Origin of the sequence: Buttiauxella agrestis (assembly GCF_900446255.1) — a bacterium.
Classification (GTDB): domain Bacteria; phylum Pseudomonadota; class Gammaproteobacteria; order Enterobacterales; family Enterobacteriaceae; genus Buttiauxella; species Buttiauxella agrestis.
Map to the genome: position 1 here is coordinate 1,148,809 of NZ_UIGI01000001.1, position 230,686 is coordinate 1,379,494.

Annotated in this window: 204 protein-coding genes, 7 tRNA genes and 1 pseudogene (2 of these 212 running past the window's edge); 137 read left to right on the forward strand and 75 right to left on the reverse strand. The window is 50.9% G+C overall.

Going from position 1 to position 230,686, the window contains the following annotated elements; translation table 11 throughout:
- The 3 genes from DY231_RS05470 to trxC all read right to left on the reverse strand — a co-directional run.
- Positions 1-1,956, reverse strand: partial view of a bifunctional acetate--CoA ligase family protein/GNAT family N-acetyltransferase gene (locus tag DY231_RS05470; protein ID WP_115627560.1) — the 5' portion only. It extends 705 nt beyond the left edge of the window; 1,956 of the gene's 2,661 nt are visible here — the first part of the coding sequence; the start codon lies at positions 1,954-1,956; its stop codon lies off the left edge, out of view.
- Between the two features lie 32 nt (positions 1,957-1,988).
- Positions 1,989-2,690: a tRNA-uridine aminocarboxypropyltransferase gene (locus DY231_RS05475; RefSeq protein WP_115627561.1), complete on the reverse strand. Its 702-nt coding sequence runs from the start codon at positions 2,688-2,690 to the stop codon at positions 1,989-1,991.
- Between the two features lie 72 nt (positions 2,691-2,762).
- Complete coding sequence (trxC, locus tag DY231_RS05480; RefSeq protein WP_115627562.1) at positions 2,763-3,182, reverse strand: thioredoxin TrxC; 420 nt, start codon at positions 3,180-3,182, stop codon at positions 2,763-2,765.
- A gap of 211 nt (positions 3,183-3,393) precedes the next feature.
- Here trxC and DY231_RS05485 point away from each other — a divergent pair, with 211 nt between their 5' ends.
- Complete coding sequence (locus DY231_RS05485) at positions 3,394-4,455, forward strand: tRNA/rRNA methyltransferase (protein ID WP_034497757.1); 1,062 nt, start codon at positions 3,394-3,396, stop codon at positions 4,453-4,455.
- Between the two features lie 54 nt (positions 4,456-4,509).
- On the opposite strand, the gene ung is transcribed toward DY231_RS05485, so the two are convergent.
- Positions 4,510-5,190 (reverse strand): uracil-DNA glycosylase, encoded by a 681-nt coding sequence (gene ung / locus DY231_RS05490; RefSeq protein ID WP_115627563.1) that lies wholly within the window; start codon positions 5,188-5,190, stop codon positions 4,510-4,512.
- A 319-nt stretch (positions 5,191-5,509) separates the two neighbouring features.
- On the opposite strand from ung, the gene grcA reads away from it, so the two are divergent.
- Positions 5,510-5,893: an autonomous glycyl radical cofactor GrcA gene (grcA, locus tag DY231_RS05500; RefSeq protein ID WP_115627565.1), complete on the forward strand. Its 384-nt coding sequence runs from the start codon at positions 5,510-5,512 to the stop codon at positions 5,891-5,893.
- 145 nt (positions 5,894-6,038) lie between these two features.
- Here the strand turns inward: grcA and srmB are convergent, their stop codons facing one another.
- On the reverse strand, positions 6,039-7,361 hold the full coding sequence (gene srmB / locus DY231_RS05505) for an ATP-dependent RNA helicase SrmB (RefSeq protein WP_115627566.1): 1,323 nt from the start codon (positions 7,359-7,361) through the stop codon (positions 6,039-6,041).
- Between the two features lie 133 nt (positions 7,362-7,494).
- Between srmB and trmN the strand changes: the two genes are divergently transcribed.
- Positions 7,495-8,232: a tRNA(1)(Val) (adenine(37)-N(6))-methyltransferase TrmN gene (trmN, locus tag DY231_RS05510; protein ID WP_115627567.1), complete on the forward strand. Its 738-nt coding sequence runs from the start codon at positions 7,495-7,497 to the stop codon at positions 8,230-8,232.
- On the opposite strand, the gene nadB is transcribed toward trmN, so the two are convergent.
- Positions 8,217-9,833, reverse strand: a complete 1,617-nt coding sequence (gene nadB, locus DY231_RS05515; RefSeq protein WP_115631773.1) for an L-aspartate oxidase — start codon at positions 9,831-9,833, stop codon at positions 8,217-8,219. The two genes, trmN and nadB, sit on opposite strands and share 16 nt — an antisense overlap.
- A 293-nt stretch (positions 9,834-10,126) precedes the next feature.
- On the opposite strand from nadB, the gene rseD reads away from it, so the two are divergent.
- The 12 genes from rseD (at position 10,127) to acpS (ending at position 19,639) form a co-directional block, all read left to right on the forward strand.
- Positions 10,127-10,246, forward strand: coding sequence for a rpoE leader peptide RseD (rseD, locus tag DY231_RS25720; protein WP_147295632.1), 120 nt, complete (start codon positions 10,127-10,129; stop codon positions 10,244-10,246).
- A 22-nt stretch (positions 10,247-10,268) separates the two neighbouring features.
- Positions 10,269-10,844: an RNA polymerase sigma factor RpoE gene (rpoE, locus tag DY231_RS05520; protein WP_034497749.1), complete on the forward strand. Its 576-nt coding sequence runs from the start codon at positions 10,269-10,271 to the stop codon at positions 10,842-10,844.
- A 31-nt stretch (positions 10,845-10,875) separates the two neighbouring features.
- Complete coding sequence (gene rseA / locus DY231_RS05525; protein ID WP_034497748.1) at positions 10,876-11,523, forward strand: anti-sigma-E factor RseA; 648 nt, start codon at positions 10,876-10,878, stop codon at positions 11,521-11,523.
- Positions 11,523-12,479 (forward strand): sigma-E factor regulatory protein RseB, encoded by a 957-nt coding sequence (rseB, locus tag DY231_RS05530; RefSeq protein WP_034497747.1) that lies wholly within the window; start codon positions 11,523-11,525, stop codon positions 12,477-12,479. Before rseA ends, rseB begins: the two co-directional genes overlap by 1 nt.
- Positions 12,476-12,955, forward strand: a complete 480-nt coding sequence (gene rseC / locus DY231_RS05535) for a SoxR-reducing system protein RseC (RefSeq protein WP_115627568.1) — start codon at positions 12,476-12,478, stop codon at positions 12,953-12,955. Before rseB ends, rseC begins: the two co-directional genes overlap by 4 nt.
- A gap of 205 nt (positions 12,956-13,160) precedes the next feature.
- Positions 13,161-14,960, forward strand: coding sequence for a translation elongation factor 4 (gene lepA / locus DY231_RS05545; protein WP_115627569.1), 1,800 nt, complete (start codon positions 13,161-13,163; stop codon positions 14,958-14,960).
- Positions 14,961-14,974: 14 nt separating this feature from the next.
- A complete protein-coding gene (gene lepB, locus DY231_RS05550) occupies positions 14,975-15,949 on the forward strand; it encodes a signal peptidase I (RefSeq protein ID WP_115627570.1) in 975 nt (324 codons plus the stop codon).
- Between the two features lie 171 nt (positions 15,950-16,120).
- A complete protein-coding gene (gene rnc, locus DY231_RS05560; protein WP_034459305.1) occupies positions 16,121-16,801 on the forward strand; it encodes a ribonuclease III in 681 nt (226 codons plus the stop codon).
- A complete protein-coding gene (gene era, locus DY231_RS05565; protein WP_115627571.1) occupies positions 16,801-17,709 on the forward strand; it encodes a GTPase Era in 909 nt (302 codons plus the stop codon). Before rnc ends, era begins: the two co-directional genes overlap by 1 nt.
- Positions 17,710-17,713: 4 nt before the next feature.
- Positions 17,714-18,451 carry a DNA repair protein RecO gene (gene recO / locus DY231_RS05570; protein ID WP_034497742.1) on the forward strand — a complete coding sequence of 246 codons (738 nt, stop codon included), beginning with the start codon at positions 17,714-17,716 and terminating at the stop codon, positions 18,449-18,451.
- A 76-nt stretch (positions 18,452-18,527) separates the two neighbouring features.
- Positions 18,528-19,259, forward strand: coding sequence for a pyridoxine 5'-phosphate synthase (gene pdxJ / locus DY231_RS05575; RefSeq protein WP_115627572.1), 732 nt, complete (start codon positions 18,528-18,530; stop codon positions 19,257-19,259).
- Positions 19,259-19,639 (forward strand): holo-ACP synthase, encoded by a 381-nt coding sequence (acpS, locus tag DY231_RS05580; RefSeq protein ID WP_064544373.1) that lies wholly within the window; start codon positions 19,259-19,261, stop codon positions 19,637-19,639. Before pdxJ ends, acpS begins: the two co-directional genes overlap by 1 nt.
- Here the strand turns inward: acpS and DY231_RS05585 are convergent.
- Together DY231_RS05585 and DY231_RS05590 are read right to left on the reverse strand one after the other, a co-directional pair.
- The gene (locus DY231_RS05585; protein WP_115627573.1) at positions 19,636-19,896 is read right to left on the reverse strand and encodes a YfhL family 4Fe-4S dicluster ferredoxin; all 261 of its coding nucleotides are present in this window, start codon (positions 19,894-19,896) and stop codon (positions 19,636-19,638) included. The genes acpS and DY231_RS05585 overlap by 4 nt on opposite strands.
- A 55-nt stretch (positions 19,897-19,951) precedes the next feature.
- Positions 19,952-20,800, reverse strand: coding sequence for a MurR/RpiR family transcriptional regulator (locus tag DY231_RS05590; RefSeq protein ID WP_034497738.1), 849 nt, complete (start codon positions 20,798-20,800; stop codon positions 19,952-19,954).
- A gap of 166 nt (positions 20,801-20,966) precedes the next feature.
- Here DY231_RS05590 and DY231_RS25595 point away from each other — a divergent pair.
- The 3 genes and pseudogenes from DY231_RS25595 to tadA all read left to right on the forward strand — a co-directional run.
- Positions 20,967-21,069 (forward strand): annotated as a pseudogene (locus tag DY231_RS25595) (PTS transporter subunit EIIC); the annotation flags it as partial.
- Between the two features lie 3 nt (positions 21,070-21,072).
- Positions 21,073-21,711 carry a phosphatidylglycerophosphatase C gene (yfhb, locus tag DY231_RS05595; RefSeq protein ID WP_115627574.1) on the forward strand — a complete coding sequence of 213 codons (639 nt, stop codon included), beginning with the start codon at positions 21,073-21,075 and terminating at the stop codon, positions 21,709-21,711.
- Positions 21,712-21,822: 111 nt separating this feature from the next.
- Positions 21,823-22,293, forward strand: coding sequence for a tRNA adenosine(34) deaminase TadA (gene tadA, locus DY231_RS05600; protein WP_370511346.1), 471 nt, complete (start codon positions 21,823-21,825; stop codon positions 22,291-22,293).
- On the opposite strand, the gene mltF is transcribed toward tadA, so the two are convergent.
- Positions 22,178-23,734: a membrane-bound lytic murein transglycosylase MltF gene (gene mltF, locus DY231_RS05605; RefSeq protein WP_115631774.1), complete on the reverse strand. Its 1,557-nt coding sequence runs from the start codon at positions 23,732-23,734 to the stop codon at positions 22,178-22,180. The two genes, tadA and mltF, sit on opposite strands and share 116 nt — an antisense overlap.
- A gap of 270 nt (positions 23,735-24,004) precedes the next feature.
- Between mltF and purL the strand changes: the two genes are divergently transcribed.
- The 5 genes from purL to glnB all read left to right on the forward strand — a co-directional run bounded on the left by purL (position 24,005) and on the right by glnB (position 32,251).
- Positions 24,005-27,892, forward strand: coding sequence for a phosphoribosylformylglycinamidine synthase (gene purL, locus DY231_RS05610; protein ID WP_115627576.1), 3,888 nt, complete (start codon positions 24,005-24,007; stop codon positions 27,890-27,892).
- A gap of 527 nt (positions 27,893-28,419) precedes the next feature.
- The gene (locus tag DY231_RS05615) at positions 28,420-29,856 is read left to right on the forward strand and encodes a sensor histidine kinase (protein ID WP_115627577.1); all 1,437 of its coding nucleotides are present in this window, start codon (positions 28,420-28,422) and stop codon (positions 29,854-29,856) included.
- A 3-nt stretch (positions 29,857-29,859) separates the two neighbouring features.
- Positions 29,860-30,528: a two-component system QseEF-associated lipoprotein QseG gene (qseG, locus tag DY231_RS05620; RefSeq protein ID WP_115627578.1), complete on the forward strand. Its 669-nt coding sequence runs from the start codon at positions 29,860-29,862 to the stop codon at positions 30,526-30,528.
- Entirely contained in the window at positions 30,525-31,862 is a 1,338-nt protein-coding gene (glrR, locus tag DY231_RS05625; protein WP_115627579.1) for a two-component system response regulator GlrR, read from the forward strand. Before qseG ends, glrR begins: the two co-directional genes overlap by 4 nt.
- A gap of 50 nt (positions 31,863-31,912) precedes the next feature.
- Positions 31,913-32,251, forward strand: coding sequence for a nitrogen regulatory protein P-II (gene glnB, locus DY231_RS05630; protein WP_002438074.1), 339 nt, complete (start codon positions 31,913-31,915; stop codon positions 32,249-32,251).
- A 105-nt stretch (positions 32,252-32,356) separates the two neighbouring features.
- On the opposite strand, the gene hmpA is transcribed toward glnB, so the two are convergent.
- The gene (gene hmpA, locus DY231_RS05635; RefSeq protein WP_115627580.1) at positions 32,357-33,547 is read right to left on the reverse strand and encodes an NO-inducible flavohemoprotein; all 1,191 of its coding nucleotides are present in this window, start codon (positions 33,545-33,547) and stop codon (positions 32,357-32,359) included.
- A 346-nt stretch (positions 33,548-33,893) separates the two neighbouring features.
- Here hmpA and glyA point away from each other — a divergent pair, with 346 nt between their 5' ends.
- Positions 33,894-35,147, forward strand: a complete 1,254-nt coding sequence (glyA, locus tag DY231_RS05645) for a serine hydroxymethyltransferase (protein ID WP_034497731.1) — start codon at positions 33,894-33,896, stop codon at positions 35,145-35,147.
- Between the two features lie 43 nt (positions 35,148-35,190).
- On the opposite strand, the gene DY231_RS05650 is transcribed toward glyA, so the two are convergent.
- Positions 35,191-36,387 carry an ROK family protein gene (locus tag DY231_RS05650; RefSeq protein ID WP_115627581.1) on the reverse strand — a complete coding sequence of 399 codons (1,197 nt, stop codon included), beginning with the start codon at positions 36,385-36,387 and terminating at the stop codon, positions 35,191-35,193.
- Between the two features lie 115 nt (positions 36,388-36,502).
- Here DY231_RS05650 and DY231_RS05655 point away from each other — a divergent pair, with 115 nt between their 5' ends.
- The 4 genes from DY231_RS05655 (at position 36,503) to DY231_RS05670 (ending at position 43,378) form a co-directional block, all read left to right on the forward strand.
- Positions 36,503-39,778 (forward strand): DUF5107 domain-containing protein, encoded by a 3,276-nt coding sequence (locus DY231_RS05655; RefSeq protein WP_115627582.1) that lies wholly within the window; start codon positions 36,503-36,505, stop codon positions 39,776-39,778.
- 77 nt (positions 39,779-39,855) lie between these two features.
- The gene (locus tag DY231_RS05660; protein WP_115627583.1) at positions 39,856-41,295 is read left to right on the forward strand and encodes a sugar porter family MFS transporter; all 1,440 of its coding nucleotides are present in this window, start codon (positions 39,856-39,858) and stop codon (positions 41,293-41,295) included.
- A 3-nt stretch (positions 41,296-41,298) separates the two neighbouring features.
- Positions 41,299-42,141 carry an aldose 1-epimerase gene (locus DY231_RS05665; RefSeq protein WP_115627584.1) on the forward strand — a complete coding sequence of 281 codons (843 nt, stop codon included), beginning with the start codon at positions 41,299-41,301 and terminating at the stop codon, positions 42,139-42,141.
- Between the two features lie 85 nt (positions 42,142-42,226).
- Positions 42,227-43,378: a 3-phenylpropionate MFS transporter gene (locus tag DY231_RS05670; protein ID WP_115627585.1), complete on the forward strand. Its 1,152-nt coding sequence runs from the start codon at positions 42,227-42,229 to the stop codon at positions 43,376-43,378.
- On the opposite strand, the gene csiE is transcribed toward DY231_RS05670, so the two are convergent.
- Positions 43,365-44,645, reverse strand: coding sequence for a stationary phase inducible protein CsiE (csiE, locus tag DY231_RS05675; protein ID WP_115627586.1), 1,281 nt, complete (start codon positions 44,643-44,645; stop codon positions 43,365-43,367). The genes DY231_RS05670 and csiE overlap by 14 nt on opposite strands.
- Before the next feature lie 138 nt (positions 44,646-44,783).
- On the opposite strand from csiE, the gene DY231_RS05680 reads away from it, so the two are divergent.
- A complete protein-coding gene (locus DY231_RS05680; protein WP_256682642.1) occupies positions 44,784-45,419 on the forward strand; it encodes a DUF1007 family protein in 636 nt (211 codons plus the stop codon).
- Positions 45,410-46,393 (forward strand): nickel/cobalt transporter, encoded by a 984-nt coding sequence (locus tag DY231_RS05685; RefSeq protein ID WP_115627588.1) that lies wholly within the window; start codon positions 45,410-45,412, stop codon positions 46,391-46,393. Before DY231_RS05680 ends, DY231_RS05685 begins: the two co-directional genes overlap by 10 nt.
- 37 nt (positions 46,394-46,430) lie before the next feature.
- On the opposite strand, the gene suhB is transcribed toward DY231_RS05685, so the two are convergent.
- Positions 46,431-47,234 (reverse strand): inositol-1-monophosphatase, encoded by an 804-nt coding sequence (suhB, locus tag DY231_RS05690; protein ID WP_034497722.1) that lies wholly within the window; start codon positions 47,232-47,234, stop codon positions 46,431-46,433.
- A gap of 119 nt (positions 47,235-47,353) precedes the next feature.
- Here suhB and trmJ point away from each other — a divergent pair, with 119 nt between their 5' ends.
- The 11 genes from trmJ to sseB all read left to right on the forward strand — a co-directional run bounded on the left by trmJ (position 47,354) and on the right by sseB (position 56,259).
- On the forward strand, positions 47,354-48,094 hold the full coding sequence (gene trmJ / locus DY231_RS05695) for a tRNA (cytosine(32)/uridine(32)-2'-O)-methyltransferase TrmJ (RefSeq protein ID WP_115627589.1): 741 nt from the start codon (positions 47,354-47,356) through the stop codon (positions 48,092-48,094).
- Positions 48,095-48,224: 130 nt separating this feature from the next.
- Positions 48,225-48,713 carry a Fe-S cluster assembly transcriptional regulator IscR gene (iscR, locus tag DY231_RS05700; RefSeq protein ID WP_034497720.1) on the forward strand — a complete coding sequence of 163 codons (489 nt, stop codon included), beginning with the start codon at positions 48,225-48,227 and terminating at the stop codon, positions 48,711-48,713.
- 331 nt (positions 48,714-49,044) lie between these two features.
- Complete coding sequence (iscS, locus tag DY231_RS05705) at positions 49,045-50,259, forward strand: cysteine desulfurase (RefSeq protein ID WP_115627590.1); 1,215 nt, start codon at positions 49,045-49,047, stop codon at positions 50,257-50,259.
- 43 nt (positions 50,260-50,302) lie between these two features.
- Positions 50,303-50,689: a Fe-S cluster assembly scaffold IscU gene (iscU, locus tag DY231_RS05710; protein ID WP_015703172.1), complete on the forward strand. Its 387-nt coding sequence runs from the start codon at positions 50,303-50,305 to the stop codon at positions 50,687-50,689.
- Positions 50,690-50,713: 24 nt separating this feature from the next.
- Complete coding sequence (iscA, locus tag DY231_RS05715) at positions 50,714-51,037, forward strand: iron-sulfur cluster assembly protein IscA (protein WP_034497717.1); 324 nt, start codon at positions 50,714-50,716, stop codon at positions 51,035-51,037.
- Between the two features lie 69 nt (positions 51,038-51,106).
- Positions 51,107-51,622, forward strand: a complete 516-nt coding sequence (hscB, locus tag DY231_RS05720) for a co-chaperone HscB (RefSeq protein WP_034497715.1) — start codon at positions 51,107-51,109, stop codon at positions 51,620-51,622.
- Between the two features lie 13 nt (positions 51,623-51,635).
- Positions 51,636-53,486: a Fe-S protein assembly chaperone HscA gene (hscA, locus tag DY231_RS05725; RefSeq protein ID WP_115627591.1), complete on the forward strand. Its 1,851-nt coding sequence runs from the start codon at positions 51,636-51,638 to the stop codon at positions 53,484-53,486.
- A gap of 1 nt (position 53,487) precedes the next feature.
- A complete protein-coding gene (gene fdx / locus DY231_RS05730; RefSeq protein ID WP_034459208.1) occupies positions 53,488-53,823 on the forward strand; it encodes an ISC system 2Fe-2S type ferredoxin in 336 nt (111 codons plus the stop codon).
- A gap of 12 nt (positions 53,824-53,835) precedes the next feature.
- On the forward strand, positions 53,836-54,036 hold the full coding sequence (gene iscX / locus DY231_RS05735) for a Fe-S cluster assembly protein IscX (RefSeq protein ID WP_034497712.1): 201 nt from the start codon (positions 53,836-53,838) through the stop codon (positions 54,034-54,036).
- 70 nt (positions 54,037-54,106) lie between these two features.
- Positions 54,107-55,393, forward strand: a complete 1,287-nt coding sequence (gene pepB, locus DY231_RS05740) for an aminopeptidase PepB (RefSeq protein ID WP_034497709.1) — start codon at positions 54,107-54,109, stop codon at positions 55,391-55,393.
- 89 nt (positions 55,394-55,482) lie between these two features.
- Positions 55,483-56,259, forward strand: a complete 777-nt coding sequence (gene sseB, locus DY231_RS05745) for an enhanced serine sensitivity protein SseB (RefSeq protein ID WP_115627592.1) — start codon at positions 55,483-55,485, stop codon at positions 56,257-56,259.
- Positions 56,260-56,263: 4 nt separating this feature from the next.
- Here the strand turns inward: sseB and DY231_RS05750 are convergent, their stop codons facing one another.
- From DY231_RS05750 to DY231_RS05765, 4 genes are all read right to left on the reverse strand, one after another.
- Positions 56,264-57,037: a MurR/RpiR family transcriptional regulator gene (locus tag DY231_RS05750; protein ID WP_115627593.1), complete on the reverse strand. Its 774-nt coding sequence runs from the start codon at positions 57,035-57,037 to the stop codon at positions 56,264-56,266.
- Positions 57,037-57,888: a 3-mercaptopyruvate sulfurtransferase gene (sseA, locus tag DY231_RS05755; protein WP_115627594.1), complete on the reverse strand. Its 852-nt coding sequence runs from the start codon at positions 57,886-57,888 to the stop codon at positions 57,037-57,039. Before sseA ends, DY231_RS05750 begins: the two co-directional genes overlap by 1 nt.
- A gap of 106 nt (positions 57,889-57,994) precedes the next feature.
- Complete coding sequence (locus tag DY231_RS05760) at positions 57,995-59,362, reverse strand: 6-phospho-alpha-glucosidase (protein WP_034497686.1); 1,368 nt, start codon at positions 59,360-59,362, stop codon at positions 57,995-57,997.
- 11 nt (positions 59,363-59,373) lie between these two features.
- On the reverse strand, positions 59,374-60,918 hold the full coding sequence (locus DY231_RS05765) for a PTS transporter subunit EIIC (RefSeq protein WP_115627595.1): 1,545 nt from the start codon (positions 60,916-60,918) through the stop codon (positions 59,374-59,376).
- A 322-nt stretch (positions 60,919-61,240) separates the two neighbouring features.
- On the opposite strand from DY231_RS05765, the gene DY231_RS05770 reads away from it, so the two are divergent.
- From DY231_RS05770 to der, 10 genes are all read left to right on the forward strand, one after another.
- The gene (locus DY231_RS05770) at positions 61,241-66,205 is read left to right on the forward strand and encodes an alpha-2-macroglobulin family protein (RefSeq protein ID WP_115627596.1); all 4,965 of its coding nucleotides are present in this window, start codon (positions 61,241-61,243) and stop codon (positions 66,203-66,205) included.
- A gap of 52 nt (positions 66,206-66,257) precedes the next feature.
- Positions 66,258-68,540, forward strand: a complete 2,283-nt coding sequence (gene pbpC / locus DY231_RS05775; protein WP_370511347.1) for a peptidoglycan glycosyltransferase PbpC — start codon at positions 66,258-66,260, stop codon at positions 68,538-68,540.
- Between the two features lie 177 nt (positions 68,541-68,717).
- Positions 68,718-69,149, forward strand: coding sequence for a nucleoside-diphosphate kinase (gene ndk / locus DY231_RS05780; RefSeq protein WP_034459186.1), 432 nt, complete (start codon positions 68,718-68,720; stop codon positions 69,147-69,149).
- 178 nt (positions 69,150-69,327) lie between these two features.
- Positions 69,328-70,494: a dual-specificity RNA methyltransferase RlmN gene (gene rlmN / locus DY231_RS05785; protein ID WP_115627597.1), complete on the forward strand. Its 1,167-nt coding sequence runs from the start codon at positions 69,328-69,330 to the stop codon at positions 70,492-70,494.
- 439 nt (positions 70,495-70,933) lie between these two features.
- A complete protein-coding gene (rodZ, locus tag DY231_RS05790) occupies positions 70,934-71,935 on the forward strand; it encodes a cytoskeleton protein RodZ (RefSeq protein ID WP_115627598.1) in 1,002 nt (333 codons plus the stop codon).
- A 36-nt stretch (positions 71,936-71,971) separates the two neighbouring features.
- Entirely contained in the window at positions 71,972-73,093 is a 1,122-nt protein-coding gene (gene ispG, locus DY231_RS05795) for a flavodoxin-dependent (E)-4-hydroxy-3-methylbut-2-enyl-diphosphate synthase (RefSeq protein WP_115627599.1), read from the forward strand.
- Between the two features lie 117 nt (positions 73,094-73,210).
- Positions 73,211-74,485 (forward strand): histidine--tRNA ligase, encoded by a 1,275-nt coding sequence (gene hisS, locus DY231_RS05800; RefSeq protein ID WP_115627600.1) that lies wholly within the window; start codon positions 73,211-73,213, stop codon positions 74,483-74,485.
- Positions 74,486-74,521: 36 nt separating this feature from the next.
- Positions 74,522-75,142, forward strand: a complete 621-nt coding sequence (locus DY231_RS05805; protein WP_115627601.1) for a YfgM family protein — start codon at positions 74,522-74,524, stop codon at positions 75,140-75,142.
- A 10-nt stretch (positions 75,143-75,152) separates the two neighbouring features.
- Positions 75,153-76,334, forward strand: coding sequence for an outer membrane protein assembly factor BamB (gene bamB, locus DY231_RS05810; protein ID WP_115627602.1), 1,182 nt, complete (start codon positions 75,153-75,155; stop codon positions 76,332-76,334).
- Positions 76,335-76,456: 122 nt separating this feature from the next.
- Entirely contained in the window at positions 76,457-77,962 is a 1,506-nt protein-coding gene (gene der / locus DY231_RS05815; RefSeq protein WP_115627603.1) for a ribosome biogenesis GTPase Der, read from the forward strand.
- Between the two features lie 68 nt (positions 77,963-78,030).
- On the opposite strand, the gene eutC is transcribed toward der, so the two are convergent.
- Both eutC and DY231_RS05825 read right to left on the reverse strand, forming a co-directional pair.
- Positions 78,031-78,798: an ethanolamine ammonia-lyase subunit EutC gene (eutC, locus tag DY231_RS05820; protein ID WP_115627604.1), complete on the reverse strand. Its 768-nt coding sequence runs from the start codon at positions 78,796-78,798 to the stop codon at positions 78,031-78,033.
- Positions 78,795-80,183, reverse strand: a complete 1,389-nt coding sequence (locus DY231_RS05825; RefSeq protein WP_115627605.1) for an ethanolamine ammonia-lyase subunit EutB — start codon at positions 80,181-80,183, stop codon at positions 78,795-78,797. The genes eutC and DY231_RS05825 overlap by 4 nt, the downstream gene beginning before the upstream one ends.
- A 120-nt stretch (positions 80,184-80,303) precedes the next feature.
- Here DY231_RS05825 and DY231_RS05830 point away from each other — a divergent pair, with 120 nt between their 5' ends.
- Positions 80,304-80,525, forward strand: coding sequence for a zinc ribbon domain-containing protein (locus DY231_RS05830; RefSeq protein WP_115627606.1), 222 nt, complete (start codon positions 80,304-80,306; stop codon positions 80,523-80,525).
- Between the two features lie 3 nt (positions 80,526-80,528).
- Here the strand turns inward: DY231_RS05830 and xseA are convergent, their stop codons facing one another.
- Complete coding sequence (gene xseA / locus DY231_RS05835) at positions 80,529-81,911, reverse strand: exodeoxyribonuclease VII large subunit (protein WP_115627607.1); 1,383 nt, start codon at positions 81,909-81,911, stop codon at positions 80,529-80,531.
- A 169-nt stretch (positions 81,912-82,080) separates the two neighbouring features.
- Here xseA and guaB point away from each other — a divergent pair, with 169 nt between their 5' ends.
- From guaB to DY231_RS05855, 4 genes are all read left to right on the forward strand, one after another.
- Positions 82,081-83,547: an IMP dehydrogenase gene (gene guaB, locus DY231_RS05840; protein WP_034497634.1), complete on the forward strand. Its 1,467-nt coding sequence runs from the start codon at positions 82,081-82,083 to the stop codon at positions 83,545-83,547.
- 66 nt (positions 83,548-83,613) lie between these two features.
- Positions 83,614-85,191 carry a glutamine-hydrolyzing GMP synthase gene (gene guaA / locus DY231_RS05845; RefSeq protein WP_115627608.1) on the forward strand — a complete coding sequence of 526 codons (1,578 nt, stop codon included), beginning with the start codon at positions 83,614-83,616 and terminating at the stop codon, positions 85,189-85,191.
- A gap of 307 nt (positions 85,192-85,498) precedes the next feature.
- The gene (locus DY231_RS05850) at positions 85,499-86,689 is read left to right on the forward strand and encodes a tyrosine-type recombinase/integrase (RefSeq protein WP_115627609.1); all 1,191 of its coding nucleotides are present in this window, start codon (positions 85,499-85,501) and stop codon (positions 86,687-86,689) included.
- A 127-nt stretch (positions 86,690-86,816) separates the two neighbouring features.
- A complete protein-coding gene (locus DY231_RS05855) occupies positions 86,817-87,446 on the forward strand; it encodes a hypothetical protein (protein WP_115627610.1) in 630 nt (209 codons plus the stop codon).
- Between the two features lie 160 nt (positions 87,447-87,606).
- On the opposite strand, the gene DY231_RS05860 is transcribed toward DY231_RS05855, so the two are convergent.
- Entirely contained in the window at positions 87,607-88,581 is a 975-nt protein-coding gene (locus DY231_RS05860) for a LuxR family transcriptional regulator (RefSeq protein ID WP_256682643.1), read from the reverse strand.
- 86 nt (positions 88,582-88,667) lie between these two features.
- Between DY231_RS05860 and DY231_RS05865 the strand changes: the two genes are divergently transcribed.
- From DY231_RS05865 to DY231_RS05900, 8 genes are all read left to right on the forward strand, one after another.
- Positions 88,668-88,898 (forward strand): helix-turn-helix transcriptional regulator, encoded by a 231-nt coding sequence (locus tag DY231_RS05865; RefSeq protein WP_050927029.1) that lies wholly within the window; start codon positions 88,668-88,670, stop codon positions 88,896-88,898.
- A 5-nt stretch (positions 88,899-88,903) separates the two neighbouring features.
- The gene (locus DY231_RS05870) at positions 88,904-89,761 is read left to right on the forward strand and encodes a helicase RepA family protein (RefSeq protein WP_115627612.1); all 858 of its coding nucleotides are present in this window, start codon (positions 88,904-88,906) and stop codon (positions 89,759-89,761) included.
- Positions 89,748-90,530, forward strand: coding sequence for an ABC transporter ATPase (locus DY231_RS05875; RefSeq protein WP_115627613.1), 783 nt, complete (start codon positions 89,748-89,750; stop codon positions 90,528-90,530). Before DY231_RS05870 ends, DY231_RS05875 begins: the two co-directional genes overlap by 14 nt.
- 758 nt (positions 90,531-91,288) lie before the next feature.
- Positions 91,289-92,083 carry a P-type conjugative transfer protein TrbJ gene (trbJ, locus tag DY231_RS05880; RefSeq protein ID WP_115631776.1) on the forward strand — a complete coding sequence of 265 codons (795 nt, stop codon included), beginning with the start codon at positions 91,289-91,291 and terminating at the stop codon, positions 92,081-92,083.
- 185 nt (positions 92,084-92,268) lie between these two features.
- Complete coding sequence (gene trbL / locus DY231_RS05885) at positions 92,269-93,615, forward strand: P-type conjugative transfer protein TrbL (protein WP_115627614.1); 1,347 nt, start codon at positions 92,269-92,271, stop codon at positions 93,613-93,615.
- An 82-nt stretch (positions 93,616-93,697) separates the two neighbouring features.
- Positions 93,698-94,132, forward strand: a complete 435-nt coding sequence (locus DY231_RS05890; RefSeq protein ID WP_115627615.1) for a HigA family addiction module antitoxin — start codon at positions 93,698-93,700, stop codon at positions 94,130-94,132.
- 379 nt (positions 94,133-94,511) lie between these two features.
- Entirely contained in the window at positions 94,512-96,824 is a 2,313-nt protein-coding gene (locus tag DY231_RS05895; protein ID WP_115627616.1) for an ATP-dependent nuclease, read from the forward strand.
- Positions 96,821-98,710, forward strand: coding sequence for a UvrD-helicase domain-containing protein (locus tag DY231_RS05900; protein WP_115627617.1), 1,890 nt, complete (start codon positions 96,821-96,823; stop codon positions 98,708-98,710). Before DY231_RS05895 ends, DY231_RS05900 begins: the two co-directional genes overlap by 4 nt.
- A 675-nt stretch (positions 98,711-99,385) precedes the next feature.
- Here the strand turns inward: DY231_RS05900 and DY231_RS05905 are convergent.
- The 3 genes from DY231_RS05905 to DY231_RS05915 form a co-directional block, all read right to left on the reverse strand.
- Positions 99,386-103,225 carry an SIR2 family protein gene (locus DY231_RS05905; protein WP_172588656.1) on the reverse strand — a complete coding sequence of 1,280 codons (3,840 nt, stop codon included), beginning with the start codon at positions 103,223-103,225 and terminating at the stop codon, positions 99,386-99,388.
- A gap of 367 nt (positions 103,226-103,592) precedes the next feature.
- Positions 103,593-104,483, reverse strand: coding sequence for a manganese-dependent inorganic pyrophosphatase (locus tag DY231_RS05910; protein WP_115627619.1), 891 nt, complete (start codon positions 104,481-104,483; stop codon positions 103,593-103,595).
- Positions 104,484-104,633: 150 nt separating this feature from the next.
- The gene (locus tag DY231_RS05915) at positions 104,634-104,822 is read right to left on the reverse strand and encodes a YfgG family protein (protein ID WP_072011191.1); all 189 of its coding nucleotides are present in this window, start codon (positions 104,820-104,822) and stop codon (positions 104,634-104,636) included.
- Between the two features lie 348 nt (positions 104,823-105,170).
- Here DY231_RS05915 and DY231_RS05920 point away from each other — a divergent pair, with 348 nt between their 5' ends.
- Positions 105,171-107,417: a sensor domain-containing phosphodiesterase gene (locus DY231_RS05920; RefSeq protein ID WP_115627620.1), complete on the forward strand. Its 2,247-nt coding sequence runs from the start codon at positions 105,171-105,173 to the stop codon at positions 107,415-107,417.
- A 32-nt stretch (positions 107,418-107,449) separates the two neighbouring features.
- Here the strand turns inward: DY231_RS05920 and ppx are convergent, their stop codons facing one another.
- From ppx to purM, 4 genes are all read right to left on the reverse strand, one after another.
- On the reverse strand, positions 107,450-108,991 hold the full coding sequence (gene ppx, locus DY231_RS05925; RefSeq protein ID WP_115627621.1) for an exopolyphosphatase: 1,542 nt from the start codon (positions 108,989-108,991) through the stop codon (positions 107,450-107,452).
- Between the two features lie 23 nt (positions 108,992-109,014).
- Entirely contained in the window at positions 109,015-111,075 is a 2,061-nt protein-coding gene (gene ppk1, locus DY231_RS05930; protein WP_034497592.1) for a polyphosphate kinase 1, read from the reverse strand.
- A gap of 182 nt (positions 111,076-111,257) precedes the next feature.
- Positions 111,258-111,899 (reverse strand): phosphoribosylglycinamide formyltransferase, encoded by a 642-nt coding sequence (gene purN, locus DY231_RS05935; protein WP_115627622.1) that lies wholly within the window; start codon positions 111,897-111,899, stop codon positions 111,258-111,260.
- Positions 111,899-112,936: a phosphoribosylformylglycinamidine cyclo-ligase gene (gene purM / locus DY231_RS05940; protein ID WP_115627623.1), complete on the reverse strand. Its 1,038-nt coding sequence runs from the start codon at positions 112,934-112,936 to the stop codon at positions 111,899-111,901. Before purM ends, purN begins: the two co-directional genes overlap by 1 nt.
- A gap of 214 nt (positions 112,937-113,150) precedes the next feature.
- Between purM and upp the strand changes: the two genes are divergently transcribed.
- The 3 genes from upp to DY231_RS05955 all read left to right on the forward strand — a co-directional run bounded on the left by upp (position 113,151) and on the right by DY231_RS05955 (position 115,948).
- Positions 113,151-113,777 carry a uracil phosphoribosyltransferase gene (upp, locus tag DY231_RS05945; protein ID WP_034459132.1) on the forward strand — a complete coding sequence of 209 codons (627 nt, stop codon included), beginning with the start codon at positions 113,151-113,153 and terminating at the stop codon, positions 113,775-113,777.
- 83 nt (positions 113,778-113,860) lie between these two features.
- Positions 113,861-115,144: a uracil permease gene (gene uraA / locus DY231_RS05950; protein ID WP_115627624.1), complete on the forward strand. Its 1,284-nt coding sequence runs from the start codon at positions 113,861-113,863 to the stop codon at positions 115,142-115,144.
- A gap of 102 nt (positions 115,145-115,246) precedes the next feature.
- Positions 115,247-115,948, forward strand: coding sequence for a DnaA inactivator Hda (locus DY231_RS05955; RefSeq protein WP_218568349.1), 702 nt, complete (start codon positions 115,247-115,249; stop codon positions 115,946-115,948).
- A 74-nt stretch (positions 115,949-116,022) separates the two neighbouring features.
- Here DY231_RS05955 and arsC read toward each other — a convergent pair whose 3' ends face one another.
- Both arsC and bepA read right to left on the reverse strand, forming a co-directional pair.
- Complete coding sequence (gene arsC, locus DY231_RS05960; RefSeq protein WP_034497582.1) at positions 116,023-116,376, reverse strand: arsenate reductase (glutaredoxin); 354 nt, start codon at positions 116,374-116,376, stop codon at positions 116,023-116,025.
- Positions 116,377-116,387: 11 nt separating this feature from the next.
- A complete protein-coding gene (gene bepA, locus DY231_RS05965) occupies positions 116,388-117,851 on the reverse strand; it encodes a beta-barrel assembly-enhancing protease (RefSeq protein WP_115627626.1) in 1,464 nt (487 codons plus the stop codon).
- A gap of 211 nt (positions 117,852-118,062) precedes the next feature.
- On the opposite strand from bepA, the gene DY231_RS05970 reads away from it, so the two are divergent.
- Entirely contained in the window at positions 118,063-119,133 is a 1,071-nt protein-coding gene (locus tag DY231_RS05970; RefSeq protein WP_115627627.1) for an AI-2E family transporter, read from the forward strand.
- 54 nt (positions 119,134-119,187) lie between these two features.
- On the opposite strand, the gene bcp is transcribed toward DY231_RS05970, so the two are convergent.
- Together bcp and DY231_RS05980 are read right to left on the reverse strand one after the other, a co-directional pair.
- Positions 119,188-119,658, reverse strand: coding sequence for a thioredoxin-dependent thiol peroxidase (gene bcp / locus DY231_RS05975; protein WP_115627628.1), 471 nt, complete (start codon positions 119,656-119,658; stop codon positions 119,188-119,190).
- Between the two features lie 14 nt (positions 119,659-119,672).
- Positions 119,673-120,230 (reverse strand): glycine cleavage system transcriptional repressor, encoded by a 558-nt coding sequence (locus DY231_RS05980; RefSeq protein WP_034497570.1) that lies wholly within the window; start codon positions 120,228-120,230, stop codon positions 119,673-119,675.
- 145 nt (positions 120,231-120,375) lie between these two features.
- On the opposite strand from DY231_RS05980, the gene dapA reads away from it, so the two are divergent.
- The 6 genes from dapA (at position 120,376) to ypfH (ending at position 126,945) form a co-directional block, all read left to right on the forward strand.
- Complete coding sequence (dapA, locus tag DY231_RS05985) at positions 120,376-121,254, forward strand: 4-hydroxy-tetrahydrodipicolinate synthase (protein WP_115627629.1); 879 nt, start codon at positions 120,376-120,378, stop codon at positions 121,252-121,254.
- A gap of 16 nt (positions 121,255-121,270) precedes the next feature.
- Positions 121,271-122,305 carry an outer membrane protein assembly factor BamC gene (gene bamC / locus DY231_RS05990; protein ID WP_115627630.1) on the forward strand — a complete coding sequence of 345 codons (1,035 nt, stop codon included), beginning with the start codon at positions 121,271-121,273 and terminating at the stop codon, positions 122,303-122,305.
- Between the two features lie 108 nt (positions 122,306-122,413).
- The gene (gene purC, locus DY231_RS05995; protein ID WP_115627631.1) at positions 122,414-123,127 is read left to right on the forward strand and encodes a phosphoribosylaminoimidazolesuccinocarboxamide synthase; all 714 of its coding nucleotides are present in this window, start codon (positions 122,414-122,416) and stop codon (positions 123,125-123,127) included.
- A 129-nt stretch (positions 123,128-123,256) separates the two neighbouring features.
- The gene (ypfJ, locus tag DY231_RS06000; RefSeq protein WP_115627632.1) at positions 123,257-124,132 is read left to right on the forward strand and encodes a KPN_02809 family neutral zinc metallopeptidase; all 876 of its coding nucleotides are present in this window, start codon (positions 123,257-123,259) and stop codon (positions 124,130-124,132) included.
- Between the two features lie 24 nt (positions 124,133-124,156).
- Positions 124,157-126,172, forward strand: coding sequence for a tRNA(Met) cytidine acetyltransferase TmcA (locus DY231_RS06005; RefSeq protein WP_256682644.1), 2,016 nt, complete (start codon positions 124,157-124,159; stop codon positions 126,170-126,172).
- A 74-nt stretch (positions 126,173-126,246) separates the two neighbouring features.
- A complete protein-coding gene (gene ypfH, locus DY231_RS06010) occupies positions 126,247-126,945 on the forward strand; it encodes an esterase (RefSeq protein ID WP_115627634.1) in 699 nt (232 codons plus the stop codon).
- A gap of 59 nt (positions 126,946-127,004) precedes the next feature.
- Here the strand turns inward: ypfH and DY231_RS06015 are convergent, their stop codons facing one another.
- The 3 genes from DY231_RS06015 to DY231_RS06030 form a co-directional block, all read right to left on the reverse strand.
- A complete protein-coding gene (locus DY231_RS06015; RefSeq protein WP_034459091.1) occupies positions 127,005-127,196 on the reverse strand; it encodes a YpfN family protein in 192 nt (63 codons plus the stop codon).
- Positions 127,197-127,355: 159 nt separating this feature from the next.
- The gene (gene dapE, locus DY231_RS06025) at positions 127,356-128,483 is read right to left on the reverse strand and encodes a succinyl-diaminopimelate desuccinylase (protein ID WP_115627635.1); all 1,128 of its coding nucleotides are present in this window, start codon (positions 128,481-128,483) and stop codon (positions 127,356-127,358) included.
- Between the two features lie 4 nt (positions 128,484-128,487).
- Complete coding sequence (locus DY231_RS06030; protein ID WP_115627636.1) at positions 128,488-128,844, reverse strand: ArsC family reductase; 357 nt, start codon at positions 128,842-128,844, stop codon at positions 128,488-128,490.
- A 411-nt stretch (positions 128,845-129,255) separates the two neighbouring features.
- Here DY231_RS06030 and ypfM point away from each other — a divergent pair, with 411 nt between their 5' ends.
- Positions 129,256-129,315: a protein YpfM gene (ypfM, locus tag DY231_RS06035; RefSeq protein WP_087867655.1), complete on the forward strand. Its 60-nt coding sequence runs from the start codon at positions 129,256-129,258 to the stop codon at positions 129,313-129,315.
- 100 nt (positions 129,316-129,415) lie between these two features.
- On the opposite strand, the gene acrD is transcribed toward ypfM, so the two are convergent.
- The 3 genes from acrD to narQ all read right to left on the reverse strand — a co-directional run bounded on the left by acrD (position 129,416) and on the right by narQ (position 135,061).
- Positions 129,416-132,532: a multidrug efflux RND transporter permease AcrD gene (gene acrD / locus DY231_RS06040; protein WP_115627637.1), complete on the reverse strand. Its 3,117-nt coding sequence runs from the start codon at positions 132,530-132,532 to the stop codon at positions 129,416-129,418.
- Between the two features lie 136 nt (positions 132,533-132,668).
- The gene (gene narP, locus DY231_RS06045) at positions 132,669-133,313 is read right to left on the reverse strand and encodes a nitrate/nitrite response regulator protein NarP (RefSeq protein ID WP_115627638.1); all 645 of its coding nucleotides are present in this window, start codon (positions 133,311-133,313) and stop codon (positions 132,669-132,671) included.
- 32 nt (positions 133,314-133,345) lie between these two features.
- A complete protein-coding gene (gene narQ / locus DY231_RS06050) occupies positions 133,346-135,061 on the reverse strand; it encodes a nitrate/nitrite two-component system sensor histidine kinase NarQ (RefSeq protein ID WP_115627639.1) in 1,716 nt (571 codons plus the stop codon).
- Between the two features lie 196 nt (positions 135,062-135,257).
- Here narQ and aegA point away from each other — a divergent pair, with 196 nt between their 5' ends.
- The 8 genes from aegA to DY231_RS06090 all read left to right on the forward strand — a co-directional run bounded on the left by aegA (position 135,258) and on the right by DY231_RS06090 (position 143,747).
- Positions 135,258-137,255, forward strand: coding sequence for a formate-dependent uric acid utilization protein AegA (gene aegA, locus DY231_RS06055; protein ID WP_115627640.1), 1,998 nt, complete (start codon positions 135,258-135,260; stop codon positions 137,253-137,255).
- 230 nt (positions 137,256-137,485) lie between these two features.
- A complete protein-coding gene (gene napF, locus DY231_RS06060; RefSeq protein ID WP_115627641.1) occupies positions 137,486-137,977 on the forward strand; it encodes a ferredoxin-type protein NapF in 492 nt (163 codons plus the stop codon).
- Positions 137,967-138,230: a chaperone NapD gene (gene napD, locus DY231_RS06065; RefSeq protein ID WP_115627642.1), complete on the forward strand. Its 264-nt coding sequence runs from the start codon at positions 137,967-137,969 to the stop codon at positions 138,228-138,230. Before napF ends, napD begins: the two co-directional genes overlap by 11 nt.
- A complete protein-coding gene (napA, locus tag DY231_RS06070; protein ID WP_115627643.1) occupies positions 138,227-140,713 on the forward strand; it encodes a nitrate reductase catalytic subunit NapA in 2,487 nt (828 codons plus the stop codon). The genes napD and napA overlap by 4 nt, the downstream gene beginning before the upstream one ends.
- Before the next feature lie 10 nt (positions 140,714-140,723).
- Entirely contained in the window at positions 140,724-141,161 is a 438-nt protein-coding gene (napB, locus tag DY231_RS06075; RefSeq protein ID WP_115627644.1) for a nitrate reductase cytochrome c-type subunit, read from the forward strand.
- Positions 141,162-141,169: 8 nt separating this feature from the next.
- Positions 141,170-141,772 (forward strand): cytochrome c-type protein NapC, encoded by a 603-nt coding sequence (gene napC / locus DY231_RS06080; protein WP_115627645.1) that lies wholly within the window; start codon positions 141,170-141,172, stop codon positions 141,770-141,772.
- Between the two features lie 208 nt (positions 141,773-141,980).
- A complete protein-coding gene (gene nudK, locus DY231_RS06085) occupies positions 141,981-142,556 on the forward strand; it encodes a GDP-mannose pyrophosphatase NudK (protein ID WP_115627646.1) in 576 nt (191 codons plus the stop codon).
- Between the two features lie 147 nt (positions 142,557-142,703).
- On the forward strand, positions 142,704-143,747 hold the full coding sequence (locus tag DY231_RS06090) for a DUF1176 domain-containing protein (RefSeq protein WP_115627647.1): 1,044 nt from the start codon (positions 142,704-142,706) through the stop codon (positions 143,745-143,747).
- A 143-nt stretch (positions 143,748-143,890) separates the two neighbouring features.
- Here DY231_RS06090 and tkt read toward each other — a convergent pair whose 3' ends face one another.
- Both tkt and tal read right to left on the reverse strand, forming a co-directional pair.
- Positions 143,891-145,888 (reverse strand): transketolase, encoded by a 1,998-nt coding sequence (gene tkt / locus DY231_RS06100; RefSeq protein ID WP_115627648.1) that lies wholly within the window; start codon positions 145,886-145,888, stop codon positions 143,891-143,893.
- Between the two features lie 21 nt (positions 145,889-145,909).
- The gene (tal, locus tag DY231_RS06105; RefSeq protein WP_115627649.1) at positions 145,910-146,860 is read right to left on the reverse strand and encodes a transaldolase; all 951 of its coding nucleotides are present in this window, start codon (positions 146,858-146,860) and stop codon (positions 145,910-145,912) included.
- 258 nt (positions 146,861-147,118) lie between these two features.
- Between tal and maeB the strand changes: the two genes are divergently transcribed.
- Positions 147,119-149,398, forward strand: coding sequence for an NADP-dependent oxaloacetate-decarboxylating malate dehydrogenase (gene maeB, locus DY231_RS06110; protein WP_115627650.1), 2,280 nt, complete (start codon positions 147,119-147,121; stop codon positions 149,396-149,398).
- A gap of 1 nt (position 149,399) precedes the next feature.
- Here the strand turns inward: maeB and hemF are convergent, their stop codons facing one another.
- Both hemF and amiA read right to left on the reverse strand, forming a co-directional pair.
- On the reverse strand, positions 149,400-150,305 hold the full coding sequence (gene hemF / locus DY231_RS06115) for an oxygen-dependent coproporphyrinogen oxidase (RefSeq protein ID WP_115627651.1): 906 nt from the start codon (positions 150,303-150,305) through the stop codon (positions 149,400-149,402).
- A gap of 5 nt (positions 150,306-150,310) precedes the next feature.
- Positions 150,311-151,183, reverse strand: coding sequence for an N-acetylmuramoyl-L-alanine amidase AmiA (gene amiA, locus DY231_RS06120; RefSeq protein WP_115627652.1), 873 nt, complete (start codon positions 151,181-151,183; stop codon positions 150,311-150,313).
- A gap of 216 nt (positions 151,184-151,399) precedes the next feature.
- Between amiA and DY231_RS06125 the strand changes: the two genes are divergently transcribed.
- From DY231_RS06125 to DY231_RS06180, 12 genes are all read left to right on the forward strand, one after another.
- On the forward strand, positions 151,400-151,825 hold the full coding sequence (locus DY231_RS06125) for a GNAT family acetyltransferase (RefSeq protein ID WP_172588658.1): 426 nt from the start codon (positions 151,400-151,402) through the stop codon (positions 151,823-151,825).
- On the forward strand, positions 151,825-152,271 hold the full coding sequence (locus tag DY231_RS06130) for a DUF2919 domain-containing protein (protein ID WP_115627654.1): 447 nt from the start codon (positions 151,825-151,827) through the stop codon (positions 152,269-152,271). Before DY231_RS06125 ends, DY231_RS06130 begins: the two co-directional genes overlap by 1 nt.
- 64 nt (positions 152,272-152,335) lie before the next feature.
- On the forward strand, positions 152,336-152,911 hold the full coding sequence (locus DY231_RS06135; RefSeq protein WP_115627655.1) for an RpoE-regulated lipoprotein: 576 nt from the start codon (positions 152,336-152,338) through the stop codon (positions 152,909-152,911).
- Positions 152,912-153,015: 104 nt separating this feature from the next.
- Positions 153,016-153,915, forward strand: a complete 900-nt coding sequence (locus DY231_RS06140) for a Dyp-type peroxidase (RefSeq protein WP_115627656.1) — start codon at positions 153,016-153,018, stop codon at positions 153,913-153,915.
- A 211-nt stretch (positions 153,916-154,126) separates the two neighbouring features.
- Positions 154,127-155,143 carry a sulfate ABC transporter substrate-binding protein gene (locus DY231_RS06145; RefSeq protein ID WP_115627657.1) on the forward strand — a complete coding sequence of 339 codons (1,017 nt, stop codon included), beginning with the start codon at positions 154,127-154,129 and terminating at the stop codon, positions 155,141-155,143.
- Positions 155,143-155,976, forward strand: coding sequence for a sulfate/thiosulfate ABC transporter permease CysT (gene cysT, locus DY231_RS06150; RefSeq protein ID WP_034497495.1), 834 nt, complete (start codon positions 155,143-155,145; stop codon positions 155,974-155,976). Before DY231_RS06145 ends, cysT begins: the two co-directional genes overlap by 1 nt.
- Positions 155,976-156,851: a sulfate/thiosulfate ABC transporter permease CysW gene (gene cysW, locus DY231_RS06155; protein WP_034497493.1), complete on the forward strand. Its 876-nt coding sequence runs from the start codon at positions 155,976-155,978 to the stop codon at positions 156,849-156,851. The genes cysT and cysW overlap by 1 nt, the downstream gene beginning before the upstream one ends.
- Positions 156,841-157,941 (forward strand): sulfate/thiosulfate ABC transporter ATP-binding protein CysA, encoded by a 1,101-nt coding sequence (cysA, locus tag DY231_RS06160; protein ID WP_115627658.1) that lies wholly within the window; start codon positions 156,841-156,843, stop codon positions 157,939-157,941. The genes cysW and cysA overlap by 11 nt, the downstream gene beginning before the upstream one ends.
- A 71-nt stretch (positions 157,942-158,012) precedes the next feature.
- A complete protein-coding gene (gene cysM, locus DY231_RS06165) occupies positions 158,013-158,924 on the forward strand; it encodes a cysteine synthase CysM (protein WP_115627659.1) in 912 nt (303 codons plus the stop codon).
- Between the two features lie 209 nt (positions 158,925-159,133).
- Positions 159,134-159,991 carry a helix-turn-helix domain-containing protein gene (locus DY231_RS06170; RefSeq protein WP_115627660.1) on the forward strand — a complete coding sequence of 286 codons (858 nt, stop codon included), beginning with the start codon at positions 159,134-159,136 and terminating at the stop codon, positions 159,989-159,991.
- Positions 159,992-160,074: 83 nt separating this feature from the next.
- The gene (locus DY231_RS06175; RefSeq protein ID WP_115627661.1) at positions 160,075-161,379 is read left to right on the forward strand and encodes an MFS transporter; all 1,305 of its coding nucleotides are present in this window, start codon (positions 160,075-160,077) and stop codon (positions 161,377-161,379) included.
- A gap of 45 nt (positions 161,380-161,424) precedes the next feature.
- Positions 161,425-164,091, forward strand: coding sequence for an alpha-L-rhamnosidase (locus tag DY231_RS06180; protein WP_115627662.1), 2,667 nt, complete (start codon positions 161,425-161,427; stop codon positions 164,089-164,091).
- Between the two features lie 90 nt (positions 164,092-164,181).
- Here the strand turns inward: DY231_RS06180 and crr are convergent, their stop codons facing one another.
- The 5 genes from crr to cysZ form a co-directional block, all read right to left on the reverse strand.
- A complete protein-coding gene (gene crr / locus DY231_RS06185; RefSeq protein WP_034459029.1) occupies positions 164,182-164,691 on the reverse strand; it encodes a PTS glucose transporter subunit IIA in 510 nt (169 codons plus the stop codon).
- Positions 164,692-164,731: 40 nt separating this feature from the next.
- On the reverse strand, positions 164,732-166,459 hold the full coding sequence (ptsI, locus tag DY231_RS06190; RefSeq protein ID WP_034497487.1) for a phosphoenolpyruvate-protein phosphotransferase PtsI: 1,728 nt from the start codon (positions 166,457-166,459) through the stop codon (positions 164,732-164,734).
- Positions 166,460-166,503: 44 nt separating this feature from the next.
- Complete coding sequence (gene ptsH, locus DY231_RS06195; RefSeq protein ID WP_034459025.1) at positions 166,504-166,761, reverse strand: phosphocarrier protein Hpr; 258 nt, start codon at positions 166,759-166,761, stop codon at positions 166,504-166,506.
- Between the two features lie 389 nt (positions 166,762-167,150).
- Positions 167,151-168,122, reverse strand: a complete 972-nt coding sequence (gene cysK, locus DY231_RS06200; RefSeq protein ID WP_034497484.1) for a cysteine synthase A — start codon at positions 168,120-168,122, stop codon at positions 167,151-167,153.
- 152 nt (positions 168,123-168,274) lie between these two features.
- The gene (gene cysZ / locus DY231_RS06205; protein WP_115631777.1) at positions 168,275-169,036 is read right to left on the reverse strand and encodes a sulfate transporter CysZ; all 762 of its coding nucleotides are present in this window, start codon (positions 169,034-169,036) and stop codon (positions 168,275-168,277) included.
- Positions 169,037-169,267: 231 nt separating this feature from the next.
- Here cysZ and zipA point away from each other — a divergent pair, with 231 nt between their 5' ends.
- The 3 genes from zipA to DY231_RS06220 all read left to right on the forward strand — a co-directional run bounded on the left by zipA (position 169,268) and on the right by DY231_RS06220 (position 172,561).
- On the forward strand, positions 169,268-170,260 hold the full coding sequence (gene zipA / locus DY231_RS06210; RefSeq protein WP_218568331.1) for a cell division protein ZipA: 993 nt from the start codon (positions 169,268-169,270) through the stop codon (positions 170,258-170,260).
- 68 nt (positions 170,261-170,328) lie between these two features.
- Entirely contained in the window at positions 170,329-172,347 is a 2,019-nt protein-coding gene (ligA, locus tag DY231_RS06215) for an NAD-dependent DNA ligase LigA (protein WP_115627664.1), read from the forward strand.
- Position 172,348: 1 nt separating this feature from the next.
- Positions 172,349-172,561: a DUF3820 family protein gene (locus DY231_RS06220; protein ID WP_034497476.1), complete on the forward strand. Its 213-nt coding sequence runs from the start codon at positions 172,349-172,351 to the stop codon at positions 172,559-172,561.
- A gap of 10 nt (positions 172,562-172,571) precedes the next feature.
- Here DY231_RS06220 and DY231_RS06225 read toward each other — a convergent pair whose 3' ends face one another.
- Positions 172,572-173,561, reverse strand: coding sequence for a bile acid:sodium symporter family protein (locus tag DY231_RS06225; protein WP_034497473.1), 990 nt, complete (start codon positions 173,559-173,561; stop codon positions 172,572-172,574).
- 90 nt (positions 173,562-173,651) lie between these two features.
- On the opposite strand from DY231_RS06225, the gene DY231_RS06230 reads away from it, so the two are divergent.
- Entirely contained in the window at positions 173,652-174,581 is a 930-nt protein-coding gene (locus DY231_RS06230; RefSeq protein WP_115627665.1) for a LysR family transcriptional regulator, read from the forward strand.
- On the opposite strand, the gene DY231_RS06235 is transcribed toward DY231_RS06230, so the two are convergent.
- The 5 genes from DY231_RS06235 to DY231_RS06255 form a co-directional block, all read right to left on the reverse strand.
- Positions 174,578-174,922, reverse strand: a complete 345-nt coding sequence (locus tag DY231_RS06235) for a FlxA-like family protein (RefSeq protein ID WP_115627666.1) — start codon at positions 174,920-174,922, stop codon at positions 174,578-174,580. The genes DY231_RS06230 and DY231_RS06235 overlap by 4 nt on opposite strands.
- A 118-nt stretch (positions 174,923-175,040) precedes the next feature.
- Positions 175,041-175,116: transfer RNA gene (locus DY231_RS06240), tRNA-Lys, on the reverse strand.
- A gap of 3 nt (positions 175,117-175,119) precedes the next feature.
- Positions 175,120-175,195, reverse strand: a tRNA-Val gene (locus DY231_RS06245).
- A gap of 33 nt (positions 175,196-175,228) precedes the next feature.
- A tRNA-Val gene (locus DY231_RS06250) sits at positions 175,229-175,304 on the reverse strand.
- 61 nt (positions 175,305-175,365) lie between these two features.
- Positions 175,366-175,441, reverse strand: a tRNA-Val gene (locus DY231_RS06255).
- Between the two features lie 260 nt (positions 175,442-175,701).
- Between DY231_RS06255 and gltX the strand changes: the two genes are divergently transcribed.
- Positions 175,702-177,117 (forward strand): glutamate--tRNA ligase, encoded by a 1,416-nt coding sequence (gene gltX / locus DY231_RS06260; RefSeq protein WP_115627667.1) that lies wholly within the window; start codon positions 175,702-175,704, stop codon positions 177,115-177,117.
- Positions 177,118-177,160: 43 nt separating this feature from the next.
- On the opposite strand, the gene DY231_RS06265 is transcribed toward gltX, so the two are convergent.
- Positions 177,161-177,514: a YfeC-like transcriptional regulator gene (locus DY231_RS06265; protein ID WP_034497446.1), complete on the reverse strand. Its 354-nt coding sequence runs from the start codon at positions 177,512-177,514 to the stop codon at positions 177,161-177,163.
- A 221-nt stretch (positions 177,515-177,735) separates the two neighbouring features.
- Between DY231_RS06265 and DY231_RS06270 the strand changes: the two genes are divergently transcribed.
- The 4 genes from DY231_RS06270 (at position 177,736) to DY231_RS06285 (ending at position 182,094) form a co-directional block, all read left to right on the forward strand.
- A tRNA-Ala gene (locus tag DY231_RS06270) sits at positions 177,736-177,811 on the forward strand.
- Positions 177,812-177,857: 46 nt separating this feature from the next.
- Positions 177,858-177,933, forward strand: a tRNA-Ala gene (locus DY231_RS06275).
- Positions 177,934-178,170: 237 nt separating this feature from the next.
- Positions 178,171-180,417 carry an EAL domain-containing protein gene (locus DY231_RS06280; RefSeq protein ID WP_305954885.1) on the forward strand — a complete coding sequence of 749 codons (2,247 nt, stop codon included), beginning with the start codon at positions 178,171-178,173 and terminating at the stop codon, positions 180,415-180,417.
- Between the two features lie 36 nt (positions 180,418-180,453).
- Complete coding sequence (locus DY231_RS06285; protein WP_115627669.1) at positions 180,454-182,094, forward strand: diguanylate cyclase; 1,641 nt, start codon at positions 180,454-180,456, stop codon at positions 182,092-182,094.
- Positions 182,095-182,134: 40 nt separating this feature from the next.
- Here DY231_RS06285 and DY231_RS06290 read toward each other — a convergent pair whose 3' ends face one another.
- Positions 182,135-183,322, reverse strand: a complete 1,188-nt coding sequence (locus DY231_RS06290) for a NupC/NupG family nucleoside CNT transporter (RefSeq protein ID WP_115627670.1) — start codon at positions 183,320-183,322, stop codon at positions 182,135-182,137.
- A gap of 293 nt (positions 183,323-183,615) precedes the next feature.
- Here DY231_RS06290 and DY231_RS25675 point away from each other — a divergent pair, with 293 nt between their 5' ends.
- Both DY231_RS25675 and DY231_RS06295 read left to right on the forward strand, forming a co-directional pair.
- Complete coding sequence (locus DY231_RS25675) at positions 183,616-183,687, forward strand: hypothetical protein (protein WP_440898612.1); 72 nt, start codon at positions 183,616-183,618, stop codon at positions 183,685-183,687.
- On the forward strand, positions 183,687-184,925 hold the full coding sequence (locus tag DY231_RS06295; RefSeq protein ID WP_034497437.1) for an Nramp family divalent metal transporter: 1,239 nt from the start codon (positions 183,687-183,689) through the stop codon (positions 184,923-184,925). Before DY231_RS25675 ends, DY231_RS06295 begins: the two co-directional genes overlap by 1 nt.
- Positions 184,926-184,977: 52 nt before the next feature.
- On the opposite strand, the gene DY231_RS06300 is transcribed toward DY231_RS06295, so the two are convergent.
- A complete protein-coding gene (locus DY231_RS06300; RefSeq protein ID WP_115627671.1) occupies positions 184,978-185,334 on the reverse strand; it encodes a DUF2502 domain-containing protein in 357 nt (118 codons plus the stop codon).
- A 152-nt stretch (positions 185,335-185,486) separates the two neighbouring features.
- Positions 185,487-186,476, reverse strand: coding sequence for an L-glyceraldehyde 3-phosphate reductase (mgrA, locus tag DY231_RS06305; RefSeq protein ID WP_115627672.1), 990 nt, complete (start codon positions 186,474-186,476; stop codon positions 185,487-185,489).
- Between the two features lie 182 nt (positions 186,477-186,658).
- On the opposite strand from mgrA, the gene DY231_RS06310 reads away from it, so the two are divergent.
- Positions 186,659-188,317 carry an alpha-keto acid decarboxylase family protein gene (locus DY231_RS06310; RefSeq protein WP_115627673.1) on the forward strand — a complete coding sequence of 553 codons (1,659 nt, stop codon included), beginning with the start codon at positions 186,659-186,661 and terminating at the stop codon, positions 188,315-188,317.
- Here DY231_RS06310 and DY231_RS06315 read toward each other — a convergent pair.
- Positions 188,314-189,549, reverse strand: a complete 1,236-nt coding sequence (locus DY231_RS06315; RefSeq protein ID WP_115627674.1) for an ion channel protein — start codon at positions 189,547-189,549, stop codon at positions 188,314-188,316. The two genes, DY231_RS06310 and DY231_RS06315, sit on opposite strands and share 4 nt — an antisense overlap.
- A 224-nt stretch (positions 189,550-189,773) precedes the next feature.
- Here DY231_RS06315 and glk point away from each other — a divergent pair, with 224 nt between their 5' ends.
- Positions 189,774-190,739 (forward strand): glucokinase, encoded by a 966-nt coding sequence (gene glk, locus DY231_RS06320; RefSeq protein WP_115627675.1) that lies wholly within the window; start codon positions 189,774-189,776, stop codon positions 190,737-190,739.
- Positions 190,740-190,769: 30 nt separating this feature from the next.
- Here the strand turns inward: glk and DY231_RS06325 are convergent, their stop codons facing one another.
- The 3 genes from DY231_RS06325 to DY231_RS06335 form a co-directional block, all read right to left on the reverse strand.
- The gene (locus DY231_RS06325) at positions 190,770-191,501 is read right to left on the reverse strand and encodes a LytR/AlgR family response regulator transcription factor (protein ID WP_034497421.1); all 732 of its coding nucleotides are present in this window, start codon (positions 191,499-191,501) and stop codon (positions 190,770-190,772) included.
- A complete protein-coding gene (locus DY231_RS06330; RefSeq protein WP_172588659.1) occupies positions 191,498-193,207 on the reverse strand; it encodes a sensor histidine kinase in 1,710 nt (569 codons plus the stop codon). The genes DY231_RS06325 and DY231_RS06330 overlap by 4 nt, the downstream gene beginning before the upstream one ends.
- A gap of 133 nt (positions 193,208-193,340) precedes the next feature.
- Entirely contained in the window at positions 193,341-194,582 is a 1,242-nt protein-coding gene (locus tag DY231_RS06335) for a DUF1479 domain-containing protein (protein ID WP_115627677.1), read from the reverse strand.
- Between the two features lie 244 nt (positions 194,583-194,826).
- Here DY231_RS06335 and alaC point away from each other — a divergent pair, with 244 nt between their 5' ends.
- Positions 194,827-196,065: an alanine transaminase gene (gene alaC, locus DY231_RS06340; RefSeq protein WP_115627678.1), complete on the forward strand. Its 1,239-nt coding sequence runs from the start codon at positions 194,827-194,829 to the stop codon at positions 196,063-196,065.
- Between the two features lie 37 nt (positions 196,066-196,102).
- Here the strand turns inward: alaC and ypdK are convergent, their stop codons facing one another.
- The 3 genes from ypdK to DY231_RS06355 form a co-directional block, all read right to left on the reverse strand.
- Complete coding sequence (gene ypdK, locus DY231_RS25600; protein ID WP_115631778.1) at positions 196,103-196,177, reverse strand: membrane protein YpdK; 75 nt, start codon at positions 196,175-196,177, stop codon at positions 196,103-196,105.
- Between the two features lie 316 nt (positions 196,178-196,493).
- Positions 196,494-196,706 carry a hypothetical protein gene (locus tag DY231_RS06350; RefSeq protein ID WP_115627679.1) on the reverse strand — a complete coding sequence of 71 codons (213 nt, stop codon included), beginning with the start codon at positions 196,704-196,706 and terminating at the stop codon, positions 196,494-196,496.
- Between the two features lie 244 nt (positions 196,707-196,950).
- On the reverse strand, positions 196,951-197,643 hold the full coding sequence (locus tag DY231_RS06355; protein WP_115627680.1) for a TetR/AcrR family transcriptional regulator: 693 nt from the start codon (positions 197,641-197,643) through the stop codon (positions 196,951-196,953).
- Positions 197,644-197,725: 82 nt separating this feature from the next.
- Here DY231_RS06355 and DY231_RS06360 point away from each other — a divergent pair, with 82 nt between their 5' ends.
- The 6 genes from DY231_RS06360 (at position 197,726) to DY231_RS06385 (ending at position 203,044) form a co-directional block, all read left to right on the forward strand.
- The gene (locus DY231_RS06360; RefSeq protein WP_115627681.1) at positions 197,726-199,225 is read left to right on the forward strand and encodes an MDR family MFS transporter; all 1,500 of its coding nucleotides are present in this window, start codon (positions 197,726-197,728) and stop codon (positions 199,223-199,225) included.
- A 50-nt stretch (positions 199,226-199,275) separates the two neighbouring features.
- The gene (locus DY231_RS06365; RefSeq protein ID WP_115627682.1) at positions 199,276-200,040 is read left to right on the forward strand and encodes a LamB/YcsF family protein; all 765 of its coding nucleotides are present in this window, start codon (positions 199,276-199,278) and stop codon (positions 200,038-200,040) included.
- 53 nt (positions 200,041-200,093) lie between these two features.
- The gene (locus DY231_RS06370) at positions 200,094-200,603 is read left to right on the forward strand and encodes a hypothetical protein (RefSeq protein ID WP_115627683.1); all 510 of its coding nucleotides are present in this window, start codon (positions 200,094-200,096) and stop codon (positions 200,601-200,603) included.
- 12 nt (positions 200,604-200,615) lie between these two features.
- Positions 200,616-201,062 carry a DUF421 domain-containing protein gene (locus tag DY231_RS06375; protein ID WP_115627684.1) on the forward strand — a complete coding sequence of 149 codons (447 nt, stop codon included), beginning with the start codon at positions 200,616-200,618 and terminating at the stop codon, positions 201,060-201,062.
- Between the two features lie 104 nt (positions 201,063-201,166).
- Entirely contained in the window at positions 201,167-202,018 is an 852-nt protein-coding gene (locus tag DY231_RS06380) for an aldo/keto reductase (protein ID WP_115627685.1), read from the forward strand.
- Positions 202,019-202,054: 36 nt separating this feature from the next.
- The gene (locus tag DY231_RS06385; protein WP_115627686.1) at positions 202,055-203,044 is read left to right on the forward strand and encodes an aldo/keto reductase; all 990 of its coding nucleotides are present in this window, start codon (positions 202,055-202,057) and stop codon (positions 203,042-203,044) included.
- Positions 203,045-203,107: 63 nt separating this feature from the next.
- Here DY231_RS06385 and DY231_RS06390 read toward each other — a convergent pair whose 3' ends face one another.
- From DY231_RS06390 to DY231_RS06410, 5 genes are all read right to left on the reverse strand, one after another.
- Positions 203,108-204,001, reverse strand: a complete 894-nt coding sequence (locus DY231_RS06390; RefSeq protein WP_115627687.1) for a LysR family transcriptional regulator — start codon at positions 203,999-204,001, stop codon at positions 203,108-203,110.
- A 53-nt stretch (positions 204,002-204,054) separates the two neighbouring features.
- The gene (locus DY231_RS06395) at positions 204,055-204,870 is read right to left on the reverse strand and encodes a MipA/OmpV family protein (protein ID WP_115627688.1); all 816 of its coding nucleotides are present in this window, start codon (positions 204,868-204,870) and stop codon (positions 204,055-204,057) included.
- 36 nt (positions 204,871-204,906) lie between these two features.
- On the reverse strand, positions 204,907-205,857 hold the full coding sequence (locus DY231_RS06400; protein ID WP_115627689.1) for a hypothetical protein: 951 nt from the start codon (positions 205,855-205,857) through the stop codon (positions 204,907-204,909).
- Between the two features lie 68 nt (positions 205,858-205,925).
- Positions 205,926-207,110, reverse strand: a complete 1,185-nt coding sequence (locus DY231_RS06405) for an OmpP1/FadL family transporter (protein ID WP_115627690.1) — start codon at positions 207,108-207,110, stop codon at positions 205,926-205,928.
- A 283-nt stretch (positions 207,111-207,393) separates the two neighbouring features.
- Positions 207,394-207,747 (reverse strand): DUF1294 domain-containing protein, encoded by a 354-nt coding sequence (locus tag DY231_RS06410; protein ID WP_115627691.1) that lies wholly within the window; start codon positions 207,745-207,747, stop codon positions 207,394-207,396.
- Between the two features lie 134 nt (positions 207,748-207,881).
- On the opposite strand from DY231_RS06410, the gene DY231_RS06415 reads away from it, so the two are divergent.
- The gene (locus DY231_RS06415; protein WP_115627692.1) at positions 207,882-208,673 is read left to right on the forward strand and encodes an MBL fold metallo-hydrolase; all 792 of its coding nucleotides are present in this window, start codon (positions 207,882-207,884) and stop codon (positions 208,671-208,673) included.
- A 93-nt stretch (positions 208,674-208,766) separates the two neighbouring features.
- On the opposite strand, the gene DY231_RS06420 is transcribed toward DY231_RS06415, so the two are convergent.
- The 4 genes from DY231_RS06420 to DY231_RS06435 form a co-directional block, all read right to left on the reverse strand.
- The gene (locus tag DY231_RS06420; RefSeq protein ID WP_115627693.1) at positions 208,767-209,306 is read right to left on the reverse strand and encodes a DUF2058 domain-containing protein; all 540 of its coding nucleotides are present in this window, start codon (positions 209,304-209,306) and stop codon (positions 208,767-208,769) included.
- 75 nt (positions 209,307-209,381) lie between these two features.
- On the reverse strand, positions 209,382-209,813 hold the full coding sequence (locus DY231_RS06425; RefSeq protein ID WP_256682645.1) for a hypothetical protein: 432 nt from the start codon (positions 209,811-209,813) through the stop codon (positions 209,382-209,384).
- A 528-nt stretch (positions 209,814-210,341) separates the two neighbouring features.
- Positions 210,342-210,416, reverse strand: a tRNA-Arg gene (locus DY231_RS06430).
- Between the two features lie 203 nt (positions 210,417-210,619).
- A complete protein-coding gene (locus DY231_RS06435; protein ID WP_115627694.1) occupies positions 210,620-211,585 on the reverse strand; it encodes a formate/nitrite transporter family protein in 966 nt (321 codons plus the stop codon).
- A gap of 206 nt (positions 211,586-211,791) precedes the next feature.
- On the opposite strand from DY231_RS06435, the gene ccmA reads away from it, so the two are divergent.
- From ccmA to mlaA, 9 genes are all read left to right on the forward strand, one after another.
- On the forward strand, positions 211,792-212,400 hold the full coding sequence (gene ccmA, locus DY231_RS06440) for a cytochrome c biogenesis heme-transporting ATPase CcmA (protein WP_115627695.1): 609 nt from the start codon (positions 211,792-211,794) through the stop codon (positions 212,398-212,400).
- Positions 212,397-213,056 (forward strand): heme exporter protein CcmB, encoded by a 660-nt coding sequence (gene ccmB / locus DY231_RS06445; RefSeq protein WP_034497357.1) that lies wholly within the window; start codon positions 212,397-212,399, stop codon positions 213,054-213,056. Before ccmA ends, ccmB begins: the two co-directional genes overlap by 4 nt.
- 81 nt (positions 213,057-213,137) lie before the next feature.
- Entirely contained in the window at positions 213,138-213,875 is a 738-nt protein-coding gene (locus tag DY231_RS06450) for a heme ABC transporter permease (RefSeq protein ID WP_115627696.1), read from the forward strand.
- Positions 213,872-214,084 carry a heme exporter protein CcmD gene (ccmD, locus tag DY231_RS06455; RefSeq protein WP_034497353.1) on the forward strand — a complete coding sequence of 71 codons (213 nt, stop codon included), beginning with the start codon at positions 213,872-213,874 and terminating at the stop codon, positions 214,082-214,084. The genes DY231_RS06450 and ccmD overlap by 4 nt, the downstream gene beginning before the upstream one ends.
- Positions 214,081-214,560 (forward strand): cytochrome c maturation protein CcmE, encoded by a 480-nt coding sequence (ccmE, locus tag DY231_RS06460; RefSeq protein WP_115627697.1) that lies wholly within the window; start codon positions 214,081-214,083, stop codon positions 214,558-214,560. Before ccmD ends, ccmE begins: the two co-directional genes overlap by 4 nt.
- Positions 214,557-216,509, forward strand: coding sequence for a heme lyase CcmF/NrfE family subunit (locus tag DY231_RS06465; protein ID WP_115627698.1), 1,953 nt, complete (start codon positions 214,557-214,559; stop codon positions 216,507-216,509). Before ccmE ends, DY231_RS06465 begins: the two co-directional genes overlap by 4 nt.
- The gene (dsbE, locus tag DY231_RS06470; RefSeq protein ID WP_115627699.1) at positions 216,506-217,063 is read left to right on the forward strand and encodes a thiol:disulfide interchange protein DsbE; all 558 of its coding nucleotides are present in this window, start codon (positions 216,506-216,508) and stop codon (positions 217,061-217,063) included. The genes DY231_RS06465 and dsbE overlap by 4 nt, the downstream gene beginning before the upstream one ends.
- Positions 217,060-218,139 (forward strand): cytochrome c-type biogenesis protein CcmH, encoded by a 1,080-nt coding sequence (locus DY231_RS06475; protein ID WP_115627700.1) that lies wholly within the window; start codon positions 217,060-217,062, stop codon positions 218,137-218,139. The genes dsbE and DY231_RS06475 overlap by 4 nt, the downstream gene beginning before the upstream one ends.
- A gap of 16 nt (positions 218,140-218,155) precedes the next feature.
- Positions 218,156-218,914: a phospholipid-binding lipoprotein MlaA gene (mlaA, locus tag DY231_RS06480; RefSeq protein WP_115627701.1), complete on the forward strand. Its 759-nt coding sequence runs from the start codon at positions 218,156-218,158 to the stop codon at positions 218,912-218,914.
- Between the two features lie 67 nt (positions 218,915-218,981).
- On the opposite strand, the gene fadL is transcribed toward mlaA, so the two are convergent.
- Positions 218,982-220,304, reverse strand: coding sequence for a long-chain fatty acid transporter FadL (gene fadL / locus DY231_RS06485; RefSeq protein ID WP_172588660.1), 1,323 nt, complete (start codon positions 220,302-220,304; stop codon positions 218,982-218,984).
- Positions 220,305-220,679: 375 nt separating this feature from the next.
- Between fadL and DY231_RS06495 the strand changes: the two genes are divergently transcribed.
- The 4 genes from DY231_RS06495 (at position 220,680) to sixA (ending at position 225,392) form a co-directional block, all read left to right on the forward strand.
- Positions 220,680-220,964 (forward strand): YfcZ/YiiS family protein, encoded by a 285-nt coding sequence (locus DY231_RS06495; RefSeq protein ID WP_034497340.1) that lies wholly within the window; start codon positions 220,680-220,682, stop codon positions 220,962-220,964.
- 283 nt (positions 220,965-221,247) lie between these two features.
- Positions 221,248-222,558 carry an acetyl-CoA C-acyltransferase FadI gene (gene fadI, locus DY231_RS06500; protein ID WP_115627704.1) on the forward strand — a complete coding sequence of 437 codons (1,311 nt, stop codon included), beginning with the start codon at positions 221,248-221,250 and terminating at the stop codon, positions 222,556-222,558.
- On the forward strand, positions 222,558-224,681 hold the full coding sequence (gene fadJ / locus DY231_RS06505) for a fatty acid oxidation complex subunit alpha FadJ (RefSeq protein ID WP_115627705.1): 2,124 nt from the start codon (positions 222,558-222,560) through the stop codon (positions 224,679-224,681). Before fadI ends, fadJ begins: the two co-directional genes overlap by 1 nt.
- Positions 224,682-224,903: 222 nt before the next feature.
- The gene (sixA, locus tag DY231_RS06510; RefSeq protein WP_034497333.1) at positions 224,904-225,392 is read left to right on the forward strand and encodes a phosphohistidine phosphatase SixA; all 489 of its coding nucleotides are present in this window, start codon (positions 224,904-224,906) and stop codon (positions 225,390-225,392) included.
- A gap of 117 nt (positions 225,393-225,509) precedes the next feature.
- Here sixA and smrB read toward each other — a convergent pair whose 3' ends face one another.
- On the reverse strand, positions 225,510-226,061 hold the full coding sequence (gene smrB / locus DY231_RS06515; protein WP_115631779.1) for an endonuclease SmrB: 552 nt from the start codon (positions 226,059-226,061) through the stop codon (positions 225,510-225,512).
- Between the two features lie 171 nt (positions 226,062-226,232).
- Here smrB and prmB point away from each other — a divergent pair, with 171 nt between their 5' ends.
- The 6 genes from prmB to DY231_RS06545 all read left to right on the forward strand — a co-directional run.
- Positions 226,233-227,165, forward strand: coding sequence for a 50S ribosomal protein L3 N(5)-glutamine methyltransferase (gene prmB / locus DY231_RS06520; RefSeq protein ID WP_115627706.1), 933 nt, complete (start codon positions 226,233-226,235; stop codon positions 227,163-227,165).
- Between the two features lie 71 nt (positions 227,166-227,236).
- On the forward strand, positions 227,237-228,322 hold the full coding sequence (aroC, locus tag DY231_RS06525) for a chorismate synthase (RefSeq protein ID WP_115627707.1): 1,086 nt from the start codon (positions 227,237-227,239) through the stop codon (positions 228,320-228,322).
- A gap of 4 nt (positions 228,323-228,326) precedes the next feature.
- Positions 228,327-229,151: a penicillin-insensitive murein endopeptidase gene (gene mepA / locus DY231_RS06530; protein ID WP_115627708.1), complete on the forward strand. Its 825-nt coding sequence runs from the start codon at positions 228,327-228,329 to the stop codon at positions 229,149-229,151.
- Positions 229,152-229,162: 11 nt separating this feature from the next.
- The gene (locus DY231_RS06535) at positions 229,163-229,960 is read left to right on the forward strand and encodes a sulfite exporter TauE/SafE family protein (RefSeq protein WP_115627709.1); all 798 of its coding nucleotides are present in this window, start codon (positions 229,163-229,165) and stop codon (positions 229,958-229,960) included.
- Positions 229,961-229,982: 22 nt separating this feature from the next.
- The gene (locus DY231_RS06540; RefSeq protein WP_115631780.1) at positions 229,983-230,531 is read left to right on the forward strand and encodes an elongation factor P hydroxylase; all 549 of its coding nucleotides are present in this window, start codon (positions 229,983-229,985) and stop codon (positions 230,529-230,531) included.
- A gap of 28 nt (positions 230,532-230,559) precedes the next feature.
- Positions 230,560-230,686, forward strand: partial view of a YfcL family protein gene (locus DY231_RS06545; protein WP_034497311.1) — the 5' end (the start) only. 149 nt of this gene lie beyond the right edge of the window; only the first 127 of its 276 coding nucleotides appear in the window; its start codon is at positions 230,560-230,562; its stop codon lies beyond the right edge, outside the window.

The following is a 230,686-nucleotide window of genomic DNA, read 5'->3' on the forward strand; positions in this document are numbered from 1 at the left end:
ACCGGGAACATCTAACGGGCGTAGTGCGCTACGCCCACGAATTTTTCCGCTTTTTATCGCCTGAATAACCAAATAGCGGGCAAGGTTCATGTTCAACGGAGGTAATGCGACAACGGCTTGCTGATCGGGTCGCCATTCTACACCGCCTTCGCCCAGCATAATCAAAGGGCCAAAGACAGGATCATGCTCAACAACGATTCGTAGTTCCTGAGCGCCAGCGCGATTAGCCATGCTTTGAACCAATAACCCATGAATTCGCGCTTGTGGCCACGCCATTTTCACACGGTCAATGATGGCATCAGCGGCTTGTTGAACCTCCGTGGCGGTTCTCAGGTATAGCATTACCCCCTGAACTTCCGATTTATGCGGAATATCGGGAGAACGGAGCTTCAATGCCACGGGATAACCGATCTGCTCGGCGATATGCACGGCTTCTGCGCTATCACCGGCGATCCAGGTCGGTAACGTGTTCAAGCCATAGGCCTGCAAGATAGGGCGCACTTCATGTGTATCAAGCGAAGTCGCGCCTTCTTTTAATGCCTGCATCAGGAGTTGATGCGCCTCGCCGGCATTTGCTTTCAGATTGGCAGGCAGCGCGGGCGTTTCACGCAGTTGTTTTTGGTTACGACGGTATTCCACCATATGCATGAAGGCGGTAACTGCGCCTTCAGGCGTGCGATAGGTCGGAATACCGGCATCACTGAACAAGCGCCTGGATTCCTGAGACGAATATTCACCGCACCAGTTGGTAATTAACGTGATGTATTTACCCCGTGGGTGCCTGCGGATTAAGTCGATTAATGCGGTGGCACTTTCAGTCCCCGGAGCCGCAGCGCTTGGGGCATGGATCACCATCAGTGCATCAAAATCCTGGCTATCAAGTAAGATCTCCACGGCGTGAAGATAACGTTCTGGCGTGGCGTCATCTCGTAAGTCTAAGGGATTGCCACTTTCAACACTGATGGGCAAAGCCCCTTTTAGCTTACCGAGTATTTCTTCATTTAATGTTGCAAGTTTGCCATTGCGTAACCATAACTCATCCAGCGCCAACGCTGCTGGAGCAGCGCCGTTACTGATAATCATGAGGCGTTCGCCGCGAAGCGGTCGCATATGGCTCAATGTTTCTACGGCCGAAAACAGTTCATGAGTGTCTTGCACCCGTAACAAACCGGCTCGTTGAATCGCCGCATCCCAGGCTGCATCGAGCCCGGGATGTGTTTTCAGCAATTCTTGTGCTTTGGTGCTACGGCCGCTTTTAATCACCAGAATGGGTTTGTTACGAGAAGCACTTCGCGCGGCCGAAACAAAACGCCGCGCATCGCTCAAATGTTCCAGATAAAGCAAAATGGCGCTCGTTTTGGTATCGCGAGCCAGATAATCCAGTAATTCATCAACATCAATATCGAGGCTGTCGCCTAACGCAATAAACCACGAGAAGCCCATTTCACGTTGCTGCGCCCAATCCAGAATGGTGTTAGAAACAGCCGCAGATTGGGAGATAAAAGCCAGTTTACCTTTTTGAATTGGGACAGGTGAGAAGCTCGCATTGAGGCCCAGCCACGGAGCAAGTAAACCCAGGCTATTTGGGCCAAGTAAACGTATCTGCCACTGTGCAGCGCAAGCCAGTAAATCAGGCAATTGTTCAGGGGGAGAGGAGAGAATAATGCAGGCTTTACAGCCTTTTTCTCCCAGTGATTGCAGTAATTCCAGGTTACGTTTTGAGTGAGTGCAGATGACGGCGAGATCGGGGGCGAAGGGGAGGCTTGCAATATCAGGCCAGGCAAGCACGCCGCAGACCGCTTTATGGCTGGGCGTTACCGGCATGACTGGGCCGTTGAAACCGCCAGCCAGAAGATTGCGCATCATTAAATAACCCGCGCGATCTGTTTTTGCAGAAGCCCCGATAACCGCAATTGATTTGGGGCGCAGTAGCGCCTCCAGCCCACGTTGACTCATAGCTCTCTCTCCTGAGAATTAACTCAGTGAGTTTAAACGCTTTCTGGTTCCGGTGCTGTGATGCTGGATTGATGATGAGGTTTCCCCGCCAGATACCTCTCACGAAATAACGTGAAATGCTCAGTCAGACCGATGGCGGCATGTTCATCATCAGCCAGTGCGAGCAATGCAGCAGCGACTTCCGCAGTACAGTATTGGCCCTCGGCATGGGCTTCACGAAGACGATAGGCGGAGACAATACTTAAATCGACTGAAATCACGGGTAGTCCATCAAGATAAGGACTTTTGCGGAACATCTTGCGTGCTTCGGTCCATGTACCATCCAACATAATGAAGAGTGGTGGCTTGCCTGATTTTGGCGGGGTAGTTAGCACTTCGCGCCCAACGCTTGCATAAGATGCCGGGAATACCACCATTGGTTGGTAATCAGGGCAGCTGACTAAATCGAGCAAAGCCTGAGGGGGTTCTGTACGTGACCACTGAAACGCTTCGGTGTCCGGTAAAATATCGGCAATTAATCGCCCGGTATTGCTTGGCTTCATCGGTTCTGTATCGAACATCACCAGGCAAAAGCGGCTCCGTGCATTCTGAGGTTGTAGCGTTTCACACAGACAAACTTTTAGCGGCAGCAGGCAACGCTGGCAACGGCGAATGCGATTACCACGGGCAAGGAAGGGACGAGTTGCACGCGCCAGGCGTTCAGCGCGAAGACGTAAGACGGCGTTTTCAGTCATCAGATAAACAAGCTTAAAAACGCCATTCTAACGTAGATGAAGTATCCGGGCACAATAAACGTGCTCGTGAACTTAGATGTTTTCGTTCAGCCAGCTTTCAAACGGGGCTTTTGGCATCGCACCGTTTAGCATGTCGACCATTTCACCTTTTTTAAACACCATAATGGTCGGAATGCTGCGGATGCGGAAACGAGCACTTAGCGCTGGCTCCGCCTCTGTATTCACTTTAACAAAACGGACTTTGCCGCTGCGCTCTTCCGCGACATCTTCGAAGATTGGCGCGAAGTTGACACATGGGCCGCACCATGGTGCCCAAAAATCGACAACTACCGGTAAGTCGTCTTGCAGCAATTTATCCAGGGTTTCGCTGGTGGCATTAATCACTTCACCATCGAACAGCTCGTGACCACAACGGCCACATTTAGCACCGTCATCAATACGCTCGTCGGGAATGCGATTAATTGCCTGGCAGGCGGCACAAACGGTATTCATAACTAACCTCTAAAGGATGTGTTGTCCAAAAATGGCAAAATTCACAGATGATGTTTCTTATATGTTAAATATTATCAGCGATTAGTCGAGTGCCAGCAAAGTGATTTATTCGATGAATACAATAGTTGTGGGCTTTTGACCAAAGTTAATGGCTAACCAGTGCCACATCGGGTAATCTGCGCGCCACGCGCTCAGCCAGGTGGAGAAAAGCATGAACGACGAATTTAAAGGTAAAAGCGGCAAGGTCAAAGTGATGTATGTCCGCGGTGACGATGACAGCGAAAAACGCAGCCAAAACCCGCGCACAGGTAAAGGTGGTGGGCGTCCGGCAGCAGCGTCACGGGGTGAGGGCCGTCGTGGTCCACGTCGCGATGATAAACCTGGCGCAGGGCGCGAGCGGAATCGTAGTGACGATCGTGAAGATCGTGGTGATAACCCATGGCGCACGGTTTCACGACCGCCAAGAGAAGAAGTGTCTGAAGCAGGCGAGCAAATGGGTGCCAATGGCAGACCTATTGTTGACCCTGAAATCATTCGCCGCCAACGTGCGGAAGAAACACGTGTTTACGGTGAGAACGCTTGCCAGGCTTTGTTCCTGAGCCGTCCTGATTGCATCGTACGTGCCTGGTTCATCCAGAGCGTGACCCCGCGCTTCAAAGAAGCACTGCGTTGGATGGCTGCAAACCGTAAAGCCTACCATGTGGTAGATGATGCGGAGTTGGTTAAAGCATCCGGTACAGAACACCACGGTGGCGTTTGTTTCATCATTAAAAAGCGTCGCGGCATTACTGTTGACAGCTGGTTATCTAAAGCTGGCGAAGAAGATTGTGTGCTGGCGCTGGAAAACGTGGCTAACCCGCATAACCTCGGCGGCATTATGCGCAGCTGCGCACACTTCGGTGTGAAAGGCTTGCTGGTGGAAGATGCAGCAATGCTGGAATCTGGCGCTGCGGTTCGTACTGCTGAAGGCGGTGCGGAGCATGTTGAAGCAATCAGCGGCGAGACTTTCGAAGAAGGTCTGGAGCAATTCCGTAAAGCCGGTTACGCGATTGTCACAACATCAAGCCATAAAGGAACTCCGCTTTTCAAAGCTGAGTTGCCGAAGAAAATGGTTCTGGTGTTAGGTCAGGAACGTGAAGGTGTATCTGATGCGACCTTTGAAAATGCTGACATGAGCGTTGCTATCACAGGTACTGGTAATGTTGAAAGCCTGAACGTATCAGTGGCAACCGGTGTGTTGTTGTCTGAATGGTGGCGTCAAAACAAAGCGTAATGCTTTGAGAATCACCGTTTTAAAAAGCCAGCGAAAGCTGGCTTTTTTGTCTCTTTATTCTGGCAAGACCGGCGTCCAGTCAATTGCGGGCTGGTTGCGTTCGGTCAGATACTGATTGGTTTTAGAGAAGTGCCCACACCCCAGAAAACCACGATGTGCCGACAAAGGCGAGGGATGAGGGGCTTGTAAAACGTGATGGCGGTTCCTGTCAATAAAACTGCCTTTCTTCTGCGCATGCGATCCCCAGAGTAAAAAGACGACACCTTCACAGTGTTCGTTAATCAGCGCAATTACTTTATCTGTGAATGTTTCCCAGCCTAATTTCGCATGTGAATGCGCATTACCCGCCTCGACGGTTAATACCGTGTTGAGTAAAAGCACGCCCTGACGCGCCCAGCTTTCGAGATAACCGTGATTGGGTTGCACAAAATCAGCAATGTCGCTCTGCAATTCTTTGTACATATTCTTTAAAGAGGGTGGAACTGCAATCCCCGGCAGAACAGAGAATGCCAGACCGTGCGCTTGCCCTGGACCATGATAGGGGTCTTGCCCAAGGATGACCACTTTCACGCCACTCAGCTCTGTAAATCTGAATGCGTTGAATACGTCTTTCTGAGGAGGATAAACCGTGACTCCAGCAGCACGTCGTTCAGCAACGGTTGCCAGCGTATGAATGAAATAGGGTTGTTGCTTTTCTTGAGCCAGCACATCGTGCCAGGTGAGGGGGGTCGTCATCTCGCTCTCCTGCGATTTGGAATCTCACTAGCTTAACGGCTTCTTTCTTCTAAACAAAATGGATGAGTCACTTTGAGACTTAAACCTAAAAAAATTTGAAAATTTACATAATTTTTAATTTCGACCACGTCCGCTAAGTTGATGTAAAACAAATAAATGATATCATAGGCACATTGACGGCATGGATTTAATTGATTTAAATCAAAGTTTGAAGCCGGTTTGGCTAGTATAAAGATCAGTAACGCAACAATGGTTTTACCAATGAGCCAGTTTATGGCCCGAAATAGAATCACAAAATTAGCCCATAGGGAGAAATAAAATGATTACTGGTATCCAAATTACTAAAGCTGCAAATGATTCACTCCTGAACTCTATCTGGCTGCTGGACAGCGAGAAAGGCGAAGCGCGTTGTGTATGTGCTAAAGCGGATTTTGCTGAAGATGAAGTTGTCGCAGTGAGCAAACTGGGCGAGTTCGAATATCGTGAAATCCCAGTAGAAGCAAAACCTGAAGTTCGTGTAGAAGGTGGTCAGCACCTGAACGTGAACGTTCTGCGTCGTGAAACTCTGGAAGATGCTGTTAAACACCCAGAAAAATATCCGCAGCTGACCATTCGTGTTTCTGGCTATGCCGTACGTTTCAACTCACTGACTGCAGAACAGCAGCGTGACGTCATTGCTCGTACCTTCACTGCAAGCCTGTAATTTCTAAAGTATTTAAAAAGCCGGTGGCAATTGCACCGGCTTTTTTTATGGTTCTGATTCATAAATGTAACGAAACGGTTAAAACTCTAACTCAAGTCATAAAAAAACCGCCTCCTGGGAGACGGCTTATATAGCTGCTGATGAATTATTCAGCTGAATCTGTTTTCGCACTGCTTGGTTTACGGCGCTTACCGACATTCTTCTTATCGCGAAGACGAACTTTCACACGCGGTTTTTCTTTCTCGTCTTTCTTCTTCTCTTCGCGCTTAGCGAGCACTTTCTTCGACGGCTTTCCGGTGAGTTTTTCACTCGGTGCGCGAGTGGTTGGGCGTAGCTCATCAATCACGCGAGATTTCATTGGTTCTTTCATGTAGCGAGTGACTTTGCCCAGCAGCAAATGGTCATGCGCTTCAACCAACGAGATTGCAGTGCCTTTCAGGCCAGCACGACCCGTACGCCCGATACGGTGCAGATAGGTATCAGCAGTACGCGGCATATCGAAGTTAAACACATGGCTCACTTCTGGAATATCAATACCACGCGCGGCAACATCGGTTGCAATCAGAACGTTCACGCGGCCATCAGTCAAACGCTTGATTGCCTCGGTACGTTTCATCTGCACCATTTCGCCTTCGAGATAGCAGGTATTGATTCCCGCTTCGCGAAGCCAGGCAACCAGTTCATGCACACGATCGCGTTTACGCACAAAGACGATTGAACGAGTGGTATCCGGTTGTTTGAGCAGATGTACCAACAGAGCGGTTTTATGCTCAATGTTATCGGCACGGTAGTACCACTGGTGGATTTTTTTGCGTTCACGTGTTGATGACGTTGCTGAAACTTCAACCGGATCTTCTAACAAACGCTCTGCGAAGTTCTTGATTGCATCGCCTTCAAGCGTGGCAGAGAACAGCATGGTTTGTTTGCGCCAGCGAGTCTCAGCAGCAATGGTTTCGATATCCTGCGCAAAGCCCAAATCCAACATGCGATCGGCTTCATCAAGAATCAGTGTCTCAACCGCACGGCAATCAAAGTTTTCTTCTTTGATGTATTGCAGCAGGCGGCCCGTCGTTGCGACAACGATATCCTGATTTTCGCTAAACACTTCAGCGTGGTTCATATAAGCCACGCCACCAGTGATGGTTGCGATATCAAGATGTGTATGTTTTGCCAGCTCACGAGCGTGATCGGCCACTTGCATTGCCAGTTCACGCGTTGGCGTGACGATCAAAATACGTGGTGGGCCAGATTTTTTACGCGGGAAATCGACCAAATGCTGTAACACAGGCAGCAAATAAGCGGCTGTTTTACCGGTACCGGTTGGTGCGGAACCGAGGACATCACGCCCTTCAAGTGCAGGTGGAATGGCGGCAGCCTGAATAGCTGTCGGGCGGGTAAAGCCCTTGTCCTGGAGCGCGAGCAACAAGCTCTCGTCAAGTTCCAGTTCGGAAAAAGTGGTTACAGTCATGGTCTTCCTCTATGTAGGGCGCCGATTATAGACGTTATGGCTGCGATCTTCATCTGTTTGTGTGGATAACTGACGCTTTTCCTGGCAGCAACTTTCCCCTATGCTACACCCGTTTCTCTACAGGGTAGCTAAGATGTGCAGTCAAAGAGCAGTATTGCGTCGTGATGGATTCACCTTTAAACAATTCTTTGTAGCGCACGACAGATGCGCAATGAAAGTCGGAACCGATGGCACGTTGCTGGGCGCATGGGTACCCGTAGCAAATGTGAAAAACGTATTGGATATTGGCACCGGAAGCGGCTTACTGGCATTAATGCTCGCGCAGCGCACGCCTGATCATGTCACGATCGATGCAGTAGAACTTGATCCTGTTGCCGCTGAGCAAGCTGCGGAAAACGCCGCAGGGTGCAAGTGGTCTTCGCGTATCTCGGTTCATTGCGCTGATATTCGTGAATGGGCGCAACAAGCCACGCAACGTTATTCGTTAATCATCAGCAACCCGCCATTTTTTTCCCAGGGCAGTGATTGTGCTTCACCGGAACGTGCCCAGGCTCGCTATACCACAACGCTTGATCATAACGCGTTGTTGAGTAGTGCCGCTCAGTTGATCACTGAAGATGGCTTTTTCTGTGTGATCATGCCTGAAACGTCGGGAACGGCTTTTTGTGAACTGGCAAAAACACAGGGATGGTTTGTACGTTACCGTACAGATATCGCAGATAATGAAACGCGTTTGCCGCATCGCGTCATGTTGGCGTTGTCACCAACAGATGGTGAATACTTTACTGAACGATTAATCATTCGTGGGCCAGACCAACAGTATTCCGAAGGCTATTGCAGCCTGACCCAGGATTTCTATTTATTTATGTAGAGTGGCGAAAGAATGCTTGGCCCGGAGTTTTCGGCCAAATCCGGGTAGTCCAGAGTGTAGTGCAGACCCCGGCTTTCTTTACGCATCATGGCACAGCGCACGATTAACTCAGCAACCTGCACCAGGTTGCGCAGTTCCAGCAAATTGTTCGACACGCGGAAGTTGGCATAGTATTCGTCGATCTCTTGCTGCAACATCGTAATTCGGCGCAGTGCGCGTTCCAGACGGCGCGTGGATCGTACAATCCCAACGTAATCCCACATAAACAGGCGAAGCTCATGCCAGTTATGTTGAATCACAACCTGTTCATCTGGATTATCGACGCGGCTATCATCCCAGTCCGGCAGTTTTCTGGAGATTCGGGCGTATGGCATACGCTTTATAATATCCTCTGCCGCTGACCAGCCATAAACCAGGCATTCCAGCAGCGAGTTCGACGCCATACGGTTTGCGCCATGCAGACCGGTATAAGTGACTTCGCCGATAGCATATAGCCCGTCAACATCAGTCCGCCCATTTTCATCGACCATCACACCGCCGCAGGTGTAATGTGCCGCTGGCACAACCGGGACGGGTTCTTTGGTGAGATCAATACCCAGCCCCATCAGCTTTTCGTAAATGGTTGGGAAATGATGGCGTACAAACTCTTCTGGTTTGTGGCTGATATCAAGGTACATGCAGTCTGCACCCAGACGCTTCATCTCATGATCGATGGCGCGAGCGACGATATCTCGCGGAGCCAGTTCACCACGCTCATCAAAATCAGGCATGAACCGTGAGCCATCCGGGCGCTTGAGATATGCACCTTCACCGCGTAAGGCTTCGGTCAGCAGGAAATTACGTGCTTGAGGATGGAACAACGCGGTAGGGTGGAACTGGTTAAATTCCAGGTTTGCGACGCGGCAACCGGCGCGCCAGGCCATGGCAATACCATCGCCTGAAGAAATATCTGGGTTAGTGGTGTACTGATAAACTTTCGATGCGCCGCCGGTGGCCAGAACCACCGCTTTTGCACGGCAGGTTTCCACTTTTTCACGATTGCGGTTCCAGATCCAGGCTCCGACCACGCGTCGCGTACCCGGTAAACCTATTTTGTCTGAAACAATTAAATCGACGGCATTACTGCGTTCGATGACACGAATATTCGGGTGGTTAAGCGCTTTCCCCACCAGAGTGGTTTCCACTTCTTTACCCGTGGCGTCTGCAGCATGCAGAATTCGACGATGGCTATGCCCACCTTCGCGGGTTAAATGATAGCTTTCTGCACCATTTGGCTGAACTTCGGTATCAAATAACACGCCCTGGTCAATCAGCCATTGCACGCAGTGACGTGCATTACCGGCGACAAACTCCACCGCCTCACGGTCACAAATTCCAGCGCCTGCAATGAGAGTATCTTCTACATGTGAGTCGATGCTGTCCGTTTCATCAAACACAGCGGCAATGCCGCCCTGAGCATATAAAGTTGAGCCTTCATTAATCGGCCCTTTACTCAGAACTATTACTTTGCTGTTTTCGGCAAGCCGTAAAGCAAGAGAGAGGCCAGCAGCTCCGCTACCGACGATTAATACATCACAAGCGAGTTCGGAATTTGCGTTCATCGTGTTTAATTTACTAAACAATGGTTGGGCCAGCATATCACCCGATGTGGGCTACAACACGCTTTTTTTAAAGCTGTGTTATATCAACTAAACAAGATGACCTGCAGAAGTCAGTTTCATCTGAATTATGTGCGGAATAAGCCATATTTGCAGTCAGGCCACCGTCAGCGGCAGATTTTCTGATGAAAAATCATGATTCATGCGATACTCTGCATGCAATTTAGCGATCGCCTTTTAGGTTAAAAAAGGTGTCACCGTTTGTGCCACGAAACTTATAACCAAGAAGAGATAATTTGTGGAACAGATCAGGAAAACAAAGGCGTAACGGAACTTTGCTCAAATCGAGCGTTCCAACCGTGAACTTGCTCATGTATGCAGAGTTCGGGTGGCTTTTCAATTACGCGTGGAAATAGGTTTGGGGAGACATTACCTCGGATGAGCGAGCAGTTAACGGATCAGGTCCTCGTCGAACGGGTCCAGAAGGGAGATCAGAAGTCATTCAATTTACTGGTAATTCGTTATCAGCATAAAGTGGCGAGCCTGGTTTCCCGCTATGTACCATCAGGGGATGTCCCTGATGTAGTGCAGGAATCTTTCATTAAAGCTTATCGCGCACTGGATTCATTCCGTGGCGATAGCGCGTTTTACACATGGTTGTATCGTATAGCGGTCAACACGGCGAAAAATTATCTGGTTGCTCAGGGTCGTCGTCCTCCATCAAGTGATGTGGACGCAATTGATGCGGAAAACTACGAAAGTGGCAGCGCATTGAAAGAAATTTCGAACCCTGAGAACTTAATGTTGTCTGAAGAACTGAGACAAATAGTTTTCCGTACTATTGAGTCACTTCCGGAAGATTTACGTATGGCAATTACGTTGCGGGAGTTGGATGGTTTGAGCTATGAAGAAATAGCCGCCATCATGGATTGCCCGGTAGGGACTGTACGTTCTCGTATTTTCCGTGCGCGGGAAGCTATTGATAATAAAGTTCAACCGCTTATCAGGCGTTGACGATAGCGGGTTACTGGAAGGGTAATTAGGCATGCAGAAAGAACAGCTTTCCGCTTTAATGGATGGGGAAACTCTGGATAGCGAGCTGCTAAGTATTTTGTCGAAAGACAAATCAATGCAGCAAAGCTGGGAGAGCTACCACCTAATCCGCGACACAATGCGCGGCGATACCAGTGAATTACTTCATTTTGATATTGCAGCTAATGTCATGGCCGCAATTGAAAATGAGCCAGTGCGTCATGTCACGCCACTCATTACTGAACAGCAACCAAAACCAGAACAATGGCAGAAAATGTCATTCTGGAACAAGGTGCGTCCGTGGGCTAGCCAACTTACCCAAATGGGTGTTGCTGCATGTGTATCACTTGCAGTAATCGTTGGTGTGCAGCACTATAATGGCCAGTCTGACAACCCTGCTCAACCCGAGGCTCCAGTGTTCAACACTTTGCCTATGATGGGTAAAGCGAGTCCGGTAAGTTTAGGTGTGCCGTCTGACAGCACAGCCAGTACGGGTCAGCAGCAGGTACAGGAACAGCGTCGACGTATCAATGCCATGTTGCAAGATTACGAATTGCAGCGTCGTTTACACGCCGAGCAACTCCAGTTTGAACAGGCACAAACCCAGCAAGCTGCGGTACAAGTGCCAGGAAACCAAACTTTAGGAACTCAATCGCAGTAATGAAGCAACTTTGGTATGCCCTGTCTCTTATGACAAGCAGCCTGTTGTTCAGCTCAAATGCCTCGGCGGACACTGTTTCGTCCGGGGCATTGTTGCAGCAAATGAACCAGGCGAGTCAGTCACTCAATTATGAGTTGGCATTTATCAGCATCAATAAGCAAGGCATAGAATCCTTACGGTATCGCCATGCAAGGCTTGATAATCGTCCGCTTGCTCAATTGCTTCAGATGGATGGCCCGCGCCGAGAAGTCGTCCAGCGTGGCAGTGAAATCAGCTATTTTGAACCTGGGCTTGAGCCATTTACGCTCACCGGGGATTACATCGTTGATTCGCTTCCATCAATCGTTTACACCGATTTCAAACGCTTAACGCCATATTACGACTTCATCTCTGTCGGACGCACTCGTATTGCCGACAGGCTTTGTGAAGTCATCCGTGTGGTGGCCAGAGACGGTACGCGTTACAGCTATATGGTGTGGATGGATTCAGAAACCAAATTACCCCTGCGTGTTGATTTGCTGGACCGTGATGGCGAAACGCTGGAACAATTCCGCGTGATCTCCTTTAATGTCAGCAAAGAAGCGAACGGCATGATGCAAAGTCTGGCAAAGGCGAATTTACCGCCATTATTGTCAGTCCCTGGTGCTGAAAAAATTAACTTTACCTGGGCACCGACCTGGCTGCCGCAAGGATTTAGTGAAGTTTCCAGCAGCCGTCGCCCATTACCAACGGTTGATGTCCCTATCGAATCACGTCTTTATTCAGATGGTCTGTTTAGCTTCTCGGTCAATATTAGCCGTGCGGCCAGTAATAGCACCGATCAGATTCTACGCACGGGGCGTCGCACCGTAAGTTCTGAGATTCGTGATAAAACGGAAATCACCATTGTGGGTGAACTACCACCGCAAACGGCAAAACGTATTGCGGACAGCATCAAATTCAGGAACGGACAATGATTAAAGAGTGGGCAACCGTTGTCTCCTGGAAACAGGGTGAAGCATTATTAAGCTGTGATGTGAAAGCATCTTGCAGCAGTTGTGCTTCACGCGCAGGCTGCGGTAGTCGCATCCTTAATAAGCTCGGCCCACAAACGAGTCACACCTTATCGGTTGCCTGCGATACTCCGCTGGTGGCCGGTCAAAAAGTCGAATTGGGCATCGCTGAAGGCAGCCTGATAGGCTCTGCATTACTGGTTTACATGTCTCCACTGGTCGGTTTGTTTATCGTATCTGCTCTTTTTCAGGCGATGTTTGATACAAACCTTGCCGCGATTTGTGGTGCATTACTGGGAGGCGTAGGCGGTTTTCTTATCGCCCGCGGGTTCTCTTTGAAACTCAGCCGCCGTGAAAACTGGCAGCCGGTTATTCTCAGCGTTGCTCTGCCGCCAGATGCGCTCAGAGTCGAAACCATGACGCCTGCAGATAACCCGTGAAGCACCTGCTACCCATCATCTGTTTGACACTCACTCCATCGGCTTTTCATCGCTTAGCTAAGCTTGCATGATGACCTGTTTCCTCGCTTTCTGGTTGTAGTGTAGAATGCGGCGTTTCAGGCAAAAGACAGCCATTGACATCATGCTCTGTACAGCGCGTAGCGCCGAGCTTTCCCGGATTTGTAAGGCATAAAAACCTCTAACTATGAAGAATATACGTAACTTTTCTATTATTGCCCACATCGACCACGGCAAATCGACGCTGTCTGACCGTATTATCCAAATTTGCGGCGGCCTGTCCGATCGCGAAATGGAAGCCCAGGTTCTTGACTCCATGGATCTTGAACGTGAGCGCGGGATTACCATAAAAGCGCAAAGCGTGACTCTGGATTACAAAGCAAGTGATGGTGAAACTTATCACCTGAATTTCATCGACACACCTGGTCACGTTGACTTCTCTTATGAAGTTTCTCGTTCGCTTGCCGCGTGCGAAGGTGCGTTGCTGGTGGTGGATGCCGGGCAGGGTGTTGAAGCTCAGACCCTGGCAAACTGCTATACCGCCATGGAAATGGATCTGGAAGTCGTTCCTGTACTGAACAAAATTGACCTGCCAGCGGCTGACCCTGAACGTGCTGCGCAAGAAATTGAAGATATCGTGGGTATCGATGCCGCTGATGCTGTTCGTTGTTCAGCTAAAACTGGTTTTGGTGTAACGGATGTTCTTGAACGTCTGGTGCGCGATATCCCAGGCCCTGAGGGTGATCCGGAAGCACCGTTGCAGGCGCTGATCATTGACTCCTGGTTCGATAACTACCTTGGTGTTGTCTCCCTGGTGCGTATCAAAAACGGCACCATGAGAAAAGGCGACAAAATTAAAGTTATGAGCACCGGCCAGGTGTATAACGCTGACCGTCTGGGCATTTTCACGCCGAAACGTGTCGATCGTGACGTACTCGGCTGTGGGGAAGTTGGCTGGTTGGTCTGCGCGATTAAAGACATTCTCGGCGCGCCAGTTGGCGATACTTTGACTCTTGCACGTAACCCGGCAGATAAAGCGCTGCCAGGCTTCAAAAAAGTGAAGCCGCAGGTTTATGCAGGCCTGTTCCCGGTTAGCTCTGACGATTACGAAAACTTCCGTGATGCGCTTGGCAAATTGAGCCTGAACGATGCTTCCTTATTCTTCGAGCCAGAAAGCTCAACGGCGCTGGGCTTCGGCTTCCGCTGTGGCTTCCTTGGCCTGCTGCACATGGAAATCATTCAGGAACGTCTGGAACGTGAATACGATCTTGACCTGATTACCACCGCGCCAACCGTAGTTTACGAAGTCGAAACCACCACTGGCGAAACGATCTATGTTGATAGCCCTTCCAAGCTGCCAGCACTGAATAACATTGCTGAACTGCGTGAGCCAATTGCAGAATGTCACATGCTGATGCCTCAGGAATATCTGGGCAGCGTGATCACTCTGTGTATCGAAAAACGTGGTGTGCAAACCAACATGGTTTACCACGGTAATCAGGTTGCGCTGACCTATGAAATTCCGATGGCTGAAGTGGTCCTCGACTTCTTCGATCGTTTGAAATCGACATCTCGTGGTTATGCGTCTCTGGACTATAACTTCAAACGCTTCCAGGCTTCTGACATGGTGCGTGTTGATGTTCTGATCAACGGCGATCGTGTTGATGCCCTCGCATTGATTACTCACCGTGGCAATTCACAGTTCCGTGGTCGCCAACTGGTTGAGAAAATGCAAGAGCTGATCCCGCGTCAGCAATTTGATATTGCGATTCAGGCGGCTATCGGCGCACACATTATTGCGCGTTCTACCGTTAAACAATTGCGTAAAAACGTTCTGGCAAAATGCTACGGCGGTGACGTAAGCCGTAAGAAAAAGCTGTTGCAGAAACAGAAGGACGGTAAGAAGCGTATGAAGCAAGTCGGTAACGTCGAACTGCCTCAGGAAGCGTTCCTCGCCATTCTGCATGTCGGCAAAGACAGCAAATAAATTAAGGAGTTGGCATGGCGAATATGTTTGCGCTAATCCTCGTGATAGCGACGCTGGTGACGGGTATTTTATGGTGCATTGATAAATTTATCTTTGCGCCAAAACGTCGGGAAAAACAGGCGGCAGCGCAAGCTGCCACGGGTGATGCGCTTGATGGCAAAACGCTCAAAAAAGTCGGACCGAAACCAGGTTGGTTAGAAACGGGGGCATCCGTATTCCCTGTGCTCGCGATAGTTCTGATTGTGCGTTCATTTATTTATGAACCCTTCCAGATACCATCCGGCTCCATGATGCCAACGCTTTTAATCGGCGATTTTATTCTGGTAGAGAAATTTGCCTATGGCATTAAAGATCCTATTTACCAGAATACGCTCATTGAAACCGGTCATCCAAAACGCGGCGATATTGTGGTGTTCAAATATCCACAAGATCCGCGTCTTGATTACATCAAGCGTGCTGTCGGTTTACCGGGCGATCGTGTCAGTTACGATCCTGTGGCAAAAGAAGTCACTGTTCAGCCAAATTGCAGTTCAGGCCAGGCCTGTGACAACGCGTTGCCAATTACTTACAGCAATGTAGAACCCAGTGATTTTGTGCAGACATTTGCACGCCGCAACGGCAGTGAAGCAAACTCTGGTTTCTTCCAGTTGCCACAGAACCAAACCAAAGAAAATGGTATTCGTCTTTCCGAGCGCAAAGAAACTTTGGGCGATGTGACTCACAATATTCTGACCGTGCCAATTGCGCAGGATCAGCTGGGTATGTATTACCAGCAACCGGGCCAACAACTGGCGACCTGGATTGTTCCACCGGGCCATTATTTCATGATGGGTGATAACCGCGATAACAGCGCTGATAGCCGTTATTGGGGCTTTGTTCCTGAGGCAAATCTGGTCGGTAAAGCGACCGCAATCTGGATGAGTTTCGAGAAACAAGAAGGTGAATGGCCAACGGGTGTTCGTTTAAGCCGTATAGGCGGAATTCATTGATCAATTAAATCCATTCAGATAACGACTTTCCACGTCGTTATCTATAGAATATCCCCCCGTATTAAGGTTGGCTCCTCTCTGAGGAGCCACGGCAAACGAAACAGCGTTGGTTCTCTTTTTCAGGTCTGTTCCGTGTGCTGAATAATTGACGCATTCATTAATTGGTATCGCATGAACCCCATCGTAATTAATAGGCTGCAGCGTAAGCTGGGCTACACTTTTGTACATCAGGATCTGTTGCAGCAGGCATTAACGCATCGCAGTGCCAGCAGCAAACACAATGAGCGTCTGGAATTTCTGGGTGACTCCATTCTTAGCTATGTTATTGCAAACGCGCTTTACCATCGTTTTCCACGCGTAGACGAAGGTGATATGAGCCGTATGCGTGCGACGCTGGTGCGTGGCAATACGTTGGCAGAAATAGCCCGCGAATTTGAGTTAGGTGAATGTCTGCGTCTTGGGCCGGGTGAATTAAAAAGTGGTGGATTCCGCCGCGAATCCATTCTGGCCGATACCGTAGAAGCCTTAATTGGTGGCGTTTTCCTCGACAGCGACATCCAGAATGTTGAGCGTTTAATTCTTTCCTGGTATCAATCTCGTCTGGATGAAATTAGCCCAGGCGATAAGCAAAAAGACCCTAAGACGCGTCTGCAAGAGTATTTGCAGGGTCGCCACTTGCCACTGCCATCTTATTTGGTGGTGCAGGTTCGTGGTGAAGCGCACGATCAGGAATTTACCATTCACTGTCAGGTGAGTGGCCTGCCTGAGCCGGTGATTGGCACCGGTTCAAGCCGCCGTAAAGCGGAACAGGCTGCAGCTGAGCAGGCGCTTATCAAGCTGGAGCTGGAATAATGAGCGAAGAACAAACCTTTTGCGGATTCGTGGCCATCGTTGGTCGCCCTAATGTCGGCAAATCCACGCTGCTAAACCAGTTGCTTGGGCAAAAAATTTCTATCACTTCCCGTAAAGCGCAGACCACCCGTCACCGCATTATGGGTATCCATACCGAAGGCCCGTATCAGGCAATTTACGTCGATACCCCAGGGCTGCATATGGAAGAAAAGCGCGCTATCAACCGCCTGATGAACAAAGCTGCGAGCAGCTCCATCGGTGATGTTGAGCTGGTTATTTTCGTCGTTGAAGGGACTAAGTGGACCGCAGACGATGAAATGGTGCTTAACAAACTGCGTGACGCGCGCGCGCCGGTGATTCTGGCAGTGAACAAAGTCGATAACGTGCAAGATAAAGGCATTCTGTTGCCGCATCTGCAATTCCTCGGTAGCCAGATGAACTTCCTCGATATCGTGCCCATTTCTGCGGAAAACGGCATGAACGTAGATACGATTGCGAGCATCGTTCGCAAACGTCTGCCAGAAGCGACTCATCACTTCCCTGAAGAGTACGTTACAGACCGTTCACAGCGTTTCATGGCCTCTGAAATCATCCGTGAAAAACTGATGCGTTTCCTTGGCGCGGAATTACCCTATTCCGTTACCGTTGAAATTGAACAGTTTGTCTCTAATGCTCGCGGTGGTTTTGACATCAATGGTTTGATTCTGGTTGAACGTGAAGGCCAGAAGAAAATGGTGATTGGCAACAAAGGCGCCAAAATCAAAACCATCGGTATCGAAGCGCGTAAAGACATGGAAGAGATGTTTGAAGCGAAAATTCACCTGGAGCTGTGGGTGAAGGTGAAATCCGGTTGGGCAGATGACGAACGCGCACTGCGTAGCCTGGGTTATACCGACGATCTGAAGTAATAATATGGAAGGCTGGCAACGGGCTTTTGTCCTGCATAGTCGCCCCTGGAGCGAAACCAGCCTTCTGCTTGACCTCTTTTCAGAAGAGTCAGGGCGCGTTCGTTTAATTGCGAAAGGCGCTCGTTCTCGGCGTTCAAACCTCAAAGGGACACTCCAGCCCTTCACTCCATTGCTGGTTCGCTGGGGTGGACGTGGTGAAGTTAAAACACTGCGTAGCGCCGAAGCTGTCTCGCTGGCACTTCCTCTGAGTGGTATTACGCTTTACAGCGGCCTGTACGTGAATGAACTGGTTTCACGCGTGCTTGAAGATGAAACCCGTTTCTCTGAATTATTCTTCGATTATCTCCATTGTATTCAGGCTTTAGCCGGAACCAGCGGTTCTCCTGAACCGGCATTGCGTCGTTTTGAGTTAGCGCTGCTCGGACATCTGGGTTACGGCGTAGATTTCCTGCATTGCGCCGGTAGCGGCGAAGAAGTCAGCGATACCATGACTTATCGCTATCGTGAAGAGAAAGGCTTTATCGCAAGCCTTGTGGTGGATAACCGCACCTTCACTGGCCACGAGTTGAAGGCGCTTGCTAACCGTGAGTTTCCAGATTTAGCCAGTTTGCGCGCTGCCAAACGTTTTACCCGCATAGCGTTAAAACCCTATCTGGGCGGAAAGCCCCTCAAAAGCCGCGAATTGTTCCGCCAGTTTGTGCCTAAAAAACCACCACTCAAATCACCTCAAGACCCGCAATAACGCCTGGGCGTAGCCATGCTTTCCTTCTCAGGTGTAAACTGCCGGAACTCAAACCGTTCTGACCTCGAGGATTGTCATGGCTGAATTACTTTTAGGCGTCAACATCGATCACATCGCAACTTTGCGTAACGCACGTGGCACGGCATATCCTGATCCTGTACAGGCCGCATTCATTTGCGAGCAAGCTGGTGCGGACGGTATTACGGTTCACCTGCGTGAAGATCGCCGCCATATCACCGATCGCGATGTCCGCATTCTGCGCCAGACCCTCGATACGCGCATGAACCTCGAAATGGCAGTCACCGAGGAGATGATTGGTATTGCCTGCGAAACTAAACCTCATTTCTGCTGCCTGGTGCCGGAAAAACGCCAGGAAGTCACCACCGAAGGCGGGCTGGATGTCGCCGGTCAACTGGATAAAATGCGCGATGCCTGCAAACGCCTCGCGGATGCTGGAATTCTGGTTTCTCTGTTTATTGATGCTGACCACGCGCAAATTGATGCTGCTGTGGCCGTTGGCGCGCCATATATCGAAATTCATACCGGCTGCTATGCGGATGCGCAAGACGAAGTGACTCAAGCCAAAGAACTGGCTCGTATCGCAGAAGCGGCAACTTACGCAGCGGGAAAAGGGCTGAAAGTGAATGCCGGACACGGTCTGACTTACCACAACGTAAAAGCCATTGCCCGCCTGCCAGAAATGCACGAGCTGAATATCGGCCATGCGATTATTGGCCGTGCGGTAATGAGTGGTTTGAAAGAAGCGGTGGCAGAAATGAAACGCCTGATGCAGGAAGCGCGTAGCTAATGGCGATTCTTGGCCTTGGCACAGACATTGTTGAGATAGCGCGCATTGAAAGCGTTATCTCACGCTCGGGTGACCGACTGGCGAAGCGTGTGCTGAGTGCCAACGAATGGCTGCAATACCAGGCGCACCAGCAACCGGTGCGCTTTTTGGCAAAACGTTTTGCGGTAAAAGAAGCGGCGGCAAAAGCGTTTGGCACCGGTATTCGCAACGGTCTGGCGTTTAATCAGTTTGAAGTGTTCAACGACCCGTTAGGTAAACCGCAACTGCGATTCTGGGAAGAGGCCGAGCGAGTCGCGCAAAGAATGGGTGTGCGCTCAGTGCACGTTACGCTTGCCGATGAACGGCACTATGCGTGTGCGACGGTGATCATAGAAAACTAGAGTTTGTCGGCGTGATGCATCTGGACAAACTTGTCCCACAGCTGCTCTTCATTTTCGATATGCGCGGGATCGCTGATGATGGTATTCGGGATAGGACACACTTTCTGGCACGTAGGTGTTTCGTAATGACCCACGCACTCAGTGCAGCGATCGGTGTTGATCTCATAAATGCTATCCCCCATGGAAATGGCCTCGTTCGGGCACTCCGGCTCGCACATATCGCAGTTGATACATTTTTTAGTGATAAGTAGCGCCATGGGAAAATCTCGATAACAACAGAAACAGGGCGGGCATTATACGCCCAATCCTCGATCAAACCAGTTTTTTTACCAGCGCTTCACTATGACGAATGCGTTCTGGTGCGTGTTCCAGATCCCGTTGAACCAGGGCCATAAACAGCAAATCGGTTAGCATCATCTGTGCGCTTGTGGAGGAGATAGCCGCGCTACGCGTCGCCTGCTCTTCGGCGATGGTGTACAAGCAAAGCGAGGCTCGTTGCTGCAACGCATTTGGCGTGAAGCCGGTAATCGCGAGGATTTTTGCACCTGCACGCAGAGTTTCATCTGCGGCGAGATTTATCTCACGCCGTTCACCAGAATAGGAAATAGCCAGCAATACGTCGTCGGTACTTGAAGCTTGAGCGGTAGCCAGCAGCGCGTGCATATCTTGTTCCGCGACCGCATTAATGCCAATTTTCATCAGCTTCCAGGCAAAATTCTTGGCGACCAGACCGGATGCACCTATCCCCACCAACAAGACACGCCGCGCATTACGCAACATATTCACACTGGCAAGCAGCTTTTCTTCGCTATTGATATCAAGCGTGGCATGCATCGCTGCCATATTGTCTTTAATTAGCTTTTCACCGACCAGACGCAGCGGATCATCACCAAGAATCAAATTATGAACCGGTACAGATTGTGGATCCTGGCCGCTTGCCAACGCTTCGCTGATGGCGAGTTTAAGGGCAGGGAAGCCTTTAAAGCCCAGTTTTTGGGAAAACTTCACCACACTTGATTGGCTTACACCGGCTTCAGCCGCAAGCTGCTGCGAGCTTAAATGACGGGCGTGATCGGGTTTTTCCAGCAGAAAGTCGGCCAGTTTACGGTCACTCTGTGCCAGGGTTGAGTAGCGGCTTCGGATTCGCAGTAAACAGTTCATTTCCTCTCCAGTGTGCCGGGTCAAATACCTGAGCGGCCCAATAATAACGTAAATTCACTCGCCTGAATTAATTGTATATTCCATTATTATGAAACCTGAAGGAATTAATTATTCAAAGGTGGCGGAAAAGTCCGGCTCACAGGTTCGCGAAAGCCAATACTCGCAATCTTTGCTGTCCGTTACCGGAAAAGTGATGGTCTATCTGTTAGGCTTTCTGATAGCTGTCATCGCTAGTGTGATATTTACGGGATAACGATCCAGAGGAGTAACGTTTGGCAACTCAGAGTGAGCGTCGGGTAGTCTTTTTTGATTTAGATGGCACGCTGCATCAGCAGGATATGTTCGGCAGCTTCTTGCGCTATCTGTTGCGCCATCTGCCCCTCAATCTGTTACTTGTCATTCCGCTTTTGCCGGTGATAGGAGGGGCGTTGCTGATTAAAGGACGCGCCGCTCGTTGGCCGATGAGCCTGTTATTGTGGGGAGCAACCTTTGGTCATAGCGAAACACGCCTCAAACAGCTGGAAACGAACTTTGTGACCTGGTTTCGTGGGCGCGTCACCGCCTTTCCGATAGTCCAGCAGCGTCTGACGGATTATCTGACCAGTTCAGATGCCGATGTCTGGTTAATCACAGGCTCGCCGCAACCGCTTGTTCAGCAGGTTTATTTCGACACGCCGTGGCTACCGAAAGTTAAGCTAATTGCCAGCCAGATTGAACGCTCTCATGGAGGGTGGGTGCTCACATTGCGCTGCCTTGGGCATGAGAAAGTGGCGCAACTGGAACAAAAAATTGGCACGCCGCTACAGCTTTATAGTGGTTACAGCGACAGCAACCAGGATAACCCGCTGCTCTATTTTTGCCAGCACCGCTGGCGGGTTACACCGCTTGGACAGTTGCAGCAACTGGAATAATACCCTTCATACTTCAAGTTATAGGTGCGTTGAGTGTGTATAATGCGCGCCCGAATATAGCCGTGCCCGGAGAATCCCTTGTCAGAAAGTGAATTTACCCATGAATACTGGATGCGTCATGCATTAGTACTTGCTCGTCGTGCATGGGATGAAGGTGAAGTTCCGGTCGGGGCGGTGCTGGTTCATAACAACCAGGTGATAGGCGAAGGCTGGAATCGCCCGATTGGCCGACACGATCCCACGGCTCATGCTGAAATCATGGCGCTTCGTCAGGGTGGTGTTGTTTTGCAAAACTACCGTCTGCTGGACACTACACTTTATGTCACCCTCGAGCCATGCGTTATGTGTGCTGGAGCCATGGTTCACGGGCGTATAGGCAACCTGGTATTTGGTGCTCGTGATGCCAAAACGGGTGCGATTGGTTCTTTAATGGACGTGCTCAGACACCCGGGCATGAACCATCAGGTTACTGTGACTGAGGGCGTACTGGCAGAAGAGTGTTCGGCAATGCTGAGCGATTTCTTTCGAGCGCGTCGTCTTGAGAAAAAGGCCCTAAAGGAAAAGGCCCGAAGCGGGGAGTAGCCAGCTCTACAGGCGCGACGACAGGATACGCTTGCGCGTATTTTTCTTCCTGCGCTTCTAGCCTCTCTTTTTCAAGTAAATATCCTGCCAGGCTTATGTGGTACTTGCGGATATTTTCGACGTACGCATACGCCTCATGGCCGCGGGCATAACCATAAGTTGTTTTGCTGTAATACTGTTTCTGGCTCAATAGAGGCAGACGAGTTTTAACATCCGCCCAGCTATCCGGATTACCTTTTTGCTTCGCTGTGAGCTGGCGAGCATCCAGCATGTGGGCATACCCCATGTTGTACGCTGTCAGTGCAAACCAAATCCGCTCTTCTTCCGGCACGCTATCAGGCACTTTCGCCATCATATCTTTCAGATACTGGCTTCCGCCTGCAATGCTTTGCTCTGGATCCAGTCGGTCCGTCACACCGAGACTTTGTGCCGTGTTTTTAGTCAGCATCATCAACCCGCGCACGCCGGTTGGCGAAGTTGCCTGGTTGTCCCAGTGTGATTCCTGATACGAAATTGCCGCCAGCAAACGCCAGTCTATTTCAGTGGCATATTTTTCGAATAATGGCTGAAGCTCAGGCAACACGGAATCCACGGCTTTGAGGAATGTGCGGGTATCGACGTAATCAAAATCCCCCACATGGCCAAGATATTTCTCTTCCAGGCGAGCAAAAGTCCCGTCGCTGTTCAGCTTGTTATAAAAGTCGAGAAGGGCCGCAGAAAGGCTATCATCGCCATCCAGCGCGCTAAACCATGTCACGGGCTGCTCGTCGGTCACATCCAACGCCACGGCAAGTTGCGGATGAACGCGCTGGAAAGTGCTTATCGCGACGGAATCGGCAATCGTAAAAGCAATCTTCCCGTCGACAACTTGTTGCAACAGTTCAGTGCTGCTGTGCTGCTCGTCGATACGCCAGCTTAAATCCGGATATTTCTCTTCTTTAAGCTTTTTCAATGCATTGAGCGACGTCACGCCTGGCGAAAGCACCAACTGGTTCTCTTTAACGCCAGCCAATGTTTTAGGGCGCGGGCTACCCATGCGATAAACCATCTGCTGCGAAACGGAATAGTAGGCTGGCCCCGCCTGGTAATGCTGGCTGCGTTGGGTGTTGTAGACCAGGCCTGCTGCAATCACATCGGCTTTGTTGTTATCAATGTCATCAAACAGCTCTTGAATATTCGGACGAACGGTCACTTCCAGTTTCACGCCAAGGTAACGGGCAAATTGTTCGGCCATCTCATAATCGAGACCAATTTCTTTTCCCTGATACTGGGTATAAGTCAAAGGTGATTGAATGGTACTGACGCGCAAAACCCCCCGCGCCTGAATGGCGGCGATACGATTTTCGGCTTGTCCGAACCAGGGAATGGAGGGCCATAGCGCCACTGCCAGCAACACGGTTACGGCACCGATAAGCAGATAATTAATCTTAAATCTTTTCAAATAGTTAATCTGCAACGAGGCGTAGAGTTTTCGCTAACAACAGGCTTCAAAAGTGGAGGTGCTCCCAAAAGGTGTGGCGCATTTTGCTTAACAAAACGCCACTGTGCAACATATTCAACATTTCTGGTTAAATTTCCATCAGTGAAAACTAATGCGTTTATTTATACGCAAACGGTTTCGTCATGGCGGCGGATTCTCTATAATGGCGCCCGTTTTCCCCTTGCGCCCACTGAAGCGTCCCCCTGGCGTTTCGAAGACGAGAGATCTTTGATGATGGAAATTCTGCGTGGTTCGCCCGCTTTATCGGCATTTCGTATTAACAAATTACTGGCCCGCTTTAATGACGCCAACCTTCCGGTCAGCGACATTTATGCCGAGTATATTCACTTTGCCGATCTCGAGGCGCCGCTAACGGCTGAAGAGCACGCCCGCCTGCAACGGTTGTTGAAATATGGTCCAACCCTTGCCGACCACGCCCCGACTGGCAACCTGATTCTGGTTACGCCACGTCCTGGTACCATCTCACCCTGGTCCTCCAAAGCCACTGACATTGCCCGTAACTGCGATCTCGCCAAAGTTAAGCGCCTTGAACGCGGCGTGGCGTATTACATCACTGCCAGCACATTGACCGATGCACAGCGCCAGGAAATTGCTGCGTTGCTGCACGACCGCATGATGGAAAGCGTGTTCGGTGCGCTGGACGATGCACAGCAACTGTTCTCTCATCACACGCCTGCGCCGGTGCAAAGCGTTGACCTGTTAACGCAGGGCCGCGAAGCGCTGGTGGAAGCCAATATCCGTTTAGGACTGGCTTTGGCAGAAGATGAAATCGACTACTTGCAGGATGCGTTCACCAAACTGGGGCGCAACCCGAATGACATCGAGCTGTATATGTTCGCGCAGGCTAACTCCGAACATTGCCGCCACAAGATTTTTAACGCCGACTGGATTATTGACGGCGTGGAACAGCCTAAATCGCTGTTCAAAATGATTAAAAACACCTTTGAGAAAACGCCTGACTACGTGTTATCGGCATATAAAGATAACGCTGCAGTCATGGAAGGCTCACAGGTAGGGCGCTTCTTTGCCGACCACGAAGCGGGACGTTACGACTATCACCAGGAAGACGCACATATCCTGATGAAAGTTGAAACTCACAACCACCCAACCGCGATTTCCCCTTGGCCGGGTGCGGCGACCGGTTCAGGCGGTGAAATCCGTGATGAAGGCGCAACAGGCCGTGGCGCAAAACCGAAAGCGGGCCTGGTAGGTTTCTCCGTTTCGAACCTGCGCATTCCAGGCTTTGAACAGCCATGGGAAGAAGATTTCGGCAAGCCCGATCGCATTGTGACCGCGCTGGATATCATGACCGACGGCCCTCTGGGCGGCGCGGCATTTAACAACGAATTTGGTCGTCCGGCGCTGACAGGCTACTTCCGTACCTACGAAGAGCAAGTTAACAGCCACAACGGCGTCGAACTGCGCGGCTATCACAAGCCAATCATGCTGGCGGGCGGTATCGGCAACATTCGCGCCGATCATGTGCAGAAAGGCGAAATCACCGTCGGGGCGAAACTTATCGTCCTCGGCGGCCCGTCGATGAACATTGGCCTGGGCGGCGGTGCTGCATCCTCTATGGCTTCAGGCCAGTCTGATGCGGATCTCGACTTTGCTTCCGTACAGCGCGACAACCCGGAAATGGAACGTCGTTGCCAGGAAGTCATCGACCGCTGCTGGGAACTGGGCGATGCCAACCCGATTCTGTTTATTCATGATGTGGGCGCGGGTGGTCTTTCCAACGCTATGCCTGAACTGGTGAGTGACGGCGGTCGCGGTGGTCGTTTTGAGCTGCGCGATATCCTGAACGATGAACCAGGCATGAGCCCGCTGGAAGTGTGGTGTAACGAATCCCAGGAACGTTATGTTCTGGCCGTTGCCCCAGACCAGTTGCCGCTGTTCGACGAACTGTGCCGGCGTGAACGAGCGCCATATGCCGTGATTGGTGAAGCGACGGAAGAAAAACATCTGACGCTTAACGACAGCCATTTCGACAACCAGCCAATTGATATGCCGCTGGATGTGTTGCTCGGCAAAACACCGAAAATGGAACGTAATGTTGAAACGCTGAAAGCGAAAGGCGACGCGCTGGATTGCCGTAACATCACGATTGCCGATGCGGTCAATCGTGTGCTGCATTTGCCGACCGTGGCTGAAAAAACGTTCCTCGTGACTATCGGCGACCGCTCCGTCACCGGCATGGTCGCGCGTGATCAAATGGTTGGCCCGTGGCAGATCCCGGTGGCTAACTGTGCGGTCACGACTGCAAGTCTGGATAGCTATTACGGTGAAGCGATGTCTCTGGGCGAACGTGCGCCGGTCGCGTTGCTGGACTTCGCAGCATCAGGTCGCCTGGCGGTCGGTGAAGCGTTGACCAACATTGCGGCTACGCAAATTGGTGCACTCAACCGTATTAAACTCTCGGCAAACTGGATGTCCGCAGCCGGTCATCCGGGTGAAGATGCTGGCTTGTATGAAGCGGTGAAAGCCGTGGGCGAAGAACTTTGCCCGATGTTGGGCCTGACCATCCCAGTGGGCAAAGACTCTATGTCGATGAAAACCCGCTGGCAGGAAGGCACCGAGCAACGCGAGATGACCTCTCCGCTGTCGCTGGTGATCACCGCATTTGCCCGTGTTGAAGATGTTCGTCGCACCGTTACGCCACAGCTGCAAACCGAAGATAACGCCCTGCTGCTTATCGATTTAGGTGCTGGTCATAACGCGTTGGGCGCTACCGCACTTTCTCAGGTTTACCGCCAGTTGGGTGACAAACCTGCCGATGTGCGCAGTGCCGAACAGCTCAAAGGCTTCTTCAACGCCATTCAGGCGCTGGTTGCTGAGCAAAAACTGCTGGCCTATCACGACCGTTCCGACGGTGGTTTGCTGGTGACTCTGGCGGAGATGGCATTTGCCGGTCACTGTGGTGTGGAAGCGGATATTGCCGCACTTGGCAAAGACCATCTGGCTGCGCTGTTTAACGAAGAGTTAGGCGCGGTAATCCAGGTGAAAGCAGCCGATCGTGCCGCCGTTGAGAAAACGTTGGCAGACCACGGTCTTGCGGATTGCGTTCACTTCCTCGGCAAAGCCGTGGCGGGGGACCGTTTCACACTAACCGCCGATGGTCATGCGGTATTTAGCGAAAGCCGCACCACGCTTCGCATGTGGTGGGCAGAAACCACCTGGCAGATGCAGCGCCTGCGCGATAACCCGGAATGTGCCGATCAAGAACATGAAGCGAAAGCCAATGACAACGATCCTGGCCTGAACGTTAAACTGAGCTTCGATATTAAAGAAGATATCGCGGCGCCGTTTATTGCCAAAGGTGCGCGTCCGAAAGTGGCTGTACTACGCGAGCAGGGCGTTAACTCCCACGTTGAAATGGCGGCCGCCTTCCACCGCGCGGGCTTTGATGCCATCGACGTACACATGAGTGATTTACTGGCAGGCCGTCGTGGTCTGGAAGATTTCCAGGCGCTGGTGGCGTGTGGCGGCTTCTCTTACGGCGACGTACTGGGTGCTGGCGAAGGTTGGGCGAAGTCCATTCTGTTCAACTCCCGGGTGCGCGATGAGTTCGAAACCTTCTTCCATCGTCCACAAACCCTGGCCTTGGGCGTGTGTAACGGCTGCCAGATGATGTCGAACCTGCGCGAACTGATTCCTGGAAGCGATCTGTGGCCGCGCTTTGTGCGTAACCATTCAGACCGCTTTGAAGCGCGCTTCAGTCTGGTAGAAGTCACCTCCAGCCCGTCTTTACTGCTGCAAGGCATGGTCGGCTCCCATATGCCAATCGCGGTTTCTCACGGCGAAGGGCACGTGGAAGTGCGCGATGCGGCGCATCTGGCCGCACTGGAAAGCAAAGGGCTGGTGGCACTGCGCTTTATCGACAACTTCGGCAAAGTTACGCAAAACTACCCGGCGAACCCGAACGGTTCCCCGAACGGTATTACGGCAGTGACCAACGAAAGCGGGCGCGTGACCATTATGATGCCGCACCCTGAGCGTGTGTTCCGTACTGTAAGTAACTCCTGGCACCCGGAAGAGTGGGGCGAGGACAGCCCGTGGATGCGCATCTTCCGGAATGCGCGTAAACAACTCGGTTAAGTTGTTGTGGAATCCCTGCTTCGGCAGGGATTTTTTTGTCACCATTTCCCGACAATGGCGCTCTTTAGGTGTCTCTGATTTGCGACACTTAACATATTGATTTTTATTGCTTTGCAAAATATGATTTTTAAGTGTTGCTAAATAGCGACGTTACGGTTGAAAAACAATCAGCTTGCAGTGTGAGTCATTAAATAAATAAACATAATGGAAACATTGGCATGCATTATTTGTAGCAAACATGGCACATAGTATGCATAATACTGCGCAGTGGCTCATTCACCCTCCTATGTCAGCCCCCGCAAGGGTTGTGCTACATAAAACTTAGAATGACGCACTCCAGGTGCCTGCCGTCCACCTTTTGATTATTGTCAGTCTTGTACTGCTTTATCATGCTCCGGGCGAAACGTTGAGTAAGGCACCGCCTGATTCCAGAACAAAGGCAGAGATTATTCTCTGCCTTTGTTGTTTCTGAACTTTAAACTCCCGCCAATCCCCGTTAGCATCGAATCATTCAGGTAGACAATGAGATGAAGCTATTGAACCAGTGGCACTTTTTCCCTCGCTCCCTACGTCAGCTTGTCATGATGGCCTTTTTGCTGGTGCTGGTTCCCTTGCTGGTGCTGGCGTGGCAAGCCTGGCAAAGTCTGAATGCCCTGAGCGACCAGGCCGCCGTCACCAATCGCACAACGCTTGTGGATGCGCGTCGCAGTGAAGCGATGACCAACGTGGCGCTGGAAATGGAACGGAGTTATCGACAGTACTGCGTGCTGGACGATACCACGCTCGCTAAGGTTTATGAGGGGCAGCGCAAACGTTACGCGCAAATGCTCGAAGCCCACGCTGGCGTCCTGCCGGACAATCATCTTTATCAAACATTGCGCCAGTCGCTCAACGACCTCGCTGAAATTCAATGCAAAAACAGTGGGCCAGATTCTGCTGCCGCGGCACACCTTGAAACCTTCGCCACGGCTAATGCTGAAATGGTGCAAGCGACACGCGCGGTGGTGTTCTCTCGTGGGCAGCAACTCCAGCAAGAAATCGCCGAACGCGGACAGTTCTTCGGCTGGCAGGCGCTGGTGCTGTTTTTGTTAAGCGTCGCGCTGGTGATTATCTTCACACGCATGATTATCGGCCCGGTTAAAGGCATTGAACGGATGATCAACTTGCTGGGCGAAGGGCATTCGTTGGGCAACGCGGTACTGTTTAAAGGGCCGCGCGAATTGCGCTCGGTGGGGCAGCGAATTGTCTGGTTAAGCGAACGTCTGTCCTGGCTTGAATCTCAGCGTCATGAGTTTTTACGCCATATCTCACATGAGTTAAAAACTCCCCTCGCCAGTATGCGCGAAGGCACTGAACTGCTGGCAGACCAGGTCGTTGGGCCGCTAACCAACGACCAAAAAGAGGTGGTCGAAATCCTCGATAACAGCAGTCGTCACTTGCAAAAATTGATTGAACAATTGCTGGATTACAACCGCAAACTGGCGGACGTTCCGGTCGAACTTGAGAAAGTTGAATTGGCACCGTTAGTGGATGTGATTATTGCCGCTCACAGTTTGCCAGCACGGGCTAAAATGATGCGTACCGTATGTGATTTTATCCCGGAGCCTGTCCTCGCCGAACCCATGCTGCTCATGAGCGTATTGGATAATCTCTATTCCAATGCGGTGCACTATGGGTCTGAATCCGGTACCATTTATTTACGTAGCACGCAGGTGGGGAACACTCTTCACATTGATGTCGGTAATACGGGTGATCCTATTCCGCCTGCGGAGCGAGAGATGATTTTTGAACCTTTTTATCAGGGAAGTCACCAGCGCAAAGGTGCGGTTAAAGGGAGTGGCCTGGGCCTGAGTATCGCCCAGGATTGTATCCGTCGCATGCATGGCGAATTGCATCTGATTGACGATGAAACGGCAGATGTCTGCTTCCGAATTGAGTTGCCTGTTTTTCCCGAGAACAAATAAAAAATGAAAGTGACTATTTTTCGCCCTTTGTCAGCATTGCTCCTGCCCTTATTGCTGGCGAGTTGTGTGCAAAACGCAGCGCCCAAAGACGTAAAACATCCGCCGGTGGCAGAAGAGCCGGAACAACAGCTAGCGGATTACCTATCGACAGATTGTGAAGATATCTGGCAAAACCAGAGCCACGACTCGATGAGCAACCCGCTGTACTGGCTGCGGGCGATGGACTGCGCCGAACGTTTAGCGCCTGCACAGGCGCGAGCGGAAGCACGTCGCTGGCCGTCCGATAGCTGGCGCGATACCTTCAAGCGAGGCATTTTGCTGGCGAATGCCAAAATCTCCCCCACCGAGCGCCGTCGTTACATGGTTAAGCTCGATGCGATGACAGCTGAAGTCCCTTCGCAAATGCGTTCATTGTTCCAGGTCTGGCGTGATGGGCAGGCATCTTTGCTGGCACTTTCTGACGAACGCACGCGCTACAGTAAATTGCAGCAATCCTCAGACAGCGAGCTGGACACGCTGCGTGAGCAGCAACAACGGCTCAGAAGCCAGTTAAGTTTGACCACCCGAAAACTGGAAAACTTAACCGACATCGAGCGCCAGCTTTCCAGCCGTAAACCTGCCAGCACAGAATTGCCGGACAACACCAAACCCGCGCAGGAGGCGAAACCATGACGCAACGTAAACCCGCCAGATTACTGCTGGTCGATGACGATCCGGGCTTGCTGAAACTTCTCGGTATGCGCCTGACGAGCGAAGGTTACACCGTCTCGACCGCCGAAAGCGGTGCCGAAGGGTTGCGTCTGCTTGGTCGTGAAAAAATCGACTTGGTGATCAGTGATTTGCGGATGGACGAAATGGACGGTATGGCGCTGTTCGCTGAAATCCAGAAAGTGTATCCGGGCATGCCGGTGATCATTTTGACCGCTCACGGCTCGATTCCTGACGCCGTCGCGGCAACGCAACAGGGCGTGTTTAGTTTCCTGACTAAGCCTGTCGATAAAGACGCGCTTTATAAAGCCATTGACGATGCGCTGGTGCACTCGGTCATCGCCGGAGACGACATGTGGCGCGATACCATCGTCACTCGAAGCCCCGCGATGCTGCGTTTGCTGGAGCAGGCGCGCATGGTTGCGCAGTCGGACGTCAGTGTGTTGATTAACGGGCAAAGTGGCACCGGCAAAGAGATTCTGGCGCAGGCCATTCATAACGCCAGCCCGCGCAGCAAAAAAGCATTTATCGCCATTAACTGCGGCGCGCTGCCGGAACAGCTACTGGAATCCGAGCTTTTTGGTCATGCCCGTGGTGCGTTTACCGGTGCGGTCAGCAGCAGGGAAGGGTTATTCCAGGCCGCAGAAGGCGGAACGTTATTCCTCGATGAAATTGGCGACATGCCAATTCCTTTGCAGGTCAAATTGTTACGTGTTTTGCAGGAGCGCAAAGTGCGCCCGTTGGGCAGCAACCGCGACCTGGATATCAACGTGCGTATTCTCTCGGCTACTCACCGTGATTTACCTAAAGCGATGGAGCGCGGCGAGTTTCGTGAAGACTTATTTTACCGTCTGAACGTGGTGAGCCTGAAAATTCCAGCGTTGCAAGAGCGTGCAGAAGATGTGCCGTTGCTGGCAAACCATTTGTTACGTCAGTCCGCCGACAGGCATAAACCGTTTGTGCGCAGCTTCTCAACCGATGCCATGAAGCGGCTGATGGCGGCAAGCTGGCCGGGCAACGTGCGCCAGTTGGTCAACGTGATTGAACAATGTGTAGCGTTGACGTCCGCTCCGGTTATCAGCGATGCGCTGGTGCATCAGGCGCTGGAAGGTGAGAACACCGCGCTGCCGACGTTTGTCGAAGCGCGTAATCAGTTTGAGCTGAATTACCTGCGCAAACTGTTGCAAATGACCAAAGGAAATGTGACTCAGGCGGCGCGTGTTGCGGGGCGTAACCGTACCGAATTCTACAAATTACTCTCACGGCATGAGCTCGATGCCAATGACTTTAAAGAGTAGTCTGTGGTAAGTTTGGGCTATCGATGAAGTGCGGGATGACAGAGAAAACTATGAAAAAAATTGATGCGATTATTAAACCGTTCAAGCTGGATGACGTTCGCGAAGCGCTGGCAGAAGTTGGCATCACTGGCATGACGGTCACAGAAGTTAAAGGTTTTGGTCGTCAGAAAGGGCATACCGAACTGTACCGTGGCGCTGAGTACATGGTGGATTTCCTGCCGAAAGTGAAAATTGAAATTGTCGTCACCGACGATATCGTTGATACCTGCGTGGATACCATCATCCGCACCGCGCAAACCGGCAAAATCGGCGATGGTAAAATCTTTGTCTTCGATGTAGCTCGCGTGGTGCGTATCCGTACTGGCGAAGAAGACGACGCCGCGATTTAATTTTTCCCCCTCACCCCGGCCCTCTCCCCAAAGGGGCGAGGGGGAAAGAAAATCCCCTCTCCTGTGGGAGAGGGCTAGGGTGAGGGCATGTTTTCGGCTGAAAAATTACATCACTTTATGCGGGCCAAAACACTCATAGTGAATTCGGCTCTGCTCAACGCCCAACTTCACTAATTGCTCCGCTGCAAAACGCATAAAGCTCACCGGCCCGCACAGATAAAACTGCATATCTGGTGCACTGATTTTGCTCTCAAGAGCGACTAAATCCATCAAACCTTCGCTATCAAACTTCGCCTGAGCGCGGCAGTTTTCTCTCGGTTGGCGATACCACACGTGGTTTTCAAAACGTGGCAATTGCGCACCCAGCAGAGTCACTTCATCGGCAAACGCGTGCACGTCGCTATGGTCTGCCGCGTGGAACCAGTTCACCTGGGCTGCATGCTGAGTTTTTGCCAGTGTATCCAACATTGCCAACATCGGCGTCTGGCCAACGCCTGCGGAAATCAGCGTAACCGGAGTTTGTGCGTTCACGTCCATAAAGAAATCACCGGCAGGCGCAGCCAGATGCACTTCATCACCTACTTGTGCGTGGTTATGCAACCAGCTTGAAACCTGACCCAAATCTTCACGCTTCACTGCAATGCGATAGCTTTTGCCATCGGCTTTACGAGTCAGTGAATACTGGCGAATTTCTTGATGCGGGAAACCTTCTGGTTTCAACCACACACCGAGGTATTGGCCAGGCTGATAATCGGCAACGGATTTGCCATCGACAGGCTCAAACTCAAAGCTGGTAATCAATGTGCTTTGCGGCTCTTTTGCCACAATACGGAACGCGCGAGTGCCTTCCCAACCGCCATTTTTCGCTGCATTGTCCTGATAGATTTCCGCTTCACGATTGATAAACACGCCCGCCAACACACCATACGCTTTGCCCCAGGCATCCAGCACTTCCTCGCCCGGGCTGAACATTTCATCCAGCGTAGCCAAAAGATGGCCGCCGACAATATCGTACTGCTCAGGTTTGATCTGGAAGCTGGTGTGCTTCTGGGCAATTTTTTCTACCGCAGGCAACAGCACCGCCAGATTTTCAATATTGGTCGCGTACGCGCAGATAGCATTGAACAGCGCTTCACGCTGATCGCCGTTGCGCTGGTTGCTCATATTAAAGATTTCTTTCAGCTCAGGGTTATGGCTGAACATACGTTCGTAAAAGTGTGCGGTAAGTTTTGGACCGGTCGCGGCAAGCAGGGGAATGGTGGATTTCACAACAGCGATGGTTTGGGCATCAAGCATGGTATAGCTCCATTTTCTGACATTAAAATCTAATGATGTATTTTAAATGCATCTTATAAAACTCTTCACCAAAAAAAAAGCACTACATTGTAAATGGATACTGACTGAGTCGATTCGGCTCACAGAACATGAAATTCCTGCAAGTTGATGATGAATTAATATCCGTTGAAATAAGCGATGACTTTTGCCTTCAAACCCTTGCAGGACGCCAAGCCAATCGTTTGCGTAAAAACCTATGTCAAGACCTATCACGCAACACTGTTTCGGTTTACACTGTTGCCCGTTGTATTTAAGGCGGCCAAAAAGCTGTTCAAATATTTACTGTTAGCTGAGTCTGGAGATGCGAATGTTAAAACGTGAAATGAACATTGCCGATTATGATGCCCAACTGTGGCAGGCTATGGAGCAAGAAAAAGTACGTCAGGAAGAGCACATTGAACTGATCGCCTCCGAAAACTACACCAGCCCGCGCGTAATGCAGGCTCAGGGTTCTCAGTTAACCAACAAATACGCAGAAGGCTACCCAGGCAAGCGTTACTACGGCGGCTGTGAATATGTCGACGTGGTTGAGCAACTGGCTATCGACCGTGCAAAAGAGCTGTTCGGCGCTGATTACGCTAACGTACAGCCGCACTCCGGTTCACAGGCTAACTTTGCGGTATACACCACTTTGCTGGAACCAGGCGATACCGTTCTGGGTATGAACCTGGCACACGGCGGCCACCTGACACACGGTTCCCCGGTAAACTTCTCCGGCAAGCTGTACAACATCGTTCCTTACGGCATCGATGAAACTGGTCACATTGATTACGCAGATCTGGAAAAACAAGCCAAAGAACACAAACCGAAAATGATCATCGGTGGTTTCTCTGCTTATTCCGGCGTCGTTGACTGGGCAAAAATGCGTGAAATCGCTGACATGGTCGATGCGAAGCTGTTCGTCGATATGGCGCACGTTGCAGGCCTGATTGCGGCTGGCGTTTACCCGAACCCGGTTCCACATGCTCACGTTGTGACGACCACAACGCACAAAACGTTGGCAGGTCCACGCGGTGGTTTAATCCTCGCGAAAGGTGGCAGCGAAGAGCTGTACAAGAAACTGAACTCCGCGGTATTCCCAGGCGCGCAGGGCGGCCCACTGATGCACGTCATCGCGGGCAAAGCTGTGGCACTGAAAGAAGCCATGGAACCTGAGTTCAAAACTTACCAGCACCAGGTTGCCAAAAACGCGAAAGCGATGGTTGCAGTGTTCCTGGAACGTGGCTACAAAGTGGTTTCTGGCGGTACTGATAACCACCTGTTCTTGCTGGACCTGGTTGATAAAAACCTGACCGGTAAAGAAGCTGATGCAGCGCTGGGCCGTGCAAACATCACCGTGAACAAAAACAGCGTGCCAAACGATCCTAAGAGCCCGTTTGTGACTTCCGGTATCCGTATCGGTACGCCTGCGGTGACGCGCCGTGGCTTCACTGAAGCTGACGTCCGTGAACTGGCTGGCTGGATGTGTGATGTGTTGGATAGCATCAACGACGAAGCGGTTATCGAGCGCACTAAGCAGAAAGTTCTCGATATCTGCGCACGCTTACCGGTGTACGCATAATCTGTTGAAGACCCCGGCTCGCCGGGGTTTTTTTATGCCCAAATCACACCTGATTCAACGACTCTTCAGCGTACAAATAACCCACTCCCATCACCTGTTGCGGTCGACTCAACTGCCCGAAACTGATTTGTGTCGCATTTGCCTTGAGTGAATCGCCATGGTCAAACGGATTAAATCCAATTTGCTTGTCGATGGTCGCAAGCCAGCTTTCGCCAAACCCGCAGCTTCTGCCATAAAACAAAATCTGATTGATATTCAAAATATTGAGGAAGTTGTACAGGCTTAACCCAATGGCGTTAGCCGAACTTTCTACCCAACGGCAAACGTATTCATTACCTTCATGCCAGGCGGTAATTAACTGTGTTGAAGTAATAGATTCCGGGTCGAGCTTTGGCGAAATGGGTTGTGATTTTAGCCAGATGCGCGCCTGCTTTTTTAACGCCGTCAACGAGGCCACAGTTTCCAGGCAGCCATAACGTCCACAGTCACACGCCATGCCGTCGGGGTTCACAATCGTGTGGCCGATTTGCCCGCTGCCGTACAGGCTCCCGCGATAAATTTGCCCGTTAATCACAAATGAAGAACCGATACCGTAATCGACGTTTATCACACAGAAATCCTGGCGATTCGCCGGATTCTGCCATTTCTCTGCCAGTGCCAGCATCACGCAGTCGTTATCCACCCTGACGGTTACGCCGAGCTTTTCTTCCAGAAGATATTTGATTTCTACCGGTTCACGCCACGGCGCTTGCGGCATGGTTTGCGACACTCCCGTCACCGGATCGACTTGCCCGTGGATCCCGAGCGCCAGGTTAATTTTCTTTTTCGGCCAGCATTTACGTTGCGTGCGCCAGATATTCTCGATAGCGGCGAGTAGCGCCTGTGGCGTAGCAGCATTAACCTGAATCCGTTCAAACTCCCCCTGCGGTGAAAGCTGTGCATCGCACAGCTGGCTTTCAATGCTGGTAGGGGTGACATTCATGCAAAGAATGAAATCGCCATCGGGCGGGATCTGGTAACTGCCGCTGTTGATACCACGGTTACTCAGATTTTCGCTGGAATGGCTCAGTTTTCCATCCTGCACCAACTCTTCAAGAATTTTGCTCACTGCGGGAATCGACAGCCCGGTGTACTGCGAAAACTGCGATTTACTGAGCCGCTTATGCTGCCACACCAGTTTCATCAACGTCTGGCGATTGAGTTGCCGCACGCGTTGGTTGTTCAGCCCTGAGTCATACATTTCACTAAACTCCGTTAACTTTATTGTGTGAGCATTAAGCATTCTAAGGCGCAATGAGTTCTCTACACTGCAAACATAACGTATTTCACTGTTGTTTGTTTACTGGAGAATCGAAATGTACGGAGCCGTTAACGTCTGGCAAGAGACGATTGCGTTACCCACATGGACGACCGGTGCAGAAGACCCGAATCCGATGTTCCTCGAAAGCCGTGTTTACCAGGGTTCATCCGGTGCGGTGTATCCCTACGGCGTGATTGACACCCTGAGCGGCCAGCGCGAAATGCGTGATTACAACGCCGTCTGGATAGAAAACGATTTTATCCGCGTGATGCTGCTACCAGAACTGGGGGGCCGTATTCACCGTGCTTATGACAAAGTGATGGAGCGCGATTTCGTTTACTACAACGAAGTGGTGAAACCGGCGCTGGTGGGATTGGTCGGGCCGTGGATTTCCGGCGGTATCGAATTTAACTGGCCGCAGCACCATCGCCCAACCACTTTTATGCCTGTCGATGTGACTTTCCAGAAGCATGACAACGGCGCACAAACTGTCTGGTTGGGTGAAGTGGAGCCGATGCGCGGCCTGCAAGTCATGACCGGGTTTACGCTCTACCCGGAAAAAGCGCTGATTGAAATCACCGGCAAAGTATTCAACGGCAACGCCACGCCGCGCCATTTCCTGTGGTGGGCGAATCCGGCAGTCAAAGGCGGCGACGATCACCAAAGCGTATTCCCCCCTGATGTCACCGCGGTATTCGATCACGGCAAACGTGATGTTTCCGCCTTCCCGATTGCCCACGGCACTTACTACAAAGTCGACTATTCCGCAGGCGTGGATATCTCGCGCTACAAAAACATTCCGGTGCCAACGTCCTATATGGCGGATAAATCAGATTACGATTTTGTCGGCGCTTACCATCACGGCGAGCAGGGTGGTTTGCTGCATATTGCCGATCACCATGTTTCACCGGGCAAGAAGCAATGGACGTGGGGAAACTGTGATTTCGGCCAGGCGTGGGATCGCAATCTGACGGATGAAAACGGTCCCTATATCGAGCTGATGACAGGCGTATTCACCGATAACCAACCGGATTTCACCTGGATTGCGCCTTACGAAGAAAAAATCTTCGTGCAGAATTTCCTGCCATACAGCCAATTGGGCACGCTGCAAAACGCTAACACTCAGGCGGCGGTGAAACTTGAGCGCCATAACGGTGAACTGCACCTCGGACTCTACGCCATCGCGCCGTTGCCAGACGTTACGTTAGAAATTGAATCAGCGGGTAGAACATTGTGGAAAGCCAGGCTTTCCCTGCAACCCGCACAGGCGTGGCAGGAAGCTATCAGCGACAGCTGGCCACAGCGCCTGACGCTGAATCTGCGTGATGCGCAGGGCAAACTTATTCTCAGCTACTGCGAACACGTTCCAGAAGATCTACCGCTGCCGCAGCCTGCCAGTGTTCCGGCAAAACCACAGGACATCACCCATTGCGACGAGCTGTATTTCATCGGCCAGCATCTGGAGCAATATCTGCACGCCAGTCGCTCGGCGTTTGACTATTACCAACGTGCGCTGGCTCTGGACCCGGAGGATTACCGCTGTAACGTGGCATTAGGTCAGCTTGAGCTGAACCGGGGTAACTGGGCGCTTGCCGAACAGTACGCCGACGCCGCGCTGAAACGCGCGCATCGTCTGAACAAAAACCCGCAAAACGGTGATGCCAGCATGTTGCGTGGGGCGGCAAAAGAGAGGCAGGACGACTGCGCCGGGGCGTTTGACGATTATTTTAAAGCGAGCTGGAGTGGCAATTGCCGTGATGCCGCATTTTACGCGCTTGCTCGCCTGGCGCTGCGCAAAGATGAAGCCGCGCAGGCGCTGGCATTTGTGAATCAAAGCCTGAAATTTAACGCCAGCAATAACCTGGCAATGGGGCTGAAAGCGCTGGCGCTTCATCAAACCGGCGCGTCACAAAAAGCACTGGGCTGGGTTGCGCAGCAGCTTGAAGAATACCCGCTCAGTTACGTTCTGCATTATGCCCGCTGGGTGATTACGCAAAGTGAAACTGACCGTGCTGAACTGCTGCGCGTGACCGGTAAACGCGGCGTGAATGCCAGTGTTCTCGCGGGTTGGCTGGTGAGTCTGGGCCATGAAGCGCAGGCCCGGCAATTGCTGAGTGTGATGGATTCACAAGAAGCGATGCCGCTGTTGTGGCGTGCGGCACTGGAAACTGACCATGCCCAGCAACATGCTTTTGTGCAGCAGGCGCAGGACAATTTTGCCCGCAAAGTTCGCTTCCCGAACACGCTGGACGAAGTACAAATGCTGCAACGTCTGCCGCATGATGGCTTCGCGCAATATCTGTTGGGATGTTTCTGGTACAGCAAACGTCGTTATGACGACGCGGTGGCCTGCTGGCAATTCGCCGCTGAACAGCTCCCTGAATTTGCTGCGGTTCAGCGGGTGTTGGGCATTCACGCCTGGAATAAAAAACACAATGCCGAACTGGCGGAACAGTATCTGCAACGCGCGGTTGCGCTGGAGCCGGGTAACGCCCGCTTCCTGTTTGAACTGGATTACCTGCAAAAACTCACCGGTCGCTCTACCGAACAACGCCTGGCGCATCTTGCGGCTCGCCGCGACGTGGTGCTTAAACGTGACGATCTGACCGCAGAATTACTCAGCCTGTGGAATATCCATGGAGAAACAGATGCCGCAGCGCAAGTTTTAGCGCAGCGTAAATTTCACCCGTGGGAGGGCGGCGAAGGCAAAGTCACCGGGCAGTATCTGATAAATCTTCAACGCAGGGCGCTGGCGTACATTGCTGATAAGCAGTTTGGAAAAGCAGAAGAGCGACTTCAGCAGGCGCTCAGTTACCCGGAAAACCTCGGCGAAGGACGCCTGGTCGGCCAGAGCGATAACGATATCTGGTATCTGCTGGGTTGGTGTGCGCAGCAAAGCCAACAACCAGAGCGTGCGCAACATTGCTACCAGCGTGCGCTGGAGGGCGGCTCCACGCTGGAAGCCGGGCGTTACTACAACGATCAGCCGGTGGATTACTTGTTCTACCAGGCCATGGCGTTGGTCCGTATTGGCGAAAAAGAGCAGGCCGAGCTGCAGTTCCGCAACTTTATAGCCTGGGCCGATGCGCACTTTAACGACCTGTCTGAACCCGATTTCTTTGCCGTCTCTCTGCCGGATTTAGTCGCGCTAGATGCTGACCGCCAGGCGGCGCATAAACAGCACTGCCTGTTTGTCGCAGCCCTGGGGCATCTTGGTTTGGGTGAGCACGCCGAATTTGAAGCAGCCTTGAAAGCCTTGCAGTCACAAAATCCGGCTCACGATAAAGCTCACTTACTGCAACTGGCCGTGCATAACGGCGTATTTTCCTGAGTGTTGAAATAACAATAAACGGCGGGAGATAACTCCCGCTCCTCTGTATCTCTACAAGATTTAAACGAGGATTAACAATGAACACTGCACAGACACAATTACGCATGGGGTATGTCTGGACTATCTGTCTGGTGGCCGCCTGCGGAGGTTTGCTGTTTGGATATGACTGGGTGGTAATTGGTGGAGCGAAACCGTTCTACGAAGCCTACTTCTCGATAACCGACCCTGCGCAATCTGGCTGGGCGATGAGTTCCGCGCTGGTCGGCTGTATTTTTGGGGCATTAATTTCCGGCTGGTGCGCAGACCGGTTCGGGCGCAAAATGCCACTGATTATGTCGGCGATTTTGTTCACCGCCTCGGCCTGGGGCACAGCCATGGCCAGCAACTTCGACATGTTTGTGGTGTTTCGCATCGTCGGCGGGGTAGGGATTGGCCTCGCATCAGCACTCAGTCCAATGTATATCGCGGAAGTCAGCCCGGCTGAAAAACGCGGCAAATTTGTTGCCATCAACCAGTTAACGATTGTGATTGGCGTACTGGCAGCACAGCTTATCAACCTGGTGATTGCAGAACCGGTTGGCAGCGCGGCAACGATGCAGCAAATCACCGAAAGCTGGAACGGGCAGGTCGGCTGGCGCTGGATGTTTGGCGCTGAACTGGTTCCTGCGCTGGCATTTTTAGTGCTGATGTTCTTTGTACCGGAATCGCCACGCTGGCTGGCGCGTGCCGGTAAAAACGAACGCGCTCATCAGATGCTTAAACGTATCGGTAATCAAAAATATGCCGACGACACGTTGAACGATATTCTTCAAACGCTGAACAACGACACGCAAAAAGTCTCATGGAGTGCGTTGTGGCAGCCGCAAGTGAAGCCAATTATTATCATTGGTATGGTGTTGGCTGTGTTCCAGCAGTGGTGCGGCATTAACGTGATATTTAACTACGCGCAGGAAATATTTGCCTCCGCAGGCTTTGATATCAACAGCACGCTGAAATCCATTGTTGCGACAGGTTTGATTAACCTTATCTTCACCCTTGCAGCGCTGCCGCTGGTGGATAAAATCGGCCGCCGCAAACTGATGCTGTTTGGTGCCGCCGGTCTGACTATCATCTATGCGCTAATCGGTGCGGCTTACGGGCTGGGCATTATGGGACTGCCGGTGTTGATTTTGGTCCTGGCGGCGATTGCGATTTACGCCCTGACGCTGGCCCCCGTGACCTGGGTTCTGCTGTCTGAGATTTTCCCAAACCGTGTGCGTGGCCTGGCGATGTCTTTGGGAACACTGGCGCTGTGGGTCGCCTGTTTCTTACTGACGTATACCTTCCCGTTATTGAACGCAAGTCTCGGCGCGGCGGGCAGCTTCCTGCTCTACGGTGTGATTTGTGCGGCAGGCTTTATCTATGTGCGCCGTTATGTGCCTGAAACGAAAGGTGTGAGTCTGGAAGCGCTGGAAAAACGTATGGCAGACCAATACGGTGCGGCGGCGAAAGCGCGTGCCGAAAGAACGGCGCATTAAGATATGGAAACGCTGTTACTTGAAAATGAACATTTATGTTTAACCGTCGCCCCGCAAGGGGCGGCAATTCGGAGCCTGGAGTCGCTCACACATCAACAGCCGATACTTCACCCCGGCGATAAAGCGCTGTTCCCGATGTTGCCGCTGGCCAACCGCGTTGCCGGGAATCGTTTTCCGCTACACGGCGAGATAATCGAATTGCCAAAAAGTCCGGTGGATGAGCAATTCTTTCTACATGGCGATGGCTGGCTGAAAGCCTGGGAAGTTGAAAAGCATGATTCTTTGAATCTCGTACTGACAATGGAAAGCCAGCACGACTGCGGATTTGATTATCAGGCTCGGCTGGCTTATCGACTGGAAGGGGCGCGGTTTATCGCCGAGTTGGAATTATCCCATCGGGGAACTAAGCCGATGGTTTATGGCCTGGGCTTCCATCCCTTTTTCCATCTCAAGCCATCCACACGCGTGCAGTTTGGCGCAACAGGTTTTTGGCCGGAAGGAGAGAACCACTTGCCGTTGGCATGGCAGGGTGAACTGACCGCGCAAACCGATTTCCTGCAACCGAAAACGCCGGATAATCAGTGGTTGAACATCGGCTATTCCGGCTGGAATGGCAGAGCGTTAATCGAAAACGACGAAATGCGTGTTCAACTGCGTTGCGCCACGCCGTATTTGATGGTTTTCCGCATGGAAGATGCACCGTTTATTTGCCTCGAACCACAAACTCATCCGGTGAACGCACATAATATGGCGGGGCAACCGGGTTTGGTGTTGTTGCAAAACGAGCAATCAACGGCGATTAAAATGGAGATTACGGTTTTGTCTCGTGATGATAAAACTCCGTAATTATTACGTGTTATTAGTCTGTTAATGAATGCTTGCAAGCCAGCCAACGCTCGGACACACTAACGCCTCCAAAACGGGAGGGATCATGGTTTTGCATTCAACGCGCTGGCTGGCGCTCAGTTATTTTACCTACTTCTTTAGCTACGGGATTTTCTTACCTTTCTGGAGCGTCTGGCTCGCTGGAGTAGGCCTGCCACCTGAAACCATCGGGTTATTATTAGGGGCTGGTTTAATCGCCCGTTTCCTCGGCAGCTTGCTGCTTGCTCCTCGTGTTACCGACCCCTCCCGACTTGTCTTTGCCCTCAGAATCCTCGCCTTACTCACATTACTTTTTGCCATCGCTTTTTGGTTCGGGCAAACCTCCGCCTGGCTATTGATTGTCATGGTCGGTTTTAACCTGTTCTTCTCGCCACTCGTGCCGCTGACTGACGCACTGGCTGGTACCTGGCAGCGACAAATCACCATGGATTACGGCCGAGTTCGCCTGTGGGGATCGCTGGCGTTTGTTATTGGCTCTGCCATGACGGGTAAACTGGTGAGTTTGTTTAGCTACCAGGCGATTCTGGTGCTGCTGAGTATCGGCGTCGCGTCGATGTTAATCGGCATGATGTTGCGTCCATCGGTGATGCCGCAGGGCGAAGCGAGACACAACGAAGGCGCGGGCTGGCAGGCGTGGAAGAAGCTGGTGCTTGGTTCATGGCGTTTTCTCGCATGCGTGACGTTGTTGCAAGGAGCACACGCGGCGTACTACGGATTCAGCGCAATTTACTGGCAGGGCGCGGGGTATTCCGCCTCGGTTGTTGGATATTTGTGGTCGCTGGGTGTGGTGGCAGAAATCGTGATTTTTGCGCTGAGCAACAAGCTGTTCCGCAACTGGAGCGCGCGTGATTTGCTGCTGCTTTCTGGCGTGACGGGGATTTTGCGCTGGAGCCTGATGGCGTACACCACCGATCTTCCGTGGCTGATTGCGGCGCAAATCCTGCATTGCGGCAGTTTCACCGTGTGCCACCTTGCGGCGATGCGCTATATCTCAGCGCGTGAAGGCAACGAAGTGATTCGCTTGCAGGCGGTCTATTCTGCGGTGGCGATGGGCGGCGGTATTGCGATTATGACCATGTTCTCCGGCTATCTTTACCAGCATATGCAGGGTGGGGTGTTCTGGATTATGGCATTGGTCGCCGTTCCGGCGTTGTTGATTCGCCCACGCCCTATCGCGTATTGCGTTAACACTCAATAATTTTACGAATTTGCTGCTGCTGGTGTTCGCCCAGCGGCAGCTCCACGTGAATGAGCGGCGGAGAGTAAAGCGGCAAGGTAGTGGAATAGGGTGAAATGACCAGCACCACTTCTTTTGGCGCTCCCTCTTTTTGATAGCTGTGAATCGTCAAATGTTTGATATTGAGCGGCAGCAGCGTGAGCTCACGTAGCTGTTGTTCAATAGTTTGCTCAAGCTCTAAATTATTGCCTGTCAGGAGTAATACTTGTTTCTCGTGCAGATCGTTTTCCTGCATCAACCACGCGCCGAAAATTACCGCGACCAAACCCACTTCTTCATCAGAAAAACGCATCTCAAAATGGCTTTCAAAATCGCTAAACGCTTCACGCGTGGTGCGCATCAGACGCGGATATAAACGCGTGATTTCTTCCGGCAGGCTGTTATCAATCCCGATCCCGAACTGGCAGCGGTCCAGCGCCTGAGCGAGATGAATATAGAGCTGATCGCTCAGTCCCTGTTCATCGCTAAACGACATTCCTGCTTGTTCACGAAACTGCGCAATCATGGTGGCAATCGCGCCGCGCAGGCGTAAATCTTGCTCATGGTTATCACGAATCGGATCGGGCATTCGCAGGAGCTGGAATAGCAACGCGAGGAATAGCTGCTCGTTTTCATTGGCGGTTTGCAACACTCGCCGCTTCCAGTGGCGGGCAATCTCAAGGGCTGCCAGGTATTCCGGGCGAATTTGCGTCCAGGCTCGCTGCTGCTCGGTGAATTCAGGAATAATTCCCGCATGATGCTGGTGCAGACAATACTGCAAAAACAGCGTCAAAAACTGCACGTCACGGGAATCAAATTGCCGCTGCAAACGTCGTGCGCACAGGCTTATCAGCGCCTGGAGGTTTTTTTCGTCATACAGCGCAGTCAGGATGCCCTGTTGTTTAAGTTGGGTTTTTAGTGCCGGAGTAAAATGCTGCTGCACAAAGTGCGGACTTAGACGTAAAGCACGACGCAGCCAGTGCAATAAGCACAAGCGTCTATTCAGAGGCGTGCCCTCAATCCGGTAGCTGCCGTCCTGTTGCGTGATGAGGCTCAGCCGGTGATAGCGCTGGATTTCATCGCCGGTGTCGGCTATATCTTGCAGGGCTTTGGCGTCATCGACCCCGTTGAGTCTGGCTAAGATCTCTGGGGTGACGGTTTGGCCCGGTAAGTAAAGCAACAAAAGCAGGTGGCAGCGACGCTGCGGACTGGAGAGTACAGATGGTGTTGGGGAAAGCAGTGTCATCATCCGCATAACCAAGTCAAAGTTAATTATTGCTAAGAGTAGCTAAAGCTTTTGCCGTACAGCGCAGGATTTGAGCTTTTTAATTACGGAATTCTGACTGGCTCACAGAATTTTAATCTTGAGAGAATAATGAGCAGGAAAATGTGTAACAGAATTGCGCTTTTTGCCTTGAGTACGGCGCTTTTTAGCCCGATGGCTTTGGCACACCCGCACAGCTTCATTACCCTGGTCACGACCGTAATCGCTGAAAATGACCAGCTCACCGGCCTGAAAATGCAGTGGACGATGGATGAAATTACTTCAGCCGATCTACTGTATGACGCAGGTAATGCAAAGCCGGATTCACCTGTGTGGAAGAAGCTGGCGGCTGAAGTGATGGCGAATGTTCTGGGGCAACACTACTTCACTGAGTTCTGGCATAACGGCCAAAAGGTGACGTTTGATAATTTGCCGCCGCAGTATGGACTCGCACGGGTTGGGCATCAGGCGGTGCTGACCTTCATTTTACCGTTGGCGCATCCGCAGCCGCTAAAAGGCCAAACCTATCAGTTCGCCACCTTCGACCCGACCTATTTTGTTGATATGAGTTACGACCATAATAGCGATGCCAAACTGCCGGAAACATTAGCCAAACAATGCAAAATCTCAGTGAAAACGCCGAAGCCGACGGAAGACATGCAGGCGTTTGCACTCTCTTTAGATAAAGCTGATGCGCCGCCCGAAGATATGGAACTGGGTAAACAATTTGCTCAACAGGTGATCGTGCAATGTCAGTAATGCCTTCGACCAAACCGCAATCCCGCCGTTGGCTCCATATGTGGCCGCTGGCGTTTTTCCTTATTGTCTGCGCCGCTGCATTTTACAGCCTCTGGCATTACTGGCCGCAAATCATCCTCAATAGCGCGATGTGGCAGAAATCCATTAACCAACAGATGAGTGGGCTTTTGCGCGAGGTAGCCGAAAACCCGGCGCGCGCCGGTTGGTCTTTGCTGTCATTTAGTTTTGTCTACGGCGTGCTTCACGCGTTAGGACCAGGGCATGGAAAAGTGGTGATCACCACCTGGCTTGCCACGCACCCGTCGCGCCTGAAAAGCAGCCTCAAGCTGACATTTGCCGCTTCCTTATTACAAGGACTGGTGGCGATTGGTTTGGTGACGTTGGTGCTGGGAATTCTGGCGCTCCCTTCGCGGCAATTGCATATGAGCAGTTTCTGGCTGGAGAAGGGCAGTTATTTGCTGGTGGGGATTTTAGGCTTGATGTTATGTGGCCGGGCTGTGGGCAAATTGCGCCGCATACTGCGTAAACCCGTGCGCTTTACTTCTTTTACACCGCACCACGTTCACCATGAAAAATGCGGCTGCGGTCATCAGCATTTGCCGACTGAACAACAGCTTGATGCCGGAGAAGACTGGCGCGCCCGGGCGATGATTGTGTTATCGATGGGAATGCGCCCCTGCTCCGGAGCCATTATGGTGCTGTTGTTCAGCAAAGTGATCGGCGTGTATACGTGGGGAATTGCGTCGGCGTTGACGATGGCGGCAGGGACATCGCTCACTATTTCTGGCCTGGCATTATTGGTACACAGTTTCCGCAAGCTGGCGGTTCGCTTAAGCGGTAATAAAGCACCGGTTTTGTGGCGACAAGTGGCCTGGGCAACACTGGCGTTTGCAGGTGGGGGGATTTTGGTTTTAGCAGCGGGGGTAATGTGGCTGAGTGCTCAACCAGTCATGCGTGGGATACGGCCTTTGTGATGTAATGCCTTCCCGGAAGGGAAGGCATTATCAGAGATTAACGCTTCAGCGCTTCACTCAATTCATCACGCATAGCTGCCAGCATCGCTTTAACAACACGCGCATTCCCTGCAACGATATTGCCGCTGGTCAGGTAGTTGTGGCCGCCGGTGAAATCACACACCAGGCTACCGGATTCACGAGCAATCAGTTCACCTGCTGCGAAATCCCATGGCTTCAGGCCTATCTCGAAGAAACCGTCAACGCGGCCTGCCGCAACGTATGCCAGATCCAGCGCAGCAGAACCGGTGCGACGGAAGTCAGCACACTGCGTGAACAGTTTGGTCACGATGTTCATATAAGGAGTCGCGTGTTGCTTGTGCTTGAACGGGAAGCCCGTTGCCAGAATGGTACCGTCGAGGTCGCGTGCATTGCTGCCGCGCAGACGATAACCGTTCAGCTGTGCGCCTTGACCACGAACGGCTGTGAACAGCTCATTACGCATTGGGTCATAAACAACAGCAACTTCGGTGCGGCCCTTAACACGGACAGCGATAGAGACAGAGAAGTGTGGCAAACGTTTGATGAAGTTAGAAGTGCCATCCAGAGGATCGATAACCCATTGCACATCCTGCTCGGTACCCGCCAGTTCGCCTGATTCTTCAGCGATAATGGTGTGTTGCGGGTAGGATTTGCGGATAATTTCGATAATCAGACGCTCGGCGTCTTTATCTACGTTAGTCACAAAATCGTTGCTGCCTTTCTGGCTCGCTTCTACAGCGTCAGGGGTTTCGTAGTTCTTGGCAATTAAATTGCCCGCCTTGCGCGCAGCGCGCACGGCGATGGTGAGCATCGGATGCATCGGTCTCTCTCTGGATGTTAAAGAACGGGAAAACGCGGCGGAGTATAGCAGAGCGTTCGGAATATGTCCCAGGGTTATGATAGGATATCGCGATAATCTTTTCAGGCAATGAGTCTAGAATGCTGCAAAACGTACGTATAGTGCTGGTTGAAACCTCCCACACCGGCAACATGGGGTCTGTCGCTCGAGCCATGAAAACCATGGGGCTGACAAATCTTTGGTTGGTAAATCCGTTGGTTAAACCTGATTCTCAGGCTATTGCGCTCGCCGCAGGTGCCAGTGATGTTATCGGTGAGGCCAAAATTGTCGATACGCTGGATGAAGCGTTGGCAGGTTGCAGCCTGGTCGTGGGTACCAGTGCGCGTTCACGCACATTACCGTGGCCGATGCTCGATCCGCGCGAATGCGGTCTAAAGACCATTTCTGAAGCGCAAGATGCGCCAGTGGCGATTGTGTTTGGCCGTGAACGTGTTGGTTTGACCAATGACGAATTGCAGAAATGCCATTACCACGTCGCGATTCAGGCAAATCCAGAATACAGCTCGCTGAACCTGGCGATGGCCGTGCAAATCCTCGCTTATGAAGTGAGAATTGCCTGGCTTGCTACGCAAGAAGAAGGCAAAGAAGCGGCAGTGGTTGAAGACCAGACTCAGTATCCGTCGGCTGACGATCTCGAGCGTTTTTATGTTCACCTGGAGCAAGTCTTGCTGAAAACCGGCTTTATTCGCACCAGTCATCCGGGGCAGATTATGAGCAAATTACGCCGCTTATATAACCGCGCACGCCCGGAAACTCAGGAACTTAACATCCTGCGCGGTATGCTTTCTTCTATTGATAACGAGAAAAAACACGGCAAATAATACTTGAGTAATTTACTAGGTTAAATAGTTGACCAATTTACTCAGGAATGTCAGACTTGCGGCCTGCTATGTGACAATCACATTTATAAAAAACCCCCGGTTCGAGGGGCGATTAGAGGTTAAGTAAGACATGAGACTGACATCCAAAGGACGTTATGCCGTGACCGCAATGCTTGACGTTGCGTTGAACTCCGAATCAGGCCCAGTGCCACTGGCTGATATTTCTGAACGTCAGGGAATCTCTCTCTCCTATCTGGAGCAGTTATTCTCCCGTCTGCGTAAAAATGGCCTCGTTGCCAGCGTTCGTGGTCCTGGCGGCGGTTATCTGTTGGGTAAAGAAGCAAGCGCCATCGCGGTTGGTGAAGTCATTAGCGCAGTAGATGAATCTGTTGATGCCACGCGTTGTGCGGGTAAAGGTGGTTGTCAGGGCGGCGATAAATGCCTGACTCACGCGCTGTGGCGCGACCTGAGCGACCGTCTGACCGGTTTTTTAAATAACATCACCTTGGGTGAACTGGTCAATAACCAGGAAGTGTTGGATGTTTCTGGTCGCCAGCACAATGAAAACCATCGCAGTACGCGCTCCCAAGACGCGATCGACGTCAAACTGCGCGCATAATTTACCCGTCATATTTCGGGTCGCAACTGCGTTGGCCGCACTTGTTCACTCCAGTCACTTACTTGATGTAAGCTCCTGGGGACTCTCAAGTTTGCCGCCTTGCTGCAACACGAACTATTTAGGGTAAAGATAAAATAGAATTTTAGAATCAGCCATTTCCTTTGAAAATGGCAATTCCCAAAATACCTGGAGCTACATCAAGGCGGCAAGTGAACGAATCCCGGTGAGCTTACTAAAGTAAGTGATTCGGGTGAGTAAGCGTAGCCAACGCCGAGGTAGTTTCAGGTATGAAGGGGATTTCGTATTGAAGTGATGTACGGAGCTTAGAGCAATGAAATTACCGATTTATCTCGACTACTCTGCGACTACGCCGGTTGATCCGCGTGTTGCGCAGAAAATGATGCAGTGTTTGACTATGGACGGAACCTTCGGTAACCCGGCTTCTCGTTCCCACCGTTTCGGTTGGCAGGCGGAAGAAGCAGTAGATATCGCCCGTAACCAAATCGCTGAACTGGTTGGTGCAGACCCGCGTGAAATCGTCTTTACCTCCGGCGCAACTGAATCAGACAACCTCGCTATTAAAGGTGCGGCTAACTTCTATCAGAAGAAAGGCAAGCACATCATCACCGTAAAAACTGAACACAAAGCCGTGCTGGACACCTGTCGTCAGCTTGAGCGTGAAGGTTTTGAAGTGACTTACCTGGCACCGCAGAGCAACGGTATCGTTGACCTGAACGTGCTGGAAGCGGCAATGCGTGACGACACCATTCTGGTTTCTATCATGCACGTGAATAACGAAATCGGCGTGGTGCAGGATATCGCGGCAATCGGCGAATTATGCCGTGCGCGTGGCATTATCTATCACGTGGATGCGACTCAGAGCGTAGGCAAATTGCCTATCGACTTGAGCAACCTCAAAGTTGACCTGATGTCTTTCTCTGGTCACAAAATCTATGGCCCGAAAGGGATCGGCGCACTGTACGTTCGTCGTAAACCACGTATTCGTATCGAAGCTCAGGTACACGGCGGTGGTCACGAGCGCGGCATGCGTTCTGGTACTCTGCCTGTTCACCAGATTGTTGGCATGGGCGAAGCTTACCGTATCGCGAAAGAAGAGATGGAAACAGAAATGTCCCGTCTGCGCGGTCTGCGTAACCGTCTGTGGAACGGCGTGAAAGATATGGAAGAAGTGTATCTGAACGGCGACCTGGAAAATGGCGTTCCAACGATTCTCAACGTGAGCTTTAACTACGTTGAAGGTGAGTCGCTGATTATGGCACTGAAAGACCTCGCGGTTTCTTCCGGCTCTGCCTGTACATCAGCAAGCCTCGAGCCATCCTACGTGCTGCGCGCACTGGGTATGACCGACGAACTGGCTCACAGCTCTATCCGTTTCTCTTTGGGTCGTTTTACTACTGAAGAAGAGATCGACTACACCATCGAACTGGTACGTAAGTCCATTGGCCGTCTGCGCGACCTTTCTCCACTGTGGGAAATGTTCAAACAGGGCGTGGATATTAATTCCATCGAATGGGCTCATCACTAATCGCTCTTTTCGAGCGTCGATATCGGATTCAGGAGAATTAAAAATGGCTTACAGCGAAAAAGTAATCGATCACTACGAAAACCCACGCAACGTTGGTTCTTTTGATAACAGCGATGACAGCGTAGGTTCAGGCATGGTGGGTGCACCAGCCTGTGGCGACGTGATGAAGTTGCAGATCAAAGTCAACAATGAAGGTATTATTGAAGACGCTCGCTTCAAAACCTACGGCTGTGGCTCTGCCATTGCTTCCAGCTCGCTGGTGACCGAATGGGTCAAAGGTAAATCTCTGGATGAAGCGCAGGCCATCAAAAACACCGACATCGCAGAAGAACTCGAACTGCCGCCGGTGAAGATTCACTGCTCAATCCTTGCAGAAGACGCTATCAAAGCGGCCATTGCGGATTATAAAAGCAAACGTGAAGCTAAATAATTATTGTTGAGTAGAGGTTGTTGTATGTCGATTACCCTTAGCGACAGTGCTGCCGCACGCGTGAATGCCTTCTTGTCCAATCGCGGTAAAGGTTTTGGACTGCGTTTAGGCGTTCGTACTTCTGGCTGTTCTGGCATGGCTTATGTTCTTGAGTTTGTTGACGAGCCGATGGCAGAAGACACCGTGTTTGAAGACAAAGGCGTGAAAGTGGTCGTCGATGGTAAAAGCCTGCAATTTTTAGACGGCACCGAGCTGGACTTCGTCAAAGAAGGTCTTAACGAAGGGTTTAAATTTACTAACCCGAACGTGAAAGATGAGTGCGGTTGCGGCGAAAGCTTCCACGTCTGATGCTCGCCACTTCCCCCACGTAACGTACCGTTATGTGGGGGTATATCAGGTAACCCCCCCGAGTCTGTTATGGATTACTTCACCCTCTTTGGATTACCAGTAGGCTTCGCCCTTAACACCGAGTTGCTGGCTAAACGTTACCAGGAGCTGCAACGCCAGTTCCACCCTGACAAATACACCAGCCGCCCTCAGGCGGAACAACTGCTGGCGGTCCAACAATCTGCGACCATCAACCAGGCATGGCAAACGCTGCGTCATCCGCTGCCGCGTGCCGAGTACATCCTCTCCCTCAACGGTTTTGATCTGGCTAACGAGCAGCATACCGTGCGCGATACCGCGTTTTTGATGGAGCAACTCGAATTACGTGAAGAGCTTGATAATATCGAGCACGCCAAAGATAGCGACCGCCTGGAATCCTTCAGTGCCAACGTCAATGCGATGGTGAAAACCCGCATGGCGCAAATGGTGCAGCAGCTGGATAATCAGGACTGGACGCAAGCGGCGGATACTGTGCGTAAACTTCGTTTTCTCGATAAACTGCGCAGCCAAATAGAACAACTCGAAGAAAAGCTGCTCGATTTTTAACTGGAAGCTCAATATGGCGTTATTACAAATTAGTGAGCCGGGCCTGAGTGCGGCACCGCATCAGCGCAAGCTGGCGGCGGGTATCGATTTAGGCACCACAAATTCACTGGTTGCAACTGTTCGTAGCGGGCAAGCTGAAACGCTGCCTGACCATGATGGCCGTCATCTGCTGCCTTCTGTGGTGCACTATCAGCAACAAGGCCTGAATGTGGGCTGGGACGCGCGTGCGCAAGCCGCAACCGATCCGGCAAACACCATCAGCTCCGTAAAGCGTCTGATGGGCCGATCTCTTGCCGATATCCAGACGCGTTACCCGCATCTGCCTTACTCGCTCAAAGCGAGTGAAAATGGCCTGCCGATGATCGACACCCCGGCGGGTCTGCTGAACCCTATTCGTATCTCATCCGACATTTTAAAAGCCCTTTCCGCACGTGCGACCGAAGCACTGGAAGGCCAGCTTGATGGCGTGGTGATCACCGTTCCTGCTTATTTCGATGATGCGCAGCGTCAGGGTACCAAAGACGCGGCGCGTCTGGCCGGCCTGCATGTTCTGCGCCTGCTCAATGAACCGACCGCAGCGGCTATCGCCTACGGCCTGGACTCGGGCAAAGAAGGCGTTATCGCCGTTTACGATTTGGGCGGAGGTACTTTCGATATCTCCATTCTGCGCTTAAGCCGTGGCGTGTTTGAAGTGCTGGCAACTGGCGGTGATTCTGCACTCGGTGGCGATGACTTCGACCACCTGTTAGCCGACTGGCTGCGTGAGCAAGCCGGTGTGGCTGACCGTAGCGACGACCGCGTGCAGCGCCAGTTACTGGATGCCGCAATTGCCGCGAAAATCGCCCTGAGCGATGCCGAAACGGCAACCGTAGAAGTGGCTGGCTGGACGGGCACTGTGACCCGCGAGCAGTTCAACGAACTGATTGCAGCCCTGGTTAAACGGACATTGCTGGCTTGTCGCCGTGTGCTGAAAGACGCAGGTGTCGAAGCCGATGAAGTGCTGGAAGTGGTGATGGTCGGCGGTTCTACTCGGGTGCCATTAGTGCGCGAACGTGTGGGCGAATTCTTTGGCCGCACGCCGCTGACATCTATCGACCCGGATAAAGTTGTTGCTATTGGCGCCGCTATTCAGGCGGATATTCTGGTGGGCAACAAGCCTGACAGCGAAATGCTGCTGCTTGATGTGATCCCGCTGTCGCTTGGCCTTGAAACCATGGGCGGCCTGGTTGAGAAAGTCATTCCGCGTAACACCACTATTCCGGTAGCGCGTGCGCAAGACTTCACGACCTTTAAAGACGGCCAAACGGCAATGTCGATTCACGTGATGCAGGGCGAACGTGAACTGGTGCAGGATTGCCGTTCGCTGGCACGTTTTGCACTGCGCGGTATTCCGGCAATGCCTGCAGGTGGGGCGCATATTCGCGTGACCTTCCAGGTTGATGCTGACGGCTTACTGAGCGTCACCGCGATGGAGAAATCCACCGGCGTTGAAGCCTCCATCCAGGTGAAACCGTCTTATGGCCTGAGCGATGGCGAAATCGCCACCATGATTCAGGACTCCATGAGTTATGCCGAGCATGACGTGAAAGCGCGCATGCTGGCTGAGCAAAAAGTTGACGCTGCCCGCGTGCTGGAAAGCCTGCAAGGCGCGTTAGCGACTGATGCCGCGCTGTTAAGTGCGGCAGAGCGTGCGGAAATTGACTCAGCGATGGTGGCGTTAAGCGCCGCAGCTGCGGGCGATGACACCGATGCTATTGAACAAGCCATTAAAAACGTAGACAAACAAACACAGGATTTCGCCGCACGTCGTATGGATGAATCAATCCGTAAGGCGCTGAAAGGCCACTCCGTGGACGAGGTTTAACATGCCAAAGATTGTTTTTCTGCCTCATCAGGATTTGTGTCCAGATGGCGCAGTTTTGGAAGCGAATGTCGGTGAAACTATTCTTGATGTTGCCCTGCGCAACGGTATCGAGATTGAACACGCCTGTGAAAAATCCTGTGCCTGCACCACTTGCCACTGTGTGGTGCGTGAAGGTTTCGACTCCCTTGCTGAAAGCACGGAAGACGAAGACGACATGCTGGATAAAGCCTGGGGTCTGGAACCTGAAAGCCGTTTAAGCTGCCAGGCACGTGTAACGGATGAAGATCTGGTGGTTGAAATGCCACGTTACACCATCAACCACGCGCGTGAGCACTGACAGGAGTCGCTTATGGGACTGAAATGGACCGACAGCCGCGAAATTGGTGAAGCTCTGTACGACAGCCGCCCGGATCTTGATCCTAAAACGGTACGTTTTACCGATCTGCATCAGTGGATCTGCGATCTGGAAGATTTTGATGACGATCCAAGCGCATCCAATGAAAAAATTCTGGAAGCTATTCTGTTAGTCTGGTTAGATGAAGCAGAATAACAATAAGCGGGCTGCCTCTGGCGGCCCGTTTTTATATGAAGCATGAGCTGAAAAGTATAAGGAAAAGAAAATGTCAGAAGCCATGAAAATCACGCTTTCCACCGCGTCTGCCGATGCGCGCTGGGGTGAAAAAGCCGCTTATAGCATCAACGACGAAGGGATTACTCTGCACCTGACAGGCAAAGATGACCTGGGGTTAATCCAACGCGCCGCACGTAAAATCGACGGCCAGGGCTTGAAGCACGTACAGTTGGCGGGCGAAGGCTGGGATGTCGAGAAAAGCTGGGCATTCTGGCAGGGCTACCGTGCACCAAAAGGCACCCGTAAAGTTGACTGGGCTGTGCTGAGCGATGAAGAGCAAAAAGAACTTAATAACCGCCTGAAAATCATTGATTGGGTTCGCCATACCATCAACACGCCAGCCGAAGAACTCGGCCCGGAACAACTCGCTTCCCGCGCCGTTGACCTGCTGTGTGATGTGGCTTGCGATAACGTCTCTTACCGCATCACCAAAGGTGAAGATCTGCGCGAGCAGAATTACATGGGTATCCACACCGTGGGTCGTGGTTCTGAGCGCCCACCGGTATTGCTGGCGCTGGATTACAACCCAACGGGCAACCCGGATGCACCGGTTTACGCATGCCTGGTCGGTAAAGGTATCACCTTTGATTCCGGCGGCTACAGCATGAAACAAAGCGCATTCATGGACTCCATGAAGTCAGATATGGGCGGCGCTGCCACCATTACCGGCGCTCTGGCATTTGCGATCACTCGCGGCTTGAACAAACGTGTGAAACTGTTCCTGTGCTGCGCGGACAACCTGGTCAGCGGCAACGCATTCAAACTGGGCGACATCATTAAATATCGCAACGGTAAAACCGTTGAAGTGATGAACACCGATGCAGAAGGTCGCCTGGTGCTGGCCGATGGCCTGATTGATGCGAGTGCGCAAAAACCTGAGCTTATCATCGACTGCGCGACCTTAACGGGTGCGGCGAAAACCGCATTGGGCAATGATTACCATGCCCTGTTCAGCTTTGACGATGGGCTGGTAAACCGCCTGATGGAAAGTGCTGCGGAAGAAAACGAACCGTTCTGGCGTTTACCGCTGGCCGAGTTCCACCGCAACCAGTTGCCGTCTAACTTTGCTGAGCTGAACAACACCTCTAACGCCTCTTTCCCTGCGGGTGCCAGCACGGCGGCGGGCTTCTTGTCCCACTTCGTGGAAAACTACCACGCAGGTTGGCTGCACATTGACTGCTCCGCAACGTACCGTAAAGGTGCGGTTGAGCAGTGGTCTGCTGGCGCAACGGGCATTGGTGTGCGCGCGATTGCGAATCTGTTGGTTAGTCAGTAATTCGCTTTTCGCCCTCACCCCGGCCCTCTCCCTCAGGGAGAGGGTTAGGGTGAGGGTTGTTTGCCCCACAGACTCATTCTGGAACCACCATGTCAGAACCAAAAAACGAACTCGAAACGCTGCTTGAACAGGCTGCCACTGAACCTGCTCACCGCCCGGCATTCTTCCGCGTATTACTGGAATCCACCGTCTGGGTGCCCGGTACCGCCGCTGAAGGTGAAGCCATCGATGCCGATAGTGCTGTCGAATTACAGCACTGGGAAAAAGACGATGGCACCTCCGTCATTCCGTTCTTCACCTCAGTTGAAGCACTGCAACAAGCTATCAGCCACGAGCAGGCATTTGTCGTGATGCCAGTGCGCACGCTATTTGAAATGACGCAGGGCGCGACATTATTCCTGAATGCGAAACTGCCAACCGGCAAAGAATTTACCCCGCGCGAAATTACCCATTTGATCAGCGATGAAAGTGACCCTTTAACTCAGCAGGAATTGCTGGATGGCGGGACTTCTTTGCTGCTTTCCGAAGTGGCTGAACCGCCTGCACAAATGGTTGACTCGCTCACGACGCTGTTTAAAAACCTGAAAACCGTGAAGCGCGCGTTTATTTGTTCCATTAAAGAGCGAGCAGACGAGCAGCCTAACTTGTTGATTGGTATTGAAGCCGAAGGGGATATCGAAGCGATTATTCGCCAGGCAGGAAGCGTCGCGACAGATACTTTACCGGGCGATGAACCCGTTGATATTTGTCAGGTTGTCGAAGGCGAAAAGGGCATCAGCCACTTTATGATGGCGCACATTACGCCATTCTATGAGCGCCGCTGGGGAAGCTTCCTGCGCGATTTCAAAACCAATCGAATTATCTGATGATTTATGCTGTTGCTTGCAGCAGCAGTAAATCAATCAGCATCACCAGATTTGACTCAAAAGACGTAATCCCTGCGGCTTCGGCCGCAAAATGAATCGCCTCGTCATACAGCGGAAAATGCACATCGGCCAGTTCGGATAAACTGTTTGGCGATGCTCGCGTGAACGCCACAATCGACATCCCCACATTTTGCGCAATCCGCGCCTTATCTAAAACCTGTTCGGTTTCACCGCTGCGTGAAATGGCGATAAAAACCTCATATTTAGAGGCATTACTCAGGAAAATTCCCCGGCTATCGCCTGGCCCGGAAATGAACGCCGTTTTACCCAATACCTGAAGTTTTTTGGTCAGGTATTCGGCGAACAAATACGAAAAACCGGCACCGTACAAAAAGAAGCTCTCTTTTTCACGCAGTAGCGTGGCGAACTGCGCCATTAATTCCGGCGTTACCCAACGGAACGTCTGACGGTAATTCTCCACGAACTGGTCAAACAGAATCGGCAGCGTGGCGGCGGGTTGTGCTGGTTGATTAGCGATATGCGGCGTGCTGGAAAGCAGTTGTTTGCAGTGCCAGATAAACTCGCTAAAACCACTAAATCCGAGCTTCTGGCACAACCGCATAATGGTCGCGCTGGAAACAAACGTCGCCTGGGCAAGTTCCCGCACCGTAATATTCCCCACCAGCAACGGATGGTTAGTCAGGTGCGAGAGCACGCGATACTCAGCGCGGGTCAATGAATCCCCGCGCTCAAGTAAACCGACCAGGCGGTTATCCATTATTGCGCTTGCGCCGGTTCAACGGGTAAATCAGAGCGCGCTCCCCATTCACTCCAGGAACCGTCGTACAGTGAAACACCGTTAACGCCAAGCGTGGTTAACGCCAGAACGACTACGGCGGCCGTTACGCCTGAGCCGCAACTTGCAATAATCGGCTTATCAAAGCTGACGCCCTGACGGGTGAATATTTCGTTCAAATCGTCGGTGGTTTTCAATTGGCCGTTTTCTACCAGGTCATTCCATGGAACGTTGAACGCACCAGGAATATGCCCGCGTCGCAAACCTGGACGAGGTTCATCGACTTGCGCGTTAAAACGCGGAGCAGGGCGGGCATCAACTATTTGTGCCGTTCCTTCATGGCTAACCAGCAAAACATCGGTCAGACGTTTAATGACCATCGGGTCGAAATTCACGTCGAACTCACCTTCCGGCAATTCAACATCACCTTGCTGAAGAGGCAATTCTTCGCGCTGCCAGTCGGCCAGGCCGCCCGCCAGAATAGAGACATTTTCCACACCAAAAGTCCGCAGCATCCACCAGGCGCGAGGCGCGGAGAACAAGTTGCCTTCATCGTAAACCACCAGATGTTTATCGCTGCTAATACCCAGTTCGCGCATGGCAACGGCAAACGCTTCGGCACGCGGCATCATATGGGGTAGGGGACTGGTGTGGTCGGAAAGGGCTTCGATATCGAAAAACACTGCGCCAGGCAGATGGCCGGCACGGTATTCGCCAGCGACATCACGATGCTCCTGGCCCGGAGGCAACATGCGAGCATCAATAATCTGGATATTTTCGTCATTAATATGTTCTGCGAGCCAGTCGCCCGCAACGAAGAAAGTGGTGGACATGATTGCCTCCGAATCGTTATTTACTCTCGGATTGTCGGTGTTTTTCACCAAACCGACAAGCAACCATGTCCACTGCTGCGAAGTGCGCCGTAAATATTCGATAAAGTTACGCTTTCACGGCTTCGCCATCTTTCCACGCTTGCTGTAACTGTGGCCAGTAATCGCGGTTTGCTTCAATCATATCGTCGAGAATTGCTTTTGCATGCTGCATCGTCGGCACGGTGCGGTTAAGAGTAAACGCCTGCAATGCTTTCTCGTAACTGCCTTCGATGGTGGCTTCAACCAGCAGTTGTTCAGAGGCTAACTGTTGCATGAGCAGTGTCTGATGGAACAGCGGAACCGCGCCCATGCGCACTGGCTCTGGCCCTTCCGAGGTGATGTAAGCCGGAACTTCAACCATTGCGTCATACGGCAGGTTGGCAATTGCCCCTTTGTTTTCCACAATCACCAGATGGCGTTGACGCAAATCAAAGGCCAGCGAACAGGCGACATCAACGATAAATGCCCCATGGACACCAACGTGGAACGCATCCGGCAAAATACCGGTTTTTTTATACTCGTCGGCGGCAGCAAACAGTTTCTTCTCGCGCCCATCCATCACTTCGTTGGCGCGAGTGTAATCAGGGTTTTGGTGCTCAACGATGTCGTTTGGCATCAGGTAATACTGCAAATATGGGTTCGGCAGGAATTCCGGAAAATGGTCCATAATCGGTTTGATATGACGCCAGGTTTTCACCCATGAAGGATCCGAATGTTGCGGATCGGTTTGCGCGGCGTCTTCCGTCAGCAGGCCAAATTTAGCGATATGGCGGCGCAACTCTGGCAGGCGATCTTCACCATCGACCAGCACACGGGTAAACCAGCCGAAATGGTTGAGACCGAAGTAATCGACTTCCAGCTTGTGGCGATCCACACCAAGAATGGCACCCATATTACGCATGGCGGCGACGGGCATATCACAAATGTTCAACACGCGTGCTTTCGGGCGCAGGCGGCGCACGCCTTCTGCGACAATCGCCGCTGGGTTGGAATAGTTCACAATCCACGCTTTTTGATGGGCGTAACGCTCAACAAAATCACACAGCTCGACCATCGGTAAAATAGTGCGCAAACCATATGCCAGCCCACCGGGGCCACAGGTTTCTTGCCCGACAACACCGTGGCGTAGAGGGATTTTTTCATCCTGCTCACGCATTTTATATTGCCCGACGCGCATTTGAGCGAAGACGAAATGCGCGCCGCTAAAGGCAACTTCCGGGTCGGTGGTGACGGTAAATTTAATGCTTTGGCTGTGGTCGCGAATGACTTTCTCAACCACCGGCGCAATCACTGACTGGCGCTCACCATCAATATCGTAAAGGCGAATTTCAGCTAACGGGAAATCGGCCAGGCGCACCATCAGGCTTTTAACAATGCCCGGCGTGTAAGTACTACCGCCACCGGCAATGGACAAAATAAATGGGGGTTTAAACATCATTGACTCCTTTAGAGAAACGTCTCTACTGCTTCACGCATTTTTTTGACATGTAGCCCGTAGACCACCTGAACGTTATTACCTTGTTTAATCACCCCTTTAGCACCAGTCGATTTCAGGCGGGGCTCGTCGATAGCTGAGACATCGCGCACCGTAACTCGCAGGCGGGTGTAACAGTTGTCGACCACTTCAATATTTGCGCGGCCACCGAGGCCTTCGATAATCGCTTCACCCAAGCCATCGTTGCTGCCTTTGGCTTGATATTCTTGTTTGCTATACAGTTTTGTCTCTTCGTCATCGCTTTCACGGCCTGGTGTTTTCATATCGAAACGACGAATCAGGAAGTGGAACACCACGAAATAAATCACCGACATCATCAGCCCGACAGCGATGTACATCGGCCAGTTGGACTTCTCCGTGCCTAGCGGCAGGTTATAAAGAATGAAATCGATAATGCCGTTTGCGCCGATGGCGTGAACGCCCAGCAGATAGAACAGCATCATGCCGATGCCGGTTAGAACCGCATGCACGCCGAACAGCAGCGGAGCGACAAACAGGAAGGAAAACTCCAGCGGCTCGGTCACGCCAACCAGCATCGACGTTAGCGCTGCGGGAATCAGAATCGCTTTGGCTACGGCTTTACGCTCGGGTTTTGCGGTCATATACATGGCGAGAGCGGCGGCAGGCAGGCCGAACATTTTGCTAATGCCTCGCGCATCCCAAACCACGGTGCTGCTGAGTTGATGGACGCTCGGACACGCCATTTCCGCGAAGTAAATATTGCGCGCTCCCTGGTAAACACTGCCGCAAACATCAGCCGTGCCGCCTAACTCGGTATACAGGAAGGGGGTGTAAACCAGGTGATGCAGGCCCGTTGGCACCAGAATGCGTTCCAGGAAACCGTAGATGGCAACGCCAAACGCCCCGGCTCCCTTAATCGCCAATGCCAGCGCACTGATGCCGTGCTGGGCAAATGGCCAGAGTTCGCTCATGACCACGCCGAGCAACATCGACACGGGGAGCATAATAATGGCGACAAAACAGTGGCCTGAGTAAATCGCCATCGCGCCAGAAAACTGTACGCCGGAATAGCGGTTGTACAGATATCCTGAAAGCGCCCCGGTCAGTATCCCGGCAAAAACACCCATCTCAAGCACTTGCACACCTAAAACCATGCTTTGCCCAGCGGCCCGCATTTGATCGGCTGGCGCTAACTCGCCCTGCAATTGCAGCGTTACGTTCATCGCATTAATGAAGACGATAAACGTGACCAGGCCAATCAATGCTGCATAGCCTTTGTCTTTTGCTGCAAAACCAATGGGAATGCCAACGCCAAATACCAGCGCCAGATTTGCCAGCACTGAAACGGCAGATTTAGAAATCAGAACGCCGGTATGTTGAATCGAAGGGTGACCGAGAAAAGGTAAATATTCAGCGAGGTTACCGTTGCCCAATACATTACCAAACGCGATAAATAAACCGACGATCGGCAAAATAAGCACTGGGCCATAGAGCGATTTTCCGAAATTTTGTAGGGCATTAACGGCACTTTTCATTTAGCAGTCTCTTATTATCACTTTGGCTAAACACCGCGTTAGGGCAGCGACTCAGCTTGAAATGTAGCAATAATATGAACTGATGATCTATCTATCTTATTGTTTTAAAAACAAATGACTCAGAAGGTAACATGTAACCTTTCAGGGCGTGATCGTGCTTCCATTTTGAAACCGAATACGGAATGAATGCGTTGCAAAAATAATCTTTTCCTTGCGAGTCAGCGCGCAATGCAATTTTTTCATACTTTCGTTTTTTTAATGTACCCGCATAATACAAGTAATACTGGGTGGACTAATGGGCCATATTGGCCAGGGATAAAGCATGAGAATAATACGTCTGGGCGCGCTGGCTGCGACTCTGCTGGCTGCACTGTCTCTTTCTGGGTGTGACAATAACGATAAACCGCAGGCGGTGGCGCAGGGTAACTCCTCGACCCAACAACCTGTTGAAAAAGCGGCAAAGCCAGATGCCTCTCAACTTGAAAAGCTGGCGAAGAATTCTGCGGGCAAACCGCTGAACTTGCTGGATGCTTCGGAAGTACAGCTCGATGGCGCAAGCACGCTGGTTCTCACCTTCTCTATTCCCTTAGACCCCAACCAGGATTTCTCACGCGTGGCGCATTTGGTGGATAAAACCAGCGGCAAAGTCGATGGGGCCTGGGAGCTTTCCACAGACCTCAAAGAATTACGTCTGCGCCATCTTGAACCCAAGCGTGAATTAATACTGACGGTTGATAGCGGGTTAATTGCCTTAAATAAAGCGACCTTCGACAGGAATTTTGAGAAGAAAATCTCAACCCGTGATATTCAGCCGAGCGTCGGTTTTGCCAGCCGAGGCTCCTTACTGCCCACTAAGGTTATCGCCGGTTTACCCGTGATGGCGCTAAACGTTGATAAAATTGACGTCAATTTCTACCGTATTAAAAGTGAATCATTAGGCTCCTTTATCAGCCAGTGGCAGTACCGAAATTCCGTGTCTAACTGGGAGTCTGATAATTTACTCAAGCTTGCAGACCTGGTGTACACCGGGCGGTTTGATCTTAACCCTGCTCGCAATACCCGAGAAAAACTACTCTTGCCGTTAGGCGAAATTAAGCCGCTGCAAGCGCCTGGTGTCTATATCGCCATCATGAATCAGGCTGGGCATTACAGTTACAGCAATGCGGCAACGTTGTTCACCCTGAGCGACATTGGTATCTCGGCGCACCGTTACCACGACCGTTTAGATGTGTTTACGCAGAGCCTGGAAAACGGGGCGGCGCAATCCAGTGTAGAAATCACATTGCTCAATGAGAAAGGGCAAACCGTGGCTCAAGCTAAGAGCGACGGTGATGGCCATGCCACGCTTGAAAAAACCGATAAAGGGACGTTATTGCTGGCGCGTACCGCTGAGCAAACCACCATGCTTGATTTGAGCCGCCCGGCGCTGGACCTGGCTGAATTTAACATTGCCGGTGAGACAGGCTTTAGCAAACAGTTCTTTATGTTTGGTCCACGTGATTTGTATCGTCCGGGCGAAACAGTGTTGGTGAATGCCTTGCTGCGTGACGGCGATGGCAAAGTCCTTCCTGAGCAACCTGTAAAAATGGAAGTGGTAAAACCTGACGGCCAGGTTGCCAGAACGCAAGTATGGAAACCCGAAAATGGCCTGTATCAGTTCAGCTATCCATTAAATCAAGATGTCCAAACTGGCAACTGGCAAGTCCGTGTGAATACGGGTGACAACCAGCCGCGTATCTGGACATTTAAAGTCGAAGACTTTATGCCTGAGCGTATGGCGCTCAACATCACAAGCCAGAAGCAACCTGTTAGCCCTGATGAATCCGTCAGCTTCCAGATTGCCGGGCGTTATTTATATGGCGCGCCTGCCTCCGGGAATAACCTGCAAGGCCAGCTGTTCTTACGCCCATTGCGTGAAGCTGTGGCGGCTTTACCGGGATTCCAGTTTGGTGACGTAAACGAAGAAAATCTCACCCGTAACCTGGATGAAGTCCAGCTCCAGCTTGACGAGCAGGGCAAAACAACGGTCAGCACAGACAGCCAATGGTCTGATGTTCATTCACCGTTAAAGCTGGTTCTACAAGCTAGTTTGCTGGAGTCCGGCGGCCGCCCGGTCACGCGACGTGCGGAGCAAGCAATCTGGCCTGCCGAAGCGCTGCCGGGTATTCGTCCTCAATTTGCCAGCAAAGAAGTCTACGATTACCGCACCGATAGCACCCGTACTCAACCGATCGTCGACGAAGATACCAACGCGGGTTTTGACATTGTTTATGCCAATGCAAAAGGTGAAAAGCTGGCGGTTTCTGGCCTTGATGTCCGGTTGATTCGCGAGCGTCGCGATTACTTCTGGAGTTGGGAAGAAGGGCAAGGCTGGCAGTCGCAGTATGACCAAAAAGATTTAGTAGAAGCGGAACAAAAACTGGATCTCGCGGCGGGCGAAACAGGCAAAGTCGCTTTCCCGGTGGAGTGGGGTTCTTACCGTCTTGAAGTGCGCGACACCGAGAACGAAATTGTAAGCAGCATCCGTTTCTGGGCAGGTTACAGCTGGCAAGATAATAGCGACGGCGAAGGTGCTGTCCGTCCTGACCGCGTCACACTGAAAATTGACAAGCCGAGCTACAAAGCAGGCGACACCATCAATCTGCATATCTCTGCTCCGGCAGCAGGTAAAGGCTACGCGATGGTGGAGTCCAGCGAGGGTCCGTTGTGGTGGAAGGAAATTGATGTGCCAGAAAAAGGGCTGGATATTGAAATTCCCGTCGACAAAAGCTGGCAGCGCCATGACTTGTATTTGAGCACGCTGGTGATTCGCCCGGGTGATAAAAACCGTGCTGCGACGCCAAAACGCGCTGTGGGGATTTTACATCTGCCGCTAGGGGATGAAAGCCGCCGTCTGGCGCTCGAGTTAGATGCTCCGGCCAAAATGCGCCCTAACCAAAACCTCACGGTGAAAGTCAAAACTAAGGCGATTAATGGCGTAATGCCGAAGCAAATTAACGTGCTTGTGTCAGCCGTTGATAGCGGTGTGCTGAATATTACCGACTACAAAACGCCGGACCCATGGGACGCTTTCTTTGGTCGTAAGCGTTACGGGGCGGATTTGTACGATATCTATGGTCAGGTAATTGAAGGTGAAGGGCGTTTGGCTGCATTGCGCTTTGGTGGTAGTGGCGACGAAGGTGATGAACTCAGTCGTGGCGGTAAAAAACCGGTAAATCATGTCACTATCATTGCGCAGCAAGCTCAACCGGTGCAATTGAACGATAAAGGTGAAGGGACGGTCTCCCTGCCAATTGGCGATTTTAATGGGGAACTGCGCGTGATGGCGCAAGCCTGGACCGACGATCGTTTTGGCAATAGCGAAGATAAAGTCGTTGTCGCCGCACCGCTGGTGACTGAGCTTGCAGCTCCGCGCTTTATGGCGAGTGGAGATTCCAGTCGCTTAGCGATGGATCTCACTAACCTGACCGATAAACCACAGCAACTGAGTATCAACCTCAGCGCCAGTGGCCTGATTGCACTGGATTCCGCACCGTCGCAGACGGTGCAACTGCTTCCCGGTGCGCGTAAAACGCTGTTTATTTCGGTGCGTGGGTTGCAGGGATTTGGTGATGGTCAGCTAGAGGCGCAAATCAGCGGCCTTAATCTGCCAGGTGAAACGCTGCCAGCTATTCAGAAACAATGGAAACTCGGGGTTCGCCCTCCTTTCCCGGCGCAAAATATCAACAGCGGTGCAGTACTGGCTCCGGGCGAAGTATGGGATATTCCACCGCAGCATATATCAGGATTAGCTCCCGCAACGCTTGAAGGACAAGTGCTGCTCAGTGGGCGTCCGCCGCTGAACCTGGCACGCTATATCCGTGAACTTAAAGCGTATCCATATGGCTGCCTTGAACAAACAACCAGCGGGCTTTTCCCATCGCTTTATACCAACCAGGCACAGTTAGCGTCTTTGGGAATCAAAGGAACCACGGATGACCAGCGCCGCGCTGCAATCGATCTGGGAATCTCGCGCCTGTTGGATATGCAACGCGACGACGGTAGTTTTGGCTTGTGGGATAAAGAGGGGCCGGAGGAATACTGGTTAACTGCTTATGTCACTGATTTCCTGGTGCGTGCCAGTGAGCAAGGATACAGCGTAAATACCGATTCTCTGAACAAAGCTAACCAGCGCCTGCTGCGTTATCTTCAGGATTCAGGATTGATAGCACTGCGTTACAGCGATGATGCTGCTGCCAGTAAATTCGCGGTGCAGGCTTATGCCGGACAAGTGCTTGCACGTCAGCAAAAAGCACCGTTAGGCGCGCTACGTGAATTGTGGTCACGTCATAACAGTGCGCGGGCTGGTTTACCTTTAGTGCAACTGGGTGTGGCGCTGAAATTGATGGGCGATGCGCCACGTGGTGACCAGGCTATCAACTTAGGACTGAAAACCAATCGTAGCGACGAACGTATCTGGATGGCTGACTACGGCAGCGAACTGCGTGATAAAGCCATGGAGTTGAGTCTTCTGGAAGAGAACAAATTGCTGCCAGAGCAGCAAAATCAATTGCTGATGGAGCTTTCTAATCTCGCTTACAGCCAACGCTGGCTTTCCACCCAGGAAAGTAACGCGCTGTTCCTGGCAGGTCGTAACTGGCAAACAGCGAAAGGAGACTGGCAATCGCAGGTGTCATTTATTGCCGAACCACTGGCGGGCACGCAATCCATCACGCGTAATCTGAATGCCGAGCAGCTCGCAGGGTTGCAGGTAACTAACACCGGTACGGGTAATTTATACCTGCGTTTAGACAGTGTGGGTTATCCGCAGCAGGCTCCGGCACCTTACAGCAACGTTTTGCATATTGAACGTCAGTTCCTGGATGCAAAAGGCAATCGTAAGTCATTGTCTGAACTGAAAAGCGGCGAGCTGGTGATGGTCTGGCTGGATGTTTGGGCAGATAAAAATGTGCCGGATGCGTTAGTTGTTGATCTGTTACCCGCAGGTCTTGAACTCGAAAACCAGAACCTTTCTGAAAGCAGTGCCAGCCTGAGTGATAGTGATAATCAGGTTCAGGGTTTACTGAATCAGATGCAGCAGGCGGATATTCAGCATATGGAATTCCGTGACGATCGCTTTGTTGCCGCATTGCCGCTTAACGAAAGCCAACATGCGACCCTGGTTTACCTTGCTCGTGCTGTCACACCGGGAACCTACCATGTCCCTGTATCACAAGTTGAATCGATGTATGTGCCGCAATGGCGGGCAACGGGAGCCAGCACCGGTATGCTGACTATACATCCGTAACAGGCTAAACAAAGTGCGAAAGCCTTTACGCTGGCGGCACCGCTATCTATTCGTGGTGCTGCCGCTCATTTTATTGCTGGGTATTTGGCTGGCGGACAGGCTTTGGCCGTTACCGCTTTCTCAGGCAAATCCAGCGCGAGTTGTGGTCGCGGCGGATGGCACTCCGCTGTGGCGCTTTGCCGATGAGAATGGCATCTGGCGTTATCCCGTCACCGTTAGAGATGTCTCACCCCGTTACCTCGAAGCCTTAATCAATTATGAGGACCGCTGGTTTTGGGATCACCCAGGGATCAATCTGCTGTCGATAATTCGTGCTGGCTGGCAGGATCTTCTCAGTGGCAAAGTGATTTCTGGCGGCAGTACGTTGACCATGCAAGTGGCTCGTTTGCTTGATCCGCATCCTCGAACATTGGGTGGCAAAGTTCGACAGGTATGGCGAGCGTTGCAACTTGAGTGGTATCTCTCAAAAGAACAAATCCTCACGCTTTATCTGAATCGTGCCCCTTTCGGGGGGACGTTACAGGGTGTGGGGGCAGCCAGTTGGGTGTACCTTGGGAAATCCCCGCAGCAGTTGAGTTATGCAGAAGCCGCTTTATTGGCAGTGCTGCCGCAAGCGCCTAGTCGTTTGCGCCCTGACCGTTGGCCCGAAAGAGCACAAGCCGCGCGCAATAAAGTCCTGCTGCGCATGGCGGAGCAAGCCGTCTGGGAGCCGCAGCAGGTAAAAGAATCCCTTGAAGAACCGGTATGGCTGGCACCAAGACAGATGCCGCAACTGGCGCCATTGCTTTCGCGTTATCTGGTGAGTCGCAGTAAGGCGCAGAAAATAACGACCACGCTCGATGCGCCGTTGCAGCGCCAACTCGAAGAGCTGGCACTGAACTGGAAAGCTCAACTTCCCCCACGCTCGTCACTCGCGATATTGGTGGTTGACCACACCACTATGGAAGTTCGCGGTTGGGTTGGCTCGGTTGATATTAATGATCAAAGCCGTTTCGGGCATGTAGATATGGTGACGGCCATTCGCTCACCTGGCTCGGTATTGAAACCCTTTGCCTATGCTCTTGCGCTGGACGACGGGCTGATTCACCCCACGTCGTTGTTACAGGATGTTCCCCGGCGCTTTGGCGATTATCGCCCTGGAAATTTCGACACTGGTTTTCATGGCCCGGTCAGCATGAGCGAAGCGTTGGTGCGCTCGCTTAATCTTCCGGCTGTTCAGGTTCTTGAGGCGTATGGTCCAAAGCGTTTTGCTGCGCAGTTGCGTAATGTGGGTCTGGACCTGCGTTTTCCGCCGGGAAGTGAGCCTAATCTTTCGTTGATACTGGGTGGCGGCGGTGCTCGTTTAGACCAGATTGTCGCCGCTTATAGCGCGTTTTCACGCCATGGCCGTGCCGCACAGTTGCGCTTGCAGCCCGGACAACCGCTCGTTGAACGGCCATTGATGTCTGCCGGAGCGGCGTGGATTATTCGTCGAATTCTGGCAGGAGAAGCACAACCGCAACCGGACTCAACATTACCTGCTGTCGTGCCGCTGGCATGGAAAACGGGTACCAGTTATGGCTACCGCGATGCGTGGGCTATCGGGATCAATCCTCGCTATCTGATTGGTATTTGGACCGGACGCCCGGACAGCACGCCGGTTGCAGGGCAGTTCGGAACGGGCAGTGCCATTCCGTTGTTAAACCAGGTGAACAACTTGCTGCAAGCCAGTTCCGCCGTGCAGAAGGCGCGTCTGCCGGTTGATCCTCGTCCAGCCTCTGTTTCTGAAGGGCAAATTTGTTGGCCGGGTGGGCAAAATCTGGCTGCCGGAGACAACAATTGCCGACGCCGATTAACCAGCTGGTTGCTGGATAATAGCCAACCGCCCACGCTTGAAGCCCCGGGGCAGGAGGGCGTGCAGGGCGCAAGAAAGGTTGTCTGGTTGGATGATAACGGTAAACAGGTTGCCGCTGATTGTTCGGGCGCGAAACAACAAATTATCTCTTTGTGGCCGTTGCCGCTAGAGCCGTGGCTGCCCGCGAGTGAAAGAAGGTCTGCGCGTTTACCGCCGGTTTCAGAGCAATGTCCTCCGCAGCAGAAAGATGAAGTTACGCCTTTATTGTTGTTAGGGGTTCGTGAGGGCGCTATTTTGAAGCGCCTGCCTGGAGAATTACGCTTAGCGCTTCGTCTTAGCGCTCAAGGTGGGCAAGGAAAACGCTGGTGGTTTTTGAATGGCGAGCCGGTAGGTGACAATAGCAATGGAATCGCGTTGGATCTGGACAAACCGGGGGCGTATCAGGTTTTAGCTCTAGATGAGGCGGGGCAGATAGCGGCCGCTCATTTCACGTTGCAATGAGCTAATAGTCTAATTTTTAGGCTTTCGCATTGAAAATGTTGCTGACATTCATCTTATTTTAAAAAAATGTTATCTGCATCCATAGGCAATGCGAGACTTGCTCATTATAATCGGCGCCAAATCATAACCGGTTATCCCATCAGGGACCGGGCAAACAGAACAGACACAGAGGTAATCATGGCTATTGAACGTACTTTTTCCATCATCAAACCAAACGCGGTGGCAAAAAACGTTATTGGTAACATTTATGCTCGTTTTGAATCCGCAGGGTTTAAGATTGTTGGCGCAAAAATGCTGCACCTGACTTCTGAGCAGGCTCAGGGTTTCTACGCTGAGCACGAAGGCAAACCTTTCTTTGATGGCCTGGTTGCGTTCATGACTTCCGGTCCAATCATGGTTAGCGTCCTGGAAGGTGAAAATGCCGTTCAGCGTCACCGTGATATTCTGGGTGCAACTAACCCAGCGAACGCACTGGCTGGGACTCTGCGTGCAGATTACGCGGACAGCTTCACCGAGAACGGCACACACGGTTCTGATTCTGTAGAGTCAGCGGCTCGTGAAATTGCTTATTTCTTCGCTGAAGGCGAAGTTTGCCCGCGCACTCGTTAATAAGCATTTACTGTTAAGCGGCCGTTACATTTTATTTGTATGTAGTTCGCTTTCAGTCATGGCATCTGTGCCATAGAATTTGTACAATGCTGCGCCCCGGACGAGCCTGCTCTCCGGGGCGTATCTTTTTTTAACCCACCTGGGGCCGTAACGTGTAACAACGAGGCCGGAAGAAAATATGTCAGAGCAAATTGTCACTCCTGAGACAGCCGTTTCAGTCGTTTCCAACAAGTCAGAAAAAATTAACCTGTTGGACCTAAACCGCCAGCAACTGCGTGAGTTCTTCGCTGATATGGGCGAAAAACCATTCCGCGCCGATCAGGTCATGAAATGGATGTATCACTATTGCAGTGATGACTTCGATGATATGACTGACATCAACAAAGTTCTGCGTAACAAACTCAAAGAAGTTGCTGAGATCCGTGCACCGGAAGTCGCTGAAGAACAACGTTCTGCTGATGGCACCATTAAATGGGCTATCAGGATTGCCGATCAGCTGGTGGAAACCGTGTATATCCCGGAAGAAGACCGCGCCACACTGTGTGTTTCTTCACAAGTGGGTTGTGCTCTGGAATGTAAATTCTGTTCTACGGCTCAGCAGGGCTTTAACCGTAACCTGCGTGTTTCTGAAATCATCGGCCAGGTCTGGCGTGCGGCGAAAATTATCGGTGCGCAAAAGAAAACCGGCGTTCGTCCTATCACCAACGTGGTGATGATGGGCATGGGTGAGCCGTTGCTGAACCTGAACAACGTGGTACCGGCGATGGAAATCATGCTTGATGATTTCGGTTTTGGTTTATCCAAACGTCGCGTAACGCTTTCTACTTCTGGTGTGGTTCCTGCGCTCGATAAATTGGGCGACATGATTGATGTGGCATTGGCCATTTCTCTACATGCTCCGACCGATGATATTCGTGACGAAATCATGCCAATCAACAAAAAGTACAACATCGAGACTTTCCTGGCTGCGGTTCGCCGTTATCTGGAGAAATCCAACGCCAACCAGGGCCGTGTCACCGTAGAATACGTTCTGCTGGATCACGTTAACGATGGGACTGATCATGCGCATCAACTGGCAGAATGCCTGAAAGATACGCCATGTAAAATCAACTTGATCCCATGGAACCCGTTCCCGGGCGCACCATATGGCCGTAGCTCCAATAGCCGTATCGACCGTTTCTCAAAAGTATTGATGAGTTATGGCTTTACGACCATCGTGCGTAAGACTCGCGGTGATGATATTGACGCAGCATGTGGTCAGTTGGCGGGTGAAGTTATCGACCGCACCAAGCGTACGTTACGTAAACGTATGCAAGGTGAACCTATTGATGTTAAAGCAGTCTGATTAGCATTCGTTTAAATCAGATTCGTGCCACGCGGTTGAATTGCTGCGTGGCGCAAAAAACACATAGTGATATCTTGCAGTTATGCAAGTTTCGCGAGTGTCTTTAAGATTAATAATTACGGTGCGTTTCACTGCCTTTTAAGGCAGTATGTAGCGGTACAACAATAGTTTAGGCGCATCTATTTAAGCCATCACAGTCGCAATCCGCTGACAACATTACAAATGCTGTCTATGGTTAACTCATCAGTGATGAAGTTGTTCAGGTTAAGCGGTTCGTTTAAGTGAACAAGTTGTTTGAACTAAATGTTATGTTGTCTGAAGGTGTTGCCTTCAGACAACAAATTTGTTTCGCGGAGCGGGAGTTGTGGCGTAGCGGAAATGCTGTGCGACAAGGCTCCTGCCTAATTCCTCAATCGAACAGTTCCAGCAGTTGTAGCTAATGAATACTGAAGCCACTCACGAATCAAATGCAGCAAAAACCACGGGTGAACGTTTACGTGTTGCCCGTGAAGAACTCGGTCTTAGCCAACAAGCCGTGGCAGAACGCCTGTGCCTGAAAGTTTCTACCGTTCGGGATATTGAAGATGACAAGGCGCCAGCTGAGTTAGCATCGACCTTCCTGCGTGGTTATATCCGGTCCTATGCACGTCTGGTGCGTATTCCGGAAGAAGAACTGTTGCCAATGATGGAAAAACAAGCACCAGTCAGAGCTGCTAAAGTCGCTCCGATGCAAAGTTTTTCTCTGGGGAAACGCCGTAAGAAACGTGACGGCTGGCTGATGAGCTTTACCTGGCTCGTGTTGTTTGTTGTTGTCGGTCTGACCGGCGCCTGGTGGTGGCAAAACCATAAGGCAGCGCAGGAAGAAATCTCGACAATGGCTGATCAATCTTCAGCTGAACTTTCTGCCAGCAACAGTAACTCCCAGTCAGTACCATTGACTACCAGCGATTCATCTACTGCTGATACCTCTGCACAGCAACCTGTGCAGACCCCAGCACCGCAATCGACTTCTGCGACTGATCCAGCGCAAAGTCAGGCTGCGGCAGCAACGGCTCAACAAACTACCCCGGCGGATTCTTCCGCTGTGGTAGCACCAAGCCAGGCTCCAGTTGATAATGCCCAGACAACGACGCCACCGGCACCCAATACAGCTCTGCCAACCGACCAGGCTGCGGTAACAACTCCTGCGGCTGACCCTAATGCATTAGTCATGAACTTCAATGCTGATTGCTGGCTGGAAGTGACCGATGCGACGGGTAAAAAATTATTCAGCGGTATGCAGCGTAAAGATGGCAATTTAAATTTAGCCGGTCAGGCACCGTATAAGTTGAAAATTGGTGCTCCGGCGGCAGTACAGATTCAGTTCCAGGGTAAACCTGTCGATCTGAGTCGTTTTATCAGAACTAGCCAGGTTGCACGTCTTACAGTAAGTGCTGAATAATCCAGCCTGCATGACGCGTAATTGTGGAGATTTGTAATGCATAACCAAGCCCCAATTCAACGTAGAAAATCCAAACGGATCTATGTTGGGAATGTGCCAATCGGCGACGGGGCACCGATCGCCGTCCAGTCAATGACCAACACCCGTACTACGGATGTTGAAGCCACTGTCAACCAGATCAAAGCGTTAGAAAAAGTAGGCGCCGATATCGTTCGTGTATCGGTTCCCACTATGGACGCGGCCGAAGCCTTTAAGCTTATTAAACAGCAGGTCAATGTCCCGTTGGTCGCTGATATCCATTTTGACTATCGTATCGCCCTCAAAGTTGCTGAGTATGGTGTCGATTGTCTTCGCATCAACCCAGGAAATATTGGCAGCGAAGAGCGTATTCGCATGGTTGTCGATTGCGCCCGGGATAAAAACATTCCGATCCGCATTGGTGTAAATGCCGGTTCTCTGGAAAAAGATCTCCAGGAAAAATATGGCGAGCCTACGCCGCAGGCATTGTTAGAGTCTGCGATGCGCCATGTGGATCACCTCGATCGTCTTAACTTTGATCAGTTCAAAGTTAGCGTGAAAGCCTCCGATGTTTTCCTTGCGGTGGAATCTTACCGTTTACTGGCTAAACAAATTGATCAGCCGCTGCATCTCGGCATTACCGAAGCAGGCGGTCTGCGTGCAGGCTCAGTGAAATCAGCGATTGGTCTGGGCTTACTGCTTTCTGAAGGTATTGGTGACACGCTGCGCGTATCGTTAGCTGCCGATCCGGTGGAAGAAATTAAGGTCGGTTTTGATATTCTGAAATCTTTGCGCATTCGCGCTCGCGGTATTAACTTTATCGCCTGCCCAACCTGCTCGCGCCAGGAATTCGATGTAATCGGAACCGTTAACGCCCTCGAACAGCGCCTGGAAGATATCATCACACCAATGGATGTTTCGATTATTGGTTGTGTGGTGAACGGGCCGGGTGAAGCGCTGGTTTCCACTTTGGGTGTGACGGGTGGCAACAAGAAGAGTGGTTTTTACGAAGACGGTGTGCGTCAAAAAGAGCGAATGGATAACGACAACATGATTGCGCAGCTTGAAGCGCGTATTCGTGCCAAAGCGTCCATGCTTGATGAATCGCAGCGGATTAGTATCCAGCAGTTGGAAAAATAGTGCGAAACATGGGAAGCATTCGGCTTCCCGTGTATGATTGAACCCGCCAGACGTTTCGCTTTCGCAAACAGTCTGATTTCGGGTTCATTTTTTGTATAAATTCGGTAGAGAATAAACGTGGCAAAAAACATTCAAGCCATCCGCGGCATGAACGATTACCTGCCTGGCGAAACCGCCATCTGGCAGCGCATTGAAGGCATTCTGAAACAGGTGCTCGGCAGCTACGGTTACAGTGAAATCCGTTTGCCGATTGTAGAGCAGACCCCGTTATTCAAACGCGCCATCGGTGAAGTGACCGACGTGGTTGAAAAAGAGATGTATACCTTTGAGGACCGCAACGGCGATAGCCTGACTCTGCGTCCTGAAGGCACCGCGGGCTGCGTGCGTGCCGGTATCGAACATGGTCTTCTGTACAATCAGGAACAGCGCTTGTGGTACATCGGGCCGATGTTCCGCCATGAGCGTCCGCAAAAAGGGCGTTACCGTCAGTTTAATCAGCTGGGCGTTGAAGTCTTTGGTCTGCAAGGGCCAGATATTGACGCAGAACTGATCATGCTGACTGCGCGCTGGTGGCGTGCGCTGGGTATCGACCAGCACGTCAGCCTTGAGCTGAACTCTATTGGTTCGCTGGAAGCACGCGCTAACTATCGTGATGCGCTAGTGGCATTCCTTGAGCAGCACAAAGAAAAGCTCGACGAAGATTGCCAGCGTCGTATGTACAGCAATCCACTGCGTGTGCTCGACTCCAAAAATCCTGAAGTGCAGGCACTGTTGGATGATGCGCCAACGCTTGGCGATTATCTGGACGAAGATTCTCGTGAACACTTCGCGGGCCTGTGTCAGTACCTGGATGCTGCGGGTATTGCGTATACCGTAAATCAGCGCCTGGTGCGCGGTCTGGATTATTACAACCGTACCGTTTTCGAATGGGTTACCAGCAGTCTTGGTTCTCAGGGCACCGTTTGTGCTGGCGGCCGTTACGACGGTTTAGTCGAGCAGCTCGGTGGTCGTGCGGCACCAGCTGTTGGTTTCGCAATGGGCCTTGAACGTCTTGTTTTACTGGTTCAGGCTATAAATCCGGAATTTAAAGCAGAATCTGTTGTCGATATTTACCTGATATCGTCAGGTCAGGGAACGCAAGCTGCGGCAATGTTATTAGCCGAGCAATTGCGTGACCAGGTCCCAGCTATCAAACTGATGACCAACTATGGCGGTGGCAACTTCAAGAAACAGTTCGTCCGTGCAGATAAGTGGGGCGCTCGTGCGGCTCTGGTGCTGGGTGAAACAGAAGTCGCAAATGGTCAGGTGGTCGTGAAGGATCTGCGCACAGGTGAGCAAACTACCGTTGAACAAGCCAACGCGGTGGCTCATTTGCAGGCGCTACTGGGTTAATTTCCCCAGTGATTAATCGTTAAGGAGAAGGACTGCGTGGAAATTTACGAAAACGATAACGAACAGGTTGATGCGGTAAAACGCTTCTTTGCCGAAAATGGCAAAGCGCTGGTAGTGGGTGTCGTACTTGGCATTGGCGCACTGGTTGGCTGGCGTTACTGGAACAGCCATCAAGCTGAAAGCGTAATGGCTTCTTCTCTTGAATACCAAACAGTGACAGATGCTGTGCGCGCAGATAATCCTGCCACACTGGCTGCCGCTGAGAAATTCGCAGCCGGCACAAAAAATACTTATGGTGCTCTGGCAGCACTGGAATTAGCGCAGAAGTATGCTGATAACAATGACCTCGCTAAAGCGGCAACTCAGCTGCAGCAAGGTCTTGCCAACACGACGGATGAAAATCTGCAGGCGTTGATTAACGCACGTCTGGCACGTGTTCAAATTCAACAGAAGCAATCTGATGCGGCGCTGAAAACCCTCGACAGCATTAAAGGTGAAGGTTGGGTAGCGATTGTTGCTGATTTGCGCGGTGAAGCGCTGCTCAGCAAAGGGGATAAGCAAGGTGCGCGCGATGCGTGGAGCAAAGGCTCAAACACTGATGCTTCTCCAGCCCTGCGTGAAATGATGCAGATGAAAATTAATAATTTGTCGAGCTAAGAGGGACCCGATGCAATTGCGTAAACTACTTGTACCAGGGCTGATTTCTCTGACGCTGCTCAGCGGTTGTTCACTGTTTAGCGGTGAAGAAGACGTGGTTAAAATGTCTCCACTGCCGACAGTTGAAAACCAGTTTGAACCTGAAAAAACATGGAGCACTTCTGTTGGTAGTGGTATTGGTGATTTTTATTCCAATCTGCACCCAGCGTGGCAGGACGGCAACGTGTACGCTGCTGACCGCCGTGGCACCGTTAAAGCCGTAAACGCGGAAGATGGTAAAGAAGTCTGGTCCGTTGATCTGTCTGAAAAAACGAATTTCTATTCCAGCAACCTTCCGGCACTGCTTTCTGGTGGCGTAACGGTTGAAGGTTCGCACGTCTACGTCGGCAGTGAAAAAGCACAGGTTTATGCGCTTAACACCTCTGATGGTAGTATTGCGTGGCAAAGCAAAGCGGCTGGCGAAGTGCTTTCTCGCCCGGTTGTGAGTGACGGTTTAGTTCTGGTACATACCAGCAACGGCCAGCTTCAGGCACTTGATGAAGCTGACGGTGCGGTGAAATGGACCGTAAACCTGGATATGCCAGCGCTTTCCCTGCGCGGCGAATCAGCTCCAGCAGTAGCGTTTGGTGCAGCTATTGTCGGTGGCGATAATGGTCGTGTCAGCGCAGTGTTGATGAAACAAGGTCAGCTGATTTGGCAGCAACGTATTTCTCAGGCAACCGGTGCGACTGAAATCGACCGTCTGAGTGATGTTGATACCACGCCGGTTATCGTGAATGGTGTTGTATATGCCTTGGCATACAACGGCAACCTGACTGCGCTGGACTTACGTTCAGGCCAGGTGATGTGGAAACGTGAACTGGGTTCAGTGAACGATTTCATCGTGGATGCGAACCGCATTTTCCTCGTCGATCAGAATGACCGCGTTGTGGCGTTAAACGCTGATGGCGGCGTGACTCTGTGGACGCAAAGCGATTTGCTGCACCGTAATTTGACCTCTCCTGTTCTGTACAACGGTTATCTGGTTGTAGCGGACAGCGAAGGCTATATGCACTGGATCAATGCCGACGATGGTCGCTTTGTTGCTCAACAGAAAGTGGACAGCTCTGGGTTCCAGACTGAGCCAGTTGTTGCCAGCGACAAACTGTTGATTCAGGCGAAAGATGGTACGTTGTACGCTATCAAGCGTTAAACTTACCTGACGTAATAGCATGAGCGAAACGGTTCCCGTAGTCCGGGAGCCGTTTCCTGTTTTTAGAAACGATGTGAATTGACGTCGTTTTATGATGAATTTTGAGTAATGAGGCTTTTATCATGGTACCTGTGGTTGCGCTCGTCGGGCGCCCTAATGTCGGAAAATCCACGTTGTTTAACCGCTTGACGCGTACCCGAGATGCGCTGGTCGCGGATTTCCCGGGGCTGACTCGCGACCGCAAGTATGGTCGTGCTGAAGTGGAAGGTCGCGAGTTTATTGCTATTGATACCGGTGGTATTGATGGTACTGAAGATGGCGTTGAAACACATATGGCTGCGCAGTCGCTTTTAGCGATTGAAGAAGCTGATGTCGTACTGTTTATGGTTGATGCCCGTGCCGGCTTGATGCCTGCTGATGAAGCTATCGCTAAACATTTGCGTTCACGTCAGAAGCCAACCTTCCTGGTGGCGAACAAAACAGACGGTATGGACCCGGATCAGGCAGTAATTGATTTTTACTCCCTGGGTTTAGGTGAAATTCACCCAATCGCTGCTTCTCACGGCCGCGGTGTGACAACCCTGCTGGAACACGTGCTGATTCCGTTTATTGACGAAACTAACCCACGCGAACCAGAAGAAGAAATCGATGAAGATGCAGCCTATTGGGCGGCATTTAATGCTAAGCATGGCATTGTTCCTGAAGGTGAAGAAGAAATCGAAGAGGAAGAAGAAGAAGCCTTCAATCCTATCGATTTGCCTATCAAACTGGCTATCGTTGGCCGTCCAAATGTAGGTAAGTCAACGCTTACCAACCGTATTTTGGGTGAAGATCGTGTAGTGGTTTATGACATGCCTGGCACCACGCGTGACAGCATCTATATCCCGATGGAACGTGATGAGCGTGAATATATTCTTATCGACACCGCGGGTGTGCGTAAGCGTGGCAAAATCACTGAAACCGTTGAGAAATTCTCGGTAATCAAAACCCTGCAAGCGATTGAAGACGCTAACGTTGTTATGTTGGTGATTGATGCTCGCGAAGGTATTTCCGACCAGGATTTGTCTCTGCTCGGCTTTATCCTGAATAGTGGGCGCTCACTGGTGATTGTCGTCAACAAGTGGGACGGCCTGAGCAACGAAGTCAGAGAGCAAGTTAAAGAGACCCTGGATTATCGTCTTGGCTTTATCGACTTTGCTCGCGTGCACTTTATCTCCGCACTGCATGGCAGTGGCGTGGGTAACTTGTTCGAATCTGTTCGTGAAGCTTATGACAGCTCCACGCGTCGCGTAAGCACTGCGTTGTTGACTCGCATCATGACTATGGCTGCAGAAGATCACCAGCCGCCGTTAGTTCGTGGTCGTCGCGTTAAGCTGAAATATGCGCATGCCGGTGGTTATAACCCGCCAATCGTTGTGATTCACGGCAACCAGGTTAAAGACCTGCCGGATTCCTACAAGCGCTATTTGATGAACTACTTCCGCAAATCGCTGGATGTGATGGGCACGCCAATCCGTATTCAGTTCAAAGAAGGGGAGAACCCGTTTGCCAACAAACGTAACACCCTGACACCGAACCAGATGCGTAAACGTAAGCGTTTGATCAAGCACATCAAGAAGAGCAAGTAATTATCTGCTCCTGAAAGAAAAACCCGGTTTTTATACCGGGTTTTTTTATGGCTGAAATAAAAATTCTGCTATTCAGATATAGGCTTAACCATTTGATGTAACGCCGGATTATCGCTTTCGTCTTTTAACTTCACACCTGTTAAGCGGCGTAAAAATGCTTGTTCAAGAAGCCAGGCCAGTTTAAAGGCCGCTGCTGTATGGCTCAAACCTTCAGGCCGGATATTCGAAATACAATTGCGCTCCGACTCCAGGCGTTTACGTTCAGGTTTCCAGGTTAAATAAACCCCCAGACTGTCTGGGGAAGAAAGCCCCGGACGCTCGCCAATCAGCATCGCTACCGCTTTGCAGTGAAGTATTTCCCCAATGTCATCACCCAGGGCCACTCTCGACTGATGCGCCAGGACAATCGGGGCCAGCGTGAGTCCGAGCGTGTTGATATACGGCAGCAGCTCGCGAACCAGCGCAACAGCCTGACGGTGTACCGCATGTGAAGAAAGTCCGTCACCAATGACGATCAGCAGATCGTCACATCGGGGCTGGGTGGTATTCAACATTTCGCGGCTTTCATCGCTTAATATGCGCCCTAAATCCGGGCGGTTAAGATAGATATGTCGGTCTTGTGCTGCACTCTTGACTGTCAGTGTCGGTAATCCCAGCTCACTTAATGCATTACTGAGATCGTCGCTATGAAAGGGCTGATGGACGGCATCTCGGGCCTGCGCGTGGGCAAGGCCAAAGTTGAGCACTTCTTTGGTGGGCAGGCTCGCACCGCTGCGCCCAAGAGCGATACGGGCGTCGGTGAATTCCCGCAGCAATGTCCAGGCATCGGAATTCATAAGCACACTCCATGCGGCAGCGCGGTTAACAAGGGATGGCTGGCCCCCGTCAGGCGTAACTGCCCATGGGTATCAATAATTTGCATACGCGTCAGCCACTGCGCAAATTCTGGTGCGTGTTTCAGTCCCAGTAAACGGCGGGCATAAAGCGCATCGTGGAAAGACGTGCTTTGGTAATTTAGCATAATGTCATCCGCGCCCGGCACGCCGATTAAGAAGGTGAGGCCTGCGTTACACAGCAGCGTGAGCAGGGTGTCCATATCATCTTGATCGGCTTGTGCATGATTGGTGTAACAGACATCGCAACCCAACGGTAAGCCCATCAATTTGCCGCAGAAATGATCCTCCAGGCCAGCACGAATAATCTGTTTGCCGTCATACAAATATTCCGGGCCAATGAAGCCGACGACGGTATTTATCAGCAACGGATTAAAATGGCGTGCCACTGCGTAAGCACGGGCTTCACAAGTTTGTTGATCAACGCCATGATGCGCATTGGAAGACAGGCAACTGCCTTGCCCGGTTTCGAAGTACATCACGTTATTGCCGAGTGTGCCGCGGTTTAGACTCAGCGCCGCGTCATGCGCTTCCTGTAAAAGCGCCAGATTTATGCCAAAACCGCTGTTGGCGGCTTCGGTTCCTGCGACGGATTGAAACACTAAATCCACAGGCACTCCGCGTTCAATCAATTGCAAAGTGTTGGTCACATGCGTCAGAACGCAGGATTGAGTTGGAATGGCAAACCGGCTGATGATGTCATCGAGCATGTTATTCAACCGCTCTAGCACGGGCAGGCTGTCACTTGCAGGATTAATACCGATAACCGCATCACCTGCGCCATAAAGCAGTCCGTCGAGCATGCTGGCGGCGATGCCTTTTAGATCGTCGGTAGGATGGTTGGGTTGCAAACGTACGCTGAGATGCCCGGGTAAGCCGATAGTATTGCGGAACCTGGTGGTGATCTGGCATTTGCTGGCAGCCAGAATTAAATCCTGGTTGCGCATTAATTTACTGACTGCTGCCGCCATTTCCGGTGTGATGCCTTTTGCGACCTCGCGTAGCGTCTGAGTATCCGTAGTGTCATCAAGTAGCCAGTCACGAAAATCGCCGACGGTTAAATGGCTGATGGCCTGAAAAGCGTTTTTATCATGGGTATCAATAATCAGGCGGGTGACTTCATCGTCTTCATAGGGGATCAGCGGGTTATCGAGGATTTCCCGTAGTGGAATATCTGCCAGCGCCATTTTAGCCGCTATGCGTTCTTCTGCGCTTTGAGCCGCGACCCCTGCCAGGTTATCCCCGGAACGCGACGGGGAGGCTTTGGCCATTAACTCTTTGAGGCCGGCAAACCGATAACTGCGATGCGCCAGAGTTGCGTGATACATCTTTCCTCCTCAGCATAGAGCCAGAATTGAGCCAGTATCGGGAGTGTTATTGATGATTAATGGCGGGTTTGTCTCTATCATCAAAAGACAAATATAGTCGAAGAGTTGTCAGGAAAGATTATGGAAACGAAATGCCCGGTGTGTGAAAACCCACTCCAGCCAACCGATGCAGGCGCGCACTGTGAAGTCTGCAAGCAGGATTTTCGTCTTGAGGCTCGCTGCCCGGATTGCCACAAGCCGCTGGAAGTTTTAAAAGCCTGCGGCGCGGTGGATTATTTTTGCCAGAATGGGCATGGTTTGATTTCGAAGAAACGCGTCGAATTCGTACCCGTTGTCGAATAAGTTTTAGCTTTTCGCCGCCGTTTTACGCTTGCGTACAGGCTTTACCGGTGTAATGCCGGTGACCTGGCTTTCCACCCAGCCATCTTCCAGACGCGTTGTCAGCGTATCCCCAGAATTGACCTGTTTGGTTTTCTTCAGCACTTTGCCATCTGTCGCCGTTGTGACGCTATAACCACGCGCCAGTGTCGCCAGCGGGCTGACCGCTTCAAGCTGTGCGATAGCGGTACCAAAGCGTTGGCGAGTCTGGCTAAGACGCGCCGTGACCACCTGCGATAAACGATATTCCAACTGCTGTAAACGAGTCTGCGCGCGATGGATTCGCGGCTGAGGTTGTTGCTGGTTCAAACGCTGCATCAGGCGCTGCTGCTGTTGCGAACTGCGGCGCAGTTTTGCGTCCATCGCCACGGTCAAACGCTGCTGTAAACGCTCAAGCGTTGTTTGCTGGCGAGCCAGGCGCAGTTGCGGATGTTGTTGTTGCAGGCGATGTTGTAAGCGCGTGAAACGCTGCGTGCGTTGGGCGAGATAATAGTCCATCGCCATTTCCATACGCTGCTGCGATGACTGCAACTGGCGCAGTAATTCGAGCTGATTACGGCTGACAATCTCCGCTGCGGCTGAAGGCGTTGGCGCGCGAACATCAGCGACAAAATCGGCGATCGTGACGTCAGTTTCATGCCCTACGGCGCTAACGATCGGGATCTTGCTTGCGAAGATAGCCCTGACAACACGCTCATCGTTAAAGCTCCATAAATCTTCCAGCGAACCGCCGCCGCGCCCGACAATCAGCACATCACACTCTTTGCGCACGTTTGCCAGCTCAATAGCGCGCACGATTTGCATCGGCGCATCAACGCCCTGAACAGCGGTCGGATAAATAATTACCGGTAGAGAAGGGTCGCGGCGTTTGAGCACGTGCAAAATATCATGCAGGGCAGCACCGGTTTTTGAGGTAATGACGCCGACCTGGTGCGCCGGTGTTGGTAATGGCTGCTTATGGATTTGTTCAAACAAACCTTCAGCAGTGAGGCGTTGTTTCAGCTCTTCGTATTGCTGCTGCAACAAACCTTCGCCCGCCGGTTGCATGCTTTCAACGATAATCTGGTAATCACCGCGTGGCTCGTACAGCGTCAGAGTCGCACGCACCAAAACCTGCTGCCCATGTTGCGGACGGAAGGTGACGCGGCGATTGCTGTTACGGAACATCGCACCACGAATTTGTGCGGTATCGTCTTTGAGTGTGAAGTACCAGTGACCGGAAGCCGGTTGGGTGAAGTTGGAAATTTCACCGCTGATCCAGACTTGCCCCATCTCTTGTTCCAGCAGCATTCGAACCGTCTGATTCAGACGGCTGACGGTAAAAATTGATGGAGTATTTATCGTTGGCATGTGACCTGGATCAAATTCTAAATCAGCAAGTTATTCGGTCAATAGTACCTTTCGTATTCTCCCTGGCAAGGAGTTTTCTTAAAAAAGTGTGGATGCAATCGATTCCGCTCTGTATAATGCCGCGGCAATATTTTATCTGTTCTCATTCACCCCAGGTTGAGATATTGCCATGCTACGAATCGCTAAAGAAGCACTGACGTTTGATGACGTTCTCCTCGTTCCAGCTCACTCTACAGTTCTGCCTAACACGGCCGATCTCAGCACCCAATTGACCAAAACTATTCGTTTGAATATCCCTATGCTGTCCGCAGCCATGGATACCGTAACGGAAGCCCGTCTGGCCATTTCTTTGGCTCAGGAAGGTGGACTTGGTTTCATCCACAAAAATATGTCGATTGAGCGCCAGGCTGAAGAAGTCAAACGCGTGAAAAAACACGAAAGTGGCGTTGTGACTGACCCACAGACCGTGCTGCCGACAACCACTCTGCACGAAGTTAAAGAACTCACCGCACGTAATGGTTTCGCGGGTTATCCTGTTGTCACCGAAGCCAACGAATTGGTCGGTATCATCACCGGTCGTGACGTTCGCTTCGTCACCGACTTAAACCAGCCTGTTAGCGTGTACATGACCCCGAAAGAGCGTCTGGTTACCGTGAAAGAAGGCGAAGCACGTGATGTTGTGCTGTCTAAAATGCACGAAAAACGTGTTGAGAAGGCGTTGGTTGTCGATGGCAACTTCCACCTGCAGGGCATGATTACCGTAAAAGACTTCCAGAAAGCAGAACGTAAACCTAACGCCTGTAAAGACGACCAGGGCCGTCTGCGTGTTGGGGCTGCCGTTGGCGCAGGTGCGGGCAACGAAGAGCGTATCGACGCTCTGGTAGCCGCTGGTGTCGATGTTTTACTGATTGACTCCTCTCACGGTCACTCCGAAGGCGTTCTGCAACGTATTCGTGAAACTCGCGCTAAATATCCTGACCTGCAAATCATTGGCGGCAACGTGGCTACGGCGAACGGCGCTCGCGCGCTGGCTGACGCTGGTGTGAGTGCGGTTAAAGTCGGTATCGGTCCAGGCTCCATCTGTACCACTCGTATCGTCACCGGCGTGGGCGTTCCACAAATCACTGCGGTTGCTGACGCAGTTGAAGCGCTGGAAGGTACGGGCATCCCGGTTATCGCTGACGGTGGTATCCGTTTCTCTGGTGATATTGCGAAAGCTATCGCAGCAGGCGCTTCTGCGGTGATGGTTGGCGGTATGTTGGCAGGGACTGAAGAATCTCCAGGTGAAATCGAACTTTACCAAGGCCGTTCTTTCAAATCCTACCGCGGTATGGGTTCCCTGGGCGCGATGTCTAAAGGTTCTTCAGACCGTTACTTCCAGACCGACAACGCCGCGGACAAACTGGTGCCGGAAGGTATCGAAGGCCGCGTGGCTTACAAAGGCCACCTGAAAGAGATCGTTCACCAGCAAATGGGTGGCCTGCGCTCCTGCATGGGTCTGACCGGCTGTGGTACTATCGACGAACTGCGTACCAAAGCGGAATTTGTACGCATCAGCGGTGCGGGCATTCAGGAAAGTCACGTTCACGATGTGACGATTACTAAAGAGTCCCCGAACTACCGTATGGGTTCTTAAAATTTCTGCGCCCGGCTTTATGCCGGGTGTTTTTATTTTGTTTCACTTGCCTCGGAATTAGCCTCAATGACGGAAAATATCCATAAACATCGCATACTTATCCTTGATTTCGGTTCTCAGTACACTCAACTTGTAGCGCGCCGTGTGCGTGAACTGGGCGTTTACTGTGAGCTGTGGGCATGGGATGTCACTGAAGCACAGATTCGTGATTTCAACCCAAGCGGTATCATCCTTTCGGGTGGCCCGGAAAGTACTACTGAACACAACAGCCCACGTGCGCCTGAATATGTCTTCACCGCAGGTGTGCCAGTATTTGGCGTGTGCTACGGCATGCAGACCATGGCGATGCAGCTTGGCGGCCACGTTGAGGGTTCTAACGAACGTGAATTTGGTTACGCGCAGGTCGAAGTTAAAACAGACAGCGCACTGGTTCGCGGTATCGAAGATTCGCTGAGTGCGGATGGCAAACCACTGCTCGATGTCTGGATGAGCCACGGCGATAAAGTCACCGCGATCCCTTCAGACTTCGTGACCGTTGCCAGCACCGAAACATGCCCGTTCGCGATTATGGCGAACGAAGAAAAACGTTTCTATGGTGTGCAGTTCCACCCGGAAGTGACCCATACCCGTCAGGGCCAGCGTTTGCTGGAGCGTTTTGTTCTGAATATCTGCGGCTGCGAAGCGCTGTGGACTCCGGCAAAAATCATCGAAGACGCGATTGTTCGCCTGCGTGAACAAGTGGGCAATGACAAAGTGATTCTGGGCTTGTCAGGTGGCGTGGATTCTTCCGTTACCGCAATGCTGCTGCATCGCGCGATTGGCGACCGTCTGACTTGTGTATTCGTTGATAACGGCCTGCTGCGCTTGAACGAAGCTGAACAAGTGATGGATATGTTTGGCGATCACTTCGGTCTGAATATCATTCACGTTAAAGGCGAAGAGCGTTTCCTGTCCGCGTTGGCGGGTGAGAACGATCCGGAAGCAAAACGTAAAATCATCGGCCGCGTGTTTGTTGAAGTGTTCGATGAAGAAGCGCTGAAACTGGAAGATGTGAAGTGGTTGGCGCAGGGCACCATTTACCCTGACGTTATCGAATCTGCTGCTTCTGCGACCGGTAAAGCACACGTCATCAAATCACACCACAACGTGGGCGGCTTGCCGAAAGAGATGAAGATGGGTCTGGTTGAGCCGCTGCGTGAGCTGTTCAAAGACGAAGTGCGCAAAATTGGCCTGGAACTGGGCCTGCCATACGACATGCTTTACCGCCACCCGTTCCCGGGGCCAGGTTTAGGCGTGCGCGTGCTGGGTGAAGTGAAGAAAGAGTATTGCGACCTGCTGCGTCGTGCTGATGCGATCTTTATTGAAGAACTGCATAAAGCGGATCTCTACAACAAAGTCAGCCAGGCATTTACCGTGTTCTTGCCGGTACGCTCTGTTGGCGTGATGGGCGATGGCCGTAAATACGATTGGGTTGTCTCACTGCGTGCAGTTGAAACCATCGACTTTATGACCGCGCATTGGGCGCACCTGCCATACGATTTCCTTGGCCGTGTTTCCAACCGCATTATCAACGAAGTTAACGGTATTTCCCGTGTGGTTTACGATATTTCTGGCAAACCGCCAGCGACTATCGAGTGGGAATGATTTAACGTCTGGCAATAGCCTGCACGTAAAAGCAGTAAAACACCTCTAAGCCCGCGTAACTGCGGGCTTTTTTGTTTTTGTGTTTGGTACTTTCTGGCAGCTGTTAGCAACGGGAAGCACGGTTTTTTTAATGGAATTTTTGATGGTACTCTCTGGTTTCGAATTCAGGTTTGAAAAAGTACCATGTGATAAATTTCGGTTGAGTTATGGTATTTGTTTTTTATAACTCAATTAAAAACAGATAGTTAAATGACTTTTCTGAATTTTTTACAACATGGTATTTTTTGATAAAGGAAAACAATAAACCATGTTGACTGACACCAGGCTGCGTCACCTTAAGCCGAAGGAGAAACTCTATAAAGTTAATGATCGTGATGGTTTGTATGTTGCGGTCACTCCGGCTGGAACGATCTCATTTCGTTATAACTATTCAATAAATGGAAGACAGGAGACCGTTACTTTTGGCCGCTATGGTGTTGGAGGGATCACGCTTGCAGAAGCGCGTGAACGGCTCAATGAAGCCAAAAAAATGGTTGCCGGTGGAAGATCGCCTGCGAGGGAAAAAGCCAGAGATAAAGCGCGTATCAAAGATGCGGAGACCTTTGGTGCGTGGGCTGAGAAATGGTTACGCGGTTATCAAATGGCTGAATCGACGCGTGATATGCGGCGTTCGGTATATCAAAGGGAGTTGAAGTCAAAATTTGCCCAGCAGAAACTGAGTGAGATTACACATGAAGACTTACGCGCATTAACCGACAACATTGTCGAGAGAGGGGCACCGGCGACAGCTGTACACGCCAGAGAGATTGTATTGCAAGTCTATCGCTGGGCTATTGAGCGCGGTCAGAAGGTGGAGAATCCAGCTGATCTGGTACGTCCTGCAAGCATTGCAAAATTTGAAGCTCGTGATAGGGCACTGACGCCAGGTGAGATCGGGCTGATGTACCGTTATATGGAATGCGTAGGCACGACGCCATCAATCAGAGCAGCGGTTAAACTATTACTGTTAACGATGGTACGTAAAAGTGAGCTTACTAACGCGACCTGGAACGAGATCAATTTTAGTGAAGCAGTATGGACGATACCAAAGGAGAGGATGAAACGACGTAATCCACATTTGGTTTTTCTTCCCCGACAGGCAATGGATATTTTGATTGCTCTCAAAACCTTTGCCGGTAGCTCTGATTTTATCCTTCCTTCGCGCTACGATTCCGATGCGCCAATGAGTAGCGCTACTTTAAACCGGGTTTTGACACTGACGTATCGTCTGGCACAGAAAGAAGGGCAGTCATTGCCCAAGTTTGGCCCCCATGATTTACGGCGTACAGCTAGCACCTTACTACACGAGGCCGGGTACAATACTGACTGGATTGAGAAGTGCCTTGCGCATGAACAGAAAGGGGTACGGGCTGTTTACAACAAGGCAGAGTACCGCGAGCAGAGATCAGAAATGCTGCAAGATTGGGCGAATATGATTGATGAATGGATCAGTAAGTAGTTTATAATCAGTAGGTTAAGTGTTTATGCTTCCTGTTTCTACACTAGAAGGACAATTTTAGCCGCTAAAATTTATGGGATATGTACCGAGTTATGATCTGAAATTACATAAAAAAGGAAAAGCAAGAATGCCTGAGTTGTCTGTGATTATACAGTGGATGGATCAATATCCTAAGATCGGTTGGCTGTTGCTGCTTGTTTATATTGTACTTGGTGTGGTTCGTCACCGAGTTATTAATGCTGAATCCGGCAGCGTCTTTCGTGGACTACTGAATTTCAGGAAACGCCGGCTAGAGCAAATGCTTACGCAGCCCTATCTGAATGAAAAGGATGTCAGGCTGGCAAAACTTGAGCTTCGCCAACGCAGCCTTTATAGGCTTACAGGCGTGTATAACTATCGTCTGCAGGATTTGAGCGTAATAATGTGCGACCGCTATGGGCTGAGGGCTGGTTATCTCAAGCCGTGGCGTAACTGGCTCAAAGAACAGGATGGACAGATAATTTTCAACAGGAAATGGCATTGTTTTCGCTGGCGTCTTTTTCTGGCGGGGCAGATTGCAAATGCAGCCCTACTGGCAGCATTTATTGTGTTTATAGTTTCTCATGCTTCAGCCGAAATGATCGCACCACTTATGATGCTTTTCATGCTTGTATGGTGGTTTCCGTGGCTAATGGTGACATCAGTACCCACGCCTGCGTGGACTCGCGAAATGGATGCATATCTGGAAAAATTTAATGGTGAACAGACCAGGGTATAAGAGTATCTATTATTGATATGCATTTATGTTTAATTGCCAGGGTATAAAGGCCACATATGAGCGATTTTGGGAGCATATACCCTGGATAACTTAAAAGTTAATTCTCAGGGTAATAACATGTGTTTTTGTTAGATTTTTTCAGTTAACTTATGCAACCTGGCTAAATATGATTATTAATATGAAATTCTTTTCTTACAGATGCTAATGCTTTAGACACAGCCTGACGTGTCATAGAGAAGTGATAATTTCCCGTTAAAATCTGTGCAACCTCAGATTGATTAAACCCCTGATTTATTAATATAAGTATTCTTTTCTTAGTGTCAGAAAATTTAGAATCAGCCATGCGTTGTGCAATATTTCTCAGTTCACCTATATCTGCTGGCGTCAAAGTTTGAGCCAGAATCCAATGAAAAAAATAGGCGTCAATTAATCTATCCCCTGAGTTTGCATTGGCTTTATTTGGTTTAGCGCATTGCCGTCTCAATCTTATTAGTTCTTTATTAAACTGTTCGGAAGAACGCTTTCCTTGTCTGTACTTGGGATTCCATTGGCCATCGGTCAGTTTGGGCTTATGGTTCGAGCAATATCGATGGCTAAGGACCAATTTTTCATGATCGGAATACTCTATATCGTTAGCAGCATATTCTGATATTTCACTAATAAATTGAGAGTATTCAGTCTGGTTACCGCAAAACTCGCAAAAACCGAGTTTACGCTGTGAATTTATAGTTACCCCTTTTGCAGGTGAGGATTTCTTCGGCCGCTTGGATGCACACTCACTAACTAACTCAATAAGGGATTCAATCGTAGCAATAAGGCATTTATCAAGAGAAGTTTGACGATCTAACGTCAGGATAAAATTACGCAAAAGAAGTTTTTGTGCCTGCGCTACGACATTAAAACCCACTTTTTTGATTAGTTCACTAAATCCTATATCTGCGCCAGAAATGTAGTCCTTATGACTTAGTGGCAGGGAATTTATATAAGCCGCTACTGCAGGGTAAATCACTTCCTGTACCAGACGCAGTATTGGATACCTCCGTGAAGCTATGGAATACGGAGAGCCACGTTCTATAAATATTTTGATTGCTGTTGTGATTGTAGGGTCACAGCCTTCCCAGATAGTAATTTTCATGTCAACCATTTTAGCCAATGAATAGGTTTTAGCAAGTGGTAATGCTTGGCATTGTATAGGCCTGATTGGAAACTGGAGGAAGGCAAATGCAAACAAAGGCAAATAGCACGCTTATTAATAGAAAAACACTTCTGAAAATGATCCCATTGTCAGCCCGGACTATTTATAACCTTGAGCAACGAGGCGAATTTCCTCGCCGTATAGCGCTAACCAGCCGAAATGTTGCATGGCAACTATCTGAAGTTGAACAGTGGATTGCGGATCGTAAATCAGCAATGTTTAAAGCGGCTAGACCCGGTATTGTTTTAGGTAGGTAACGGTAATGTCATTGAACATAATGGAAGCGTTTGAAGCTAAGCCACAACCAATTGATTACGTTTTGCCAAATCTTGCTGCTGGTACTGTCGGAGCGATTGTCTCTCCGGGAGGTGTTGGAAAGTCAATGCTGGCATTACAACTTGCCGTGCAGATTACTTGTAGCGTAGACCTTTTAAACTTTGGTGAATATCCAGCCGGGTTAGTGGCCTATCTGCCAGTGGAGGACTCGGCGACTATCATTCACCATCGTTTATATGCTTTGGGAAAATATCTAACAGCACGTCAGCAGCAGATTGTAGCTGATAAGTTACTAGTTGAACCTTTGGTAGGAAAGTGTCCAAATATTTTAACAGCAAGTTGGAGCAACTTGATTAATGAGATTTCAAAAGGCAGAAGGTTAATAATTTTGGATACTCTTCGCCGTTTCCACCAGGAAGATGAGAATAATAGCGGAGCAATGTCCAAAGTCATTGGAAAGCTAGAAGGTATTGCTGCTGATACTGGTTGTTCGATTATATTTCTACACCATTCAAACAAAGGCGCTGCCACGATGGGAGTTGGTGATATTCAACAGGCAAGCAGGGGTAGTAGTGTCCTGGTTGATAATATACGGTGGCAATCTTATCTAGCTGGCATGACGGCCTCGGAAGCGAAGACCTACGGTATTGCTGATGGCATTCGAGGTCAATTTGTTAGATTTGGAATTAATAAAGCAAATTATGGTGAACGTGCCCCAGATCGTTGGTTACAGAGACATGAGGGGGGAGTATTAAGAATAACGGCGCTCAGCTCGAAGAATAATAAAAAACTTACTAAAGAAAGAACATCGGCCTGGAGTGGTGCTGACAATGACAACTGGTAATAAAGTGGCACCCACAAGTACAGCATGGCAAGCCCGAGTAATTCTGTACCAGCCAAGCCAGCGTCCTAAGGAGCTAAAGGGGCAATGGATGGAGACAAGTTTCGGACGTTGTCGTGTTACCGGACGGCTCGGACAGCGTCATGCCGATATCGTGGAGACAATACTATATGTTGCCGAGAGACGTCGTGAAATTTCTGATGGTGGAATCGAATTATTAGTAGATCCAGCGAAATTACGTCGAACGCTATCCGATGCACAATATAGTTATGGTCGTATACAGAAATTGCTTTTAGATCTTCGCAGCGCAACAGTTGAAATCATAACGCCAGAACTGGAGAAAAGCGGCGACTATATAATAGGGGGACTAATCGATCATGTAGTGCCATCACCTATGACTCGTCCAGATCCTTTGACTGGGGGAGAACGCCGTTTATGGCGTGTCCGTCTGGGTGTTGCATTAGCGATGTTACTCCAAAAAGATTTGTCATTTTATTATCATCCTGGCCCCATAGCTCGGCTACAACATGGTATTAGCCAAGCAGTCGCTCGTCATGTCTTGACCCATAGGAATAATCCTTTAGGGGGGTGGTTTATGGATACGTTGATATTAGCAGTGTGCGGTGAAGGAACGAGTAATATGACTTTACGTAATTACCGTCGGAGATTGAAAGAAGATGCCGGGCAATTGCTTGAGATTGGAATTGATTTGAACGGTTCTAAGATAAAGCGTGTCACAACGGCCCGATATTATGTCACAACGGCCCGATAGTGTGTTATAGCGGCCCGGTAGCGTGCTACAGCGGCCCGATTTTTTTACTATTCAGCAGTATTTACAGGATCGTTCAGGATCTACAGGCTTTAAAATCACCTGCCTGAGCAGGCGCTTTCAAATCTAGAATCGGCCAAAGGCCGATGGTTGTACGCCAGAAGAAGAGATTGCGTACACACTCGATATATCGACACTTGAGGCAGATTTTATGACATATGAGGTACGCCCCTAGCTTTATGCATAGGGGGCAGATTTTAGCCGCTAAAATCTGCAGAGCACATGCTGAGACATAGTAATTAAACTAGCTCATAAAAAATTAAAAGACTTCTTACAATATATCGAAACATGAATAAAATTGGCGGACGCCAATATATAACTACTAAAGGTCATTTTCAAACAGGAGAAATATAGTTTCCTTGCAAAAAACACATTTGCTGCAGATTTTTATTCGAGTAATCCTGCATTAATACTTTAAGAAAACACATCCTGTACACAGGTATACACAATACGTACACAGGTATACAACGGCAACAGTGGGGCAGGACATGTAAAGTAGGCCCACCGCAGGCGGTATTCCAACTTTACTATTACCTATTCGCCGCACAGCTGCTCAAGGGAAGCCTGCTCTGCGAGGCTAATCGGCTACCGCCGATATGGAGAGCCATATGACTGTTGCTCAGACGCAGCTTTCCATACGCCAGCGACTGTTAACAGTGAGAGTGTTCAATATAAATAACCAGTTAATATTGAGGTGCAATATGAAGCTATTGGTTCAGATGTTTACATCATTGAGAGGGATTTTAGCCGCTAAAAAAACGGTGCCCATTTTCATTTCCGTATCGTTTATCGCTCTGGCGGCTAAAGCCGGGATTCCTGTTATTGATGGTACTAACGTGGTTCAAACGACAATCAGCGCAGTCAATAATGTTCAGGCCGTTGCAAAACAAATCCAGCAGTATCAGACTCAACTCCAGCAGTATGAAAACATGCTGCAAAATACTGCCGCACCTGCAGCATATATCTGGGATCAGGCCAATTCCACTATCAACAAATTACTACAGGCTCAAGACACGCTTAACTATTACAAGAACCAGGCCGGGAGTCTGGACTCATATCTAAAACGTTATCAGGACATTAACTACTATAAATCTTCTCCTTGTTTTAATAGCAATATTGAGTGTACTTCAGCCGAGATCGACGCACTTCGTAGTGCTGAGCGGAATAATTCAGAAGCGCGTAAAAAAGCGAATGATGCCGTTTTCAAAGTAATAGACCAGCAGCAGCAAACCTTGCAGCAAGATGCTGATAATGTCGCAGAACTCCAGTCTCAGGCGAGCGGGGCAACAGGTCAGATGAAGGCAATTCAGGCCGGAAACCAACTTGCCAGTGCTCAGGCCAACCAACTGCTGCAGATACGCTCACTTCTGGTAGCCCAACAGAATGCCGCAATGACACTGGCTCAAGTACAGGCAGATAAAGAAGCTCAACAGACAGTAGCTGATGAGAAAGTATTAGCTGGGGATAATAAACCAAGCCCTAAGCGAGTTTGGTGAGGAGGCAGAATGAATAATAAATTCTTGATGTCATTTGTTGTAATCATTTCGTTGATTCTATGTTCTTGTGAAAGAAAAAATAAGGAGTGTTTATTTCCGCCTGGAAGTACTACTGATGGACATAAATACGATAACTGTGCTCTTCGTAGCAATAATACCCCAAGTCATAAGAGAGATTGGTAATTATGAAAGTTGCAAGCAAACTTACATTTTTAGGTGTGGTTTTTTTCTTTTCTATGAATACCTACGCAGGACAACTGGATAGCAGTGGCTTACTTGATACTTTATTAGATAAGTATCAGCAAGTTGCCAGTACATGGACGACAGTAATTGGTAATTATGCAAATTGGCTATTTTGGGGGCTGGTATTAATAAGTATGGTATGGACGTTTGGTATAATCGCTATGAAAGGGGGCGGCTTACAAGATTTACTTGCTGAAATAGTAAGGTTTTTCACTGTGAATGGTTTTTTCTATTATCTTTTAAGCAATGGTCCCGCGATATCTAAATCTATAATTGATTCTATGAGAGAGCTTGCCGCAAATGCTTTAGGAACCAGTGCTGGCATTTCACCTTCAAGTATAGTTGATATGGCCTTTGTGATATTAACGAAAATAAGTTCTGCCGCATCGATCTGGTCACCAATGATCTCCACTATTATGATCACTGTCGCGATAATCGTTTTGGTTGTAATGTCCCTTATCGCGATAAATATGCTAATAATGTTGGTTTCTGCGTGGGTGCTATGTTACGCAGGAGTTATATTGCTTGGTTTTGGTGGATCGAAATGGACTTCTGATATAACAATTAATTATTTGCGCACTGTTTTATCAATTGGTATTCAGCTGTTCACAATGACATTAATTATTGGCATTGGACAGTCATTTATAGATCAATATTTTTCTATTATTAAAGATGATGTTCCTGATCTTAATAGCCTTATTGTTTTGCTTCTGGCGTCAATTATCCTATTAGTATTAACGAATAAGTTGCCACTGTTGTTATCAGGTGTTGTAGGAGGGGCGTCTTTACAAGGGATTGGTGGGTTTGGGGCGGGTATGATTACCGGCGCTGCAGCCACTGCCATCAGCGGTGCTGGAGCAATGGCAATGGGGGCATCAGCTCAAGTCAGCGGCGGAGCCTCTGCATTAAAGGCAGCGTTCGAATCTGCACAAGCTGCAATGGCCGAAGAGTCGGGCTCCGGTGGCGTAATTGGTGGTTGTGAAGATACAGCTTCTGTAGACACGTCGGGAGAGCAGCCATACGGTAAAGGTAGCTCCAGTGGGGGAAGCGAAGGTTTTGCTGCTTCCTTCTCGCGTGCTGGCCGCATGGCAAGTCATATGGGAAGCAGTATGGCTAGCGGGGCTGCTGAGTACCAGTCAATGAAGCGAAGTGGCAACTCTTCTCGTGTCCAACAGACTATTGGAGGGGAGTTGGCGACTCAGATACGTAAGCAAACAGCTACTCGTCGGGATAACCGCACACATGATGATTTTGCCGGAGATAGCTTATCCGGCAATAATAAATCTTGAATCACGCGCGTCAGTTAACGAGATAGCATGAACTGACGCTTTCACTGAGCGAACTTTATTCCTGCAACTCAAAGGAAAAACCATGTCCAGGACTCCCTATTCACGGTTACGCATTGAGGGCTTCCGCAAAGCAGAGGTTTCCCTGAGACTTGAAGAAATGGACCCCAGTGGTACGCCACTCTATGAGTCCATTAAAGCACGTATTATTTCAGGTGAGCTGACGTATGAGCAGGGACGTTCAGAGATTCTTGCATACTACACAAAAGCAGATACCGCCGGGCCTGCGACAGTGGGGGAAATGCTGGTAGAGGAATTTCTAAAACCGCTGAGCATGTCCCATGATGAACTGGCGGAATCTATGGGTATTTGCAAGCAGGATATTGAAGATATTATCTGCGGTTTGCGTCGTCTTACGGATGATGAGGCTCGCGTTCTTGCTGACATATTTGGGACTGATGAGGACTTCTGGTGCAATCTGCAGGTGCTGCAAGATCGCCCTGAGCAACGGCGTAAGTAATCAACGGGAGCAGGTCAGCCCCTCAAGTGTCATGAAATTCGACCACTTGGCTTCACTTTTCCACCAAGGGGCGCATAGGGGATGTACCTTAAGTGACCAGTGCCAGACTTTGACCGTCCTGCACTTGGCGACCAAGCGGCCACCACAGCTCGGGCAGGTTCCCTTGAGCTTTGGATGAGCCTCTACGCGCTTTTCATTCACAACCGCCAATCTCACGTTTCGCCCTTCTTTTGATGTGGAGATAATGCCAGTATCGCCCTCGAATCCACTCCCTTTACCGTTGGCCATATGCTATGGTACAGCTTAAGCGATAGTTAGTAATCGATAATAAGTCTTCCATAATAACAAGGCGTTGCATAATCTGGCGGGGGCAAACCATATGCATCTTCACTCTCTGGCGTTTAAGAATTTCCGTAGGTTGAAAGATGCGCGTATCGAGTTTGCGAACGACCTGACCATATTTGTTGGAGCTAACAATAGCGGAAAGACATCAGCAACTCACGCAGTAGACCTGTTCTTGTCCGGCTCTAAAGACAAGTTCACTGTCAATGATTTCAGCGCAGATTGCTGGCCGGCTTTTGAAAATTTCCCGGCGGAAGATGCGGTTGAGCAAGGCCACGAATTGCCGGCAATAACTCTTGATGTGTGGATAAGCGTTGATCCGGATAATCTCTACCGGGTCGTGGATCTCCTGCCCAGAGCCGCATGGGAAGGTGCACTCGTCGGTGTCCGGATTGAGTTTACCGTGAAGGACGCGACCCAAACGCTGGCCAGCTACCGTAAGATGGCGACCGAGGCTGCGAAGTTCGCCCAGAATAAGGCGGAGCATGGCGCAGATTACAAACCTTGGCCTCGCAACATGCGCGACTACCTCGCGCGCGAGCTGAAGAATGAATACGGCCTGCGCTATTTCATTCTCGACGAAGCGTCGCTATCCCCCGCTAACGCTGGCGAGACGTACACGCCGAAAGAGATCCTGGGAGACACCGAGCGAACGGGACACTCAATCATCAATTCGCTGATTAAGGTGGACTTCCTGAGCGCTCAACGACACTTGAGCGACGGTAACTCACAAGCTCGAACCGAGGACTTGTCCAAGCGACTCAGCCGTTTCTACACTCGCAACCAGAGCAAGCGCGAAGACGACCACAACGCCCTGCGCGCGTTGGCGCTCTCTGAAGAACAACTGACGAAGCATTTTTCGGACGTGTTCAAGGACACGTTCAAATCGCTGCGCAAGCTCGGTTATCCCGGCCTTTCCAACCCTGCACTGGAGATTCGCGCAGCCCTACGGCTGGAGCGACTGATGGGCGATCAACAGGCCAAAGTTCACTACCTACTCGAAGAAGCGACCGGTGGCGTAGAAGCCCTGTCTCTCCCCGACAGCTACAACGGGTTGGGTTTTAAAAACCTCATCTACATGGGCGTCGAACTCCTCGACCTCCACGCTGCGTGGTCGGTCACAGAGGAAGGCGAGGAAGGAAAACGCCAGCCAATCCACCTGATGTTTATCGAGGAGCCGGAGGCGCACATGCACGCGCAACTCCAGCAGGCCTTCGTTCGCAAGCTCACCGAACTCATCCCGTCCGAAGGGGCGGACGGTTACGGCACGCAGTTCGTGATCACGACGCATTCCCCGCACATCCTGTACGAGCGGGGCTTCAAACCGATCCGCTATTTCCGCCGTTCGGCCGAAATCGGTTCCAAGCAATGCTCTTCTGTTTTCAACCTCTCAGCCTTCTACGAGAGCAACAAAGACGACCGGGATTTCCTCCAGCGATATATGAAGCTGATGCATTGCGACCTCTTCTTCGCTGACGGCGCAATCCTTGTTGAGGGTAACGTCGAGCGCCTCGTACTTCCGTTAATGATTGGTCACGGTGCTAAGAAGCTGAACGCGGCTTATCTCAGTATTCTTGAGGTCGGTGGTGCTTTCGCCTTTCGTTTCCAGAAGCTGATTGAGTTTCTCGGCTTGCCGACCCTGATCGTGACTGATCTCGACAGCGTGTACCCGCCCAAACCTAAGAAGACTGCTGACGCCGCTGCCCAAGACGATAATGACGCTGGCGATGACGAGGACGATGATCTCGACGATGAGGCCGCGGCTGAAGGGGATGAGCCGAAGCCAAGCTCAAAATGCCCTGCAGGAACGGCTGGAGCTGTTACGGCAAACCAGACCCTTCGCCAGTGGCTCCCCGGCAAGATACTGATTGAAGACCTTCTGGCCGCAACGCCTGAAAGTAAGCTGCAAGCGCCGCAAAATGGCTTGGGTGCACATGTGATGGTGACGTATCAGTGCCCTGTAACCGTGAAGTGGGGAGAGGAGACTGCTGAGCTGAAGAGCCGAACCCTCGAAGAGGCCTTCGCCTATCAAAACCTTGAGTGGTGCCAGAAGAAGGAGCACCACGATCTGAAGCTGAGATGGAGCAAGGCGGGAACGATGCCGCTGGCCGACCTTGCTTCGAAAATCCATACTCGCGTCAAAGGCCAGCATTTCAAGAAAACCAACTTCGCCTTGGGCCTGTTGGCTAGCAGCGACGCGACGTGGGTCGTCCCTACTTACATCCAGCAGGGCTTAGACTGGCTGACGCAGCACGTCACAATTGTAGAAGAGGTGTTGGATGGCACGGCTGAAGTCGTCGGTGTCGATGAAGCTCCTGTCCAACCTCAAAATGTTCTGGTGGAACAATGACCAGCCGTGCTGGAAAGCCGGATACGCCGGCTGATATCGAACTGAGAACCTTGCTAGATGATGATGCGTCTACCGGGTTCGTGATGGTTTCAGGTGCAGGGTCGGGAAAAACGACCTCGATCGTCAAAGCGCTCGATCATCTTCTCAAAACACGAGGCCCCGCTCTACGAGCTCAGTCCAAAAAGATTGCCTGCATTACTTACACAGAAGTCGCGGTCGGCGAGATTTGGGGTGATGTCGGCAACAACCAGTTGTTCCACGTGTCCACAATCCACAGCTTCCTCTGGGCGGCCGTGAAGCCGTTTCAGAGCGACATCGCAGACTGGGTCGGACGTCGGCTCGACAAGAAAATCACCGACACTGAAACTGAGATTGAAGGCTTCACGAACAGGACGCGGGCATCGACGCGAGAACGTAAACACGCCGACCTAGCGCGGTATCAAGCCCAAAAGCTCACGATCGGTGATGTGAAGCGCTTCACCTACGGTGTCGGAAGCGACTACCCGAAGGGTATTCTGGGGCATGGCGACGTTATCAAGCTTTCGACCGAGCTGATCCGGGATCTGCCGGTTATCGCCAAGGTTGTTGGGCAGAAGTATCCCTTCATCTTTGTCGATGAGAGTCAGGACACCGATCCGGAAGTTGTTGCGGCATTAAAGGCGATCTCAGCTTTGCTCGGTAATAAGTTTTGCCTCGGATTTATTGGCGATCCGATGCAAAAAATTTACATGTCCGGGGCCGGCGTCATAGCCCCTCTAGACGGTTGGAAACTTATTGAGAAGCCTGAAAATTTTCGCTGCCCCGTCGCAGTCCTCGATGTGATCAATCAAATCCGCGCGGGCGCTGACGGTCTTGCTCAGACCGGAGGCAAAACGAAAGAGGTCGGAGGCGCACGCGTTCCGGTCCAAGGTTCCGCGAAGCTGCTCGTGGTGTCCAAGGCCGACCGTACCCAGAGCCTTGCCGAGGCGCGACAGTGGCTAGCCCATCACAACAACGACCCCCTTTGGCTTAGCGATGAAGCTGACGCTGACGTAAAGGTCTTGGTGATTGCCCATCGAATGGCAGCCAACCGCCTTGGCTTCGGCTCCCTTTACGAGGCCTTCCACGACAAAACGTCTGACGGTTTCAAAGACGGGTTCGATGATGGCACACATTGGTCTGTCGCCCCTTTGTTGAAGCTGCTGGCCCCCTTGATGCTGGCCAATGTCGATGACGATCAATTCAAGGTTATGAGCCTTCTGCGTCGCCATGCGCCTTTTTTGCAGCGCGAGTACATGCAGGCGAACGCCGTGCCCGGCATCTTGAAGGATATGGACACTCGAGTGAAGGCGCTCGCGCTGATCTGCGGAGAGTCTTCAGCAACTCCTGCATTCGCTGCGTTCGAACACCTGCGAGATGGAGGCATGTTTAAGCTGGATGAACGCATCCTAGCGGCAATGGCCGAATACGATGCTGCGGCTCCATCGGCTGAAAGCGGCAACCATGCCGCTTTGGTGAAGCTCCTTCACACGCCGATCCGGCAACTATGGGGCTATCGTCGCTATATCGAGGAGCAGTCGCCGTTTGAGACACATCAGGGGGTAAAGGGTGCGGAGTTCAACCGGGTCCTCGCGATCCTCGATGACGAAGAAGGTCGCCATAACCAGTTCCATTACGGGAAGTATTTCGGCATAACGCCTCTCTCCGACACGGACGAGCAGAACATCCGGGATGGCAACGAAACGACAATTATGCGCACCCGTCGACTTCTGTATGTCTGCTGTTCTAGAGCTGGCGAGGATTTGGGAGTCGTGTTTTTTGCGGATGATCCTGCGCAGGCTCATGCCGCCATCGTCGCGTCGGGTCTCTTCTCCACTCAGGACGTGATCAATCTTGCCGCGTCCTAGTCTGTTACAGGCCTACCGTCCTATCAGAAGGGCTATCGACGTGTGGTGCCTAGGAGATCGTTCCGCGTCCTCATTCGGTGAGATGTCGAATATCCGCTACTGGTCTGATGTGACGTTCGACAAATCGCGAGGGTAAGGTTGAAATGTCCCAGACCCAGTCATGCTTCCAACGCCCGATTGTAGTCGTGGCTAATTTGTTCTTGTTTCACGATAGGGAGCGCCGACGGGTCCTTAGCTCGAGGTATGGTACTAATCATGGTGTTGGTAACTAATTTGTTTATAACTTACTGATAAGTAAGGTGATAATACTCTATCAACAATCGGGTGGAAATGGGTTTGCTTGTAAGTTATTGATCTTATTACAATAATATGTAATTGATAACAACCTATCCCATATCATCAACGGTATTTTCATGGCATCCGAAAGGCATGCCATGAAAAAGTCGCCGATACTATGGCTAGCTACATGACGCTGGCATGGTATCGGGAAAGCGTATCAGCCACTCCTGGTGAGGCATGGGCGGCTTGAGTATTCGTGGCATCAAGATCGCAACCCTTCTCGGGCATCATGAGTGACTGCATTTATCTCTCCGACGACAATGCCTTTCAACAAAGGTAAAGATGCAAAGAACAGAAAGGCAATTAGATTCTCGAATCATGTTGGAATGTCGAGGATCACCTTGCGTCCCATCGTCGCTTCAGAGAAATTAGCCTATTGTCGCTATTTAGCGAGCTGTTCGCTTCCTCTATTTGTTTCAATATCTCTTCTGTCCCATATGGCCATGCCAGCGCGTTGTCTGGTAGAACGGCATGAAGTAAAGCCAGTGCCTGTTCCGGGTACCGGTCTACTATGTCGCCTCCTGATCGACGAAGTTCAGGCAGCATCAAATGGTCACGCTCGATTCTGCCCAAGAACGGCAAAACCAATGCAGCTATGGTAGGAAATTCATCGCCACTGGAGAAAGCCAATTCGCAAAGGCGAGCCGACGTGTTGGGTGTTCTGGCTGAAAGTTGGCGCGGCCAAATCTGCAGCAGTTCGGGGAGCTGTCCTTTCCATAGTTCGTGTGAGTTTTCGTTTATCTCGTCAGACCATCGTTGAGCCTGCCATAGTACTCGTGTTCGAAACTCGTCATCGACTGCCAATAGTAAGCTGCGCATCTCGTCATTGGAGATACAACGCTCGCCGGTGATGTCGTCGACAGTTCTCCACCCGACAAGGATCATACCTGCGATGATTTCACCATATGAGCGTCGCGATGGGAGAGGGTTAACGGCGAACTGCAGCATATCATTCTTCAACCGCATATAGAGCTCTCGATTTGGAGTTCTCGCCCTCCACAAGAAGCCTGACCATGCTGCGTCGCGATCGTCCCTGTTGTTACCCTGAAGCGCAGGCAATAAGTAATGCTCTGTCCATTTCTGGTCGACAGCGAAAAACCAGGTGAGGTTGTGGAAAAAGATCACAATCGCATGTCTGCGCAAGTCACCTGGAAGCGCCAATAGAGCCTCAGCGCGAACAAGCCATTCGGAAGTAATATCTTGATTTTTATTCAGATTATCCGTGCGGGGATCGTTAAAAAGCACCTGCGCGATCTTACCTGTAGGAGAATTAATCGCTTCCATAGCCCAGTCTGGTTCCTTGGAACCTCGAATAATACCCGAACGACCTTCGTTCGGCGATTCACGGAGGACGCCAACCAGCTTACTCAAAATACGGTCGAAAATAGGAAAGTAGTCTTTGCTTAGCTTCGTACTGGCATTTTGCAGCCAATCGGTCGCGGGGCGGAGAATCGTTGCAAGCTGCGCATTTGGATAACGAGATAGTCGTTCGGCAATCAACCAAGCTAATCTCGACTTGTCATTCTTCCGTGCCTCTGAGGTAAGGAACTGTTGCCATGCCCAATTTGGAAAATTCCCTCGTTTGGCAGCATAGGTCAACGCAGCAAAAGCGCGCGCAGGGCGCTGAGCGGCCAGGCCGGAAAAAGGATCGTTCTCGATGAGAAAATCGTCTGATCGACCACTACGTTCCTTCGCTCGCAGCAGTACTAGTGAAAGGGGGATTTCTGCTAGTTCCTCATGGCTGGTGTTAGTCCTGACCCATCCAGTCCGACCTTCCAACGATTCAGCAGCCCTCCCGCCATAGTCCTCTTTCCAATCGGGCACAGCAGCACGGAGCAGTTTCGCTTGTTTACGGGTATTGGCTGAAAGCTTGCATTCTGAGTTTTGAAGCCACTGAATGCGATTTAGAATCGAGCAAGCTCGTCTGCTATCGAAGGCTGCAATCTTCTCGCGCTGCCATCGCTTTGGGCCTATCAACAGCTTTTGTTCGATTAACTTACGCGATGCTCCACTGAGTTTCTTCCATCGCTCTGAGATGACCAGTAATAGGTCTCGTTGATGGTAACTATCCCAGAATGCGGTATTGCTTAAAGACGATATGAATAGTCCAAATTCATTATCTGAAACAACACTTTTTTTACCTGATGCCCATATTCGTAGCCGAGCAAAAATGGTGTCATCTTCCGTAGGCCATGATAAAAATTCTCGTTTAGCGGCTGATTTATTAGTTTGAACTAGTTGTGTGAACAGCTCCGCAAATTGGATAACTAATGCTGAAAGCCCATGCGTTCGATGATAGTCGTCGACATCTTCAATATTATCCTTGACTAATGGGCTTATATTTCTAAGGCTGTAGCCACCAATTTCTTGTTCAAGTGCAAGAGCCAGTTCGAGATTCTGTCGTAGGGCTTTAACAATTGCTGAACACCATTCATCAGGAACAGCGATTGTTTCGTGCGTTTCAGGATATTTCACGTCCATCCACAGCAAGTGATCTTCATCTGTCTGAGCAGTCTCTGCTTCGGGCGGCTTCGGTGTATTCCTGGAAGAAGGCCTTGCAGAAAGGTGAGGCCGGAGCACCTCTCCAAACCGCCTAACTATTGCGCTACTCCATCCCTCAACCTTAATGACATCTTGCAGGTTATACCACTCTTGATAAAAGTCTTCGACGTGGCTCCAGGTTTCAAAAAGCAAACGCCAAGAGTTGCGAATGTTCTGACGTATTGGGTGATTGCTTCGCTCTAGCTCCCAAGAGATGAGCCGTTGAATGTTCTGATTAAGTGACGACTGATGGGATGCCCACCATACAGCGGCAGGCTGGTCGCAAACCTTTGCGAGCCATACGCCCAATTTATCTATGCGCGGAACAATACGTGGGAAATGATTAGCCCAATGTCCGCGAAACGCAGTAAGATTTTCATCGCGGATCGCTGCTTTATCAAGATGATTAATTTCGAAGGCATCCCACGCATTGGATGGTGTTTCTCGCTTGGCATAATTATCTTCAGGATCTGGTTTAGTCGGCAGGGGGTCTGAATCAAGGCCATATAGATCGAATGGATCAATATAGGGTTCTTTGCTACTAAGTGAGATTGAATTAACCGGCCTTGCGAATCGTCGGTATTTGTCGAACACACAAAGCCATTCAGCAGGGGGGAGAACCTCCCCCTCGCAGAACCTCTTTACGCCTTCGTAGGTTGAAATAACATGTGTCACCTGACCCCGTTCATGAGGCTGAAGCGCTGTCGGTCCTTTTTTGGATGTCTCAATAACCTTTGTGAACCAGTCATCAGGATTACGGGCTCGCTCTGCCCAAGCGTCAAGAGATTGCCATAAGGCAGCATGAACATCATCTGGACTATATGGGATGGCCTCAACACCTTTGTGCCGCCATCGTGCGACGGCATCGTCATGGTCGCCAGATTGGAAAGCATAAGCGTTTTCGCGGTTCCCTGAGGTTTTACGCAAAGCTTCAAGAAGGTATTGAACTGGAGGATCGTCGGCCGTATACCCAACAAATACAACAATATACTTTCCAAGTATTTCACGAATGAAGGTTGTTGCCCATCCGTCCGATAGATATGCACGACCAAATTCTGAACTTGAGAGAACAAAGCCATCATTCTCAGCAGCTGTATAAGTCGGCGTTGAGCGGCCATGGAGATAAACTATTCCGTTGATCTCATTTGGAAGTGAAGGGTTCGGTAACCTCGGTGGTTGCCATACGCGAAGATTGCGCCCGCAGTCATCAAACAATCTGTCGAAGTTCGTCGTGACTAATTGAACAGTGCCTTCTGGCGTCGTCGCTAAGTCTAGCAAAATCCTGTGTGCAGTCAGATCGCAATCCGCAGGTGGTTTTAATGCAGATGCTACCGCCTCCTCGATATCGCGTGAGGCAAAGTCTCTTTCTAGAAGCCCGAAAACACGGTCAGCAGATATTACGCCGGGTATGCCAACACGCTGGTCAATCTCTCTAGCCTCTTGGATTAGTCTATAGGCAGGACTATTTTGGTCGACACCAAGCCTAGCAACTACTTGACTTGCTAAGCCAAAGAAATCAGGTAATTGAGCACGCGCTCGGGAAACGCCCGCCCCGCAAAAGAAAATTACTCGGCCCTGATCTCTGGCAAGAAGTAGATCATCAGGGATTGATGGGCCGTCGGCTAAAAATCGCAAATCCATTCCTCCGCACTGTACTTTTATGTTTAGGCTACCAAAACATGCCTCTCAGTGGTTGAAGTTTTGATTAGCTCCTTTATTGTCTAGATTCACTAATACCTATGTGTTTGTTGTGTGTTAGATCGAACCCGAGTAACTTAATCTAAAACTAACTTAAACTGTGATCTAATTCGTACCAATAGCTAGCATGGTATTTTTTATGGTATTAGATAGTGATACTGTTTTAAGTAATTGATTTTTAATAATTAAATATTTGTGTTAACTATCGAGTGGGAATAACGAGCCGTCAGGCATAACTATCACTATCTCGTAGTCAGTTGAATCGAAGCCCATTTTTTAATGGGCTTTTTTTTTATGATGTCATTTAACCGAGCCGCTCATGCAGCCAGGGAAGAAGCTGTTTTTTGCGACTTAACATCCCGGCGATGGTGCAGGGTGCGTTATCGGTAAGTGCGGGGCCAGCAAAGTAGAGCCTTGAGCATTCAGCGCTGATATCGGTCAGCATCAAAACCACCAGGTCAGCTCCTGAAGTCGTGACCCGCTGCTCCATCGCTGATTTAAGCTCATCGATAAGCGGTTCTGCCTGGTCCAGAGAATATAATTCGAGTTGTGCGGTCAGTACTTTATTCCCCGAAATATCAAACACTTTACTGTCTTTATTCAGCAGTTCGTCTGCGCTTAAACCGACAATATCTGTCTTGGCGGTCAGCAAATCACGAATGAAATCTTCACGATCCACTTTGGCGAGAGAGCAAAGCTCATCTACAGCCTGGCGGTCTTCATCAGTGGTCGTCGGCGAGCGAAGTGCGACGGTATCACTCAACGCCGCTCCCAAAAGCAAAATGGCTTCGCTGGGGGAAATCTCATGGCGAAGGGTCGGAGTCATCAGCTGCCATAACAATGTCGCACTGCTGCCGACAGGTTTTATCCACACTTCAGGAGGGAGTTGGGTGATCAGGCCACCAAGACGGTGATGGTCGATAATGCCGATGACATTGCTTTCATTGAGTGAAGCGGGTCCCTGAGCGGGTTCGGTGAAATCAACCAGCCAGACATCTTTGCCAGCAAGCGAATCATCAAGCAGCGGCGGAGGCGTCAGGCCTGCATGGCGAAATATATAGTTTGTTTCTCTGTTTAACTCACCGAGGCGAAACGCCTGGGCATTTCGCCCTTTAATCGTCAGCCAGCGCGCAGCCATGTACGCAGTGCAGACGGTATCGCTATCGGGATTTAGATGGCCAAAGACATGTATCATCTACTCTCTCCTTGTCACAAATTTATTCTGTGCACTTCACTGCGTGTCGTTAGAGTATAGGATGCCATCCGCGCTCATTTCACAACCTTCAGGCGTGAAGCATCGACCACCTGTTTGGCGGTTAGAATATCAATGTTTTGAAGTGAGGCGTTACCGGCTAGTATTGTCCACGGACAGGCTACTTTGCTGTGCTTCTACTTTGTCCTGATGATGGTACCAGGCACCGATGGCAGAATAGACAAAACGGCCAAAAAGGAAGAGAAAACTGATGAGCAGAATAATGCGGGTCATACGATTATTAAATTTATGTCGTCTTCGCATACTCGTAACCTGTGTCACGCAAATGATCCTTGATGTTTACCCGTCAACCGCGGGCGACAGCAATATTTAGGCATAGCGATGCCTGAAGGTCAAATCCTGTTCTTCCTGGAAATGAACGCGAAATCATTTCTCCTTGTTATATAAACATTTCTTAATATTAGTTGATTAGTATATCTCCAGTTACTTTTTTGAATAAATCGTAAATAAAGGACATACTCATTGGGGAAATTGATTTAGATCATATTCATAACGGAATCCCTAACTAAAATCTGCACTCTATCCCATAGCAATATGGGCATAACGTCCGGGTTGGATACCTGTTCGAAACTTACCCGAGCTGGATGATAGGGTTCCTGGCGAATTTCAATGTCTCTGGCAAGCTGGTACAAGAACAATAAGAACAAATGGTGGGCGCTGCCTCTGGTGCTGCCGAGTCTGCTGCTTCCCATTGCTGTTTGGTGTAATGCTAATACCGTGATGGAAGGGAGCCGCGTCTTCCTCGTCTATATGCCGCTTGGTCTGATGACGGCCTTCACACTGCTTTTCGGTTGGGCCGCTTTCCCAGGCATTATTCTCGCGTTGTTAATCCGTTACGTTCCCCTGAAAGGGGAAGTCACCGCACTACTGTCGGTGATTCATTTTCTGATCCCCATTGCGGTGAGTTGGGGAGGCTACCGTATATTCGTGCCCCGGCGCAGTTCGGTGATGTTTGGCATCATCAAATTAACTGCGCAACGTATGCTGTGGCTGGTCATCGTCAACTCAGTGATTTTTATGATTATCTATCAGCTTGGGCTTTTCTTCGGCTGGTATGACGGTGTCAATTCAACGGTCGCGGAAAACCCGTTTCACGTCCGCACGCTAATTAATTTCCAGGCTGTGCTTGTTGGCTGCCTGACGGGAATGCCATTTTTCTATTCCATCATTCGCATGTGCCGAAACCCGCGCTTTATTTTTTCGTTTTTGTCGCGGATGAAAGCCCAAATGCAATCGGGCGTCACCAAAGGTGAGATTGCATTATGGGCAGTCATTGTTGTGGTGCTGATGAGTTTGTTATTAATACCGATTGACGATGTCAGTAGCATTTTCACGACCGATTACACCTTAACGCTGATTCTGCCGCTGATGTTGTGGGGCGCGATGCGCTTTGGTTTTCTGTTTATCACTACGATCTGGATGGTGATTCTCACTATCTTGTGTAGCGGTTTTCAAAACTACTTACCGCAGTATATGGGCTTCCAGCTTCACCTGGCGATTGCTTCATCCTGTTATGCGGTTTTTTCTATTACCATTTATTTGATGGCGGTTGTCACCACGCGCCAGCGTTTTTTGCACAACAAAGCGCGACGCGTTGCTTTTATCGACCCCGTGGTACAGATGCCAAATCTGCGGGCGCTTAACCGCGATTTATCCCGTTACCCGTATTCGGCTCTGGCTTTTTTACGCGTACCTGAGCTTGAACTCCTGGGCCGCAACTATGGCGTGCAGCTTCGCATTCAATATAAGCAGCAGCTAAATGATTACTTGCAGCCAGTGCTTGAGGATAGAGAAAAGGTTTATCACTTGTCGGGTCATGAACTGGCGGTGCGGGTAAATTATGATGATTACCATGAGCGTATTGAAGCTATCGACCAGCGCGTAAAACAGTTCCGTTTTATGTGGGATGGAATGGCAATGCAGCCGCAAGTGGGCATGAGTTATTGCTACATTCGCCAGCCGGTGACTCATATTTATTTCTTGTTAGGCGAGCTCAGTACGATGGCGGATTTGTCGCTCGCGACGTCTAAGCCTGAGAGCTTGCAGCAACAGGGCACAAACCCTGTGCAGAATGCGATAAAAAATAAAGTCGCCATGATGAATCGTGTGCAAAGTGCCATTGATTCAGGGGATTTCGTTTTGATGGCACAGCGAATCGAAGGGATTCGAGGCGACCATTACCATGAGATTTTGCTGCGCATGAAAGGGGATAATGAAGGCGATAATTTGTTTATGCCTGATACCTTTTTGCCAGTGGCGCATGAGTTTGGCTTGTCATCTAAAATCGATAAATGGGTGATTGAAGCAACGCTACAATTCATGGATGCGCACCGTGAACAACTCCCCGGCAGCCGTTTTTCGATTAACCTGACACCGGCTTCGGTCGGGCGTTTGCAGTTTGCCAGTGAAGTCAAATGCCTGCTGGCGCAGTATAAAATTCAGCCCTGGCAGCTCATTTTTGAAGTGACCGAAAGTAACTCGTTAACCAATCTTGAGCAGGCCAATATGACGCTGACCACATTGCAAAACATGGGGTGCCGCGTGGCGATCGATGATTTCGGCACGGGTTACGCAAGTTACGCACGTCTGAAAGATATTAGTGCCGACATCCTAAAAATCGACGGCAGTTTTATTCGCAACATACTGACCAGCAGTCTGGATTACCAGATTGTTGATTCCATCTGCCAGTTAGCACGCATGAAAAAGATGCAGTTAGTTGCCGAGTATGTCGAAAATGAAGCGGTGAAAGCGGCAGTACAAAGCCTGGGGATTGATTACATTCAGGGATATTTAATCGGGCGTCCGCGGTTACTTGAATCACTTCTCATTAAACAGCGCTTACAGGTGAAAAACTAAACGCCCGTGTGGGCGCTTAGATTTGTTAATCATCAAGCCGCGATGTTCGGGCTGGCTTCTTCTTCAATTTTAAGTTTCCAGCCTGGCGTATTATCCCAGTATTGCTGTTCCCGTTCTAAGTCCAGCAACACCAGTGTGTTCTGGCTGAACCAGTCATGTGGGAAACGCAGCGTCCACTGATGCTCGTCCGTTTCCAGTACCAGCGTTGGTGGCGTGGTTGTCGCCTGGCGTTGATTGTTGAGTAACACCGCCAGGCGCAGAATCTGGATTAACGGCAAGAACTGCTTTTTCTTAAATAGCGTGAAGCGCGGCAGATCGTCAATTTTTACCCCTTTACGGTGATAACGCACTAACGATGCAATAAGCGTCTGCTGTTCCTGGTTAAATCCAGGCAGGTTGCTGTGTTGCAGAATATAAGCCGAATGGCGATGAAGCCCGCTGTGGTTAATATTCAGCCCGACCTCATGCAGCATGGCTGACCACTTCAACAGCGCGGACATTTGTGGATTTGCCTGTTTCGGGTTTTGCACTTCCCACTGCTGATAAATATGTTCGGTGGTCGCCAGTACGCGCTTGGCCTGATCGCTGTCGATATGATATTGGTCAGCCAGACTTTGCGCAGTACGGATGCGTATGTCCTGATGGCGGAAACGGCCTTCCATTTCATACAGCACGCCTTCACGCAACGCCCCGTCAGACAAACGCAGTTCACGGATAGCCAATGAGTCAAACACGCCGCACAGAATCGCCAGCCCCGGCACAAACACCGCTTTGCGTTCCTCGGATAAACCCGACAGGCTCATTGCGCTGAAACTTTTGTACTTCAACACTTCATCGCGCAGCATTTCCAGGCGCTCAGGCGTAATAATTCCGTCTTTTTCACCCATGCTGACCAGCACTTCGTGGGCCGCTTTGATAGTGCCAGAGGCGCCCATCGCCACATTCCAGCCTTGTAAACGGTACTGCCAGGAAAGATTCTCCAGCTTTTGTACCGCAGCAAGCCGCGCGCGTTTGAAGTTTTCGGCGTTGATAGCGCCTCGTGGGAAAAAGTTTTGCGCAAAGCTCACACAGCCCATACGGCGGCTTTCGACCAGCATCGGCTCGAAATCTTCGCCGATGACTAACTCGGTCGAACCGCCACCGATATCAATTACCAGTTTGCGGCCTTTCTCAGGTTGGGTATGTTCCACACCCATGAAAATCAGGCGCGCTTCTTCATTACCGGAAATAATCTCAATCGGGTAGGGGATAACCTGCTCGGCGCGTTTGAGAAACTCTTCGGCGTTCACTGCCTGACGCAAACTGTGCGTGCCGACGATGCAGACGTTATCGGCCGAGAAACCCTGCAAACGTTCAGCAAATAACGCAAGGCATGACAGCCCACGTTCCATCGCCTCTTCGCTTAACTCGTTGTCGGCATTCAGACCATCAGCCAAATGAACACGTTGTTTCAGGCGTCCGATGATTTGCATCGCGCCGTCAACCACACGGGCAATAACCATGTGGAAGCTGTTCGAGCCAAGGTCTACCGCAGCGAATTCTTGCGGTCGTGGAGCATGTTTTTTTATTGGCATGATTTTATAGTCAGCATGATGCGTTATTCAGGTTGTTCCAGAGACTTGATGTAATCGTAAATCGCCAACTGTGAGCGCACCTTGCGGCGATTACCGCGCGGAACATAGCGGTTGCTCAACTCTTTGTCGAGATAGCGGGCTTTCACTGTGTCACTGAACAAGATTTCAATAATATCCAGCACCCGTTGTTTCAGGCGCGGATCGAGGATGGCAACCGCAACTTCGATACGGTAATCAATGTTGCGCGTCATCCAGTCGGCAGACGAAAGATACACTTTCTTATCGCCACCATTTTCAAATATATAGACCCGGTCGTGTTCCAGATAACGGTCTACGATACTGATAACCCGAATGTTATCGCTGATCCCCTCCAGATTTGGGATAAGCGAGCACATACCGCGTACCAGCAAATTCACCTTCACACCCGAGCTTGACGCAGCATACAGCCTGTCTACCAGCCCTTTATCGACCAGGTTATTGAGTTTCAGAGTAATGCCAGACGGTTCGCCGTTTTGCGCATTCGCAATTTCTTTATCGACCAAATCGTAAAGCAGGCGGCGTGAGTTCTGCGGCGAAACCATCAGATGTTCGAACGTTACCGGGCGATACGGGTTTTCGATAAAGTTGAATACCCGCCGCACTTCATTGGTGATGCGTGCATCGCAGGTCAACAAGGAATAGTCGGTATAAAGACGGGCGGTTTTCTCGTTAAAGTTACCGGTGCCGATGTGGGCGTAACGCACCACTTCTTCGCCTTCTTTACGGGAAATCAGGAATAATTTTGCGTGGATCTTCAGACCCGGTGCCGAGAAAATGACGTGAACCCCGGCTTCGGTCAGGCGCTTCGCCCAGTGAATGTTGGCTTCTTCGTCAAAACGCGCTTGCAGCTCAACCACCACGGTGACTTTCTTGCCATTGTGCGCGGCATGAATCATTGACTCAATAATGCGCGAGTCTTTCGCGACGCGGTAGATATTGATTTTAATCGCCAGTACGCTCGGGTCGAACGAGGCCTGACGCAGCAATTCCAGCACGTGTTCAAAAGTGTGGTACGGGTAATAAAGCAGCACGTCACGGTTACGAATCGCATCAAATCCGTTACGGAATTTATCGAACCAGATATGGCGCAGCCGCGGCAGAGGTTTGTTGATTAAATTGGCTTTACCGACATTTGGGAAGTTAATGAAATCTTTAAAATTGTGGTAACGGCCACCGGGAATAATGGAGTCGTAGTTAGTGATAGTCAGCTTATTACGCAGCATTTCGACCATCGCATCAGGCATATCGCGTTGGTAAACAAAACGCACCGGCTCGGCGGTGAGACGCTGTTTTAAGCTTGATGACATCAGTTCCAGCAGGCTGGACTCCATTTCTGTCACCAGGTCGTATTCTGCGTCGCGGGTCATTTTCATTGAGTAAGCGTTCAACGAATCGTAATCGAAGAACCCTTTGAAAATGTCATCCAGGCAATAACGCAGAATGTTATCGAGCAGGATCATTGGCTTGCGGCGACGCGGTGCTTCCGGCGGCAAATTCACGAAACGAGGCACTTTATCGGACGGGATTTCTAGCAGGGCGTAACGAATATCGCTGCCCTGAATAATCTCAACCGCCAGATAGGTGTAATCATCTTTAAGGAACTGCACCAGATCGGTTTCGTTATTGATGAGAATCGGTGTGATGTGCTGGCGCAAATAGTGTTTGAAGTAATGACGCAGCCAGTTTTGCTGATTTGGCGAAAGCTGACGTTCATTGATCAGGAAGATCTGATTACGCGCCATTTCCAGCAGCAAATCGTTATACAACCCATCAAATTCCTGGTCGGCCTTTAGCACGCGCGCCTGAATTTTATTGAGTAAATGGCGCGAATTAGGTGCCGTACCTTGTTCTTCGCTGATCAGAATGCGCCGTTTTAGTTCGGCGAAACGGACCTTGTAGAATTCATCAAGGTTATTCGAATAGATGCCGAGAAAACGCATTCTCTCGATCAGCGGGTTAATTTTATCCGCCGCTTCCTGGAGCACGCGTTCGTTAAAATTCAACCAGCTCAGTTCTTTTTCGATGTACAGCTTATCCTGACCCATTAGCCCTCACACTCCGTTTTCGTGGACGTTAAAATGCCGTCACGTCTGTCATTATGGCGAGCTTTGGCGGGGAATGTCCAACGCTGGCCGTAAAGTATGACAAAACGCGATTTAAGATGTGATTTACGTTAAGTAAGCGTCGTAGGTCGGAGAAATGAAAAAGGGGCAAAAGCCCCTTAATTTTATTCGTCTGCGGCATAACCTTGCGGTGGCAGTTGAGTGCCATCAAGCCATGCGCTGTTATCGCGCATCTCTAGTCGCCCGTCGATAAACCAGGAAACAACCAGCGGATAAATAGCGTGTTCTTGATTTTGCACACGCGCGGTGATGTCTTCTTCATTATCACCTTCAAACACGGGAACCGTAGCCTGAAGAATGACCGGGCCGCCATCCAGTTCGTCAGTGACAAAATGCACCGACGTTCCGTGGACTTCATCGCCATTTTCCAGAACCTGACGATGTGTATTCAGGCCTGGATATTTAGGCAACAAAGAAGGATGAATGTTAATCAAGCGGCCCGCATAGTGCCCGACAAACTCCGGGCTAAGAATGCGCATGTAACCTGCCAGAACCACCAGATCGGGCGCGTAGGCGTCAATCTCAAGCATCAGCTCACGATCGAACGCTGCGCGATCGGCGAACTGGCTGGCCGTTAATGCGTGAGCAGGAATTTGCGCTTCACGCGCACGCTCAAGCCCAAAAGCATCGGTTTTATTGCTGAATACAGCCGCAACGGTGCCATTAATTTTTTTATGCTTGCAGGCATCAATAATCGCCTGAAGATTGCTTCCGTTACCGGAAACCAGCACCACAATGCGTTTCATTATTCAATAACCACACGCTCGGAGGAATCAGAAGCTTTGATACTACCGATTTTCCAGGCGTTTTCACCTTTTGCGTTCAGGAATGCTACCGCTTTGTCAGCTTCAGCCGCAGGCAACGCTATCAGCATGCCGACGCCGCAGTTAAAGGTGCGGTACATTTCGTGACGGCTGATATTCCCGGCTTGTTGCAGCCAGTTGAATACCGCAGGCCATTGCCATGAAGATTCAGCGATCACGGCCTGAGTGTTGTCTGGCAGCACGCGCGGGATGTTTTCCCAGAAGCCACCACCGGTCAGGTGTGCAATCGCGTGAACGTCAACCAGTTCAATCAATTCAAGAATCGACTTCACATAGATGCGGGTCGGTTCGAGCAGATGATCGGCCAGCGGCTTGCCTTCCAGTTCGGTGGTCAGCGGGTCAGCGCCACTCACTTCCAGCACTTTACGCACCAGAGAATAACCGTTGGAGTGCGGGCCACTTGAAGCCAGGGCGATCAGCACATCGCCGTCGGTCACTTTGGAACCGTCGATGATTTCAGATTTTTCGACTACGCCGACGCAGAAACCGGCAACGTCGTAATCTTCGCCATGGTACATCCCCGGCATTTCAGCGGTTTCACCGCCGACTAACGCACAACCAGATTGCAGGCAACCTTCGGCGATACCGGAGATAACGCTGGCAGCGGTGTCGACTTCAAGTTTTCCCGTCGCATAATAATCGAGGAAAAACAGCGGCTCAGCACCCTGAACAACCAGGTCATTGACACACATTGCGACCAGGTCGATGCCAATTGTGTCGTGACGTTTTAAATCCATCGCCAGACGCAGTTTCGTACCCACACCATCGGTGCCAGAAACCAGCACAGGTTCACGATACTTCTGAGGCAACGCGCACAGCGCACCGAAACCACCCAGTCCACCCATCACTTCCGGGCGGCGAGTCTTTTTCACTACACCTTTGATTTTATCGACCAGAGCGTTACCAGCATCAATATCAACACCGGCATCTTTATAGCTAAGAGAGGTTTTGTCGGTCACTGCTAAGTCCCCGCGGATGGGTTAGAAATAAAAAACGCCGCAATTCTAACAGTGGAGGCAAACGTTTGCGAGCCTCTTGTTAAGCGGGATGTAATTATTATCGTTCTATACTGATTTCACCCAGTTTGATCTCGAAGCGGTGGCGCGGTGTTAAAAAAGCGGTATAATCCGGCGATTTTTTTTATGGTGGCCAACTATCTCGGGGAGAAAGAGTATGAAGATCGTGGAAGTCAAACACCCACTCGTCAAACACAAGCTGGGCCTGATGCGTGAGAACGACATTAGCACCAAACGCTTTCGTGAACTCGCCTCAGAAGTTGGCAGCTTGCTGACTTACGAAGCCACGGCGGATCTGGAAACTGAAAAAGTCACTATCGAAGGCTGGAACGGCCCGGTAGAGATCGATCAGATTAAAGGCAAGAAAATTACCGTTGTGCCAATCCTGCGTGCAGGCCTGGGCATGATGGAAGGTGTGCTGGAAAACGTTCCAAGCGCACGTATCAGCGTTGTGGGTATCTACCGTAACGAAGAAACCCTGGAGCCAGTCCCTTACTTCCAGAAACTGGTTTCTAACATTGAAGAACGCATGGCGCTGGTGGTTGACCCAATGCTGGCAACCGGCGGTTCTATGATTGCGACCATCGACCTGCTGAAAAATGCCGGTTGTACCAGCATCAAAGTGCTGGTTCTGGTTGCTGCACCAGAAGGTATCGCTGCGCTGGAAAAAGCGCACCCGGACGTAGAGCTGTTTACCGCTTCTATCGATCAGGGCCTGAATGAGCACGGATATATTATTCCTGGCCTCGGCGATGCCGGGGACAAAATATTTGGTACTAAGTAAAAATTGAGCCGACTTCGAAAGTCGGCTTTTTTTTGATTTGTTCGAGCCGTTATTTCTAAAAACAATACTCAGAGGAAAACACAATGACACGCCGCGCCATTGGAGTGAGCGAAAGACCACCCCTGCTGCAAACGATACCGTTAAGTTTGCAACACCTGTTCGCGATGTTTGGTGCCACCGTTCTGGTGCCTATTTTGTTCCACATCAACCCGGCGACGGTACTGCTGTTTAACGGGATTGGGACGCTGCTGTATCTCTTTATCTGTAAAGGCAAAATCCCGGCTTATCTGGGTTCAAGCTTTGCGTTCATTTCTCCTGTGCTGCTGCTCCTGCCGCTGGGTTATGAAGTCGCGCTTGGCGGTTTTATCATGTGTGGCGTGCTGTTTTGTATTGTGGCGCTGATTGTGAAAAAAGCCGGTACTGGCTGGCTGGATGTGATGTTCCCACCTGCGGCGATGGGCGCAATCGTGGCGGTTATCGGCCTTGAATTGGCGGGTGTGGCGGCAAATATGGCGGGTTTACTGCCTGCTGATGGCACTTCACCAGATTCAACGACCATCATCATTTCTCTGGTTACGCTTGGCGTGACTATCTTTGGTTCTGTGTTGTTCCGTGGTTTCCTGGCCATCATCCCGATTCTTATCGGTGTGCTGGCGGGTTATGCACTCTCCTTCGCCATGGGCGTGGTAGACATCACGCCGATTATCGAAGCGCACTGGTTTGCATTGCCAACCTTCTATACCCCACGCTTTGAATGGTTCGCTATCTTCACCATTTTGCCTGCGGCGCTGGTGGTGATTGCTGAGCACGTGGGTCACCTGGTCGTGACGGCGAACATCGTGAAGAAAGATTTGATTCGCGATCCTGGCCTGCATCGCTCCATGTTTGCTAACGGCATTTCGACTATTTTCTCAGGTTTCTTCGGCTCTACGCCGAATACGACTTACGGCGAAAACATCGGCGTCATGGCGATTACCCGCGTGTACTCCACCTGGGTTATTGGCGGAGCGGCGATTCTGGCCATTCTGCTTTCTTGCATTGGTAAGCTGGCGGCGGCGATTCAAGTCATCCCGGTTCCGGTCATCGGTGGTGTTTCACTGCTGCTGTACGGAGTGATTGGCGCGTCCGGTATTCGCGTGTTGATCGAATCAAAAGTCGATTACAACAAAACGCAAAACCTGATCCTGACTTCAGTGATTCTGATCATCGGCGTGAGTGGCGCGAAAGTGCACATTGGCGCCGCAGAGCTGAAAGGCATGGCGCTGGCGACGATCGTGGGTGTGGGTCTGAGCCTTATCTTCAAATTGATCAGCGTCTTGCGCCCGGAAGAAGTGGTGCTGGATGCCGAAGAAAACGACGTAAAATAGCCGTTTAGCTTTAAGCTGGGCGGCGCGCTCGCCCGGTTCTCCTGATCCTCATTTCTGTGATAGACTCTCTGCGTTTTTCTGCCTGTTATGGTTGAGGTAATTCTGAATACGCCGGCACAGCTATCACTGCCACTCTATTTACCTGATGACGAAACTTTTGCGAGTTTCTGGCCGGGTGATAACCCTGCTTTACTCGCTGCACTCCATTCTGTGCTCCGCCAGGATCATAGCGGCTATATTTATTTCTGGTCGCGAGAAGGAGGAGGGCGCAGCCATCTGCTACATGCCGCCTGTGCGGAACTCTCCCAGCGTGGCGAAGCTGTCGGCTATGTGCCGCTTGATAAACGCACCTGGTTTGTCCCGGAAGTGCTCGATGGCATGGAACAACTTTCGTTGGTGTGCATCGATAATATCGAGTGTGTGGCGGGCGACGAACTGTGGGAAATGGCGATTTTTAATCTCTATAACCGCATTCTGGAATCTGGTAAAACCCGCCTGCTGATCACCGGCGATCGCCCACCGCGCCAGCTGAATCTGCAATTACCCGATCTCGCATCGCGCCTGGATTGGGGGCAAATCTACAAGCTACAGCCATTATCGGATGACGATAAACTCCAGGCCCTGCAATTGCGTGCAAAGCAGCGTGGTTTTGAATTGCCAGAAGACGTGGGACGTTTCCTGTTGAAGCGTCTGGACCGGGAAATGCGCACACTGTTTATGACGCTCGATCAGCTTGATCATGCGTCGATTACCGCACAGCGAAAACTGACTATCCCGTTTGTGAAAGAGATTTTAGGGCTTTAATTCTGGTGGCGGATGTCGCTTACGCTGAAACCGTGTAGGTTGGATAAGCGAAGCGTCATCCGACATAACCTAAATTACAAAATCTCCAGCACCGACTCCGGCGGGCGACCAATTCTTGCTTCACCATTTGCCAGCACAATCGGGCGCTCAATCAATTTAGGGTTTTCTATCATCGCCTGAATTAACTGATCTTCGCTTAACGCGGAATCTGCCAGATTTAACTCCTTGTACAAATCCTCTTTCTGACGCATCAAATCGCGCGCGCTGGCAAAGCCTAACTTGCTTAATAACGATTTGAGCGTTGCGGCATCTGGCGGGGTTTCCAGATACAGCACAACTTCAGGTTCTACACCATTCGCTTTTAGCAGGCTTAACGTTTCACGGCTCTTAGAGCAGCGCGGATTGTGGTAAATAGAAACGGTGGACATCGTAACTCCTGTTACATCTTAGAATACTGAAGGAAGCGTTTTTGCAATTCGCGGAACTGATCGATTCTCGCGTCATAACGAGCCTGCTGCAAGCTGCCGAGTTTCACTTGCGAACTGGCGCTACTGAGCAGAGTAATAGCCTGATCGAGTTTGCCGACAAGCGCCATGACTTCTGCACGAGCCGCCAGTTCCTGGTCACGGTTGCCCAATGCCGCCTCGGCTTGCGCTAACAAATCCCAGCCGTTGCTGTCATCAGGATGGCTAAACGTATAACGATTCAGAATGGCTGCGGCCTGAGCGGGCTGTTTTGCCTGGACATAAGCGTTGGCAAGGTTAAGTTGCAACACCGGGTTTTGCTTCAGATCCGGGGCGTTTTTCAGGCGGTTTACCGCATCTGCCGTTTTATTCTGCCCAAGATCGATATCCGTCGCTAAGTCGAGATACCAGGTATTGGCAGGCTGCGCGACCAGTAACGGTTGCAACAGCTTGCGAGCTTCATCCCATTTACTGCTCCCCATCGCCTGTAGTGCGCGACCATAGGCAGAGGCATGTTGTTCACGGATATTGCCCTTCGCCCAACTATCTAACAAATCACTGGTTAACTGGTTACGCCCGGAATTGTACATGCCGAGCGTACGCGCTTTCGCCATGTAAAAATCTTCGGAAGATTGCACGACGATCGGGCGCATCTGGTTGGCGCGGTTTCGGGCATCGGACAAACGGCTTTCCGGCAATGGGTGAGTCAGTAGGATTTCCGGCGGACGCGATGAATAGCGTGATTGATCGAGCAGCTTCTCGAGGAAAGTTGGCATCGCTTGCGGATCAAAACCTGAACGCTGCAACACCTGAATACCAATGCGGTCTGCTTCCTGTTCGTTTTGCTGCGTGAAGCTGATCATGCCTTGCTGCGTTCCCGCAAGGGTGCCGCTTAATGCCGCCATCCCGGCCTGCGGGCTAGCCATTGCCAGTAAAATCGAGCCTAACGCGCCAACCCAGGTGAGTGGGGCGTTCTTTTTCTGATCTTCCATAGCGCGTGCCAAATGGCGTTGCGTGACGTGGGAGATTTCGTGCGCCATAACCGATGCAAGCTGGCTTTCATTATCGGCATAACGGAACAGTGCTGAGTGCAGCACCACGTTGCCGCCAAAGAAAGCAAAGGCGTTGATTTCATCGTTGTTGATCAAGAAGAAATGGAACGGTGTCTTGACGGAGTTGGCATGGCTAACTAAACGCATACCGAGATGGTTAATATACTGTACGAGCAAAGGATCATTGATTAAAGGAGCGCTGCCTCGCAGCTGACGAACATAATAGTCGCCCATCTGCAATTCCTGGCCTATCGACAGAGTGCTTCCCGCAGACGTGCCCATATCAGGCAGTTGATCGGTAACATCTGCAAAGGCGGGTGTTGCCGGGCCAGCGAGTAGAGCGGCCATTAGAGTTGCAACCAGCGGTTTTTTCAACTGCTTGAACATACGTCCTGTCCTGTTTAATCAAAGTTAATCTTCGACACGTATTAGGTGGTTTTGTTCGCCAGCCTTGATGAACTTTAGCCCACACCGTGATTGAAACCTATCTTAGCCGTGGCAATTTTAAACTGCTATTGAACAGAGATAAAAAGCGAAGTCTTTACAGTGACATTTAGATACAATCTCTTTTCGCTCAATGCTGTCAGGGAAGGGTTGTATGCTCGAAATGTTGTTGCAATGGTATCGACGACGGTTTAGCGATCCAGAAGCTATCGCGCTACTGGTTATTCTGGTTGCAGGTTTTGTCATCCTGTTCTTCTTCCATGGACTTTTAGCGCCGCTGCTGGTGGCGATTGTTCTGGCTTATTTGCTGGAGTGGCCAACCGCGCGACTTCAACGTGTCGGGTGTTCCCGAACCTGGGCGACGACGATTATCCTGGTGCTTTTCGTTGGCATTTTGCTGTTGATGGTTTTGGTCGTAGCCCCCGTGGCCTGGCAGCAAGGCATCTATCTGATTCGCGATATGCCAGGAATGCTGAATAAACTTTCTGATTATGCCGCCACACTCCCAAGACGTTATCCGGCGTTGGTAGATGCGGGCATTATTGATGCCATCGCTGAGAATATGCGTGGCCGCATGATGGGGATGGGTGACCAGGTCGTGAAATACTCGCTGGCTTCGTTAGTGGGTTTACTCACGCTGGCGATTTACCTGGTGCTGGTTCCGCTGATGGTGTTCTTCCTGGTCAAAGACAAAGAGCAAATGCTCAATGCGGTGCGCCGAGTCTTACCGCGAAATCGTGGGCTTGCAGGGCAGGTCTGGCTGGAGATGAACCAGCAAATCACCAACTATATTCGCGGCAAAGTGTTAGAAATGCTGGTCGTGGGCGTGGTGACGTATATCGGTTTTGTGATTTTTGGGTTGAATTATTCACTGCTGCTTGCCGTGCTGGTGGGGTTCTCGGTGCTGATTCCATACATCGGCGCGTTTGTCGTGACCATTCCAGTGGTCTGCGTGGCGTTGTTCCAGTTTGGCATTGGCCCAGAATTCTGGACGCTTTTCGCCGTGTATCTCATCATTCAGGCGCTGGACGGCAACCTGCTGGTGCCGGTGTTATTCTCTGAAGCGGTGAATTTGCATCCACTGGTGATTATTCTGTCGGTCGTGATATTTGGCGGTTTGTGGGGATTTTGGGGCGTGTTCTTCGCCATTCCACTTGCTACGCTTATCAAAGCGGTGGTTCATGCCTGGCCGGATAGCTTACTGATAGACGACAAGACGAATTAGAGACAGTAAAAAGCCGACGTGAAGTCGGCTTTTTTAATATTTTTATTGCGATAATTAAGCGTTTTCTTTCAGCCAGTTCACCACGATATCGTGATGGTTGCTGGTTTTGAAATCATCAAACACTTTCTCAACTTTTCCTTCGCCATCCAGCAGGAAGCTGATGCGATGGATACCATCGTAGGTTTTACCCATAAACGATTTCTCACCCCAGACGCCAAATTGCTCGCAGACTTGATGGTCTCCGTCAGAAAGCAGCGTGAAGTTGAGTAACTCTTTTTCGGCAAAACGTGAAAGCTTTTCGGGTTTGTCGGTGCTGATGCCCAGCACTTCCACGCCTTTCTTTTTCAACTCGTCCATGTTGTCGCGCAAACCGCACGCCTGCACGGTACAGCCTGGCGTCATCGCTTTAGGATAGAAATAAACCAGAACGCGCTGTCCCTGGAAGTCGGTTAAATTTATTTGCTCGCCGTCTTGATCGGGCAAGCTAAATTTCGGTGCGCTATCACCGGCTTTCAGTGGGCTCATTACAACTCTCCGTCTTAATCATCTTGCTGTGGATAATTCACAACGTTAATACTGCCCTGTGCTTTGAGTTCTGTACAGAGGGCCTTGAACGCATCTTCGATAACGCTCGCATCCTGAGATGCCGGACTATGAGCCGTAATCTGAATGTAGAGCTGTGCCGGATTGCCATCCTGAGCGGGTTGTGTCCGTGAGCTAAGCTCCGCGATATTCATGTGATGAATATCAAAAAGATTGGTAAAACGCTCGATTAAATGAGGCGAATCAGTGACTTCGACCTGAACCCAGACTGTCGCAGGCATCGCCGGGCGCTCTTGTGCGGCGGTTCGCTTCATAACAATCAACAAATCAAGCTCGGCACCTTTTAGCGGTAACGTCGATTCAATCAGGGTTATCGCATTCCAGGTGCCTGACAGCAGCATAATAAACGTGAACTCTTCACCGAGCATAGCGAGGCGACTGTCTTCAATATTACAGCCGCAACTGCTCACATGGCGGGTGATGGTATTTACTATACCCGGCCGGTCAGCCCCAAGGGCTGTGATGACCAAATAATGGTGTGGTGAGGGAGTCAAACGTATTCTTCCTGTGAATCGGTGAGTTAACATAAGGAAAGCATAAAAAAAACTTGCGTACAACCGTATGGCATCACTTGGTGACTTGCTTTTGATCCTGCACCAAACGTACCATTGAGACACTTGTTAGCACAGAGGATGGCCAATGTTCACTGGAAGTATTGTCGCGCTTGTGACGCCGATGGATGAGAAAGGTAATGTCTGCCGGTCAAGCCTGAAAAAACTGATTGATTACCATGTCGCCAGCGGAACATCGGCGATTGTTTCGGTAGGTACTACCGGAGAGTCTGCTACGTTGAGTCACGACGAGCACGGTGATGTGGTACTGATGACTCTGGAACTGGCCGATGGCCGTATTCCTGTTATCGCAGGGACTGGCGCCAACGCCACCTCTGAAGCTATCTCCCTGACAAAGCGTTTTGAAAACAGCGGAGTGGTGGGCTGCCTGACAGTCACGCCATATTACAACCGCCCAACTCAGGAAGGGTTGTATCAGCACTTCAAAGCAATCGCTGGAAGCACCGACCTGCCGCAGATGCTGTACAATGTACCATCTCGTACCGGTTGCGACATGCTGCCTGAAACCGTAGGCCGTCTGGCGAAGATAAAAAATATTATTGGTATCAAAGAAGCAACCGGGAACTTAACACGAGTAAACCAGATCAAAGAGCTGGTTGAAGATGACTTCATCCTGGTCAGCGGCGATGACGCCAGTGCGCTCGATTTCATGCAATTGGGTGGCCACGGTGTGATTTCCGTGACGGCAAACGTAGCCGCGCGTGAAATGGCAGAAGTGTGTAAACTGGCCGCCAATGGGCAATATGCGCAAGCGCGCGTTATCAACGAACGTTTGATGCCGCTGCACAATAAATTATTTGTAGAACCCAACCCTATCCCGGTCAAATGGGCTTGTAGGGAGTTGGGACTTGTGGCAACCGATACCTTGCGCCTGCCAATGACACCGCTGACTGAAGCCAGTTGCCCGGTGATTATTAGCGCGCTCAAGCATGCCGGTTTGCTGTAAAGTTTAGGGAGATTTGATGGCTTACTCAGTACAGAAGTCGACGGTGGCGAAAGTTGCAGTGGTATCGCTTGCAATGCTGTTAGCAGCATGCAGCACCGACCAGCGTTATAAGCGCCAGGTTAGTGGTGACGAATCCTATCTGGATGCTGCACCCCTCGCGGAAATTCACGCACCGACCGGGATGATCCTGCCGGTGCAGAATGGCCAATATGATATTCCGGTCACCAACGGCAGCGGCGCAGTAGGCAAAGAGCTGGATATTCGTCCGCCAGCTCAACCTCTGGCATTGGTCAGTGGCGCGCGAACCCAATTTACGGGTGATACCGCGACACTGATGGTTGAAAGTTCGCGTAGCGCGACGCTTTGGCCGCAGGTTGTTAGCGTCCTTCAGGCGAAAAACTACGGCATCGATAAACGTGATGACGCGACCCAAACCCTGACGACTGACTGGGTGCAATGGAACCGTGCTGATGAAGATGACCAGTATCGTGGCCGCTATCAAATCAGTGTGAAACCACAGGGCTATCAACAAGCCGTGGTGGTTAAGTTGCTGAACCTGGAACAGGCGGGCAAGCCGGTTTCGGATGCGGCCTCCCTGCAACGTTACAGCGCAGAAATGCTTAACAGCATCAGCGCGGGTCTGGACAAAACCCAGACTGACCTGCAAAACGCCAAAGACAGCCGTGTAGCAACGCAGCTTGATGTACAAAGTGCCGCGGATGACACTGGTTTACCAATGCTGGTGGTGCGTGGTCCGTACAACGTGGTATGGAACCGTTTACCTGCAACACTTGAAAAAGTGGGCATGAAAGTCACGGACTCAACGCGTTCAACCGGCAGCGTGGCGGTAACGTACAAACCATTATCTGATAGCGCATGGCAAGATTTAGGGGCGAAAGACCCGGGTCTGTCCAGTGGCGACTATAAACTGCAAGTTGGCGACCTCGATAACCGCAGTAGTTTGCAGTTCATCGACCCGAAAGGTCACACGCTAACGCAGTCGCAGAATGATGCACTGGTAGCCGCATTCCAGGCAGCTTTCAGCAAGTAACATTTAGAGGCCAGAGCAATCTGGCCTTTTTTCTGATAGGCTACGCAAACGTGTGCGTAGCCACAGATAGCGGAATTTTTTAGTTAAATCACACCTGGAGTAAGAAAGATGCAAAAGCAAGCTGAGTTGTATCGTGGAAAAGCGAAGACCGTATACAGCACGGAGAACCCGGACCTGTTGGTGCTCGAATTCCGCAATGATACGTCAGCAGGAGACGGTGCGCGCATCGAACAGTTTGACCGTAAAGGCATGGTGAACAATAAGTTCAACCATTTCATTATGGCTAAACTGGAAGAAGCGGGCATTCCTACGCAAATGGAAGCTCTGCTCTCCGACAACGAAGTGCTGGTGAAAAAGCTCGATATGGTGCCGGTTGAGTGCGTCATTCGTAACCGCGCGGCAGGTTCTCTGGTGAAGCGTCTGGGTATTGAAGAAGGTATTGTGCTCAACCCGCCGCTGTTTGACCTGTTCCTGAAAAACGATGAGATGCATGACCCGATGGTCAACGAGTCTTACTGCGAAACCTTTGGTTGGGTGAGCAAAGAGAATCTGGCGCGTATGCGTGAGCTGAGTTACAAAGCTAACGATGTCCTGAGCAAAATCTTTGACGACGCGGGCCTGATCCTGGTCGATTTCAAGCTGGAGTTCGGTCTGTTCAACGGTGAGGTTGTACTGGGTGATGAGTTTTCCCCAGACGGTAGCCGCCTGTGGGACAAAGAAACTCTCGATAAAATGGACAAAGATCGTTTCCGTCAAAGCCTGGGTGGACTGATTGAAGCCTACGAAGAAGTCGCGAAACGTATTGGCGTTAAATTAGACTAAAATCTCGCACGAATCTTTTAAAGCCGAAAGTGTTCCCACTTTCGGCTTTTTCACGTCTTGTTTCTTATGGTAATTCTGGAGTTAACCACCTACGATCTATCTATTACAAAATATTAAAAGAGGCCGCCTATGCGCTGGCAAGGTCGTCGCGAAAGCGACAATGTTGAAGACAGAAGAAATAACTCTTCTGGCCCGAGCTTTGGTGGAGGCGGCGGTGGCTTCCGTTTGCCCGGCGGGAAAGGCGGGATAATCTTACTTATTGTGGTGGTTGTGGCGAGTTATTACGGCGTCGATCTCACTTCAATGCTTGGCGGCCAACCGGTTCCGCAGCAGCAATCTGCGCAACGTTCTATCAGCCCTAACGATGACGAAGCGGCTAAATTCACCTCGGTTATTCTGGCAACCACAGAAGATACCTGGGGGCAGATTTTCCAGAAAATGGGTCGTACCTATCAGCAGCCAAAACTGGTGATGTACCGTGGCGCGACGCGCACAGGATGCGGAACGGGTCAGTCAGTGATGGGGCCGTTCTACTGCCCGGCAGACAGGACCGTGTACATCGATCTTTCGTTCTACGATGACATGAAAAGCAAGCTCGGTGCGGATGGTGATTTTGCTCAGGGCTATGTTATTGCTCATGAAGTCGGGCACCATGTGCAGAAATTGCTCGGCATTGAGCCGAAAGTACGTCAGCTTCAGCAAAGCGCAAGCCAGGCTGAAGGCAATCGCCTGTCCGTAAAAATGGAATTACAGGCTGATTGCTTCGCAGGTGTCTGGGGCAACAGCATGCAAAAACAAGAAGTGCTGGATGCCGGAGATTTGCAGGAAGCGCTGAACGCGGCGGAAGCCATTGGCGATGACCGTCTGCAACAGCAAGGGCAAGGACGCGTAGTGCCAGACAGCTTCACTCATGGGACTTCAGAGCAGCGTTACACCTGGTTTAAACGTGGGTTTGACAGCGGCGACCCAGCACAATGCAATACCTTCGGTAATACCGTCAAATAACGAGATGTGGCAAGGATTGATGCTATGGAACAGCTAAGGCACGTAACTGCCATTATGGCTGAGGCCGGTATTCGCCGGATGATGATTCTGGCGGGCGAGAGTGCGTGGAGCAGCCAACATGTTCAGGCGCTCGCCCGGCAATTACCCGGCGACTGGTTGTGGGTGGGAGCGGCACCGGAATTGCCGCTGCACTGTGCAACTTCAGCCATGCGCACCTTGCTTGGCCGTGAATTTCTCCACGCGGTTTTTGATGCGCGCAACGGGCTGGATGCTGAAGCGCTCGCCGCTCTGGCTGGAACGCTGAAAGCAGGAAGCTGGTTAGTGCTTCTGGCGCCGCTGTGGAACGACTGGCCGATGCGACCAGACTGCGATTCAAACCGCTGGAGTGAACAACCGGAAGCGATTCCTACCCCTCATTTTGTCGCTCACCTGCAACACTGCATTGATGACGATAACGAGTGCGTGCTCTGGCAGCAGAACCAGGCGCTAAGTTTCCCCGAATTTGCACCACGCCCTGCGTGGCACGCCGCCCAGGGCGCTCCTTTCGATGAGCAGGCAGCCATTCTCAACGAGCTCGTGAAAATGCCGCCCGGTGTCGCGGTAGTGACCGCTCCGCGAGGCCGGGGGAAATCCGCGCTGGCGGGCATGTTATTACGCATGATTGCCGGAAAAGGGCTAGTCACCGCACCCGGTAAAGCCGCGACGGACGTGCTGGCGGAGCATGCGGGCGATCGTTTTAGTTTTGTCGCCCCTGATGTATTGCTGGCGAATACCGCATCTTTTCAGGCCAGCTGGCTCATCATTGATGAAGCTGCGGCACTTCCCGCGCCGCAGCTACGCAAACTCATTGCCCATTTCCCACGAGTTTTACTGACCACCACCGTTCAGGGCTATGAAGGCACCGGGCGCGGGTTTGTTCTCAAATTCTGTGCAAGCCTGGATGCTCTCACGCGTTACACCCTTTCGACCCCCATTCGTTGGGCGGCAAACGATCCGTTGGAACAACTTATCGACACCGTTTTGCTGTTTGACGAACCTGACGTGACGACGGCGCCACAAGGCGGGGTTTCTCTGCAAACCATTGAGCGTCACAGTGAAATGCAACCGTCTGAACAGTTGCAAGGGATGTATCGCCTGCTTTCAGGGGCGCATTATCGAACCAGCCCTCTGGACTGGCGTCGTATGCTCGATGCCCCTGGTCAGCATTTTATTGCCGCTATCAGCGATGATGAAACGGTAGGTGCTACCTGGCTTGTCGAAGAGGGGGGGCTGGATGAGCATCTGAGTCGCGCTGTGTGGGCGGGCTTTCGCCGCCCTCGCGGTAATTTAGTCGCGCAGTCGCTGGCCGCGCATGGGGGCAGCCCGCTTGCCGCAACGCTTAAAGGGTTACGCGTCAGCCGCATTGCGGTGCATCCGCTGCGTCAACGTCAGCAAATCGGCCAGCAGATGATTGCCTGGGCGAAGGAGCATGCGCCGCAGGATGTTGATTACCTTTCGGTCAGCTTCGGTTTCACCGATGAGCTTTGGCGCTTCTGGCAATGTTGTGGATTTGAGTTAGTGCGCGTCGGCAGCCACCGTGAGGCCAGCAGCGGCTGCTACACCGCGATGGCGTTATTGCCATTGACGGTGCAAGGCAAAGCGCTGACTGAGCATGAACAAACCCGGCTACAGCGCGATATCTGCTGGCTGCAACCGTGGATTGACCAATCCTTGCCAGTGATTTCCCTCGCAGAGGCTTCGCTAAATAGTGATGACTGGCTGGAACTGGCCGGTTTTGCGTTTGGCCATCGCCCGCTTGAAGCCTGCCTGGGTTCACTTAATCGTCTGTTACTTGCCAGCGATTTGCCGCTCAATGCGCTGCGTGCGCGAGTGCAACAGCAATCAAATGTGGACACCATTTGCCAACAATTACAGATTTCGGGTCGTAAGGGCTTGCTCAATGTCATGCGCCAGGAGGTACAAAAAGCGTTGGAAAAACTCGATGAGCAACAGTGTATTGCTCTGAAAACCTCGCTTTTGCAATTGCAATTTTTCCACTAAGTCGTTCAGTCAAATGGCATGGTCATCAAAAGTAGTCAGCGTATAGTCAACTCCAGAATCTTAAGGAGAAAACCATGAAACACGAACACTTTGTTGTCCAAAGCCCGGCGACACCTGCAAAACAACTGTTGTTACTGTTTCATGGCGTGGGCGATAACCCGGTTGCGATGGGGCAAATCGGCAGTTGGTTTGCGCCGCATTTCCCGGATGCACTGGTCGTCAGTGTCGGCGGCCCGGCACCAAGCGGCCCGTATCAGGGGCGTGAATGGTTTTCAGTGGCTGGCGTGACGGAAGAAAACCGGCAGCAGCGGGTCAACGCTATCATGCCAACGTTTGTCGAAGTCGTGCGTTACTGGCAAAAACACAGCGGTGTACCCGCGAATGCCACAGCACTGATTGGTTTCTCGCAAGGAGCCATCATGGCGCTTGAGGGCGTGAAAGCTGAAGCTGAACTGGCTTCGCGCGTGGTGGCATTTAATGGCCGATATGCGCAGCTTCCGCAAGTAGCCTCTACCGCAACCACCCTTCATTTGATTCATGGTGATGATGATCGAGTGATTGATGTGAAACACGCGTTTGATGCATCAGAAGCATTAACGCAGTTGGGCGGAGATGTGACGCTGGACGTGATTGACGATTTAGGTCACGCCATTGATGACCGCAGTATTCAGATTGCGCTGGATCACCTGCGCTATACGGTGCCAAAACATTACTTCGATGAAGCATTGAGTGGCGGTAAACCGAACGACGACGATATTGTTGAGTTTCTATGAGTTGGAACTCCCTCACCCTAACCCTCTCCCCAGGGAGAGGGCCGGGGTGAGGGTGAAACTTAAGGCTTTTTCTTCGGGAAATCGTCTTCGTCATCCCACTTATCGTTAAAGTCACGATGTGGAGGAAGCTCAGGTTTATTCGCCATATATTTCTTCGGATCAATACGCTTCAGATCCTTAATAACATTAAGGAAAATGCCAAGTAGCAGCACCAGTACGATGATCCACCAGTAATGCGATAGCCATTCCATGCTCATACCTCTTTCGCCTTCTTTCTTGACGTTGTCGCGGCGTTAGCTGCACTCACTTACCCGAACCACTTACTCAAGTAAGCTCATCGGGATAAGCTCCCTGGCTGCCTTGCTACAACGCCAATTAATTTGGCGATTGTTAATGTTAATTGCGACCTGTCAGGCGACAAGCTGCTCCATAATACGTTGATACATACGGGCAAGAAGTTGCAGGTCAGCGGCGTTAACACACTCATTAATTTTATGAATAGTCGCGTTCACTGGCCCCAGCTCCACCACTTGCGCCCCCATCCGCGCGATAAAGCGCCCATCGGATGTGCCGCCAGTGGTCAACAGTTGCGGCCTGATTTCATTATAGTGCTCAACTGCATTCACTACCGCATCCACTAACTTTCCGCGTGATGTCAGGAACGGTTGACCTGAAAGCCACCAGTCCAGCGTGTAACGCAACTCATATTTATCGAGCAGAGCAATCACGCGCTGTTTGATATCTTCGTCGGTCAACTCAGTGCTGAAACGGAAGTTGAACTGGACGAACATATCACCTGGAATCACGTTGTTACTGCCGGTGCCTGACTGAACATTGGCTATCTGCATACTGGTCGCCGGGAAGAATTCGTTGCCTTTATCCCACTCAATCGTGACTAACTCGTTCAACATGGGTGCTGCGCGGTGAACCGGGTTATCAGCCAGATGCGGATAAGCGACGTGGCCCTGCACACCATGAATCGTCAGGTTGCAAGTCAATGAACCACGGCGGCCGTTCTTCACGACATCACCCACGACTTCGGTACTGGACGGCTCGCCCACCAGGCAGTAATCGAGCCTTTCGTGGCGCGCCATCAGCGTTTCGACGACTTTTACCGTGCCATTTTTTGCACTGGCTTCTTCATCGGAAGTAATCAGGAATGCCAGACGACCTTTATGGTGCGGGTACTGTGCAACGAAACGCTCGGCAGCCACTACCATCGCCGCCAGCGAACCTTTCATATCAGCAGCGCCACGGCCAAATAACATGCCATCGCGAATAGTCGGTTCAAACGGCGGGTTAATCCAGCGGTCAGCGTCACCAGAAGGCACGACATCGGTATGACCAGCAAACGCCAGCGTTTCGCCTTTTCCTCGCCATGCCCAGAAGTTTTGTGTGTCGCCAAAATCCATATGCTCGATGGTAAAACCGATGGCACGTAGTCGCTCAATCATCAGCGCCTGGCAGCCAGCGTCGTCAGGGCTGAGGGAAGGGCGGCGGATAAGCTGTTGCGTCAGCTCAATAACCGGGCAAGACATAGGACTATACCTCGTTGATAAACTGCTGATAGTTCGATTCATTGAAACCCAGCAGCATAGGCTGCCCTGGCGCGTAGAGCAATGGGCGTTTGATGATTGCTGGCATTTCGAGCATCAGGTTGGCTGCGGTTTGTGCATCCGTAATGCTTGCGCGATGCGCTTCGTCGAGTTTACGCCAGGTCGTCCCACGCGTATTTAGCAAAGCTTCCCACCCAAGTTCCGCGATAAAACTATTCAATAATTCAGCATCAAGGCCGTCAACGCGATAATCATGAAATTGATATTCCACACCTTGAGTTTCCAGGTAACGTCGGGCTTTCTTGATGGTGTCGCAGTTTTTTATACCGTAGAGAATTATCACGGAGTTAATCCTTATCTTTAAAAAATGATTTTTTATGCAGGTAATCAGAATAATTAAAATGATAAAAAAGTCGCAAGGAAAAATATAACCTGGTTGCTACTCTAAAGGTTAGGTAATAGTATTTTTTTTCCGGGTTGATTAATTACTCACCATTCACTGCAACACCTTTCTGATCCTCTGGTTGCAGCGACAAGTCAGATCTTTCGTGACTTCCAGGGCGAATTCTTAAAGTAGATGAAACATTTTGTTTCAGGTGCTTTGTCACATTTTTAATTACCTGTTCAGCTAATAATTAAGCCAATACGCAGTCGACTCTCAATATTTGATGATAGCCAGTGAAGCCGCAAGGTAACGTGGCTTCACTCCAGGGAAGGGATTACGTATAATGAGAATAGAAATAGAGAGGCGGTTATGATTGAACACGAACTAGGGAACTGGAAAGATTTCATTGAAGATATGCTTCGTAAATGATCTGACCGGGTATAAAAATCTCAAGGGCATGATGCTCTTATTTTCAATATTCCTTTGAGCCAAACAAAAAGCGACCCGTTTAAGGTCGCTTTTTTGTTGGTTAGTTTTCAGAATGTTCTTTGAGCGGGAATCTTCTGCGTACCAGCACGAAGAATAACGGTACGAAGAATATAGCCAGCACTGTCGCCGAAATCATTCCGCCCATCACCCCGGTCCCAACTGCGTGCTGGCTACCGGAACCTGCGCCGCTGCTGGTAGCCATCGGCAGGACACCGAAGATAAATGCCAGTGAGGTCATTAATATCGGGCGTAAGCGCTGACGGCAGGCATCAAGTGTTGCCGCCACCAGTTCACGGCCTTGCGCATTCATATCGTTGGCAAACTCAACAATTAATATGGCGTTCTTGGCGGCAAGACCGATGACCGTCAACAGTCCTACCTGGAAGTACACATCGTTTTCCAGGCCGCGCATCCATGTTGCCAGCAGTGCACCAATCACGCCCAATGGCACCACCAGCATCACCGAGAAGGGCACCGACCAGCTTTCATAAAGTGCCGCCAGACACAAGAACACCACCAATAACGAGATGGCGTACAGCGCCGGAGCCTGCGCCCCAGATAGCCGTTCCTGGTAAGACATTCCCGTCCATTCGAGGCCAAAACCGGTCGGTAACTTCTGCACCAGGGTTTCCATCACTTGCATCGCGGTCCCGGTACTGACGCCCGGTGCCGCTTCACCAACAATTTCTAATGCGGAATAGCCGTTGTAACGTTCAAGGCGAGGCGAGCCGGTTTCCCAATGCGAAGAGGCAAACGCGGAGAAAGGCACCATTCCGCCATCTTTATTACGTACGTACCACTGGTTAATGTCTTCCGGCAGCATGCGGTATTTCGCCCCCGCCTGCACATACACCTTTTTCACACGACCACGATCCATGAAATCGTTCACGTAGCTCGAACCCCAGGCGGTTTGCAGCGTGTTATTGATATCATCAATAGATACGCCCAGCGCCTGCGCTTTACGTTGATCGATATCGATCTGCATTTGCGGGCTGTCGTCTAAACCATTGTGGCGAACGCGGGTCAGCAACTTTTCGTCGCCAGCCATCTCCAGCAATTGATCGCGCGCCTGCATTAACGCATCGTGACCGGCACCCGCGTGATCCTGCAATTCCATATCAAAACCTGCCGCGTTCCCTAAACCGCTTATGGCTGGTGGGCTGCTGGCAATCACGCGCGCTTCTTTTATCTCACGGAACGCTTTGGTTGCCCGTTCGATAATGGCAAACGAACTGGCCGTTTTCGGGTCGCGTTCATCCCAGTCTTTCAGGCGCACAAACATACGAGCCACGTTTTGCCCGTTACCACCTGGGCCTGAACCGATGGTCGCAAACACCGACAGCACGTTATCTTTCTCTTTGGTCAGATAATACTGCTCGAGCTTTTCAACCACTTTGGTGGTTTGCTGCTGCGTGGCGCCGCTCGGTAATTGTATTGAAGTGGTGAATACACCCTGATCTTCCAGCGGCAGGAAGGAGGTCGGCAAGCGCAGGAACAAGAACACCATGCCGCCAATCAGCAGCACATAAATTAGGATCCAGCGCAGGCTGTGCGCCAGAATCTTGCCAACACCCGATTCATAACGCGCCGCATTGCGGTTAAACATGCGGTTAAACCAGCCGAAGAAACCTTTCTGGCCGTGATGTTCACCTTTATGCAGTGGCTTTAAAATCGTGGCGCACAATGCGGGAGTCAGGATCATCGCCACCAATACCGACAACACCATGGCCGAAACAATCGTTATCGAGAACTGGCGGTAAATCGCCCCGGTGGTGCCGCCAAAAAAGGCCATAGGTACAAACACGGCGGAAAGCACCAGCGCAATCCCGACCAGTGCACCCTGAATCTGGCCCATGGATTTTCGGGTTGCTTCTTTGGGCGATAATCCTTCCTCGCTCATGATGCGTTCAACGTTTTCCACTACCACGATGGCGTCATCGACCAATAAACCGATGGCCAGAACCATCGCAAACATGGTCAGGGTGTTGATGCTGTAGCCGAAGGCATAGAGCACGGAAAACGTCCCCAACAGCACCACCGGTACGGCAATGGTGGGAATCAGCGTGGCGCGGAAGTTTTGTAAAAACAGATACATGACGAGGAATACCAGCAGGATGGCTTCCAGCAGCGTTTTCACCACGTCAATAATCGAGGCTTTCACGAATGGCGTGGTTTCGTAAGCGATTTTCGCTTCCAGACCATGAGGGAAATATTGCGATAACTCTTCTATTTTGGCGCGAGCGAGCTTATCGGTTTCCATCTCGTTAGCACCCGACGCAAGTTTAATCCCAAGGCCCGACGCGGGTTGGCCGTTGTAACGGCTGAGGAAGTCATACTTCTCGGCACCCAGCTCAACTTCTGCCACATCGCCTAATGAAACCAGGGAACCGTCCTGATTGACTCGCAACGTAATATCTTTGAATTGCTGTGGCGTTTGCAGCAGCGACTGGGAGTTAATTGTGGCGTTCAGTGCCTGCGTATCGACCGAAGGTGTGCCGCCCAATTGACCGACGGCAATTTGCGCATTCTGCGATTTAATCGCATCCACCACGTCTTGCGTGGTCATCTGGTAGCTGGTGAGTTTGGTCGGATCAAGCCAGATACGCATCGAGTATTGCGAACCATAGGCGTCTACGTCGCCCACGCCATTGATACGGCTGATCGGGTCCTGAATATTACTGGCAACATAATCGGCGATATCTTGCTTATCCATGCTGCCATCGGTGGAAACAAAGGCCACCATCAAAATATTGGTATCACCCGTTTTCCTGACGGTTACCCCCTGGGTTTGCACAGCCTGCGGCAACTTACGCAATGCGGATTGCAACTGGTTTTGCACCTGCTGCACCGCTTCGTCAGGATCGGTCCCGGCTTTAAAACTCAGCGTAATAGTAGCCTGGCCGGTGCTGCTGCTTTGGGAGGACATGTACATCATGTTGTCCAGCCCGGTCATATTCTGCTCGATAACCTGCGTTACCGTGTTTTCAAGGGTCTGTGCAGATGCACCAGGGTAGTTTGCAGTGATGCGCACATTCGGCGGCGCGAGGTCAGGATATTGCTCAACGGGAAGCGAAAAAATGGCGAGCAGGCCGGTGAGGCACAAAATAATGGCCAACACCCAGGCAAAAATGGGGCGATTGATAAAGAAATTCGCCATTCAGTCAGGACCTCGTCAGTACTTCAGATTATGATTTTTGGGTAAGCCGTCACTGTAGCCTTAACTGCAAGTCCAAACGTGGAGAAATTGAGGAGATAATGTAAATTATCTTCGTCCTTTGTAGTGCCTGAGCGGCCTAAAAGCCCCGACTTTCAAGGAAGAGCACCGTCGCCGCAACTCGAGATCGCACCTGAAGTTTACGCAGCAAATTGCGAATATGAACCTTCACCGTTTCTTCTGAAATATGCAGACCGGAGGCAATTTGCTTATTTGATAAACCTCGGGCGACTTCCTGCAATACGTCCAGTTCGCGTTCTGTCAGTACGGCGAACGGGTCGTCGCTGCGCTTATCGGTTCCGCGGTTGCGTAAATATTCCGCGACCTGCTCGCTGTAAGCTTCGCCTTCGGTGGCCCCACGGCGAATATCATTGAGCAACACATCGGGTTCGCTATCTTTGAGTAAGTATCCGTCGGCACCCGCATCAATCAGTGTGAAAATATCGCTGCGCGAATCAGAAACTGTTAGCACGATAATGCGCGCACTGACGCCGTCACGGCGCAGCGCGTTTAACGTATCCAGCCCGCTCAAACCTTTCATATTCAAATCGAGCAAGATCAGGTCGGGCGCCAGACGGTTAGCCATGCTAATCGCTTCGGCACCGCTGCTGGCTTCACCCACCACGCAAAAAGTGTCATCAATTTCCAACAATTGGCGAATGCCACGGCGCATTAACGGATGATCATCGACGATTAATACCTGACAGACAGTTTGCTCACTCATAACAACTCCCAATATTGGTCACATTATTATCGTTATAGATCTATGGGGTTTTCATGCGCCGCCAGACCTGCGGACGGCGAATGAAAATTCATCGTAATCAAAGTCCCACCTTGCGCGGGGCGGGAAATAGTCAACTCGCCACCTAATCGAGCAGCGCGTTCATGCATAATATTTAACCCGTAATGCCCTTCAGGTTCCGTCAGGCTGACAATGCCCAGGCCATCATCAAGAATATTCACCGTATGAATTCCTGATGCGGATGTATTACAGCTTACGGATATTTTACGGGCTTGCGCATGTTTAATCGCGTTTAAAACGCCTTCACGGATAATCTGCAACAAATGCACCTGTTGGGAGGCATCCAGCGCCTGAGTCGGAATATCACAATCAAGCGTAATGATGGCATCGGTCTGGTTGCGGAGCGGGGCAATCATCTCTTGTAACGCAGAGGGTAAATCGGCCTGCTGGAGTGTCAGACGGAACGTGGTCAGTAATTCGCGTAACTGGCGGTATGCGTCATTCAGCGCCTGGGAGAAATCATTAATAATGCGCTGCGCAGGCTGGTTTTCAGCTGGAACCGTGCGTTTTAAAAGCGTCAGTTGAATGCGCAAATAAGAGAGCACTTGCGCCAGTGAGTCGTGTAGCTCCCGGGCAATCGTCGCGCGCTCTTCCATCAACAGCAACTGCTGATAATGTTTTTGCGCCTGGTTGAAATACAACCCGCGCCCCAGCATGTTTGCCAGGCTTTGCATCAGCGGCAGTGGCGGAACGCCCGCTGCTGCCTGCCAGCGCAGTAATCCTAACTCTTTTTGCTCAAGAACAATCGGCAAGGTCTGCCATGACTCGCTGTCTTGCTCTTCACCGTCCTGAATTTTCCAGTTTTCGCCAGTTTTCATCTCCAGATAATTAACCGGCGTTTTCTGGCGTACCTGTTGCAAAACGCGCTCGAAACACTGTTTATCGATAGTGCTGACGGTCAGCGCTTGCGAGCAGGCGTACAGCACTTCCAGGGTGCGGTTCGCCTCCTGCAAATCCCGGGTTTTTTCTTGCACGCTTTCTTCAAGCGTCCGATAGAGTTTTTGTAACTCGCCCGACATGCGCGTGAACGTTTGTGACAGTAGCCCCAGTTCGTTGGGCAATTGTGTATTCAAAGGAGGGTAATCAAATTCGCCACGCTCAATGGAGGCACTTGCTTCCATTAATTTATTGAGCGGGGCGACAACCTGATGGCGAAAACGGCGCAGTGTGAAAAACACCAGGGTGAAAATCGCAATAAAGCCGACCACTGAGGCGAAAACCACCTGCATCATTTTGCGCTCGGCATAATGCTGAAGCGCCAGGACAAATAAGTCGATTTGCTCCACGTAGCCGGAAATATGCGCCTGATACCACGCTAAATCTCCGTTGCGAATATGCTCCTCCATCTCCAGCCAGGCATAATTAATCACTTTGAAGCGATCCCGAACTTCGGCTGGCACCCAGAATTTCTCCGTTTTCAATAAAGCCGGAGAACGCAGCGACTGGGCATATTGCTCAAGATGCTTCTCTAATTCCCTGCGGTCGCCCTGCAAATCATAACCCAGACGATAACTTTGCATGCGCAATGAACCGGCTACGTTTACGGCTTCGGCGTCACGTAAACTGCTGGCGAGCGTCAGCATCGCAATGCCTGTGGAAAGCAGCGATAGCAGAACAATGCAAAAGAAGGCGCGGGCCAGGCTCGTTGAAACCGAGCGTTTTACTATCACCTGTCAATATCCTGAGAATTATGGAGGAGGAAACGATGTTTCATTAAACACGAAAAGAAATTGATCCGTACCAGGTTATTGTCAGATTTCAATGCAAACTGGGCAAATGACCATTGCCAGTTAATAGTTTGCCAGGTCATAACATATCCCCATAAAAAATAAGCCTCCTGTTTGTAATAACGGGCAAAGGGGTAAAATGAATCGTTTTGTTCTTGCCAATGCTCAGCAGTGTATCGGGTGTCATGCTTGCGAAGTTGCTTGTGTGATGGCCCACAATGAAGAAAAGCATGTTCTGACCAGCCAACAATTTCAGCCGCGTATTTCGGTGATAAAGCATGAAGGACGGCGCAATGCCGTGACATGCCGCCATTGCGAAGATGCCCCGTGTGCCAGCAGTTGCCCTAATGAAGCCATCAGGCGAGTAAGCGACAGCGTGCAGGTGAATCAGCAAAAATGTATTGGCTGCAAATCCTGTGTGGTGGCGTGCCCGTTTGGCGCGATGCAAGTTATCACCGTTCCATTGAACGATGGGCGTTCTGTGAAAGCCAATGCCCATAAATGTGACTTATGTCAGCACCGTGAAAGTGGCCCAGCCTGCGTAGAAAATTGCCCCAGCAAGGCGCTGAAATTAATCAACAGTGAAACCCTGGCTGCACTGGCGAAATCCCGACGTTTACGCTCGGCGGCGCAAGAGTCGCAGCCGTGGCACAGCACCGCGCAGCAAATGGCGCAGCAGCAATCATTCGGGGCGGATTTAACCAAAGCCAACAAAATGCGCACCACGCCGGCACGCCAGGACCCGGACAAAATTGAGCTGGTACGGCGCAAAACAGGCTTCGACGAAATCTATTGTACCTTCGATAAAAACCAGGCGGAAAGCCAGGCTGACCGCTGCCTGAAATGTGGCAATCACAGTATTTGCGAGTGGACTTGCCCGCTGCATAACCATATTCCGCAGTGGATTGAGCTGGTCAAAGAGGGGCGCGTGCTGGAAGCAGTAGAACTTTCACATCAGACCAACTGCCTGCCAGAAGTCACCGGGCGTGTTTGCCCGCAAGACCGCTTATGTGAAAGCGCCTGTACGCTCAAAGATGAATATGGCGCAGTCACCATCGGCAACATCGAACGTTATATTTCCGATAATGCGTTTGCCAGTGGTTGGACGCCGGATCTTTCTTATGTGAAACCGACGGACCGCCGCGTAGCGGTGATTGGCGCGGGGCCAGCCGGGCTTGCCTGTGCCGATATTCTGGCGCGTAACGGTATTAAAGCGACGGTGTTTGACCGCCATCCGGAAATCGGTGGCTTGCTGACGTTTGGCATTCCGGCGTTCAAGCTGGATAAATCGCTGTTAAGCCGTCGCCGTGAAATCTTCAGTGCGATGGGCATTGAATTCAAACTGAATAGCGAGATTGGCCGTGATATCTCGTTGCAACAGGTTTTGGCCGATTACGACGCGGTGTTTGTCGGCGTGGGGACGTATCGTTCCATGAAAGCCGGGCTGCCAAACGAAGACGCACCAGGCGTTTACGACGCGTTGCCGTTCCTGATAGCCAATACTAAACAGGTGATGGGTTTACCGGAGCTTGAAGACGAGCCGTACATCAACATGGCAGGCAAGCAAGTGGTCGTCCTCGGCGGCGGTGATACGGCGATGGACTGTGTGCGCACCTCAATTCGCCACGGCGCGGAGGAAGTCACCTGCGCTTATCGCCGTGACGAAGCCAACATGCCTGGTTCCAAAAAAGAGGTGAAAAATGCCCGTGAAGAAGGGGCGCTGTTTGAATTTAACGTCCAGCCGTTGAACATTGAGCTGAATGAAAGTGGGAGTGTGATGGGGATTCGGATGCTGCGCACCCAAATGGGTGAACCGGACGAACAGGGCCGTCGCCGCCCGGAGCCTATTGCCGGTTCTGAATTTGTCATGCCAGCGGACGCGGTCATTATGGCGTTTGGTTTCCACCCACACGGTATGCCGTGGCTGGAGGAGCACAGCGTCAAACTGGATAGCTGGGGCCGAATTATCGCCAGCGTTGAAGACAAAATACGTTTCCAGACCAGCAACCCGAAAATTTTTGCTGGTGGCGATGCGGTGCGCGGTGCCGACTTAGTTGTGACCGCAATGGCGGAAGGGCGTCACGCCGCTGCGGGGATTATGGAGTATCTAAACGTTGTGCCTCAACGCGTGAATTAATCGACAAACTCACCCCGACGTAAAGCCGGGGTGAGTGTTTGTTTTACAAACCGAATTCCTTTTTGATCCCACACCGGTATTTACCCCTAAAGGGTGATGCCTCTACCACCCCTTCGTCACATAACGTATCACCTAATAAAAACCCGTAGAAAACTACGGAAATAACACAGAAGTGTTTGCCGATTTCTTGCATGACGAAATCTGGCACTTGTGATGCAAGGATGTGCTTTATGGCTAATTTTTCCCGACGTGGATTACTCACCGGGAGCTTTCAACGCTCCTCGACAGCTTTTCGCCCGCCCTGGAGCGGGGACGAACAACATTTTCTGGTGGATTGCACGCGCTGCAATGCCTGCTTATCAGCCTGCGAAACCCGTGTGTTAAGACGCGGCCAGGGCGGATACCCCGAAGTTAACTTTGAGCGCGGCGAATGCACATTTTGCTACGCCTGCGCGCAAGCCTGCCCGGAGAAACTGTTTCTCACGCGTGAGGTTTCACCCTGGGAACATACGTTATCGATTGGCGATAATTGCCTGGCTAAAAACAGCGTCGAATGCCGTAGCTGCCAGGACATCTGCGAACCACAGGCCATCTCGTTTCGCCCGTCATTATTGGGTATCGCACAACCTTTACTTAACCACACCGATTGCACCGCCTGCGGGGCATGCATCTCCGGTTGCCCGGTTTCCGCCATCACGATGAGGCACGTAAATGCAAGCTAACTGGCACGTCGCAGGCCTGGTTGTTCAGGCCCAACCCCAAAATATTCTTGCGGTGAGCACCGCATTAAACGAGCTACCGGGCAGCGAAGTCGCGGCAAGTGATGCTGAACACGGCAAATTGGTGGTGGTTATGGAAGCAGAACGTAGTGACGTGCTGCTAAATCAAATTGAGTCGGCACGCAATATTGCGGGCGTGCTGGCGGTGTCGCTGGTTTATCACCAGCAGGATGAGCAAGGTGAGGAAACACCATGAAACTCAGTCGTCGTAGCTTTATGAAAGCGAACGCTATTGCAGCCGCGGCGGCCGCCGCTGGCCTTAGCGTACCGAGCATTGCCCGTGCGGTTGTCGGGCAACAAGATGCCATTAAATGGGATAAAGCCCCGTGCCGTTTTTGTGGCACCGGTTGTGGCGTATTAGTCGGCACTCAGGATGGGCGTGTGGTGGCAAGCCAGGGCGACCCGGATGCGCCGGTTAACCGTGGCCTGAACTGCATCAAAGGCTACTTCCTGCCAAAAATCATGTACGGAAAAGACCGTCTCACGCAGCCGCTGCTGCGCATGAAAGACGGCCAGTACGATAAAGAAGGCGAGTTTGCTCCCATCACCTGGGACCAGGCCTTCGACATCATGGAAGAAAAATTCAAAACCAGCCTGAAAGAGAAAGGGCCAGAAGCGGTCGGCATGTTCGGCTCCGGGCAATGGACGGTTTGGGAAGGTTATGCCGCATCAAAATTATTCAAAGCGGGTTTCCGTACCAATAACCTCGATCCTAATGCACGCCATTGTATGGCCTCTGCGGTGGTCGGCTTTATGCGTACCTTTGGTATGGATGAGCCGATGGGTTGCTACGACGATATGGAGCAGGGCGATGCGTTCGTGCTGTGGGGATCGAACATGGCGGAGATGCACCCGGTTTTGTGGTCCCGTATCACTAACCGCCGCCTGTCGAATGAAAACGTTGAAGTCGCAGTGCTTTCTACCTTCCAGCATCGTAGTTTCGAGCTGGCGGATAACGGCATGGTGTTTACGCCACAAACCGACCTGGCAATTCTTAACTACATCGCCAATTACATCATTCAAAACAATGCCATCAACGAATCATTCTTTAAACAGCATGTGAATCTGCGTAAAGGCGTGACGGACATTGGCTATGGCTTACGCCCAACGCATCCGTTAGAAAAAGCCGCTAAAAACCCGGGTTCTGATGCTTCCGAACCGATGAGTTTTGAAGATTACAAAGCGTTCGTTGCCGAGTACACGCTGGAAAAAACCGCGCAGATGAGCGGCGTGCCAGAAGACCAACTCGAAGCGCTCGCGAAGCTTTATGCCGACCCGAATAAGAAAGTGATTTCTTACTGGACGATGGGCTTCAACCAGCATTCCCGTGGTGTGTGGGCCAACAACCTCGTTTACAATATCCACCTGTTGACCGGCAAAATTTCCCAACCAGGCTGCGGGCCGTTCTCGCTAACCGGGCAGCCATCTGCGTGTGGTACGGCGCGTGAAGTGGGAACTTTCTCTCACCGCCTGCCCGCTGACATGGTGGTGACGAACGAAAAGCACCGCCAAATCGCAGAAAACATGTGGCAACTGCCTGCGGGAACCATTCCTGCAAAAGTCGGTTTACATGCCGTAGCACAAGACCGTGCGCTGAAAGATGGCAAACTCAATGTCTACTGGGTGATGTGTAACAACAACATGCAGGCCGGGCCGAACATTACCGAAGAGCGTATGCCAGGCTGGCGCGATCCGCGCAACTTCATCATCGTTTCCGATCCATATCCGACGATCAGCGCCCTGAGCGCGGATTTGATCCTGCCAACCGCCATGTGGGTGGAAAAAGAAGGCGCATACGGTAACGCCGAACGCCGCACTCAATTCTGGCGTCAGCAGGTTAAAGCGCCGGGCGAGGCGAAATCCGATCTCTGGCAGTTGGTTCAGTTTGCGAAGCGCTTCAAAGTCGAAGAAGTGTGGCCTGCGGAACTTGTCGATCAAAAACCAGAATATCGCGGTAAAACGCTGTTCGACGTGCTTTTCGCCAACTCTAACGTCAGCAAATTCCCGGTGACTGAACTGGCCGAAGGGCAGTTGAATGACGAATCCTATGAGCTGGGTTTCTACCTGCAAAAAGGGTTGTTCGAAGAGTACGCCGCATTTGGCCGTGGCCACGGGCACGACCTTGCGCCGTTTGATGATTATCACAAAGCACGCGGCCTGCGATGGCCGGTGGTCGATGGCAAAGAGACGCTCTGGCGCTACAGCGAAGGGCATGACCCTTACGTGAAAGCGGGTGAGGGTTTCAAATTCTATGGCAAGCCAGACGGCAAAGCGGTGATTTTCGCGCTGCCATTTGAGCCAGCGGCTGAATCCCCGGACGAGGAATATGACCTGTGGTTATCCACCGGACGCGTTCTGGAACACTGGCATACCGGCAGCATGACGCGCCGCGTACCGGAGCTGCATCGTGCGTTCCCGGAAGCACTGCTGTTTATCCATCCGCTTGATGCCAAAGCGCGTGATTTGCGCCGTGGCGACAAAGTGAAAGTGCTGTCGCGCCGTGGTGAATTGATTTCGATTGTCGAAACACGTGGCCGCAACCGTCCGCCGCGGGGACTGGTGTACATGCCGTTCTTTGACGCCGCGCAACTGGTGAATAACCTGACGCTGGATGCAACCGATCCGCTTTCCAAAGAGACGGATTATAAGAAATGCGCTGTGAAACTGGCGAAGGTGTAAGGGGGATATCATGAAAAACAGAATGTTATTCAAATGGATGGCTGCATTGACGCTGCTGATCAGTGGTGCGCTATGGGCGGCAAACGGGGTTGATCTCACGCAATCACCAGAAGTTTCCGGTACCCCGGAAGGCTCAGTCAAAATGCCAAAACAGCAGGGACGTATGGCGCTGAACTATGTGAATCAGCCGCCAATGATCCCGCACAGCGTTGACGGTTATCAGGTTTCCAAAAACACTAACCGCTGCCTGCAATGCCATGGCGTTGAGCATTACCGCACGACGGGCGCACCGCGAGTCAGCCCAACGCACTTTATGGACAGCGACGGTAAAGTGCTTTCTAACGTCGCACCGCGCCGTTATTTCTGCCTGCAATGCCACGTTCCACAAACCGATGCGGCACCGATTGTCGAAAACACATTCACGCCGTCTAAAGGCTTTGGAAACTAGAGGCCATTATGGATAAATCAACCCGAAAACCCGGCATCATCCGTCGTATATGGCAGTGGTGGCGTCGCCCGAGTCGCCTGGCACTTGGCACGTTATTGCTGATTGGTTTCGCTGGTGGGATTATTTTCTGGGGCGGCTTTAACACCGGCATGGAGATGACAAACCGCGAAGAGTTCTGTATCGGTTGCCACGAAATGCGCGCCAACGTCTACGAAGAATATATGCAGACGGTGCACTACAACAATCGCAGCGGCGTGCGGGCAACCTGCCCGGACTGCCACGTTCCACATGAGTGGGGGCCAAAAATCATACGTAAGATTCAGGCCAGCAAAGAGTTGTATGCCAAAGCATTTGGCTTAATCGACACGCCGCAAAAGTTTGATGACCATCGCCTGGCGATGGCACAAAACGAGTGGCGAAGGATGAAAAACAACAACTCGCAAGAGTGTCGAAACTGCCATAACTTCGATTATATGGATTTCACCGCGCAGAAAACCGTGGCGGCGAAAATGCATGATAAAGCGGTTAAAGATGGGCAGACCTGTGTGGATTGCCATAAGGGGATTGCGCATAAGTTGCCGGATATGAGCGAAGTAAAGTCTGGGTTTTAGTTGTTCTCGAAATTGATAATTTCCCCCTAAATAATTCGAGTTGCAGGAAGGCGGCCAGACTGCAAGTCCCCAGGAGCATAGTGAACTATGTGACTGGGGCGAGCAGTCGCAGCCAACGCATCTGCAGCTTGAAGTATGACGGGGAGCAAGACAAACGCTAAATCAAAGCCTATGATTATCGGCTCCCCTAACTCACTGTGGAGACGGTATGTCGATTAAAATTGAAGTCATCAAAGATAAAATCCTCTCAGATAATTACTTCATTCTGCGCAATATCACCTACGATCTATACCGTAACGAAGCCGAAGCTATCCGCCACAAACGAGAAGTTTATGACCGCGGTAACGGCGCGACCATGCTGCTCTATAATCGTGATAAAAAAACCGTGGTACTGACACGCCAGTTTCGTGTTGCAACATGGGTAAACGGTAATCCTGACGGCATGCTGATTGAAACCTGCGCGGGATTGTTGGACGCCGACGAACCGGAAGTGTGTGCGCGCAAAGAAGCTATCGAAGAAACCGGTTATGAAGTAGGGGAAGTCGAAAAAGTCTTTGAGCTATATATGTCGCCAGGCGGCGTGACCGAGCTGATTCACTTCTACATGGCGGAATACAGCGACGCCCAGCGTGAAAATGCCGGCGGCGGTATTGATGATGAAGACATTGATGTACTCGAATTGCCTTTCACCCGCGCCCTCGACATGGTGGCAACAGGTGAAATTCGTGACGGAAAAACGGTCATTCTGTTACAGCAATTGCAACTCCGTGGGATTATGAGTTAAAAGCATTTAAATTCAATGGATTACGGGTTTGTTATTTAAGGTGAATCTATCCGATAAATCCGATTGAGCGCAAACGTTAACCAGACGAAGATATCGCCACATTTTGTACATTAAATTCTCTTCGTCTTTTCAGGATATGTGTCGCCAATGGGTTTCCGGATTAATTCGCTGTTTCTCTTTTTATTCTTTATAGCGAGCTCCGTTTTCGCGGCACCTGCACAAAAGTCTTTTTCCGATTGGCAAGTTACCTGCAATAACCAAAATTTTTGTGCGGCCCGTAACACTGGGCTGCATCAAGGATTAGTCATGACGCTGACCCGCAGTGCGGGTGCGCATACCGATGCAACGCTGAGAATTGATCTCGGCAATATGACCATCGCAGAACCTAAAGCGCCGCCGATTGCGCCGCGCCTGTTGGTAGATGGTGAACCGTTGACGTTGGACTTAGCGAAATGGCAGGAAACAGCGCACCATCTCAAAACCAGCGATGCGGACGCGATTAACAGCTTCCTCGATAAAGTGGCGAACGCCGATGCGATTACGCTGGCGAATGGTCGGGGAACTATTTCACTTGCGGGTCTGAAAGCGTCATTGCTATTTATTGATAGCCAGCAGCAACGCGTAGGCAGTGAAACGGCCTGGATTAAGAAAGGTGACGATCCACCGCTGAGCGTGCCGCCTGCACCCGCGCTTAAAGAAGTCACACTGACAAACCCAACGCCAACGCCTTTAACGCAGGTGGAACTGAGTGATCTGCTGGATTACGGCACATGGCGCATGAACAACAGCCAGTGTTCGCTAGATCCCGCCCGTCGTGAAGTTCGTGTGTTTGCGCTCAGTGATGATAAAGCCTTGCTGATGACCGGTTGCGAAGCGGGCGCTTACAACGTGGTCGATCTCGCCTGGGTGGTATCACGGCAGAAACCCTTTGCGGCACGACAAATTCGCTTAAAACTGCCGTTTACGCCGGGGAGTGGAAACACTGAACTGGAGCTGATGAACGCCGGGTATGATGAAACCAACAAAGAGCTGATGACGCTTGCGAAAGGACGTGGCATCGGGGATTGCGGCGTTGCGACGCGCTGGCGTTTTGATGGCCAACGTTTCCGCCTGGTGCGTTATGCCGAAGAGCCTGCGTGCGATGAGTGGAACAGCAATGCGTCGTGGCCGACACTTTGGGTGACGAAGTAATCCCCGTCGTCTTTCAAGTTGCAGGTGTGTTGGCTACGTTCACTCACCCGAATCACTTACTCAAGTAAGCTCATCGGGATTCGTTCGCTTGCCGCCTTCCTGCAACTCGAAATCCATAGGGGATTCACAATATTTATTTTCGATTAAACGCCCAACACCTTCTTCGCCTTCGCCACTACATTCTCGGTCGTAAAACCAAAGAACGGGAACAACTTATCGGCAGGGGCTGATTCACCGTATGTTGTCATGCCGACAATCGCCCCTTTCAAACCCACATATTTGTACCAGTAATCCGCAATACCGGCTTCTACGGCGACACGCGCAGCCACATCAGAAGGCAGTACAGATTCGCGATATGCTTCATCCTGAGCATCAAAAATGTCCGTTGAAGGTAGCGAAACGACGCGCACTTTATGGCCTTCGGCGGTGAGTTTATCCGCAGCAAGCGTCGTGATTTCCATCTCCGAGCCGGTAGCAATCAGGATGACATCCGGTGTGCCGTCGCTATCTTTCAGGATATAACCGCCACGGCTAATCGCTTTGACTTGCTCCGGTGTACGATCCATTTGTGCGAGGTTCTGGCGCGAAAGAATCAGTGCCGTAGGGCCATTATGACGCTCGATAGCCGTTTTCCATGCAACCGCCGCTTCCACCTGATCGCACGGGCGCCAGGTACTGAAATTCGGCGTCATACGCAGGCTGGCAAGTTGTTCTACCGCCTGGTGTGTTGGGCCGTCTTCACCCAGTCCAATCGAGTCGTGGGTATAGACCATGATCTGTCGTGCTTTCATCAGAGCTGCCATACGCGCCGCGTTGCGGGCGTATTCCACAAACATCAGGAACGTTGCGGTGTAGGGCACGAATCCGCCATGGTGAGCAATCCCATTCGCGATGGCGGTCATGCCGAATTCGCGTACACCGTAGTGAATGTAATTCCCGGCGAGATCCTCTTTAATGGATTTGGACTCTTTCCAGATAGTCAGGTTGCTGGGCGCTAAATCCGCCGAGCCACCGAGCAGTTCCGGCAGGCCTGGACCATACGCATTCAGCGCGTTTTGCGAGGCTTTACGGGTAGCGATTTTTTCTGGATTAGCCTGCAATTTTTCAATGAAGTTTTGTGTGGTTTCCTGCCAGTTCTCTGGCATTTCACCGTGCATCCGGCGGTTAAACTCAGACGCTAAATCAGGATGGGCTTTGGCATAGGCCGCAAATTTATCGTTCCATGCCGCTTCTGCTTTCTCGCCTTTTTCTTTGGCGTCCCAGGCTTGATAAATCTCTTTCGGGATTTCAAACGCCGGGTAATTCCAACCCAATTGTTTACGCGCGAGCGCGACTTCCTGCTCGCCGAGTGCCGCGCCATGCGCCTCTTCTTTACCGGCTTTATTCGGTGAACCAAAACCGATAATCGTGCGGCAAATAATGAGCGACGGCTTGTCTTTCACGCTCTGCGCTTCTTCAATCGCTTTCTTCACGGCTTGCGGATCGTGTCCGTCAATTTCATGCACCACGTGCCAGTGATAAGCCTCGAAACGTTTGGCGGTGTCGTCGGTAAACCAGCCTTTAGTTTCGCCATCAATGGAAATCCCGTTGTGGTCGTAGAAACCGATGAGCTTGCCGAGGCCGAGAGTCCCTGCCAGCGAGCAAACTTCATGAGAGATGCCTTCCATCAGGCAGCCATCACCCATAAATACATAGGTGAAGTGGTCGACGATTTCGTGGTCGGGGCGGTTGAATTGCGCCCCCAAGGTGCGTTCCGCAATCGCCATCCCTACAGCGTTCGCTAAGCCCTGGCCGAGTGGCCCGGTGGTTGTTTCAACACCGGGCGTATAGCCAATTTCCGGGTGGCCGGGGGTTTTGGAGTGAAGCTGACGGAAGTTTTTCAACTCTTCCATCGGTAAGTCATACCCGCTCAGATGCAACAGGCTGTAGAGCAGCATCGAGGCGTGGCCGTTAGACAAAATAAAGCGGTCACGGTCAGCCCATGTGGGGTTCGTCGGGTTATGGTGCAGGAATTCATTCCATAACACTTCGGCGATATCCGCCATCCCCATCGGTGCGCCAGGGTGGCCCGAATTCGCTTTTTGTACCGCGTCCATACTCAGGGCACGAATGGCATTAGCAAGCTCTTTACGAGATGACATGTTTCACTCCGTGGTTGTCGTTCAAAGTTTGGCGGCGAGTAAATCTTCCAGTTTTCGTTGATCAATGGCGAACAGGCGAATGCCTTCTGCCAGTTTTTCGACTGCCATTGGGTCCTGATTATGCTCCCAACGGAAATCCGCTTCGCTAATCGGTTCCGGACGGCGGAAGCCCTGTGAACCGGGGACTAATTTGCGCACCACTGGTTCTTCGCTTTCCTGCAACTGTTGCAGCAGGTTAGGGGCGATAGTCAGGCGGTCGCAGCCCACCAGCGCCAGAATTTGTTCGGTACGGCGGAAACTCGCGCCCATCACAATGGTGCTGTAATTGTGCTGCTTAAAGTAATCATAGATATTGCGCACCGATTTGACGCCCGGATCTTCTTCAACCACATACGGGTCCATCGGTTTGCGTGCCTGATACCAGTCGTAAATACGGCCAACAAACGGTGAAATCAGGAATACGCCCGCTTCGGCACAGGCGCGCGCCTGGGCAAAAGAGAACAGCAGCGTCAGGTTGCAGTCGATGCCTTCTTTTTGCAGTTCTTCCGCGGCACGAATACCTTCCCAGGTTGAAGCAAGCTTGATAAGAACTCGTGATTTATCAATGCCAAGCTCTTCATATAGCGCAATTAAATGGCGGGCTTTGGCGATGCTTTTTTCTTTATCAAACGAGAGGCGGGCGTCCACTTCTGTTGAGACGCGTCCAGGAATGCTTTTCAGAATTTCCGCACCAAAATTGACTGCCAGTTTGTCACAGGCTTGCGCCACCTGGGCTTCTTGCGTGCCACCGCATTTCTTTCCATAGGCAATGGCATCATCAATCAGTGATTGATAGTGTTCCAGACCCGCTGCTTTCAGTAATAGCGAGGGGTTGGTGGTCGCATCAATAGGCTGGTAATGGCGGATAGATTCGATGTCACCGCTGTCGGCAACAACGGTGGTGAATTTCTTAATACTGTCTAGCTGACTCATAACTATCTCCTTGATATACAGATTGTTACTTGAATACTCCATGTCATTCGCGACGAAAATTCATCGTTGGCATAACTAAAAAGCATAGCAGATAGGTCTGGCATTGTTGTTAATGGTAGCTAACATAGTCACTCTGATTTTCTAACATTTTTACCTGGCGTTGCTGATAGTATGGCGACGTTCAAAGTTTAGAGAGCGCGCAAGCGCGATACTACTTGGCCTTACCGACCCTTTAGAGTGATAAAAAGGAACGAAGAAATGGATGAACAACTGAAGCAAAGTGCCCTCGATTTTCATGAATTTCCTACCCCCGGAAAAATTCAGGTATCCCCAACCAAACCTTTAGCCACCCAGCGTGACCTGGCTTTGGCTTACTCTCCGGGCGTGGCGGCACCTTGTCTTGAGATAGAAAAAGACCCATTAGCAGCCTATAAATACACGGCGCGTGGCAACCTGGTCGGTGTGATTTCTAACGGCACCGCGGTGCTGGGGTTGGGTAATATCGGTGCGCTGGCGGGCAAGCCAGTGATGGAAGGTAAGGGCGTTCTGTTCAAGAAATTTGCCGGTATTGATGTATTCGATATCGAAATAGATGAGATGGATCCGGATAAACTCATCGATGTAATTGCCTCCCTGGAACCCACATTTGGTGGCATCAATCTTGAAGATATCAAAGCGCCAGAGTGCTTCTATATCGAGAAAAAACTGCGCGAACGCATGAACATTCCTGTGTTCCACGACGATCAGCACGGCACTGCAATTATCTGTACCGCTGCGGTGCTTAACGGCCTGCGTGTGGTCGAGAAGAATATCTCTGATGTGCGGTTGGTGGTTTCTGGCGCGGGCGCGTCTGCCATTGCCTGTATGAACCTGTTGGTGCAACTGGGTATTCAAAAACACAACATTGTGGTTTGCGACTCGAAAGGCGTTATCTACAAAGGCCGTGAAGAAAACATGGCAGAAACCAAAGCGGCTTACGCGGTGGAAGATAACGGCAAACGCACGCTTGATGAAGTGATTGAAGGCGCGGATATTTTCCTCGGCTGTTCTGGCCCGAAAGCCATGAGCCAGGAAATGGTCAAGAAAATGGCACGCGCGCCACTGATTCTGGCGCTGGCTAACCCGGAGCCGGAAATCCTGCCGCCGCTGGCAAAAGAAGTGCGTCCGGACGCGATTATTTGTACCGGCCGTTCTGACTTCCCAAACCAGGTCAACAACGTGCTGTGCTTCCCGTTCATCTTCCGTGGCGCGCTGGATGTCGGTGCAACGGCAATTAATGAAGAGATGAAACTGGCGGCCGTTCACGCCATTGCAGAGCTGGCTCACGCCGAACAAAGCGACGTGGTGGCTTCTGCTTACGGTGAGGAAGAGCTGACTTTCGGCCCTGATTACCTGATTCCAAAACCGTTCGACCCGCGTCTTATCGTGCAAATTGCACCGGCTGTGGCGAAAGCGGCAATGGACACCGGTGTGGCAACGCGCCCGATTCAGGATTTCGACGCTTACCGTGAAAAACTGACCGAGTTCGTCTACAAAACTAACCTGTTCATGAAGCCGATTTTCTCCCAGGCGCGTAAAGATCCAAAACGCGTGGTGCTGACCGAAGGTGAAGAGGCGCGTGTACTACATGCGACTCAGGAACTGATTACGTTAGGGCTGGCGAAACCGATTCTGATTGGCCGCCCGGCGGTTATCGAAATGCGCCTGAAGAAACTTGGGCTGCAAATGCAGGCTGGGCGCGATTTCGAAATCGTGAACAACGAATCCGATCCACGCTTCAAAGAGTACTGGAACGAGTACTACAACATCATGAAACGCCGTGGCATTACGCAGGAGCAGGCGCAACGTGCGGTGATCAGCAACACGACAGTTATCGGCGCGATTATGGTTCATCGCGGTGAAGCGGATGCCATGATTTGCGGCACTATTGGTGAGTATCACGAGCATTTCTCGGTGGTAGAAAAGCTGTTCGGCTACCGTGAAGGCGTGAAAGCCGCCGGGGCGATGAACGCGCTGTTGCTGCCAAGTGGAAACACCTTTATTGCTGATACCTACGTCAATGACGATCCATCGCCGGAAGAACTGACAGAAATCACGTTGCTGGCGGCAGAAACGGTGCGTCGTTTTGGTATTGAGCCAAAAGTCGCGCTGCTATCGCATTCCAACTATGGTTCTTCCGATTCAAAAGCCGCCTGCAAAATGCGTGCGACGCTTGAAATGGTGCGCGCGCGTGCGCCTGAGTTGGAAATCGACGGTGAAATGCACGGTGACGCCGCGCTGGTGGAAAGCATCCGTAACGATCGTATGCCAGACAGCCCGCTGAAAGGTTCGGCAAATATTCTGATCATGCCAAACGTCGAAGCGGCGCGTATCAGCTACAACTTGCTGCGCGTTTCCAGTTCTGAAGGGGTTACTGTTGGGCCAGTATTGATGGGCGTGGCGAAACCGGTGCATGTGTTAACACCGATTGCGTCTGTTCGTCGTATTGTGAATATGGTAGCGCTGGCGGTGGTTGAGGCACAGACCGTTCCGCTGTGATTTAAACCCAATCCTTAACTGGCAAGAAATCACGATACAAGGCAGCCTCCGGGCTGCCTTCTTCTGGCTGATAGTTATATTCAAAACGCACCAGCGGCGGCATCGACATTAAAATCGATTCGGTGCGCCCGCCCGTCTGTAAACCAAAGAGCGTTCCACGATCCCATACCAGGTTAAATTCCACATAACGGCCACGGCGATAAAGCTGGAAATTACGCTCGCGCTCGCCCCACGGCAACGCTTTACGGCGTTCAACAATCGGCAGATAGGCATCCAGATAACCGTTTCCTACGGCCTGCATAAAGCTGAAGCAATGGTCGAAATCTGGCGTATTGAGGTCATCGAAGAACAAGCCGCCGATGCCGCGCTGTTCGTTGCGATGCTTAATAAAGAAGTAATCGTCACACCATTTTTTGTAACGAGGAAAAACGTCGTCACCAAACGGCTGGCACAAGTCATGCGCTGTTTTATGCCAGTGAATCGCATCTTCTTCAAAACCGTAAAACGGCGTTAAATCAAAACCGCCGCCAAACCACCACACCGGATCACAGCCTGGCTTTTCCGCAATGAAAAAACGCACGTTAGCGTGGCTGGTGGGAATGTACGGATTGAGTGGATGCACAACTAACGACACGCCCATCGCTTCAAAACTACGCCCGGCGAGTTCCGGGCGATGAGCGGTGGCGGATGCTGGCATGGCATCGCCATGAACGTGGGAGAAATTAACGCCCGCTTGCTCAAAGATATTCCCACCGCGCAACACCCGAGTGCGCCCGCCGCCACCGCCTTCGCGTTGCCAGGTGTCTTCTTCAAACGTGGCACCGTCAACCTGGCTTAGTTGCTGGCAAATGGTGTCCTGCAATTGCAGCAGGAATTGTTTTACGGCGTGAATGTCTGGTGAGTTCATAGGGTTCAACGTTTTTTGCTGTGAGCTTTCTGGTTATCAAACCAATGGAAGTAACTAATGATGCCTGAGGCAATGGCGCTGGCAATTTTCTGACGGAACGCCGGGGTACCTAACAACTTTTCTTCACCTGGATTGGTGATAAAAGAGGTCTCCACCAGTACAGACGGAATGGACGGTGATTTCAATACCACGAATGCCGCCTGTTCGGTGTTACGGCTATGCAGCTTATGCACTGGCTTGATTTGCTTGAGGATATGCGAGCCAAGCGTCAGGCTATTTTTAATGGTATCGGTTTGTACCAGGTCGAACAGCACCTGCTGGAGATACTGATCTTTGTGTTTTACTTTGCTGCCCGCCACATCATCGGCGGCGTTTTCTTTGTCAGAAAGGTATTTTGCCATCGCGCTACTGGCTCCGCGATTGGAAAGGGCAAACACCGACGCACCGGCAGCGGATGGGTTTGTAAAACCATCGGCATGAATCGACATAAACAGATCGGCACCGTGTTTATGGGCGATTTCTACGCGATCGTACAGCGGGATGAATTCATCGCTGGTGCGTGTGAGTTTGGCCTCTATCCCATTGCTTTTAAGAATGTTTCTTACATTTTTTGCAATGGCCAGAACGACATGCTTTTCTTTGGAACCATTATGACCAATCGCGCCGGTATCAATTCCGCCGTGGCCTGGGTCAAGCATCACTACTCTGCGGGCACCCGATTTTTTGGTCGGTTTACTGTGATTAGTGGTGGTTTTAAGGGGTTTAGTCTCGGAGCTGGCCAAAGCCTTGTTTACGCCCGTTAACGTTAAGGCAGCCAAACCAGTAAGCAGTAACTGGCGGCGGGTGGTCAGGTGCGTCAGTGATTTAATTTTGCTCATGCGGCTAATATTTTTATCTTAAAAATTGCTGATAGGCATTTATAGCGTATCGCTAAACGGTAAACGACAAGCATTTTCCTGAAATGATTATCTTTTCATTTCAATAAATGAATGAGAGGGAAGTATGCCATTTTTTACCCGCTTTTGCGGCAGATATTGGCTAAACGCCAAGTTAACGCCATAATCAGGTTTTTAGACTTTCAGGTGGCTAATACCATGGAAATACGTGTTTTTCGCCAGGATGATTTCGAAGAAGTCATTACGCTTTGGGAACGTTGCGACTTACTGCGTCCGTGGAACGATCCTGAAATGGATATTGAACGCAAACTCAACCATGACGCCGATCTGTTTTTGGTGGCCGAAGTGGGCGGTGCAGTCGTTGGCTCATTAATGGGCGGCTACGACGGACACCGCGGCTCTGCTTATTATCTCGGTGTGCATCCAGAATATCGGGGGCGCGGTATCGCTAATGCGCTGTTAAGCCGTCTTGAGAAAAAGCTTATCGCCCGCGGCTGCCCAAAAATTCATATCATGGTGCGCGAAGAAAACGACCTGGTGATTGGCATGTACGAGCGTCTCGAATATGAGCAGCAGGATGTGGTTTTACTCGGCAAACGTCTGATTGAAGATCAAGAATATTAATGCCTTATCTCTATCCACCTTCGGATTACGATACACACGGTAATCTGAAAACACCCTTTTTGTTTTGGTGCATCCTCCTGTTGCAGGCGCGAACCTGGTTTGTGTTAGTGCTGGCGGCGGCGTCCCGTCAACAGGGCGATGCCATTCTCGGTGTGTTCTATCCCGAGCGCGACAATTTTTGGTATGGGCTTTTGCCCGGTGTTCCTGCGGCCCTGGCCTTTATGATTAGCGGTCGCCGCCATTTGTATCCGCGATTATGGTCAGCCTGGCGTTGGGTGTTAATCGCCGCGCAGGCAGGCGTTTTGGCCTGGCAACTTTGGTTGATATGGCAGGGGGAAGAACTCACCCCGGTGACGTTAGCGCTGCTGATTGCCGATATTTTTGCCCTGTGGTGGTTGTGTACCAGCCGCCGATTACGCGATTACTTCACCCTTAGCCGTGAATAACCTGGCACTTTTGGGAAAGTTTGCACTCCAAAGCGCGTACCCATGCTTAATAAAGGAATTTCTAATGAAAACTCTGCGCCTGATGCTAGTAGGGCTGCCACTGCTTCTGAGCGGTTGTTCGACGCTGTCTTCTGTCAACTGGTCTGCGGCAAATCCCTGGAACTGGTTTGGTTCATCGCTTGAAGTGAGCGAGCAGGGAGTGGGTGAGTTAAATGCCAGCACGCCGATGGATGAAAAGGCCGTCAGCAGCGCTTTGAATGACAATTATCGTCTGCGCAGCGGCATGAAAACCGATAATGGCGAGATTGTCCGATTCTTTGAAGCGATGGACGATAAAACCGTGATGGTTATCGTCAACGGCGAGAAGGGCACCGTCAGCCGCGTTGATGTATTGGATAGCGACATCGAAACCGATAGCGGCGTGAAGATTGGCACCACCTTCAGCGATCTCTACGACAAAGCATTTGGCGCGTGTGTCAAAGGGGCTGGAGATGATAGCGAAAGTGTTGAGTGTAAGGCTAAAGACAGCCAGCACATCAGCTACATTTTTAGCGGCGAATGGCATGGCGGGCAGGAGTTGATGCCGTCTGACGATACGCTCAAAACCTGGAAGGTCAGCAAAATTATCTGGCGTCGATAAAAATTAACGCCTGGTTTGCGCCTTCTCAAGAAGGCGTAGCCGTAATTGGGTATCATAAGGGAATAAACGCCACGTAGAGTGGCGTATGTTTTTTTGGAGGATTCATGTCTCGTGTTCAATCTGGCATTCTGCCGGAACATTGTCGCGCCGCCGTTTGGCTGGAAGCGAGTATTCAGGGCGATTTCGATGCCATTCGCCAGGGCTGCAAAACCTTTAATCAATCGCTCAGTGCGCTTCAGGATAAATTCCCGGATGCTAACTTAGGCGCGGTGGTGGCGTTTGGTCACGACTTATGGCGCGATTTAAGCGGCGGCGTGGGTGCGATCGAGCTGAAAAACTTTGCTCCGTTGGGCAAAGGCCTGGCACCGGCGACTCAGCATGATGTGATGATCCACATTCTTTCTCTGCGACATGATGTGAATTTCACTCTGGCGCAAGCGGCACTGGCTGCATTTGGCGACGCGCTGAAAATTGAAGAAGAAATCCACGGTTTCCGTTGGGTTGAAGAACGTGACCTGAGCGGTTTTGTTGATGGTACTGAAAACCCGCAGGGCGAAGAGACTCGCCGTGAAGTGGCTGTGATTAACGACGGTGTGGATGCGGGCGGCAGCTACGTGTTTGTGCAGCGTTGGGAACATAATCTCAACCAGTTAAACCGCATGAGCGTTCACGATCAGGAAATGATTATTGGCCGTACTAAAGAGGCCAATGAAGAGATTGACGGTGACGAGCGCCCGGAAACCTCTCACTTAACCCGTGTCGATTTGAAAGAAAACGGCAAAGGCTTGAAGATTGTACGCCAGAGCCTGCCATACGGCACCGCCAGCGGCCCGCATGGCCTGTACTTCATCGCTTATTGTGCGCGTTTGCATAACATCGAACAGCAGTTATTGAGCATGTTTGGCGAAACCGACGGTAAGCGTGACGGCATGTTGCGTTTTACCAAACCAGTGACCGGTGGTTATTACTTCGCGCCTTCTTTAGATAAGCTATTGAGCCTGTAGAGTAAAATGGTGGATGGCGCTTGCGCTTATCCCCCCTACAACGGCTGTCATCTCTTCTGGCGCGTCACCCACCGCGCCTGATTTTTGTCTTAGATCCCTTTCTTATTGCAAATCACTAAACGATATATAAAACCGTTACAGCTTTGACACTCGTTATAAATACACTGGTAACCATAAAGCTCGGCGGTTAACACATTTATAAGGGTGCCAAATGGTCAATACGTCAGTCAAAAAAGTCTGGAGTGCTCTGGTTGTTTCTGCGTTGCTGGCAGGTTCAGCTCACGCGACAGAACTGCTGAACAGCTCTTATGATGTGTCTCGCGAGCTGTTTGCTGCCCTGAATCCTGCTTTCCAGAAACAGTGGGCTGCGGAAAATAACGGTGACAAGCTGGTGATTAAACAATCTCATGCCGGGTCATCAAAACAGGCACTGGCGATTCTGCAAGGTTTAAAAGCTGACGTAGTAACTTATAACCAGGTTTCGGATGTGCAGATCCTGCACGACAAAGGCAACCTGATCCCCGCTGACTGGCAGACCCGTTTACCCAACAACAGTTCGCCGTTTTATTCCACCATGGCGTTCCTGGTGCGCAAAGGTAATCCGAAAAATATCCACGACTGGAGCGATTTGGTTCGCCCGGATGTGAAACTGATTTTCCCGAATCCGAAAACCTCGGGTAACGCGCGCTACACCTATTTAGGTGCGTGGGGGGCGGCGAATAAAGCTGACGGTGGCGATAAAGCCAAAACCGAACAGTACATGACGCAGTTCCTGAAAAACGTTGAAGTGTTCGATACCGGTGGCCGTGGCGCTACGACGACATTTGTTGAGCGTAACCTCGGCGATGTGCTGATTAGCTTTGAGTCAGAAGTGAACAACATTCGTAACCAGTACGCCAAAGACGGCTACGAAGTCGTGGTGCCAAAGGTCAACATTCTTGCTGAATTCCCGGTGGCCTGGGTGGATAAAAACGTTAAAGCCAACGGCACCGAAAAAGCCGCGAAAGAATACCTGAATTTCCTGTACAGCCCGGCGGCGCAAACCATCATCACTGACTATTACTACCGCGTGAATAACCCGGAAGTAATGGCGAAGCTGAAAGATAAATTCCCGCAGACCGACCTGTTCCGCGTGGAAGATGAATTTGGCGGCTGGCCGGAAGCGATGAAAACCCACTTTGCCAGTGGCGGTGAGTTCGATAAGTTGCTCGGCAAGGGGCGTGAGTAATGTTTGCTGTTGCTTCTAAACGGGTGCTGCCGGGCTTTACCTTAAGCCTCGGCACCAGTTTGTTGTTTGTCTGTTTGATTTTACTGCTGCCACTCAGTGCGCTGGTGATGCAGCTTTCTGAGATGACGCTGGCTCAGTATTGGGAAGTGATTACTAACCCGCAGGTGGTGGCAGCTTATAAAGTCACGCTGCTGTCGGCGGGGGTTGCATCAATCTTTAACGGCGCGTTTGGCATGTTGATGGCGTGGATTTTAACGCGTTATCAATTTCCTGGCCGCAGCCTGCTTGATGCTTTGATGGACTTGCCGTTTGCACTGCCAACCGCCGTTGCAGGTTTAACGCTGGCGGGGCTGTTTTCCGTTAACGGTTGGTATGGCGAGTGGTTGGCACAGTTTGGCATCAAAGTGACTTACACCTGGTTGGGTATTGCTGTGGCCATGGCCTTTACCAGTATTCCGTTTGTAGTACGCACCATTCAGCCTGTGCTTGAAGAACTCGGGCCAGAATACGAAGAAGCGGCGGAAACTCTGGGCGCGACGCGCTGGCAGAGCTTCCGCCGCGTGATTTTACCGGAGCTTTCTCCGGCGTTAATGGCAGGCGTTGCGTTGTCATTCACCCGCAGCCTGGGGGAATTCGGTGCGGTGATTTTCATCGCCGGGAACATCGCCTGGAAAACCGAAGTCACCTCGCTGATGATTTTCGTGCGTTTGCAGGAGTTTGACTACCCGGCAGCCAGCGCGATTGCTTCGGTCATTCTCGCCGCGTCATTGCTGCTGTTGTTCACCATTAACACGTTGCAAAGCCGCTTTGGTCGGCGCGTGGTAGGTCACTGATGACGGACGTAACTGAATTGAAAAGCTATCGCCGTACCGGTTTTAACTGGGGAAAATGGGCGCTGATTGGTATCGGCGTGCTGATTTCGTTTTTGCTGCTGGTGGTGCCGGTCGCCTCAATTTTTGCGCAGGCATTCTCGAAAGGTTTGATGCCTGCGCTGAACAATATCGTCGACCCGGATATGCTGCACGCCATCTGGCTGACGGTCATGATTGCGTTGATTACCGTGCCGGTAAACCTGGTCTTCGGTATTTTGCTGGCCTGGCTGGTGACACGTTTTGATTTCCCAGGTCGCCAGTTATTACTCACGCTGCTGGATATTCCATTTGCGGTTTCGCCTGTGGTTGCCGGCCTGGTTTATCTGCTGTTTTACGGATCTAACGGCCCGCTGGCGGGCTTTATGGACGAACATAACATTCAGATTATGTTCGCCTGGCCGGGCATGGTGCTGGTGACAATTTTCGTCACCTGCCCATTTGTGGTTCGCGAACTGGTGCCGGTGATGTTAAGCCAGGGCAGCCAGGAAGACGAAGCTGCAATTTTGCTGGGTGCATCCGGCTGGCAGATGTTTCGCCGCGTGACATTGCCGAATATTCGCTGGGCGCTGCTTTACGGTGTGGTGTTAACCAACGCTCGCGCCATTGGTGAATTTGGTGCGGTGTCGGTGGTATCCGGTTCTATTCGCGGTGAGACATTCTCGCTGCCGTTACAGATTGAATTGCTACAGCAGGATTACAACACCGTCGGTTCGTTTACCGCGGCGGCGTTGTTGACTCTGATGGCAATCGTTACGTTGTTTTTAAAGAGTGCGGTGCAGTGGCGTTTGAATAGCCAGGAAAAACGCCTGCAACAGGAGGGGAATCATGAGCATTGATATTACCAATATTAAGAAATCTTTTGGTCGCACCCAGGTGCTGAATGATATCTCGCTGGATATCCCTTCTGGTCAAATGGTGGCGCTTTTAGGGCCATCGGGTTCCGGTAAAACGACGTTGTTGCGTATTATTGCGGGACTTGAGCACCAGAACAGCGGGCGTATTAGTTTCCATGGCACCGATGTCAGTCGAATTCATGCGCGTGAACGTAAAGTCGGATTTGTATTCCAGCATTACGCGCTGTTCCGCCATATGACGGTGTTCGATAACATCGCTTTTGGTCTGACGGTGCTACCTCGCCGCGAACGCCCGTCGGCGGCGGTGATTAAACAAAAAGTCACCCGTTTGCTGGAGATGGTGCAGCTGTCACATCTGGCCGATCGTTTTCCGGCACAGCTTTCTGGTGGTCAGAAACAGCGTGTGGCGTTGGCGCGTGCATTAGCGGTTGAACCGCAAATCCTGTTGCTTGATGAGCCATTTGGCGCGCTGGATGCGCAAGTGCGTAAAGAGCTACGCCGCTGGCTGCGCCAGTTACATGAAGAATTGAAGTTCACTAGCGTGTTTGTTACGCACGACCAGGAAGAAGCGATGGAAGTCGCGGATCGCGTGGTGGTGATGAGCCAGGGGAATATCGAGCAGGTTGATACGCCGGAAGCCGTATGGCGTGAACCGGCGACTCGCTTCGTGCTGGAGTTCCTCGGCGAAGTGAATCGCATGAAGGGGATTGTGCGCGGGAGCCAGTTCCATGTTGGCGCACACCGCTGGCCGCTTGGCTTCACACCGGCACATCAGGGGCCCGTCGATCTGTTCTTGCGCCCGTGGGAAGTAGACGTCAGTCGCCGTACCAACCTTGATTCACCGCTGCCGGTGCAGGTGCTGGAAATCAGTCCACGCGGGCATTATATGCAGCTGGTTGTGCAGCCGTTGGGCTGGTATGACGAACCTTTGACGGTTGTGCTGCGCGAAGACCATGTTCCTGTGCGGGGTGAGCGCCTGTTTGTCGGCCTGCAACATGCGCGTCTATATGATGGGAAGAACAGAATTCACAGTACTTATAATGGCCAGGTAGACCTCGCGCAATCAGCCTGATAAGTTTACTGAACAACACGACACGCAAAGGCGGCCCACGTGGCCGCTTTTCTTATTTTTTGGACAGGCAAGTGAACACCTTAGAAAGCACGATTGGCAATACGCCTCTGGTTAAATTACAGCGCACTGGCCTTGATAATGGCAGTGAAATTTGGGTAAAGCTTGAGGGGAATAACCCCGCAGGCTCGGTAAAAGACAGAGCGGCACTTTCTATGATTGTGCGTGCAGAAGCTCGCGGTGAAATCTCCCCAGGAGATACGCTCATTGAAGCGACCAGCGGCAATACCGGCATTGCGCTGGCGATGATTGCCGCGCTCAAAGGCTATCGAATGAAGCTGTTAATGCCTGACAACATGAGTATGGAACGCAAAGCGGCGATGCAGGCTTATGGCGCAGAACTGATTCTGGTGACGAAAGAGCAGGGCATGGAAGGCGCGCGTGAAATGGCACGTTTGATGGATGAGCGAGGCGAGGGCAAAGTTCTCGATCAATTCAACAACCCTGATAATCCGTATGCGCATTACAGCACTACCGGGCCGGAAATCTGGCGGCAAACCCAGGGGCGAATCACGCACTTCGTCTCAAGCATGGGAACGACCGGAACAGTCACGGGTGTCAGCCAGTTTATGCGTGAGCAAGACAAACCCGTCACCATTGTGGGTTTGCAGCCCGAAGATGGCAGCAGTATCCCAGGGATTCGTCGTTGGCCGGAAGAGTGGTTGCCGAAGATTTTCAACCCTAATCTGGTTGATGAAGTGATTGATATGTCACAAGTCGAAGCCGAGAGAACCATGCGCAAACTTGCGCGTGAAGAGGGAATTTTCTGCGGTGTGAGTTCTGGCGGTGCGGTGGCTGGTGCATTACGTGTCGCGCAAGCCAATCCCGGTGCTGTAGTGGTGGCGATTATCTGCGATCGCGGCGATCGTTATTTATCAACCGGCGTATTTGGCGAAGAGAGTTACTCGCAAGGTTCTGGTATTTAATTTCTGAATGATTTTCGCGTAGGGTGAGTAACACCCTACAAAACCTTTTCCTCGCAATCACCCTCACTAATCTCATTTATTCGTCAAAAATGATAGTAACCTCACGGCGACTTACGCCGTAGTGCCATTTTGCCGTAATGACTTGTCATTAATATTAAGCTCTAATATCTCTATCACCACGATGTAATAAATCACTGGCAGATGAATAGATGGAAATTAAGCAGCCACAAGACTTTTTTCTCTCAGAGGCACACGCCTTCTGTTTATTTATGTTGGATAATCAAGAAATGGCGGATGCCCATGGACATGATTTTGATGAGTTGGTTATTGTGCGTAGCGGTAGTGGTTTTCATATTATTAATGATCAGGTGGAGCTGGTATATGCGGGCGATTTCTTTTTTGTTTCAGCGAATGATACGCACTATTATGAATCGACTAATAATCTTTCTCTGATTAATCTATTAGTTCATAAAGAACGACATTTTAGTTTTATAAATAACATCGATGTATTGCTTGATGTTATTAGAGAAAATGCCCGTGCATCAGCCAGAGAGTTTCTCTCTTTAAAGGGTAGTGAGCTTGAAAAGATCGTAGCGTTAACGGCAGAGGTAACAGCCAGACGTGATGACCATTTTGATGCGGTTTACTTCTCTGCCACAGAAGCTGCCATTCTGGAAATCCTCTCTTTATTGTGTCGTAGCTTTACACGCAAAGGAGAAAAAAATCGCAATGGTGAAAGTAGCGGGCAACGAATGCTTAATTATGTCAGGCAAAACTATTCCCGGCATATCAATTGGGACAATCTGTGTGAAGAGTGTGGTATGGCAAAGCGCACAATGTTTCGTTTCTTTAAAGAAATGACGGGTACCACACCTGAGAAATTCCAACAAATTTGTTGCTTGTTAAAAGCGCAAGAGCTGTTACGTACCACCGATCGACCAATAAAAGAAGTGGCGTTATTTTGCGGATTTATTAACGCCTCACGATTAACTGATGTTTACAAAAAAAGATTTTCCCGTACTCCCTCGCAGGAAAGACATTTGAGTTTTTCAATTACTGAATCATAGTTTTGTTTTTATATTCGTGAGTTTTAATTTTTATGGGAAGAAGTGATACATGACGTAAGCGATAATTCAATGGAGATAATATTATGGATAAAACAAAAGCCATTAATCCCTGGTATATAGGGGGTGTTTCTGGCATGGCCTCATATATCGACTCGGCAGCGATTGTTTCCAATGGCACCGCACTGGTTATTTATCAGAAAGCTATTGGCATTACGTCGACTGATATTGGCGTACTTTCGGGGGTACTCACCCTATGTATTGCTATTGGAGCATTTTTAGGCGGCAGGCTGGGTGACCGACTCGGCAGACGTAAAGTCTTTATTTCCACCATGGCAATGATTTTTTTTGGATCGCTGATGCTGGCATTTGGCAAAACCTTTGTTGTTTTATTCACGGGGACGATTTTTGTTGGCCTGGCGACAGGCGCGGATTTGCCGGTTTCTTTGGCGACCATTGCAGAAGCTGCCAGTGATAAAAACCGTGGCAAGATTATTGGGTTATCCAATCTGCTATGGCTGGTAGGTATCAGCACCACGATGGGTATTTCAGCCGTCGTCGGGGGCTGGGGACAATTGGGGGCGCAAATTATGTATCTCCATGTCGGTGTAGTCGCCGTTGTATTACTGCTGTTGCGCCGGACTATTCCTGAATCACCAATGTGGTTGCTTGCTCGTGATGAGAATCGTCGCGGGGCGGCAACAATTCGCGCACAAAAGTCCTCGTTTAAAGATTTGCTGCAAGGAAAGTATTTATGGCCATTCGTGGCATTATGTTTTTTTTATACGCTGGTGAATCTTGCGGCAAATACTGGCGGTCAATTCGGAACTTATGTTGCCGTAAATGTAGTTGGTATTACGGTTGAACAAAACTCGCTCTGGAATTTGTTACTGATGCCGGTGGGGGTATTGTCCGGTTTATTATTTATGAAAATAGTGGATACCTCAAAAAGAATGCCGGTGTTTATTATTGGTGCACTCTTTTTTGCCGGCGGTTTCTTCATGCCAGTAATACTTAATTTCTCGGCAGCATCCTGGTTCTGCTTCCTTTTATTTACCGCCATCGGTAGTGGCATGGCATTTGAAGGTATTATGAAAGTGTGGTCACAAGAATCATTCCCGACCATGTTACGTTCAACGGCACAGGGTGCCATTGTAGGCATAGCACGTTTATCGTGCGCATTATTAGCCTTTGTAACCCCGGTGTTGCTCGATGCCGGACCGGTGGCGTTATACATCATTCTTTCTTCAACTGTCGCCCTCGGCATGTTTATTGGCTGGTTGTGTTTCCACCGCCAGCAAAGAAATGAATTTTCCAGTGAAGGTGAGTTGGTGATGGAAAATCATTCTAATACCTCTGCATTATCTGTCGAAGCCATTCAGACGAAATAAATATTCGGTTTGTATAAAATGGAATGATTAAAGGAGCCTGTCATTATGCTGTCAGTCAAAAAGGTCACGCTTGACTATGAGTTATCTTTATCGGGAGTTGATAAATTCCCTGTTATCGGCTGGGAGATTGAAAGCAATCAAAGGAATGTGAAGCAAGTTTGTTATCAGTTACAGGTGAGTGGTGATAAATATTTCGATACTATTTTATTTGATAGTGGAGTAGTCATCAGTGACGCCTCAGTGAATGTGAATATTAACGAGATTTTATTGCATTCATCAACGCGTTATTTTGTACGTGTAAAAATTAAAGATAACCATGGAGAGGAAAGCCCTTGGAGTACCAGTGCAGAACTTATTACCGGGATGTTGGATACCCCGTGGTCAGGTGATTTTATTTCTGCCGAAGATCCCGCTGATAAAGACAATTCTAAAGTCACATTATTAAGAAAAGACTTTTCACTATACAAAGGGTGCGCGGTTGCTTCAGCATATTTACATGTCTCTGCTTTAGGGCTTTACCGGTTTTATCTCAATGGTAACAAAGTCGGTAATGATGAATTGACGCCCGGCTGGACGAGCTACCACAATCATTTGCTTTATCAAACCTACGATGTGAGTGAGAAACTCAAGCCGGGTGATAACGTTATTGGGGCCGAGCTAGGGGCTGGCTGGTATAAAGGCGATATGGGCTTTACCCGTGACAGGAATTATTACGGCGAACAAACTGCACTTATCTGCCAGTTAGTCATTCATTATGAGGATGGAACCCGGCAGATCGTGGTGACTGATAATTCCTGGCGGGGTGAAGAATCACCGATTCTGTTCTCTGAGATTTATGACGGTGAAACCTGTGATGCGAGCCTTGAGCGTGAGGGCTGGAACAACACTGGCTTTGATGACGCTCGCTGGCGGTCTGCTAGCCTCATTTCTTATGATAAAAAAGTGCTCACCGCGCAGGCTGCCTGCAAAGTAAAAAGAATTGACGCGCTAAAACCCACCTCGATTATCACCACGCCGCAGGGGGATACGGTTATCGACTTTGGGCAAAATCTGAGTGGTTGGGTGGAATTCAGCGTGAACGGTAAACGGGGTGACAAAGTTGTCCTGCGCCATTTCGAGACACTGGATGCTCAGGGGAATGTCTACCTGGATAATCTGCGTTCAGCGAAACAGCGTGTTGAGTACGTTTTAAAAGGTGAGACAACGGAGGTTTATCACCCTCGCTTTACGTACCAGGGTTTTCGCTACGTTAAAGTCGAAAGTTACCCTGGAGAGGTAAGCCCTGAGAATTTCAAAGCCGTGGTGCTGCATTCGGATATGGCCCAAACCGGGCATTTCAATTGTTCAAACGAAGATTTAAACCAGCTTCACCACAATATTCTGTGGGGGTTAAAAGGGAACTTTATTGATGTGCCGACCGACTGCCCGCAACGCGATGAAAGACTGGGCTGGACGGGGGATGCGCAAATATTTTGCCGCACGGCCAGCTACCTGATGCACACGCGTAATTTCTTTGCAAAATGGCTCCGGGATCTCCAACACGACCAGACGCCAGAAGGCGGTGTGCCACACGTCATTCCCGATATTCTCACCGGGCATTGCGCGAATGATATCAACCTTGCCGAGGGGGGAACACATTCAGCAGCGGCGTGGGCAGATGCTGCGGTTATTAATCCGTGGACGATGTACCTGATGTATGGCGACACTCGCGTCCTGGAAAACCAGTACCAGAGCATGAAAGGCTGGGTGGATTTTATGCTCACGCATTCAGAGAAGCTGGTCTGGCGTTACAAATTGCAGTTTGGCGATTGGGTTGCGCTAGATGCCAAAGAGGGAAGTTATTTCGGCGCGACGCCGACGGACCTTGTCTGCACGGCTTATTTTGCTTACTCCACGCAGTTGTTTAGCCAGGCTGCCAAAGCACTCAATCGTACAGAGGATTTTGAGCGCTATAGCGCCTTATACCTGCAAATTGTTCAGCGTTTTCAGGATGAGTTTTTCACACCGTCAGGCAGGCTGGCGGCCAGAACGCAGACTGCACATATTCTGGCTCTCTATTTTAATCTGGTACCAGAGGTCTTCAAAGAACGCACGGTAAATACGTTGGTTGAACTACTGCGTGAACATGATGGCCATCTGGTGACAGGGTTTGTAGGAACCCCCTATTTTTGCCATGCACTAAGCCAAAATGGGCGAGAAAAAGAGGCGTGGGAACTGCTGCTTAAGGATGATTTCCCGTCATGGCTATATCAGGTAAAAGCTGGAGCAACGACCATTTGGGAGCATTGGGATGGAATGAAGCCCGATGGCTCAATGTGGAGCGCGGATATGAACTCGTTTAACCATTACGCTTATGGCGCAGTAGGGGAGTGGCTTTATCGTTCCGTGGCGGGGATTGAGGCTGACGCCGATGAACCGGGCTTTAAGCATGTGATAATAGCACCGACGATTGGTGGAGGTGTTGACTGGGTTGATGCGGCTTATGACTCGGTTTTTGGTGAAATTAAAGTGAATTGGAAAGTGAAAGAGAGCAGTGCTGGGGAAATCGTGACGTTGAAGGTCAAGGTTGCACATAACACGCATGCCACCATCAAACTTTCGGGTTTAAAAGAGCTACTGTCGGCACAAGATATGACCTTTAAGAAGTTAGGGAATAGTGGGTATGCAGAGATAGGGTCGGGGGAATATAGGGTCGAATATCTCCGCGCCTAAGATTGAGTACCAGAAACTGACGAAAAAAAACCGGAAATGGATATTTCCGGTTTTCTAATCATTGCAGGGAGATGCCCTGCTACGTAATTCTTACTTCTTGATACGGATGACTGGGGTTTCGCCCACAGTCACACTACCAGTCAGTTTGATCAGCTCTTTGATTTCGTCCATGTTGGAGATGACAACCGGAGTCAGGGTAGACTTCGCTTTCTCTTCCAGCAGGGCCAAATCGAACTCGATAACTACGTCGCCTTTCTTAACACGCTGGCCTTCTTCTGCGATGCGTTTGAAGCCTTCGCCTTTCAGTTCAACAGTGTCGATACCGAAGTGGACGAACAGCTCAATGCCGCTATCAGATTCGATAGAGAAAGCATGGTTAGTTTCGAAGATTTTACCGATGGTGCCGTCAACCGGAGCAACCATTTTGTTGCCAGTCGGTTTAATTGCAATACCATCACCAACGATCTTCTCGGCGAAAACCACATCTGGAACATCTTCAATATTGACGATTTCGCCAGAAAGTGGGGCAACAATCTCAATGGTTCCGGTGTCTTTTTTATCATCAGAAACCAGAGATTTCAGTTTATCAAACAAACCCATGATCTTCTCCTAAGCAGTAAATTGGGCCGCATCCGGTGGATTAGCAGATTGTTTTTTCTTCAATGAACTTGTTAACCAGCGTCATTAACTCGTCCGTTGTCGGTTGAGCAAGAGCTTGCTCTGCTAACACCTTCGCATCTTCGAAGTTCGTGTTACGAATAATCTTCTTAATGCGCGGGATAGAAATGGCACTCATACTAAATTCGTCCAGACCCATACCCAGCAACAGAAGTGTAGCACGTTCGTCGCCTGCAAGCTCACCACACATACCGGTCCATTTACCTTCTGCATGAGAAGCATCAATAACTTGCTTAATCAGAGTCAGTACAGACGGTGACATTGGCTGGTAAAGATGCGAAATCATATCATTACCACGGTCAACTGCCAGGGTGTACTGCGTCAGATCATTGGTACCGATACTGAAGAAGTCGACTTCTTTAGCCAGGTGGCGAGCAATCGTGGCCGCAGCCGGAGTCTCTACCATCACGCCAACTTCGATAGTTTCGTCAAACGCTTTACCTTCTTCACGCAGCTGCGCCTTCATGATTTCAATTTCTGCTTTCAGTGCACGCACTTCTTCAACAGAGATGATCATTGGGAACATGATGCGTAATTTACCGAAAGCAGAAGCACGCAGAATAGCGCGTACTTGAGCGTGCAGGATCTCTTTACGATCCATCGCGATACGGATTGCACGCCAGCCCAGGAACGGGTTTTCTTCTTTCGGGAAGTTCATGTACGGCAGCTCTTTGTCGCCACCGATATCCATGGTACGTACGATAACAGCTTGTGAGCCACAGGCTTCAGCAACAGCTTTGTACGCCGCGAACTGCTCATCTTCAGTTGGCAGTGAATCACGATCCATGAACAGGAATTCTGTACGGTACAGACCTACACCTTCTGCACCATTGCGCTCTGCACCGTCGATATCACGAACAGTACCGATGTTTGCGCAGACTTCTACCTGATGACCATCGAGAGTGATTGCTGGCAGGTCTTTCAGTTTTGCCAGTTCAGCTTTCTCAGAAGCAACCTGTTGCTGTACAGCACGCAGGGCTTCGATCTCGTCGTTGGTTGGGTTAACGTAAACTTTATTGTTAACAGCATCGAGGATCAGGTAATCGCCGTTCTTCACCTGGCTGGTAACACTACCCGTACCAACGATCGCTGGCAGTTCAAGAGAACGCGCCATGATGGATGTGTGGGAGGTGCGGCCGCCGATATCAGTGATGAAACCCAGCACCTTTTGCAGGTTGAGCTGTGCGGTTTCAGACGGAGTCAAATCTTTAGCGACCAGGATAACTTCATCCTGAATAGCGCTCAGGTCGATAATTGCCAGACCCAGAATATTTTGCAGCAGACGTTTACCGATGTCGCGTACGTCAGCCGCACGTTCTTTCAGGTATTCATCGTCTAATTCTTCAAGCGCGATGGCCTGGCCTTCGATAATTTCGTGAGCCGCTGCATCAGCAGTCACTAACTTATCTTTGATAAGGGCTATGATTTCCTGCTCAAGCTCTTCGTCTTCCAGCAACATAATGTGGCCTTCGAAGATAGCTTCCTTTTCTTCACCGAAGGTCTCGCCAGCTTTAATTTTGATCGCTTCTAATTGCGATGACGCTTTAGCGCGCCCGCTTAAAAAACGTTCAACTTCCTGCGCAACTTTGTCGGCAGAAATTTTCTTCCGGTCGATGACAATTTCATCTTCCTTCAGCAAAAGTGCCTTGCCGAAAGCGATACCCGGGGATGCTAAAATGCCTGAAATCATAACCCTACCTTACTTGTGACTGATATTTACGAAGAACCCAGAACTTACTCGAGTTCAGCCATCAGTTTTACCAGATGCTCAACTGCTTTCTGATCGTCTTCGCCTTCAGCGGAGATGGTCACTACTGTACCTTGAGTCAGGCCCAGAGTTTGCAGTTTGAACAGGCTTTTCGCGCTAGCGCTTTTGCCGTTGGAGGTCACAGTGATCTCAGAAGTGAAGCCTTTAGCTTCTTTAACAAACTGAGCAGCAGGGCGGGTATGCAGACCGTTTGGAGCGGTGATGGTAACTTCTTGCTGGAACATTGTATTTCCCCAACTTATAGGTTTAGTGTTGTGGAACTAAAGTCTAGCCTGGTGGCAAAACTTTAGCCTGTATAGTTAGCGTCGACGTCACACTGTACGCGACACAGGATGCTTTCGGGAACCGCGAAATGTGCTCTGGCATTCACCATGCGCTTAGCGGCTCGCTCGTCATTAATCATTATGCCGTGAAATGTGATTTTGCACCAAATCGTTAAATCGATTCAGCAGATCTAGCTCACATTCCGATTAATTTCGCGCATCAAAATAATTTGCTGGATAGATACCAGACCTGACAGGGCGACGCAATGGCAGGGTAGCCAAAAGTTTGACGAACCCCACAAAAAAGCACCCTTTCGGGTGCTTTTTTACACATTTTTACCTGACGGGCATCACTGTTGCAGCTCTTTTTCAGTGAAAAGATCGGCGAACAGGGCAGTACTCAGATAACGCTCCCCGGAGGAAGGCAGTATAACCACAATGTTTTTGTTGGTAAACGCTTCATCTTCCTGAAGTTTTAAAGCAGCAGCAACGGCTGCACCGGATGAAATTCCAGCAAGAATGCCCTCTTCTTCCATCAAACGGCGTGCAGTGGAGATAGCTTCGTCGTTGGTGATGGCGATAACTCTGTCGATAAGCTTGAGATCGAGGTTGCCAGGAATGAAACCTGCGCCGATACCCTGGATTTTGTGCGGGCCAGGTTTGAGTTCTTCCCCTGCAAGTGCCTGAGCAATAACCGGAGAATCGGTTGGCTCAACGGCCACGCTGATGAGGTCAGTTTTGCCTTTGGTGTTTTTGATATAACGGCTAACGCCAGTCAGCGTGCCGCCAGTGCCGACACCAGCAATGAACACATCTACTTCGCCATCGGTATCTTCCCAGATTTCTGGGCCAGTGGTTTTTTCGTGAATTTCTGGGTTAGCTGGGTTGCTAAATTGTTGCAGTAACAGGAATTTTTCTGGGTCGCTGGCAACGATTTCTTCCGCTTTCTGAATCGCACCTTTCATGCCTTTCGCGCCTTCTGTCAGTACCAGGTTGGCACCCAGTGCTTTCAGCAGTTTGCGGCGTTCAATACTCATGGTTTCAGGCATGGTCAACGTCAGTTTGTAGCCACGTGCTGCAGCAACATACGCCAGTGCAATACCGGTATTGCCGCTGGTTGGCTCGACTAACTCAACGCCTGGCTTGAGTACACCGCGTTTCTCGGCATCCCAAATCATATTGGCCCCGATACGGCATTTAACGCTAAAGCTCGGGTTACGGGACTCGACTTTCGCCAGGATGCGCCCGTTACCAATGCGGTTCAGTCGAACCAGCGGCGTATGACCGATAGTCAGAGAGTTGTCTTCATAGATCTTGCTCATAACCCGTCCTTAACTGTATGAAATTTGGGAAACCTCATCAGCATACCTGCTTAGAAGTTATGCGGAAGTAAAGAAATCGCATATCTATATGTAGAAGGGAAATAAGCAGAAGCCAGAAGGAATAAGGAGCAGCATAAGCCGCTCCTGATAAATTACTTCCACATGGCATGTTTGGGGCGATAACAATCAACCCACATCGCGGTAGCGCCGCAGACGGCAACCGGCATGATGACCAGGTTCAGGAAGGGAATCAGCGTAAACAGACTGACCAGCGAGCCAAACTGCATATTGATGATTTTTTTCTCGCGAAGTGAGAGGCGCATTTCTTTGAAAGGCACTTTATGGTTATCGAACGGATAGTCGCAATACTGAATTGCCAGCATCCAGGCACTGAATAGGAACCACAAAACAGGTGCAACGGTTTGGCCTATACCCGGAATGAAATACAGCACCAGCAGCACCAGCGCGCGTGGCAGATACCAGGCAAGTTTTTGCCATTCGCGCTTCATGATGCGCGGAATATCTTTCATGATGCCAGCCAGGCCAGTATCCGGCGGAGTCGCCCCAGTCAGGCGCGCTTCAAGTTGTTCAGCCAGCAATCCATTAAATGGGGCAGCAATCCAGTTGGCAATGGTTGAGAACAAATAACCAAACACCAGCAAGATAGAAATTACCGCCAGTGGCCAAATGAGATAGCTCAACCACTGTAGCCAGTCTGGCACGTAGGAAAGAAGAGTCGGAACCCAGACATCCAGGCGGGTAAACAGCCACCAGAATGCGCCACCCATCAACAATATATTGACGATCAGCGGCATGAGCACGAATCGCTTGATTCCAGGCTCACGCACCAGCTTCCAACCCTGTGAAAAATAATAAACGCCACTGCGTGGCACGGTTCCTGAAGGTGAAACCATAATCTTAACGAACTCCTTTTTCGGCTTTGCTTTAACGTGCAGAGCTATCATAACTGACTGCCAGGAGAAAAACTTATTAGGAAATGGTCGAAAAAACAGCAAAAAATCGATTTCGGTACATCTTTATGCTGAGAAAACCGTGTGCGCACTTGCACTTGAGCAGATGGGCAAATACTCTTAGTGAGTAAATGTTTGCCGCGGTGGCAAGGTGTTAGAACAACAGAGAATATAATGATGCAGGATTTGCGTCTGATATTAATCATTGTTGGCGCGATCGCCATAATAGCCTTACTGGTTCACGGTCTGTGGACGAGTCGTAAAGAGCGTTCATCCGTTTTTCGTGATCGTCCAATGAAGCGCATGAAGTCTAAGCGTGACGAACACGAGTCGGATGACGACGAGGCTGACGATGAGCAAGATGATGGAGTAGGTGAGGTGCGTGTGCGTCGGGTTAACCCTGCGCCGGAAACAGCGAGTCGCGAGACAGAAATGCCTCGTCAGCCGCAAGCGCCTCAACATCAGTACGAGCCGCCTTACGCTTCCGCTGAGCCGCGTCAGAGTGCACCTGTGCGTCAACCTGAACCGGTAGCACCGCGTCAGGAAGCGCCTGTTGCGCCAGTACATCAGCCAGCTGTTCATCAACCCGTACAGCAGCCTGTTCAACAGCCGATTGCACAGCAACCGCAGCCAGTGGCTCCGCAAGCACCTGTGCAACAGCCCATGGTTCAGCATGCTGAACCTGCGCCAGAGCCTGTGGTTGCACAACCTGCTCCGGTTCCTGAAGCGCCAGCTCGTCTTAAAGAGACGGTGATTGTACTGAACGTTTCGGCGCACGCTGGCAGCATGATTAACGGCGATGTGCTGTTAAACAGTATTCAGCAAGCGGGCTTTATCTTTGGCGAAATGAACATTTTCCACCGTCACCTCAGTCCTGATGGTAGCGGCCCGGTTCTGTTTAGCCTCGCGAATATGGTTAAGCCTGGTTCGTTTGACCCTGAAAGCATGACGAATTTTGCAACGCCTGGCGTGACAATCTTCATGCAGGTGCCGTCTTATGGCGACCCGACGCAGAACTTTAAGTTGATGCTCCAGTCAGCTCAGCATATTGCTGATGAAGTCGGTGGTGTGGTGCTTGATGACCAACGCCGTATGATGACGCCGCAGAAAATGCGTGAGTATCAGGACCGTATCCGCGAAGTGGTTGAAGCTAACGCGAGCCACTAGAATTCATCCTGAACATGTTTTCCCCTAAGCCCCCGCATGTCGGGGGTTTTTTATATTGATGGTGCGATATGGACACAATCGAACAACAAATTACTCAACTGCGAACCACGCTTCGCCATCATGAATACCTCTATCATGTGCTTGATAACCCAGAAATCCCTGATGCGGAATACGACCGCCTGATGGGGGAGTTGCGAGCTTTAGAAGAAGCGCATCCTGATTTAATCACCCCTGATTCACCTACCCAGCGCGTTGGGGCGGCACCGCTAAGCGAATTCACTCAGATTCGCCACGAAGTTCCGATGCTGTCGCTTGATAACGTGTTTGATGAGGCGAGCTACCTCGCATTTAATAAACGGATTCAGGACCGTTTAAAGAGCACCGAAGCGGTGACTTTTTGCTGTGAGTTAAAGTTAGATGGCCTCGCGGTAAGCCTGTTGTATGAAGATGGTGTGCTGATTAGCGCCGCGACGCGCGGTGACGGTACGACCGGCGAAAATATTACGGCTAATGTGCGTACTATTCGCGCCATTCCTCTGAGATTACGCGGTGAGAACATCCCTCGCCGCCTCGAAGTGCGCGGTGAAGTTTTCCTGCCGCAAGCTGGCTTTGAGAAGATCAACGAAGAAGCTCGTCGCACCGGGGGGAAAATTTTTGCTAACCCGCGAAATGCGGCGGCAGGATCCCTGCGCCAGCTTGATCCGCGAATTACCGCCAAACGCCCATTAACTTTCTTCTGTTATGGCGTTGGCGTGCTCGAAGGTGGCGAATTACCCGCCAGCCATCACGGGCGATTACAGCAGTTCAAAGAGTGGGGATTGCCGGTAAGCGATCGCATTCGTCTTTGCAATACAGCAGAAGAAGTCCTGGCGTTTTATCACCAGGTTGAGGCAGAGCGCCCGACTTTAGGTTTTGATATCGACGGTGTAGTTATCAAAGTGGACTCACTTGCTCTGCAAGAGACTCTGGGTTTTGTTGCCCGCGCACCGCGCTGGGCGGTGGCATTTAAATTTCCCGCCCAGGAGCAAATGACATTTGTCCGTGACGTCGAATTCCAGGTGGGCCGTACTGGCGCCATTACCCCCGTTGCACGACTGGAACCTGTGCAGGTTGCGGGTGTACTGGTTAGCAATGCCACATTGCATAACGCTGATGAAATCGAGCGCCTGGGGTTAAGAATCGGCGATCGCGTGGTGATTCGTCGCGCCGGGGATGTTATCCCGCAGGTTGTCGGCGTGGTGGAGTCTGAGCGCCCGGAAAATACGACGGAAATCGTCTTCCCGGTACATTGCCCGGTTTGCGGCTCGGATGTTGAACGAGTCGAAGGCGAAGCCGTCACCCGCTGTACGGGCGGTTTGATTTGCGGTGCGCAGCGCAAAGAAGCGCTTAAGCACTTTGTCTCGCGTCGTGCGCTGGATGTTGATGGCATGGGCGACAAGATAATCGATCAACTCGTTGAAAAAGAATACGTTCATACCGCCGCAGATCTTTTCAAACTGACCGCTGGAAAACTGACAGGCCTGGATCGTATGGGGCCAAAGTCGGCGCAAAACGTCGTCGATGCACTTGCGAAATCGAAAGAAACGACTTTCGCCCGTTTCCTGTATGCGTTAGGTATTCGTGAAGTTGGCGAAGCGACAGCCGCGGGTTTAGCCACTTATTTTGGCACGCTTGAGGCGCTGACAGCGGCTTCTATAGAAGAATTGCAAAAAGTACCTGATGTCGGCATCGTGGTTGCAACGCACGTGTTCAACTTTTTCGCCGAGGAAAGTAATCGCGAAGTTATCCGCCAATTGACCGAAGAAGCAGGCGTTCACTGGCCGGCTCCCGTCGTGATTAACGCCGAAGAAATCGACAGCCCGTTTGCTGGCAAAACCGTGGTTCTGACGGGCTCCTTAAGCATTATGTCCCGTGATGACGCCAAAGCTCGTTTAATTGAATTGGGCGCTAAAGTTGCTGGCAGCGTGTCGAAGAAAACTGACCTGGTGATTGCCGGTGAAGCTGCTGGTTCGAAGCTCGTCAAGGCGCAAGAGCTGGGTATTGAAGTTATCGATGAAGCGGAAATGATTCGCTTATTAGGTGCGTGAGATGGATAAAGAGCAGCTTATCGAGATTGCCAATACCGTCATGCCGTTTGGCAAGTATAAAGGTCGCGTGCTGATTGATGTGCCAGAAGAGTATTTGCTGTGGTTTGCTCGCAAAGACGAGTTCCCACAGGGCCATCTTGGCGAGCTGATGCGGCTGACTTTGCTGATTAAGACCGAAGGATTGGAGGGGCTGGTGAAGCCCCTCAAAAGATAATTACGATTTACTATGCGTTTTCAGTGGCAGCTTTGGCTGCCACTTTTGTTTCTTGCTGATAACGACGAGCGAGCACCGCACATATCATTAACTGCAACTGATGGAAGATCATTAGCGGCAGCACCATCATCCCTACGCTTGCGACCGGGAATAAAATATTCGCCATTGGAATACCATTCGCCAGGCTCTTTTTCGAGCCACAGAACACAATCGTAATCTCATCCGCTTTGCTAAAGCCCAGACGTCTGGCGACAAACATATTGACGCTGATAATAATCGCCAGCAATACCAGGCTCACGACCACAATAAAGAGTAGCGAGCCAATACCCACTTTATGCCAAATCCCATGCCTTACGGCTTCGCTAAATGCCGTGTAGATCACCAGCAGTATTGAAGTTTGATCGGTTTTGCCAATCCACTTTTTGTGGCGCGCAACCCAGTCACCAATCAACGGGCGTGACAGATGTCCCGCCACGAATGGCACCAGTAGCTGCAACATGATGCTGCCAACCTGCTGCAAACTGCCGCTCGCGCCATGGACATGCATGACCATGCCAACCAATAGCGGTGACAGGAAAATACCGAGCAGGCTGGACGCAGAGGCCGCACACACTGCCGCCGCAACGTTCCCCCCGGCAAGAGAGGTAAATGCGATGGCCGATTGCACCGTGGCGGGCAAAATACACAGATATAAAAAGCCGGTATAAATTTCAGGGCTGACATTCACCGGCGCCCACCACGCAAACAACACGCCCAGGACGGGGAACAACACAAACGTGCTGCACATCACCCATAGGTGCAAACGCCAGTGGCTACTGCCTGCAATTATCGCTTCACGGGAAAGCTTTGCACCGTGCATAAAAAACAGTAACGCGATGGCAGCCGTCGTCAGTCCTTCAAAAAAGCCAACATAACTTCCCTGGGCAGGGAAGAAAGACGCCAGCAAGACAGTCACTATCAGTGTCAGTGTGAAAGGGTCAAGTACGCGAAAGAGTTTCATCATCATTCCTCAAACTTTTGATAAGGCATTGTGCTTTTATTGCTTTTAGAAATAAAATTGATTTATTGAATGCATTGATGAATTTATTAAATGAATTATTCACTACGTCAGTTAAAAGTCTTTGTCGCGGTCGCTCATGCCGGAAGTTTTAGTCGGGCAGGGGAGCAAATTGGCCTGAGCCAGTCAGCCGTCAGCCACAGCGTGAAAGAGCTTGAGAGCGAAATTGGCGTGAAACTTTTGGATCGCACCACGCGAGAAGTGGTGTTGACGCAAGCAGGCCAGCAACTGGCTGCGCGCCTCGAACGCCTGCTGGAAGAATTAACCAGCACTTTACTGGATACGCGCAGTGTAGGGCATCAGTTAAGCGGAACGGTGCGTGTTGCTGCAAGCCAGACGATTTCTGCTCATTTGATGCCACAATCGATAGCCGCTGCGGCACTTGAGTTTCCCGCGATTCGATTTGTGCTTCACGACCGCCCTCAGCAATGGGTGTTGCAAAGCATATATCAGGGGGAAGTGGATTTTGGCATGGTTATCGACCCGATTCAGGCGAGCGATCTGGACTGTGAGGCGGTGCTTTCAGAGCCGTTTTTACTGCTGTGCCGCAATGACCATCCATTAGCGGCTCAGGAGCAGGTCCCCTGGCAGGCGCTGCAAGGTGCAAATCTGGTACTACAGGATTACGCGTCGGGAAGCCGTCCGCTGATTGATGATGCGTTGTTACGTCAGGGTATTGAGACCAATATTGTTCAACAGATAGGCCACCCGGCAACACTTTTCCCTATGGTGGAAGCAGGGATTGGCATCAGCGTACTTCCCGCGCTGGCATTGCCTCTGCCCCAGGGACGCCCGCTGGTTGTCAGGCCGCTTATTCCGGTCGTGGACAGGCAATTAATGCTGGTGCGACGTAAAAATCGTTCCCTGTCACGAGCAGCGGAAGCTATCTGGCAGGTGGTTCGCCACCAGGCGCAGCAGTTAACCGCAGCCCGATCAGGCGACCCACTTTTTAACCACGATTAGATATAGATATCAATCTGATGCTCTTCAGACGGTTTATTCACGCCTTCAACTCTGGACTGCTGCTGTTCCTGCTTTTGCTTAGCCTGTTCTACTTGCTGGCGCTGTAGCTGCGCAAGCTGTGCCTGGAGCATTTTAATTTGCGCCTGAATCAACTCTTGCTGCTTTTGTTTTTCTTCGGTTGTCCCGCTGCCGTTAGCAATATCTTTCGCTTGTTGTGTCAGCCTGGTGATTTGCTGCGTGATGCGGGTGATTTGTGACGCCAGATCGTTGCCGCCGGAGCTTTTGGAAGCCGTGCTGCTTGTTTGCGGTGAAGGTGTTGATGTGTTGATAGTGCTACTCATAATAGTTCCTTGAAGGATTGATTAGAGCAGTTATCGGCCTGATGTGGATAAATCTTGAGAGGAAAGAGTGGGTAAATCGCGCATAGCAAAAAGGCGCCTTTAGGGCGCCTTTCTACATTGGTGGGGCGTGCAGGATTCGAACCTGCGACCAATTGATTAAAAGTCAACTGCTCTACCAACTGAGCTAACGCCCCGAATGGTGGGTGATGACGGGCTCGAACCGCCGACCCCCTCCGTGTAAAGGAGGTGCTCTACCAACTGAGCTAATCACCCAAACTTCGGTACTACGATTGCAAGAGTAGATAATGGTGGGTGATGACGGGCTCGAACCGCCGACCCCCTCCGTGTAAAGGAGGTGCTCTACCAACTGAGCTAATCACCCAAATCTTATCTCTTACTGTACTTCTTAACGACTACACACTGCGGTATCACTCACTAATGAATGGTGGGTGATGACGGGCTCGAACCGCCGACCCCCTCCGTGTAAAGGAGGTGCTCTACCAACTGAGCTAATCACCCCCGCTGTGTGGAGTCGCATTATAGGGAGAGTTGAAAATGAGTCAACGCCTTTTCTAAAGATTTCGTTCGTTCGTCGTAAAAATAATCAACGCGATCGATAAATATCCATGGGTGATTGATTTGTCACCAGAATATGCGGATTGCTGACAGATAAAGGTATCGACATTGAGGAATCAGCGCACAGTGGTAGAATGTTGCCCACTCTTTATTTCCTGGCATTTGCCGGTTTTTCGGCATTTTTGCGTAATTAAGGCCGTTCAATGAAAATCAAAACTCGTTTTGCGCCAAGCCCAACAGGCTATTTGCACGTTGGCGGTGCTCGTACTGCTCTTTACTCCTGGCTTTTTGCTCGTAACCACGGCGGCGAGTTTGTGCTGCGTATAGAAGACACTGACCTTGAGCGTTCAACCCCTGAAGCTATCGAAGCTATTATGGATGGCATGAATTGGTTGAGTCTTGAGTGGGATGAAGGTCCGTACTACCAGACCAAACGTTTTGATCGTTATAACGCGGTCATTGATGAAATGCTGGAAGCCGGTACTGCATACAAATGCTACTGCTCTAAAGAACGTCTTGAAGCGTTGCGTGAAGAACAAATGGCGAATGGCGACAAGCCACGCTATGACGGCCGCTGCCGTCACGGTCATGAGCATCACGCAGCCGACGAACCTTGCGTGGTGCGTTTTGCCAACCCGCAAGACGGTTCTGTTATTTTCGACGATCAGATTCGTGGCCCAATCGAGTTTAGCAACCAGGAACTCGACGATTTGATCATCCGCCGTACCGATGGTTCCCCGACCTATAACTTCTGCGTGGTTGTGGATGACTGGGATATGCAAATTACTCACGTGGTGCGTGGGGAAGACCATATCAACAACACTCCGCGTCAGATTAACATCCTGAAAGCGTTGAATGCGCCGGTTCCAGTTTACGCGCACGTTTCTATGATTAACGGTGACGACGGTAAAAAACTGTCTAAACGCCACGGCGCGGTTAGCGTCATGCAGTATCGTGATGAGGGTTATCTGCCAGAAGCCCTGCTGAACTATCTTGTGCGTTTGGGTTGGTCTCATGGCGATCAGGAGATCTTTACTCGCGAAGAGATGATCAACCTGTTCACGCTCGATTCCGTCAGCAAATCTGCCAGCGCATTCAATACTGAGAAATTGCAGTGGCTGAACCACCACTACATTAATCATCTTGCACCTGAATATGTTGCGACCCAACTGCAATGGCATATCGAGCAGCAAAATATTGATACCCGCAATGGGCCGGAATTGGCTGAGTTGGTGAAACTGCTGGGCGATCGCTGCAAAACTTTGAAAGAGATGGCGGAAACGTGCCGTTATTTCTATGAAGACTTTAGCGAATTTGATGCAGACGCTGCGAAGAAGCACCTGCGTCCGGTTGCTCGTCAGCCGCTGGAAGTGGTGCGTGACAAACTGGCTGCGTTAACCGACTGGACTGCTGAAAATGTCCATAATGCGATTCAGGCAACGGCTGATGAGCTGGAAGTTGGGATGGGCAAAGTCGGCATGCCGCTGCGTGTGGCTGTTACTGGGGCAGGGCAGTCACCTGGTCTGGATGTGACAGTTCACGCTATTGGTAAACAGCGTTCCATCGCCCGTATCAACCAGGCACTGGAATTTATCGCTACACGCGAAGCACAACAGTAAAGCGAACAAAGCCGGCTATGCCGGCTTTTTAACATTCATCGTCTTACTCATCACGAATGCCTAAACGTTTCAAAACCCCTGCAATCCCTTCTCGCAGCAGCAACGCTGACATTTTTTCTTGCTCCGCTATCGACATTTGCTTGAGTGCATTCAACAGCAAACCTTCCAGCGACGAATCATTAACGTGATAATTGCCTGGTTTTTCTGAAATGCGTTTAGCACTATTTATAAACTCGCGAACACGCTCATCCACATGAATCAGGCGCGCCTTACCACCCTGAACGCCGGGTTTTTGAGTCGTTAACCAGCTTTCTTTTCTTACCCATTTGTTGATTGTTTGGCGACTATAACCAGTAATCATCGCCAGCTCTTCCGGGGTCATACGTTCCTTGAGCACAGTTTTTCCTTAAATTCAAAAGGGTTATTAGTGGTTCATTTTAGGGGATCATTTTACTGGAAACTGTGACAGGATTAACTACCGTACGATGAGAAGCAATTGGGATTTCCCGTATTGTTTGCTTTTTCGGCGATTAGTCGCAGAAGCAGAATTTGCCGTTGACACTATTGAACGGGTTTCATATGATGCCGCCCGTCGACACGACAAGGTGTTTACGGTATGGGGCTATAGCTCAGCTGGGAGAGCGCTTGCATGGCATGCAAGAGGTCAGCGGTTCGATCCCGCTTAGCTCCACCAAATCTTTACCAGCAAGATTTGTACCGTTTAACCCGAACCCATTCGTGGGGCTATAGCTCAGCTGGGAGAGCGCTTGCATGGCATGCAAGAGGTCAGCGGTTCGATCCCGCTTAGCTCCACCAAAATACGAAACCCTCGCCTGATGGCGGGGGTTTTTTGTTTTATACGTTCGTATATTTTGTTGTTATTTTGTGTCGAAGGGGATTTTATTCAGCCCCTAAATGAATAGTTGAATGTGATTTATTCGCAATGTGAATATATCAAACTATTTCGCTTTGTTGTGTTGTATTAAAAGGCAATGAATTGAAAGGGATGTAATAATACGTCAACTTGATTTGTTTAATAAATAAACGTATTCTTTGTCACCGAATAATGCTTTTAGCAATGATAAAATATCCACTCCAGGGCTTATGACATTTCCAATAATAATCAAAAAATCGCTCACCGCACTGGTTTTATGTCTTTTGCTTTTACCTCTTTCTCGTTACCTTTCTCCTTCAACCATTATTGATGGTAAACACACTTATTTAGCGTATCTTCCTGCAAGTTTTATGATTGCCATGGTGTTTCTCTATGGCCGACTGGCGATTATTCCTTTGATAATAGCCTCCATTGTAACCTTTTCTTACAGTCTGGATTTAGCCACTCCTGCGTTACTCGCCTTTACCTTTAGCTTAATATTTCCCATAGCCGTTTGTAGCCTGGTGACCCGTTATTATCTGGGGAAGCGCTGGCGTCACGCGCTGTCCGATAAAGGCGTAGGAATTAGAATATTCTGGCTCGGTTTTATCGCCCCTTTTAGCATTAAATTGCTGATGTATCTGACCGGGCATTACATTTCTGTTCCAGCGAAACTTGCCCCTTATTTTGGACATAACTCACTCATATTTATGGTGGTGGATTTCCAAAATCTGGTTGCGGCATCGCTTATCTTTACCGTCGTGTTTTATTACCCACTAAGAATGATCCTGAACCCACACTACGCTCGTGCATTTTGGCGTCGTTGCGTGATGCGAGATTTTGTGGGGCCGCGTCGTTTATATTCTTTCACCTGGATGCTGTGCCTGTTTACCCTGATGGTCGTGCTTTGCTCTTCATGGGGCGTTTTGCAGGTTTCAGGGTATCTGGTGCCTATGATTTTTGTGCTGTTTACGTTGGGGATTCGTCATTTTGGCCCTCGTCTTATGGGGCTGCTGTGGGGGATTTCTGCCTGGTTATTGCTGACGTATAACGATGGTTTTCTTTACGGGGTCAATACTGAATTTGCCCTGTCATTTATCCTTTCTGTTTTCATCTCTTTCTCAGTCTGCATGTTATACATGACGATGATGTTTAAGATAAATGAGTGGATGAAACGCATTTATCACTCGCAAGCCTTAACCGATCCACTCACGCAATTACCTAATTTACGCGCACTGGAATATCATGTGCAAAGTTACCCGGAAGGGACGCTCTGCTGCCTGCGTTTGTCTAATCTTGAGTTTCTGAGTCGTCATTACGGCATGATGATGCGTATTCATTGTAAGCGTATCGTCACCAGCCAGATAACCCCTTTCTTACAGCAAGGTGAGCAAGTCTTTCAATTGCCAGGAAGTGAGTTATTAATATTTCTTCGTGGTCAGCATACCGATGCGCGTCTTGAGCATATTGTCGAGCTACTCAATAGCAAAAAAATAAAGTGGCATAATACGATGCTTGAGATTGAGTACGGTGCTTCTTATAGCGTTATTGACGACAGTCTTGATGAGTTACACCGGACGTTAGGCCAATTAAGTTATCTCGCGGATCAAGCCAGTGAATCAATGTGTGTGCTTAGCCTGAATACACGCGTTGAAGATGTTTCAGATAAGACAACAGAGCGCGTTTTGTTGCTGCAAAAAATCAAACGGGCGCTGGATGATGAAGACGCCGTTGTACTTTATGCGCAGCCTATTGTTAATCAAGCTGGCAAGGGTTATCAGGAAATACTGAGCCGCATCATTTTTAACGATGAATTAATTACCCCGGATAAGTTTATTCCTGTCATTGCTGAATTTAACCTTAGCACGCGCTTCGATATGTTAGTGATGAAGAAGCTGGTTAATTTCCTCTATCTCCATCCAAATGAGAGTGAGTTGCCGCGTTTTTCCGTGAATCTGATGCCATTGACGCTGATGCAAAAGGATATCGCTCAAAAGATTGTTTCTCTGTTCACTCAATTTCAGGTGTCCACCTGCAGTGTGATTATTGAAGTCACTGAAGAGCAGGCGTTTTCAAACTCCGAAACCTCAATGCAGAACATCATGCTGTTGCGCGAGAATGGGTTTAAAATTGCTATTGATGATTTTGGCACCGGTTATGCTAATTACGAACGGCTCAAAAGACTTAAGGCAGATATCTTAAAAATCGATGGCTGTTTCATTAAAGACATTACAACTGACGCGCTTGATCCCTTAATCGTTAAGTCTATATGCGATATGGCGCGAGCCAGAGAATTCATTGTTGTAGCAGAGTTTGTGGAAACCGAAGAACAGCGTGCGTTGTTATTTGAGCTGGGTGTAGAGTTTTTACAAGGGTATCTGATTGGCAAACCAGAGCCTCTTACCGCGCAGAACTATCCAGGGTAAGAGTATGTGGCAAGCATTTGAACAAAGGGTTTATTTGTGAGCACTTCATTAGCGAATCGGTTCCGCTTACCGATGGTGAACACACTGCGTGTTATCCATTTATGCTTCATCTTTGTATTTGTTTTGACTACGGTTCTATTCTGGCAGCAAGGACAACTCTTTAGCCAGGGATACCGCACCAGCCAACTTAGTCATCTGGAAAGTGTGATTGCGCGAATAGAAAGCCGGGCGCAGTACAAAATGGATAACCTTCGCTACTTAAGGCACATCTTTCTTGAAGCTATGGATGATCCGATGTTTCCTGGCAGCGTTACTGCGCCATGGGACACCAACAGCGGTGTCGTCGAGACTCCGCTTTGGATAGGCGAATTGCCTCTACCTGATAGTGTCTCCAAAAATGAATCTTTTCAGGACGAACTGGAGCCACTGGAAGTTCGGCAAGAGCTGAATGCATTGCGTAAAATTCAGGGGCTTTTCCCGCTAGCCTCCAGAGGAAGCGATCTGATTGCCGATCTGTATTACATCTCGCGCGAAGGTGAGTTTATTGTCTCTTTATCGCAGCAGGTTAACTCGCTGCTGATTGACAGTTATAACCCGCATGAGAAACAGGGCAGTTTCGTGTTGGCATCGCCATTATTGAACCCGCTACGCGAGCCTTTCTGGACGCGCCAGAACATCGCCAAAACTAACGACACACTGATTAATGGTGCAATTCCAGTTGATTTTCGTGGCGAATGGATAGGGCTTCTGGGAATCGCATTCAGCAACGAGTCGATTCAGAATTTTGTATCCAGTTCGCTACCTGAAGGGACACAAAGTGCCTATCAACTCTTTGACGAGCAACTTAACCCGCTGACCAAAGTCGCGGGGATGGAAAACGGCTTTCAGTTAAATGCACAGCAGATAGCGACCATTCGCAAAATGTTGACCGAAAAATCGCGGGGTACGTTGCGCGCAGGAACCGTGTTCATCACTTTTGGTGAAATGAGTGGGACGCGCTCGATTCTTGTGGGTACCCAGAGCCTTAGCCAGGGTTTACATGAAGAGTTTGGTCGATTCAGTATCTTGCTGGTGACGATGTGGCTCATCTTTGTACTCTTCCTGCTGGGTTCACACAGCGTGATTTGCCGTCTGGTAAGAAACATGGGGGGATTGCAGCGGGAAATGCAGCATCATGCCCTACACGATGATTTAACCGGGGCGCTTAACCGACGTGGATTCTTCGCTAAAACCTCGCAAATCATGTCGGACAATGTGGATTACACGCTAGTACAACTGGATCTCGACCACTTCAAGAATGTGAATGATGTCTACGGGCATTTGGTCGGTGACAATGTACTGGTGCATGCCACTCAACGTATTCAGCGTGCTATCCGTAACCAGGACATTTTGGGGCGTATAGGCGGGGAAGAGTTCTGTATTTACTTGCCGAATTCCGATCTCAAGGCAGGGATTATGGTTGCGACACGAATTAAGTGGGAGCTTGAGTCTTCTGAAATGATTCTTGAGGACGGTTCATCCTTGCCTGTTACGGCATCGCTGGGCGTGACTTCACATAGTGAGTTTCCTGAATACACGTTAGACCAAATACAGGCGCGGGCTGATATGCGAATGTACCGGGCGAAAGAGCGTGGGAGAAATCAGGTGTGCTGGCAGGATGAAGACATTCAGGCATAAAAAAGCCGGGGCAAATTGCCCCGGCTTTTTATTGTGAGAATTACAAGAACAGACCAGCGATAGACGCTGACAGAATACTCACCAGAGTTGCGCCGTAAACCAGCTTCAGGCCAAAGCGAGAAACCACGTTACCTTGCTCTTCGTTCAGGCCTTTAATCGCACCCGCGATGATCCCGATAGAAGAGAAGTTGGCAAACGAAACCAGGAACACAGACAGGATACCTTCCGCACGTGGGGAAAGCGTTCCGGCCAGTTTTTGCAGATCCAGCATTGCAACGAATTCGTTGGAAACCAGTTTGGTGGCCATGATGCTACCCACCTGCAACGCTTCGTGGGAAGGAACACCCATAACCCAGGCGACAGGGTAGAAGATGTAACCCAGAATGCCCTGGAAGGAGATGCCGAAGACGGCAGCAAACAGGGCGTTCAGCGCTGCAATCAAGGCAATGAAGCCAATCAGCATCGCTGCAACGATAATCGCAACTTTGAAACCTGCCAGAATGTATTCACCGAGCATTTCGAAGAAGCTTTGGCCTTCGTGCAGGTTAGACATCTGGATATTTTCTTCGCTCTCATCAACGCGGTAAGGGTTGATCAGTGACAGTACGATAAAGGTACTGAACATGTTCAACACGAGCGCTGCGACCACATATTTTGGATCGAGCATCGTCATGTAAGCACCGACAATCGACATGGACACGGTAGACATGGCCGTAGCGGACATGGTGTACATGCGGTTGCGAGACATCTTGCCGAGAATATCCTTATAAGCGATAAAGTTTTCTGATTGTCCCAGAATCAGCGAGCTTACGGCGTTAAAGGATTCCAGTTTGCCCATACCATTCACTTTAGACAGAACGGTACCGATAAAGCGGATAACAATCGGCAGAACACGGATGTGCTGCAATATCCCGATCAGCGCGGAGATAAAGACGATTGGGCAAAGCACTTTCAGGAAGAAGAAGGCGAGTCCTTCGTCATTCATCTTACCGAATACAAAGTTTGTCCCTTCGTTGGCAAATGACAGCAGTTTCTCAAACATCTCTGAGAAACCTCTCACAAAGCCCAGACCAATTTCTGAGTTCAGGAAGAACCAGGCCAGGATAAGTTCAATCACCAACAGTTGAACGATAAAGCGAATGCGGATCTGCTTACGGTTGCTACTCAGCAATAAAGCAAGTAGCGCAACCACGGCAAGCGCTAAGACAAAATGAAGAACGCGGGACATATTTGCTCCAAATATGAGGCAGGTTTAATTTCGTTGCACATTCTATGAAACAAGCAATAAGAAAACGAGACTAATCGCACACTATAATGATGTCGTGTGACCAAACTCAAAATTAGTGATCAACCATACATTTCTGCTATGTTAAGTAAAGAACATAAAAGTTGCGTCAACGCACATATCTTTAACATAGTGCTTGCTGCAATCAGGCTTCTTTCACAGGCGATCGAAATTCGCCACTGCTACTCCCTCACTATTGTTTCCGTCTATCACAGTAATCGACTATGACTTTTCAAATGAATTTGATAATCATTCTCATTTTTGATAGCTTGAAACATAGCAAAGGCTATATCTCCAGAGGCAGATGATGACAAACAGTCGCGTTGAAAATAGTGGTACTCGCACAGCGCGCAGATTACGCCTGGCGTTGATGGGGCCGGCTTTTATTGCTGCCATTGGTTATATCGATCCCGGTAACTTTGCGACCAACATCCAGGCTGGCGCCAGCTTTGGTTATAAATTGCTATGGGTGGTGGTATGGGCCAACTTCATGGCGATGCTTATCCAAATCCTTTCGGCAAAACTGGGGATTGCAACCGGTAAAAATCTCGCTGAACAGATTCGCGACCATTATCCGCGTCCGGTGGTTTGGCTTTACTGGATACAGGCTGAAATTATCGCCATGGCGACTGACCTTGCTGAATTCATCGGTGCCGCGATAGGTTTCAAACTGATCCTCGGCGTCTCTTTACTACAAGGTGCGGTGCTAACGGGGATCGCGACTTTCCTGATACTGATGCTGCAACGGCGCGGCCAGAAACCGCTGGAAAAAGTGATTGGCGGATTACTGCTGTTCGTGGCGGCGGCTTACATTGTGGAGCTGATTTTCTCCCAGCCGAAACTGGTAGAACTCGGGAAAGGAATGTTGATTCCAAGCTTGCCGACCAGTGAAGCGGTATTTCTTGCCGCAGGCGTGCTCGGCGCAACCATTATGCCGCACGTCATTTATTTACATTCTTCGCTAACCCAACACCTGCACGGTGGTAATCGAGCCGAAAGGTATTCAGCAACTAAATGGGATGTCGCCATCGCGATGACCATTGCCGGATTCGTCAACCTGGCAATGATGGCTACTGCGGCAGCCGCATTTCACTTCTCGGGCCACACCGGAGTGGCTGACCTGGACGAAGCGTACCTCACGCTTGAACCTTTACTTAGCCACTCTGCCGCCACGATTTTTGGTTTAAGTCTTGTTGCCGCGGGATTGTCATCAACCGTGGTGGGAACACTGGCGGGGCAGGTGGTGATGCAAGGCTTCGTGCGCTTCTATATTCCGCTGTGGGTACGTCGCGCCGTCACCATGGCTCCATCGTTCATTGTCATTTTGATGGGGCTGGATCCGACCAGAATTCTGGTCATGAGTCAGGTGCTCCTCAGCTTCGGTATTGCCCTGGCACTGGTTCCGCTGCTTATCTTCACCAGCAATGAAAAATTGATGGGCGATTTGGTCAATACCCGAATCGTGAGAATCACCGGATGGGTGATTGTCGCCATCGTCGTCGCGTTGAATTTGTGGCTGCTGATTGGCACGGTGTTAGGCCTGTAGCCCTTAAAAAGATGCAATAAAAAACGGGAGCCGAAGCTCCCGTTGTAAAATCTTAGTGGCGATGACCGCCGCCGTGACCATGTCCGCGCCCGCCGCGTCCTGGTCCGCGATGATCGTCACGATCGTTCCAGCCTGCGCGATAACCTTTCTCAAAGCTATTGCGACCACGGTCTTTGTACCAGCCACGGTGATAGCCATTGTCATGGCGATGCCAGCGATTATCGCGCCACTCGTAATTCCGACGCCAGTAGTCACGGTCGCGCCAGCCACCGCCATCCCAGTAATTACCGCGATAATCTTGATCGCCTATTTGCAGCTTAATTGACGGCAGCAGGGTGATTTCGCCCGCATTGGCCATCATTGGTGCTGATGCCAGTAATGCAATCGCAAGAATTATTGACCTGAACATACTCTCTCCCTACATACGATAACCGCCACAGCGGCTTGTTAACGGTATAGTAAGTTGTGGTAACTAAGTGTTTCATCGCCACAACTCCTAATTCGCAGGGGAGAGCACTTTTTGCTAATTTAGCTGGAAATTAAATCAGCCTGTGTTAGCGGTTACACTAATATTTCTTCGATTTCTGCCAGCTCAGCAGCGGTAAAATGACGGTTCTCCAACATGCCTACTGCATCGTCTATCTGACTGATTTTACTGGCACCAATCAACACCGAAGTGACTTTGTCGCCACGCAACACCCAAGCCAGTGCCATCTGCGAAAGCTTCTGCCCACGCCGCTGTGCAATGGCGTTGAGTTTTCGGACTTTCTTCAGCTTCTCTTCGGTCAGTTGATCCGCACTCAGGAACTTGCTGCCGCTGGCTGCACGTGAATCCGCAGGAATCCCGTCGAGATAACGATCCGTAAGCTGACCGCCTGCCAATGGTGAAAAGGCAATGCTGCCGACTCCTTTTTCTTGCAGCACATCCAGTAAACCGCCTTCAACCCAACGCTCAAACATCGAATAACGCGGCTGGTGGATAAGGCATGGTGTGCCAAGAGAGTTCAAAATATCAATGGCTTGAGCCGCAATTTCAGCCGGGTAATTTGACACGCCGACATACAGCGCTTTGCCCTGGCGCACGACGGAATCAAGAGCGCGCATGGTTTCTTCAAGCGGGGTTTCCGGGTCCGGGCGGTGGTGATAAAAGATATCAACATATTCAAGACCCATACGCTTCAGGCTTTGTTCAAGGCTTGAAATCAGATACTTACGTGAACCCCAGTCACCGTATGGACCCTCCCACATGGTATAGCCAGCTTTGGACGAAATAATCAGCTCGTCACGATATGGAAGGAAATCTTCACGCAGGATACGACCAAAGTTTTCTTCAGCGGACCCTGGCGGTGGCCCGTAGTTATTCGCCAGATCAAGATGGGTAATCCCTGAGTCAAACGCGCGGTGTAGCAGTTCTCGGCTGTTTTCCAGCAGCGTGCTATCACCAAAGTTGTGCCACAAACCCAGCGAAATAGCGGGGAGCTTTAAACCGCTGCGCCCACAACGACGATATTCCATTGATTCATAACGCGCAGAATTTGCCTGATAGACCATGTGAAATCCTTGGTGAGTGAATAATGCCAACTTAGTGTATACGTTTTCACAACATTGAAGACCATCAGACTACACCCCGATTAAGTGTAAATCCCTCTTTCCACGGCCTTATTCTCCTTGTTCCTCGACAGCGATCACAGATGTCCAATACTCACTGTAAGCCCTCAGAGAAGGAATGAGTCATGAATTACACTGTCGCGGACTATCTGCTGGACCGGTTCACCGAGGCTGGAATTAACCATCTTTTTGGTGTCCCCGGTGACTACAACTTACAGTTTCTGGATAACGTCATTAATAACCCGACCCTTGCATGGGTGGGGTGCGCCAACGAACTTAATGCAGCCTATGCCGCTGATGGCTACGCACGCTGTAACGGTGCGGCGGCTCTGCTGACGACGTTTGGTGTCGGCGAGTTAAGTGCCATTAATGGTATCGCCGGAAGCTACGCCGAATACTTGCCCGTCATCCATGTAGTCGGCGCACCGTGTCTCGGCGCGCAGCGGCGGGGTGAATTGATGCATCACACTTTGGGGGATGGGGATTTCGGCCATTTCTCACGCATGGCGCAGGAAGTGACGGTGGCACAAGCCTCGCTCACCGCAGAAAACGCCTGTTACGAGATCGACCGGGTTTTGCAGCAGGCTTTATTGCAGCGCCGTCCGGGTTATTTACTCCTCCCAAGCGATGTTTCTCAGGCACCTGCGACGCGCCCGACCAAACCCTTATTGCCGCAACAACCGTCCACCGACCCGGCATTACTCGCCCAATTCCGCGTCTGCGCACAAGCGCGCCTGGCGGAAAGCCGCAGCGTGGCGTTACTGGCTGATTTCCTGGCGCTGCGATTTGGGCAACAAAAAGCCTTGCAGCAATGGATGGACGACACGCCGATGCCACACGCCACATTGCTGATGGGCAAAGGATTATTCGATGAAGGCCAGCAAGGGTTTGTCGGGACTTATAGCGCCTCGGCCAGCCCGCCCACGGTGATTCAGGCGATTGAACAGGCTGAACTGGTTATTTGTGCGGGCGTGAAATTTACCGACACGTTAACAGCCGGATTTACCCAACACTTTTCTCTCCAGCAGACTATCGACATCCAGCCGAATGCCACCCGAATTGGCGAGCGCTGGTTTAGCGGGATAGCGATGGCGCAAGCCATTGAGACTCTGCATCAGCTTTGCAAACATCAGGTTTCAGGCTGGTCTTCGCCGCAACAAAAACCGCCAGCGTTACCGGAGGCGACATCCGGGAAACTGGATCAGCACGCTTTCTGGCAATCTTTGCAAGGCTTCCTGCAAGCGGGGGATATCGTTCTTGCCGACCAGGGAACCGCTGCTTTTGGTGCTGCGACACTCACGCTTCCCGCAGGTGTCACGTTTATCGCTCAGCCGCTTTGGGGGTCGATAGGTTTTACCCTTCCTGCCGCATTTGGGGCGCAAACCGCCTGCCCAAATCGCCGCGTGATATTGCTGGTAGGCGACGGTTCGGCGCAACTCACCATCCAGGAAATTGGCTCGATGATGCGCGACGGGCAGCGCCCGGTGATTTTCTTGCTCAACAATGAGGGTTACACCGTTGAACGGGCGATTCACGGTGCCGAACAGCGTTACAACGACATTGCACCGTGGAGCTGGACGCAAATTCCGCAGGCATTGAATGTTGATAATCAGGCGCAATGCTGGCGAGTGACGGAGCCGGTGCAGCTCGATGAGGTGATGCAGAAAGTGGCAAAAGCAGAACGACTGTCGCTGGTGGAGGTCGTTCTGCCGAAACAGGATATTCCTGAACTTTTGCAGGCGATCACGGCATCGCTTGCGAAACGCAATGCCGCAAAAGACTAGGGTTTGGGCTTATCCGCCATCATGACCGGTTTGCCCGCCAGCAGCAGCCATGCGGGTAGCATCACGATACACAACAATGGCAGCAATTTGATATCCGGCACCACCGCCATTGCCATAAACAGGCTGAGCCAGCCATCGCGAGTCACCACCAATACCAGGCCAAGGATGGCACAAGATAGCGTAATGGCGGCCGGAACCGCTTCAACATGCTGGTGAAGCATCATGCCTAATGCCACACCAACAAAAACCACCGGGAAAATACGCCCCCCACGGAAACCGCAGGCTGAGGCAATCACTAACGCCGCCAGTTTGACTACCGCAAACATCAGCAACGTCGCGACAGAATAATGCTGCACGGTGGATAGCTGGCGCATTTCATCCAGGCCTTTAAACAACGTCACTTCGCCGCCAATCAGCCCCAACACACCTAGCAGAAAACCGCCGACGCCCAAAATTAACACCGGGTGTTTAAGCTGATGCATTAAACGGTGCATCCGTGGCAAACACCAGACGGCAACCATCCCCAATGCAATGGCGATAGCCGCGACTACCGCACCGCTGAAGATATCAACCAGGCGCATTTCTGGATATTGCAGCGCGGGCAAAGAGAAATCAGGATGGAAGAACAGGTCGGTAGTCAACGCTCCCGCCGCCGCAGCCATCAGCGGGGCAAACAAACGGTCCCACAATGGCACATCATTGCTGCCATTGAGCGTCTGGGAAAATACCAGGGCTGCGGCAACCGGAGTGCCGAACAGTGCGCCGATGGTGCCTGCGGCGGCAAGAATCGTCCAGTCCAGCGCGCCAACTCTTGGCAGCAAACGCGCCCCAATCGCTACCGCCAGCGCAATATTCACCGCCATAATCGGGTGTTCTGGCCCCAGACTCACGCCGCCTGCAAGCCCCAGCACCAGCGCAATAATCAGCCCCGGCAGCGCCATGACAGAAACCGGTGCGCCAATCAAAGGTTCGGTTGCCGGATCGGGCCCCGCATGCCCCGGCATATAGCGAATCACTAGCCCCACGGCAATCCCCGTTAACGTCAGCATCAACAAAATCCACATCGGGGAGTTCATATCGAGATCAAATCTGGCGGGCAGTGATACCCAAAGATAACGCTGTAAAACAGCGGCAACTTTCATCACTACGATTAATACCAGGCTGGAAAAAATCCCAATCACTAACGCAGGGAGAGAGAGAACCAACATCGTTCTGGCTCGCGGATGGAGCATGTTTTATTCCTTAACTAAAATAAACTTTGCGCAAAATCGTCGCGGCAAACAGTCTGCCAGACCGGACATTTCGACCGCTATGCAATAAGGGCTGAAACGCTCAATCTAATCTGTGACGAAGATCTATAATCCCAAGGCACTTATCATCTGGTCGTTGTTGTTTAGGCTAGCTAATTTTACAGTGATGCCAGGACTTATTTTGACTTTAGCGGAGCAGTGGAAGAATGACAAAATATGCTTTGGTGGGAGATGTAGGCGGCACCAATGCGCGTCTGGCACTGTGCAACGTTGAAAATGGTGACATCACCCAGGCAAAAACCTACTCGGGCCTCGATTTCCCAAGCCTTGAAGCGGTCGTGGTGCATTATCTCAAAGAGCACAATGTCAGTGTAACCGATGGTTGTATCGCAATTGCTTGCCCGATTACCGGCGACTGGGTGGCGATGACCAACCATACCTGGGCATTCTCTACCGCTGAGATGAAAAAGAATCTCGGCTTTGAACATCTGGAAATCATCAACGACTTTACTGCCGTTTCGATGGCGATTCCAATGATCAAAAATGAACATTTGATTAAGTTTGGCGGCGGCGAGCCGGTTGAAGGTAAACCTGTTGCGGTTTATGGCGCGGGCACTGGCCTTGGCGTCGCGCATCTGGTTCACGTCGATAAACGCTGGGTGAGTCTTCCGGGCGAAGGCGGTCACGTCGATTTTGCGCCAAACAGTGAAGAAGAGGGGATTATCCTCGAAGAGTTGCGCACTGAAATCGGCCATGTTTCTGCGGAACGAGTGCTTTCAGGACCGGGACTGGTGAATCTGTATCGTGCGATTGTTAAATCTGATGGCCGTGAGCCAGAAAATTACAAACCGAAAGACATCACTGAAAAAGCGCTCGAAGATAGCTGCACCGATTGTCGCCGTGCGCTGTCGTTGTTCTGTGTGATCATGGGGCGCTTTGGCGGCAACCTTGCTCTGACGTTGGGAACCTTCGGCGGCGTATATATCGCGGGCGGCATCGTGCCACGTTTCCTTGAGTTCTTTAAGGCTTCCGGTTTCCGTGGCGGTTTTGAGGATAAAGGGCGCTTTAAAGAATATGTGCAAAGCATCCCGGTGTATCTGATTGTTCACGATCAACCTGGGCTGCTCGGCGCTGGCGCGCATTTGCGTCAAACGTTGGGTCAGGTTTTGTAATCTCGTCGGGCGCAAATTCTTGCGCCCATTTTACAAGCGCATCAACGCCCGAAATTCTTTTACCTTGCTGCGACTCACCGGCACCTGAAAATCCAAATCCCGCAGGCGCAAAATATAGGTATTGTTAAACCACGGTTCTATCTCGCGAATTTTACTCAGGTTCACGCAATACGAGCGATGGCAGCGGAAGAAATGGCTTTCCGGCAGACGGTGGCAAAACTCGGTGATATTCATTGGCATCACATAGGCTTCGCGGCGCGTATACACAAAGGTCATTTTCTCGTGCGCTTCAGCGTAATAAATATCGTTAATATCGGTAACGATAATCCGCTCGTCCTTCACCAGATTAATCGTCAGCGCTTCACGGTTAGAACTGCTTCCTGAGGTTGGCGCATTCTGTTGCAGATAGGCCGCCTCCAGCTTTTGCAGCATGCCAATAATGCGCGATTCCTGATACGGCTTCAGAATGTAGTCGAATGCTTCCAGCTCAAACGCTTCCACAGCGTGTTCTTTCCAGGCGGTGATAAACACGATAAACGGCTTATGGGCAAACTTGCTGATGTTCTGCGCCAGCAAAACACCGTCTAAAGAAGGAATGTTGATGTCGAGAAAAATAGCGTCAACTTCATGATGTTGGAGGTATTTCAACACATCCATACCGTCATCAAAGGTGCCAACAACTTCCATTTGGCTGTGTTCTTTAATCAGCCAGTTCAGTTCCTGCTGCGCCAGCACTTCATCTTCGACGATGAGAACTTTCATGCGTTTCCTCCTTGTTGCGACAATAACGGTGGAACGGCTGTAGCAGCGGCGTGAGGCACGTAAAACGCAATCTCCGTACCCGGTTCAAGGCGACGAATATGCAAACCTTCGCCATAAAGTAATTTTACCCGGTGATGAACATTTAACAGGCCGATTTTATTGCCTGGCATTTCGTTAGCTTCAACCCGTTCAATCACTTGCGGATCGATACCATGCCCGGTGTCGCGCACCGCAATGCGCACGCGATTACCGCTCTCTTCAACGCTAATCGTCACCACACCTTTCCCTTTACATTGCTGAACACCATGAACAATCGCGTTCTCGACCAGCGGCTGAATCAGCAGGCTTGGGATCAGGCAATTCACTTCTTCATCAATGTGATAAATCACCGTCAGCTTGTCGCCAAAACGCGCCTGCTCAATAGCGATGTAATCTTTAATTTGATACAGCTCTTTTTTAATGTCGATCTGCTCATCGTCTTTTAATTCAATGTTATAGCGCAGATAACGCGACAAATTATAAATCAACTGACGCGCGGTATCGGGATTCATGCGAATGGACGACGAAATGGCATTTAATGCATTAAACAGGAAATGCGGGTTAATTTTGCTTTGTAGCGCCCGCAGTTCCGCTTTATTGGCCATTTCACGCAATTGCTCGGCGCGGGAAACCTCCAGTTGGGTGGAAATAATCTGTGAAAGCCCAACCGCCATCTCTTGTAAGGTCGAGGTAATCTGATGCGCGTGACGGTAATAGATTTTCAGCGTGCCCGTTACCACACCTTTTTCCCATAAAGGAATAATAATCAGCGAGTGAATTTCCGGGGTGCGATAAGCTTCATCATCATTACGAATAATGATTTTCCCTTCACGAATAGCCAGCTGTGTTCTTGGGCTAATGCCGTCGTCGTTTTGCTTATAGTTGTCTTCGCCAAACCCTACATAAGCCAGAACTTTATCGACATCGGTAATGGCCACCGCATCGGCATTAATATCGTCGCGGATAATATTGCAAACCTGGCGCAAAGACTCGCTGTTAACGTTACGAAATAGCGGCAGCGTTTTGTTGGCAATATCCAGCGCGAGTTTGGCCTGGCGTGCCGCGCTGGCCTCTTTTTCACCCTCAACACTTTGCACCAGCACCACAATCAGGCCGATTGACACCGTACCGAGGATCATCGGAATCCCGATTTTCGAGACAATATCTATCCCTAATTCAATGGACGGCGCCCACAGTACCACCAGAATCATGGTCATGGTTTCACACAACATGGCGCCGAAAATACCGACTCTCCAGTGCTGTTCTTTCGGGACTTTGCGGTTGATTAAACCTGAGATAATACCGGCGACGATACTGGTAATCAGACAGGGGACGGCAGTAATGCCATCAATATCAATCAGGTAACGATGCAGCCCGGCAATAATCCCGGTGATGATCCCGACCCACGGGCCAAATAAAATCCCGCCTGCCATCACGGCAATAATGCGCACATTTACCAGCGACCCTTCGACGTGAACGCCAGACCAGGTACTGAATAAAGCAAACATCGAGAAAATAGCCGTGACCGCCAATAACTCTTTGGGGGTGTGGGCGTTTTTATGCAGCAACTCGCGGAACAGGCGGATGCGAATTAAAAAGAACAGGCAAATCAGCATCAGCGCCGCACGGTCAAATACCGCCAGCAGCATGTCAAAGGTTTCGTGCACCGGTAACTCGCGTGACTAAGAATGGAAGGGCAATGATAAGGAAATTACTGAGTCGTTACCAGAAACGTGGATTTTTGGGACATGGCAAACCGGACTATCCCCTCTCCCTGGGGAGAGGGTTAGGGTGAGGGGGTTACTTCCCGCCTAACTGCTCGCGCCCGGCGGAACTCAAATCAGCAGGAGTCGCACGCCCATCAAAATCGACCTCAAAATCATCGGCCGCGAAATCGGGCGGTGATTTGCCTTCTACAAAAGCCGGCCACTGGCGTTCAAGATATGCGGCGTTCTTCTCACACCACGGAGCCGCAGCGATGTACATCACATTACTATCGAACTCTCCAAGGTGTTCATTTTCCACCGCATGAATCACATCGCAGTGCCAGAATACCGTGTCGCCCGCTTCCATATCGGGAATTGAGGATATCCCAGTTAATAAAAGGGGATGCCATTGTTCGTTAATAGAAAGTGCGCGACCAGGCTTCGCTTCACACAGTGATTCCTCCGGCACATCGTCTTGTAATGCACGCAGCAGAATATATGCCATCGCGTTTGCCACCGGCAGCAAAGTTAGCGTGCCGCCATGCTTGCGTTGCGGGCTAAGCGCGGTCCAGCCCTGGAAAGTACGGAACATCGAACACACCGCCGGAGACGGGAATTCACGGACTTCAGTGCGGCCTTCAGCAGCGAACGGATTGTATTTCTGCCATTCGCCTGAAAACACATGGCGATAAACATGGCGGAAATTCTCATCCAGCCAGCGCTCAACGGAACCGCCGTCGACATGTGGCGACAGGCCCAAAGAGTTGGAGCGAGGAGGGCGGCGACGGGTACGGTCGGCATAACTCACTACGCGATCCGGGTCGAAATGTTGCTTACCGTTGCTTTCGGTTTCCCACAAATTATTCAGGAATACCTGCACCGCTTTCATGCGGGCGTGCTGGCGTGCTTCAACCTGCGGTTTAGACCAGTAAATACCGTAAATTTGCGGCTTACTTTCTGCAAGTGTGCCGAAATAGTTATCTTCTGCGGCATTCTTCAGCTTCTCGACAAAATTATTCCGATCCAGATAATTGCCGACTTCTTCATTCCACGCCTGTGCCTGAGCCTGCGGAAAAACGCCTTTTACCGTGCAGCAACCGCGCTGGCGAATCAGGGCTTTTTGCTGCTCGCTCACACGATTATTGAGGATATCTTCGGCGTTAATTTGCGGCACCGGGTTTTCTCCCCGCTCCATCTCGGCGCGAATAGCCTCAATCTGGCGCGTCATATCGCTTTCAAGTTGTTCAAAAGCAGCTTTGTAGTCTGGCAAGTCGTGGCGAAGCTTTTGTTTTATCTCACGGATTGCACGCGGTAAATCATCAATGTGTAGGGTCATGGCGAAACTCCACGTCTCTTAAAAAAGAAGGTTAAATGAATGTTGCGACATGGTTAATGTAACCCACGATCATCAAATAAAATAGGGATTAGCTTCAAATGAAACATCCTCTTTTATTTCAGATGAAAAATATTTCGCTTTCCCTCTCGACAGATGATTTTTATTCAGGCTATTTTCTAAGCAGGCCACATCATGTGGCAGCGTCGCTCGGACGGTCCGGGCGCTCACGTAATCAGAGGAATTTATGGCTGACTCCAGTCCAAAACGTCGTTTTTCGCGTATCGATCGTCTCCCTCCGTATGTGTTCAACATTACCGCTGAACTGAAAATGGCCGCTCGCCGTCGTGGCGAAGACATTATCGATTTCAGTATGGGTAATCCGGATGGCCCAACACCGCCGCATATCGTGGAAAAACTCTGCACCGTAGCGCAGCGCGAAGATACGCACGGTTACTCCACATCGCGTGGTATTCCGCGCTTACGCCGGGCGATTTCTCGCTGGTACAAAGATCGCTACGACGTGGAAATCGACCCGGAAAGCGAAGCGATTGTCACGATTGGCTCAAAAGAAGGCCTGGCGCACTTGATGCTGGCAACGCTGGATCACGGCGACACGGTGCTGGTGCCAAACCCAAGTTATCCGATTCATATTTACGGGGCAGTCATCGCCGGGGCGCAGGTGCGCTCGGTGCCGCTGGTGGAAGGCGTGGATTTCTTCGCTGAACTAGAGCGCGCCATTCGCGAAAGTTACCCAAAACCGAAAATGATGATCCTCGGCTTCCCATCAAACCCTACCGCGCAATGCGTGGAGCTGGAGTTTTTTGAAAAAGTCGTCGCGCTGGCAAAACGTTACGATGTGCTGGTGGTACACGATTTGGCTTACGCCGATATCGTGTACGACGGCTGGAAAGCCCCGTCGATCATGGAAGTCCCGGGCGCACGTGATGTGGCCGTTGAATTCTTTACGCTGTCGAAAAGTTACAACATGGCGGGCTGGCGTATTGGTTTCATGGTGGGCAACAAAGAGCTGGTGAACGCGTTGGCGCGTATCAAAAGTTACCACGACTACGGCACCTTTACGCCGCTGCAAGTCGCGGCGATTGCCGCCCTGGAAGGCGATCAGCAATGTGTGCGCGATATCGCCGAGCAGTACAAACGCCGTCGTGATGTGCTGGTAAAAGGTTTGCACGAAGCGGGCTGGATGGTGGAATGCCCGAAAGCATCGATGTATGTGTGGGCGAAAATCCCGGAACAATACGCGGCAATGGGGTCTTTGGAGTTTGCTAAAAAACTGCTTCAGGAGGCGAAAGTCTGCGTCTCACCGGGCGTCGGTTTTGGCGATTACGGAGATACGCATGTGCGTTTTGCATTAATTGAAAACCGCGATCGCATTCGCCAGGCCGTGCGGGGCATTAAAGCGATGTTCCGTGCCGACGGTTTATTGCCTGGCATACAGAAATCGCCGTCAAATATTGCTGAGTAAAAACGAAAACAGGAGCCAATTGGCTCCTGTTTCTTGTTCATTCAACCATCATTACAAATGTACCGACCCAAACCAACAAAATGAACGACAACCCCATCATGAAATATTTCACGTTACATTGCTCCGCGCGTGTTGCCGCGCAATTTTGCTAAAAAATTCAGTATAGAAACAGTAAACCGCCATCTGGAGTTTTTGGGATTAATTCCATAACCGCTGGCCGCTTTGCATTGATTCGTTGGGCGCTAATGTACTCTCCCTTTCAGGCTGAATACAAGCATCAGCAAACGGTGATGATGATCATTTTTTAAACTTTACATTTCGCGGGTGTGGCTGTTGATAAAGTCATAAAAATTCAATGCATTATGTGGAGTTGTATCTGAGGTGTGAGGTTGAAGAACAGGCTCTGATGAGCCTGTATTTGCGACGGGTTATTTCGTCTCTTTTACTGCATCGTGGGCGTTTTCCATCGCCTGTTTCATCGCTACGCTATTGACGGAATTCTGGCGGTTTTGCTCGGCAAGATAACAGGTATCTTTACTGACTCCCTGAGCCTGACATTCCGCCATACGCTGCGCCGGAGAGCTACAACCCACCAGTGTTCCCGCCGCAACCACCACCATCACCAACATTAATTTGTTCATTGCTGTTTAACCCAAAATGTAAAAGAAGCCGCCGAAGCGAAACGCCAAAATATGGCGCGAGCATAATCCATCATTTTTAGTATGGGTTACCTAAGAAAAAGCCTAATCATTGATGTATACCCGTCATTCTTCAAGTTGCAGGGGTGTTGGCTGCACTCACAAACCCCAGTCACTTACCTAAGTAAGCTCCCGGGGATTTGCTCCTTTGCCGCCTACCTGCAACTCGAATTATTTGGGTATAAGATTATGATTCGCGATTGCCTACGCCCGATTTCAGTAGGGCGGCGATATGACGTGAAAGCCTCTCGCTGGTCAGCGACGTGCTGCCGCTGCGAAGATCATTTTGCAAACGTGCCACGGGTAAAAGCGTTAAACCAAACAGTGAGATAAACAAAAATTCGGGTTCAATGTCTGGGTTCAGGCGGCCTTCATCCTGCCATTTGCAGATCCACACCTGCGCCGCTTCTCTCTCTTTTGTACCAAAACGTGCATCGATTCTCTGCTTTAGCAAGCCGGTTTCGCTTAACACTTCGCGGATCCACAACGGTGCAAACCAGGGATGCTCAAGCGAAGCATCAATAAACTTCTGCGTCAGTGCTGTCAGGGCGCTGACCGGATCGTTGGGGTGCATTTCAAACGCGCCACCCATGGATGCCCGCACCGGCATATAACGCTCATCAATCAATACGTCTAAAAGTTGTTCGCGAGTTTTGAAATAGTAATGCAGCATGGCGGGAGTCACGCCCGCTTCGGTGGCAATGGCACTCAAAGGGGTCTGGGCGATTCCCTGATTTGAGAATAATTTCAAGGCGGTATCGAGCAGTAAATCGCGCTTATCGACACTTTTACTCGCCCCTGCCGGGCGGCCAGGACGGCGGCGCTTTTGGTCTCCTGACGCGATTTTTTCGGAATTTTTACTGCCGTTTTGAGGTGACATTTTGTGCGCCTTCCATTGACCAGGTGAAACTATTCCCTCTATATTAATTATCCAGTTAATTAATTACAAGCCGACAGATAAGATGACAGTCACAGAAACTTCCCGGACAGATACGCAACAGCACGCAACGTCAATTCGTTTGCTGTTTTCCGCGTTGATGTTGGTCATGCTGCTTGCAGCACTTGATCAGACCATCGTTTCCACCGCCTTGCCGACGATTGTCAGCGAGTTGGGCGGGCTGGAAAAACTCTCGTGGGTGGTCACGGCTTATCTGCTGTCTTCCACGATTGTGGTGCCACTGTACGGTAAATTTGGCGACTTATTAGGGCGCAAGATTGTGCTGCAAACGGCGATAGTGCTGTTCCTGGTCGGCTCGGCGTTATGCGGCCTGGCGCAGAATATGACGCAGCTGATTTTGATGCGTGCTCTGCAAGGTTTGGGCGGTGGCGGCCTGATGGTCGTAACAATGGCGGCGGTAGGGGACGTTATCCCGCCTGCCGATCGCGGAAAATATCAGGGGTTATTCGGCGGGGTGTTTGGCCTGGCAACGGTCATTGGCCCGCTGATCGGCGGTTTCCTGGTCGAGCACTTTTCATGGCGCTGGATTTTTTACATCAACCTGCCATTGGGTGTTTTCGCGCTGCTGGTGATTGGTGCGGTACTCAAACCGCAAACCGCGCGTATTCGCCACCAGATCGATTTCCTTGGTGCGGGCTATCTCGCCGCTTCATTAACCTGTTTGATTCTGTTTACCAGCCAGGGCGGCACCGTGATGGCGTGGTCCGATCCGCAGTTATGGTGCATTTTCGCCTTCTTCGTCGTTACACTTGGTGGGTTTATCTATGAAGAACGTCTGGCTATCGAGCCGATTATCCCGCTCGGGTTGTTCCGCGACCGCACTTTCTTATTGAGCTGCCTGATAGGTTTTATCATCGGGATGTCGCTTTTTGGCTCTATGACGTTCCTGCCTCTGTATTTGCAGGTGGTGAAATCGTCTACGCCAACGGAAGCGGGGATCCAGTTGCTCCCGCTGATGGGGGGTCTGATGCTGACCTCCATTGTCAGCGGGCGAATCATCAGCAAAATCGGGCGTTATCGCATCTTCCCGATTCTCGGCACGCTGGTGACTTTTATCGCCATGGCGCTGCTCGGCACGCTTAAAATTGAAACGCCAATCCACGTTCTTTATATGTACATCGCGCTGCTGGGCTTTGGCCTGGGGATGGTGATGCAAGTGCTGGTGCTGGCGGTGCAAAACAGCGTCGAGCAAAATATGATTGGCGTGGCGACGTCCAGCACCACCTTGTTCCGCCAGATTGGTGGCTCGATTGGGGTAGCGGCCTTCGGGGCGATTTTCACTAACGTATTGCAAAACAAGCTCGCCGTGTTGATTCCACCCGATGTGCAACTGCCACATCAACTGGGAGCGAAAGCGGTGCATGAACTGCCCGCGGCTTTACAGCATGATTATCTGCAAGCCTTTGGCGCGGCGTTACACTCGGTGTACTTGATTTCAGCGTGCGTCGCGGTACTGGCGTTTGTCTTGTCATTGCTGATGAAAGATGTGCCGCTACGTAAGTAAATTATATATGCTAAATATATATTCATGGTGGGCAGATAAAGAGAGCAACGATGGTCAGGGCAATTGATTTAAATAGCGATTTGGGTGAGAGCTTCGGGGCGTGGACGATGGGCGATGATGCCGCCATTCTGAAGCTGGTCAGCAGCGCCAACGTGGCCTGCGGCTTTCACGCAGGTTCCCCGGCCTCGTTATTATCCACTTTGCACGCCGCAAAACAGCAGGGCGTGACCATTGGCGCGCACGTTTCTTATCCCGATTTAGTCGGTTTTGGCCGCCGGAATATGGACGTAGCGAGCGATGAATTACGCGCCGATGTGATTTATCAGATTGGCGCTCTACAAGGCCTGGCGCGAGCGGCAGGTACCGAAGTGCGCTATGTAAAACCGCACGGCGCGCTGTACAACACGATCGCGCATGATGAACGCCAGGCGCTGGCAGTTATCGAGGCCATTCTGGCTATCGACGCTAATTTACCGTTAGTGGGTCTGGCGGGTTCTCGCGTGTTGACACTGGCACAAGAAAAAGGGCTGAAAACCATTTCCGAAGCCTTTGCCGACCGCGCCTATCACGCTGATGGCTCACTGGTTTCGCGCCGTGAAGCCGGTTCCGTTTTGCATGATGCTAACGTTGTTGCACAACGGATGCTGCAACTGGTTGTCGAAGGCGGCATCACGTCCATTGAAGGCCAATTTACCCCTGTTCAGGCGGATTCTATTTGCGTGCATGGCGACACGCCTGGTGCTATCGAAATGGCCCGTCAGGTTCGCCAATTGCTTGAAGCGCAGGGAATTATGATTCGGGGATTTGTGGCGTAGCCCGTCCAGCTTGACTAGACTTCATCCAGCACCCCCTGGCTGGATGAAGAATAATGAAAACTACCCCCGCCGATAAATCATCATTACCGATTGTTGAAAAGCCGTTCTGGCTCAGTTTTGAATTCCAGTTGCGAAGGATTGGTTTTGCCCTGTTGTTAGCCATTGTGATTGCAGCAATGGTCGGGCTTTTTTCGCGTGGCTATATTAGCGACGCCCGAATCGCAAACGACAGCGGAACACTTCGCATTGATTATGAGAAATACAGTCGTCTGATGAGCGATGTGGATATGAAAATCACCTCGTCCCAGATTCGCGAAAACCGCAACCGTATTATTCTTGGCGGGGATTTCATGGACAGCTTTCGCATCGATACCCTGCAACCTCAGCCCGATAAAATGTACAGCCTCAATGGAATGATGGTGCTTGAATATTCCGTATCGGCCCCAGGCTCTGAACAAACGCTTTGGTTGAGTCTGACGCCAATGAAATTTGGCGCGACTCACAGCACCGTTGCCATTGATAACGGCCCGGAAATCACACTCCACCAATTTATTTATCCTTAAGGTAGCCAGACAATGGATATGGTTTTAAGGGCAATAGCCATTTACCTGATTCTTATGGTGGTGTTTAAAATTGCAGGTCGTCGGGCGTTGCTGCAAATGACGTCATTCGATTTGATTTTACTGCTGATAATTAGTGAGGCGACTCAACAGGCATTATTGGGGGATGATTTCTCAGTCACCGGTGCGATGCTGACCATTGTCACCCTGATAGTCGTGGATATGTTGTTTGGATTAATTAAAAAATACTTGCCGGGTGCGGATGACTTTCTTGATAACACGCCGGTGATCCTGGTGGAAAATGGTTATTTGTTTCAGGACAAAATGAAGAAAGCCGATATTTCCTGCGATGATATTTTGTTAACTGCCCGCATGGATCACGGCATCACCAGGCTTGCAGAGATTAAATTCGCCATCCTGGAACGCAACGGGCATATTTCGATAATTCCTGACTCAAAATAGGCATTCATGAACACCGCTAATAAACCCTAGCGAATTACAGCGTCTAATCAGATAAACCCCTCTGCGTTATTCTTCTTCTCTCACAACAGATGAAAGGTAACGTCATGCAAAGAGTGAAACTGAATAACGGTATTGAAATGCCACTGCTGGGCTTTGGTGTCTTTCAGATGACGGATGCCGCCGAATGTGAGCGTGCGGTTATCGACGCCATCGAAACCGGCTATCGCCTGATTGATACCGCGGCGTCTTATCAGAATGAAACTCAGGTTGGGAATGCCCTAAAGAACAGCGGCATTGCCCGCGACGAGCTGTTTGTCACCACCAAATTGTGGTTGCAGGACACCCATTATGAAGGTGCCAAAGCGCAGTTCGAACGCTCACTGAACCGCTTGCAAATGGACTACATCGATTTGTATTTGATTCACCAGCCGTATGGCGATGTGCATGGCGCATGGCGTGCGATGGAAGAGTTGCAACAGGCGGGGAAAATTCGCGCCATTGGTGTCAGTAACTTCCAGCCAGACCGTTTAGCCGACCTGATCGCGTTTAACAAAGTGGTTCCTGCCGTCAACCAGGTTGAGGTTAACCCGTTTAACCAACAGCTTCATGCCGCACCGTGGATGCAAAGCCGTGGCATTCAGCCTGAAGCCTGGGCTCCGTTTGCCGAAGGCCGTAACAACTTATTCCAGCATCCGGTTTTAGCGGCTATTGGTGAAGAACACGGTAAAAGCATCGGCCAGGTCGTTCTGCGCTGGATTTTCCAACGTGGGATTGTTTCCCTGGCTAAATCGGTGCGCAAAGCGCGTATGGAAGAGAATATCAACGTGCTGGACTTCGAGTTGAGCAACGAAGAGATGATGAAAATTACTGCGCTCGACAGTGCCACCAGTGCTTTCTTCTCGCATCGCGACCCGGCGATGGTTGAGTGGTTGACCGGCCGCAAACTGGATGTGTAATCCCCCATTAACAACGAAACCACGAGGAAAATGAGTATGCAAAAGCGCTATCTCGGTAATTCTGGTCTTGAAGTCAGCGCGCTCGGCCTCGGCTGCATGGGGCTGAGTCATGGCTACGGCCCGGCAACGGATACCCGCCAGGCGATAGAGTTAATCCGCGCAGCCGTTGAACGTGGTGTCACATTTTTTGATACTGCCGAAGTTTACGGCCCGTACCTGAACGAAGACGTGGTGGGTGAAGCGTTAAAACCTTTCCGCGACCGCGTAGTGATTGCGACCAAATTTGGCTTCACCTTTGGCGACGATAATAAACAGCAGATTTTGAACAGCCGCCCGGAACATATCCGCAAAGCGGTAGAAGGGTCGCTGCGCCGCCTGAAGACTGACGTCATTGACCTGCTTTATCAGCACCGTGTTGACCCGGACGTGCCAATCGAAGACGTGGCGGGTGTGGTGAAAGATTTGATTAGCGAAGGCAAAGTGAAACACTTTGGTTTATCCGAAGCGGGCGCTCAGACCATTCGTCGCGCTCACGCGGTGCAACCCGTGGCTGCGCTGCAAAGCGAATATTCTCTGTGGTGGCGAGAGCCTGAGCAGGAAATCCTGCCGCTGCTCAAAGAGCTGGGGATTGGATTTGTGCCGTTTAGCCCACTGGGCAAAGGGTTCTTAACCGGTGCAATTAAATCCGGCACCACTTTTGGTGAGGATGATTTCCGCAGCAAAGTGCCGCGTTTTGCCGCCGAAGCGATACAAGCCAATGAAAAACTGGTTTCTTTGCTGACTGAACTGGCAGATGAAAAAGGCGTGACGTCGGCGCAAATCGCGCTTGCGTGGTTGCTCGCTCAGGAACCATGGATTGTGCCGATTCCGGGAACTACCAAACTGCATCGCCTGGAAGAAAACATGGCGGCTGTAGATATCACGCTGGCGGCGGATGATTTACGCAAAATCACCCAGGCGTTGGAAACGGTGAAAATCGTCGGCGAACGCTATCCTGCCGCTATGCAGGCGCGCGTCGGGCGCTAACCTGAGACGTATGAAAAATCCCTCGTAGGCCGGATAAGCGGCAGCGTCATCCGACAAAACCGCTTATTCGGAAAAACGCAACGCATCAATAAGCAGGGCGAAAGCGGGCGGGTGCTGTTTTCTGCTCGGGTAGTAAAGGTAATAGCCCGGAAATGTCGGGCACCACTCTTCCAGAACCTGAACCAGCGCTCCGGATTTTAGTTCTTCCTGGACCATATCGTCCGGGACACAGGCCAGCCCAAAACCGGATAATACGGCATCGATTCTTTCTGATAGCAAGTTAAAGGTCAGTTGCCCTTCAACGCGCACCCGCAGCGGCTTGCCATCTTTCTCAAACTCCCAGTGATACAAGCCGCCTGCGGTGGGCAAACGCATGTTAATGCAGCGATGGTGCTGTAAATCGTGCGGTGTTTGCGGCATACCTTGTGACGCCAGATATTCCGGCGAACCGATGACCAGCATACGCATATCCGGCCCAATTCTGACGGCGACCATATCTTTATCTACGCTTTCGCCCAAACGGACCCCGGCATCAAACCGCCCCTCGACAATATCAACAAAGCCGTTATCGACGACTAATTCAACATTGATCTCCGGGTAGGCTTTAAGAAATGGTTTTAGTTTTGGCCACAGCAACTTACGCGCTGAATGTTCCCCGGCAGAAAGCCGTAGGTTGCCAGAGGCACTGTCATGCAGTTGCAGAATGCCTTCGAGTTCGTACTCAAGCTCCGCAAGGCGTGGTTCGAGGCAGGCAATAATACGCTCACCGGTTTCCGTCGGCGCAACGCTGCGCGTGGTGCGCGTCAGTAACCGAACATTGAGTCGTTCTTCCAGCGCTTTTATCGCATGGCTTAACGCTGACTGCGAAACACCCAGTTTCCCCGCCGCTTTGGTGAAACTTTTTTCCCGCGCCACGACAAGGAAAATCTGAAGTTCACTGAAGTTTTCTTTAAGCATGGCGGTTTCCCTTTGGCGTTCAATGCCGTTTTTACAAATCTGAAAATAATAGATTACCAGATATAGCCGACCGCAACGGTCGCGTACAACTCCCCGTTGTGCTGAACGATAGGGCTGTCGGCAATATCTTTATCATAAAACTCGTAATTGGCCGCAAACATCCCCACCCATTTCGAACTAAAACGATAGCTGGTAATCAACGCCGTCATTGGCGAGAAGGTCGTTCCTGTATCCCATGCCGGGCGACTGGCTGTGGCTTCGTTTTTCGAAATGCCACCGAAGTAATAATTGGCCATATTCGAGCTGCGGATCATCATCCCCATGCCGGGCATGATGAGTAATTTACCTTTAACTATCGGGAAATCAGCCCACAACAGTAATTCCTGGCCGTTACTGCGCCCGGTGACATCGGAGCTGATCCTTGCGCTGAGTAATGCGTAAGGTGTGATGAGAGTACCGCCGACACCGGCTTCAAACTCCGATTTTCGTTTGTCCATGCCGTCAAATTCGTCTTCATCATCGGGATCAAGATTGCCAAAACGAAATCGGCCGTAAGCATAGGCCGCTGTTGTATCGTCCAGATGAAAGTAGTAGCGGGCACGGTCGCCAAGATACATCAGGTTATTGCCAAAATAGAATGCGCCGGGGATCACGTAGGTTTCGTTCTTTTGTGCTTCGTAGCGTGCCGTACCGTTAATGACCGCGCCGCCCAGCACCAGACCTTTTGGAATAGGGCTGGTGGTGTTGTCTTTGGCGAATAGTTCTAAAGAACCGAGATCAACCTCGGCGTGTGCCAGTGAACTGAGCAATAGCAGGGGGCAAAAGGCGGTCGCAAAGCGTGCAGGCGCAAAATGTGGCTGTCGTCTCATTGGGTTTCCCAAAAGTGTTTATTGTATCCAGAGTTCTTAAAAACTCATTGCCAGACCGATGCCGTAACCCGTGGTGTTATCGCCAAACATATAACGTGCAACGAGGCGTGTGCGGGTAACAAAAACGCGGTACTCGCTGCTATCAAGCTCCAGGCCAACCCCCACTGATGACAAGCTGTTAAAGCCGAGTTGCCCCCGTTGTTCACCAAGATATTCGGTATGTGCGCCCTCCAGAACATAGCGAAGCGGTTTTTGCAGTAACGTCCAGTCAGAAATCGGCGCACGACGACGCAGATAAATACCGAGGTTTTCGGCACTCGCCTGGCCCTGGACGGTTTTTGTAGTACTGCCAAATGATTGCAGGCTCATCGCGGAGTAGCGTAACTCAATATCGATATCCTGAGGTTTAGAAAATAACTCGTAATCGAGCATCAACGCACCGCCGAGGCCATAGGCATTGAGTCGGCCGCCATCAAGAAATTTAAAATCATCGTCCAGACGCTGTTCCACCAGGTAGGTGCCAATGCGTAAATCACTCGCCATGGTGCCCAGCATCACATTACCAATTGGGCGCAACACCAGATTTCCGCCCCATTTATCTTTGTACAGGTGAAAATCCCAGCCAATGCCACCGGTAGCGGTCAGACTGTTCCAGCGGGTCGGGATTTTGCGGCTTTCTTCGCCGTTGGTCAGAACAAATTGAGGGTCATAGCGGCTGTAGCTCATTGCTCCTTCAAGATAAATGGGAAAACTTTGGCTCATAGTGGCGCCGCCACCAAATTGGGTAATGGTCAGCTCATTACTTTCGCTGGTTCCGCTGTCGACATTCAGGTCGCTGGCGGTAATGTCGGGCACCACCGTGTAACTCATCAGGGTGAGCACGGCATCTGCCCGATGCTTAAGACGGCTGCCGTCTAAAGCAAAGCACAGCGGGCTGGAGAGCAACGCTCCCAGCAGAATAAAGGCGCCGGGTAACGGAAATGTCATAAGTTGCTCGTCGCCTCCTGAATGCTGACAAAGTTACGCCGGTTGTGTCGGATGACGCTAAGTGAAGTTTAGAACTGATAGCTGTAGTTCACACTCGCAAACCAAAGATATGGGTGGTCGTAGCTGCCCTGAAGTATTTCTGGCGTCTGGGTTTTAGAGGATTGCATATGCAAATATTCCACCGCAAAACCCACGTTGCTGGCCGTGGTTAACTGGTATTGCGCCCCCGTGGCAAAGCGCCACTCATCGCCGGTTGGAATGGTCATCGCCACGTTGCTCTGGCTATCGTACGGCGTGCTATCAAATGCGACACCCGCATTCAGACGCCACTGATCCGTCGGGCGATATTGCACGCCGAGCGCGGTATGCCAGGTATCTTTCATCCGATTGGTTTTATCGAGCGGCTGGCCGACAACGCTCACCTGGGGTGCGCCAAAGCGACTCCAGTCCTGCCAGCCCAAATCTCCCATCACCGACCACTGTTTATTGAGATCGTGCACCAGACTCAACATGATTTGCTGCGGCGCATTCACTTGCGCAGTGATTGGCAAGTCGTACTGCACGTTGGGCAGGTTAGGCAGACGGGCCTTGCCGTCGATGCTGAAATCGTATTGAGTTTCGCTATTCCAGGTCACGCCCGCGCGAGTCTGGTCAGTCAACTCCATCAATAACCCGAGGCGATAACTCATCGCCCAGTCATGATCTTTTTGTTTATCGTCCCCGCCATCAACGTTGCGGGTTAATGACAGAAAGCCGTAATTGATGTTGGCAGAAGCGCCCACCGAAACGCGATCGTTTAATTTGTAGGCGAGGGAAGGACTCAGCGTCATTGCCATCAACGTGCTTTTTTTGATTAAGCGGTCGCCAGCCCAATTACCGAAATCGATCCCTAAACCGTAATTGCCGTATAACCCAATGCCGGCGTACAAATCGTCATTAATTTTCTGGCTGTAGAATCCACTCGCGTTGGGCATGACATTCATGACGTTGCCCGGACTTTGCTGTGATGAATTATCCAGTTGGTAATCAATATTTCCGCCTAACGCCTGCACGCCGCCGGTAAATATATGGTCGGGTAGACGCGTCATGCCCGCCGGGTTAGTCACAATTGTTGAGGCATCGCCAGCGCGAGCGGCTTGCCCGGCACCTGCAAGAGCCGTGTCTTCAGTACCGATTTCGTAAAAATAGAGCGCACTGGCGTGACTGAACGAAGAGAACAGCAGCCCGGAGCATAAAAGGGTGATTTTCTTCATTGGCCTGCTACCGTACTTTTTTTAAAACCAGGTATTTGCTGTTTCATGGTTATCTCCATCTAAAATAGGTCGCATAAAAAATATAGATGCAGTTGCTTCAAAGCGTTGGGATTATTCAATCCAGAGTGAGGAGGGCGCGAGGGTACGGAATAGAAATGTTTTAATAAGTGCAGTTTGTGCTTTGGGCGCAAGAGAAACGTTTAAAAATAAATTTGGGGTTGGGATTAGGGCTAATGTCATTCAGGCTGAGGTATTTTCAACAACCTGTGACCAGGGTTAATGTTCAGGAAGTGAAAAAAGAAGAAAACGGATAAAGCTGATAAGCCGCCACCAGCGCTGAGATATTCAACATCACACTGACGATAAAATAGGTTTTAAAAGGCTGCTTTTGTGTTTTATGGCGGAAGAGTTGTTGACCCGCAATCGCGCCAGGCCATCCTCCCACCAACCCAAACATCAGCAAGGTAAATTCAGGAACTCTGCGCCAGGCCTTGCGGGCCGCCATTTTATCCCCGCCGTAAACTACCATCGTCAGCATGTTGACGAGCAGGAGCCACATGACCCAGGGGTGTGGCGTAAATAGGCTTCCCGCAGCCGCTAAAGCCAGCAGAAAATAACAGAAGCGATTGAGATTCATACCAGTAGCCACAGCAGTTATCAGGAATGTTGGGGCTGAATGATACCCGATACAGGCGGCTGGAAGCACTAACTGACACATTGTGATGTATCGCTGTGCCAGGCTGACAATGTTTATCGGATACTGGAGCAGCAATGATCACTTTATGCAAAGCCTGCGGCACATCCTATGAGATAGCCGATTCCCATCCAGAACATTGTAAAATTTGCGAAGACGAGCGGCAGTATATTCCTGTATCGGGGCAGAAATGGGTCGATTTTGACGCCGTCAGAGCAGCGCATACGAACAAATGGAAACAGTTCGAGAGCAACCTCTATAGCATCGAGAGTATTCCAGATTTTGCGATTGGCCAGCGCGCTTTTATTCTGAGAACGCCTGAAGGCAATATTCTGTGGGACTGTATTGCTAATCTCGACGACGCGACGAAAACGCTGATTTCCGCAATCGGTGGCTTAAAGGCCATCGCCATTTCACACCCACATTACTACACCACTATGCAGGATTGGGCCGCTGAATTTGACGCGCCAATATATCTGCATGCCAGTGATAGCAAGTGGATCATGCGCGACAGTCCTTACATTACTCTCTGGGAAGGTGACACCCTTAAGCTGACTGCTGATGTCAGTTTAATTCGTCTCGGCGGGCACTTCGCCGGTGGCAGCGTTCTTCACTGGACGCGAGGCGAAGGGGTACTGCTTTCCGGAGACATTCTCCAGGTCACGCCGGGCGCAGATGCCGTATCCTTCATGTGGAGCTACCCGAATATGCTGCCGCTATCGGCTGCGACCGTCAGCGATATTACGCACCGCCTGAGTGATGTGAAATTTGCGCAACTCTACGGGGCATTTGAAGGAAAAGACATTACCAAAAACGCAGATGAGATCGTGCGACGTTCAGGTAAAAAATATATTGCCTGTCTTGGGTAATTAATTGTTGAGTCTGGTTTGTAATGAGGGCAACGGGTCACTCTGTTGCCCTGTAATTTTATGCCTGCCACGTCATGTGACTGGCAATTATCTTTACCACATCAAATCGTCAGGCACGACGAAATCAGCATAAGGATCTTCTTCATCCTGAGCTTCTTTGCTCAGTGCGCTATTTAATACAATGCTGCTGGCATCACGTTGCGCAATTTTATCGGCGACGCTTGCGGGGATAATAGCGTATTCGCCCTCTGGGTTATTATCAGTAACCAGACGTGCAATAGCGAGGCGGCCATTAATTAATTGAGCCTGAGTCACTTTATCGACATACACTTTTTTAATCAGATTATTATCGGTGAAGTTATATCCAATATCACCCTTTGAAATAACAATTCGGTTCATTTCAATGAGCTGTTTAATCTGAGCTTTTAATTCTTTAGATAACGTTGCCTGCTTTTGTTGTTCACTCAGCAGTTTATCGCGCTCAATTTGCGCTTTTTTATTGGCTTCCACAGCCTCTCTTGCCTCGCGAGCCTGAAGTCGCGATTTTTTAGCCGTTCTCTGCACTTTATCCATTTTTTTGCTGCTGACTAATCCAGCTTTGAGCATCTGCTCTTGTAACGTGAGTTTTGTCATGATCGTTTCTAAATCCAATAAAGTAATACCGCAGATTATACCTTTTATTTTCGAGGCTGTGTCAGACAACCCTACTTAATCGCGCAGAAAGCGCGGCGCCTGTAGGTCTTCAACCAGTTCATTAATCAAATCAAACAGCATGCCGGTTAAGGCGCGGTTAACTTCAGGCGTATGGGCGCGACTTAATAATGTTTGAGTCAATGCATGGCAATACTGGCGCTGTATTTCTGAGTCGTTATTCACCTGTATTTTGACTTCTTTTCCGACGGTGAGGGATTCGACCAGGTAGCCGGGCAGTGGCTGGACAAAAGTCGTTTTCAGCACCTCCAGACAATGTGCGATTCGCCCGCAAAGTGCCTGTTGCTCAGTTTCTGAATGGCATTCGATGAGCTCGTCGGCAAGTGACTCGCACACGTCGAGAAGCTGGAATAGATCCATGCTGGCGGAAATTTGGGAATACAGGGCGCCGCCGCATTGCGCCTCAGAAATTGTTTGAACTGACATCATGTTGGTGATCTCCGTAGTGTGATTTCTATCATCACCGCCAGAGTTTCCACGCTCCTGGGGCGGTGACGCTAATGAGGGTGGAAATACCGGACACAACGGAAACCGGCCAACCATAAGGTTGCCTCACCAGCGACACCATTGATAAGGATAAAGGTGTGATGGTGCTGCCACAACAGAAAAGTCTATTGTCGCCGTTGTTAAATCCGGGTTTCCACCCCCGACACCAGATTTTGCTGGTGCACAGAGAGAATACGCCCGAAGGTTTTCAGGTGACAAGTAAAATGGTGGTGGTTACAGCGTTACATTTTTGAGGTGCGAAGCGACTCGCAAAACACAGATAAAGGCAGGATTTGTAGGGTGGAAAAGCGGCAGCAGCACCCAGCATTTACCCCTTATTGTCGGAAGACGCTACGCTTTTCCGACCTACAAAAAGCGGATGTGAGAAGGCGTTGAGGCACGAAAATGTGGCTATGGAGGCTGATTTATTGGGGTTTTATAGATTTGAGTAAACGGAAGGTTGTATTTAAATGGTGTCCCCTGCAGGAATCGAACCTGCAACTAGCCCTTAGGAGGGGCTTGTTATATCCATTTAACTAAGAGGACCTAATGCCCGTCATACTTCAAATTGTGGGGGTGTTGGCTGCATTCACAAATTCCAGTCACTTACTCAAGTAAGCTCCTGGAGATTTGTTCTTTTGCCGCCTACCCACAATTCGAATTATTTAGGGCATTGCGCGGCACAGTATACCCGCTTTTGGCCTGCCGTTAAGGGGTAAACAGGCTGATTGCCTGAATCGTAACCAGTTTTAGGTGCGTCGAGTCTGCTTTTTGCCGTTTTCGTCTTCATCGCCACCTGCAACTTCCCGCTGGCGTTTTGCTTTCGCTTTCGCCTCGGCTTTCTTCTTGTTGCTCATATCGTTACGGATTTGCGCGTGGCTAATCAGTGCGAAGATAAAAGTGCCGCCGCAAATATTCCCGGCAAGGGTTGGCAGGGCGAAAGGCCAGAAGAATTCGCTCCAGTGGATGGTGCCGTTAAAGACCAGGTACAGAATTTCCACCGAGCCAACCACGATATGGGTTAAATCCCCGAGCGCGACCAGCCAGGTCATGATGATAATCACCACGATTTTAGCTGCACCCGCTGACGGGAACATCCACACCATGGTGGCGATTATCCAGCCGGAAATAATCGCGTTGGCGAACATCTCGCCCGGCGTGTTATGCATCACGTCCATACCGATAGAAACGAAAGCGTCCCGGGTTTCCTCGTCAAATATTGGCATATATTCAAACGCATAAGCCGCAAGCCCGGTGCCGATAATATTGCCGAGTAAAACCATACCCCACAGCCGCATTAATAACAGGAAGTTGCTGCCGGTCGGTTTATGCATCACGGGCAATACGGCGGTCACGGTATTTTCAGTAAACAGTTGCTGGCGCGCCATTATCACAATGATAAAGCCGAAGGTGTAGCCGAGGTTTTCGAGTAAGAAACTGCCCGGCACGCCTTCCAGATTGACGTGAAATATCCCCTTTGCCAGCAGCGATGCGCCCATAGATAACCCGGCGGCGACGGCTGACCAAAACAGCGCCATCGCATCGCGTTCCAGCTCTTTTTCACCGTCCTGGCGAATGTGTTCGTGGATAGCCATGGCCCGCGATGGCAGCTGCTCCTCATCGACTTCTATCTTTTCCCCGTGATCTTTTTCGTCACTTTCGACCTCAATTTCATCGGTGGATTGATCAATTTTCTCTTCTTTAACTTCACCCATTTTTAAGGCCGCTCACCAATTAGCAATACTTCTAAGCGTAGCGGTTTTTGGCTCGCATCCCTGAGATACAGACTAATTCGACTTAATTTTGATCTCGTGTCCGATGATTACCTCTTTTGGAGTACCGCAGCGGCGCGAGCCCAACTGGAGCAAAGCCTATGATGTGTTATGATTTTGCATCCCGAGACAAGGAGTGGCTCCTCAAAATGCTTGATGCGATTAACCTGACCTGTGTACGCGACGACCGCACGTTATTTAGCGAGCTGTCGTTCAGCGTTTTGCCGGGTGAAATGGTGCAAATCGCTGGCAAAAATGGCGCAGGGAAAACGTCGCTGCTACGAATTTTGGCAGGACTTGCGCAAGCAGAAGAGGGCGAAGTTAAATGGCAGGGCGAAGCGTTATCCCGCATTCGTTATCAATATCATCAGGATCTGCTGTGGCTTGGGCATCAGCCCGGAGTTAAAACGGTTCTTACCGCATTCGAAAATCTGAGTTTTTATCACGCGCAAAGTGCGGAATCCCTACGTTGGCAAGCGCTTACTGAAGTGGGTTTGCTGGGCTTTGAAGATGTGCCGGTCAATCAACTGTCCGCCGGGCAGCAACGTCGTGTGGCGCTCGCGCGTTTGTGGTTAAGCTCGCAAAAAATCTGGATTCTGGATGAGCCATTTACCGCCATCGATGTGACGGGCGTTGCAAAACTCACACGAAAGCTTGAACACCATGCCGAAAATGGCGGAATGGTGATTCTCACCACTCATCAGCCGCTGGCAGCCAACAATGTTCGTCAAATTCATTTGCAGGAGAAACTGGCATGATGCGCCGAATTTTCCTGCATGAGCTGCGCGTGGTGTTCCGCAAAGGGGCAGAAATCGCCAATCCTTTATGGTTTTTTCTTATCGTTATCACGCTGTTTCCACTGGGAATTGGCCCGGAGCCGCAGTTACTGGCGCGTATTGCACCGGGTGTGATTTGGGTGGCGGCGCTATTAGCGTCGTTACTGGCGATGGACAGACTGTTTCGCGATGACTTTCAGGATGGCTCCCTTGAGCAACTGATGCTGTTGCCCATTCCTTTGCCAATGGTGGTGTTAGCGAAAGTGACCGCTCACTGGGTGGTGACAGGTTTACCCCTGCTCATTCTTTCGCCACTCGCCGCATTGCTGTTAGGCATGGATTTTTACGGCTGGCAGGTGATGGCACTGACGTTGCTTATTGGCACGCCGACATTGAGTTTTCTGGGTGCTCCGGGCGTGGGGCTAACGGTGGGTTTACGGCGTAGCGGCGTGCTGCTGAGTTTACTGGTCTTGCCGTTGACGATCCCGCTGCTGATTTTTGCCACCGCTGCGATGGACGCCGCATCAATGCATCTTCCGGTGGATGGTTATATGGCGATTCTTGGTGCGCTGCTTGCGGGCAGCGCGACGCTAAGCCCGTTCGCTACGGCGGCGGCGCTGCGAGTGAGTATTCAATAATTAAAAAATGTCGGATGGCGCGTTGCTTATCCGACCTAAAAATTCAAATCCGATTTGGTTGATATTTTGTGAGCAACGATTATGTGGAAATGGTTACATCAGCTCGCTAAACCCGAGCGACTTTACTTGCTATGCGGGCGTTTGGTTCCGTGGTTTGCCATCATCAGCGCGATACTTCTGGTGGTCGGTTGCGTCTGGGGCTTTGGTTTTGCTCCTGCCGATTATCAACAAGGTCAGAGCTACCGCATCATGTATCTTCATGTTCCGGCGGCTATCTGGTCGATGGGCATTTACGGCTCGATGGCGGTGGCGGCGTTTATCGGCCTGGTGTGGCAGATGAAAATGTCTGACCTCGCCGTGGCGGCGATGGCACCTGTGGGGGCGGTGTTCACCTTTATTGCGCTGGTGACGGGTTCCGCATGGGGTAAACCGATGTGGGGAACCTGGTGGGTGTGGGATGCGCGCCTGACTTCTGAGCTGGTGCTGCTGTTTTTGTATATCGGCGTGATTGCGCTCTATAACGCCTTCGACGACCGCCGTCTGGCCGGGCGTGCGGCGGGTATTCTGGTGCTGGTCGGCGTGGTGAACTTGCCGATTATCCATTTCTCCGTGGAGTGGTGGAATACGCTGCATCAGGGTTCCACCAATATGCAGCAAAGTATTGACCCCGCTATGCGCACGCCGTTGCGCTTCACCATTTTTGGTTTCCTGATGCTGTTCATCACGCTGACATTAATGCGTTTACGCAATCTCATTTTGCTTCAGGAACAACGCCGCCCGTGGGTAATGGAACTGGCGAATAAAGGGAGAAACGCATGACGAGCGCATTTTTAAACTGGGCAGATTTTTTCGCCATGGGGGGTTATGCGTTTTACGTCTGGCTCGCCGTCGCGTTGACCGTCATCCCATTATTCTTGTTGGTGGTGCATAGCCGCATGCAGCGCCGCATGATTTTAAATTCTGTCTCGCGCCAACATGCACGGGAAAAACGGATTCAGGCGGCACGACAAGCAGAGGGAACTGAATGAATACTCGTCGCAAACATCGACTTTACCTGGCGCTTTCGGTGCTGGTGGGGTTGGGGCTGACTATCACGCTGGTGCTGTATGCGTTACGCAGCAATATCGACCTTTTCTATACGCCGAGCGAAATTCTGTATGGCAAAGGTGAAAGCCATCAATTGCCCGAAGTGGGGCAACGTTTACGCGTTGGCGGCATGGTCCAGCCAGGCAGCGTGAAACGCGACAACCAGACGTTAAAAGTGACGTTCAAACTTTACGATGCCAGCGGTGTGGTGGATGTCAGCTACGTCGGGATTTTGCCGGACCTGTTCCGCGAAGGGCAGGGCGTGGTCGCTCAGGGTGTGTTCGAAACTGGGAACCGTATTGAAGCGAAAGAAGTGCTGGCGAAACATGATGAAAATTACACGCCGCCGGAAGTGAAAGAAGCGATGGATAAAAATCACCAACGTGCGCCACAGGCTTACAAGGATAACGCCTCATGATGCCAGAAATCGGCAGTTTCTTGCTTTGTCTGGCGCTGGGCTGGTCATTGTTACTGAGTGTTTACCCACTGTGGGGCGTAGCGCGCAATGATTCGCGTTTAATGGCCTCATCGCGGCCATTAGCCTGGGCGTTATTCATCACGCTGTGCGCAAGTTTCCTGGTGCTGGTGAATGCGTTTGTCGTGAACGATTTTACGGTACTGTACGTCGCGAATAACTCCAATAGCGAGTTGCCAGTATGGTATCGCGTCGCCGCAACCTGGGGCGCGCACGAAGGCTCGTTGCTGCTGTGGGTGTTGCTGCTCAGTGCCTGGACGTTTGCCGTGGCGTTATTTAGCCGCAGCATGCCGCAAGATGCGGTGGCACGCGTGCTGGCGGTGATGGGGATGATTAATTTCGGCTTCCTGCTGTTTATCATTTTTACCTCGAATCCCTTCACCCGCACGTTGCCTGACTTCCCGATTGAAGGACGCGACCTTAACCCGCTGTTGCAGGATATCGGGCTGATTTTCCACCCGCCGTTGTTGTATATGGGTTACGTCGGTTTCTCCGTGGCGTTCGCGTTTTCTATTGCCGCATTAATGGCCGGGAAACTCGATTCTGCCTGGGCGCGCTGGACGCGTCCGTGGACGTTAGCCGCCTGGTCATTTTTAACCATCGGCATTGTTTTAGGTTCGGCCTGGGCTTATTACGAGCTGGGCTGGGGCGGCTGGTGGTTCTGGGACCCGGTAGAAAACGCCTCGTTTATGCCGTGGCTTGCGGGCACGGCGTTAATTCACTCGCTTTCGGTGACGGAAAAGCGCGGCAGCTTTAAAGCCTGGACGGTGTTGCTGGCGATTACGGCATTCTCGCTTTGCCTGCTGGGCACTTTCCTGGTGCGCTCCGGCGTGCTGGTTTCGGTGCATTCGTTTGCCTCAGACCCTGCACGCGGCATGTTTATCCTCGCCTTCCTGGTGATTGTGATTGGCGGTTCGCTGCTGTTGTATGCGGTGAAAGGCAGCAAAGTGCGATCGCGCGTTGGGAATAGTTTGTGGTCGCGGGAATCATTTTTGCTCGGCAACAATGTGTTATTGATTGCCGCGATGCTGGTGGTGTTACTCGGGACGTTACTGCCGCTGGTGCACAAACAGCTTGGGCTGGGCAGTATTTCCATCGGCGAACCGTTCTTCAACACCATGTTTACGGCACTCATGGCGCCGTTCGCGCTGTTGCTGGGCATTGGCCCGCTGGTGCGCTGGCGTCGCGACGAACCGCAAAAATTAGTGAAAAGACTGGCGATTGCCGTGACCATTACCGTTGTGCTTTCGTTGGTGCTGCCGTGGCTGATGCAAGACCGCGTCGAAGCCATGACGGTGGTCGGTTTATTGATGGCGATTTGGGTGTTTGTGCTGGCTTTGATGGAAGTTTTTGATCGGGCGACAAATCGCCACGGCTTGCTGAAAGGCTTATGGAAATTACCGCGCAGCCACTGGGGCATGGTGTTTGGGCATTTGGGGCTGGCGGTGACTGTCGTCGGTATAGCGTTTAGTCAGAACTACAGCATCGAACGCGATGTGCGCATGAAAGCAGGCGATAGCATCGACATTCACCAGTATCACTTTGTGTTCCGCGATGTGCATGAGCTGACTGGCCCGAACTACCGCGGCGGCGTGGGAATTATCGACGTGACGCGCAATGGCAAGCATGAAGCCACCCTGCATGCGGAAAAGCGCTTCTATAACAGTAACCGCGCCATGATGACCGAGGCGGCGATCGATGGCGGCGTCACGCGTGATCTGTATGCCGCACTCGGCGAAGAGTTAGACGATGGAAGCTGGGCAGTTCGCCTGTATTACAAACCGTTCGTACGTTGGATCTGGATGGGCGGAATTTTGATGACCCTTGGCGGGTTGTTCTGCTTGTTTGACCCGCGTTACCGCCAGCGTAAAAACGTGCCGGAGGCTGCATGAATCGCAAAGTATTATTTATCCCGCTCGCTCTGTTTTTACTATTGGCGGCGATGCTGCTTTGGCAACTGGCGCGAAACGCGCAGGGCGATGATCCCACTAACCTGGAATCGGCATTAGTCGGGAAGCCCGTACCGGTGTTTCGTCTTGAGTCGCTCGAAAATCCAGGCAAGATTTACGACCAGGCGGTGCTCACTGACGGCAAACCTTTGCTCCTCAACGTGTGGGCGACCTGGTGCCCGACCTGCCGCGCTGAACATCAGTTTCTTAATGGGCTGAAAGCGCAGGGAATTCGTGTCGTGGGGATGAATTATAAAGACGAACGCAGCAAAGCGATCACCTGGCTCAATGAACTTGGCAACCCTTACGCGCTGAGTCTGTTTGACGGCAACGGCATGTTAGGGCTGGATTTAGGCGTTTATGGCGCGCCGGAAACGTTCCTTATCGACGGCAAAGGGATCATTCGTTATCGCCACGCGGGCGATCTCAACGATCGCGTCTGGCAGCAGGAGCTGAAACCGCTGTGGGACAAATATAATAAGGAGGCCGGGGCATGAAACGCGGATGGCTACTGATCGTCGCATTCCTGTTCTCGTTTAATGTCCTGGCGGCAATAGACACTTTCCAGTTTAAAGATGAAGCGCAGGAACAGCAGTTCCGCCAGCTCACCGAGCAATTACGCTGCCCGAAATGCCAGAACAATAGCATTGCGGATTCTAACGCGATGATCGCCTCTGATATGCGTCTGAAAGTCTATGAGTTGATGCAGCAGGGGAAAACGAAGCAGCAAATTATCGACTATATGGTGCAGCGTTACGGTAATTTTGTGACTTATGAACCGCCGTTGACGCCTGCCACCATTATTCTGTGGGTTCTGCCGGTGTTGTTTATTCTCGGCGGCGCGGGCGTGATTGTGGTGCGTAGCCGCAAAAGACGTGTGTATTTTAGTGATGAGTCGGAAACCGAAGCACAGCAAACCGCCACCCGAAAAGCCCATTTCTGGTTTTTTGCCCCAGGAGCGGTGGTTTTGATTGCCGTAAGTGTAGGCGTTTATCTGAAAACGTCGGACTGGAAGAAGGTGCAGACTTGGCAAAGAGTCACCGAACAAACGCCACAACTCTTGCAGCGCGCCTTAGATCCGCAGGCAAAACCGCTAGATATGCCGGAAATGGCCGATCTCGGACTTGGATTACGCACGCGTTTGCAGCAGGAACCTGACAATATTGAGGGCTGGATGATGCTCGGGCGAATTGGTATGGTGCTCAATAATGCAAGTACCGCTACACAAGCCTTTGCACATGCGTTTAAACTGTCGCCCTCTAACAGTAATGTAAAGCTGGGCTATGCTGAAGTATTGACCCGCAGCGGCGACCCACAGGATAACCAACTGGGTGGGGATCTTTTGCGTGAATTGCTTAAGGCGGATCATACAAATGTTCGCGTATTAAGCTTGCTCGCTTTTAATGCTTTTGAACAACAGAATTACCGCGAAGCGATTGGTGCATGGCAAATCATGTTGCAAGTCTTACCCGTAAACGATCAGCGTCGGGCTGTGGTGCAAAGAAGCATCGAGCAGGCAAAAGCGGCGTTGGCAGGTAACGACGGCACTAAAGCGGGGAGCGGAGAGCAATAATAACAGGGAGAGAGATATGAATTTCCGCCTGACCGGGTTGGCACTGGCCGCTACCGTTTTAGTCGGCTGTGCGAGTTCGGCCGATACACAGCCGCAAGGGCGCTCGGACCCATTAGAAGGGTTCAACCGGACAATGTACGATTTCAACTTCAATGTGTTGGATCCGTATATCGTGCGCCCGGTTGCTGTCGTGTGGCGTGATTATGTGCCGCAACCTGCGCGTAATGGGATAAGTAACTTCACGAGTAACCTCGAAGAACCTGCGTCAATGGTCAACAATTTCCTGCAAGGCGATCCGTATCAGGGGATGGTGCATTTCACCCGTTTCTTCCTGAACACTTTGCTGGGCATGGGCGGTTTCATCGACGTTGCCGGTATGGCTAATCCGAAATTACAACGCGTTGAACCCAACCGCTTCGGTACCACACTTGGGCATTACGGCGTTGGCTACGGCCCATATGTGCAGTTACCTGCATACGGTAGCTTTACGATTCGTGAAGACGGCGGCGAGTGGGTAGATGATTTATATGCTCCTCTGTCCTGGCTCACCTGGTGGATGTCGATTGGTAAGTGGACGCTTGAAGGTATCGAAACGCGTGCGCAATTGCTGGATTCTGAAGGGTTACTCAAACAATCTTCAGACCCATATATTCTGGTTCGTGAAGCTTACTTCCAGCGCCATGATTTCCTGGCAAACGGTGGGAAACTTTCACCGCAGGAGAATCCGAATGCGGCGTCCATTGAAGATGACCTGAAAGATATCGACTCGCAGTAAGTTCGGTATATTTAAGACATAAAAAAAGGCGAAACCTGGGTTTCGCCTTTTTTGTTGCTGTTAACGATTAGAATGCGTAGTTAAAGTTCATGCCGTAAAGCCACGCTTTACCTTCAGACTTGAAGGTGTAAGGGCCTTCGGTGAATTCAACATGCTGACCGTGCATGTAGGACACACCGAGATCGACGGAAGCATCATCGTTAAAGGCGTAAGTGGTACCCGCACTCAGCCAGAAGCGGTCCTGATCCGGGATGGAGATTGAACGGTTTTCAGCTGGAACCGGGCTATCGTCAAATGCGATACCGGTACGGAAGGTCCAGTTTTTATCCATAAAGTAGGTGGTACCTAAAGCAATACGGTACGCATCTTTAAAGCTTTCATCTTTATAGAACAGTGTCTGGCCATTGTTGCCAGTCGCTTTCAGCTCCTGGAACTGACTCCAACTGGTGTAAGTCACGCTATAGTGAATCGCCCATTGTGGCGCGACTTTGTTATAACCCGACAGTTCCCACATTTCAGGCAGGTTCAGCGTCAGAGAACCCGGTACGGTTTGGCCGTTGGTGCCTGCTGGTAAGCCAAAGTTTGACAAAATTGGGTTATAAGCGGAAGGCAGGCTGCTCTTGTAATCGCCGTCGAAGTCGATTTTGATTTCTGAACGGTAGGTAAAGCCGTAACGGTTGTCTTTATCGATTTCATAAAGAATACCGGCGTTCCAGCCATAGCCCCATTCGTCACCTTTCAGGTGCGCGATTTGGGTATCGGAAGGAATACGGGAAACCGGGCCTGCCAGAGAAGGAGGCAGTGCGCCAGAACCGGCTACGATTTGGCCTAAATCGCCCGCATAGCGCTCGATTTTCGCTTTCGCATAAACAGCGTCAAAGCCCAGACCGAAGCTCCAGTTGTTGTTTAAACGGTATGCGCCGCTGAGGTTCAGGTTCATGGTCGTCAGGTCGGTTTTACCGCCCATAGAACCTGCGGTGTAGTTATTATTGAACTCGGTCGCCAGACCATAGTTAGAGGTGACAGAAGCACCCCAACCAAATTGTTCATTAATAGGTGCAACAAAGTGCAGGTTTGGAACCCATGCTACCGGGGCAATGTTATCTGCATCGGTGCTGCGACCTGAAGGAGAAGTACCAGAGATATTAACGTCTGGATCAACGAATACTGCACCACCAGAGAACATCGGGCGGTCAAACATCATAATCGTTGCAGGGTTACGGCTTGCGGAGCCCGCATTATCTGCGACCGCACCTTCCCCTGAATAAGCTCGGCCTAGGCCTGAGGAAGAGAACTCGTTTAATTGAAAGCCGGCTGAGTACGCCTGCGATGAGACAATTGCCACTGCAACCGCTAGGGCTGACTTTGTAAACAGGTTTTTCTGGCTCATGACCAAAACCTCATAATGGATTTATTTTTATACAAACAATGTTACATACCGTAACAGGAGCGCGAATAGTAGGGGCTGATCTGTTACAGAGAAATCAGACCAGTGGCGAGAGTATAGGTCTGACCAGATGGTATGTTGCAAGTTTGTATCTAAGATTTTTCAAATTTGATCGCCGAAACGAGATCTGCCTGGCAAAATCGGGTTCGGCGTCACTATGCAAACCAGGTGAATCTTGTTTTAGATCATTTTTAAGTGTGATTTGGGTCACTTAGGGATTTTGACAAGATTAACGACTGGAGTCGCTTCAACTGGGGGCGTAAAATAGGCAGCAATTGTTTAATCCTATTCAATGCGAAATACAGAGGAAATCATAAAATGAGTAAAAACACCGCTGATGAAACCCCGGTTTGCTGCTGTATTGATGTCGGTTCCATCATCGATAACACCGACTGCACAGCCACTTATAGCCGCGTATTTGCCACTAAAGCGGAAGCGGACGAAACCCTGGCAGCACTGAGTGAAAAGGCTCGTGCAGCAGAATCAGAACCTTGCCAGATTGTTCCGCGTTACACCGAAGAAGCTGATGGCATCCGTTTGGATATCGACTTTACTTTCAGCTGCCAGGCTGAAACGATGATCTTCCAGCTCGGCCTGCGTTAAATGTAAAAATGTCGGATGGCGCAAGCTTATCCGACCTACAAGTGCCAACCGTAGGGTGGATAAGCGAAAGCGTCATCCACCTTCTTTCACTTTAATATCCTTCCTTAAAGCGTGTTCCCCCTCCCAATTCTTTAGTCCCCCGGTTGGCTGATTGTAACTTTTTGGTTAAAACTGTGATCAGGTCTGACCACTATTGGTCATTTACAATTTTATTCCTCAGAAATATGAAGTTACAGCTATGCCGCTGGAGATTCATAGACATAGGGGAAAACAGGGGAGCGTTATGAGTCAGGCACTTCCATTGGTGACCCGCCAGGGTGACCGCATTGCCATAGTCAGTGGTTTACGCACACCGTTTGCTCGCCAGGCGACGGCATTTCACGGTATTCCCGCAGTTGACCTTGGCACCATGGTGGTCAGTGAACTGCTCGCACGCAGCGAAATTCCCCCGGAAGTTATCGAACAGCTCGTTTTCGGCCAGGTGGTGCAGATGCCGGAAGCGCCAAACATCGCCCGCGAAATCGTTCTTGGTGCGGGTTTGAGCGTGCATACCGACGCATACAGTGTGAGTCGCGCCTGTGCGACCAGTTTCCAGGCGGTGGCGAACGTAGCCGAAAGTTTAATGGCCGGGACTATTCGCGCGGGTATCGCGGGTGGTGCGGATTCGTCGTCTGTTTTACCGATAGGCGTCAGCAAAAAACTGGGGCGCGTACTGGTCGATGCCAATAAAGCCCGTACCCTGGGGCAAAAATTGAAACTCTTTTCCCGCTTACGCCCGCGCGACCTGTTACCTGTCCCGCCAGCCGTCGCCGAGTATTCGACCGGTTTGCGAATGGGCGATACCGCTGAACAAATGGCGAAAACCCATGGCATTACCCGTGAACAGCAAGATGCGTTAGCGCATCGCTCACACATCAAAGCCGCGATTGCGTGGAAAGAGGGGAAATTGTCGGAAGAGGTCATGACGGCATTTATCCCGCCTTATCGCCAACCGTTCAGCGAAGATAATAACGTGCGTCAGAATTCATCGGTTGCTGATTACGCGAAGCTGCGTCCGGCGTTCGATCGCAAGCACGGAACCGTCACTGCCGCTAACAGCACGCCGTTAACGGATGGTGCCGCTGCGGTGATTATGATGACGGAATCCCGTGCCAAAGAACTCGGTTTGAAACCGTTGGGCTACTTACGCAGTTACGCGTTTACGGCGGTAGATGTCTGGCAAGACATGCTGCTAGGCCCGGCCTGGGCAACGCCGCTGGCGCTCGAAAGGGCAGGCATTACTCTCAATGATCTGACGTTGTTTGATATGCATGAAGCCTTTGCCGCACAAACGCTGGCTAACCTGAAAATGCTCGCCAGCGAACGTTTTGCTCGTGACGTATTAGGCCGCGCTCATGCGACCGGTGAAGTCGATGATGCCAAATTTAACGTGCTGGGCGGTTCGATTGCCTATGGGCACCCGTTCGCGGCAACGGGGGCGCGTATGATCACGCAAACATTGCACGAATTACGTCGCCGTGGCGGTGGTTTTGGGTTAGTGACCGCCTGTGCTGCGGGTGGACTAGGTGCCGCTATGGTTCTGGAGGCCGAATAATGGAACAGATTTCCGCTTTCAACTTACACATCCGCCTCGACAATATCGCGGTCGTGACCATCGATGTGCCGGACGAAAAGATGAACACGCTGAAAGCCTCTTTCGGCCCTGAAGTCCATAACATCATCAAACAGGTACGCGACAATACGGCACTGCAAGGGTTGATATTTATTTCAGGTAAACCTGACAACTTTATTGCTGGCGCTGATATCAACATGATTGCCAACTGCCAGAGCGCGCTGGAAGCCCAAACGCTGGCGCATCAGGGGCAACAGATCATGGCAGAAATTGCGGCGCTACCAATTCCGGTTGTGGCGGCTATTCATGGCGCGTGTCTCGGCGGTGGGCTGGAGCTGGCCCTGGCCTGTCATTCACGCATTTGTACCGATGATGAAAAAACCAAACTTGGCTTGCCGGAAGTGCAACTTGGCTTATTGCCTGGTTCCGGCGGCACCCAGCGTTTACCGCGTTTGATTGGCGTCAGTAATGCGCTGGATATGATTTTGACGGGTAAACAGTTACGCCCGCGCCAGGCGCTGAAACTGGGCCTGGTCGATGAAGTGGTTCCGCAATCTATTTTACTGGCCGCCGCGGTTAAACGTGTCGCAAAGGGCCGCCAACCCTCTCGGACATTACCGGTGCGGGAACGCATTCTGGCAGGCCCGCTTGGTCGTTCATTGCTGTTTAGCATGGTGGAGAAAAAAACCGAGCAAAAAACGCGCGGTAATTATCCCGCCACGAAACGCATTATCGACGTGATAAAAATCGGCCTCGGGCAGGGGAGTTTTAGCGGCTACGAATCAGAAGCGAAAGCGTTTGGCGAATTAGCGATGACGCCACAATCGGCGGCGTTACGTGGGCTATTCTTTGCCAGCACCGAGCTTAAAAAAGAGCACGGCGCGGATGCACAGCCGCGTCCAATCAAGGCGGTAGGCGTGCTGGGCGGCGGCTTGATGGGCGGAGGAATTGCGTTTGTCACCGCGACAAAAGGCAAGCTGCCGGTGCGTATTAAAGATATCAATAATGAAGGCATTAACCACGCGCTGAAATACAGCTGGGATTTGCTGGATAAAAAAGTGCGTCGCCGCCATCTGAAAGCCATTGAACGCCAGCGCGAAATGGCGCGTATTTCCGGTGGCACCGATTATCACGGTTTCCATAACCGTGACATTGTCGTGGAAGCCGTTTTTGAAGATCTCGCGCTCAAGCAGAAAATGGTCGCTGAGATTGAACAAAATGCTGCACCGCATACTATTTTTGCTTCAAACACCTCTTCATTGCCGATTGCCGATATCGCGGCTAACGCCGTGCGCCCTGAGTTGGTGATCGGTCTGCATTACTTCAGCCCGGTGGATAAAATGCCACTGGTAGAAGTCATTCCTCACGCGGGAACCAGCGCGGAAACGATTTCCACAACGGTTCAGCTGGCGAAGAAACAAGGCAAAACGCCTATTGTGGTAGGTGACAGTGCCGGGTTTTACGTCAACCGCATTCTGGCACCTTACGTTAATGAAGCGATGCGATGCCTGGTGGAAGGGGAGCCGGTCGACAAAATCGATAATGCGCTGGTGGCGTTTGGTTTCCCTGTCGGCCCAATCCAACTTTTGGATGAGGTGGGAATTGATGTAGGGACTAAAATTAGCCCTATACTTCAGCAGGCTTACGGGGATCGTTTCGCTGCACCGCAAAATATTGCAGCAATATTGAATGACGATCGCAAAGGTAGAAAAAATGGGCGCGGTTTCTATCTTTATCCAGGTAAAGGGAGTAGAAGCAAAAAGCAGGTCGACCCTGCAATTTATAAGCTGCTAGGTGTTTCACCAACAGGACAACTGGCAGAAAAAGAAATTGCACAACGCTGCGTGATGATGATGCTCAATGAGGCGGCGCGTTGCCTTGATGAAGGTGTTATTCGCAGTGCCCGCGATGGCGACATCGGTGCAGTGTTCGGTATTGGTTTCCCACCGTTCCTCGGTGGCCCGTTCCGCTATATGGATTCTTTGGGGGCGGGTGAAGTTGTCGCGCAATTGCAGCGCCTGGCGAGTCAATACGGGGAGCGTTTCGCCCCTTGTGACAGACTTTTACAAATGGTGGAAGAGCAACGAAATTTCTGGGCAAAGTGAACCCCGGAGATGAAACTGTAGTCAAAGAAACATCAACATATGGCTCGGTGAATGGATGCTGGCCGGTCACTTATTAAACAGTGATTGACTATACTTGCACCATTGAGGTAAAAAACAGCGTTTCATTCGATGTACGGATAAGGCACAATGCCCGGCTGCTGAATTACCCCTCTTAAGTTTCAGGGGAATTCAAGCATTCCTGGTTAACAAAAGCGGTGCAATATGCAAGTTTTTATCATGCGTCACGGCGACGCAGCACTCGATGCTGCCAGCGACTCGGTACGTCCACTCACACAATGTGGTTGTGATGAATCCCGGGTAATGGCGACCTGGTTGAAAGGTCAGGTGTTAGATATCGAACGTGTTCTGGTGAGCCCTTACCTGCGAGCCGAACAAACCCTGGATGTAGTGCGGGAAACTCTGACCCTTCCAGGTAAAGAAGACATTCTGCCGGAATTGACGCCGTGCGGCGATGTGGGCCTGGTGAGCTGCTACCTGCAAGCCCTGGCAAATGAAGGGGTTGAGTCGGCGCTGGTGATTTCTCACCTGCCGTTAGTCGGTTATCTGGTGTCTGAGCTTTGCCCGGAAGAGACACCGCCGATGTTCAGCACTTCGGCTATTGCTAATGTCACACTGGATGCCGAAACGGGCAAAGGTGTGTTCAACTGGCAAATGAGTCCATGCAATTTGAAAGTAGCTAAAGCTATTTAATTGCCGTAAGCATGAAAAAAGAGCCGCGAAATGCGGCTCTTCTTATTTGTCCGTTGATACTCCCTACAACATCAACATCGTAGGCCGGATAAGTGCAACGTCATCCGGCAAATAATGCTACGGCAGCTCCGGTGGCATCCACTCTTCGATTTCAATCAAAACCAGTAATGCAGCGTCTCCACCATATTCTTTTGGTGCTTGATGAAACGCCATCACGTGCGGATGTTGCGCCAGCCACAATGGCGTTTGCTGCTTCAAAACGTGTTTGCCATGCCCGTGCATCACACAGGCACAAAACACATGCTCGCGACGACAGGCCGCAATCAGTGCGCCTAATTCCTGCTTCGCTTGCATCTGAGTCAGGCCATGCAAATCGAGGAACAATTCCGGCGAATAATCCCCGCGACGAATTTTTTTCAACTCAAAATGGCTGACGTCTTCGCGCACATAACGTGTCGGGCCTTCAGTCGCCAGGCGTGGCTGGAATTCGTCTGAAAAGTAATGACTCGCATCGGCTTGTTCCTGCAACAGCCGTTTCACTGGAACTTCCTGGACTTTCTTACGCATCGGGCGATGAACAATGGTGTCCTGAGTTAATTTTTTTGTGCCGCTCATCAGATCACGGAAAAGGTTCTGATCGTCAGCGCTGAGCGGATTTTTCTTCTTCATCTGTTTCTCGTCTCGCATCTGCATTAGCGCCAGTTTACCTGGTTTGTCGCCCATCGCTAAATAAAACGCAATTTTCACCGCAGTGACAGTGATTGAAATGCTGATTTGTCGCGGCCTTCATGGCAAACTAATCGATTATTGAATTAGCGCGAACGGCCTGCGGAGGGCAACGTGGATAAAATTTTCGTCGATGAGGCAGTGAATGAACTGCATACCATTCAGGATATGCTGCGCTGGGCAGTCAGTCGCTTTAGCGCCGCCAACATCTGGTATGGCCACGGCACGGATAACCCGTGGGACGAAGCCGTTCAGTTAGTGCTGCCAAGTCTCTATCTGCCGCTGGATATTCCAGAAGATATGCGCACTGCGCGTCTGACGCCAAGCGAGCGCCATCGTATCGTTGAACGTGTGATTCGCCGCGTCAATGAGCGCATCCCGGTCGCCTATCTGACCAACAAAGCCTGGTTCTGCGGTCACGAGTTTTATGTCGATGAACGCGTGCTGGTTCCACGCTCCCCAATTGGCGAGCTTATCACCAACCGTTTTGCGGGCCTGTTTGATAACGAACCGCAGCACATTCTGGATATGTGCACCGGCAGCGGCTGTATCGCTATTGCCTGTGCTTACGAATTCCACAATGCAGAAGTTGATGCGGTGGATATTTCTCTTGATGCGCTGGCGGTTGCCGAGCAAAACATCGCCGAGCACGGCCTGGAAAGCCAGGTAACGCCAATGCGTTCCGACCTGTTCCGCGACCTGCCAAAAGTGCAGTACGACATTATCGTAACTAACCCACCTTACGTGGACGCGGAAGATATGTCTGACCTGCCAGGCGAGTTCCGCTTCGAGCCGGAATTAGGTTTAGCAGCGGGTACAGATGGCCTGAAACTGGCGCGTCGCATTCTGGCGTGTGCGCCGGATTACCTCGCCGATGGCGGCGTCCTGATTTGTGAAGTTGGAAACAGCATGGTACATCTGATGGACCAGTATCCGGACGTGCCGTTCACCTGGCTTGAGTTTGATAACGGCGGAGACGGCGTGTTCATGCTGACCAAATCGCAGCTTATTGATGCCCGCGAACATTTCAGCATTTACAAAGATTAATCTGTGCAGGCGGGCCTTTTGGCCCGTCTTCATTTGCTCACAACACAACGAAAAACGATAACGGAAAGAAGATGGCTGGAAACTCTATTGGACAAGTCTTTCGCGTAACGACTTTTGGTGAATCTCACGGTGTGGCGTTGGGTTGCATCGTTGATGGTGTGCCGCCGGGCATTCCGCTTACCGAAGCAGATTTACAACACGATCTCGACCGTCGCCGCCCAGGGACTTCTCGCTATACCACGCAACGCCGTGAACCCGATCAGGTGAAAATTCTGTCCGGTGTATTTGAAGGCGTGACGACCGGCACCAGTATCGGTTTGTTGATTGAAAACACTGACCAGCGCTCGCAAGACTACAGCGCGATCAAAGACGTGTTCCGTCCGGGCCACGCAGATTACACCTACGAACAAAAATATGGCCTGCGCGATTACCGTGGCGGTGGCCGTTCTTCGGCTCGCGAAACCGCGATGCGTGTGGCGGCGGGAGCGATTGCTAAAAAATATCTGGCGCACAAATACGGCATCACAATTCGTGGCTGTCTGACGCAAATGGGCGACGTGCCGCTGGAAATCAAAGACTGGGATCAAGTCGAGCAGAACCCGTTCTTCTGCCCGGATCCCGATAAAATCGAAACGCTCGATGAGCTAATGCGTGCGCTGAAAAAAGAGGGCGACTCCATCGGCGCGAAAGTGACGGTTGTGGCTGACAACGTGCCACCAGGCCTGGGCGAACCCGTATTTGACCGCTTAGATGCCGATATCGCGCATGCGCTGATGAGCATCAACGCGGTGAAAGGCGTGGAAATTGGCGAGGGCTTTGGCGTGGTTAACCTGCGCGGAAGCCAGAACCGTGACGAAATCACCAAACAAGGTTTCCAGAGCAATCACGCTGGCGGCATTCTCGGTGGTATCAGTAGCGGTCAGCAAATTGTCGCGAACATGGCGCTGAAGCCAACTTCCAGCATTATGGTTCCGGGTCGCACCATCAATCGCGAAGGCGAAGAAGTTGAGATGGTCACGCGTGGCCGCCATGATCCTTGCGTGGGTATTCGTGCGGTTCCGATTGCCGAAGCCATGGTAGCGATTGTATTGATGGATCATATGCTGCGTCAGCGTGCCCAAAACGGTGACGTGACTTTCCCTTTGCCGCGCTGGTAATGCGATGAAAAAGACACTCGTGGGGCTGCTGGCATTGCTTGCCAGTACCGCTACTTTTGCCGCGACGCCGTGGCAGAAAATTAGTCATCCGATTGCGGGAAGCCCGCAGTCTATTGGTGCATTCTCTAACGGCTGCATTGTGGGTGCCCACGAGTTGCCGCTCAACGATCCTCGCTATCAGGTGATGCGCCAGGACCAACGTCGCTATTTCGGCCATCCCGATTTAGTGACGTTTATCCAGCGCTTGAGCAATCAATCGACGCAACTTGGCCTCGGTACGCTGCTGATTGGTGATATGGGAATGGCAGCGGGCGGTCGTTTTAGTTCAGGCCATGCCAGCCACCAAAGCGGGCTGGACGTCGATATCTTCTTGCAGCTTCCCAAAGCTCGCTGGACTTCCGCTCAGCTTCTTAAACCGCAGGCGCTGGATTTAGTCGCCAGCGATAATCAGCATGTGGTGCCGCGTTTGTGGCAGCCGGAAATCAGCAGCCTGATTAAGCTTGCGGCGAAAGATAACGACGTCACGCGGATCTTCGTCAATCCGGCAATCAAGCAGCAACTGTGTCTGGATGCCGGAGCCGACCGTGACTGGCTGCGCAAAGTGCGCCCGTGGTTTGCTCACCGCGCCCATATGCACGTGCGTCTGCGTTGTCCGGCTGACAGCCTCGAGTGCGAAGACCAACCATTACCACCACCGGGTGACGGTTGTGGTGCCGAGCTGCAAAGCTGGTTTGCGCCGCCAGCACCGGGCGAGCGGCCACCGAAAAAGAAAACACCGCCCCCTTTACCCGCCTCTTGTCAGGCTTTGCTGGATGAGCACGTTCTCTAACGGATAAGTTCATGGAATGGTTTATGGTTTCCCCCCTGATGCTGGTGGCGCTGTTTTTTGTCGCCATGCTTGCAGGGTTTATTGACTCACTGGCAGGTGGGGGTGGTTTGATAACCGTCCCCGTGCTGTTAGCCACGGGAATGTCCCCCGCACATGCTTTGGCGACCAACAAACTCCAGGCCTGCGGGGGTTCAGTTTCTTCCTCGCTCTATTTTATTCGCCGCAAAGTTGTCGATCTTAAAGAGCAGAAACTGAATATTCTGATGACGTTTCTCGGCTCCACATCGGGTGCGCTGCTGGTGCAGTATGTGAAATCTGACGTGCTGCGCCAAATCCTGCCGCTACTGGTCATTTGCATCGGCTTGTATTTTTTACTGATGCCAAAACTGGGTGAAGAAGACAGGCAACGCCGTTTGTACGGCCTGCCGTTTGCGCTGATTGCAGGGGGCTGCGTTGGTTTCTACGACGGTTTCTTCGGCCCTGGCGCGGGTTCATTTTACGCACTGGCCTTTGTGACCTTGTGCGGCTTTAACCTCGCTAAATCTACCGCTCACGCCAAAGTATTAAACGCGACGTCAAACCTGGGCGGCCTGCTGCTGTTTATCATCGGCGGGAAGGTGATTTGGGGAACCGGCTTTGTGATGATGGCCGGGCAGTTTTTAGGGGCGCGGATGGGATCGCGTCTTGTGTTGAGTAAAGGGCAAAAACTGATCCGACCGATGATTGTGATTGTGTCGGCGGTGATGAGCGCCAAACTCTTATTTGATAGCCACGGAACGGAAATTCTCCAATGGTTGGGGATAAATTAAGATGACCACAGCAAATATGACAATAACGACAGAACACCATTATCAGGAACTTATCGACATTTTCGATAACTGCTTTAAAGATGAATTTAATACACGTCTGATTAAAGGCGACGACGAACCGATCTATCTTCCTGCTGATGAGGAAATTCCTTATCACCGCGTGGTGTTTGCCCACGGTTATTATGCCAGCGGCATGCACGAGATTTCTCACTGGCTTATCGCGGGTAAAGCTCGCCGCGAGCTGGTGGATTTTGGTTACTGGTATTGCCCGGACGGGCGTGATGCCGAAACTCAAAGTAAATTTGAGGATGTGGAAGTCAAACCCCAGGCGCAGGAATGGTTACTGTGCGTGGCGGCAAACTTCCCGTTCAATGTGAGTTGCGACAACCTGAGTGGGGATGTTGACCCGGACAGAATCGCATTTCAGCGTCGGGTCCATGCGCAGGTGATGATTTACCTGCAAGAAGGCATCCCGGTCCGCACGGCAAAATTGATTGAAGCACTGCGGGAGTATTACAAAACCCCGCCGCTGGCCGCAGAACAGTTCCCGTGGCCGGAAGATTTAAACTAAAAAACCTGCATATTGAAGAGGAAGTACGATGATCGCTGAATTTGAAACACGCATTCTGGCGCTAATTGATGAAATGGTTGAGACGGCCAGTGATGATGAACTGTTTGCCAGCGGTTATCTGCGTGGCCACCTGACCCTCGCTGTGGCCGATGTGG

Coding starts and splice junctions, on each gene's coding strand:
- DY231_RS05475 (WP_115627561.1), bottom strand. CDS start 2,690: ATGACTGAAAACGCCGTCTTACGTCTTCGCGCTGAACGCCTGGCGCGT.
- trxC (WP_115627562.1), bottom strand. CDS start 3,182: ATGAATACCGTTTGTGCCGCCTGCCAGGCAATTAATCGCATTCCCGAC.
- DY231_RS05485 (WP_034497757.1), top strand. CDS start 3,394: ATGAACGACGAATTTAAAGGTAAAAGCGGCAAGGTCAAAGTGATGTAT.
- ung (WP_115627563.1), bottom strand. CDS start 5,190: ATGACGACCCCCCTCACCTGGCACGATGTGCTGGCTCAAGAAAAGCAA.
- grcA (WP_115627565.1), top strand. CDS start 5,510: ATGATTACTGGTATCCAAATTACTAAAGCTGCAAATGATTCACTCCTG.
- srmB (WP_115627566.1), bottom strand. CDS start 7,361: ATGACTGTAACCACTTTTTCCGAACTGGAACTTGACGAGAGCTTGTTG.
- trmN (WP_115627567.1), top strand. CDS start 7,495: ATGTGCAGTCAAAGAGCAGTATTGCGTCGTGATGGATTCACCTTTAAA.
- nadB (WP_115631773.1), bottom strand. CDS start 9,833: ATGAACGCAAATTCCGAACTCGCTTGTGATGTATTAATCGTCGGTAGC.
- rpoE (WP_034497749.1), top strand. CDS start 10,269: ATGAGCGAGCAGTTAACGGATCAGGTCCTCGTCGAACGGGTCCAGAAG.
- rseA (WP_034497748.1), top strand. CDS start 10,876: ATGCAGAAAGAACAGCTTTCCGCTTTAATGGATGGGGAAACTCTGGAT.
- rseB (WP_034497747.1), top strand. CDS start 11,523: ATGAAGCAACTTTGGTATGCCCTGTCTCTTATGACAAGCAGCCTGTTG.
- rseC (WP_115627568.1), top strand. CDS start 12,476: ATGATTAAAGAGTGGGCAACCGTTGTCTCCTGGAAACAGGGTGAAGCA.
- lepA (WP_115627569.1), top strand. CDS start 13,161: ATGAAGAATATACGTAACTTTTCTATTATTGCCCACATCGACCACGGC.
- lepB (WP_115627570.1), top strand. CDS start 14,975: ATGGCGAATATGTTTGCGCTAATCCTCGTGATAGCGACGCTGGTGACG.
- rnc (WP_034459305.1), top strand. CDS start 16,121: ATGAACCCCATCGTAATTAATAGGCTGCAGCGTAAGCTGGGCTACACT.
- era (WP_115627571.1), top strand. CDS start 16,801: ATGAGCGAAGAACAAACCTTTTGCGGATTCGTGGCCATCGTTGGTCGC.
- recO (WP_034497742.1), top strand. CDS start 17,714: ATGGAAGGCTGGCAACGGGCTTTTGTCCTGCATAGTCGCCCCTGGAGC.
- pdxJ (WP_115627572.1), top strand. CDS start 18,528: ATGGCTGAATTACTTTTAGGCGTCAACATCGATCACATCGCAACTTTG.
- acpS (WP_064544373.1), top strand. CDS start 19,259: ATGGCGATTCTTGGCCTTGGCACAGACATTGTTGAGATAGCGCGCATT.
- DY231_RS05585 (WP_115627573.1), bottom strand. CDS start 19,896: ATGGCGCTACTTATCACTAAAAAATGTATCAACTGCGATATGTGCGAG.
- DY231_RS05590 (WP_034497738.1), bottom strand. CDS start 20,800: ATGAACTGTTTACTGCGAATCCGAAGCCGCTACTCAACCCTGGCACAG.
- tadA (WP_370511346.1), top strand. CDS start 21,823: ATGCGTCATGCATTAGTACTTGCTCGTCGTGCATGGGATGAAGGTGAA.
- purL (WP_115627576.1), top strand. CDS start 24,005: ATGATGGAAATTCTGCGTGGTTCGCCCGCTTTATCGGCATTTCGTATT.
- DY231_RS05615 (WP_115627577.1), top strand. CDS start 28,420: ATGAAGCTATTGAACCAGTGGCACTTTTTCCCTCGCTCCCTACGTCAG.
- qseG (WP_115627578.1), top strand. CDS start 29,860: ATGAAAGTGACTATTTTTCGCCCTTTGTCAGCATTGCTCCTGCCCTTA.
- glrR (WP_115627579.1), top strand. CDS start 30,525: ATGACGCAACGTAAACCCGCCAGATTACTGCTGGTCGATGACGATCCG.
- glnB (WP_002438074.1), top strand. CDS start 31,913: ATGAAAAAAATTGATGCGATTATTAAACCGTTCAAGCTGGATGACGTT.
- hmpA (WP_115627580.1), bottom strand. CDS start 33,547: ATGCTTGATGCCCAAACCATCGCTGTTGTGAAATCCACCATTCCCCTG.
- glyA (WP_034497731.1), top strand. CDS start 33,894: ATGTTAAAACGTGAAATGAACATTGCCGATTATGATGCCCAACTGTGG.
- DY231_RS05650 (WP_115627581.1), bottom strand. CDS start 36,387: ATGTATGACTCAGGGCTGAACAACCAACGCGTGCGGCAACTCAATCGC.
- DY231_RS05655 (WP_115627582.1), top strand. CDS start 36,503: ATGTACGGAGCCGTTAACGTCTGGCAAGAGACGATTGCGTTACCCACA.
- DY231_RS05660 (WP_115627583.1), top strand. CDS start 39,856: ATGAACACTGCACAGACACAATTACGCATGGGGTATGTCTGGACTATC.
- DY231_RS05665 (WP_115627584.1), top strand. CDS start 41,299: ATGGAAACGCTGTTACTTGAAAATGAACATTTATGTTTAACCGTCGCC.
- DY231_RS05670 (WP_115627585.1), top strand. CDS start 42,227: ATGGTTTTGCATTCAACGCGCTGGCTGGCGCTCAGTTATTTTACCTAC.
- csiE (WP_115627586.1), bottom strand. CDS start 44,645: ATGATGACACTGCTTTCCCCAACACCATCTGTACTCTCCAGTCCGCAG.
- DY231_RS05680 (WP_256682642.1), top strand. CDS start 44,784: ATGTGTAACAGAATTGCGCTTTTTGCCTTGAGTACGGCGCTTTTTAGC.
- DY231_RS05685 (WP_115627588.1), top strand. CDS start 45,410: ATGTCAGTAATGCCTTCGACCAAACCGCAATCCCGCCGTTGGCTCCAT.
- suhB (WP_034497722.1), bottom strand. CDS start 47,234: ATGCATCCGATGCTCACCATCGCCGTGCGCGCTGCGCGCAAGGCGGGC.
- trmJ (WP_115627589.1), top strand. CDS start 47,354: ATGCTGCAAAACGTACGTATAGTGCTGGTTGAAACCTCCCACACCGGC.
- iscR (WP_034497720.1), top strand. CDS start 48,225: ATGAGACTGACATCCAAAGGACGTTATGCCGTGACCGCAATGCTTGAC.
- iscS (WP_115627590.1), top strand. CDS start 49,045: ATGAAATTACCGATTTATCTCGACTACTCTGCGACTACGCCGGTTGAT.
- iscU (WP_015703172.1), top strand. CDS start 50,303: ATGGCTTACAGCGAAAAAGTAATCGATCACTACGAAAACCCACGCAAC.
- iscA (WP_034497717.1), top strand. CDS start 50,714: ATGTCGATTACCCTTAGCGACAGTGCTGCCGCACGCGTGAATGCCTTC.
- hscB (WP_034497715.1), top strand. CDS start 51,107: ATGGATTACTTCACCCTCTTTGGATTACCAGTAGGCTTCGCCCTTAAC.
- hscA (WP_115627591.1), top strand. CDS start 51,636: ATGGCGTTATTACAAATTAGTGAGCCGGGCCTGAGTGCGGCACCGCAT.
- fdx (WP_034459208.1), top strand. CDS start 53,488: ATGCCAAAGATTGTTTTTCTGCCTCATCAGGATTTGTGTCCAGATGGC.
- iscX (WP_034497712.1), top strand. CDS start 53,836: ATGGGACTGAAATGGACCGACAGCCGCGAAATTGGTGAAGCTCTGTAC.
- pepB (WP_034497709.1), top strand. CDS start 54,107: ATGTCAGAAGCCATGAAAATCACGCTTTCCACCGCGTCTGCCGATGCG.
- sseB (WP_115627592.1), top strand. CDS start 55,483: ATGTCAGAACCAAAAAACGAACTCGAAACGCTGCTTGAACAGGCTGCC.
- DY231_RS05750 (WP_115627593.1), bottom strand. CDS start 57,037: ATGGATAACCGCCTGGTCGGTTTACTTGAGCGCGGGGATTCATTGACC.
- sseA (WP_115627594.1), bottom strand. CDS start 57,888: ATGTCCACCACTTTCTTCGTTGCGGGCGACTGGCTCGCAGAACATATT.
- DY231_RS05760 (WP_034497686.1), bottom strand. CDS start 59,362: ATGTTTAAACCCCCATTTATTTTGTCCATTGCCGGTGGCGGTAGTACT.
- DY231_RS05765 (WP_115627595.1), bottom strand. CDS start 60,918: ATGAAAAGTGCCGTTAATGCCCTACAAAATTTCGGAAAATCGCTCTAT.
- DY231_RS05770 (WP_115627596.1), top strand. CDS start 61,241: ATGAGAATAATACGTCTGGGCGCGCTGGCTGCGACTCTGCTGGCTGCA.
- ndk (WP_034459186.1), top strand. CDS start 68,718: ATGGCTATTGAACGTACTTTTTCCATCATCAAACCAAACGCGGTGGCA.
- rlmN (WP_115627597.1), top strand. CDS start 69,328: ATGTCAGAGCAAATTGTCACTCCTGAGACAGCCGTTTCAGTCGTTTCC.
- rodZ (WP_115627598.1), top strand. CDS start 70,934: ATGAATACTGAAGCCACTCACGAATCAAATGCAGCAAAAACCACGGGT.
- ispG (WP_115627599.1), top strand. CDS start 71,972: ATGCATAACCAAGCCCCAATTCAACGTAGAAAATCCAAACGGATCTAT.
- bamB (WP_115627602.1), top strand. CDS start 75,153: ATGCAATTGCGTAAACTACTTGTACCAGGGCTGATTTCTCTGACGCTG.
- der (WP_115627603.1), top strand. CDS start 76,457: ATGGTACCTGTGGTTGCGCTCGTCGGGCGCCCTAATGTCGGAAAATCC.
- eutC (WP_115627604.1), bottom strand. CDS start 78,798: ATGAATTCCGATGCCTGGACATTGCTGCGGGAATTCACCGACGCCCGT.
- DY231_RS05825 (WP_115627605.1), bottom strand. CDS start 80,183: ATGTATCACGCAACTCTGGCGCATCGCAGTTATCGGTTTGCCGGCCTC.
- DY231_RS05830 (WP_115627606.1), top strand. CDS start 80,304: ATGGAAACGAAATGCCCGGTGTGTGAAAACCCACTCCAGCCAACCGAT.
- xseA (WP_115627607.1), bottom strand. CDS start 81,911: ATGCCAACGATAAATACTCCATCAATTTTTACCGTCAGCCGTCTGAAT.
- guaB (WP_034497634.1), top strand. CDS start 82,081: ATGCTACGAATCGCTAAAGAAGCACTGACGTTTGATGACGTTCTCCTC.
- guaA (WP_115627608.1), top strand. CDS start 83,614: ATGACGGAAAATATCCATAAACATCGCATACTTATCCTTGATTTCGGT.
- DY231_RS05850 (WP_115627609.1), top strand. CDS start 85,499: ATGTTGACTGACACCAGGCTGCGTCACCTTAAGCCGAAGGAGAAACTC.
- DY231_RS05855 (WP_115627610.1), top strand. CDS start 86,817: ATGCCTGAGTTGTCTGTGATTATACAGTGGATGGATCAATATCCTAAG.
- DY231_RS05860 (WP_256682643.1), bottom strand. CDS start 88,581: ATGAAAATTACTATCTGGGAAGGCTGTGACCCTACAATCACAACAGCA.
- DY231_RS05865 (WP_050927029.1), top strand. CDS start 88,668: ATGCAAACAAAGGCAAATAGCACGCTTATTAATAGAAAAACACTTCTG.
- DY231_RS05870 (WP_115627612.1), top strand. CDS start 88,904: ATGTCATTGAACATAATGGAAGCGTTTGAAGCTAAGCCACAACCAATT.
- DY231_RS05875 (WP_115627613.1), top strand. CDS start 89,748: ATGACAACTGGTAATAAAGTGGCACCCACAAGTACAGCATGGCAAGCC.
- trbJ (WP_115631776.1), top strand. CDS start 91,289: ATGAAGCTATTGGTTCAGATGTTTACATCATTGAGAGGGATTTTAGCC.
- trbL (WP_115627614.1), top strand. CDS start 92,269: ATGAAAGTTGCAAGCAAACTTACATTTTTAGGTGTGGTTTTTTTCTTT.
- DY231_RS05890 (WP_115627615.1), top strand. CDS start 93,698: ATGTCCAGGACTCCCTATTCACGGTTACGCATTGAGGGCTTCCGCAAA.
- DY231_RS05895 (WP_115627616.1), top strand. CDS start 94,512: ATGCATCTTCACTCTCTGGCGTTTAAGAATTTCCGTAGGTTGAAAGAT.
- DY231_RS05900 (WP_115627617.1), top strand. CDS start 96,821: ATGACCAGCCGTGCTGGAAAGCCGGATACGCCGGCTGATATCGAACTG.
- DY231_RS05910 (WP_115627619.1), bottom strand. CDS start 104,483: ATGATACATGTCTTTGGCCATCTAAATCCCGATAGCGATACCGTCTGC.
- DY231_RS05920 (WP_115627620.1), top strand. CDS start 105,171: ATGTCTCTGGCAAGCTGGTACAAGAACAATAAGAACAAATGGTGGGCG.
- ppx (WP_115627621.1), bottom strand. CDS start 108,991: ATGCCAATAAAAAAACATGCTCCACGACCGCAAGAATTCGCTGCGGTA.
- ppk1 (WP_034497592.1), bottom strand. CDS start 111,075: ATGGGTCAGGATAAGCTGTACATCGAAAAAGAACTGAGCTGGTTGAAT.
- purN (WP_115627622.1), bottom strand. CDS start 111,899: ATGAAACGCATTGTGGTGCTGGTTTCCGGTAACGGAAGCAATCTTCAG.
- upp (WP_034459132.1), top strand. CDS start 113,151: ATGAAGATCGTGGAAGTCAAACACCCACTCGTCAAACACAAGCTGGGC.
- uraA (WP_115627624.1), top strand. CDS start 113,861: ATGACACGCCGCGCCATTGGAGTGAGCGAAAGACCACCCCTGCTGCAA.
- arsC (WP_034497582.1), bottom strand. CDS start 116,376: ATGTCCACCGTTTCTATTTACCACAATCCGCGCTGCTCTAAGAGCCGT.
- bepA (WP_115627626.1), bottom strand. CDS start 117,851: ATGTTCAAGCAGTTGAAAAAACCGCTGGTTGCAACTCTAATGGCCGCT.
- DY231_RS05970 (WP_115627627.1), top strand. CDS start 118,063: ATGCTCGAAATGTTGTTGCAATGGTATCGACGACGGTTTAGCGATCCA.
- bcp (WP_115627628.1), bottom strand. CDS start 119,658: ATGAGCCCACTGAAAGCCGGTGATAGCGCACCGAAATTTAGCTTGCCC.
- dapA (WP_115627629.1), top strand. CDS start 120,376: ATGTTCACTGGAAGTATTGTCGCGCTTGTGACGCCGATGGATGAGAAA.
- bamC (WP_115627630.1), top strand. CDS start 121,271: ATGGCTTACTCAGTACAGAAGTCGACGGTGGCGAAAGTTGCAGTGGTA.
- purC (WP_115627631.1), top strand. CDS start 122,414: ATGCAAAAGCAAGCTGAGTTGTATCGTGGAAAAGCGAAGACCGTATAC.
- ypfJ (WP_115627632.1), top strand. CDS start 123,257: ATGCGCTGGCAAGGTCGTCGCGAAAGCGACAATGTTGAAGACAGAAGA.
- DY231_RS06005 (WP_256682644.1), top strand. CDS start 124,157: ATGGAACAGCTAAGGCACGTAACTGCCATTATGGCTGAGGCCGGTATT.
- ypfH (WP_115627634.1), top strand. CDS start 126,247: ATGAAACACGAACACTTTGTTGTCCAAAGCCCGGCGACACCTGCAAAA.
- DY231_RS06015 (WP_034459091.1), bottom strand. CDS start 127,196: ATGGAATGGCTATCGCATTACTGGTGGATCATCGTACTGGTGCTGCTA.
- dapE (WP_115627635.1), bottom strand. CDS start 128,483: ATGTCTTGCCCGGTTATTGAGCTGACGCAACAGCTTATCCGCCGCCCT.
- acrD (WP_115627637.1), bottom strand. CDS start 132,532: ATGGCGAATTTCTTTATCAATCGCCCCATTTTTGCCTGGGTGTTGGCC.
- narP (WP_115627638.1), bottom strand. CDS start 133,313: ATGAGTGAGCAAACTGTCTGTCAGGTATTAATCGTCGATGATCATCCG.
- aegA (WP_115627640.1), top strand. CDS start 135,258: ATGAATCGTTTTGTTCTTGCCAATGCTCAGCAGTGTATCGGGTGTCAT.
- napF (WP_115627641.1), top strand. CDS start 137,486: ATGGCTAATTTTTCCCGACGTGGATTACTCACCGGGAGCTTTCAACGC.
- napD (WP_115627642.1), top strand. CDS start 137,967: ATGCAAGCTAACTGGCACGTCGCAGGCCTGGTTGTTCAGGCCCAACCC.
- napA (WP_115627643.1), top strand. CDS start 138,227: ATGAAACTCAGTCGTCGTAGCTTTATGAAAGCGAACGCTATTGCAGCC.
- napB (WP_115627644.1), top strand. CDS start 140,724: ATGAAAAACAGAATGTTATTCAAATGGATGGCTGCATTGACGCTGCTG.
- napC (WP_115627645.1), top strand. CDS start 141,170: ATGGATAAATCAACCCGAAAACCCGGCATCATCCGTCGTATATGGCAG.
- nudK (WP_115627646.1), top strand. CDS start 141,981: ATGTCGATTAAAATTGAAGTCATCAAAGATAAAATCCTCTCAGATAAT.
- DY231_RS06090 (WP_115627647.1), top strand. CDS start 142,704: ATGGGTTTCCGGATTAATTCGCTGTTTCTCTTTTTATTCTTTATAGCG.
- tkt (WP_115627648.1), bottom strand. CDS start 145,888: ATGTCATCTCGTAAAGAGCTTGCTAATGCCATTCGTGCCCTGAGTATG.
- tal (WP_115627649.1), bottom strand. CDS start 146,860: ATGAGTCAGCTAGACAGTATTAAGAAATTCACCACCGTTGTTGCCGAC.
- maeB (WP_115627650.1), top strand. CDS start 147,119: ATGGATGAACAACTGAAGCAAAGTGCCCTCGATTTTCATGAATTTCCT.
- hemF (WP_115627651.1), bottom strand. CDS start 150,305: ATGAACTCACCAGACATTCACGCCGTAAAACAATTCCTGCTGCAATTG.
- amiA (WP_115627652.1), bottom strand. CDS start 151,183: ATGAGCAAAATTAAATCACTGACGCACCTGACCACCCGCCGCCAGTTA.
- DY231_RS06125 (WP_172588658.1), top strand. CDS start 151,400: ATGGAAATACGTGTTTTTCGCCAGGATGATTTCGAAGAAGTCATTACG.
- DY231_RS06130 (WP_115627654.1), top strand. CDS start 151,825: ATGCCTTATCTCTATCCACCTTCGGATTACGATACACACGGTAATCTG.
- DY231_RS06135 (WP_115627655.1), top strand. CDS start 152,336: ATGAAAACTCTGCGCCTGATGCTAGTAGGGCTGCCACTGCTTCTGAGC.
- DY231_RS06140 (WP_115627656.1), top strand. CDS start 153,016: ATGTCTCGTGTTCAATCTGGCATTCTGCCGGAACATTGTCGCGCCGCC.
- DY231_RS06145 (WP_115627657.1), top strand. CDS start 154,127: ATGGTCAATACGTCAGTCAAAAAAGTCTGGAGTGCTCTGGTTGTTTCT.
- cysT (WP_034497495.1), top strand. CDS start 155,143: ATGTTTGCTGTTGCTTCTAAACGGGTGCTGCCGGGCTTTACCTTAAGC.
- cysW (WP_034497493.1), top strand. CDS start 155,976: ATGACGGACGTAACTGAATTGAAAAGCTATCGCCGTACCGGTTTTAAC.
- cysA (WP_115627658.1), top strand. CDS start 156,841: ATGAGCATTGATATTACCAATATTAAGAAATCTTTTGGTCGCACCCAG.
- DY231_RS06170 (WP_115627660.1), top strand. CDS start 159,134: ATGGAAATTAAGCAGCCACAAGACTTTTTTCTCTCAGAGGCACACGCC.
- DY231_RS06175 (WP_115627661.1), top strand. CDS start 160,075: ATGGATAAAACAAAAGCCATTAATCCCTGGTATATAGGGGGTGTTTCT.
- DY231_RS06180 (WP_115627662.1), top strand. CDS start 161,425: ATGCTGTCAGTCAAAAAGGTCACGCTTGACTATGAGTTATCTTTATCG.
- crr (WP_034459029.1), bottom strand. CDS start 164,691: ATGGGTTTGTTTGATAAACTGAAATCTCTGGTTTCTGATGATAAAAAA.
- ptsI (WP_034497487.1), bottom strand. CDS start 166,459: ATGATTTCAGGCATTTTAGCATCCCCGGGTATCGCTTTCGGCAAGGCA.
- ptsH (WP_034459025.1), bottom strand. CDS start 166,761: ATGTTCCAGCAAGAAGTTACCATCACCGCTCCAAACGGTCTGCATACC.
- cysK (WP_034497484.1), bottom strand. CDS start 168,122: ATGAGCAAGATCTATGAAGACAACTCTCTGACTATCGGTCATACGCCG.
- cysZ (WP_115631777.1), bottom strand. CDS start 169,036: ATGGTTTCACCTTCAGGAACCGTGCCACGCAGTGGCGTTTATTATTTT.
- zipA (WP_218568331.1), top strand. CDS start 169,268: ATGATGCAGGATTTGCGTCTGATATTAATCATTGTTGGCGCGATCGCC.
- ligA (WP_115627664.1), top strand. CDS start 170,329: ATGGACACAATCGAACAACAAATTACTCAACTGCGAACCACGCTTCGC.
- DY231_RS06220 (WP_034497476.1), top strand. CDS start 172,349: ATGGATAAAGAGCAGCTTATCGAGATTGCCAATACCGTCATGCCGTTT.
- DY231_RS06225 (WP_034497473.1), bottom strand. CDS start 173,561: ATGAAACTCTTTCGCGTACTTGACCCTTTCACACTGACACTGATAGTG.
- DY231_RS06230 (WP_115627665.1), top strand. CDS start 173,652: ATGAATTATTCACTACGTCAGTTAAAAGTCTTTGTCGCGGTCGCTCAT.
- DY231_RS06235 (WP_115627666.1), bottom strand. CDS start 174,922: ATGAGTAGCACTATCAACACATCAACACCTTCACCGCAAACAAGCAGC.
- gltX (WP_115627667.1), top strand. CDS start 175,702: ATGAAAATCAAAACTCGTTTTGCGCCAAGCCCAACAGGCTATTTGCAC.
- DY231_RS06290 (WP_115627670.1), bottom strand. CDS start 183,322: ATGTCCCGCGTTCTTCATTTTGTCTTAGCGCTTGCCGTGGTTGCGCTA.
- DY231_RS06295 (WP_034497437.1), top strand. CDS start 183,687: ATGACAAACAGTCGCGTTGAAAATAGTGGTACTCGCACAGCGCGCAGA.
- DY231_RS06300 (WP_115627671.1), bottom strand. CDS start 185,334: ATGTTCAGGTCAATAATTCTTGCGATTGCATTACTGGCATCAGCACCA.
- mgrA (WP_115627672.1), bottom strand. CDS start 186,476: ATGGTCTATCAGGCAAATTCTGCGCGTTATGAATCAATGGAATATCGT.
- DY231_RS06310 (WP_115627673.1), top strand. CDS start 186,659: ATGAATTACACTGTCGCGGACTATCTGCTGGACCGGTTCACCGAGGCT.
- DY231_RS06315 (WP_115627674.1), bottom strand. CDS start 189,549: ATGCTCCATCCGCGAGCCAGAACGATGTTGGTTCTCTCTCTCCCTGCG.
- glk (WP_115627675.1), top strand. CDS start 189,774: ATGACAAAATATGCTTTGGTGGGAGATGTAGGCGGCACCAATGCGCGT.
- DY231_RS06325 (WP_034497421.1), bottom strand. CDS start 191,501: ATGAAAGTTCTCATCGTCGAAGATGAAGTGCTGGCGCAGCAGGAACTG.
- DY231_RS06335 (WP_115627677.1), bottom strand. CDS start 194,582: ATGACCCTACACATTGATGATTTACCGCGTGCAATCCGTGAGATAAAA.
- alaC (WP_115627678.1), top strand. CDS start 194,827: ATGGCTGACTCCAGTCCAAAACGTCGTTTTTCGCGTATCGATCGTCTC.
- DY231_RS06350 (WP_115627679.1), bottom strand. CDS start 196,706: ATGAACAAATTAATGTTGGTGATGGTGGTGGTTGCGGCGGGAACACTG.
- DY231_RS06355 (WP_115627680.1), bottom strand. CDS start 197,643: ATGTCACCTCAAAACGGCAGTAAAAATTCCGAAAAAATCGCGTCAGGA.
- DY231_RS06360 (WP_115627681.1), top strand. CDS start 197,726: ATGACAGTCACAGAAACTTCCCGGACAGATACGCAACAGCACGCAACG.
- DY231_RS06365 (WP_115627682.1), top strand. CDS start 199,276: ATGGTCAGGGCAATTGATTTAAATAGCGATTTGGGTGAGAGCTTCGGG.
- DY231_RS06370 (WP_115627683.1), top strand. CDS start 200,094: ATGAAAACTACCCCCGCCGATAAATCATCATTACCGATTGTTGAAAAG.
- DY231_RS06375 (WP_115627684.1), top strand. CDS start 200,616: ATGGATATGGTTTTAAGGGCAATAGCCATTTACCTGATTCTTATGGTG.
- DY231_RS06380 (WP_115627685.1), top strand. CDS start 201,167: ATGCAAAGAGTGAAACTGAATAACGGTATTGAAATGCCACTGCTGGGC.
- DY231_RS06385 (WP_115627686.1), top strand. CDS start 202,055: ATGCAAAAGCGCTATCTCGGTAATTCTGGTCTTGAAGTCAGCGCGCTC.
- DY231_RS06390 (WP_115627687.1), bottom strand. CDS start 204,001: ATGCTTAAAGAAAACTTCAGTGAACTTCAGATTTTCCTTGTCGTGGCG.
- DY231_RS06395 (WP_115627688.1), bottom strand. CDS start 204,870: ATGAGACGACAGCCACATTTTGCGCCTGCACGCTTTGCGACCGCCTTT.
- DY231_RS06400 (WP_115627689.1), bottom strand. CDS start 205,857: ATGACATTTCCGTTACCCGGCGCCTTTATTCTGCTGGGAGCGTTGCTC.
- DY231_RS06405 (WP_115627690.1), bottom strand. CDS start 207,110: ATGAAGAAAATCACCCTTTTATGCTCCGGGCTGCTGTTCTCTTCGTTC.
- DY231_RS06410 (WP_115627691.1), bottom strand. CDS start 207,747: ATGAATCTCAATCGCTTCTGTTATTTTCTGCTGGCTTTAGCGGCTGCG.
- DY231_RS06415 (WP_115627692.1), top strand. CDS start 207,882: ATGATCACTTTATGCAAAGCCTGCGGCACATCCTATGAGATAGCCGAT.
- DY231_RS06420 (WP_115627693.1), bottom strand. CDS start 209,306: ATGACAAAACTCACGTTACAAGAGCAGATGCTCAAAGCTGGATTAGTC.
- DY231_RS06425 (WP_256682645.1), bottom strand. CDS start 209,813: ATGATGTCAGTTCAAACAATTTCTGAGGCGCAATGCGGCGGCGCCCTG.
- DY231_RS06435 (WP_115627694.1), bottom strand. CDS start 211,585: ATGGGTGAAGTTAAAGAAGAGAAAATTGATCAATCCACCGATGAAATT.
- ccmA (WP_115627695.1), top strand. CDS start 211,792: ATGCTTGATGCGATTAACCTGACCTGTGTACGCGACGACCGCACGTTA.
- ccmB (WP_034497357.1), top strand. CDS start 212,397: ATGATGCGCCGAATTTTCCTGCATGAGCTGCGCGTGGTGTTCCGCAAA.
- DY231_RS06450 (WP_115627696.1), top strand. CDS start 213,138: ATGTGGAAATGGTTACATCAGCTCGCTAAACCCGAGCGACTTTACTTG.
- ccmD (WP_034497353.1), top strand. CDS start 213,872: ATGACGAGCGCATTTTTAAACTGGGCAGATTTTTTCGCCATGGGGGGT.
- ccmE (WP_115627697.1), top strand. CDS start 214,081: ATGAATACTCGTCGCAAACATCGACTTTACCTGGCGCTTTCGGTGCTG.
- DY231_RS06465 (WP_115627698.1), top strand. CDS start 214,557: ATGATGCCAGAAATCGGCAGTTTCTTGCTTTGTCTGGCGCTGGGCTGG.
- dsbE (WP_115627699.1), top strand. CDS start 216,506: ATGAATCGCAAAGTATTATTTATCCCGCTCGCTCTGTTTTTACTATTG.
- DY231_RS06475 (WP_115627700.1), top strand. CDS start 217,060: ATGAAACGCGGATGGCTACTGATCGTCGCATTCCTGTTCTCGTTTAAT.
- mlaA (WP_115627701.1), top strand. CDS start 218,156: ATGAATTTCCGCCTGACCGGGTTGGCACTGGCCGCTACCGTTTTAGTC.
- fadL (WP_172588660.1), bottom strand. CDS start 220,304: ATGAGCCAGAAAAACCTGTTTACAAAGTCAGCCCTAGCGGTTGCAGTG.
- DY231_RS06495 (WP_034497340.1), top strand. CDS start 220,680: ATGAGTAAAAACACCGCTGATGAAACCCCGGTTTGCTGCTGTATTGAT.
- fadI (WP_115627704.1), top strand. CDS start 221,248: ATGAGTCAGGCACTTCCATTGGTGACCCGCCAGGGTGACCGCATTGCC.
- fadJ (WP_115627705.1), top strand. CDS start 222,558: ATGGAACAGATTTCCGCTTTCAACTTACACATCCGCCTCGACAATATC.
- sixA (WP_034497333.1), top strand. CDS start 224,904: ATGCAAGTTTTTATCATGCGTCACGGCGACGCAGCACTCGATGCTGCC.
- smrB (WP_115631779.1), bottom strand. CDS start 226,061: ATGAAGAAGAAAAATCCGCTCAGCGCTGACGATCAGAACCTTTTCCGT.
- aroC (WP_115627707.1), top strand. CDS start 227,237: ATGGCTGGAAACTCTATTGGACAAGTCTTTCGCGTAACGACTTTTGGT.
- mepA (WP_115627708.1), top strand. CDS start 228,327: ATGAAAAAGACACTCGTGGGGCTGCTGGCATTGCTTGCCAGTACCGCT.
- DY231_RS06535 (WP_115627709.1), top strand. CDS start 229,163: ATGGAATGGTTTATGGTTTCCCCCCTGATGCTGGTGGCGCTGTTTTTT.